The 211845-nt window shown below is 58.5% G+C and carries 179 protein-coding genes, 1 pseudogene and 3 riboswitches (1 of these 183 cut by a window edge); of the genes and pseudogenes, 108 read left to right on the top strand and 72 right to left on the bottom strand.

The window, feature by feature from the left end; all coding sequences use genetic code 11:
• The first annotated feature begins 382 nt into the window (after nucleotides 1-382).
• The 3 genes from hrpB (at nucleotide 383) to ACQZ45_RS17710 (ending at nucleotide 4858) form a co-directional block, all read left to right on the top strand.
• Complete coding sequence (hrpB, locus tag ACQZ45_RS17720) at nucleotides 383-2869, top strand: ATP-dependent helicase HrpB (protein ID WP_113291799.1); 2487 nt, start codon at nucleotides 383-385, stop codon at nucleotides 2867-2869.
• A gap of 29 nt (nucleotides 2870-2898) precedes the next feature.
• The gene (locus ACQZ45_RS17715; protein WP_080581007.1) at nucleotides 2899-4206 is read left to right on the top strand and encodes an ActS/PrrB/RegB family redox-sensitive histidine kinase; all 1308 of its coding nucleotides are present in this window, start codon (nucleotides 2899-2901) and stop codon (nucleotides 4204-4206) included.
• Nucleotides 4207-4273: 67 nt separating this feature from the next.
• On the top strand, nucleotides 4274-4858 hold the full coding sequence (locus ACQZ45_RS17710; protein ID WP_003516258.1) for an ActR/PrrA/RegA family redox response regulator transcription factor: 585 nt from the start codon (nucleotides 4274-4276) through the stop codon (nucleotides 4856-4858).
• A gap of 59 nt (nucleotides 4859-4917) precedes the next feature.
• Here the strand turns inward: ACQZ45_RS17710 and ACQZ45_RS17705 are convergent, their stop codons facing one another.
• Complete coding sequence (locus tag ACQZ45_RS17705; protein WP_013635204.1) at nucleotides 4918-5403, bottom strand: MmcB family DNA repair protein; 486 nt, start codon at nucleotides 5401-5403, stop codon at nucleotides 4918-4920.
• A 183-nt stretch (nucleotides 5404-5586) separates the two neighbouring features.
• Between ACQZ45_RS17705 and ACQZ45_RS17700 the strand changes: the two genes are divergently transcribed.
• Nucleotides 5587-6288, top strand: coding sequence for a L,D-transpeptidase (locus ACQZ45_RS17700; protein ID WP_003516268.1), 702 nt, complete (start codon nucleotides 5587-5589; stop codon nucleotides 6286-6288).
• A gap of 152 nt (nucleotides 6289-6440) precedes the next feature.
• On the opposite strand, the gene ACQZ45_RS17695 is transcribed toward ACQZ45_RS17700, so the two are convergent.
• From ACQZ45_RS17695 to hslV, 4 genes are all read right to left on the bottom strand, one after another.
• Nucleotides 6441-8609 carry a malate synthase G gene (locus ACQZ45_RS17695; RefSeq protein ID WP_448742388.1) on the bottom strand — a complete coding sequence of 723 codons (2169 nt, stop codon included), beginning with the start codon at nucleotides 8607-8609 and terminating at the stop codon, nucleotides 6441-6443.
• Between the two features lie 121 nt (nucleotides 8610-8730).
• A complete protein-coding gene (locus tag ACQZ45_RS17690; RefSeq protein ID WP_003516272.1) occupies nucleotides 8731-9696 on the bottom strand; it encodes a DUF1402 family protein in 966 nt (321 codons plus the stop codon).
• 188 nt (nucleotides 9697-9884) lie between these two features.
• On the bottom strand, nucleotides 9885-11192 hold the full coding sequence (gene hslU, locus ACQZ45_RS17685; RefSeq protein WP_003516274.1) for an ATP-dependent protease ATPase subunit HslU: 1308 nt from the start codon (nucleotides 11190-11192) through the stop codon (nucleotides 9885-9887).
• An 87-nt stretch (nucleotides 11193-11279) separates the two neighbouring features.
• The gene (gene hslV, locus ACQZ45_RS17680) at nucleotides 11280-11804 is read right to left on the bottom strand and encodes an ATP-dependent protease subunit HslV (protein WP_003516283.1); all 525 of its coding nucleotides are present in this window, start codon (nucleotides 11802-11804) and stop codon (nucleotides 11280-11282) included.
• A 203-nt stretch (nucleotides 11805-12007) separates the two neighbouring features.
• Here hslV and hisB point away from each other — a divergent pair, with 203 nt between their 5' ends.
• Genes hisB through coaA form a run of 7 tightly spaced genes read left to right on the top strand, consistent with a single transcriptional unit; the run spans nucleotide 12008 to nucleotide 16630 of the window.
• Nucleotides 12008-12604, top strand: a complete 597-nt coding sequence (gene hisB, locus ACQZ45_RS17675; RefSeq protein WP_003516285.1) for an imidazoleglycerol-phosphate dehydratase HisB — start codon at nucleotides 12008-12010, stop codon at nucleotides 12602-12604.
• Between the two features lie 23 nt (nucleotides 12605-12627).
• Nucleotides 12628-13122 (top strand): DUF2628 domain-containing protein, encoded by a 495-nt coding sequence (locus ACQZ45_RS17670; RefSeq protein ID WP_003516287.1) that lies wholly within the window; start codon nucleotides 12628-12630, stop codon nucleotides 13120-13122.
• A gap of 1 nt (nucleotide 13123) precedes the next feature.
• Complete coding sequence (gene hisH, locus ACQZ45_RS17665; RefSeq protein WP_003516289.1) at nucleotides 13124-13774, top strand: imidazole glycerol phosphate synthase subunit HisH; 651 nt, start codon at nucleotides 13124-13126, stop codon at nucleotides 13772-13774.
• 1 nt (nucleotide 13775) lies between these two features.
• Entirely contained in the window at nucleotides 13776-14519 is a 744-nt protein-coding gene (hisA, locus tag ACQZ45_RS17660) for a 1-(5-phosphoribosyl)-5-[(5-phosphoribosylamino)methylideneamino]imidazole-4-carboxamide isomerase (protein WP_113291801.1), read from the top strand.
• Nucleotides 14516-15292 (top strand): imidazole glycerol phosphate synthase subunit HisF, encoded by a 777-nt coding sequence (hisF, locus tag ACQZ45_RS17655; RefSeq protein ID WP_003516294.1) that lies wholly within the window; start codon nucleotides 14516-14518, stop codon nucleotides 15290-15292. Before hisA ends, hisF begins: the two co-directional genes overlap by 4 nt.
• Nucleotides 15293-15308: 16 nt before the next feature.
• A complete protein-coding gene (locus ACQZ45_RS17650; RefSeq protein WP_003516295.1) occupies nucleotides 15309-15632 on the top strand; it encodes a phosphoribosyl-ATP diphosphatase in 324 nt (107 codons plus the stop codon).
• Nucleotides 15629-16630: a type I pantothenate kinase gene (coaA, locus tag ACQZ45_RS17645; protein ID WP_448742387.1), complete on the top strand. Its 1002-nt coding sequence runs from the start codon at nucleotides 15629-15631 to the stop codon at nucleotides 16628-16630. The genes ACQZ45_RS17650 and coaA overlap by 4 nt, the downstream gene beginning before the upstream one ends.
• A gap of 48 nt (nucleotides 16631-16678) precedes the next feature.
• Here the strand turns inward: coaA and lysM are convergent, their stop codons facing one another.
• The 3 genes from lysM to ACQZ45_RS17630 form a co-directional block, all read right to left on the bottom strand.
• Nucleotides 16679-17128, bottom strand: coding sequence for a peptidoglycan-binding protein LysM (lysM, locus tag ACQZ45_RS17640; protein WP_003516300.1), 450 nt, complete (start codon nucleotides 17126-17128; stop codon nucleotides 16679-16681).
• Between the two features lie 86 nt (nucleotides 17129-17214).
• Complete coding sequence (gene arfB / locus ACQZ45_RS17635) at nucleotides 17215-17649, bottom strand: alternative ribosome rescue aminoacyl-tRNA hydrolase ArfB (protein WP_003516303.1); 435 nt, start codon at nucleotides 17647-17649, stop codon at nucleotides 17215-17217.
• Nucleotides 17650-17761: 112 nt separating this feature from the next.
• On the bottom strand, nucleotides 17762-19372 hold the full coding sequence (locus tag ACQZ45_RS17630) for a phosphoenolpyruvate carboxykinase (RefSeq protein WP_003516305.1): 1611 nt from the start codon (nucleotides 19370-19372) through the stop codon (nucleotides 17762-17764).
• A gap of 339 nt (nucleotides 19373-19711) precedes the next feature.
• Between ACQZ45_RS17630 and chvI the strand changes: the two genes are divergently transcribed.
• The 12 genes from chvI (at nucleotide 19712) to trxA (ending at nucleotide 37263) form a co-directional block, all read left to right on the top strand.
• A complete protein-coding gene (chvI, locus tag ACQZ45_RS17625) occupies nucleotides 19712-20440 on the top strand; it encodes a two-component system response regulator ChvI (protein WP_113291878.1) in 729 nt (242 codons plus the stop codon).
• 52 nt (nucleotides 20441-20492) lie between these two features.
• Nucleotides 20493-22283, top strand: coding sequence for a two-component system sensor histidine kinase ChvG (gene chvG / locus ACQZ45_RS17620; protein ID WP_013635194.1), 1791 nt, complete (start codon nucleotides 20493-20495; stop codon nucleotides 22281-22283).
• Nucleotides 22273-22737, top strand: a complete 465-nt coding sequence (locus ACQZ45_RS17615; RefSeq protein ID WP_013635193.1) for an HPr kinase/phosphorylase — start codon at nucleotides 22273-22275, stop codon at nucleotides 22735-22737. Before chvG ends, ACQZ45_RS17615 begins: the two co-directional genes overlap by 11 nt.
• Nucleotides 22738-22862: 125 nt before the next feature.
• The gene (locus ACQZ45_RS17610) at nucleotides 22863-23264 is read left to right on the top strand and encodes a PTS sugar transporter subunit IIA (protein ID WP_003516318.1); all 402 of its coding nucleotides are present in this window, start codon (nucleotides 22863-22865) and stop codon (nucleotides 23262-23264) included.
• Between the two features lie 12 nt (nucleotides 23265-23276).
• Complete coding sequence (locus tag ACQZ45_RS17605; protein ID WP_003516321.1) at nucleotides 23277-23552, top strand: HPr family phosphocarrier protein; 276 nt, start codon at nucleotides 23277-23279, stop codon at nucleotides 23550-23552.
• Nucleotides 23553-23681: 129 nt separating this feature from the next.
• Nucleotides 23682-25082, top strand: coding sequence for an adenosylhomocysteinase (gene ahcY / locus ACQZ45_RS17600; protein ID WP_003516323.1), 1401 nt, complete (start codon nucleotides 23682-23684; stop codon nucleotides 25080-25082).
• A gap of 208 nt (nucleotides 25083-25290) precedes the next feature.
• A complete protein-coding gene (locus ACQZ45_RS17595; protein ID WP_003516327.1) occupies nucleotides 25291-27873 on the top strand; it encodes a sensor histidine kinase in 2583 nt (860 codons plus the stop codon).
• Nucleotides 27870-29375, top strand: a complete 1506-nt coding sequence (gene tsaE / locus ACQZ45_RS17590; RefSeq protein WP_113291802.1) for a tRNA (adenosine(37)-N6)-threonylcarbamoyltransferase complex ATPase subunit type 1 TsaE — start codon at nucleotides 27870-27872, stop codon at nucleotides 29373-29375. The genes ACQZ45_RS17595 and tsaE overlap by 4 nt, the downstream gene beginning before the upstream one ends.
• A gap of 23 nt (nucleotides 29376-29398) precedes the next feature.
• The gene (locus tag ACQZ45_RS17585) at nucleotides 29399-30136 is read left to right on the top strand and encodes a nucleotidyltransferase family protein (RefSeq protein WP_013635190.1); all 738 of its coding nucleotides are present in this window, start codon (nucleotides 29399-29401) and stop codon (nucleotides 30134-30136) included.
• Nucleotides 30133-33318 carry a double-strand break repair protein AddB gene (addB, locus tag ACQZ45_RS17580; RefSeq protein ID WP_013635189.1) on the top strand — a complete coding sequence of 1062 codons (3186 nt, stop codon included), beginning with the start codon at nucleotides 30133-30135 and terminating at the stop codon, nucleotides 33316-33318. The genes ACQZ45_RS17585 and addB overlap by 4 nt, the downstream gene beginning before the upstream one ends.
• Nucleotides 33308-36865, top strand: a complete 3558-nt coding sequence (addA, locus tag ACQZ45_RS17575; RefSeq protein WP_448742386.1) for a double-strand break repair helicase AddA — start codon at nucleotides 33308-33310, stop codon at nucleotides 36863-36865. Before addB ends, addA begins: the two co-directional genes overlap by 11 nt.
• Before the next feature lie 77 nt (nucleotides 36866-36942).
• Complete coding sequence (gene trxA, locus ACQZ45_RS17570; RefSeq protein WP_003516334.1) at nucleotides 36943-37263, top strand: thioredoxin; 321 nt, start codon at nucleotides 36943-36945, stop codon at nucleotides 37261-37263.
• Between the two features lie 49 nt (nucleotides 37264-37312).
• Here the strand turns inward: trxA and ACQZ45_RS17565 are convergent, their stop codons facing one another.
• The 8 genes from ACQZ45_RS17565 to ACQZ45_RS17530 all read right to left on the bottom strand — a co-directional run bounded on the left by ACQZ45_RS17565 (nucleotide 37313) and on the right by ACQZ45_RS17530 (nucleotide 45566).
• The gene (locus ACQZ45_RS17565) at nucleotides 37313-38692 is read right to left on the bottom strand and encodes a bifunctional folylpolyglutamate synthase/dihydrofolate synthase (RefSeq protein ID WP_173739217.1); all 1380 of its coding nucleotides are present in this window, start codon (nucleotides 38690-38692) and stop codon (nucleotides 37313-37315) included.
• Nucleotides 38693-38777: 85 nt separating this feature from the next.
• A complete protein-coding gene (gene accD / locus ACQZ45_RS17560) occupies nucleotides 38778-39671 on the bottom strand; it encodes an acetyl-CoA carboxylase, carboxyltransferase subunit beta (RefSeq protein ID WP_003516336.1) in 894 nt (297 codons plus the stop codon).
• 27 nt (nucleotides 39672-39698) lie between these two features.
• The gene (gene trpA, locus ACQZ45_RS17555; RefSeq protein WP_003516338.1) at nucleotides 39699-40538 is read right to left on the bottom strand and encodes a tryptophan synthase subunit alpha; all 840 of its coding nucleotides are present in this window, start codon (nucleotides 40536-40538) and stop codon (nucleotides 39699-39701) included.
• A 4-nt stretch (nucleotides 40539-40542) separates the two neighbouring features.
• Entirely contained in the window at nucleotides 40543-41763 is a 1221-nt protein-coding gene (gene trpB, locus ACQZ45_RS17550; RefSeq protein WP_019565940.1) for a tryptophan synthase subunit beta, read from the bottom strand.
• A gap of 1 nt (nucleotide 41764) precedes the next feature.
• Nucleotides 41765-42427: a phosphoribosylanthranilate isomerase gene (locus ACQZ45_RS17545; protein ID WP_003516340.1), complete on the bottom strand. Its 663-nt coding sequence runs from the start codon at nucleotides 42425-42427 to the stop codon at nucleotides 41765-41767.
• Nucleotides 42428-42529: 102 nt separating this feature from the next.
• A complete protein-coding gene (locus ACQZ45_RS17540; RefSeq protein WP_113291804.1) occupies nucleotides 42530-43297 on the bottom strand; it encodes a M48 family metallopeptidase in 768 nt (255 codons plus the stop codon).
• Between the two features lie 68 nt (nucleotides 43298-43365).
• Complete coding sequence (locus ACQZ45_RS17535; protein ID WP_019565942.1) at nucleotides 43366-44598, bottom strand: polyhydroxyalkanoate depolymerase; 1233 nt, start codon at nucleotides 44596-44598, stop codon at nucleotides 43366-43368.
• Between the two features lie 125 nt (nucleotides 44599-44723).
• Nucleotides 44724-45566, bottom strand: a complete 843-nt coding sequence (locus ACQZ45_RS17530) for a fumarylacetoacetate hydrolase family protein (protein WP_019565943.1) — start codon at nucleotides 45564-45566, stop codon at nucleotides 44724-44726.
• 127 nt (nucleotides 45567-45693) lie between these two features.
• Here ACQZ45_RS17530 and ACQZ45_RS17525 point away from each other — a divergent pair, with 127 nt between their 5' ends.
• The gene (locus ACQZ45_RS17525) at nucleotides 45694-46296 is read left to right on the top strand and encodes a nitroreductase family protein (RefSeq protein ID WP_113291879.1); all 603 of its coding nucleotides are present in this window, start codon (nucleotides 45694-45696) and stop codon (nucleotides 46294-46296) included.
• 103 nt (nucleotides 46297-46399) lie between these two features.
• Here the strand turns inward: ACQZ45_RS17525 and gyrB are convergent, their stop codons facing one another.
• The 5 genes from gyrB to ACQZ45_RS17500 form a co-directional block, all read right to left on the bottom strand.
• A complete protein-coding gene (gene gyrB, locus ACQZ45_RS17520) occupies nucleotides 46400-48835 on the bottom strand; it encodes a DNA topoisomerase (ATP-hydrolyzing) subunit B (RefSeq protein ID WP_003516345.1) in 2436 nt (811 codons plus the stop codon).
• A gap of 155 nt (nucleotides 48836-48990) precedes the next feature.
• A complete protein-coding gene (locus ACQZ45_RS17515) occupies nucleotides 48991-49356 on the bottom strand; it encodes a helix-turn-helix domain-containing protein (RefSeq protein ID WP_003516346.1) in 366 nt (121 codons plus the stop codon).
• Nucleotides 49353-49922, bottom strand: coding sequence for a Smr/MutS family protein (locus tag ACQZ45_RS17510; protein WP_013635178.1), 570 nt, complete (start codon nucleotides 49920-49922; stop codon nucleotides 49353-49355). Before ACQZ45_RS17510 ends, ACQZ45_RS17515 begins: the two co-directional genes overlap by 4 nt.
• Nucleotides 49919-51031 carry a murein transglycosylase A gene (mltA, locus tag ACQZ45_RS17505; protein ID WP_038489214.1) on the bottom strand — a complete coding sequence of 371 codons (1113 nt, stop codon included), beginning with the start codon at nucleotides 51029-51031 and terminating at the stop codon, nucleotides 49919-49921. Before mltA ends, ACQZ45_RS17510 begins: the two co-directional genes overlap by 4 nt.
• Nucleotides 51028-51726 (bottom strand): Tim44/TimA family putative adaptor protein, encoded by a 699-nt coding sequence (locus ACQZ45_RS17500; RefSeq protein ID WP_003516349.1) that lies wholly within the window; start codon nucleotides 51724-51726, stop codon nucleotides 51028-51030. Before ACQZ45_RS17500 ends, mltA begins: the two co-directional genes overlap by 4 nt.
• A gap of 141 nt (nucleotides 51727-51867) precedes the next feature.
• On the opposite strand from ACQZ45_RS17500, the gene ACQZ45_RS17495 reads away from it, so the two are divergent.
• Nucleotides 51868-52425, top strand: a complete 558-nt coding sequence (locus ACQZ45_RS17495; protein ID WP_065688733.1) for an FxsA family protein — start codon at nucleotides 51868-51870, stop codon at nucleotides 52423-52425.
• A 99-nt stretch (nucleotides 52426-52524) separates the two neighbouring features.
• Entirely contained in the window at nucleotides 52525-53007 is a 483-nt protein-coding gene (secB, locus tag ACQZ45_RS17490; RefSeq protein WP_003516359.1) for a protein-export chaperone SecB, read from the top strand.
• A 120-nt stretch (nucleotides 53008-53127) separates the two neighbouring features.
• On the opposite strand, the gene dnaQ is transcribed toward secB, so the two are convergent.
• The 5 genes from dnaQ to ACQZ45_RS17465 are packed head-to-tail and all read right to left on the bottom strand — an operon-like array spanning nucleotide 53128 to nucleotide 56735.
• A complete protein-coding gene (gene dnaQ, locus ACQZ45_RS17485) occupies nucleotides 53128-53829 on the bottom strand; it encodes a DNA polymerase III subunit epsilon (protein WP_003516361.1) in 702 nt (233 codons plus the stop codon).
• On the bottom strand, nucleotides 53822-54430 hold the full coding sequence (gene coaE / locus ACQZ45_RS17480) for a dephospho-CoA kinase (protein ID WP_113291805.1): 609 nt from the start codon (nucleotides 54428-54430) through the stop codon (nucleotides 53822-53824). The genes dnaQ and coaE overlap by 8 nt, the downstream gene beginning before the upstream one ends.
• Nucleotides 54430-55290 (bottom strand): shikimate dehydrogenase, encoded by an 861-nt coding sequence (locus tag ACQZ45_RS17475; RefSeq protein WP_113291806.1) that lies wholly within the window; start codon nucleotides 55288-55290, stop codon nucleotides 54430-54432. Before ACQZ45_RS17475 ends, coaE begins: the two co-directional genes overlap by 1 nt.
• The gene (locus tag ACQZ45_RS17470; protein ID WP_065705061.1) at nucleotides 55283-55882 is read right to left on the bottom strand and encodes a Maf-like protein; all 600 of its coding nucleotides are present in this window, start codon (nucleotides 55880-55882) and stop codon (nucleotides 55283-55285) included. Before ACQZ45_RS17470 ends, ACQZ45_RS17475 begins: the two co-directional genes overlap by 8 nt.
• A 31-nt stretch (nucleotides 55883-55913) precedes the next feature.
• On the bottom strand, nucleotides 55914-56735 hold the full coding sequence (locus ACQZ45_RS17465; RefSeq protein ID WP_003516369.1) for a pyruvate, water dikinase regulatory protein: 822 nt from the start codon (nucleotides 56733-56735) through the stop codon (nucleotides 55914-55916).
• Nucleotides 56736-57142: 407 nt separating this feature from the next.
• Between ACQZ45_RS17465 and hemE the strand changes: the two genes are divergently transcribed.
• The 8 genes from hemE (at nucleotide 57143) to ACQZ45_RS17425 (ending at nucleotide 65889) form a co-directional block, all read left to right on the top strand.
• Nucleotides 57143-58177: a uroporphyrinogen decarboxylase gene (gene hemE, locus ACQZ45_RS17460; RefSeq protein WP_113291807.1), complete on the top strand. Its 1035-nt coding sequence runs from the start codon at nucleotides 57143-57145 to the stop codon at nucleotides 58175-58177.
• Nucleotides 58174-58719 carry a protoporphyrinogen oxidase HemJ gene (gene hemJ / locus ACQZ45_RS17455; protein WP_113291808.1) on the top strand — a complete coding sequence of 182 codons (546 nt, stop codon included), beginning with the start codon at nucleotides 58174-58176 and terminating at the stop codon, nucleotides 58717-58719. The genes hemE and hemJ overlap by 4 nt, the downstream gene beginning before the upstream one ends.
• 185 nt (nucleotides 58720-58904) lie before the next feature.
• Nucleotides 58905-60170 (top strand): transcription termination factor Rho, encoded by a 1266-nt coding sequence (rho, locus tag ACQZ45_RS17450; RefSeq protein WP_013637014.1) that lies wholly within the window; start codon nucleotides 58905-58907, stop codon nucleotides 60168-60170.
• 85 nt (nucleotides 60171-60255) lie between these two features.
• The gene (gene mnmE, locus ACQZ45_RS17445; protein WP_162736199.1) at nucleotides 60256-61587 is read left to right on the top strand and encodes a tRNA uridine-5-carboxymethylaminomethyl(34) synthesis GTPase MnmE; all 1332 of its coding nucleotides are present in this window, start codon (nucleotides 60256-60258) and stop codon (nucleotides 61585-61587) included.
• 62 nt (nucleotides 61588-61649) lie between these two features.
• Nucleotides 61650-63533: a tRNA uridine-5-carboxymethylaminomethyl(34) synthesis enzyme MnmG gene (gene mnmG / locus ACQZ45_RS17440; RefSeq protein WP_113291810.1), complete on the top strand. Its 1884-nt coding sequence runs from the start codon at nucleotides 61650-61652 to the stop codon at nucleotides 63531-63533.
• 11 nt (nucleotides 63534-63544) lie between these two features.
• A complete protein-coding gene (rsmG, locus tag ACQZ45_RS17435) occupies nucleotides 63545-64162 on the top strand; it encodes a 16S rRNA (guanine(527)-N(7))-methyltransferase RsmG (RefSeq protein ID WP_113291811.1) in 618 nt (205 codons plus the stop codon).
• A 19-nt stretch (nucleotides 64163-64181) separates the two neighbouring features.
• Nucleotides 64182-64976: a ParA family protein gene (locus tag ACQZ45_RS17430; RefSeq protein WP_003516382.1), complete on the top strand. Its 795-nt coding sequence runs from the start codon at nucleotides 64182-64184 to the stop codon at nucleotides 64974-64976.
• A gap of 31 nt (nucleotides 64977-65007) precedes the next feature.
• A complete protein-coding gene (locus ACQZ45_RS17425) occupies nucleotides 65008-65889 on the top strand; it encodes a ParB/RepB/Spo0J family partition protein (RefSeq protein ID WP_003516383.1) in 882 nt (293 codons plus the stop codon).
• Nucleotides 65890-65951: 62 nt separating this feature from the next.
• On the opposite strand, the gene ACQZ45_RS17420 is transcribed toward ACQZ45_RS17425, so the two are convergent.
• Nucleotides 65952-66152: a DUF1674 domain-containing protein gene (locus ACQZ45_RS17420; RefSeq protein WP_003516384.1), complete on the bottom strand. Its 201-nt coding sequence runs from the start codon at nucleotides 66150-66152 to the stop codon at nucleotides 65952-65954.
• Nucleotides 66153-66271: 119 nt separating this feature from the next.
• On the opposite strand from ACQZ45_RS17420, the gene htpX reads away from it, so the two are divergent.
• The 4 genes from htpX to purH all read left to right on the top strand — a co-directional run bounded on the left by htpX (nucleotide 66272) and on the right by purH (nucleotide 72181).
• Nucleotides 66272-67237, top strand: a complete 966-nt coding sequence (gene htpX / locus ACQZ45_RS17415) for a zinc metalloprotease HtpX (RefSeq protein ID WP_065662925.1) — start codon at nucleotides 66272-66274, stop codon at nucleotides 67235-67237.
• Nucleotides 67234-68619: an RsmB/NOP family class I SAM-dependent RNA methyltransferase gene (locus tag ACQZ45_RS17410; RefSeq protein ID WP_113291812.1), complete on the top strand. Its 1386-nt coding sequence runs from the start codon at nucleotides 67234-67236 to the stop codon at nucleotides 68617-68619. The genes htpX and ACQZ45_RS17410 overlap by 4 nt, the downstream gene beginning before the upstream one ends.
• Before the next feature lie 151 nt (nucleotides 68620-68770).
• Nucleotides 68771-70411 carry a heparinase II/III family protein gene (locus ACQZ45_RS17405; protein ID WP_080581008.1) on the top strand — a complete coding sequence of 547 codons (1641 nt, stop codon included), beginning with the start codon at nucleotides 68771-68773 and terminating at the stop codon, nucleotides 70409-70411.
• Nucleotides 70412-70564: 153 nt separating this feature from the next.
• Nucleotides 70565-72181 (top strand): bifunctional phosphoribosylaminoimidazolecarboxamide formyltransferase/IMP cyclohydrolase, encoded by a 1617-nt coding sequence (purH, locus tag ACQZ45_RS17400; protein ID WP_013637005.1) that lies wholly within the window; start codon nucleotides 70565-70567, stop codon nucleotides 72179-72181.
• Between the two features lie 94 nt (nucleotides 72182-72275).
• On the opposite strand, the gene ACQZ45_RS17395 is transcribed toward purH, so the two are convergent.
• Both ACQZ45_RS17395 and ACQZ45_RS17390 read right to left on the bottom strand, forming a co-directional pair.
• Nucleotides 72276-73808 carry a UxaA family hydrolase gene (locus ACQZ45_RS17395; RefSeq protein WP_003516393.1) on the bottom strand — a complete coding sequence of 511 codons (1533 nt, stop codon included), beginning with the start codon at nucleotides 73806-73808 and terminating at the stop codon, nucleotides 72276-72278.
• 43 nt (nucleotides 73809-73851) lie between these two features.
• On the bottom strand, nucleotides 73852-74544 hold the full coding sequence (locus ACQZ45_RS17390) for a FadR/GntR family transcriptional regulator (RefSeq protein ID WP_013637003.1): 693 nt from the start codon (nucleotides 74542-74544) through the stop codon (nucleotides 73852-73854).
• A 254-nt stretch (nucleotides 74545-74798) separates the two neighbouring features.
• Between ACQZ45_RS17390 and ACQZ45_RS17385 the strand changes: the two genes are divergently transcribed.
• The 9 genes from ACQZ45_RS17385 (at nucleotide 74799) to ACQZ45_RS17345 (ending at nucleotide 84170) form a co-directional block, all read left to right on the top strand.
• Nucleotides 74799-76364: a sugar ABC transporter ATP-binding protein gene (locus ACQZ45_RS17385; RefSeq protein WP_013637002.1), complete on the top strand. Its 1566-nt coding sequence runs from the start codon at nucleotides 74799-74801 to the stop codon at nucleotides 76362-76364.
• Nucleotides 76365-76372: 8 nt separating this feature from the next.
• Nucleotides 76373-77395, top strand: a complete 1023-nt coding sequence (locus tag ACQZ45_RS17380) for an ABC transporter permease (protein WP_003516396.1) — start codon at nucleotides 76373-76375, stop codon at nucleotides 77393-77395.
• 74 nt (nucleotides 77396-77469) lie between these two features.
• Complete coding sequence (locus ACQZ45_RS17375) at nucleotides 77470-78411, top strand: ABC transporter substrate-binding protein (RefSeq protein WP_003516397.1); 942 nt, start codon at nucleotides 77470-77472, stop codon at nucleotides 78409-78411.
• Between the two features lie 120 nt (nucleotides 78412-78531).
• On the top strand, nucleotides 78532-79545 hold the full coding sequence (locus ACQZ45_RS17370) for an aldo/keto reductase (protein ID WP_113291814.1): 1014 nt from the start codon (nucleotides 78532-78534) through the stop codon (nucleotides 79543-79545).
• A 4-nt stretch (nucleotides 79546-79549) separates the two neighbouring features.
• Nucleotides 79550-80371, top strand: coding sequence for an amidohydrolase family protein (locus tag ACQZ45_RS17365; protein ID WP_113291815.1), 822 nt, complete (start codon nucleotides 79550-79552; stop codon nucleotides 80369-80371).
• A 3-nt stretch (nucleotides 80372-80374) separates the two neighbouring features.
• Nucleotides 80375-81385 carry a zinc-binding alcohol dehydrogenase family protein gene (locus tag ACQZ45_RS17360; RefSeq protein WP_113291816.1) on the top strand — a complete coding sequence of 337 codons (1011 nt, stop codon included), beginning with the start codon at nucleotides 80375-80377 and terminating at the stop codon, nucleotides 81383-81385.
• Nucleotides 81382-82515, top strand: a complete 1134-nt coding sequence (locus ACQZ45_RS17355; RefSeq protein ID WP_113291817.1) for a mannitol dehydrogenase family protein — start codon at nucleotides 81382-81384, stop codon at nucleotides 82513-82515. Before ACQZ45_RS17360 ends, ACQZ45_RS17355 begins: the two co-directional genes overlap by 4 nt.
• An 11-nt stretch (nucleotides 82516-82526) precedes the next feature.
• Nucleotides 82527-82856 carry an L-rhamnose mutarotase gene (locus ACQZ45_RS17350; RefSeq protein WP_003516404.1) on the top strand — a complete coding sequence of 110 codons (330 nt, stop codon included), beginning with the start codon at nucleotides 82527-82529 and terminating at the stop codon, nucleotides 82854-82856.
• 36 nt (nucleotides 82857-82892) lie between these two features.
• Nucleotides 82893-84170 carry an L-fuconate dehydratase gene (locus ACQZ45_RS17345; RefSeq protein ID WP_113291818.1) on the top strand — a complete coding sequence of 426 codons (1278 nt, stop codon included), beginning with the start codon at nucleotides 82893-82895 and terminating at the stop codon, nucleotides 84168-84170.
• On the opposite strand, the gene cobD is transcribed toward ACQZ45_RS17345, so the two are convergent.
• Nucleotides 84152-85198 (bottom strand): threonine-phosphate decarboxylase CobD, encoded by a 1047-nt coding sequence (gene cobD / locus ACQZ45_RS17340; RefSeq protein WP_113291819.1) that lies wholly within the window; start codon nucleotides 85196-85198, stop codon nucleotides 84152-84154. The two genes, ACQZ45_RS17345 and cobD, sit on opposite strands and share 19 nt — an antisense overlap.
• Here cobD and cbiB point away from each other — a divergent pair.
• A complete protein-coding gene (gene cbiB, locus ACQZ45_RS17335; protein ID WP_113291820.1) occupies nucleotides 85197-86162 on the top strand; it encodes an adenosylcobinamide-phosphate synthase CbiB in 966 nt (321 codons plus the stop codon). The two genes, cobD and cbiB, sit on opposite strands and share 2 nt — an antisense overlap.
• Here cbiB and ACQZ45_RS17330 read toward each other — a convergent pair.
• Both ACQZ45_RS17330 and cobO read right to left on the bottom strand, forming a co-directional pair.
• The gene (locus ACQZ45_RS17330) at nucleotides 86149-87606 is read right to left on the bottom strand and encodes a cobyric acid synthase (RefSeq protein ID WP_113291821.1); all 1458 of its coding nucleotides are present in this window, start codon (nucleotides 87604-87606) and stop codon (nucleotides 86149-86151) included. The genes cbiB and ACQZ45_RS17330 overlap by 14 nt on opposite strands.
• A 1-nt stretch (nucleotide 87607) precedes the next feature.
• Nucleotides 87608-88225 (bottom strand): cob(I)yrinic acid a,c-diamide adenosyltransferase, encoded by a 618-nt coding sequence (gene cobO / locus ACQZ45_RS17325; protein ID WP_035252400.1) that lies wholly within the window; start codon nucleotides 88223-88225, stop codon nucleotides 87608-87610.
• A gap of 127 nt (nucleotides 88226-88352) precedes the next feature.
• A riboswitch (cobalamin riboswitch) is annotated at nucleotides 88353-88567 on the top strand.
• A 155-nt stretch (nucleotides 88568-88722) separates the two neighbouring features.
• On the opposite strand from cobO, the gene ACQZ45_RS17320 reads away from it, so the two are divergent.
• From ACQZ45_RS17320 to ACQZ45_RS17290, 7 genes are read left to right on the top strand one after another with little or no spacing between them, the layout of a single operon-like run.
• Nucleotides 88723-89109, top strand: a complete 387-nt coding sequence (locus ACQZ45_RS17320) for a DUF1636 family protein (protein ID WP_162736201.1) — start codon at nucleotides 88723-88725, stop codon at nucleotides 89107-89109.
• On the top strand, nucleotides 89106-90143 hold the full coding sequence (gene cobW, locus ACQZ45_RS17315; RefSeq protein ID WP_013636993.1) for a cobalamin biosynthesis protein CobW: 1038 nt from the start codon (nucleotides 89106-89108) through the stop codon (nucleotides 90141-90143). The genes ACQZ45_RS17320 and cobW overlap by 4 nt, the downstream gene beginning before the upstream one ends.
• A 5-nt stretch (nucleotides 90144-90148) precedes the next feature.
• Nucleotides 90149-93499 carry a cobaltochelatase subunit CobN gene (gene cobN, locus ACQZ45_RS17310; protein ID WP_448742385.1) on the top strand — a complete coding sequence of 1117 codons (3351 nt, stop codon included), beginning with the start codon at nucleotides 90149-90151 and terminating at the stop codon, nucleotides 93497-93499.
• Nucleotides 93496-94854, top strand: coding sequence for a precorrin-3B synthase (gene cobG / locus ACQZ45_RS17305; protein WP_113291824.1), 1359 nt, complete (start codon nucleotides 93496-93498; stop codon nucleotides 94852-94854). Before cobN ends, cobG begins: the two co-directional genes overlap by 4 nt.
• Complete coding sequence (locus ACQZ45_RS17300) at nucleotides 94851-95483, top strand: precorrin-8X methylmutase (RefSeq protein WP_003516424.1); 633 nt, start codon at nucleotides 94851-94853, stop codon at nucleotides 95481-95483. The genes cobG and ACQZ45_RS17300 overlap by 4 nt, the downstream gene beginning before the upstream one ends.
• A complete protein-coding gene (locus tag ACQZ45_RS17295) occupies nucleotides 95480-96247 on the top strand; it encodes a precorrin-2 C(20)-methyltransferase (protein WP_113291825.1) in 768 nt (255 codons plus the stop codon). Before ACQZ45_RS17300 ends, ACQZ45_RS17295 begins: the two co-directional genes overlap by 4 nt.
• Nucleotides 96244-97005: a precorrin-3B C(17)-methyltransferase gene (locus tag ACQZ45_RS17290; RefSeq protein ID WP_113291826.1), complete on the top strand. Its 762-nt coding sequence runs from the start codon at nucleotides 96244-96246 to the stop codon at nucleotides 97003-97005. Before ACQZ45_RS17295 ends, ACQZ45_RS17290 begins: the two co-directional genes overlap by 4 nt.
• On the opposite strand, the gene ACQZ45_RS17285 is transcribed toward ACQZ45_RS17290, so the two are convergent.
• A complete protein-coding gene (locus ACQZ45_RS17285; RefSeq protein WP_113291827.1) occupies nucleotides 96972-97754 on the bottom strand; it encodes a cobalt-precorrin-6A reductase in 783 nt (260 codons plus the stop codon). The genes ACQZ45_RS17290 and ACQZ45_RS17285 overlap by 34 nt on opposite strands.
• Between ACQZ45_RS17285 and cbiE the strand changes: the two genes are divergently transcribed.
• The 3 genes from cbiE to cobM are packed head-to-tail and all read left to right on the top strand — an operon-like array spanning nucleotide 97753 to nucleotide 100207.
• Complete coding sequence (cbiE, locus tag ACQZ45_RS17280; protein WP_113291828.1) at nucleotides 97753-99030, top strand: precorrin-6y C5,15-methyltransferase (decarboxylating) subunit CbiE; 1278 nt, start codon at nucleotides 97753-97755, stop codon at nucleotides 99028-99030. The two genes, ACQZ45_RS17285 and cbiE, sit on opposite strands and share 2 nt — an antisense overlap.
• Entirely contained in the window at nucleotides 99024-99437 is a 414-nt protein-coding gene (locus ACQZ45_RS17275) for a cobalamin biosynthesis protein (protein ID WP_162736202.1), read from the top strand. The genes cbiE and ACQZ45_RS17275 overlap by 7 nt, the downstream gene beginning before the upstream one ends.
• Nucleotides 99434-100207, top strand: coding sequence for a precorrin-4 C(11)-methyltransferase (cobM, locus tag ACQZ45_RS17270; RefSeq protein WP_003516434.1), 774 nt, complete (start codon nucleotides 99434-99436; stop codon nucleotides 100205-100207). Before ACQZ45_RS17275 ends, cobM begins: the two co-directional genes overlap by 4 nt.
• Here the strand turns inward: cobM and ACQZ45_RS17265 are convergent.
• On the bottom strand, nucleotides 100162-101292 hold the full coding sequence (locus ACQZ45_RS17265; RefSeq protein ID WP_003516436.1) for a cobalt-precorrin-5B (C(1))-methyltransferase: 1131 nt from the start codon (nucleotides 101290-101292) through the stop codon (nucleotides 100162-100164). The two genes, cobM and ACQZ45_RS17265, sit on opposite strands and share 46 nt — an antisense overlap.
• Before the next feature lie 59 nt (nucleotides 101293-101351).
• Between ACQZ45_RS17265 and cobA the strand changes: the two genes are divergently transcribed.
• The 3 genes from cobA to ACQZ45_RS17250 all read left to right on the top strand — a co-directional run bounded on the left by cobA (nucleotide 101352) and on the right by ACQZ45_RS17250 (nucleotide 104827).
• A complete protein-coding gene (gene cobA / locus ACQZ45_RS17260; RefSeq protein WP_003516437.1) occupies nucleotides 101352-102140 on the top strand; it encodes a uroporphyrinogen-III C-methyltransferase in 789 nt (262 codons plus the stop codon).
• Nucleotides 102137-103453 carry a cobyrinate a,c-diamide synthase gene (locus ACQZ45_RS17255; protein ID WP_003516439.1) on the top strand — a complete coding sequence of 439 codons (1317 nt, stop codon included), beginning with the start codon at nucleotides 102137-102139 and terminating at the stop codon, nucleotides 103451-103453. Before cobA ends, ACQZ45_RS17255 begins: the two co-directional genes overlap by 4 nt.
• Nucleotides 103454-103576: 123 nt before the next feature.
• Nucleotides 103577-104827 (top strand): cytochrome-c peroxidase, encoded by a 1251-nt coding sequence (locus ACQZ45_RS17250; RefSeq protein ID WP_003516441.1) that lies wholly within the window; start codon nucleotides 103577-103579, stop codon nucleotides 104825-104827.
• On the opposite strand, the gene leuB is transcribed toward ACQZ45_RS17250, so the two are convergent.
• From leuB to ACQZ45_RS17235, 3 genes are all read right to left on the bottom strand, one after another.
• The gene (gene leuB, locus ACQZ45_RS17245; RefSeq protein ID WP_003516442.1) at nucleotides 104808-105920 is read right to left on the bottom strand and encodes a 3-isopropylmalate dehydrogenase; all 1113 of its coding nucleotides are present in this window, start codon (nucleotides 105918-105920) and stop codon (nucleotides 104808-104810) included. The two genes, ACQZ45_RS17250 and leuB, sit on opposite strands and share 20 nt — an antisense overlap.
• Before the next feature lie 225 nt (nucleotides 105921-106145).
• Nucleotides 106146-106751, bottom strand: a complete 606-nt coding sequence (gene leuD, locus ACQZ45_RS17240) for a 3-isopropylmalate dehydratase small subunit (protein WP_065688710.1) — start codon at nucleotides 106749-106751, stop codon at nucleotides 106146-106148.
• 165 nt (nucleotides 106752-106916) lie between these two features.
• Nucleotides 106917-107147: a hypothetical protein gene (locus ACQZ45_RS17235; protein ID WP_003516445.1), complete on the bottom strand. Its 231-nt coding sequence runs from the start codon at nucleotides 107145-107147 to the stop codon at nucleotides 106917-106919.
• A 109-nt stretch (nucleotides 107148-107256) separates the two neighbouring features.
• Here ACQZ45_RS17235 and ACQZ45_RS17230 point away from each other — a divergent pair, with 109 nt between their 5' ends.
• The gene (locus ACQZ45_RS17230) at nucleotides 107257-108168 is read left to right on the top strand and encodes an HpcH/HpaI aldolase/citrate lyase family protein (RefSeq protein WP_065659986.1); all 912 of its coding nucleotides are present in this window, start codon (nucleotides 107257-107259) and stop codon (nucleotides 108166-108168) included.
• Entirely contained in the window at nucleotides 108165-108371 is a 207-nt protein-coding gene (locus tag ACQZ45_RS17225) for a DUF1737 domain-containing protein (protein WP_019565981.1), read from the top strand. Before ACQZ45_RS17230 ends, ACQZ45_RS17225 begins: the two co-directional genes overlap by 4 nt.
• Nucleotides 108372-109044: 673 nt before the next feature.
• Here the strand turns inward: ACQZ45_RS17225 and ACQZ45_RS17220 are convergent.
• The gene (locus tag ACQZ45_RS17220) at nucleotides 109045-109485 is read right to left on the bottom strand and encodes a metallopeptidase family protein (protein WP_003516449.1); all 441 of its coding nucleotides are present in this window, start codon (nucleotides 109483-109485) and stop codon (nucleotides 109045-109047) included.
• A gap of 328 nt (nucleotides 109486-109813) precedes the next feature.
• On the opposite strand from ACQZ45_RS17220, the gene rplU reads away from it, so the two are divergent.
• The 14 genes and pseudogenes from rplU to ACQZ45_RS17150 all read left to right on the top strand — a co-directional run bounded on the left by rplU (nucleotide 109814) and on the right by ACQZ45_RS17150 (nucleotide 121992).
• Entirely contained in the window at nucleotides 109814-110128 is a 315-nt protein-coding gene (gene rplU / locus ACQZ45_RS17215) for a 50S ribosomal protein L21 (RefSeq protein ID WP_003516451.1), read from the top strand.
• Between the two features lie 40 nt (nucleotides 110129-110168).
• Nucleotides 110169-110438: a 50S ribosomal protein L27 gene (gene rpmA, locus ACQZ45_RS17210; RefSeq protein ID WP_003492686.1), complete on the top strand. Its 270-nt coding sequence runs from the start codon at nucleotides 110169-110171 to the stop codon at nucleotides 110436-110438.
• A 131-nt stretch (nucleotides 110439-110569) separates the two neighbouring features.
• Nucleotides 110570-111202, top strand: coding sequence for a GNAT family N-acetyltransferase (locus ACQZ45_RS17205; RefSeq protein ID WP_003516453.1), 633 nt, complete (start codon nucleotides 110570-110572; stop codon nucleotides 111200-111202).
• Nucleotides 111199-111789 carry a GNAT family N-acetyltransferase gene (locus tag ACQZ45_RS17200; protein ID WP_013636976.1) on the top strand — a complete coding sequence of 197 codons (591 nt, stop codon included), beginning with the start codon at nucleotides 111199-111201 and terminating at the stop codon, nucleotides 111787-111789. Before ACQZ45_RS17205 ends, ACQZ45_RS17200 begins: the two co-directional genes overlap by 4 nt.
• Before the next feature lie 168 nt (nucleotides 111790-111957).
• The gene (gene obgE / locus ACQZ45_RS17195) at nucleotides 111958-113025 is read left to right on the top strand and encodes a GTPase ObgE (protein ID WP_003516456.1); all 1068 of its coding nucleotides are present in this window, start codon (nucleotides 111958-111960) and stop codon (nucleotides 113023-113025) included.
• Complete coding sequence (gene proB, locus ACQZ45_RS17190) at nucleotides 113022-114191, top strand: glutamate 5-kinase (RefSeq protein ID WP_003516458.1); 1170 nt, start codon at nucleotides 113022-113024, stop codon at nucleotides 114189-114191. The genes obgE and proB overlap by 4 nt, the downstream gene beginning before the upstream one ends.
• Nucleotides 114184-115470 (top strand): glutamate-5-semialdehyde dehydrogenase, encoded by a 1287-nt coding sequence (locus tag ACQZ45_RS17185; protein WP_013636974.1) that lies wholly within the window; start codon nucleotides 114184-114186, stop codon nucleotides 115468-115470. Before proB ends, ACQZ45_RS17185 begins: the two co-directional genes overlap by 8 nt.
• Nucleotides 115471-115512: 42 nt before the next feature.
• A complete protein-coding gene (locus tag ACQZ45_RS17180; protein ID WP_075807713.1) occupies nucleotides 115513-116097 on the top strand; it encodes a nicotinate-nucleotide adenylyltransferase in 585 nt (194 codons plus the stop codon).
• A gap of 94 nt (nucleotides 116098-116191) precedes the next feature.
• Nucleotides 116192-116636 (top strand): annotated as a pseudogene (gene rsfS, locus ACQZ45_RS17175) (ribosome silencing factor).
• 158 nt (nucleotides 116637-116794) lie between these two features.
• Complete coding sequence (gene rlmH, locus ACQZ45_RS17170) at nucleotides 116795-117277, top strand: 23S rRNA (pseudouridine(1915)-N(3))-methyltransferase RlmH (protein ID WP_003516464.1); 483 nt, start codon at nucleotides 116795-116797, stop codon at nucleotides 117275-117277.
• 159 nt (nucleotides 117278-117436) lie between these two features.
• A complete protein-coding gene (locus ACQZ45_RS17165) occupies nucleotides 117437-118843 on the top strand; it encodes a murein hydrolase activator EnvC family protein (RefSeq protein ID WP_003516466.1) in 1407 nt (468 codons plus the stop codon).
• Nucleotides 118833-120158, top strand: coding sequence for a S41 family peptidase (locus ACQZ45_RS17160; protein ID WP_003516467.1), 1326 nt, complete (start codon nucleotides 118833-118835; stop codon nucleotides 120156-120158). Before ACQZ45_RS17165 ends, ACQZ45_RS17160 begins: the two co-directional genes overlap by 11 nt.
• 63 nt (nucleotides 120159-120221) lie before the next feature.
• Entirely contained in the window at nucleotides 120222-121421 is a 1200-nt protein-coding gene (locus ACQZ45_RS17155) for a divergent polysaccharide deacetylase family protein (RefSeq protein ID WP_003516469.1), read from the top strand.
• A gap of 58 nt (nucleotides 121422-121479) precedes the next feature.
• Nucleotides 121480-121992, top strand: coding sequence for an RNA pyrophosphohydrolase (locus tag ACQZ45_RS17150; RefSeq protein WP_029658814.1), 513 nt, complete (start codon nucleotides 121480-121482; stop codon nucleotides 121990-121992).
• A 48-nt stretch (nucleotides 121993-122040) separates the two neighbouring features.
• Here ACQZ45_RS17150 and bfr read toward each other — a convergent pair whose 3' ends face one another.
• From bfr to ACQZ45_RS17130, 4 genes are all read right to left on the bottom strand, one after another.
• A complete protein-coding gene (bfr, locus tag ACQZ45_RS17145) occupies nucleotides 122041-122526 on the bottom strand; it encodes a bacterioferritin (RefSeq protein ID WP_003516472.1) in 486 nt (161 codons plus the stop codon).
• Nucleotides 122492-122803: a (2Fe-2S)-binding protein gene (locus ACQZ45_RS17140; protein WP_013636971.1), complete on the bottom strand. Its 312-nt coding sequence runs from the start codon at nucleotides 122801-122803 to the stop codon at nucleotides 122492-122494. The genes bfr and ACQZ45_RS17140 overlap by 35 nt, the downstream gene beginning before the upstream one ends.
• Before the next feature lie 262 nt (nucleotides 122804-123065).
• The gene (phbB, locus tag ACQZ45_RS17135; RefSeq protein ID WP_003516474.1) at nucleotides 123066-123791 is read right to left on the bottom strand and encodes an acetoacetyl-CoA reductase; all 726 of its coding nucleotides are present in this window, start codon (nucleotides 123789-123791) and stop codon (nucleotides 123066-123068) included.
• A 127-nt stretch (nucleotides 123792-123918) separates the two neighbouring features.
• Nucleotides 123919-125097, bottom strand: coding sequence for an acetyl-CoA C-acetyltransferase (locus ACQZ45_RS17130; protein ID WP_003516475.1), 1179 nt, complete (start codon nucleotides 125095-125097; stop codon nucleotides 123919-123921).
• Nucleotides 125098-125338: 241 nt separating this feature from the next.
• Between ACQZ45_RS17130 and phaR the strand changes: the two genes are divergently transcribed.
• The gene (gene phaR, locus ACQZ45_RS17125) at nucleotides 125339-125914 is read left to right on the top strand and encodes a polyhydroxyalkanoate synthesis repressor PhaR (RefSeq protein WP_003516476.1); all 576 of its coding nucleotides are present in this window, start codon (nucleotides 125339-125341) and stop codon (nucleotides 125912-125914) included.
• 51 nt (nucleotides 125915-125965) lie between these two features.
• On the opposite strand, the gene ACQZ45_RS17120 is transcribed toward phaR, so the two are convergent.
• Together ACQZ45_RS17120 and ACQZ45_RS17115 are read right to left on the bottom strand one after the other, a co-directional pair.
• On the bottom strand, nucleotides 125966-127342 hold the full coding sequence (locus ACQZ45_RS17120) for an MFS transporter (protein WP_113291831.1): 1377 nt from the start codon (nucleotides 127340-127342) through the stop codon (nucleotides 125966-125968).
• Nucleotides 127343-127448: 106 nt separating this feature from the next.
• Nucleotides 127449-132209, bottom strand: coding sequence for an NAD-glutamate dehydrogenase (locus ACQZ45_RS17115; RefSeq protein ID WP_113291832.1), 4761 nt, complete (start codon nucleotides 132207-132209; stop codon nucleotides 127449-127451).
• Between the two features lie 541 nt (nucleotides 132210-132750).
• Here ACQZ45_RS17115 and ACQZ45_RS17110 point away from each other — a divergent pair.
• Complete coding sequence (locus ACQZ45_RS17110; RefSeq protein WP_003492641.1) at nucleotides 132751-133320, top strand: CarD family transcriptional regulator; 570 nt, start codon at nucleotides 132751-132753, stop codon at nucleotides 133318-133320.
• A gap of 63 nt (nucleotides 133321-133383) precedes the next feature.
• Here ACQZ45_RS17110 and ACQZ45_RS17105 read toward each other — a convergent pair whose 3' ends face one another.
• Nucleotides 133384-133887 carry a L,D-transpeptidase family protein gene (locus tag ACQZ45_RS17105; protein WP_038492519.1) on the bottom strand — a complete coding sequence of 168 codons (504 nt, stop codon included), beginning with the start codon at nucleotides 133885-133887 and terminating at the stop codon, nucleotides 133384-133386.
• Nucleotides 133888-134173: 286 nt separating this feature from the next.
• On the opposite strand from ACQZ45_RS17105, the gene ACQZ45_RS17100 reads away from it, so the two are divergent.
• Together ACQZ45_RS17100 and ACQZ45_RS17095 are read left to right on the top strand one after the other, a co-directional pair.
• Nucleotides 134174-134857: a response regulator transcription factor gene (locus ACQZ45_RS17100; protein WP_113291833.1), complete on the top strand. Its 684-nt coding sequence runs from the start codon at nucleotides 134174-134176 to the stop codon at nucleotides 134855-134857.
• A gap of 117 nt (nucleotides 134858-134974) precedes the next feature.
• Nucleotides 134975-135430 carry a cyclic nucleotide-binding domain-containing protein gene (locus tag ACQZ45_RS17095; protein ID WP_003516486.1) on the top strand — a complete coding sequence of 152 codons (456 nt, stop codon included), beginning with the start codon at nucleotides 134975-134977 and terminating at the stop codon, nucleotides 135428-135430.
• Between the two features lie 18 nt (nucleotides 135431-135448).
• Here ACQZ45_RS17095 and ACQZ45_RS17090 read toward each other — a convergent pair whose 3' ends face one another.
• From ACQZ45_RS17090 to tesB, 6 genes are all read right to left on the bottom strand, one after another.
• On the bottom strand, nucleotides 135449-136252 hold the full coding sequence (locus ACQZ45_RS17090) for an exodeoxyribonuclease III (RefSeq protein WP_013636964.1): 804 nt from the start codon (nucleotides 136250-136252) through the stop codon (nucleotides 135449-135451).
• A 164-nt stretch (nucleotides 136253-136416) separates the two neighbouring features.
• Entirely contained in the window at nucleotides 136417-137091 is a 675-nt protein-coding gene (locus ACQZ45_RS17085; RefSeq protein ID WP_013636963.1) for an outer membrane lipoprotein carrier protein LolA, read from the bottom strand.
• 155 nt (nucleotides 137092-137246) lie between these two features.
• The gene (locus ACQZ45_RS17080; RefSeq protein ID WP_019565992.1) at nucleotides 137247-139922 is read right to left on the bottom strand and encodes a DNA translocase FtsK; all 2676 of its coding nucleotides are present in this window, start codon (nucleotides 139920-139922) and stop codon (nucleotides 137247-137249) included.
• Nucleotides 139923-140139: 217 nt separating this feature from the next.
• Nucleotides 140140-141489, bottom strand: coding sequence for an ammonium transporter (locus ACQZ45_RS17075; RefSeq protein WP_003516494.1), 1350 nt, complete (start codon nucleotides 141487-141489; stop codon nucleotides 140140-140142).
• Nucleotides 141490-141517: 28 nt separating this feature from the next.
• Nucleotides 141518-141868, bottom strand: coding sequence for a P-II family nitrogen regulator (locus tag ACQZ45_RS17070; RefSeq protein ID WP_019565993.1), 351 nt, complete (start codon nucleotides 141866-141868; stop codon nucleotides 141518-141520).
• Between the two features lie 211 nt (nucleotides 141869-142079).
• Complete coding sequence (tesB, locus tag ACQZ45_RS17065; protein ID WP_003516499.1) at nucleotides 142080-142964, bottom strand: acyl-CoA thioesterase II; 885 nt, start codon at nucleotides 142962-142964, stop codon at nucleotides 142080-142082.
• On the opposite strand from tesB, the gene ACQZ45_RS17060 reads away from it, so the two are divergent.
• The 4 genes from ACQZ45_RS17060 (at nucleotide 142913) to fdxA (ending at nucleotide 148730) form a co-directional block, all read left to right on the top strand.
• Nucleotides 142913-144265 carry a ubiquinone biosynthesis hydroxylase gene (locus ACQZ45_RS17060; RefSeq protein WP_410118127.1) on the top strand — a complete coding sequence of 451 codons (1353 nt, stop codon included), beginning with the start codon at nucleotides 142913-142915 and terminating at the stop codon, nucleotides 144263-144265. The genes tesB and ACQZ45_RS17060 overlap by 52 nt on opposite strands.
• Nucleotides 144266-144726: 461 nt before the next feature.
• The gene (locus tag ACQZ45_RS17055) at nucleotides 144727-147813 is read left to right on the top strand and encodes a helicase-related protein (protein ID WP_025594635.1); all 3087 of its coding nucleotides are present in this window, start codon (nucleotides 144727-144729) and stop codon (nucleotides 147811-147813) included.
• Between the two features lie 3 nt (nucleotides 147814-147816).
• Complete coding sequence (locus tag ACQZ45_RS17050) at nucleotides 147817-148233, top strand: RNA-binding S4 domain-containing protein (RefSeq protein ID WP_025594634.1); 417 nt, start codon at nucleotides 147817-147819, stop codon at nucleotides 148231-148233.
• A 158-nt stretch (nucleotides 148234-148391) separates the two neighbouring features.
• Nucleotides 148392-148730 (top strand): ferredoxin FdxA, encoded by a 339-nt coding sequence (fdxA, locus tag ACQZ45_RS17045; protein ID WP_003516508.1) that lies wholly within the window; start codon nucleotides 148392-148394, stop codon nucleotides 148728-148730.
• Between the two features lie 86 nt (nucleotides 148731-148816).
• Here the strand turns inward: fdxA and holA are convergent, their stop codons facing one another.
• The 3 genes from holA to leuS are packed head-to-tail and all read right to left on the bottom strand — an operon-like array spanning nucleotide 148817 to nucleotide 153034.
• Complete coding sequence (gene holA / locus ACQZ45_RS17040) at nucleotides 148817-149854, bottom strand: DNA polymerase III subunit delta (protein ID WP_003516510.1); 1038 nt, start codon at nucleotides 149852-149854, stop codon at nucleotides 148817-148819.
• An 11-nt stretch (nucleotides 149855-149865) separates the two neighbouring features.
• Nucleotides 149866-150357: an LPS assembly lipoprotein LptE gene (gene lptE, locus ACQZ45_RS17035; protein ID WP_003516512.1), complete on the bottom strand. Its 492-nt coding sequence runs from the start codon at nucleotides 150355-150357 to the stop codon at nucleotides 149866-149868.
• 46 nt (nucleotides 150358-150403) lie between these two features.
• Nucleotides 150404-153034 (bottom strand): leucine--tRNA ligase, encoded by a 2631-nt coding sequence (gene leuS, locus ACQZ45_RS17030; protein WP_113291835.1) that lies wholly within the window; start codon nucleotides 153032-153034, stop codon nucleotides 150404-150406.
• Nucleotides 153035-153227: 193 nt separating this feature from the next.
• Between leuS and ACQZ45_RS17025 the strand changes: the two genes are divergently transcribed.
• Nucleotides 153228-153887, top strand: coding sequence for a YggS family pyridoxal phosphate-dependent enzyme (locus ACQZ45_RS17025; RefSeq protein ID WP_003516516.1), 660 nt, complete (start codon nucleotides 153228-153230; stop codon nucleotides 153885-153887).
• 109 nt (nucleotides 153888-153996) lie between these two features.
• Here ACQZ45_RS17025 and ACQZ45_RS17020 read toward each other — a convergent pair whose 3' ends face one another.
• A complete protein-coding gene (locus ACQZ45_RS17020; protein WP_003516519.1) occupies nucleotides 153997-154701 on the bottom strand; it encodes a DUF1013 domain-containing protein in 705 nt (234 codons plus the stop codon).
• Nucleotides 154702-154933: 232 nt separating this feature from the next.
• On the opposite strand from ACQZ45_RS17020, the gene acs reads away from it, so the two are divergent.
• A complete protein-coding gene (gene acs / locus ACQZ45_RS17015) occupies nucleotides 154934-156889 on the top strand; it encodes an acetate--CoA ligase (RefSeq protein WP_003516521.1) in 1956 nt (651 codons plus the stop codon).
• Nucleotides 156890-156994: 105 nt separating this feature from the next.
• Here acs and ACQZ45_RS17010 read toward each other — a convergent pair whose 3' ends face one another.
• From ACQZ45_RS17010 to ACQZ45_RS16985, 6 genes are all read right to left on the bottom strand, one after another.
• Complete coding sequence (locus ACQZ45_RS17010) at nucleotides 156995-158002, bottom strand: TRAP transporter substrate-binding protein (RefSeq protein WP_003516523.1); 1008 nt, start codon at nucleotides 158000-158002, stop codon at nucleotides 156995-156997.
• A gap of 36 nt (nucleotides 158003-158038) precedes the next feature.
• Nucleotides 158039-159316 (bottom strand): TRAP transporter large permease, encoded by a 1278-nt coding sequence (locus ACQZ45_RS17005; protein WP_003516526.1) that lies wholly within the window; start codon nucleotides 159314-159316, stop codon nucleotides 158039-158041.
• A gap of 4 nt (nucleotides 159317-159320) precedes the next feature.
• Nucleotides 159321-159851 (bottom strand): TRAP transporter small permease, encoded by a 531-nt coding sequence (locus ACQZ45_RS17000; RefSeq protein ID WP_003516529.1) that lies wholly within the window; start codon nucleotides 159849-159851, stop codon nucleotides 159321-159323.
• A 116-nt stretch (nucleotides 159852-159967) separates the two neighbouring features.
• Complete coding sequence (locus ACQZ45_RS16995) at nucleotides 159968-161128, bottom strand: fumarylacetoacetate hydrolase family protein (protein WP_448742384.1); 1161 nt, start codon at nucleotides 161126-161128, stop codon at nucleotides 159968-159970.
• A 206-nt stretch (nucleotides 161129-161334) separates the two neighbouring features.
• Complete coding sequence (locus ACQZ45_RS16990; RefSeq protein ID WP_003516533.1) at nucleotides 161335-162051, bottom strand: FadR/GntR family transcriptional regulator; 717 nt, start codon at nucleotides 162049-162051, stop codon at nucleotides 161335-161337.
• A gap of 119 nt (nucleotides 162052-162170) precedes the next feature.
• The gene (locus tag ACQZ45_RS16985; protein ID WP_003516535.1) at nucleotides 162171-163616 is read right to left on the bottom strand and encodes an FAD-binding oxidoreductase; all 1446 of its coding nucleotides are present in this window, start codon (nucleotides 163614-163616) and stop codon (nucleotides 162171-162173) included.
• A gap of 200 nt (nucleotides 163617-163816) precedes the next feature.
• Between ACQZ45_RS16985 and denD the strand changes: the two genes are divergently transcribed.
• From denD to ACQZ45_RS16965, 4 genes are all read left to right on the top strand, one after another.
• Entirely contained in the window at nucleotides 163817-164803 is a 987-nt protein-coding gene (denD, locus tag ACQZ45_RS16980; RefSeq protein ID WP_113291838.1) for a D-erythronate dehydrogenase, read from the top strand.
• On the top strand, nucleotides 164800-165702 hold the full coding sequence (locus ACQZ45_RS16975) for an NAD(P)-dependent oxidoreductase (protein ID WP_025594627.1): 903 nt from the start codon (nucleotides 164800-164802) through the stop codon (nucleotides 165700-165702). Before denD ends, ACQZ45_RS16975 begins: the two co-directional genes overlap by 4 nt.
• Nucleotides 165703-165711: 9 nt before the next feature.
• Nucleotides 165712-167496, top strand: a complete 1785-nt coding sequence (locus tag ACQZ45_RS16970) for an IlvD/Edd family dehydratase (RefSeq protein WP_025594626.1) — start codon at nucleotides 165712-165714, stop codon at nucleotides 167494-167496.
• A gap of 128 nt (nucleotides 167497-167624) precedes the next feature.
• Nucleotides 167625-168599 carry a threonine ammonia-lyase gene (locus tag ACQZ45_RS16965; RefSeq protein WP_025594624.1) on the top strand — a complete coding sequence of 325 codons (975 nt, stop codon included), beginning with the start codon at nucleotides 167625-167627 and terminating at the stop codon, nucleotides 168597-168599.
• Nucleotides 168600-168612: 13 nt separating this feature from the next.
• On the opposite strand, the gene ACQZ45_RS16960 is transcribed toward ACQZ45_RS16965, so the two are convergent.
• Together ACQZ45_RS16960 and ACQZ45_RS16955 are read right to left on the bottom strand one after the other, a co-directional pair.
• Nucleotides 168613-169716, bottom strand: a complete 1104-nt coding sequence (locus tag ACQZ45_RS16960) for an NAD(P)/FAD-dependent oxidoreductase (RefSeq protein ID WP_025594623.1) — start codon at nucleotides 169714-169716, stop codon at nucleotides 168613-168615.
• Between the two features lie 452 nt (nucleotides 169717-170168).
• Nucleotides 170169-171347, bottom strand: coding sequence for a M20 aminoacylase family protein (locus ACQZ45_RS16955; protein WP_003516543.1), 1179 nt, complete (start codon nucleotides 171345-171347; stop codon nucleotides 170169-170171).
• Between the two features lie 567 nt (nucleotides 171348-171914).
• Between ACQZ45_RS16955 and ACQZ45_RS16950 the strand changes: the two genes are divergently transcribed.
• Nucleotides 171915-180410: a GH36-type glycosyl hydrolase domain-containing protein gene (locus tag ACQZ45_RS16950; protein WP_003516544.1), complete on the top strand. Its 8496-nt coding sequence runs from the start codon at nucleotides 171915-171917 to the stop codon at nucleotides 180408-180410.
• 448 nt (nucleotides 180411-180858) lie between these two features.
• Here ACQZ45_RS16950 and ACQZ45_RS16945 read toward each other — a convergent pair whose 3' ends face one another.
• Complete coding sequence (locus ACQZ45_RS16945; RefSeq protein ID WP_013636948.1) at nucleotides 180859-182622, bottom strand: glucan ABC transporter ATP-binding protein/ permease; 1764 nt, start codon at nucleotides 182620-182622, stop codon at nucleotides 180859-180861.
• 337 nt (nucleotides 182623-182959) lie between these two features.
• Between ACQZ45_RS16945 and ACQZ45_RS16940 the strand changes: the two genes are divergently transcribed.
• From ACQZ45_RS16940 to ACQZ45_RS16915, 6 genes are all read left to right on the top strand, one after another.
• Entirely contained in the window at nucleotides 182960-183697 is a 738-nt protein-coding gene (locus ACQZ45_RS16940; protein ID WP_003516548.1) for a LuxR family transcriptional regulator, read from the top strand.
• Nucleotides 183698-183803: 106 nt separating this feature from the next.
• A complete protein-coding gene (pyc, locus tag ACQZ45_RS16935) occupies nucleotides 183804-187265 on the top strand; it encodes a pyruvate carboxylase (RefSeq protein WP_003516550.1) in 3462 nt (1153 codons plus the stop codon).
• Nucleotides 187266-187409: 144 nt separating this feature from the next.
• A complete protein-coding gene (locus ACQZ45_RS16930) occupies nucleotides 187410-188210 on the top strand; it encodes a DeoR/GlpR family DNA-binding transcription regulator (protein ID WP_113291839.1) in 801 nt (266 codons plus the stop codon).
• A 12-nt stretch (nucleotides 188211-188222) separates the two neighbouring features.
• Nucleotides 188223-189413, top strand: a complete 1191-nt coding sequence (locus tag ACQZ45_RS16925) for an MFS transporter (protein ID WP_003516553.1) — start codon at nucleotides 188223-188225, stop codon at nucleotides 189411-189413.
• A gap of 120 nt (nucleotides 189414-189533) precedes the next feature.
• Nucleotides 189534-190784, top strand: a complete 1251-nt coding sequence (gene ispG / locus ACQZ45_RS16920) for a flavodoxin-dependent (E)-4-hydroxy-3-methylbut-2-enyl-diphosphate synthase (protein ID WP_003516555.1) — start codon at nucleotides 189534-189536, stop codon at nucleotides 190782-190784.
• Nucleotides 190785-190850: 66 nt separating this feature from the next.
• A complete protein-coding gene (locus ACQZ45_RS16915) occupies nucleotides 190851-191513 on the top strand; it encodes an OmpA family protein (RefSeq protein WP_003516557.1) in 663 nt (220 codons plus the stop codon).
• A 32-nt stretch (nucleotides 191514-191545) separates the two neighbouring features.
• Here ACQZ45_RS16915 and ACQZ45_RS16910 read toward each other — a convergent pair whose 3' ends face one another.
• Nucleotides 191546-192460 carry a polyprenyl synthetase family protein gene (locus ACQZ45_RS16910; protein WP_065688696.1) on the bottom strand — a complete coding sequence of 305 codons (915 nt, stop codon included), beginning with the start codon at nucleotides 192458-192460 and terminating at the stop codon, nucleotides 191546-191548.
• Between the two features lie 135 nt (nucleotides 192461-192595).
• Between ACQZ45_RS16910 and mtgA the strand changes: the two genes are divergently transcribed.
• On the top strand, nucleotides 192596-193342 hold the full coding sequence (gene mtgA, locus ACQZ45_RS16905) for a monofunctional biosynthetic peptidoglycan transglycosylase (protein WP_003516563.1): 747 nt from the start codon (nucleotides 192596-192598) through the stop codon (nucleotides 193340-193342).
• Between the two features lie 15 nt (nucleotides 193343-193357).
• On the opposite strand, the gene ACQZ45_RS16900 is transcribed toward mtgA, so the two are convergent.
• Nucleotides 193358-194377, bottom strand: a complete 1020-nt coding sequence (locus ACQZ45_RS16900; protein ID WP_113291840.1) for an aldose epimerase family protein — start codon at nucleotides 194375-194377, stop codon at nucleotides 193358-193360.
• A gap of 74 nt (nucleotides 194378-194451) precedes the next feature.
• Complete coding sequence (gene metA, locus ACQZ45_RS16895) at nucleotides 194452-195378, bottom strand: homoserine O-acetyltransferase MetA (RefSeq protein ID WP_003516567.1); 927 nt, start codon at nucleotides 195376-195378, stop codon at nucleotides 194452-194454.
• Between the two features lie 82 nt (nucleotides 195379-195460).
• Nucleotides 195461-195537: riboswitch (SAM riboswitch) on the bottom strand.
• A 90-nt stretch (nucleotides 195538-195627) separates the two neighbouring features.
• Between metA and ACQZ45_RS16890 the strand changes: the two genes are divergently transcribed.
• From ACQZ45_RS16890 to ACQZ45_RS16860, 7 genes are all read left to right on the top strand, one after another.
• Nucleotides 195628-196281 (top strand): thiamine diphosphokinase, encoded by a 654-nt coding sequence (locus ACQZ45_RS16890; protein ID WP_113291841.1) that lies wholly within the window; start codon nucleotides 195628-195630, stop codon nucleotides 196279-196281.
• A 4-nt stretch (nucleotides 196282-196285) separates the two neighbouring features.
• Entirely contained in the window at nucleotides 196286-198112 is a 1827-nt protein-coding gene (locus tag ACQZ45_RS16885) for an ABC-F family ATP-binding cassette domain-containing protein (RefSeq protein WP_003516572.1), read from the top strand.
• A gap of 91 nt (nucleotides 198113-198203) precedes the next feature.
• Nucleotides 198204-198596 carry a VOC family protein gene (locus ACQZ45_RS16880; protein ID WP_003516574.1) on the top strand — a complete coding sequence of 131 codons (393 nt, stop codon included), beginning with the start codon at nucleotides 198204-198206 and terminating at the stop codon, nucleotides 198594-198596.
• 45 nt (nucleotides 198597-198641) lie between these two features.
• Nucleotides 198642-198752: riboswitch (TPP riboswitch) on the top strand.
• Nucleotides 198753-198790: 38 nt separating this feature from the next.
• Entirely contained in the window at nucleotides 198791-199804 is a 1014-nt protein-coding gene (gene thiB / locus ACQZ45_RS16875; RefSeq protein WP_003516576.1) for a thiamine ABC transporter substrate binding subunit, read from the top strand.
• Between the two features lie 19 nt (nucleotides 199805-199823).
• Complete coding sequence (gene thiP / locus ACQZ45_RS16870; RefSeq protein ID WP_003516578.1) at nucleotides 199824-201449, top strand: thiamine/thiamine pyrophosphate ABC transporter permease ThiP; 1626 nt, start codon at nucleotides 199824-199826, stop codon at nucleotides 201447-201449.
• Nucleotides 201446-202162 (top strand): thiamine ABC transporter ATP-binding protein, encoded by a 717-nt coding sequence (locus ACQZ45_RS16865; RefSeq protein ID WP_333703949.1) that lies wholly within the window; start codon nucleotides 201446-201448, stop codon nucleotides 202160-202162. The genes thiP and ACQZ45_RS16865 overlap by 4 nt, the downstream gene beginning before the upstream one ends.
• Before the next feature lie 307 nt (nucleotides 202163-202469).
• Complete coding sequence (locus ACQZ45_RS16860) at nucleotides 202470-203930, top strand: M48 family metalloprotease (protein WP_025594597.1); 1461 nt, start codon at nucleotides 202470-202472, stop codon at nucleotides 203928-203930.
• A 12-nt stretch (nucleotides 203931-203942) separates the two neighbouring features.
• Here the strand turns inward: ACQZ45_RS16860 and ACQZ45_RS16855 are convergent, their stop codons facing one another.
• Entirely contained in the window at nucleotides 203943-204539 is a 597-nt protein-coding gene (locus ACQZ45_RS16855) for a TetR/AcrR family transcriptional regulator (protein WP_113291880.1), read from the bottom strand.
• Between the two features lie 97 nt (nucleotides 204540-204636).
• Here ACQZ45_RS16855 and ACQZ45_RS16850 point away from each other — a divergent pair, with 97 nt between their 5' ends.
• The gene (locus ACQZ45_RS16850) at nucleotides 204637-205143 is read left to right on the top strand and encodes a DinB family protein (RefSeq protein WP_111802469.1); all 507 of its coding nucleotides are present in this window, start codon (nucleotides 204637-204639) and stop codon (nucleotides 205141-205143) included.
• 62 nt (nucleotides 205144-205205) lie between these two features.
• Here ACQZ45_RS16850 and leuC read toward each other — a convergent pair whose 3' ends face one another.
• Nucleotides 205206-206615: a 3-isopropylmalate dehydratase large subunit gene (gene leuC / locus ACQZ45_RS16845; RefSeq protein WP_003516597.1), complete on the bottom strand. Its 1410-nt coding sequence runs from the start codon at nucleotides 206613-206615 to the stop codon at nucleotides 205206-205208.
• A gap of 428 nt (nucleotides 206616-207043) precedes the next feature.
• Between leuC and ACQZ45_RS16840 the strand changes: the two genes are divergently transcribed.
• On the top strand, nucleotides 207044-208321 hold the full coding sequence (locus ACQZ45_RS16840; protein WP_003516599.1) for an MFS transporter: 1278 nt from the start codon (nucleotides 207044-207046) through the stop codon (nucleotides 208319-208321).
• A gap of 123 nt (nucleotides 208322-208444) precedes the next feature.
• Here the strand turns inward: ACQZ45_RS16840 and ACQZ45_RS16835 are convergent, their stop codons facing one another.
• The 3 genes from ACQZ45_RS16835 to ACQZ45_RS16825 all read right to left on the bottom strand — a co-directional run.
• A complete protein-coding gene (locus ACQZ45_RS16835; RefSeq protein ID WP_003516601.1) occupies nucleotides 208445-209407 on the bottom strand; it encodes a hypothetical protein in 963 nt (320 codons plus the stop codon).
• A gap of 180 nt (nucleotides 209408-209587) precedes the next feature.
• Nucleotides 209588-210901, bottom strand: coding sequence for an HlyD family type I secretion periplasmic adaptor subunit (locus ACQZ45_RS16830; RefSeq protein WP_019566021.1), 1314 nt, complete (start codon nucleotides 210899-210901; stop codon nucleotides 209588-209590).
• Nucleotides 210894-211845, bottom strand: partial view of a type I secretion system permease/ATPase gene (locus ACQZ45_RS16825; RefSeq protein ID WP_113291843.1) — the 3' portion only. The gene runs 785 nt beyond the window's last position; the window shows 952 of its 1737 coding nt (coding positions 786-1737); its start codon lies beyond the right edge, outside the window; the stop codon is at nucleotides 210894-210896. The genes ACQZ45_RS16830 and ACQZ45_RS16825 overlap by 8 nt, the downstream gene beginning before the upstream one ends.

Below are 211845 nucleotides of genomic sequence, written 5' to 3'. Positions count from 1 at the left end.
TGATTTCTTTAGAACGAAAGACTTCGTCGCCAGCAGCGCCGCCGCCCTCGTTCAGTGAGCGGACTTATAAGAGATCACCCTCAAACAAGTCAACACACCTATCGTCAAAAAACTGACATTTTTGCTAAACATATGAAAATAAAAGATAGTTTCAAGGTGGAGCGCCAAGGAGGCATAGAAAGGACTGAATCCTCGTCCCTTTTGGCGGCACATGCGGGAACCCCTTCCCACCCTTCACGACAGATAGCTTGCGAAGAACCGCAATTTTGCCGGAAGAGCTCTTGCGAAACCCTCTCCGCCGGCTGTCAAAGCACCGGGCCGTGCTTTAGAAACGGCAGAAGAGACGCTTAGACATCAACCCGATTGCCCCAGGCCTGTTTGCATGACCAGAACGCCAGCCCATATAAAGATCGATCTGCCCGTACTTCCCGTCAGCGACGTTCTGGCCGAGATTGCCCAAGCGTTGGACGGGTCAAAGCGTGCCGTTCTCTCGGCTCCGCCGGGTGCGGGCAAAACAACGCTGGTGCCGCTTCATCTCCTGCGTGAGGAATGGCGGGGCGACGGCAAGATCATTCTTCTCGAACCACGTCGGCTTGCCGCCCGGGCCGCGGCTGGACGCATGGCTGATCTTCTTCAGGAGAATGTTGGAGAAACCGTCGGCTATCGTATGCGGCTCGACAATCGCATCTCCTCAAGAACCCGGATTGAAGTGGTGACTGAGGGTGTCTTTGCCCGGATGGTTCTGGACGACCCGGAACTTGCCGGCGTTTCGACGGTGATTTTCGACGAGTTTCACGAACGTTCACTCGATGGCGATTTCGGACTGGCACTTGCGCTCGACGTTCAGGAGGGACTGAGAGACGATCTGCGCATCCTCGTGATGTCCGCCACCCTTGATGTGGAACGCATCAGTGCGCTGATGGGCGATGCCCCTGTCATTGAGAGCCTCGGCCGCACATATCCAATCGACATACGCTACGAGGACCGCTGGCAGGGTGTGCCTGTCGAAGCGAAAGTCACAAAGGCGATTACCGAAGCTCATGCATCGGAAACAGGCTCCATTCTTGCCTTCCTTCCGGGGCAGGCAGAAATTACTCGCACGGCCAACCGGCTGGAGGGGCGTTTTTCCGACGATACAGATATCATCCCGCTTTACGGCAATCTTTCGCAAAAGGAGCAGGATGCGGCGATCAAGCCGGCACCGGCCGGACGGCGCAAGATCGTGCTTGCCACATCGATCGCAGAAACATCGATCACCATAGACGGCGTGCGTGTGGTGATTGATAGCGGGTTGCAGCGACTACCGGTTTTCGAACCGGCAACGGGAATCACGAGACTGGAGACAGTGCGGGTTTCGCGCGCCTCCGCCGACCAGCGGGCGGGCCGAGCCGGACGAACGGAACCCGGCGTTGCGATCCGCCTGTGGCATCCGGGACAGACGGCAGCGCTCAACGCCTTCACGCCACCGCAAATTCTGGCGAGTGATCTTTCCGGCTTTGCACTCGACCTCGCTCATTGGGGCGTTCATGATCCTTCCGCGCTTTCATTTCTGGATGCCCCTCCCGAAGCGGCATTGAAGGAATCGATCGCGCTTCTCAAAAATCTGGGCGCACTCGATGAAAGCGGCGCGCTCACACGACGCGGCCACCTGATGCGCAGCCTCTCACTACCGCCACGGCTTGCGGCAATGGTAATTGCAGCGGGGAGCGAAGGCGCGGGAAAAAAGGCGGCGATGCTCGCTGTCATGCTGACGGAACAGGGACTGGGCGGAACCAACATTGATCTCGATGAAAGATTGCGGCGCTTTCTTTCCGAGAGAAGCGAAAGGGCGCAAGCGGCGCGCAAGCTGGCGTCTAGACTTCTAGATGCGATCGGCGATGCGCAGACTATGAATGAACAGCCAAGCGAGGCTGGCCCCTTGCTGCTGCACGCCTATCCGGACCGGATTGCGCTTCAGCGAGGAGCGCGCGGTCGTTATGTGATGGCGAACGGCCGGGGTGCAGAACTTGCCGAAACCGAGCGGCTGGCGGCGAGCAGGATGCTGGTGGTTGCCGATATTACGGGGCGTGCGGCACAGCCGCGCATCCTTTCCGCAGCAAGCATCGAGCGTACCGATATAGAAGAGCGGATGCCGCATCTTATTGTGCAGCAGGACCAGCTGCTGTTTGACAAGGCAAGCGGTCAGGCGCGTGCACGCCGCGTCACGCGCCTAGGCGCCATCATCCTCGACGAAACGCCCCTGCCCCGCCCGGAGGGTGAACAGGCGGCGCAGGCACTTGCCAACGGCGTTCGGGAATTTGGTGTCGGAATTCTTCCGTTCACAAAAGAAACCCAGCAGTTGCGCGACAGGATAGGCTTTCTGAATGCCAGCATCGGCGACCCCTGGCCGGATGTCAGCGATGCTGCATTGCTTTTACGGCTGGATGAATGGTTCGTGCCCTTCCAGCACGGCGCCCGCAGCCTTCAGGATATCCGGCCCGGCAGCCTTTCCGAGGGACTTTTAGCCCTGGTGCCTTATGAGGTCGCACGCGATCTCGGCAGGCTTGCGCCAACGCATTTCGAAGCGCCGACGGGCCAGCGGCATCCTATTCGTTACGATGCCAGCGAACCGACGCTTTCCATTCGTGTGCAGGAGCTTTTCGGGCTGACGGCTCATCCCGCCATCGCGCAGGGGCGGTTGCCGCTGCTGTTGGAATTGACCTCGCCGGCGCACAGGCCGATACAGACGACACGCGATCTTCCGGGTTTCTGGGCAGGATCGTGGAAAGATGTGCGGGCGGACATGCGCGGGAGGTATCCGCGCCATCCATGGCCTGAGGACCCGGCATCGGCATTGCCGACCAGCCGCGCAAAACCGCGCGGAACGTGATGACGATGAAAAGCACAAAGGAGATGAAGGTGGCTGGCCATCCGATCGAAACAACAAGGCTTGGCCGCGCCAGCCGCAGGATAAGGCTGCAAACCATCGTATGGTTGCGCTGGCTGGCGGTGGCCGGGCAAAGTGCGACGATCCTGCTTGTTGCTTTCGGCTTGAACTTCCCACTGCCACTTCTGGCTTGCAGCCTTTTGATCGGTGCACTCGCGCTTGCCAACCTGTTTCTCACTGCGCGTTTTCCCTCCACCTATCGTCTGGAGCCCTGGGAAGCGACATTGCTGCTGGCATTCGACCTGCTGCAATTGACGGCGCTCATCTACATCACCGGTGGTCTTTCCAATCCTTTCGCACCGCTGATCTGCGTGCAGGTCATCATCGCCTTCGCCTCGCAGCCGCTTCGGCACTCGCTTATTCTGCTCGCCTTTGCCGTCATCTGCTCGACGGCAATCGCTTTTTCGCCGTTTCCGGTTCCGTGGTATCCCGGTGAGGTGCTGCCGATCCAGCTTCTGCTGCATGTGGGCACCTGGGTCGCGATCATTGCCACGACCTCTTTCGCGGCCTTTTATGCCTATCGAGTTTCGCACGAGGCCAATCAGCTGGCCGATGCGCTGGCTGCGACCGAACTGGTGCTGGAGCGGGAAAAACATCTCTCGCAGCTAGACGGTCTGGCCGCCGCTGCGGCACACGAGTTGGGCACGCCGCTGGCGACAATCAGCGTCGTCGCCAAGGAAATGGAACGGGAACTCGGAAATGATGAAAGGTTTGGCGAAGACATAGCGCTGCTGCGCAGCCAGAGCGAAAGATGCCGGGATATTCTGCGCCGCCTTACATCACTTTCCACCGATGATGAGGAGCATATGCGCCGCCTGCCGCTCTCCTCGCTGATTGAGGAGGTGATGGCGCCGCACCGGGAATTCGGCATCCGTCTCGATCTCGTCGAAAAGAACAACCGGATCGACGAGCCGGTTGGCATCCGGAATGCCGGCGTTATTTACGGGCTGGGCAATCTCATCGAAAACGGCGTGGACTATGCGCGGGAAAAAGTGACCGTGACCGTGGAGTACGATTCGCAGAATGTCGCCGTCACCATTGAGGATGATGGACCGGGTTATGCCCATGACGTGCTTGCCCGCATTGGTGAACCCTATGTGACCGAACGTCACAACGATACCCGGGCGGGAGGGCTGGGACTCGGGCTTTTCATTGCAAAGACATTGCTGGAACGCTCCGGCGCAACCGTTACCTTCGAAAATCGCGGTTTGAGCGGAACAGGAGCGCGGGTCACAATCGTCTGGCCTCGAGCGCTTATGGACGATAAAAGAGACCGTTGACTTTACCATCCACGTGGAAGCGGCGATAAGAAGAAAAAGCCGACTAAGTTGCCGAAAGGCCTGAGACATGACGACAGAAGACCAGACCCCCATCAGCGCGACAACGGATGACGACGACCCGATCGGAGCTGACAGATCGCTGCTGATCGTCGATGACGACGGTCCCTTCCTGCGCCGGCTTGCCCGGGCCATGGAAACACGCGGATTTATCGTCGATACCGCCGAGACGGTCAGCGAAGGCATTGCCCGTTCCAAGGCTGCGCCGCCCAAATATGCGGTCGTTGATTTGCGGCTTACGGATGGCAATGGTCTCGAGGTCATCGAAGCCATCCGGCAGTACCGGGACGATACGCAGATTGTCGTCCTGACGGGCTACGGCAATATCGCAACCGCCGTTACCGCCGTGAAGCTTGGGGCGCTGGATTATCTTGCCAAACCGGCCGATGCGGACGATGTCTTCAATGCGCTGACGCAGCGCAAGGGTGAAAAGACTGAAGTGCCCGAAAACCCGATGTCGGCCGACCGGGTTCGTTGGGAGCATATTCAGCGCGTTTATGAAATGTGCGAGCGCAACGTCTCGGAAACCGCCCGCCGGCTTAACATGCACCGGAGAACGCTGCAGCGCATTCTGGCGAAACGCGCGCCGAAGTAGAGCATTTACAGTACAAGTGAGAAGCGGTTTTACGTCTGGATATGGTCTGAAACCGGGCATCACTCTCCGAAGCTGCGCCCGGTCGTCCACTCCGCCAGCATCAGCCGGGTTGCAGCGGTTCTCGAGAAATCCAGCATCACCGATTTGCGGGTTGCGGGCGGTAATTTATGCTCCGGCGCATCGCGAAGCATATGGGCGCCATAGCCATCCGACAGGATAAGCCCACATTCTTCCGGAAAGATTTCGACCGGCACTTCCGGATGGGTGGCAAAAAAAAGCCGGTCGCAATGCAGGCGGTATTCCGGCCATTTGCGATCGACGCGGAAGTCCTCGATCGAGGATTTGATTTCGATAATCCAGATTTCACCCTTTGCCGAAAGGCTGATGAGATCGGCCCGTCGTCCGCTTGCAAGCGGCAGTTCCGGCAAAACCGAATGTCGCATCTCGTGCAAAAGCACCTGAACGCCGCGGCGCACCAGCATCGCCTTGTCCGACTGGCGACCGTCGATTAACGGATTATTGTTGGTAAGCGAAAGAATAGTCATGGATAAAGGCTACTGAGGCGTTTGGCCTATTGTTGCAAAAAGGCAATCAACCGGCAATTTTAAAGTCACATTCGTCCTGCAGCAGCGTATCGGCTTGCCAAGAACGGCTTAATGGAAAATAACCGATTTATCCAATTAAGCCTACTCCTTCGCACAATTTGGCGAATTTTCCGCGAGAACGATATGCGCATCCGTACCTCATTGACTGCACTCGGTCTGACGGCAGCACTGGCTCTGGCCGGCTGCGCCGAAACCACATCCCAATCATCCGGCCAGGTAGCGGCGTCAGTGCCGGTCGCTAACCCGGTTCCGGCAAAGGTCGAAACCGTCCAGATCTTCAACGATGTTTACGGCCCTGTGACCGACGCGGGCTATGCGCTGCCCGCCATCCCGATCAATCGTGTGAACGAGAAGTTCCGTCGTCAGATCGTCGAATTCCAGAATAACGAACGGCCGGGCACGATCATCGTCAATACGCGTGAGCGTTTCCTTTATTATATCCTGCCCGGCAACCGCGCAGTTCGTTACGGCATCGGCGTTGGCAAGGCTGGTTTTGCCTGGGCCGGCGAAGCCTATGTCGCCTGGAAGCAGGAATGGCCGATGTGGCATCCGCCGAAGGAAATGGCTGACCGCAAGCCGGAAGTCGCAAAGTATGTCGAGGCAGGCATGGGTCCGGGTCTTTCCAACCCGCTCGGCGCGCGCGCCATGTATCTCTTCAACGAAAAGGGACAGGACACGCTGTTCCGTATCCACGGTTCGCCTGAATGGGCATCGATCGGCACCGCCGCCTCTTCCGGCTGCATCCGCATGATCAACCAGGACGTCATCGACCTCTACAGCCGCGTCCGTCCCGGTCGCAGCACCAAGGTTGTCGTGATCCAGTAAGATCAGATAACAGACAAAGAAAAAGCCGCCGTGGAATTCCCGGCGGCTTTTTTGTTTCTGGAGCATTCCCAGTAAAAGTGCATAGCGGTTTTAAGGTAGAGCACGTCGAACATTCCGTTCAGACAAGACGTGCTCTGGAGTGCCTGTCGGCCTCAAGCTGCCTGCTTCGCCTTCAGTTCGAGGCGACGGCGGTGCAGAACCGGTTCCGTATAACCGTTAGGCTGCTCCCGGCCTTTCAGCACAAGTTCGACGGCGGCCTGAAAAGCGACCGATCCTTCAAAGTTGGACGCCATCGGCAGATAGGCCGGATCTCCGGCATTTTGGTTATCGACCACGGCGGCCATACGTTTCATGGTCTCAACGATCTGCTCTTGCGTAACCACGCCATGGCGCAGCCAGTTGGCCATATGCTGCGCGGAGATGCGCAGCGTGGCGCGGTCCTCCATCAGTCCGACATTGTTGATGTCAGGCACCTTGGAGCAGCCGACGCCCTGATCGACCCAGCGCACGACATATCCCAGAATACCCTGCGCGTTGTTGTCGAGTTCGCGCTGGATTTCCTCGGGCGTCCAATTGGGACGCGGCACGACCGGCACCGATAGAATATCGGAGAGTTTTGCCCGGCCCCGGCTTTTCAGGTCGTCCTGAACGGCTGCGACATCGACCTTGTGATAATGCGTGGCATGCAGCGTCGCAGCCGTGGGTGAAGGTACCCAGGCGGTGTTGGCGCCTGCCTTTGGATGCGCGATCTTCTGCTCCAGCATGGCGGCCATCAGGTCAGGCATGGCCCACATGCCCTTACCGATCTGCGCATGGCCGGAAAGGCCGCATTCCAGACCGATATCGACGTTCCAGTTCTCGTAAGCCGCAATCCAGGCCGCCTGTTTCATATCGCCCTTGCGGATCATCGGACCCGCTTCCATCGAGGTATGAATTTCGTCGCCCGTGCGGTCGAGGAAGCCGGTATTGATGAAGACGACCCGGTCTTTTGCCGCGCGAATGCTTTCCTTGAGGTTGACCGTGGTGTGGCGTTCCTCGTCCATGATGCCCATTTTCATGGTGTTCGGCGCCATGCCGACAAGCTTTTCGGCCCGCGTGAAAATCTCGTTGGCGAAGGCGACTTCCTCCGGCCCGTGCATCTTCGGCTTGACGACATACATGGAACCGGCACGGGAATTCTGGCGACGGCCGGAGGGGCCGACATCGTAAAGCGCAATCAGCGCTGTGACGACGGCGTCCATGATACCTTCCGGCACCTCGCGGCCATCCTTGTCGAGGATCGCCGGATTGGTCATGAGGTGACCGACATTACGCACCAGCATCAGGGAACGCCCCGGCAGAGTAAGTGCTCCACCATCGGGGGCGGTGTAATAACGATCCGGGTTGAGACTACGCGTGAAGGTGTTACCACCCTTGGAAACCTTCTCCGTCAGGTCGCCGCGCATCAGGCCAAGCCAGTTGCCATAAACCAGCACCTTGTCCTCGGCATCAACAGCGGCAACGGAATCCTCGCAGTCCATGATGGTTGTCAGTGCCGATTCGAGAATGACATCCGAGATGCCCGCCTTGTCACCCTTGCCGATTTCCGTCGAGGGATCGATGACGATCTCGGTGTGAAGACCATTCTTGCCAAGCAGGATCGTTGCCGGCTTTTCCGCATCGCCGGTAAAGCCCTTGAATTGCTCGGCATCTTTCAGGCCCGTTTTGCTGTCACCGATTGCAAGCTGCAAGAGGCCGTCAACGATCTTGAAGCCGGTCACATCCGACCAGCCTGCCGTTTCGAGCGGAGCTGATTCGTTGAGGAAGTTCCGCGCCCAGGCAATGACCTTTTCGCCGCGTTTCGGATTATAGCCCCTGCCCTTTTCCGCACCATCGGCGTCAGAAATGGCATCCGTGCCGTAAAGCGCATCGTAAAGCGAACCCCAGCGGGCATTGGCGGCGTTCAGCGCATAACGGGCATTCATGACCGGCACGACAAGCTGCGGGCCTGCGACAGCGGCAATTTCCGAATCGACGTTGCTGGTTTCGACCTTGAAGCCGGGTCCTTCCGGCAGCAGATAGCCGATTTCCTTCAGGAAGCCCTCATAGACATCAAAATCCGTCGGGGCGCCATTCTGCCGGTACCAGCCATCCAGTTTTTCCTGCAAGGCGTCGCGCTTTGCGAGCAATTCACGATTCTTGGGGGAAAGCTCGTGGACGATGGCCGAAAAGCCTTCGAGGAAGGTTTCTGCATCAAGACCCGTGCCCGGCAGAACGTCATCCGTCAAAAAAGCATAAAGCCTGTCATCAATGGAAAGACCGAATTTATTGGTGCGGCTCACATGCGCCTCCTCTTTATCTCAAGGGCGCAGATTGGACGCTGAGGCAGGCGCTCGTCAATTGCGAGAGGCAACCAAATATTATTTCCGTTTTGGAAAGAATGCCGACGATAATCGTCTTTTTCTACAAAAGCGCCTGCAAATCCTTGATGCGATCGTTCACCAGCCAGCCGTAATAGTTTTCTTCCGGCAAAAGCGGCTGTTCCCCCCCTGCGGCGCGCTGACGATTTTTCTGGGCGAGAGCGGCAGCGCGCTGCGCGGATCCGCCGACATTATAAAGCGTGGACGTTACACCAGGATTTTTGGAAACATCCATGTCGGCAATCGACCTGTAGTCGTCGATCGATTTGCGGATGGAAGCTGCCATAAAGGCGAGCGAGCGATCCGGGTCCATGATGGCGGTATAAACGGCGGTCGCATCGTTTTCGTCGAGCTTCTCATAACCTGAGGTTTTCGACACCATGTCGGACAACATCAATGCCGTGAGCGGATTGATCTGGCCGAGACCGAAGGTCTGTCCGGCATAAAAGGGCTGGAAAAATACAGCGCTGAAACGATTGTTCGGATAGGCAACGCCATCTACCGTCTTGCCGCGGAAGCTGTCGTCCCAGACGTCTTCCCGACAGTTCCAAAGGCTATAGGAATCCTTTTTCGACTGGCACCTGGCGAATTGCGAATGCGTCAGAAACTGCGCGATGGTTTCGTCCTTGTAGCCGAAACGGAAGCTGCTGCCGGCATAGGAGGCGGCCTTGACGTAGTAGGATTGCAGGCGGTCATAGGCGTCGACGTTATAGGTATGCTCGCCGACAATCGCCCCGATCATGTGGATCGGATCGATACCGTAGCGCCCGGCGGTAGACTTGATCTTGCCGATCAGTGCCTTGTCGGAAGACAGGAGGTCGATCACCTTCTGGTATTTACGCTCGAAAGACGTATTGGAACCCTTGGTTCGACGTGCGGAAGCCCCCGGAATGCCCGGCTGTTCGGCATTGCGATTGCCAGGCGGGACGACCGTCGCGGCCTCGGCATAAGAAGACGAGACGACGGTGAACGTCAAAGCGGCGGCAAATGCCAGAAGAGTTTTGCGCACGAGCGAATGCCTTTTCTCAAGCCGACCTCTCCCGAACCAAGAGAAAACCGGACCATTCCATAAAGCGGTTCCAACCGGAATGCAGCCTTTCCCATAAACAAAAAGGGGGCTGAATGCGAGACAAGGCCGTAAAATAAAAGAGTGCGGCAAATGTGGCCGCACTCTCGTGTCTTTGCTCTCCAAGATATTCAGAGAATATAGCGGGACAAATCCGTATCGGCAGCAAGATCGCCGACGTGCTTTTTGACATATTCCTGATCGATCTTGACGGCAGAGCCACCACGATCCGGTGCGTTGAAGGAAATCTCGTCGAGAACACGCTCCATCACCGTCTGCAGGCGGCGCGCACCGATATTCTCGACCGACGAGTTGAGATGAACGGCCACGTCGGCCAGAGCGTCGATCGCATCGTCCGTGAAGTCGAGATCGAGTTCTTCCGTCGCCATCAGCGCCTTGTACTGGCGGATGAGGCTTGCTTCCGTCTCGGTCAGGATACGGCGGAAATCCTCTTTCGTCAGCGGCTTCAGCTCGACACGGATCGGCAGGCGGCCCTGAAGCTCCGGCAGAAGGTCGGACGGCTTTGCCACATGGAACGCGCCGGAAGCGATGAACAGAACGTGGTCGGTTTTCACCGGCCCGTATTTGGTCGAGACAGTCGTGCCTTCAACGAGCGGCAGAAGATCGCGCTGCACGCCTTCACGCGAGACGCCGGCACCCATGCCGCCATCGCGCGCAGCAATCTTGTCGATCTCATCGAGGAAGACGATGCCGTCATTTTCCACCGACTTCACCGCTTCGCGCTGGATCATGTCATTATCGAGCAGCTTGTCGGATTCGTCGCGAACGAGATCGGTATAGGATTTCGAGACGGTGGTGCGCACCTTCTTGGTACGTCCGCCCATCGCCTTGCCGAACATTTCCGACAGGTTGAGAACGCCGATATTGGCGCCCGGCATGCCGGGTATTTCAAAGCCGGGCATGCCCGAACCGCTGTCGGCCACTTCGATGTCGATTTCCTTGTCGTCCAGCTCGCCATCGCGCAGCTTCTTGCGGAAGCTCTCACGTGTCGCGGGTGACGCGGTCGATCCGACCAGTGCGTCGAGCACCCGCTCTTCGGCGCTCTGATGCGCCTTGGCCTGTACTTCCGCGCGCTTCTTTTCACGCACGAGGCCAATGCCGATCTCGACCAGATCGCGGATGATCTGCTCGACATCGCGACCGACATAACCGACTTCGGTAAATTTGGTCGCTTCGACCTTGATGAAGGGCGCGCCGGCAAGCTTGGCGAGACGGCGCGAAATCTCCGTCTTGCCGACACCGGTCGGTCCGATCATCAGGATGTTTTTCGGCATCACCTCGTCGCGCAGGCTCTCATCGAGCTGCTGGCGACGCCAACGGTTGCGCAGCGCAATCGCGACCGCACGTTTCGCATCATGCTGGCCGATGATGTGGCGATCCAGTTCCGAGACAATTTCCCGGGGAGAAAAAGTGGTCATTCTGTCCTCTCGGCTTTCCTGTTCCGGCCGGCCATTCTGGCCCGGCCCACAGGACCCTTGGGTGAGAAATGGGGGTGAGAAATATGCTTACTCGGCGTCGAGGGTCTCGATGACGAGGTTATGGTTGGTGTAAACGCAGATATCGGCGGCGATATCGAGCGACTTGCGCGCCACCTCCTCTGCCGACTTGTCCGTATCCATCATGGCGCGGGCAGCGGCAAAGGCGTAGTTGCCGCCGGAGCCGATGGCGATCGCGCCATGTTCAGGTTCCAGCACGTCACCATTACCGGTGATGGCGAGTGTCGTGGATTTGTCGGCCACCAGCATCATGGCTTCGAGGTTGCGCAGATATTTATCCGTGCGCCAGTCCTTTGCAAGCTCTACGGCCGCGCGCATGAGCTGACCGGGATATTGCTCGAGTTTCTTTTCGAGACGGTCGAGCAGCGTGAAGGCATCCGCCGTTGCGCCGGCAAAACCGGCAATCACTTCACCCTTGCCAATGCGACGAACCTTGCGGGCATTGCCCTTCATGACGGTCTGGCCAAGACTTACCTGACCATCGCCAGCCATGACGACCTTGCCGCCCTTCCTGACTGTAATAATCGTTGTCATCAAACACCTGTCTGCCCTACCGGGCCTGCGGTTAACGGGCCGGCATCCGGCCCTTCTGGGCATCTATGTAAGTTTGCTTTTCACGATTGCAAATCCTGCCCGCACTGCACTGTTTTGCGCAGATCATGCAAGACGATGGAACAACTGGATATTTGTGTCTCGTGCTGATAAGGAACGGCGACATTTTCACGGAGCGGCCACAGATGGCAGAACGTAAAGGCGAGATCATCCGCAAGACCAACGAAACCTCGGTTTCGGTGCGCGTGGATATCGACGGCACCGGCAAGTCGACAATTTCCACCGGGGTGGGATTTTTCGATCATATGCTGGACCAGCTGAGCCGCCATTCGCTGATCGACATGGATATCGAGGTTCAAGGTGACCTGCATATCGATGATCACCATACGGTCGAAGATACCGGCATCGCCATCGGCCAGGCCATCGCGAAGGCGTTGGGTGACAGGCGCGGCATTACCCGCTACGCCTCGCTCGATCTTGCCATGGATGAGACGATGACCAAGGCTGCCGTGGATATTTCCGGCCGTCCCTTCCTTGTGTGGAATGTCAACTTCTCCGCGCCGAAGATCGGCACATTCGACACCGAGCTTGTGCGCGAATTCTTTCAGGCGCTGGCCCAGAATGCCGGCATCACGCTGCATATCCTGAACCATTACGGCGCCAACAACCATCATATCGCCGAAACATGCTTCAAGGCCGTTGCCCGCGTTCTTCGCGCGGCAACCGAGATCGACCCCCGGCAGGCAGGCCGCGTTCCCTCGACAAAGGGCATGCTGGCCTGACCGCCAAAGCTGTCAGGAAGCCCATGACAAGCTATCTCGTTCTGGAAGCCCCCAACGGGCCGGACAGGGACCACAAGACGACCCGCTTCATAGCAGACCGTTTCGTCTGGCTGGCACTTATTGCGCCCTGGCTGTGGCTGGCCGTAAACCGGCTGTGGCTGGCCGCGATCGTCGTATTTGCAGTTCTCGTTCTGGCCGGTTGGGCATCAATGTTACCCGGATTCGAACCAGTGGGCATTTTGTGCAGCGTCACCATTGCCCTCATCACTGCACTGGAGGGGCGCGATTTTCTCGTCCGGCACCTGATAGGCAAGGGCTGGAGGATGACTTCGGTCATTTCCGCCCCTGATCTTTCGAGTGCCGAAGAGATATATTTCTCCGATCTTTCCGAAAATACCGAGCCGTCGGGACAGCTGTCGCAGCCGGTATGGACCCCCTCGCCGCAGAAGAGCGGTGATAAAAACTTCGTCAACGATCCCTCCGGATCGTTTCTTTTCGACTTGAATGGAAGGCGCTGACATGCGCGTCGCGATCATCGACTACGGTTCTGGCAACCTGCGTTCGGCCACCAAGGCTTTCGAGCGCGCCGCCCGCGAAGCCGGCATCAATGCAACCATTGACCTGACCGATAAGCCGGATCACGTCGCATCTGCGGACCGCATCGTCCTGCCAGGCGTCGGCGCCTATGCCGATTGCCGCGCCGGTCTCGAAGCTGTGCCCGGCATGCATGAGGCGCTTATCGAAGCCGTCGAGAAAAAAGCTCATCCCTTCCTCGGCATCTGCGTCGGAATGCAGCTGATGTCTTCGCGTGGTCTAGAAAAGACTGTCAGCACGGGGCTTGGCTGGATCGAAGGCGATGTCATTGAAATGACGCCCTCCGATCCGACGCTTAAAATCCCGCAGATTGGCTGGAATACGCTGGAAATCCGGCATCAGCATCCCCTGTTCGACGGTATCAGGACCGGCGCTGACGGCTTGCATGCCTATTTCGTGCATTCCTATCATCTGGCGGCGAAACATCCGGCGGATGTCATCGCCACCACCAATTACGGTGGCGCAATGACGGCTTTCGTTGGTCGCGACAATATGGCTGGCGCGCAGTTCCACCCGGAAAAAAGCCAGACGCTCGGCCTCGCCCTGATTTCCAATTTCCTGCGCTGGAAGCCCTGACATGATTCTTTTTCCCGCAATCGATCTTAAAGACGGCCAGTGCGTTCGCCTGAAACTCGGCGATATGGAGCAGGCAACCGTTTACAATACGGACCCCGGCGCACAGGCGAAGTCCTTCGAGGACCAAGGCTTCGAGTGGCTGCATGTCGTCGATCTTAACGGCGCCTTCGCTGGCCAGACGGTGAATGGCGAAGCGGTCGATGCCATTCTCAAGGCCACGACAAACCCGGTGCAGCTTGGCGGCGGCATCCGCACTCTCGATCATATTGAGGCGTGGCTCAGCCGTGGGCTTGCCCGCGTCATTCTCGGCACCGTGGCGGTACGCGATCCCGTTCTGGTTATCGAAGCCTGCAAGCGTTTCCCCGGTCAGGTCGCTGTCGGCATCGACGCTAAAGGCGGCAAGGTTGCTGTTGAGGGCTGGGCGGAAGCCTCAGAACTCGGCGTCTTCGAACTTGCCAAACGTTTCGAAGGTGCCGGCGTTGCCGCCATCATCTACACCGATATCGATCGCGACGGCATTCTGGCTGGCATCAACTGGGCCTCGACACTCGAACTGGCAGATGCCGTGTCGATCCCCGTCATCGCCTCCGGCGGCCTTGCTTCCATCGAAGACATCAAGCGCATGTTGCAGCCGGATGCCGCAAAGCTAGAGGGCGCAATTTCAGGCCGCGCGCTTTATGACGGGCGCATCGATCCTGCCGAGGCGCTCGCCCTCATCAAGGCTGCCAAGGAGGTAAGCGCATGACCCTCAAAGCCCGCGTTATTCCCTGCCTCGATGTAAAAGACGGCCGAGTCGTCAAGGGTGTGAACTTCGTCGATCTTATCGACGCCGGCGACCCAGTCGAGGCGGCGAAGGCCTATGATGCGGCGGGAGCGGACGAACTCTGCTTTCTCGACATCACCGCCTCGTCCGACAATCGCGACACGATTTTCGACGTGGTATCGCGCACGGCCGACCATTGCTTCATGCCGCTGACCGTGGGCGGCGGCGTCCGCGCCGTGGCTGACATCCGCAAGCTGCTTCTCTGCGGTGCAGACAAGGTCTCCATCAATTCCGCAGCGGTGAAAGATCCTGATTTCGTCGCGCAGGCTGCCGACAAATTCGGCAACCAGTGTATCGTCGTCTCCATCGACGCCAAGCGGGTTTCGAAGGATGGGGAAGACGGCCGCTGGGAGATCTTCACGCATGGCGGACGTCAGCCAACCGGAATCGACGCCGTGGAATTTGCCATCAAGATGGTCGAACGCGGTGCCGGCGAATTGCTCGTCACCTCGATGGACCGCGATGGCACCAAAAGCGGATACGATATCGGCCTGACACGCAGCATTGCCGATCAGGTTCGCGTGCCCGTCATCGCCTCGGGTGGCGTCGGAACGCTGGATGATCTGGTAGCCGGCGTTCGCGATGGCCATGCGACCGCGGTGCTTGCCGCTTCCATCTTCCACTTCGGCACCTATTCGATCGGGCAAGCCAAGAGCTACATGGCCGAGCATGGCATCGCCATGCGTCTCGACTGATTGCAGGAACCTTTCCATGAGCGCATTTTCCCTTTCCGATCTGGAACGCATCGTCGCGACACGCGCCGCCGCCTCTCCCGATGAATCCTGGACGGCCAAACTTGTTGCGGCGGGCCAGGAACGTGCGGCGAAAAAACTGGGCGAAGAGGCTGTTGAGGCCGTGATCGCCGCCATCGCGAAAGACCGCGACGGGCTGAAAAACGAAGCCGCCGATCTGCTTTATCACCTGCTGGTGGTGTTGAAGATCGCCGACATTCCCCTTGCCGACGTGTTTGCCGAGCTGGAGCGCCGGACCGGACAGACCGGACTTGCGGAAAAGGCAGCGAGGCCGACATCATGAATGTCAAGGCAGGCAGCGGGGAGAGAGGCATGCCGAGCACACTCGATCATTTCCGCCCGGATGAATATTCGCCCTATCACTTCTTCAGCTCGGAAGAATGGGCAAAGTTTCGCGCCGACACACCACTCACCCTTTCCGCCGACGAGGTCAAAAGACTGCGTTCGCTGGACGACCCGATCGATCTGGACGAAGTGCGGCGTATCTATCTGTCGCTGTCGCGCCTGCTGTCATCGCATGTGGAAGCATCGCAGCTGCTGTTCGAACAGCGCAACCGCTTCCTGAACATGGCGGATGTCAACAAGACGCCCTTCGTCATCGGCATTGCCGGGTCGGTGGCGGTTGGAAAATCGACAACGGCGCGTATTTTGAAGGAGCTTCTGGCCCGCTGGCCTTCCAGTCCGAAGGTCGATCTCATCACCACCGACGGGTTTCTTTACCCGAACGAGGTGCTGCGGCGCGAAAGCCTGATGGAGCGCAAGGGCTTTCCGGAAAGCTACGACATCGGTGCGCTGCTGCGTTTCCTCTCGGCGATCAAGGCAGGCCAGCCGAATGTGAAGGCGCCACGCTACTCGCATCTGACCTATGACGTGCTGCCGAACGAATTCACTGTCATCGACCAGCCGGATATCCTCATCTTCGAAGGCATCAACGTGCTGCAATCACGCGACCTGCCGGCGGGCGGGCGGATCGTGCCGATCGTTTCCGACTTCTTCGATTTCTCGATCTACATCGATGCGGATGAGGACTTCATTCACAACTGGTATGTGAACCGGTTCATGAATCTGCGGCAAACCGCCTTCCGAGACCCGAATTCATTCTTCAATCGCTATGCGTCGATCAGCGAAGAGGCGGCGCTCAGCATTGCCGAGGGCCTCTGGCAGAACATCAACCTGAAGAACCTGCGCCAGAACATCGTGCCCACGCGTCCACGCGCCGATCTTATCCTGCGCAAGGGCAAAAACCACCTGATCGACACGGTTGCGCTTCGCAAATTGTGAAAGATGCCGCAAAAGCGGCATCTCCATCGCAGCGGTTAAAATCCGTTATTAGGCAAGGTCAGGGATGCGCAGAACCTGACCGGGATAGATTTTATCGGGATGGGTCAGCATCGGTTTGTTGGCTTCGAAGATGATGTTGTTCTTGCCACCATTTGCCTTGCCGTACTGGGCTTCAGCGATCTTCCAGAGATTATCGCCCTTCTTGACCGTGTAGAAAACGGGTTCCTTCGCCGGCGCTTCTGCCACCGTCAGTTCGCCGGCCTCGACCTTGGAAATGCCGAGCGTATTGCCAACGGCGATGACCGCTTTTTCGAAAATCGACTGGTCGGCCACTTCGCCCTTCAGAACGACCTTATCGTTCACCACCTCGACCTGAACCTTGTCGGTGCCGAGATCGTGGGAAGCGAGTTCTTTTTTGACGGCTTCGACATCGGGCGCATCATCTCCACCGATACCAAGCTTCTTTCCCGCTTCCTTGATGAAATTGAACAGACCCATAGCACCCTCCTTGGTTGTAGGAGATTTACCAGACGATATCTGAAGGTCTATGACAAGTGCGAAACATTTTGCCATCCAGCTGCGACCTAGTCGCCTGATGGCTTGCCACGCATTTTCTTGACATCCGACCGGCCGGATTTCGCCTTGAGGCGGCGCTCGACGGAACCCTTGGTCGGCTTGGTAGCCTTGCGCACCGGCGGCGGCGGCGCTGCCGCTTCAAGAATCAGTTCCTTCAGCCGTTCACGCGCGTCTTCGCGATTGCGCTCCTGGCTTCGAAACCGGCTCGCCTCGATCATGAGCACGCCTTCTTTCGAAACACGCCGCCCGCCCAGACGCAGCGCATTCGCCTTCACCCGGTCCGGCAGGGAGGGAGAATTGGCGATGTCGAAAAACAGCTGAACCGCCGTCGAGACCTTGTTGACATTCTGGCCACCCGGCCCGCCGGCCAGCACGAATTGCTCCGTCAGCTCCCAGCCGGCGATGGTAATTCGGTTGCTGATGTAAAGCGGGGCGCTGGCCATGTTTTTTCTCCGCGCCGGTGATGCCACAGATCGGGAAAAATGAAAACAAGGGACGAAACGAAAGAACCCGGCACAAGGCCGGGTTCCCCTCCTCCTCATAAACGAGGCTTATTCATTCTGCCGCGAGCAGCAGTCCCGGTGCTGCATCGCGCACCTTGCTGTCGACGTGATCTTCGAACTTGGTGAAGTTCGTAACGAACATCGACACAAGCTTCTTCGCCTGCGCGTCGTAAGCTGCGCCGTCGGCCCAGGTCGAACGCGGGTCGAGGATCGCGGCATCGACGCCTTCCAGCGACAGGGGCACAGCGAAACCGAAATTCGCATCGGTGCGGAATTCGGCACCCTTCAGCTCGCCGGTGAGGGCTGCCGTCAGAAGCGCGCGGGTCGCCTTGATGGGCATACGCTTGCCGATGCCGTAAGCACCGCCGGTCCAGCCGGTGTTGACCAGCCAGCAGTCCACGCCATGCTTGCCGATCAGCTCACGCAGCAGGTTGCCGTATTCCGCCGGGTGGCGCGGCATGAAGGGTGCGCCGAAGCAGGTGGAGAATGTAGCTTCTGGCTCAGTCACGCCCTTTTCCGTGCCGGCAACCTTTGCCGTGTAGCCGGAAAGGAAGTGGTACATGGCCTGTTCCGGCGTCAGCCGGGCAATGGGCGGCAGCACGCCGAAGGCATCCGCAGTCAGCATGATGATCGTCTTCGGATGACCGGCAATGCCCGTTTCCGATGCATTCGGAATGAAGTGTAGCGGATAGGCACTGCGGGTGTTTTCCGTCAGCGAGTTGTCGTTGAAATCCGGAACACGGTTTTCGTCCAGCACGACGTTTTCGAGAACGGTGCCGAAACGGCGGGTCGCGGCATAGATTTCCGGCTCGGCTTCGGCCGACAGCTTGATTGCCTTGGCGTAGCAGCCGCCTTCGAAATTGAAGATGCCGTGTTCGCCCCAGCCGTGCTCATCGTCGCCGATCAGCGTACGCGACGGATCAGCCGACAGCGTGGTCTTGCCGGTGCCGGACAGGCCGAAGAACACGGCGGAATCACCCTCGGGACCGACATTGGCCGAGCAATGCATCGGCATGACGCCCTTGGCCGGCAGCAGGTAGTTCAGCACCGTGAAGACCGACTTCTTGTTTTCACCGGCATAGGAGGTACCGCCGATGAGGACGAGACCATTGGTGAGATCGCAGGCGATGACGGTTTCCGAACGGACGCCGTGACGCGCCGGATCAGCCTTGAAGCTCGGCAGATTGATGATGGTCAGCTTCTGTTTGAAGCCTGCCAGTTTCTCCCGCTTCGGGCGGATGAGCAGGTTGCGGATGAACAGCGAATGCCAGGCAAGCTCAGTGACGACACGGGTCGACAGGGCGTTCTCTTCATCGGCACCGCCGATCAGATCCTGAACATAGAGCGTCTTGCCGGCGGCGTGCGCAAGCATGTCCTGACGCAGCAGCTCGAAGTTTTCCGGCGACAGCGGCTTGTTGTTGTCCCACCAGATAGTGTCTTCGGTGGAAGCGTCGCGGACGACGAATTTGTCCTTCGGAGAACGGCCCGTATGCTGACCGGTAACGGCACGAAGTGCGCCATCCGCCGTCAGCTCGGCTTCGCCGTTGCGGATCGCCTCTTCGTACAATTCGCTTTCGTTGAGGTTATAAAAGACGCGGGAGGCCTCGCCCAGTCCGAGTTCCGCAACTCCATTGGCAGGATTATGAACCCCAAGCTCGTTCATGACGCGTTCCTTGTAAATGACGATAAGGCCGTTGAAATTTTCACGGAAAATACGTGGCGGCTTTTAGAAACGCAAGAGTGAAACTTTAAATAACTTAGTGATTTCAATATATTAATCGATTTAAAAGATTTTATTTCTTTTTAAATCGGTTGAAGACGCATTAGAATCCAGCTGCGGCGTTTTCCCGGAATTGACCTAGTCACACCAGGCGATTTGGTTGTGAGTTTTCCTTTGCCACAATTTGTTCCACCTTTATACTCATGAGAGTGGCTCGCGGCGCGCAACCTTGGCTGGGTGGATGTCGGGAGTTACGAGAAAATGACGATGGAGACCAACTACATGCAGACGATCGCGCTTGTCGACGACGACCGGAATATTCTCACTTCGGTATCGATCGCGCTCGAAGCCGAAGGCTACCGGGTCGAAACGTATACGGACGGCGCCTCCGCGCTTGACGGACTGATTGCCCGTCCGCCGCAGCTCGCCATTTTCGACATCAAGATGCCGCGCATGGACGGCATGGAGCTTTTGCGGCGTCTTCGCCAGAAATCAGATATTCCGGTTATCTTCCTGACCTCCAAGGATGAAGAGATCGACGAATTGTTCGGCCTGAAGATGGGTGCTGACGATTTCATCACAAAACCCTTCTCGCAGCGCCTTCTGGTGGAACGCGTCAAGGCCATCCTGCGCCGCGCCAGCAGCCGCGAGGCTTCCGTTGCGACCGGCGGCAGCACGCTGAAGCCGACGGCTGATCAACAGGCGCGCACGCTCGAACGCGGCCAGCTGGCCATGGATCAGGAACGCCACACCTGCACCTGGAAGGGCGAGCCGGTGACGCTGACCGTTACCGAATTCCTTATCCTGCATTCGCTTGCACAGCGGCCAGGCGTGGTGAAAAGCCGCGACGCGCTGATGGATGCGGCCTACGACGAACAGGTCTATGTTGACGACCGCACGATCGACAGCCACATCAAGCGCCTTCGCAAGAAGTTCAAACTGGTCGATGGTGACTTCGATATGATTGAAACGCTTTATGGCGTAGGATATCGCTTCCGCGAAGCGGCTTGAACGAGCCGCAATCGGGAGAGACCACCGGAATTGTGGTGGCGAGGACATAGACTTGTTGAAGAAAACGCCGGAAACCGTCTCGGACAGTGACGATGCCGAAGATCGCGGCAGCGAACGCCGCCATCGTATCCATCCGCTGACGATCGTCCGACGCATTTTTGGCAATGCGGTGTTTTCCAGCCTCACGCGCCGCATCCTCTTCTTCAACGTGGCCGCGACGGTCGTTCTGGTCGGCGGCATTCTCTACCTCAACCAGTTCCGCGAGGGGCTGATCGATGCGCGGGTGGAAAGCCTTTTGACGCAGGGCGAGATCATCGCCGGCGCCATCTCGGCCTCCGCCTCGGTGGATACCAACTCCATCACCATCAATCCGGAAAAGCTGCTGGAATTGCAGGCGGGGCAAAGCATCACGCCCGCCCCCAATGACGAGGACTTGAGTTTCCCGATCAATCCGGAACGGGTGGCGCCGGTGCTGCGCCGGCTGATTTCGCCGACACGGACCCGCGCTCGGCTTTTCGATGCCGATGCCAACCTGCTTCTCGATTCCCGCCATCTCTATTCCCGCGGCCAGGTCCTGCGCTTCGATCTGCCGCCGGTGACGCCGGAAACCCAGACCTGGGGTGAATGGTTCACCAGCATGTTCAACCGCATGCTGCAACCGAGCAGCCTGCCGCAATACAAGGAAGCGCCAGGTGGCGACGGCTCGATCTATCCGGAGGTGATGAATGCGCTGACCGGCGTGCGCGGCGCAGTCGTTCGCGTTACCGAAAAGGGTGAGCTGATCGTTTCGGTCGCCGTGCCGGTGCAGCGCTTCCGGGCCGTGCTCGGGGTTCTGCTCCTGTCCACGCAGGCCGGCGATATCGACAAGATCGTGCATGCGGAGCGCCTTGCCATCATGCGCGTGTTCGGCATCGCCACGCTCGTCAACATCGTACTTTCCCTGTTGTTGTCCTCCACCATCGCCACGCCGCTCCGGCGGCTTTCGGCGGCTGCGATCCGCGTGCGTCGCGGAGCGAGAACCCGCGAGGAGATACCGGACTTTTCGGCGCGTCAGGATGAAATCGGCAACCTTTCCATAGCGCTTCGTGAAATGACGACGGCGCTCTACGACCGTATCGACGCAATCGAAAGTTTCGCCGCCGATGTCAGCCACGAGCTCAAGAACCCGCTGACTTCGCTGCGCAGCGCCGTGGAAACACTGCCGCGTGCCAAGACGGAGGAGTCCAAACAGCGGCTGACCGAGATCATCTTCCACGATGTCCGCCGCCTCGACCGCCTCATCAGCGATATTTCGGATGCCTCGCGGCTCGATGCCGAACTGGCGCGTGTCGATGCATCGCCGCTGGATCTCGACGTTCTTATGAAGGGTCTGGTGGATATCTCCCGCCAGATCAGCACAAAGAAAAAGAGCGTGGCGATCGACTATGTCGCCGACCGGAAGGCGGGAGCCAAAACCTCCTTCGTCGTGAACGGTCACGACCTTCGCATCGGGCAGATCGTCACCAACCTGATCGAGAATGCGCGCTCTTTCGTTTCCGAAGAAAGCGGCCGCATCACCGTGCGCCTTTCCCGTCACAAGGACCGCTGCATCGTGCAGGTGGAAGACAATGGTCCGGGCATTCAGGCCGAGGATATCGACCGGATTTTCGAGCGCTTCTACACCGACCGACCGGCAAGCGAAGGTTTCGGCCAGAATTCCGGCCTTGGCCTTTCCATCAGCCGCCAGATCGCCGAAGCCCATGGCGGCAGCCTCAGGGCAGAAAATGTCGTCGACAAATACGGCGTGATATCAGGCGCGCGCTTCACCCTGTCGCTGCCGGCGGCCGAAACCCATGAACGCTGAACGCTTCAACCTGCACGCAACCGCCATTGTCGTCGACAACACCGGCATTCTCTTCACCGGACCGTCCGGCAGCGGCAAAAGCGAGCTTGCTTTCAGCTTTCTGACGGAGGCGCAACGGTGCGGATTGCCGGCGGCACTGATCGCGGATGATCAGATTTTCGTGTATCGCGACGGCGAAAACATTATCGCCGAGCGGCCGGAAGCGATTGCCGGACTACTGGAATTGCGCGGCAGCGGTATCGTTAACGTCAACAGCGTCCCGAGCGCCGGACTAAATTTCGCCGTTACGACAGTTCTTTCACCGGAAAATCCAAGACTTCCGGAAGATGACGAGGTGTTGTTGCTGCCCTGCGGCGGGCATCTTCCGCTTCTGCGTATTCCGCTTTCCAGTCTTACGCCGTATGGAAAATTTGCTGCACTTGCTCAAAATCTTTTTAAAACGAACGTGAAGTGACCACGATTCAGGCGATTTTAGGCTTGCGATTCGCATTTTCCTCATCAAGATGAAATCCCACCGATGGACAGGATTGCCGCGTTGCGATAGTCGGCAATGAGAGTGCGTGTGCAAGGGAGCATTTCATGATCGGACTAGTGCTTGTCACCCATGGCAAGCTGGCTGAGGAGTTTCGCCATGCGTTGGAGCATGTCGTCGGTCCCCAGAAATTGATCGAGACGGTTTGTATCGGTCCCGAAGACGACATGGATCAGCGCCGGCAGGATATCATCGACGCCGTTACGCGCGTCAATGATGGAAATGGCGTCATTATTCTGACGGATATGTTCGGTGGTACACCGTCCAATCTCGCCATCTCCGTCATGAACAACGGCAATGTCGAAGTCATCGCCGGGGTCAATCTTCCCATGCTGATAAAACTCGCAGGCGTTCGCAGCGAAGACAACATGGACAAGGCGCTCCAGGACGCATCCGACGCCGGTCGCAAATACATCAACGTCGCCAGCCGCGTTTTAAGCGGCAAATAAGAAGTCAGCCCCATGTCGCCTCACTCCCGGGAATTGCCGATCATCAACAAGCGCGGTCTCCACGCCCGGGCATCTGCAAAATTCGTGCAGATGGTCGAGGGTTTCGACGCGACGATTACGGTGTCGAAGGACGGAATGACCGTTGGTGGCACCTCCATCATGGGCCTCATGATGCTGGCGGCCAGCCCGGGATGCAGTGTCTATGTCGAGGCGAGCGGCAACCAGGCGGAAGAGGCGCTCGCCGCACTCGAGGCACTTGTTGCCGACCGCTTCGGCGAAGAAGCCTGACCCCGCCTCCATATAAAGACATAAAGACTTCTTTATATCGTTATTGCCAGATCGTTTTTGGCCTGCTAAACCGCTGCTACGTTTAAAAGCCGGGCCAATAGGCATGGCATTTCTGATCTGGAGAACTTCATGAGCCTTGAGAAGGACTACATCATCGCCGATATCAACCTTGCCGCATTCGGCCGCAAGGAACTGGACATCGCCGAAACCGAAATGCCTGGCCTTATGTCCTGCCGCAAGGAATTCGGCGAGAGCAAGCCCCTGAAGGGCGCACGTATTACCGGTTCTCTTCACATGACGATCCAGACCGGCGTTCTGATCGAGACGCTGAAGGAACTGGGCGCGGACATCCGCTGGGCGTCCTGCAACATCTTCTCGACGCAGGACCATGCCGCAGCAGCCATTGCAGCGGCCGGCATTCCTGTTTTCGCGGTCAAGGGTGAGAGCCTGACGGAATATTGGGAATATACCGACAAGATCTTCCAGTGGACCGATGGCGGCCTCTCCAACATGATCCTCGATGATGGCGGCGATGCCACAATGTACATTCTGCTCGGCGCGCGCGCCGAAGCCGGTGAGGACGTTCTTTCCAACCCCGGTTCGGAAGAAGAGGAAATTCTTTTCGCGCAGATCAACAAGCGCCTCAAGGCTTCCCCCGGCTGGTTCACCAAGCAGCGTGACGCGCTGAAGGGCGTGACGGAAGAAACGACGACAGGCGTTCATCGTCTCTACGATCTTGCCAAGAAGGGCCTCCTGCCCTTCCCGGCCATCAACGTCAACGACAGCGTCACCAAGTCCAAGTTCGACAACAAATACGGCTGCAAGGAATCGCTGGTAGACGGCATTCGCCGCGCAACCGACGTGATGATGGCTGGCAAGGTTGCCGTGGTCTGCGGTTACGGCGATGTCGGCAAGGGTTCCGCCGCCTCGCTGCAGGGCGCTGGCGCCCGCGTGAAGGTCACGGAAATCGACCCGATCTGCGCGCTTCAGGCCGCCATGGACGGTTTCGAGGTCGTTCGCCTGGAAGACGTTGTGTCTTCCGCTGACATCTTCATCACCACCACCGGCAACAAGGACGTCATCCGCATCGAGCACATGCGCGAGATGAAGGACATGGCCATCGTCGGCAATATCGGCCATTTCGACAATGAAATTCAGGTCGCTTCGCTGCGTAACCTCAAGTGGACAAACATCAAGCCGCAGGTCGACATGATCGAGTTCCCGAAGGGCAACCGCATCATCCTGCTGTCCGAAGGCCGCCTGCTGAACCTTGGTAATGCCACAGGTCACCCTTCCTTCGTCATGTCGGCGTCGTTCACCAACCAGGTGCTGGGCCAGATCGAGCTTTTCACCAAGCCGGGTGAATACAAGAACGAAGTCTACGTGCTGCCGAAGCACCTCGACGAAAAGGTTGCACGCCTTCATCTCGAGAAGCTTGGCGTGCGCCTGACCGAACTTTCCGACCTTCAGGCTGATTATATCGGCATCTCGAAGCAGGGTCCGTTCAAGGCAGAACACTACAGATATTAATTTCATAGTTAATATCCACTGAAATTACACAATATGTAGATGCCGTGCGCTTGACAAAGCGCGCGGCATCTTTTTTGCGCGCTCCCTTTCCGCAGATTTATGAAGACGGTATTGTCATCGAACTTGATTCGGACACGCCAAAGGGCGGCGGGGACGAAATGGGATGTCTTGTCGAAGATGCGGCACATAGGACGGAGACAGACCGGGGATGACGGTTCACAATTCGGATCTGCGCGAGCAGACAGTTCAACGCGTTGAAAACACGCATGCTGGCGTGGCATTGGGCGCGGCCATGGCGCGTTGCCGGCTGGCGATCAGTGCTGTGCGGACAGGCTTTTCGCGGCTTCCCGTCCTGATGTCCGGCACGGTTCTCGCCGGCTCTGCAAATGTGGCGCTGGCGCAGGACGGTCTTGTCGCAAAGACCGGCGCGCGGCTGTTTTCATCCGGAGAAACCATCACCTATTCGCTTTTTGTCGGCATGCTTTCGGCAACGCTGTTTTCCGTCGTCTGGCTGGTGCGCCAGCGCGGTAATATCGAGGCGGAGAGCGGTGAATACCGCAAGGCGCTGGCAGAATCCCACCACAAGATCGCGAAATACGAGGCGCTTATCTCCGACAAGAGCCGGCGCATCGTCATCTGGGACGGCGTGGACAAGCGCCCCGAATTTCTGGGGCAGCTGCCCGTAGAGACGGGCGCACCGCAGGCGGATCACGATTTTCTGGCCTTCGGGCGCTGGCTGAAGCCATCATCCGCGAGCCAGCTTGAAAAATCCCTCGAAAAACTTCGCAGCCACGCACAGAGTTTCGATCTGACCATCGAAACGCAGCGCGGCGAAGTCATTGAAGTTCAAGGCCGGGTTTCCGGCGGCAATGCCTTCGCGCGTTTCGTCGCCCTCAACAACCTGCGCGCCGAACTGGCCGAATTGCAGGTGGAGCGCGAGCGCCTGATCGCCTCGGTCTCCACGTTTCAGGAACTTCTCGATTCAATCGAACAGCCCGTCTGGCGGCGCAATGGCGAAGGCGAACTCATATGGGTGAACCACGCCTATGCGCACGCTGTGGATGCGCGCGATGCCGAACAGACCATTCAGGAGAAACGCGAGCTTCTTAACACCGTTACCCGGCAGAAGATACGTGCGGCTGCCACGCCGAGTTCCCCCTACCACGATCGCATTTCGACGGTGGTTTCCGGAAACCGTACCTTCTTCGACGTTGTCGATATCAAGACGGCGGGCGGTTCTGCAGGCATCGCCATCGATGCCACCGAAGCGGAAACCACCCGCGAGGAAATGAAGCGGGTTCTGAAAAGCCACGCCGAAACGCTGGATCATCTCGCAACGCCCGTCGCCATTTTCGACGGCCGGCAGCGGCTGCAATTCTACAATCAGGCCTTTGCCACCCTGTGGGGCTTCGATCTGGTTTTTCTGGAATCCGGCCCCGATAATTCCGAGCTTCTCGACAGGCTGCGCACCGCCGGCAAATTGCCCGAGCAGCTGAACTGGAAAAACTGGAAAGAGACGGCACTCTCCGTTTACCGCTCTCTCGATACCAAGACCGATCTGTGGCACCTGCCCAACGGCCAGACGTTGCGGGTTATCGCGACCGCCCACCCGCAGGGTGGCGCGACATGGGTCTTCGAGAACCTGACCGAACAGGTCGATCTGCAGATGCGTTACAACACCTTGGTGAAGGTGCAGGGCGAAACCATCGACCATCTGGCCGAAGGTGTCGCCGTGTTTGGTGCGGACGGACGTATTCGCCTTTCCAACCCGGCATTCAGGGCCCTCTGGGGCGTTACCGCCGAGCAGGCGGAAACTGGAACCCACATCCGCGCCGTGGAGGCCGCCTGCACGCAATCCTACGACAAGCCGGATGGCTGGCGCTCTTTCAGCCAGTTCATCACCAGCTTTGACGATGAACGCCCGTCGAGACAGGGAACGCTGGAGCTACTCTCCGGCCTGGTCCTCGACTACGCCATTATTCCGCTGCCGGATGCGCAGACCATGCTGACATTCGTCAACATGACTGACAGCGTGCGGGCCGAGCGGGCGCTCAAGGAAAAGAACGACGCACTGCTCAAGGCCGACGAGCTGAAGAACGATTTCGTCCAGCACGTCTCTTATGAGTTGCGCTCGCCGCTGACCAATATCATTGGCTTCACCGATCTCCTGAAGACCCCGGGTATTGGAGAATTGACGGACCGGCAGGCGGAATATCTCGACCATATTTCCACCTCGTCCTCGGTTCTTCTGACCATCGTCAACGACATCCTCGATCTCGCGACCGTCGACGCGGGCATCATGCAGCTGAACTATTCGGAAAACGATCTCAACGAATTGCTCGACGACGTTTCGGTGCAGATTGCCGACCGGCTACAGGAAAGCGGTATTTCGCTCGAGATCGTCGCACCCGCGCATCTCGGTAGTCTGGTGGCGGATCACCAGCGCCTGAAGCAGATCCTCATCAAGCTCCTCACCAATGCAATCAATTTTGCGCCGGAAGGGTCTTCCGTTCAGCTTTCATGCCAGCGCAGCGAGGGTGACTTCCTGTTCTCGGTGGCAGACAAGGGACCGGGTATCCCAGAAGACATGCTCAAGGCCGTGTTTGACCGCTTCGAGACGCGCGGCAACGGCGGACGGCGGACCGGCGCTGGCCTTGGCCTTTCGATAGTGGAAAGCTTCGTCAGCCTGCATCACGGCACTGTCAGCATCGACAGCCGGCCCGGCAACGGCACCATCGTCACCTGCCGCATTCCTTCGGGCGTGCACCCGCATTCCATCGCCGCAGAATGAGTGACGATATCCTGCCGATCACCCTTTCCCTCAATGGGGAGAAGGACACCCTCCGGTTAGGCGAAGATCTGGCGCTGGCTTTGGGAGCTGGCGATTGCCTCGCGCTGATCGGAGATCTCGGTGCGGGCAAATCCACCCTCGCCCGCGCCTTCATCCGGGCGATGGCGGATGCACCTGATCTTGAAGTTCCAAGCCCCACATTCACGATCATCCAGACCTATCCAACACGTATTCCCGTTGCCCATCTTGATCTGTACCGACTGTCTGACGTCTCGGAACTGGACGAACTCGGCATCGACGAGATGCTGGAAGACGGTATCTGCCTGATCGAGTGGCCTGATATCGCCGCCGCAATCCTACCGCCAAACCAGACCATCCGCCTGCGGCTGGAGCACTCCGGTGACGGGCGTCTGGCTGTGATCGATGCTCCCGCGAAACAGAAAGCACGGCTTGAGCGCGTTTTTGCCATTCGCGATTTTCTTGCGAAAAATGGCAAGGGCGATGCGACCCGCCATTTTCTAAGCGGCGATGCTTCCACACGCGCCTATGAGACCATTTCCACCGATGGTCCGGACCTTATCCTGATGGACTGGCGACGCCCTTTGAGAGGTGCGATCGTTGCTGATGGCAAGACCTATGCGGAAATCGCCCATCTTGCCCAGAATGCCCGTTCCTTCGTGGCGATCGGCAATTATCTGCGAAATAGCGGCTTTTGCGCGCCTGAAATACTGGCGGCGGATACCGATCAGGGCATTCTCCTCCTGGGGGACCTCGGGCGGGATGGGGTGCTTGCGCCTGATGGAACGCCGATAGAGGAACGTTATCTGCAAAGCGTCGCGTGCCTCGCCGCCCTTCACAAGGCTCCGGAACCGCGCAAGCTGCCAGTCGGTGACGGCAGCACCTACGAAGTACCTCCTTTCGATCGACCGGCGATGAAGATCGAGGTGTCGTTGCTGGTGGAATGGTATCTGCCCCACAAACGCGGCAAATCACTGTCCGATACCGAGAAGCGTGACTATTATGCTCTTTGGGACAGCCTGATAGACGCGCTCAGTGGCTGCGAAAGCGGGCTACTTCTGCGCGATTTCCATTCGCCGAACATTCTCTGGCAAGAGCATAATGCAGGCATCCGGCAAGTCGGACTGATCGATTTTCAAGACGCGATGATCGGCCCGACGGCCTACGATCTCGCCTCCATCGTGCAGGATGCGCGGGTTACCATTTCGCCCGAACTGCAGGAACGCCTGCTTTCGCACTATCTCGACATTAGACGAGACGAGCCGTCCTTCGATGAGGCGTCCTTTCTCAAGGCTTTCGCCATCATGTCGGCGCAGCGCAACTGCAAGCTGGCCGGTATTTGGGTAAGGCTGTTGGAACGCGATGGAAAACCCGGTTATATGAAACATATGCCAAGGACGTTTCGCTATCTTTCCGCAGCGCTTTCGCATCCCGAACTGGCACCGCTCAAAGACTGGTGCGTCCACATGGGCATGGAATTTTAAAGACTGAAAGACGGTTGACCACAATGACGATCAAGAACGCGATGGTGCTGGCCGCCGGGCTCGGCACCCGGATGCGCCCGATCACGGATACGATCCCGAAACCGCTCGTCAAGATCGCCGGCAAACCGATGATCGACTACGCGCTCGACGCCCTTGTCGAGGCCGGCGCCGAGAAGATCGTCGTCAACGTCCATCACCATGCCGATCAGATGATCGCCCATCTTGAAACCCGTACCGACGCCGAAATCCTGATTTCCGACGAGCGGTCGCAGCTGATGAATTCCGGTGGCGGGCTTGCCAAGGGCCTGAAACTTCTGGAGCCAGGTCCCGTCTTCGTCATGAATGCCGATCTTTTCTGGATTGGCGAACAGCTGAATGCCGTCAGCAACCTGCGCAAGCTTGCGCAATTCTTCGATGCCACGCGCATGGATATGGCGATGCTCTGCGTCGATATGGACCGTACCACCGGTCATAACGGCAAGAGGGATTTCAACCTCTCTTCGGATGGTAGACTGGCGCGGTATCGCGACGGGGACACGAACCCGGTGGTTTATGCCGGGGCCATTGCCATGGATTCGCACCTGCTGGATGATGCGCCGGGGGATGCTTTCAACTTGAATATCTATTTCGACCGCGCCATCGAGAAAGAACGACTTTTCGGACTTTCACTGGATGGCCACTGGATCACCGTCGGCACTCCCGATGCTATAGACGATGCCGAAAGTATCATCCGGCAATTCAGGGAAAAGCGCTCTGCATGACTTTCACCCATCACGCAAAGCGCGTCCTGACGATCGCTGCGGGAACACCGTTCCTCAAAACGCTCGCGGAAACGCTGTGTGACGGGACACTGACAGCCGGCTATAAATATGACCCTGCGGATCCGCTTTCGCTTGCCAAGGTGACGATCTATGTTCCGACCCGGCGCTCCGCCCGCGTGCTGCGCTCAGAGTTTGTCGATCTTCTGGGCGGTCGTTCCGCCATTTTGCCACTGATCCGGCCGCTCGGCGAAACCGATGACGACAGCGGCTTCTTCGAGATCGAAAATCCTGAGATCATGGATCTGGCGCCCCCGATTTCCGGCACCGGCCGGCAAATCGAGCTGGCGCGCCTCATTCTGGCATGGCGCAACAGCCTGCCGGACGCCATCAGGGCCATCCATTCGGACTCACCACTTGTCGCACCAGCCAGCCCTGCCGACGCCATATGGCTGGCGCGCGCGCTTGGCGAAGTGATCGATGCGATGGATACGGAAGAAAAGGAATGGGAGGCGCTCGCGCATCTCGATACCGGCGATCACGCCCAATGGTGGCAGCTGACGGCGGATTTCCTGAAAATCGCCAGCGTCTTCTGGCCTGCCCGTCTTGCCGAACTCAATCGAACTTCCGCAGGCCGACATCGCAACGGCATCCTGAGGGCGGAGGCGAACCGGCTTGCCAACCTGCCGGACACCGGACCGATCGTCGTTGCGGGCTCCACGGGCTCAATTCCGGCAGCAGCAGACCTTATCGCCTCTGTCGCCTCGCTGCCCCAGGGCGTCGTCGTGCTTCCGGGCCTCGATCTTACGATGCCGGAGGAGCAATGGGAGGCTATTGCCGAGGACCCTACTGATCCTTCAAGCCGCACCCATTCGCAATACGGGCTCTACATGCTGTTGCAGAAGCTCGACATCATGCGAGACGATGTCGTTCAGATCGGCGTCATCGATAGCGATCTTGAAAAACGCGCGGCGGTTTTTTCGGCAGCACTTGCTCCTGCCAAATCCACCAGTGACTGGAACCGCTGGCGTGAGGACAAGCAACCCGGATTTTTCGACGATGCTTTTGCGGCAGCGACCCTGATAGAAGCTGCCAACGAGCGCGAAGAGGCAACCGCAATTGCGGTGGCGCTGCGGCTGGCGCTTGAAGCGCCGGGCGCTGGCCGCCCGTCTCAGGCCGCGCTGATCACGCCCGATCGCGGACTGGCCAGGCGCGTGGCGACGGAATTGCAGCGCTTCGGTATCGAAGCCGACGATTCCGCCGGTACGCCGCTTTCCGCCACGCCGCAGGCCGGACTGACGCAACTCGCACTGGAAGCTATCCTCAGGCCCGGAGATCCGGTGCCGGTCATTTCCCTTCTGAAACATCCGCTCAGCCGTTTCGGGCTTTCGCTGGAGGCTTTTACAAAAGCATCAAAGGCGCTGGAATTGATCGCACTTAGAGGCGGCCGCGTCGAAACCGAAATCGGCAATCTGGAGGCGGTTCTCGATGCGCAACTGGCGGCACAGCGCGATGACCGGCATCCGCCTGCCTGGAGGCTGGCACTGCCCGAGGGAAGCGTAGACGCCGCGCGCGATCTGGCACGCCGGATCGCCGTTTCGACAGAGCCGCTTGGCAGCGCATTCGTTCGTCGCGACCGCTCAGGCCGGTCTTTCACGGACAAATTGCCGCTTTCCGATTGGGCCGAGCGGACGGGCCGGGTGATCGAAGCCATCTGCGCGGATGACAACAACGATCTTGCCACTCTCTGGTCCGGCGAGGCAGGCGACAAGCTTTCCGGCCTGTTTGGCGAATTGATGGAAAGCGGCGAAATCCTTGATGCGGATGGTCCGCAATGGGCCGATATCTTCGCGGCACTGGTGGCTGGCGAATCGATCAAGCCGCGATCCATGCGCCATCCTCGCATTTTCATTTTCGGTGCCCTTGAGGCACGACTGCAAAGCGTCGACACTGTCGTGATCGGCGGTCTCAATGAAGGGCTTTGGCCGGGCCAGACGGCAAACAACCCGTTTCTGTCCCGCAACATGAAGACAGCCATCGGTCTGGAACCGCCGGAGCGGCGCATCGGCCAGCTGGCGCACGATTTCGAGATGGCGAACGGGACACGGCAGATTTTCTACAGCCGCGCGCTCAGACAGGGCTCGACACCCGCAGTCGCATCGCGCTGGCTGCAGCGATTGCTGGCACTCGGCGGCGAGGATTTTGCCGACCAGCTGAAGAAGCGCGGCGAGACCTATCGCCACTGGGCGGCACTGATGGATGCGAGCATCGACCAGGAAGCAGCAAAGCGCCCTGCCCCCAAACCGCCGGCCGACTTGCAGCCGAAGAGCTATTCCTTCAGCGAAGTGGGCAGGCTGCGCCGTGACCCCTATTCGATCTACGCGCGGCGTATCCTGAAGCTCAACCCGCTTGATGGCTTCAACCGCGATCCCAATGCCGCCGACCGTGGCACGCTCTATCATGCAATCATCGAGCGCTATTCCCGCGAGGGGCATATTCCCGGCACGCCGGCATCGCTCGAGGCCATGCAGCGTATTCTGGATGAAAGTTTCGACGCGGAAGATCTTCCTGCACATGTCGATGTCATCTGGCGCCCGCGATTCGAGGCGGTGGCACGCGCCTTCATCGACTGGGAGAAAGAACGACATCCATCCATCCGCCGCAGCTTTTTCGAGGCGCGTGCCGGACAGGAAATCCCCGAGGCAGGAATAAGGCTGACCGGCATCGCCGACCGCATAGATATCAAGACCGGCGGTCAGGCGGATATTATCGACTACAAAACGGGGCTTGCGCCTTCAGTCAATCAGGCGCGCGCGCTGCTCGACCCCCAGCTCGCGCTGGAAGCGGCAGCACTGATGCGGGGTGCCTTCCGCGAGGCGGGTTCGCAGACACCTGAAAACCTTATCTATGTGCGCCTGCGGCCGGGTACCCGTTTTTTTGCCGACCAGGTTAACAACGAACACTCCAACCGGGGTGGCAAAAAAGCACCCAAATCGGCAATTGAGCTGGCAACCGAATCAATCGATCAGCTGGCCAAGTTCGTGCGTTCGCTGCGTGATGGCGAGAACGGTTTTGCCTCGCGGCTGGTGCCGGAGGAGCAGCAGTCCTACGGTGGGGAATACGACCACCTCGCCCGCGTTTCGGAATGGTCGACGGCAGAACCGGGAGACGGCGATGATGATTGACCCTATCGATCACGGGCCTGCCACGGACACCCCGCAAAGCTGGATAGACTGGACGAGCGACCGGCAGCGGCTCGCCTCCGATCCGGCAAGTTCCGCCTGGGTTTCGGCCAATGCCGGTTCCGGCAAGACCCATGTGCTGACCCAGCGCGTCATCCGCCTGCTTCTGGCCGGGTGCCGACCCTCCGCAATTCTGTGCCTCACCTATACCAAGGCAGCGGCGTCCGAAATGTCGAGCCGCGTTTTCGACCGTCTGGCGGAATGGGCTACGTTGCCGGATAACGATCTTGGGGATCGCGTCGCTGCCATCGAAGGAAAGATGCCGGATCGCATCAAGCTGGCCGAAGCGCGGCGGCTGTTCGCCAAGGCGCTGGAAACGCCCGGTGGGCTGAAGATCCAGACGATCCACGCCTTCTGCGAAGCCTTGTTGCATCAGTTCCCGCTGGAGGCCAATGTCGCCGGCCACTTCTCCGTCCTTGATGACCGCGCCGCAACAACCCTGCTGGCCGAGGCACGTCGGTCGCTTTTAACGGCGGTTTCGACGGAGGGAGACACCGATCTCACGCAGTCTCTCGCTTATGTGCTTGATTTGGCGGACGAAAGCGGGCTCGAATCGCTACTCACCGCCATCATCGCCAATCGCAGCGCCCTTCGTGCCTTTTTGATCGATGCAAAACAGGCTGATGGCATCGATGTCCAATTGCGGCAGGCAATGCAGATAGACGCGGGTGAAACCGAAGAAACGGCAGCGGCGGCATTCTGGCCCTTGCCAGGTCTCTCGGGGCTTTCCCTCGATACCTATCTGACGCTTGCCGATGAAGTGGGCGGATCGCGCGTCATAGATGTCGCTTATGCCCTGCGGGAAGCGAAACGGCAGACGGATTCCGTGCGGCGCATGGAATTCATCGAAGCTGCGCTGTTGACAGCCAAGGGCGAGAAAAAATCCGATGCCTATGTCATCAACAAGGGCATGCAGAAATCCGCACCCGATCTCGTCGACGCGCTGACGCTTGCGCGGGACCATGTCGTGGCCTGTCGCAACCGCTATCGTCTGGTGCGAATGCTGGAGGCGACGAAATGCGCGCTTGTTCTGGCTGAGAGACTGATCGGCGATTTCGAGGATCTGAAAAAGCAGCGAAGCCAGCTCGATTTTGAGGATCTGATCGAGCGCGCCGCCAATCTCCTCAACCGCGATACGGCGGGCGCCTGGGTACATTACAAGCTAGATCAGGGTATCGACCATATCCTCGTCGATGAGGCGCAGGATACCAGCCCTGTGCAATGGTCGATCATCCAGTCGCTGGCGGCGGACTTCTTCAGCGGCGAGAGCGCCCGCATGGGGCGGCGCACGCTTTTTGCCGTCGGTGATGAAAAGCAATCGATCTATTCGTTCCAGGGCGCGCGACCGGAGCGGTTTTCGCAGGAGCGCGACGAGACCAAAAGGCGTGTCGATTCGGTGGAGCAGGCATTTCACCGCATCCGCCTGCCGCTGTCCTTCCGTTCCACGGAAGATGTGCTGGCCGCCGTCGATCAGGTCTTTTCGGACCCTAAAAATGCCAGCGGCCTCAGCGCCGATAACGAGCCAGTCGAACACCGCTCCAACCGCGCCGGCCACCCCGGCACCGTGGAAGTCTGGGATATGGTGGCGCCGGAAACCGCAGAGGACGAAGAAGACTGGACGGCGCCTTTCGATGCACTTCGGGAAAGCGCGCCGGCCACCATCGTTGCCCGCCGGATCGCCGCGCGCATTGCCGGCATGATCGGCAACCAGACAATCATCGAAAAGGGCGTGGAACGCGCTATTGAGCCCGGCGATATTCTTGTGTTGGTCAGAAAACGCCATGCTTTCGTCAATGCGCTGACCCGTGAGCTGAAACGGCGCAAGAACATTCCCGTCGCCGGTGCCGACCGTCTTCGCCTGACCGATCACATCGCCGTGCAGGACCTTCTGGCGCTTGGCCGTTTTGTCGTGCTGCCTGAGGATGACCTTTCTCTGGCCGCGCTGTTGAAAAGCCCGCTTTTCAATCTCTCCGAAGACGATGTTTTTGATGTCGCTGCCACGCGATCCGATACGGAGAGCGTGTGGCAAAGATTGCAGACGCTTTCGCAAGACGAGAACGGCCGCTTCTTCGCAGTCGCCAACAAGCTCAAGAACTTCATCGCGCTTTCGAAAACGGCAACGGTGCATGATTTCTTCGCTGCGGTTCTGACCCTGCATGACGGGCGCAAAAAGTTCCTGGGTCGTCTCGGCAACGAGGCGAGCGATGTTCTGGACGAGTTCCTGTCCTTTGCGCTTGACCATGAAAGGACCGGCTTGCCCGGCCTGCAAGCCTTCCTATCCGTTCTGGAAACGGATTCGCCGGAGGTGAAACGCGAACAGGACAAGGATCGCGGTGAAGTGCGGATCATGACCGTGCACGCCTCCAAGGGTCTAGAAGCGCCGGTTGTTTTTGTGGTCGATGGCGGTTCGAAAGCCTTCAACCACAGTCATGTCCCGAAACTGCGCTTCGTTGAAGCAGACGGGGATGCCTTCCCCGTCTGGCTGCCTGGCAGCGGTTTTTCCAATCATCTCATTCGCGCCGATGAGGAACGCCTGAAGACGGCCGCGGAAGACGAATATCGCCGGCTGCTTTATGTCGCGATGACACGCGCTGCCGATCATCTGGTCGTTTGCGGTTATCGCGGCCAGAAGGAAAATCCCGAATGCTGGCATGCCATCGTCAAGGCAGCACTCGCCGACAATGAAAAGCACTGCCAACCGCAACAGTTTATGGCCGATGGTGAAGAGTGGCAGGGGCTTGTCTGGCGCAAGTCCGATATTCGTTCGACCACCGCTCCGCAAAGGCTGCCTGAACCACAGACGCAAGAAGAATATGCTCTTCCGGCGGGGCTTCTTACCCCCTTGCCCGCCCTGCCATCATTGCCGAGGCCACTCAGCCCTTCCGGCGCGGGCACCATCATTGATGACGGTGCGGACGATCTTGCCGTGCGTTCGCCGCTTTTCGGCGAAAAAGCCGATGTCTCCTCGCTGGCATTGCAACGCGGTCGGCTGGTGCATCGCATGCTGCAGGCCCTGCCGGATTTTGCCGAGAGTGAGCGGGAAGAGGCAGCCCGCCGCTATGCCGAACGTGCCGCACGGTTCTGGCCGTCTGCCGAGCGCGAACATCTGATACGGGCGGTTTTGCGGGTCATGTCCGAACCATCTGTACAGCCGGCATTTTCGCCCAATAGCCGCGCAGAAGTTTCCATTATGGGGACCATGACGATCGGCAGGCAGCATTATGCGGTTTCCGGCCGTATCGACCGGCTGGCAGTGGATGGCGACCGCGTCATTCTGGTCGATTACAAGACGAACCGCGTGCCGCCGCGCGACGCGCACGAGATACCCTTCTCCCACACGGCACAGCTTGCCATCTATCGCGAAATTCTGTCACCGCTTTATCCCGGCAAGGAATTTGTCTGCGCGCTGATTTATACGGAAAATGCCGCTTTTATGACGGTTGGTGACGATGCCATGATGCAAGCCCTTGCCGCAATAAAGACAAAGTGAGATACCGGGGCATTGAAATTTCGACGCGCCCGCATCACATCGATAGTGGAAAAGATTCACTGAAAGGAGAGCCAGATATGGCTACCGTAAAAGTCGACGCCGCCAACTTCCAGTCCGAAGTCCTCGAATCCTCCGAACCAGTCGTAGTGGATTTCTGGGCCGAATGGTGCGGCCCGTGCAAAATGATCGCGCCGAGCCTTGAAGAAATTTCGTCCGAGCTTGCCGGCAAGGTCAAGGTCGCGAAGCTCAACATCGACGAAAACCCGGAACTGGCTGCCCAGTTCGGCGTTCGCTCCATCCCGACTCTTGCCATCTTCAAGAGCGGCGAAGTGGCTGACATCAAGGTCGGCGCTGCGCCCAAGACAGCGCTTTCGGCCTGGATTTCCGGCGCCGCGTAAGCGACTTTCCATGGAATAAAGAAAAGCCCGGCAGCGATGCCGGGCTTTTTTATTCGGGAACCGTACCATTCAATGCAAGCGCGTTTCCGGCAAGATAAAGCGAGCCGCCGATCAGGATGCGCGGCGGCGGCCCTTCGGGATCGAAGCGACGCGATAGCTCGTCCAGCGCCTCGGTCAGCGAAGATGTAGGCGCCGCAACCAGACCGGCATCAAAGGCCGCATGGGCAAGCACGACGGGATCGATTGCGGCATCAGTGCCGCCGATTGGAACCGTGAAGACATACTCCGCGATATCGGCGAAAGCCTTGAAATAGCCCACCGGATCCTTGGTGTTGATCATGCCGGCAATGATGAACAGCGGGCGCGGTGTCTTTTCTTCAAACCCCGCCATTGCCTCGGCAATGACTTCGCCCGCGCCTGGGTTGTGACCACCATCGATCCAGATTTCCGCATCCTTCGGAGCGATTTCAGCGATTTTTCCGGTTAGGACACGCTGAAGACGGCCGGGCCATTCCACTGTTGTCATGGCCTTTTCGATCATCCGCTCCGTCACCTCAAAACCGGCAGCCTTGACGGCCCGGATCGCAGCAGCGGCATTGGCAAGCTGGTGTCGACCGGGAAGACGTGGCAGCGGCGCGTCGGTCAGGCCGAATTCATCCTGGTAGACCATACGGCCGAATTCTTCATGGGCGGAAAAATCCTGCCCATAGACTGATGCCGGGCAACCAAGACGCTCAGCCGTGGAAACGAGGGTATCCAGCGCCGCATCATACTGCTGATGACCAATGACGACAGGGGAACCCGACTTCATGATGCCGGCCTTTTCAGCGGCAATCAGTTCCACCCGGTCGCCGAGATAGGCCTGATGATCGAGCGATATCGGCATGATAACGGAAACGGCCGGGTTGTTGATCACATTGGTCGCATCGAAGCGCCCACCGAGCCCAACCTCGACCACGGCAGCATCTGCCGGATGCTCCGCGAAGAGCAGAAACATCGCGGCGGTCAGAATTTCGAAAACCGTTATCATCTGGCCGCCGTTGGCAGCTTCGATGCGGCGCAGCGCATCCGCAAAGACGGCATCATCGACATAACGGCCTTTTTCGCCGGAAACGCCGATGCGATAACGTTCATGCCAGTTCACGAGATGCGGAGAGGTGTGGACGTGCACGGAAAGTCCTGCCGCCTCCAGTAATGCGCGGCAAAAGGCCGTAACCGAACCCTTGCCGTTGGTGCCTGCGACATGAATAACCGGCGGCAACCTTTTCTGAGGGCTGCCTAGTTTTTCCAGAAGACGGGAAATTCTGTCCAGTGAAAGATCAAAACCCTTGGGGTGAAGCTGCATCAGCTTTTCTATGATCTGTTCGGCCTCGCCGATTGCGGGCTTCGTCATATCTTCTGTTCGCCTTTCAGGCGTTGTATTGGCCATTTGTCCGCCGCACCCGAGATGAAATCATGCAACGTATAACGTCATCCCGAAGGCGCTTCCCGCCTCCGGGCGACATATTTTTCCGTCAGGCCGAAGCCGCGAGCGGAATGACCGCGTTTGCTTCTGCCGGAGCCTTCGTCATGATCTTGAGAAGGCTTGCCAGCGTATCGGGAATTTCGCGGCGATCGATCACCATATCCACCATGCCGTGCTCCAGCAGGTATTCCGATGTCTGGAAGCCTTCCGGGAGCTTTTCGCGGATGGTCTGTTCGATCACGCGCTTGCCCGCAAAGCAGATTTCGGCGCCCGGCTCGGCGATATGCACGTCACCCAGCATGGCGTAGGAAGCAGTGACACCACCCGTCGTCGGGTTCGTCAAAACCACGATGTAGGGCATGCCTGCTTCTTTCAGCATATTGACAGCAACCGTGGTGCGCGGCAGCTGCATCAGCGACAGAATGCCTTCCTGCATGCGGGCGCCACCGGAGGCCGGGAACATGACCAGCGGGCAACGCTCTGAAATGGCGCGCTCGAACGCCTTGACGATGGCTTCGCCGGCCGCGATGCCGAGAGAACCGCCCATGAACTGGAATTCATGCACAACGGCAACGATCTTCAGGCCTTTCAGGAGACCAACGCCGGCAAGGATGGTATCTTCCTGCTCGGTCTTCGTGCGGCTGTCGCGCAGACGATCGGTGTATTTCTTGGAATCGCGGAACTTCAGCGGATCCTGCGCTACCTTCGGCTGCGGCAAGGCCTCATAGACGCCACCATCGAAAAGATCGCCGAGACGCGCCTTTGCCGGCATCTTCATGTGGTAACCGGAAGCCGGAATGACCCACTTGTTATCTTCCAGATCCTTATGGAAGACCATCTCGCCCGTTTCCGGGCACTTGATCCACAGGTTCTCAGGAACCTCCGGGCGGCGGCCAAGCATGGAATTGATCCGGGGCCGTACGTAATTGGTGATCCAGTTCAACTGACTACTCCTGACTGGGCCGCGCGCTTATTCCGCAGCGGCAAGGCGCGACGCACGCACGCCCGTTGAAAGTCCTTTTACCAGCGTCGTGACGGATGGCACGGTATCGGCGGTTGCCTGCCCGTCCTTCGTCAGACTGCCGGCGATCTGGTTGACGATGGCCGAACCGACCACCACGCCATCCGCCACGGCACCGATCGCTTTGGCATGATCGGCCGTCTTGACACCAAAACCGACGCAAACCGGCAGTTCCGTATGCGCCTTGATACGACCGACCGCGCCAGAGATCAACGACGGATCGGGCAGTGCGGAACCGGTAATACCGTTCATCGATACGTAATAAACGAAACCTGAGGTATTTTTAAGAACGGTCGGCAAGCGCTTGCCATCCGTCGTCGGCGTGGCGAGACGGATGAAATTCACGCCGCGCGCCAAGGCGGGCACGCAGAGCTCATCATCCATTTCAGGCGGCAGATCGACAACGATCAGACCGTCGACGCCAGCCGCCAACGCATCGTCCAGAAATTTGTCGACGCCGTAGATGTAGATCGGATTGTAATATCCCATCATCACGATCGGGGTCGCGTCGTCTTCCTTGCGGAACTCGCGGGCGAGATCGAGCGTGGTTTTCAGCGTCTGGCCGCCTTTCAGCGCGCGCTGTCCTGCCAGCTGGATCGCCGGGCCATCCGCCATCGGGTCGGAAAACGGCATGCCGAGCTCGATAACGTCGGCGCCTGCTTCCGGCAGGGCCTTCATGATGCCGAGCGAGGTTTCGAAATCCGGGTCGCCGCCCATGAAATAGGTAATCAGAGCCGGGCGGTTTTCAGCGCGCAGATCGGCAAAGCGCTTGTCCATACGTGCAGTCATGGCCTTACATTTCCATTCCGAGGAACTTGCTGACGGTGTGGACATCCTTGTCCCCACGACCCGAAAGATTCATCAGGATGATCTCATCCTTGCCCATCTTCGGTGCGCGCTTGATGACTTCCGCCAGCGCGTGGCTTGGCTCCAGAGCGGGAATGATGCCTTCGAGGCGCGTCAGCATCTGGAAGGCGTCCAGCGCCTCGTGGTCCATGATCGGTACATATTCCACGCGGCCGATATCGTTCAGCCAGGAATGCTCAGGGCCGATGCCGGGATAATCGAGACCTGCGGAGATGGAATGGCCTTCCTTGATCTGGCCATCCGCATCCTGAAGAAGGTAGGTGCGGTTTCCGTGCAGAACCCCCGGCGAACCGGCCGTGATTGAAGCGCAATGCTCCTCGCCCGAAAGACCCCTGCCGCCAGCCTCGACGCCGACGATACGGACACTCTTGTCATCAAGGAAAGGATGGAAGATGCCGATGGCATTCGAGCCACCGCCAACAGCCGCAATGACCATATCCGGAAGACGGCCCTCCGCCTCCAGCATCTGTGCCTTTGCTTCCTCACCGATGACGGCCTGGAAATCGCGAACCATTTCCGGATAAGGATGCGGGCCGGCAGCTGTGCCGATCAGGTAATAGGTGTCATCGACATTGGTGACCCAGTCGCGCAGCGCCTCGTTCATGGCATCTTTCAGAGTGCCGTGGCCAGCCGTTACCGGCTTTACCTCAGCGCCCAGAAGCTTCATGCGGAAAACATTCGGCGCCTGACGGGCAACATCCGTCGCGCCCATATAAACGACGCAGGGCAGGCCGAAGCGTGCGGCGACGGTCGCCGAGGCAACGCCGTGCTGGCCGGCACCGGTTTCGGCAATGATACGGGTCTTGCCCATGCGCTTGGCAAGCAGGATCTGGCCAAGGCAATTGTTGATCTTGTGCGAGCCGGTGTGATTCAGCTCTTCGCGCTTGAAATAGATCTTGGCGCCGCCCAGTTCGGCCGTCAGGCGTTCCGCGAAATAAAGCGGGCTCGGGCGGCCAGTGTAATGAGCGCCGAGATATTTGAGTTCTGCCTGAAATTCGGGATCGGTCTTTGCCTTCTCCCACTCCGCCTGCAAATCCAGAATAAGCGGCATCAGCGTTTCGGCAACGAAGCGGCCTCCGTAAATGCCAAAACGGCCGTCCTCATCGGGACCGGCGCGGAAAGAATTGGGTGTTGGCGCGTCGTTCACTTCAAGCTCCCTTTGGGCCTTTCGACCAATCATTCACCACATCGAAGAATGCATCAATCATCGCAAGATCCTTGACGCCCGGCGCGCTCTCCACACCGGACGACAAATCCAGTCCGCCAGCTCCGGTTTCGGCCAGAGCCTCCGCGACATTGTCCTTGTTCAATCCCCCGGAAAGCATGTAATCGATACTTCCGTCAAGAGAGCGCAGGATGGTCCAGTCGAAGGTTACTCCGTTGCCGCCCGGCAAATCGGAACCCGCAGGCGCCTTGGCATCCAGCAGGAAACGGTCGGCTATACCTATATAGGGATCAATCTTGGCAAGATCAGCGGCGTCGCGAACGGAAAGCGCCTTCATTACCGGAAGTCCGTAGAGTGCTTTGATGTTCAGCACCCTCTCCGGGCTTTCACTGCCGTGCAATTGCAGAATATCCGGTCTCAGCAGATCGACGATCTCGTCTAAATCATCATTGTCGGCATTGACGGTAACGGCGACAACCTTTGCGGCGCCACGGGCGGCTTCTGCCAGCCTGCCGGCGATATCGGGCTCGATGTTGCGGGGGCTCTTTTCAAAGAAAATAAAGCCGACATGGGAGGCGCCGCGCCTGACGGCACGCTCCAGCGCTTCCGGTGTCTTCAATCCGCAAATCTTGATATCCGGTTTCATACCCGCGACCTGACACGAAATGCGACAAGAGTCGAGCCAAATCGCACCCGTTTTCCATGGAATGTTTCACGTGAATCCAGATGGCGATGCACGTCTCCACTTTCAATCAAAATCGATGGCGTGGAGTTTAGAGCCGTGACGTTTCAGCCATTCCTTGGCTTCCTGCGTATGCGGGCAGAGTTTTTCGCACAGGGCCCAGAATTTCGGGCCGTGGTTCATTTCCCGCAGATGCGCAACCTCGTGGGCTGCGAGATAATCGATGACCTTTTCCGGAGCCATGACGATACGCCACGAGAAACTCAGATTTCCATCATGGGAACACGAACCCCAGCGGCTGCGGGTGTCCTTCATGCTGATGGATCGCACGGGCTTTCCGGCCGCGCTCGCGTGAACCGCAACAAGCCTCTCCAGATCAGCCTTCGCTTCCTTTTTCAAAAACATGGCCACCCGTCTGCGCAGGTGTTCGGGCGCTCCGCTGACTTTCAAGACCGCCGTGCCGTCCTCGTCTTTGGAGATATGAGTCAGGCCACGCAGGCTGCCAGTGTGATGGATGCGATGGGATACGCCGCGAATATCAACCGACGCACCATGACGCAAACCGTCATCTGGGCTGATTTTCGAAAGCTTGCCTTCAATCCAGCCCTGATGCCTTTCGAGAAAATCATCCACCTGGCCATGGTGAAGCCCCATCGGGATCGTCAGCTTCAGGGCCCGGCCGCCGGGTTCGATGCGCAAGGTGATGCGCGTGGCGCGCGGGTTTTCCTTCACCGTAATGGGCACATGACGGCCAGCCACCTCGACGGTGCGCTGGCTGGGCGCTACCTTTTTCGGCGACGGCGACTTCACGGATTTTCTGAGGAACGAAAACATGGACTGTTCATAGCCGATTCGACACCGGCTTGGCCACGCAAATGCGCGGCATCGCCTGGCTTCCAGCGCTAGACAGTCTGGTTCTTGCGGATGAATTCCACCATGCGCGGCACAATCTCCTTGCGGAAACGCGACCCGTTGAAAACGCCGTAGTGACCGACGTCGGGCTGCATGTAGTGCGCACGCTTTTCATCGGGGATGTTCCGGCAAAGATCGTGCGCGGCTTTGGTCTGGCCCACACCGGAAATATCGTCGTTTTCGCCTTCCACGGTGAACAGCGCGACGTTACGAATGGCAGCGGGATCGACCGCCCTGCCCCTATGCTGCATGTTTCCCTTGGGAAGCGCGTGTTCGATGAAGACGGTTTCCACTGTCTGCAGGTAGAACTCCGCCGTCAAATCCATCACGGCCAGATATTCATCGTAAAAATCGCGATGCTTCTCAGCGGAATCGCCGTCGTTCTTGACGAGGTTCAGGTAGAAATCCTTGTGTGCCGTCATGTGCTTGTCGAGGTTCATGGACATGAAGCCGGATAATTGCAGGAAGCCGGGATAGACATTCCGGCCAAAAGCCGGCTGCGGCCACGGTACCTGCATGACGACGTTGTCGCGGAACCATTCGATTGGCTTGGCCGTGGCCAGACCGTTGACAGCCGTGGGATTGATGCGCGTATCGATCGGACCGCCCATCAGCGTCATGGATGCAGGCGCGAAACCGTCACCATCGGCTTCCATCAGGGACACTGCGGCCAGAACCGGAACCGAGGGCTGACAAACAGCGACCACATGGGCGCCGGGCCCGATCTCGCGCAGCATATCGATGACGTAGCTGATGTAATCGTCGAGATCGAATGTCCCTTCGGTGACTGGCACCATGCGGGCATCGATCCAATCGGTGATATAGATATCCGCCGATGGCAGCAGCGCCTCGACCGTTCCCCGCAGCAATGTGGCGTAGTGGCCTGACATAGGCGCCACCAGCAGCACCTTCGGATCTGGTTTGCGGGCCGCATCGAGTTCTTTTTTGAAATGAACGAGATTGCAGAAGGGACGCGACCAGATGATCTCTTCAGTGACGGCAACGGTCCGGTCATCGACGGTGGTAGTCGCCAAACCGAACTCCGGCTTGATGTAACGGCGCGTCAGGCGCTCGAATACCTCAAAGCCTGCATCGAGGCTTCGCCCGAAGGCGGTGCTGGAAAGCGGGTTCAAAGGATTGCTGCATGCCTGGCGCATCATATCGGCACCGGCGCGCAGTGGCGCCATCGCCGCATGGTTCATTTCATAGAGGTGGTAGAACACTGATTACGCCTCCTCGCGGATCAAGCTCTTTTTTTGACCATAGCAGCTTTTCGCAACTGCACAAAATCGAAGGCGCCGGTGGTTTCCCTCCGGCGCCTCAATTTCAGTTGAACGTTTGTTGATAATCAGATGTCGGCAACGAAGGTCTGTTTCTGGGAACCGAGGCCTTCAATGCCGAGTTCAACGACATCGCCGGTCTTGAGGTAACGCGGGGGCTTCTGGCCCATGCCGACGCCCGGAGGCGTGCCGGTGGAAATGACGTCGCCGGGATGCAGAGACATGAACTGGCTGAGATAGGAAACGACATGCGCGACGCCGTAAACCATGGTCTTGCTGGAGCCGTCCTGCATTGTCTGGCCGTTGACCTTCAGCCACATTCCGAGGTTCTGCGGATCGGTGATTTCGTCCTTCGTGACCAGCCAGGGGCCGATCGGACCGAAGGTGTCGCAGGATTTACCCTTGGTCCACTGTCCGGCACGCTCAGTCTGGAACGCGCGCTCAGAAACATCGTGCGAAACGCAATAACCGGCGACGTAGTCGAGAGCATCGGCCTCAGATACATATTTCGCGGTCTTGCCGATAACGACGCCGAGTTCGACTTCCCAGTCGGTCTTCTCAGAACCGCGCGGAATGACAACGTTATCGTTCGGACCGACGATTGCCGAGGTCGCCTTCATGAAAATGACCGGTTCCGGCGGTACGGTCGCACCGGTTTCAGCGGCGTGGTCAGAGAAATTAAGGCCGATGCAGATGAATTTTCCGGTTCCGGCAACGCAAGCGCCAATGCGCTCTTCGGAGATTACGGGAAGAGTGCCGAGGTCGATGGCGGCAATCTTCTTCAGGCCTTCCGGAGAAATGGCTTCACCGCCGATGTCTTTGACATGAGCAGACAGATCGCGGACTTTTCCTTCCGCGTCGAGGATCGCAGGTTTTTCCTGGCCAGGCTGGCCAACGCGCATCAATTTCATGGAACTCTCTCCCGGTTGTCAGACAAGGTGATGCATATATGAACGATACATTCATACTTGTCACCCCTTGACTGCTTCGACTTTCGAAAAATACCTTTTCCCTCCCGACAATCAAAAGGACACGCCCGTGACGAACAGCAATTCCCGGCAATCCGAATATCCAGTCGATCCACTCTTCCTCGATCGGTGGTCTCCTCGCGCATTCGATGGAGATGCGATGCCAAACGAGCATCTGCTGACCATTCTCGATGCCGCGCATTGGGCGCCATCGGCATCCAACCAGCAACCGTGGCGGTTTGTCTACGCGCACAAGGATAGCGAGGATTGGCCGCTCTTCGTGGAACTGCTGATGGAAGGAAACCAGCGCTGGGCAAAAAATGCCTCAGTGCTACTCTTCGTCCTTTCCCGCGACCACAATATTTCACGAGAGGGTGAGAAAAAGCCTTCAGCGACCCATTCTTTCGATGCCGGTGCGGCATGGTTTTCACTTGCCATGCAGGCGCATCTGCTCGGTTACCACGCCCATGGCATGGCAGGCATATTTAAAGACCAGATCGTGGAAAAGCTTGATGTTCCGGATGGATATAAGGTGGAGGCCGCAGTTGCCATCGGCACATTGACCGACAAGGCTGTTCTTCCTGACGATCTGGCAGAACGGGAAGTGCCCAGCAAGCGCCTCCCCCTTTCGGAGGTGGCTTTCAAGGGGCGGTTCACCGGCAAGGCCGATTGATATCCGACAACACAGATGACAAAAGGCCCGGCGGAAATTGACCGCCGGGCCTTTCGTTAAAGTTTCGTTTCACGTGAATCGTCACGCGAGACGTCCCACAGGATTAAATGTCGAGATTGGCAACGCTGAGCGCATTTTCCTGAATGAAGTCGCGGCGCGGTTCCACCTCATCGCCCATCAGGCGCGAAAACAGACCATCGGCATCCGTCGCATCGTTGACCTTGACCTGCAGCAGCGAACGTACATTGGCGTCGAGTGTGGTTTCCCACAGCTGCTCGGCGTTCATTTCACCGAGACCCTTGTAACGCTGCATGGAAAGACCCTTGCGGCCGGCGGCGAAAATAGCATCCAGAAGCGCACGCGGTCCGGCCAGTTCCATAGTGCCGTCCTTGCGTTGCAGAACCGGCGGAGTGACGTAAATATCGCGCGTGCGGGCCGCGAGCTGATCGATATGACGGGCATCGACCGAACCGATCAGGCCCATATCGAGCGTCGAGATTTCCTTGACACCGCGTACCATGCGCTCGAAGCGCAAGCCGCCATCTTCCAGCACCATGCCGGACCAGCCGCGTTCGGTTTCTTCCGCGATCATGTCCAGACGCCGGGCCACTTCGGCAACGGTTTCCTGGGCACGGGCAGCATCGGCCGAAAGCTCGGGGTTCAGGGCGCCGGCAATGGCGGCCTGTTCCACGATGGAGCGGCTGTAGCGGGAATGCAGACCGTCGATCAGCGTGCGCATGCGCACCGCATCGAGAATGACCTCACGAAGGTCAGCGCCGATGCGTACTTCGCCGGAGCCGAGCGTCAGCGACGTATCCTCGATGCCCATCGAGATCAGATATTCTTCCAGCGCCTTCTCATCCTTGAGATACTGCACGGATTTGCCGCGCGTCACCTTATAAAGCGGCGGCTGGGCGATATAGAGATGGCCACGCTCGATCAGTTCCGGCATCTGGCGGAAGAAGAAGGTCAACAGCAGGGTACGAATGTGGGCGCCGTCGACGTCAGCATCCGTCATGATGATGATCTTGTGGTAGCGCAGCTTGTCTGCGTTGAATTCGTCCTTGCCGATCGACGTGCCGAGCGCGGTGATCAGCGTGCCGATTTCCTGGCTGGACAGCATCTTGTCGAAACGGGCGCGCTCAACGTTCAGGATCTTACCGCGTAGCGGCAGGATGGCCTGCGTTTCGCGCGAGCGGCCCTGCTTGGCCGAACCGCCTGCGGAGTCACCCTCGACGAGGAAGAGTTCGGATTTCGCCGGATCGCGTTCGGAGCAATCGGCAAGCTTGCCGGGCAGAGAGGCGATATCGAGCGCACCTTTGCGGCGCGTCAGTTCGCGCGCCTTGCGGGCGGCTTCACGGGCAATGGCCGCTTCCACCACCTTGCCGACAAGGATCTTGGCGTCGGACGGATGTTCCTCGAGCCAGGTGGACAGGGCCTCATTGACGAGACTTTCCACGACAGGGCGCACTTCGGACGAAACGAGCTTGTCCTTCGTCTGTGAAGAAAACTTTGGGTCGGGAACCTTGACGGAAAGAATTGCCGTCAGTCCTTCGCGGCAGTCCTCACCCTGCAAGCTGACCTTTTCCCTTTTCATGATGCCGGAAGTCTCGGCATAGGATGTCATCTGACGCGTGAGCGCCGCGCGGAAGCCGGCCATATGGGTGCCGCCGTCGCGCTGCGGAATGTTGTTGGTGAAGCAGAGCACATTTTCGTGGTAGCTGTCGTTCCACCAGAGCGCGACCTCAACCGTGATGCCGTCCTTTTCGCCATGAATGGCCACCGGCTTGTCTACCAGCGGTTTCTTAGCCCGGTCGAGATAACGCACGAAGGCTTCAAGACCGCCATCGTAGAGCAACTCTTCCTGCTTGATATCAGAATGACGCTTGTCGGTGAGCACGATACGAACACCGGAATTCAAAAACGCCAGTTCGCGCAGGCGATGCTCCAGCGTACCAAAATCATAATCCGTCATGGTGAAGGTGTCGGGGCTCGCCAGGAAGGTGACTTCCGTGCCGGAGCGGCCTTCATATTCGCCAATGACCGAGAGCGGAGCATCGGCAACCCCATGGGTGAAGCCGATTTCGTGCAGCTTGCCATTGCGGCGGATTCTGAGCTTCAGCCAAACCGAGAGCGCATTTACGACCGAAACGCCCACGCCATGCAGACCGCCGGAAACCTTGTAGGAGTTCTGGTCGAATTTTCCGCCCGCATGAAGCTGCGTCATGATGACTTCCGCGGCGGAAACGCCTTCGGAAGAATGGATATCAGTCGGAATGCCGCGTCCGTTGTCCGTTACCGTCACCGAACCGTCGGCGTTCAGCGTCACCGTCACCAGATCGGCATGACCCGCGAGCGCCTCGTCGATGGCGTTGTCGACCACCTCGTAGACCATGTGATGCAGACCGGAGCCGTCATCGGTATCGCCGATATACATGCCGGGCCGTTTGCGCACAGCATCAAGACCCTTGAGGACCTTGATCGAATCGGCTCCGTATTCAGTGTTGGCGCCGACTTCGCTTGACGATGTTTCGGTCATAAGTACTCTTTCCAAAATTTCCTGGCCAAGTTTTCAGTGAGAAGGCCTGAAGCCCGCGAATCACTCAAATCCGACATACGACTATAGAAATTCTACACTCAATCCCAAAGGCCACATGCCTCAGAACGCTGCATAAAGCAGGGGATAGAGGGGTTTCAATCGCAAGAACGGCTTTTTTGTAGCACCGCTGACAGTTCCTCTATCACACTCAGCGGCAGCTTGCGAATATCCCGCGCCAGCCGATTGGCAAAAGCCGTATATTGCGGCGGCAGACCGACCGTGTCGATCGCCACTTTGGGGTCGGAGGAGCCGGCGAGAAAGAACAATTCCTCCGCCTCATCCCAGATGATGTTGAAATATCCGGCGATGCGCTGGAGGAGATCGAAGCTCGGTTTGCCGCGTTTGCCGTGCTCCAGTGCCGAGAGATAAGCGGGGGAAACGCCGATTGCCGCTGCCATCTCCTTCTGTGTCACGCCCTTGCGCTCACGAAGCAGCCGCACAGCTTCTGCAAAGGGCGTCATGATTTTTCACCCTTGCGGCGCGCCAACCGGACATAGAGAGCGCCATCGCCGCCGTGATTGGCGGATGCGTCCTCATAGGATGAAATCAAATAACGATATTCCGGTTTGGCGAACCACATGGGCACGGCCCTTTTCAGCGCACCATCGCTGCCGATGGAGCGACCCTTGCCGGTGATGACGAGCACGTGCCGGAGGCCCCGTTCGTGCGCCCGCAATAGAAAATCGAGCAGAACCGCATGGGCTTCGCTCTGAAACATGCCATGCAGATCGATACGGCCTTCCAGCGGCAACCGCCCGCGCGTCAACTTGCGCTTAACCGGCTTTTCCATCGGTTGATGAATTTTTGGCTTCTTGTCCGGCGTAAAGGGCGAAACGTCCACCGGCTCCGCGAGCATCCTAGGGAAGACGGCGTTTGCCGTTTGCGGGACGACAGGTTCCGCCGCGGCTTCCTCGATATCGTCGAAAGCCAGCAAATCCTCCAGCCTGCCGGAGATGGGTCGGGCTGTTCTTGCGACCTTACCCCACAGAATGCGTTCTTCCTTGCCAAGCTTTCGACTGCCCTTCATCGCCGATACCTTTTCGCAGCAACATGCGGCAGCAGCATATAGAAATCGGCGTCGTTGCGCACTGTGCCTGCAAGTTCCCCGGCTTCAAAACCCGAGCCGGTGAAAATGTCGCCGCGTGCCGGGCCAACGATGGCCGAGCCGGTATCGAGCGCCAGCATCAACCGCGCGAAGGGCTTGCCATTATCCAGGTGGGTCAATGACGGCGCATGGATAAAGAAGGGAAAACCGAAGGTGTGGATGAGCCTGTCCACCGCAAGCGCCCGCCCGGCGACCAGCGGCACCTTGGCGGCGGCGATCGGTCCCATATCCAGGCCGGCAACATCAGCCTCCCGGAAAAAAATATAGGAGCGATTATGCCATAGCACCCCATCCACCTCATCCGGATGGTCGGCGAGCCATTTGCGAATTGTCTGCATCGAGATCGTTTTCGGATCCAGTTCCCCACGATCCAGAAGCAACCGACCGATCGGCGAGAACGGATGCCCGGCCTTGGCGGCATAGGTGATGCGTTTCACCTCTCCATCAGGAAACAGAAGACGGGCAGCACCCTGAACGTGGACGAAAAACAGATCGACCTTCGATCTCGCCCAGGCAATCTCAAGCCCCCTGCCCTGCAGATATCCTTCGTCGATCGCGCGGCGATCGGGAAAATAGGAAATGCCGTCCTCGCCCTCTCTGCCAAAAGCATAGGACGGATCAAAACCGCTCGGGCGATTTTCGTCGTCGATATCCACCAGCTCCGGTGGGCGGCGGTAGACCGGATACTTCCAGACATCGTCGCGGACTGACGATACCTCAAGCTCCGGTTCATAAAAGGCAGTTACAAAACCGCGTTTTCCGCCGGGTGGTGAAATTTTGAAAGGTACACAATTCGTCTCGAAAAACCGGCGGGCCTGCTGGGGACTATCCGCTTGTTCCTCATCGGCCAGTTCCAGAAGCGAGGCCAGTTCGCCGGCGGTGAGACCCAGCGCGCCGGTCCTGTAGGGTTTTGAATTCCGAAGATGTGACAGGATCGTCCGCATCGCCGGAAACAGCTTACGCGGATCATCCTCCTGCCATCCCGGCAGATCACCGAAAGAAACTTCTTCGAACGAAAAGGGCGTGTTCATTGCTCGGATTCAGTGGCGATCAGCTTCCAGTTGGGATCGCGCGAGCGGACATCACGCGAGAAGGTCCAGATGTCGTCCACTTCCGCAACCGCATCGGGATCGCCGTCCACCAGCTTGCCATCCTTGTCATAGGTGGCCGAAATCAGCTGGCTGACTATTCTGAGCGTGATCTGCTCTTCGGAATCGCGGATACCGGCCTGGGTGATATCGGCCTTCTCTATTCCCACGAAAGTGGACTTGACCACCTCGCCGCGACTTTCCCGCTCGGAAATGGCCGCCTCGAACCCGTCGAAAACTTCCTTCGACAGAAGGTTCTTCAACGTCTTGCGGTCACCATCGGCAAAACCCATGACGATCATCTCATAGGCCATGCGGGCGCCGTTCAGGAATTCCTTGGGGCGGAAGGTCGGGTCCTTGGTCATCAGCTCGCGCAGGGATGTATTCAAGGCAGTATCGACGGGTGCCAGAGCATCCGCCTCGGCAAAGCGGTTTTCGTCCTCCGCCTCAGAGCGTTTGGGCAGGGTCACGACCTTGTTATCGTCAGTGACGGGGCCTTTCGCGACATCGCGCGGCGTGTAAGGGTCGAATGGCGGCTTCTCATTGCCGGTTCGGCGACCAAGAACGCTGCGCAGCTGAAGAAAGATCAGCACCGCTGCAACGAGAAAAAACAATGTGATAAAGTCGCTAAAGCCCATCTTTTACCAAAACCGCCATTTAAATTCAAAAACCTGAACATCATATAGTCTGCATCTTATCATCATTCAAATGTGCAGATTCAATCATCGGTGTTCTCGGGAACCGGCAATCTGCCAGAGATGCACACGCAAGGCTAGAAGATGCGTTTTTCCTTTCTCCCAATTGTCATCCTGATGATGCCAATCCTGGAAATTGCCGGTTTCATCATCGTCGGCAAGACAATCGGTCTGTGGCTGACATTGGCGCTCGTCCTGTTCACGTCGTTTCTGGGGTTGCTGATCCTGCGGCTCGGCGGCATCGGCATGGTGAGAAATCTCCAGGCCGCAGGGCGCACCGGCGCCCAGCCTGCCGATGAGCTGGTCAATGGCGCCATGCGCGTCGTGGCGGGCATCCTGCTGTTCATCCCGGGTTTCATCACCGATATCCTCGGTCTCCTGCTTCTGTCGAAAACGGTGAGACGTTTTTTCTGGAAGATCCTCGGACCCCGCGTCGTCGTGGCCGGTTCTTTTCGCCAGTCGGGTCAACCCGGCGGCCAGACCGGCCCGCAACCCGGTGACTTTTCCGGGTTCAGCAATGGTCAGGCAAATAAGGGTAGCTCCAAGGTCGTGGACCTCGACGAAGAGGAGTTTCACCGCGAAGGGCCCAAGGATTCTCCCTGGTCCCAAAAGCCGGATGATCGCAACCTGCCCAAACCCTGAAGCACGGCAAAGGGTTAGAGAGGCGAGAGCACGAGGGTTGTAAGGCTCAAGTCGAAATGATAGACCGCCTTCCACGAAATCACGCCGCGAGGAAACGTAATGACCGCTGAAAATGGCGCACAGGGCGCAGTTAGTCCTTCCCTCAACATTCTTACCCAGTACATCAAGGATCTTTCTTTCGAAAATCCGGGTGCTCCTCGTTCGCTTCAGGCTCGTGACAATGCGCCGTCGATCAACATCAATGTCAATGTCAACGCAAACCCGATTTCTGGTTCGGATTTCGACGTTGTGCTAACGCTGAATGCCGAAGCCAAGGATGGCGACAAGGTTCTGTTTGCTGCCGAGCTGGTTTATGGCGGCGTGTTCCGCATTGCCGGTTTCCCGCAGGAACATATGCTGCCGGTGCTGTTTATCGAGTGCCCGCGCCTGCTGTTCCCCTTCGCACGCCAGATCATCGCCGATGTCACCCGCAATGGTGGCTTCCCGCCGCTGATGATCGATCCGATCGATTTCGCGCAGATGTTTTCGCAGCGCGTTGCCGAGGAACAGGCCAGAGCCAAGGTTCAGGCCGTACCGAACTGAATTGTACGTGACGCCGCTCTTTTTAGAGTTCACACAAAACAAAACCCGGGTTCATCGCCCGGGTTTTTTATTTGACGCTTCTCGTCATTTTTCAACGGCGCATCTAAGCGCCAGGCGCACTTAATTCTGGTAACGGTTCCAGATCGCCTTGTCGCCCATGCCGAGAACGAGCTTGCCGTGCGCCGCGATGGTCTCCGCATCCAGTCTTGATGGTAGAGGATGGGGCCTTTGCAACGGCTCATTCGGGACATCATCATCCTCGATAGTGACCGCTTGCTGTTTGGAGCCGGAACCGAAACCGAGCGCTGTCTGGCGCCCACCAATCATTTCTATGTAGACTTCGGCGAGCAGTTCGGAGTCGAGAAGCGCGCCGTGCTTGGTGCGGTGGGAGTTGTCGATCCCGTAACGTCGGCAAAGTGCATCGAGGGAATTCGGACCCATCGGGTGCTTGCGGCGTGCAAGCGAAAGCGTATCCGTCACCAATTCAGACGAGACCGGCGCAATGCCGAGGCGGGCAAATTCCGCATTGATGAAACCCATGTCGAATGTCGCATTATGCGCCACCCAGCGGGCACCTTCAAAAAATTCGCGGATTTCGTCGACGACTTCGGCGAATTTCGGCTTGTCTTTCAGGAAGTCGTCGGTGATGCCATGCACCGCAAGCGCGTCCGGGTGAACCTTGCGATCTTCCGGGTTGATATAAATATGCAATGTGCGGCCGGTCGGAAAATGGTTGTTGAGCTCGATGCCGCCGATTTCGATCACGCGGTCTAGTTTCGATTCAAGGCCTGTGGTTTCCGTATCGAAAATGATCTCACGCATTTTTCTCTCCGTTGCCCGAACCGGCACTTAGTCTCTGCAGAATTTCTCTTACCTGATCCCGTGCCGCTTCGACACCATTTCCGCTATCGATGATAAAATCGGCGCGCCGGCGCTTTTCGGCATCGGGCATCTGCCGGGCCAATATCATTTCGAATTTCTCTTCCGTCATGCCGGGACGGGACAAAACCCGCTGGCGCTGTATTTCCGGCGCGCAACTAACAACGACTACTTTATCGACCCTCGTTTCCCCGCCGGTTTCAAACAGTAGCGGGATATCGAGAACGGCGAAATTTTGATTTTCCTCTCTTGCCTTACGGAGAAAAGCTTCCTGCCTTTCACGAACAAGCGGATGGACGATTGCTTCCAGCTTTCTAAAATTAGCCGGATTCTCCCTGAGGATGTTACCGAGTTCAAGACGGTCGACCGTGCCGGAAATGGTCGTGCCCGGAAAGGCGGCTTCGATCATCGGCACGGCATCTGCAGAATAGAGGTCGTGCACAACCGCATCAGAATCGAGAACCGGTATCCCTTCCGCGGCAAACAGTTTCGCCGTGGTCGTTTTTCCCATTCCGATCGAGCCGGTGAGACCGATGACGATCATCAATGTTTCTCCATATCCTCAATGATGAGGGAACGAAGAGTGTCATCAACTTCCGGCGTTTTGCCGAACCATTTTTTAAAGCCGGGTTTTGCCTGATGAAGAAGCATGCCAAGCCCATCGACCGTCGCAATACCCTGCGTCTGCGCCATCTGGAGGATGGGGGTTCTCAACGGCACATAGACGATATCGGTTACAACAGCACTTGCAGCGAGCGGCGAAAAATCAATCTCGGGCGCTTCCGTTCCGTCCATACCCAGCGATGTCGTGTTCACAAACAACCCGGCGTCCTGCATGACTTCATGAAGCGCGCCCTGAGGATGAGAAAAAACCCGTGCACCGAAACGGTCGGCCATTTCACGGGCACGTTCGACCGTGCGGTTCAGGACATGGATTTCGGCAATGCCGCGGTCCCGCAGCGACTGAACGACGGCCCTGCTTGCACCGCCGGCTCCGAACACCACCGCCCGGTCGGTTTTCTCCCATCCGGGATGGCGCTCATCGAGATTGGAAACAAAGCCATAGCCATCCGTGTTGGTGGCATGCAGCCTACCCTCTTCCATCCAGACGGTATTGGCTGCACCCAGTTCCTCCGCCAGCTCGTCGGGACTATCCGCCAGCTTAAAGGCCGCTTCCTTGTGCGGAATGGTAACATTGCCACCCACCGCTGCACCAGGTCCCTGGTCCTTTAGTGCCGTGATGAAATCGGGGAAGTCATCGGGGGCAACCTCAATGGCCTTATAGGAGCCGGGTATCCCGAATTTCTTCAGCCAGTAAGAATGGATGATCGGCGACCGGGAGTGCTTGATCGGATAACCGACAACGAAGGCGTTTATAGTTAATGTTTCACGTGAATCAGCCATCGATGACATCCATGTCGCGCAGTTTCATTAAGAGAGGCAGAAGCGGCAGGCCAAGAATGGTGAAATAATCCCCCTCTATCGAAGTAAATAGCTGGATTCCTTCGCCCTCGAGCTGATAGGCACCGACACTGCTCAAGGCCTTCTCACCCACGCGTTGCAGGTGGCGGGAGACGAATTCGGCGCTCAAATTTCGCACCGAAAGCTCGGCACTGGAGATCGTCTGCCATACGACATCACCCCCGCGGGCAAGAACGGCTGCACTGTTCAGGCGATGAACCTTGCCGGATAATGAGAGCAGATGTGCTTCGGCTTCGGCCATGGTTTTTGGCTTGTGGTACACCCGGGCACCGAGCGCCATCGTCTGGTCGCATCCAAGAACGAGTGCTTGCGGATGCAGGGCACTTACCGAGAGCGCCTTGGCCTTGGCCAGTTCCAGCGCAACCTCTTCCGGCTTTGCGCCATTTTTTTCCAGCTGCTCGTCGAGCGCGCGCTCGTCAATATCCGCCGGGATCGCCGAAAATGTCAGCCCCGCATTACGCATCAACATCTGACGGGATGCGCTGGACGAGGCGAGGATCAACTCTTGTTTCATCGACTATCTGCTCCGAATGGTGCGATCCGGATTATCGTGTCCTCGGGCGAAGGGCAAGGATTGCCGCGGCCGTTTCCTCTATGGAGCGGCGTGTAACATCGATCAGCGGCCAATTGTTACGGGCACAGAGCGCACGCGCATATTTCAGCTCTTCCATGATGGTGGCGCGATCCGTGTAGCGCCCGCTGTCAAATCCACCGGTCGTGCCGAGTTCCCGGTTTTCACGTACCTGCGATATGCGGTCCGATGTCGCGACGAGACCAACGATCAAAGGACGGGTGGCGGCATAAAGGCTTTCCGGCAACGGCACGTTTGGAACGACCGGTATATTGGCGGTCTTTATGCCTCTGTTGGCGAGATAGATGCTTGTCGGTGTTTTCGACGTTCGACTGATCCCAATGATGACGATATCGGCTTCGTCATAGCTTTCCGGCATTTGCCCGTCATCATGGTCCATCGCAAAATTGAGCGCTTCGATCCGCGCGAAATAATCCGCGTTCAGCGCGTGCTGCGCCCCGACCCGCCGTCTCGAAGGTGCGCCGAGATAGGTCTGGAAAATGCCGATGATCGGTTCGAGCACGTTGACGCAGGGCACCCCGATCGCGTGACAGCGCAAATCCAGGAACTCGGCCAGCTGCTGATCCACGATCGTATAAAGAACGATGCCCGGTTCCTTGTCGATCAGATCCACCACCTGGGCGAGCTGCTTCTGGTTCCTGATCATCGGATAAACATGTTCCACCGGCATCGAAGCGTGGAACTGCGCCGAGACGGCACGACCGGCCGACATGAGAGTCTCTCCGGTTGAGTCCGAAATCAGGTGCAAATGGAAGAAACTTTTTTTGTTCTCCACGCTGTTTTTCTCTCGCTGTTGATGAACCGGGACAAACTTCCGAATTGTTCCGCGGGCCGAGCCGCCTCGTGGATAAAGTGGGTTTTTTCCACAATCCGCAAGTGGCGTCCTTGCTATCAGGCATGCCTGTGAATTGTCTGGAAACTCTGAACTTGTTCAAAACTGTCCACAGATGATCCACAGGCAACGGCTTCAGAGGATAGAACTTAAATAGCTGAAACTATTATATAAATATCTATTATCCCATTTATTGCGATGAAGCGATGAAATGCCGTGTTCAGTTCTTGGCGCTTACACCCGACTGCGGCATATCGACTGGAAAGATTTTAATCCTTGCTACTCACCGACTCTAAGAAATAGAAAATCTTTTAAATCTCTTAGATTTTATTTTTTGGAAGTTGGGTGGCATGAGCGAGCGTAAGGTTTTAAAGGTGTTGAACGGGCAGACGGTCACACCTCCGCCCATATGGCTGATGCGGCAGGCAGGGCGTTACCTTCCGGAGTACAGGGAAACGCGAAAGAACGCCGGCAGTTTCCTCGATCTCTGTTATAATCCCGAACTGGCAACCGAAGTGACCCTTCAGCCCATTCGCCGGTTCGGTCTTGATGCAGCTATCCTCTTTTCCGATATTCTGGTGATACCGGATGGGCTTGATCGCAATGTTTCCTTCAGCGAGGGAAAGGGTCCGGCCATGGATCCGATCGACGCGGATGGCGTCGACAGGCTGGATGCGAGCAATGTCATTGCGCATCTTTCGCCCGTTTTCGAAACCGTCTCACGCTTGCGCCAGACCTTACCGGATGAGACGACGCTTCTCGGTTTTTGCGGTGCGCCCTGGACGGTTGCAACCTACATGATTGCCGGCCACGGAACGCCTGATCAGGCGCCGGCGCGGTTGTTCGGTTATCGGGAGCCGGCAGCCATGGAAAAGCTTCTTGCCTTGCTGGCTGAGGTTTCCGCCGACTACCTTGTGGCGCAGATTGATGCCGGGGCCGATGCGGTGCAGATTTTCGATTCCTGGGCCGGGGTGCTCGGCGAGAAGGAATTCGAGGAATATGCGGTAAAACCCGTCGCCCGTATCATCGCTTCGGTGCGCGCTCGCCGCCCCTCCGCGAAGATCATCGCCTTTGCCAAAGGGGCCGGTTATCTTTTGAAGGATTATCGCCGCAAAACGGGCGCAGACGCCATCGGCCTCGACTGGTCGGTGCCACTCGGTTTCGCAAGGGACTTGCAGAAGGAAGGCCCGGTACAGGGCAATCTGGACCCCATGCTGATGGTGGCGGGTGGCAAGGCTCTGGAGGACGGTATCGACGCTGTGCTGCAGGCTCTGGGCCAGGGCCCGCTGATCTTCAATCTCGGCCATGGCATCACGCCGCAGGCCGATCCGGAAAACGTTGCAAGGCTGGTGCAGCGGGTGCGTGCCGGCGGAGCCGGGGCATGAGCGGCGAGAAGCAGACCTCCGCCCGCTCAGGAAACAGGGCTGCCCTTCGCGCAGGTATGGCGCTCGGTGTCTTTGGCGCTTTTGTCGCTTTGTTGTTTTACGCCGATCCGGCCGATCTCTATCTCTGGATCAAGGCGCTTCATATCATCGCGGTGATTTCCTGGATGGCGGCGATTTTTTACCTGCCGCGCCTGTTCATTTACCACACCGATGCACCCACCGGTTCGCAGCAATCCGAAACCTTCAAGGTGATGGAACAGCGGTTGATCAAGGTCATCATGAACCCGGCGATGATGATCAGCTGGATATTGGGGCTTTATCTCGCATGGTCGGTTTATGGTTTTTCCGGCGGCTGGCTACATGCGAAAATCGCACTGGTGGTGCTTCTAACCATCGCCCATGTCTATTTCACCCGCAGTGCCAAACGGTTCGCCCGGGATGAAAATATCAGGCCTGCCCGTCACTGGCGGTTGATGAACGAGGTTCCGACGGTACTGATGATCCTTATAGTCATACTTGTGGTTGTGAAACCCTTCGGTTAAGAGGTCGCACCGATAAATTTCGCGGAATTCGTGCTTTCCTCTTGCAGTAGCCCTATTCAATCGCTATTTTCGGACCACTCATCTCGTGGCATGTGAATTATTCAGTCATCTGCGGCTTCTCCCTCAGCATCTGATTCGCGAACACGCCCTCCCCCGACATTACATTATCAAACGGTCTTTCCTTCATGGCTGAAATGAAGCTTCAGGAACTTAAGAGCAAATCGCCTACCGACTTGCTAACTTTTGCTGAATCCCTGGAAGTTGAAAATGCGAGCACCATGCGCAAGCAGGAGCTTATGTTCGCAATCCTCAAGGTTCTCGCGAGCCAGGACATCGAAATTATCGGCGAAGGCGTCGTTGAAGTCCTGCAGGACGGTTTCGGTTTTCTACGGTCCGCAAATGCAAATTATCTGCCGGGTCCGGACGATATCTACATTTCGCCCTCGCAAATTCGCCGTTTCTCTCTGAAGACCGGCGATACTGTTGAGGGGCCGATCCGTGGACCCAAGGAAGGCGAACGTTATTTCGCGCTTCTCAAAGTCAACACGATCAACTTTGACGATCCTGAAAAGATCCGTCACAAGGTTCACTTCGATAACCTGACGCCGCTTTATCCGAATGAGCGGTTCAAGATGGAGCTGGAGCTTCCGACATCGAAGGATCTGTCGTCGCGTGTGATCGATCTGGTCGCGCCACTTGGCAAGGGCCAGCGTGGATTGATCGTCGCGCCGCCGCGTACCGGTAAAACTGTTCTCTTGCAGAACATCGCGCATTCCATCACGGCTAACCATCCTGAATGTTACCTGATCGTGCTTCTGATCGACGAACGTCCGGAAGAAGTCACCGACATGCAGCGCTCGGTCAAGGGTGAGGTGGTGTCGTCAACCTTCGACGAACCAGCTGTACGCCACGTCCAGGTGGCCGAAATGGTCATCGAAAAGGCGAAGCGCCTTGTCGAACATGGCCGCGACGTCGTTATCCTGCTCGATTCCATCACCCGCCTCGGCCGAGCTTATAACACGGTCGTTCCGTCTTCCGGCAAGGTCCTGACCGGTGGTGTGGATGCCAACGCGTTGCAGCGGCCGAAGCGTTTCTTCGGTGCCGCACGTAACATCGAAGAAGGTGGTTCGCTGACGATTATCGCGACCGCGCTGATCGACACCGGCAGCCGCATGGACGAAGTCATCTTTGAAGAATTCAAGGGTACGGGTAACTCGGAAATCGTGCTTGACCGTAAGGTCGCTGACAAGCGTATCTTCCCGGCACTCGATATTCTCAAGTCCGGTACACGTAAGGAAGACCTGCTCGTGCCGCGTCAGGATCTCCAGAAGATTTTCGTGCTTCGCCGCATTCTCGCGCCGATGGGAACGATGGATGCCATCGAGTTCCTGATCGACAAGTTGAAGCAGACCAAGACCAATTCGGATTTCTTCGAATCGATGAATACCTGATCCGGAGTTTTACCGGTCCCATCGACAAAGCTTTAAAGCCGCATCCGTTCATTCGGATGCGGCTTGACTGTTTTAACCGAGGTGAATGATGCCAGCTTCCGCCGATACCATTTATGCGCTCTCCAGTGGAGCATTGCCGGCCGGCGTCGCAATTATCAGGATTAGTGGGCCCGGCGCGTTCCAAGCCTTTGTCGCGTTGACCGGTCGTGACCTTCCCGCACCGCGGCAGGCGGTTCTATGTTCGATTCGAAACCGAAACAATGAGATCATCGACCAGGCGCTGATGATCGTTTTCCCTGCACCAAATTCCTTTACGGGTGAGAACTGCATCGAAATCCACAGCCACGGAAGCCGTGCGGTTGTCGCATCAATTTTTGCCGAGCTCGAACTGCTCGAAGGATTTCGGCCTGCGGATGCCGGCGAGTTCTCCCGCCGTGCGTTTGAAAACGGCAAGATGGATCTTCTCGAAATCGAAGGTCTGGCTGATCTGCTGCAGGCTGAAACGGAGATGCAGCGGCGGCTAGCGGTTGAGCAGAGCACTGGTAAGCTGTCAGCGCTCTACGATGGCTGGGCAGGCCGGTTGACGCGTGCTCGCGCCCTGATCGAGGCAGAGCTGGATTTCGCCGACGAGGAAGATGTGCCGGATTCAGTTGCCGCGCAGGTGTGGGACGCGATGATGCAACTTCATAGCGAAATCACCAGCCATCTCCAGAACGGCGGAAGCAGTGAGATTATTCGTGACGGGTTCAAGGTGGCGCTGGTAGGGGAGCCTAACGCTGGCAAGTCCACGCTTCTTAATGCTCTGAGCGGCCGTGACGTTGCTATTGTCACTGACATTGCTGGTACGACCAGAGACGTGCTGAGCGTCGATATTAATCTCGACGGTTACCTGGTCCGCATATTCGATACGGCCGGAATTCGGGAGACGCAGGATGTGGTCGAAAAGGAAGGCGTAAGGCGGGCCGTTCTGACAGCGGAAACCGCGGATTTTATTTTGGTATTGCAAGATAACGATTCGACTCCGAAACAATCGATCATTTCGCTGGAAAATGCTCGCCATTTGCATCTACGGACAAAAACCGCGATTTCCTCTTCTACAGTTGACGCTGTTTTTGATCTCGCCATCTCCGCCAGGGAAGGCGTCGGTCTCGACGAATTGCGTCTATTGATCAAGCGAGAGATTGAAAGCAGGGTTGGTGTTGCACAGACATTGGTCCCTGCCCGCGCCCGGCACAAAAAACGACTTGAAGAGACGCTGAACTATGTTAGTGATGCGCTCAATTCCGAGACCACGGACCTTGCGATAAGGTCGGAATATTTGAGACTCGCAGCAACATCGCTTGGACGCATTACTGGCCGCGTCGATGTGGAAGATTTGCTAGGCGTGATCTTCTCGGAATTCTGCATAGGAAAATGATTCACGTGAAACATTGGTGGCCAATACGGCAAAGCCGATGATTTGGGATAAGGCGCGGAGATATGCACCAGTCATTTGATGTCATTGTTATCGGTGGTGGACATGCCGGCAGCGAAGCTGCGGCGGCCGCTGCGCGACATGGCGCTAAAACCGCTCTCGTTACCCATAAGCGAGAGACTATTGGGGTGATGTCCTGTAACCCGGCAATCGGTGGTCTCGGTAAGGGACACCTGGTCCGCGAAATAGATGCGCTGGACGGTTTGATGGGCCGGGTTGCTGATGCAGCGGGAATTCAATTCCGTATGCTCAATCGCAAAAAAGGCCCCGCCGTCCGCGGGCCGCGCACGCAGGCTGATCGGCGGCTTTATCGCGAGGCAATGCAGCGGGAAATCAATACGATTGAAAACCTGACTATTATTGAGGGTGATGCTTTCGATATTGAAATGGCGGATGATAAGGTCTCCGCCGTAATCATGGCAAACGGTAGCCGGATTCCTTGTGGTGCTGTTGTGTTGACGAGCGGCACTTTTCTACGCGGCCTTATTCATATCGGCTCCGAAAAGATTCCCGCAGGCCGGGTTGGTGAAAAGCCGTCTGTCGGTCTTTCCGAAACACTTGCCCGCCTCGGCCTTGCCATGGGGCGATTGAAGACTGGCACCCCTGCCCGTCTTGATGGTCGCACGATCGATTGGGAAGGCGTGGATCGGCAAGCGGCCGATGAAGATCCCGTTCCGTTCTCCTTTATGACGGATCGCATTGTCAATCCACAGATCGAATGCGGCGTAACCCGAACGACGCCGGCCGGACACAAGATCATTCAGGATAATATTCATCTGTCAGCGATGTATTCGGGACAGATCGAGGGTGTTGGTCCGCGCTATTGTCCGTCGATTGAAGACAAGATTACACGCTTCGGTGAACGGGACGGTCATCAGATATTTCTGGAACCAGAAGGCCTTGATGACCACACAATTTATCCAAATGGAATTTCGACGTCGCTTCCTGCCTCAGTTCAGGAGCAGTTTATCCGCACGATCCCCGGCCTTGAGCAAGTCAACATCATTCAGCCCGGCTACGCGATTGAATATGACTATGTCGATCCGCGTGAGCTGAAGCCTTCTCTGGAATGCCGGAAAATTCCGGGATTGTTCCTGGCAGGGCAGATCAATGGCACGACGGGTTATGAAGAGGCAGGTGCCCAGGGTCTGGTTGCCGGATTGAATGCGTCGCTATATGCAGGCGACGCAGACCCTATCCATTTCAGTCGTACCGAATCCTATATCGGTGTGATGATCGACGATCTCACCTCCAAGGGTGTCAGCGAACCCTATCGCATGTTTACGTCAAGAGCCGAATATCGGCTTTCACTTCGCGTTGACAACGCTGATCTGCGACTTACACCTATTGGTCAGATGGCCGGCATTATCGGGCATGACCGCCAAAAACGCTTCGCAGATTTTATCTCCGATCTGGATCGGGGTCGCGAGCTGATGAAGAGCATTTCCATCAGTCCCTCCCAGGCTGCTAAACAGGGATTGAAACTCAACCAGGACGGTCAGCGTCGTTCGGTTTATGAAATGCTCGCCTACCCCGATATCACAATGGAAACTCTTACCGCTCATTGGCCGGAACTACGGGCGCTTAATACCAAGGTCGCTGAGGTTTTGGAAATAGAAGCGAGTTACGCTGTCTATATGCAGCGCCAAAGCGCGGATATTGTCGATATCAAGCGCGATGAAGACAGAAAAATTCCCAATGATTTCGATTTTCAGTCTTTGTCCGGTCTCTCCAACGAACTGAAACAAAAGCTGGAAAAGGCACGTCCAGAGAACATTGCCCAGGCTGCGCGTGTTGACGGTATGACACCTGCTGCGATATCGCTGCTTCTCGCACTTCTGCGGAAAGGCTCCGCATCAGGAAGTGAAAAATTGCGCGTGCACCAATAGCGAGTCGGACCATGAAGATAAACGGCCAGAGTGTTTCACGTGAAACACAGGAGAGGCTCGAACATTTCGTCGAGCTTTTCAAGAAGTGGAACAAAACCACAAATCTGGTTGCGCCTTCGACTCTCACTGAGCTCTGGAGCCGGCATGTGGCGGACAGTGCACAGATATTTCAGCTCGCCCCTCAACCGCAAAAATGGATTGATCTGGGAAGCGGCGGCGGTTTTCCGGGCGTCATTACAGCGATTTTTCTCGCGGAACTGGGTGATGGTTGGGTCGATCTGGTAGAGAGCAACAATAAAAAGGCTGCGTTTTTGCGAATTGCGCTGAAGGAAACCGGCGCAAGAGGCGCGGTTCATCCAGTCAGAATTGAAAAAGCGCCTGAAACCGTTGAAAATTGCGATGCGATTTCGGCGAGAGCCCTCGCCGAGATGAATTTACTTTTCGAATATATTTACCCGTGGGCGCAGAATAATCCAAATCTCAGGGCATATTTCAATAAAGGCAGGGATTATGAATCCGAACTGCAGAAAGCGCATGGCCGCTGGCAGTTTGATCTGATAAAACACCAGAGTGCCATTGAGGCAGATTCTGTTGTTCTTGAAATCAGTAACCTCACTAAGAGGCACTGACGAGCTGGTCAGGTGCGGTATGACTTCTGAAAAAAACCGGATTATCGCAGTCGCAAACCAGAAGGGTGGCGTTGGCAAAACAACGACGGCCATCAATCTGGCTACTGCATTGGCGGCTATTGGTGAGCGGGTGCTGATCATTGATCTTGATCCGCAGGGTAATGCCAGCACAGGTTTGGGAATCGACCGCAAAGAGCGCAAGCTTTCTTCCTATGATCTTCTGGTGGGTGATCATAACGTTGCCGAAGTTGCGGTTCCGACAGCAGTTCCGAACCTCGATATCGTCCCGTCAACGATGGATCTTCTGGGCTTTGAGATGCAGGTTGCGAATGTTGCCAACCGCGTCTTTCTGTTGCGTACCGCCATGGAGACGCAGGAAGCCAGAGACTATTCCTATATTTTGGTAGATTGCCCGCCCTCTTTTAATCTTTTGACGATGAATGCCATGACCGCCGCCCATTCGGTGCTGGTACCGTTGCAGTGCGAGTTCTTTGCGCTGGAAGGCCTCAGTCAGCTGCTGGATACGGTTAGCCAGATACGCGGCTCCGTCAATCCGCAGCTTGATATTCAGGGTATCGTTCTCACGATGTTCGATGCGCGCAACAATCTTGCGCAGCAGGTGGTTTCCGATGTGCGGATGCATCTGGGAGAAAAGGTTTACCACACTCTCATTCCGCGCAATGTTCGGGTTTCCGAAGCGCCGTCTTATGGTAAACCGGCAATTCTTTATGATCTGAAATGCGCTGGCAGCCAGGCTTATTTGCAATTGGCTTCCGAAGTGATCCAGAGAGAGCGTCTGCGCAAGGCGGCCTGACGTTTTGCCGGAGTATATGGAGTAATATCTTATGAGTGATGATCTTTCCAAGCGTCGACTCGGACGCGGTCTCGCGGCGTTGATCGGCGAAATGGATCAGCCTGTGCCGGTGGGTGAACCGCAGCGCGCCGTTAGTGCGGATCGCGCCATCCCGATCGAGTTCATCGCTCGCAGCCAGAGAAACCCACGTCGACACTTTGACGAAAATGAGTTGCAGGATCTTGCCTCGTCCATTCGTCAGCACGGGATTGTTCAGCCTGTGGTCGTGCGAACGATTGGCGTCAACCGCTACGAGATAATCGCTGGTGAACGGCGCTGGCGCGCGGCACAGCTGGCCGGTTTTACGGACGTTCCTGTCATCGTTCGGGATGTAGATGACCGAACGGCTCTGGAGCTGGCTATCGTCGAAAACGTCCAGCGTTCCGATCTCAATCCGCTTGAAGAAGCGATGGGCTATGAGCAGTTGATCGCCGAACATGGCTACACTCAGAACGACCTCGGTGAAATCATCGGCAAGAGCCGAAGCCATGTTGCAAACAGCCTTCGTCTTTTGAAACTTCCCGATCCGGTTCGGGACATGTTGGCGGATGGTTCGCTTTCCGCTGGCCATGCGCGCGCACTTGTTTCCACTTCCGATCCGTCAGGTCTGGCTCGGACTATCGTTTCCAAGGGTCTTTCGGTGCGTGATGCCGAGCGCCTGGCGCAAAACGACATCAAGTCGCAGGGTGACGTTTTGGAGAAGCGGCCTTCGCCTGAGAAGGATTCCGATACGGTCGCGCTTGAACGCAGCCTCTCGGATGCTCTCGGTCTGGACGTGAAGATCAGCCACAAAGGCGGATCGGGACAAATCCGCATCGGATACCGCACGCTAGAGCAGCTGGAAGCCGTGTGCCGCCTTCTAGAGCAAAAATAAGCAAGTATCGGTTTTAATTGATAAAATACCCGCGTTTAGCGGGTATTTTTATGCTGTGGTGCTCAAAAGTCGATAGCGCGGCCGTTTATTTCGTAGTCACCGAAACGAACAGGTTCCGCGCCGCCGCGACCGCCGGTTTCCTGCGGCAATTGAAGATCCGCCTGTTGTTTGCGCCGTTCTTCCGCTTCCTTCAACGCACGTTCCGCCGCCGGCGAAAGCCGCTTGAGCATTTCTGCGCCGTTGTCATTATCCGCATCCTGCATGAGTAATCCTCCCTATGACGGGATATTGAAATATGTTTGCCGTTCACCAGATTATATAAACAGATGGGCTTTATAAACCCCGGAATATTTCCTGAGTGGTAACAAGGAGAATTTGACATATGAACATGATGCGCACGGCAATGCTTCTGGCCTTCATGACGGCATTGTTCATGGGTGTCGGTTTTCTGATCGGCGGTAAGGGCGGCATGATGATTGCCTTGCTTATTGCCGCTGGTATGAATCTTTTCTCCTACTGGAATTCGGACAAGATGGTCCTGTCGGCCTATCGTGCACGCGAGATCGATGAGGCGAATGCGCCTGAATTTTTCCACATGATCCGCGATCTCTCGCATAATGCCGATCTTCCGATGCCCAAGGTTTATATTTATGACAGCCCGCAGCCGAACGCCTTCGCGACGGGAAGAAACCCGCAGAATGCCGCTGTCGCCGCCTCGACGGGCCTGCTGGAGCGCCTCACCCCTGAAGAAGTGGCTGGTGTCATGGCGCATGAGCTGGCCCATGTGCAGAACCGAGATACGCTAACGATGACTGTGACCGCGACGCTGGCAGGCGCCATCTCGATGCTCGGCAACTTCGCGTTTTTCTTTGGTGGCAATCGTGAAAACAACAATAATCCGCTGGGCTTTATCGGCGTACTGGTTGCGATGATCGTGGCGCCGCTCGCCGCGATGCTGGTGCAGATGGCCATTAGCCGTACGCGAGAATATTCTGCCGACCGGCGGGGAGCGGAAATTTGCGGCAATCCGCTCTGGCTCGCTTCGGCACTGCAGAAAATTTCGGGCATGGCGCAGAGCATTCATAATGAGGATGCGGAGCGTAACCCGGCGACGGCGCATATGTTCATCATCAATCCCCTGTCCGGTGAGCGCATGGACAACCTGTTTTCTACGCATCCGAATACGGAAAACCGGGTGGCGGCACTTCACGCCATGGCGCAGGAGTTTTCCCCGCGAGGATCGACGCGAACGCCATCGGGTGATAGACCTCAGCGCAAATCAGGCTCCGTTCCCAATACGGGCTGGGGACGAGGCAAAGAAAACGAGCGCAAGGGACCGTGGTCTTGACATCCGATACTCAAAATAAGCCGTCGCGGTCTAAAAAACCGGGACAGGACCATGCAAGGGGCCGCGAAGACGGCCCTTCGTCTTTCCAGGATAAACCCGGCCTTGCTGCACGCGTTGCCGCAACCCGCATTCTGGCGGCCGTTCTGGAAAAGAAAACCTCGCTGGACGGTATGCTGGACAGCGAAAACGGCAATCCCGTCTATCGCGTGCTATCCCTTGCGGACCGGGCGCTGGTGAGAGCGATCGTCAACAGCGCGCTTCGCCACCTTCCGCGTATCGAAGCCGCCTTGTCGATGCTGCTTGACGGACCGTTGCCGCAGGGCGCCCGGTCGCTTCATCACGTCCTTGTCGTTGGTGCAGCGCAAGTGCTTCACCTCGATGTCCCCGATCATTCTGCGGTCGATCTTGCCGTGGAACAGGCACACCGCGATCCGCGCAACAGACGTTTTGCCAAGCTGGTGAATGCCGTCCTCAGGCGATTGGGCCGGGAAAAAGCAGAAATCGAAAAGGCGATCGCGGATGTGCCCGTGCTGCCGGACTGGTTCTACGCTCGGCTTGTTTCGGCTTATGGAGATGAGGTTGCCAAACGGATTTCCGAAGCGCAGCTGACGCCCTCTTCCATCGATCTCACGGTGAAGAAGGATCCGGCTGTCTGGGCGGAAAAGCTGGGCGGTACGGTTTTGCCAAATGGCAGTGTCCGTCTCGGTGAATTTGAAGGCCAGATTCCCTCGCTTGAAGGCTTTGCCGAGGGTGCCTGGTGGGTTCAGGATCTCGCGGCCAGCATGCCTGTGAAGCTGATGGGCGATATTTCCGGAAAACGTGTTGCCGATCTCTGTGCAGCTCCGGGCGGCAAGACTGCCCAGCTCGCGCTTGCCGGCGCGAAGGTGACTGCCCTGGACCAGTCCGGCAATCGTCTTCGCCGCCTCAGGGAAAATCTCGACCGGCTTGGTCTTCACGCCGAAACCGTTGAAGCCAATATGCTGAAGTACCAGCCGGAACAGCTTTTCGACGCCGTTCTTCTGGATGCCCCCTGCTCGTCTACCGGCACGTTGCGTAAACATCCCGATGTCTGCTGGACGAAGGACGAGAATGATATTGCCAAGCTTGCCGCTCTTCAGGGACAGATGTTGCGACACGCGCTCACGCTGGTGGGAGCTGGCGGCATTGTGGTGTTTTCCAATTGCTCGCTCGATCCCTCTGAAGGGGAAGCGATGATTGCAAAGGTCCTGGCGGAAAACCCGGACTTCGAGCGTGTTGCCGTTCGCAAGGACGATTGGCCAGGAATGGAAGCCGCCGTCACTGCCGAAGGCGATCTTCGTACAACGCCGGATATGTTCGGCGGCATCGACGGGTTTTTTAGCAGTGTCTTGCGTAAGAAGTAGAAAAAAGCCAAGCTTCCGCGAATCATTGGATAATTGCCGATACGTTCCGATCATCACGGTTCACTCATAAAAACAAAACATGTGAAACGGGAAACACAGCTTGTCAGGGTCCTTTGCAGGCAGCATCAATGCCGCCGGTCTTCTCTCGCGGATGGCGTATCGTCATCTGTGTGTGGGCCTTGCTCCTTTGCGCCTGCGCATATCCCGGTTTGCCAATCGCGTTCCCGATGGTCTGGTGGCGGCGCCGACTGATCTGAGGGCAATCGATCCGTATTTTGCCGAGGAATTGCTGCGGGGCCGGATTGCGCTCGCCGGCCGCGTCGTCGAAACCGGCGGTCTATCGCCATTTCAGGTGGACTATCCTTCGCTGGTTTTTGAAGAGCGGCTGCATGCATTTGGCTGGCTGCGGCATATCCGTTCCGATAGATCGAGTGAGGCAAGCAAGCGGGCGCGCCGTATCGTCGCCGAATGGATGACTATTCACGGCAAGCGGGTTGCGGGGATTGCCTGGTCTCCGGAGATCGCGGCACAGAGGCTGATTGCCTGGCTGTCCCATTCTCCCGTCGTTTTACATGAGGCCGATGCGGGTTTTTATCGTCGTTTCCTGAAAAGTCTTGCGTTTCACGTGCGTTATCTCGACAGGATCGTCAAACATGCGCCGGATGGCGAAGCGAGGCTGCGGATCAGGATTGCGCTGGCCGTCGCGTCCATCGCCATGCCGACCCGCCTTTCCCATATTACTCGGCACGGAATGAAGCTGGCGCAGGAAATGGAACGCCAGATTCTTCCAGATGGCGGGCATGTTTCCCGCAATCCGAGGGTCATGCTGGATTTGCTGCTCGATCTTTTGCCGCTTAGGCAAAGCTACATCAATCTCGGTCACGATCTGCCCTCGGGGCTGGTGCCGGCGATTGACAGGATGTTTCCGGCCATCCGGTTTTTCCGCCACCAGGGCGGTGATCTGGCGCTGTTCAATGGCGCCACCGCCACGCTTGCCAATGAACTTGTGTCGGTACTTCGTTATGATGAGACAGCCGGCCGGCCGTCCAAAATGCTGCCGGATGTCAATTATCATCGTCTTGCAACCGATGAGACGGTCATCATCGTCGATACTGGTCATCCAGGCTCGGCGGAGCTTTCGCGTAACGCCCATTCGGGCTGCCTGTCCTTTGAGATGTCCTGTGGCAAGAGCCGGTTCATCGTCAATTCGGGCTTCCCGAAAAACGCAGCACCCGAATATCAGCGGGCGAGCCGCTCGACGGCGGCCCATTCAACGGTCACGCTCGCCGACACGTCGTCTTGCAGACTTTCCCGCTCGAGACTGCTCGGGCCGATCATGATTTCCGGTGTCAGTCAGGTGGAGAGCCGCCGCGGAACGGATGCAAATGGCAATGATGTCCTGTGGGCGTCGCATGACGGTTATTTGCAGAATTTCGGTTGCTATCACGATCGGGAAATTGAGCTGAATGTTGCCGGTACGAAGATAAAGGGCCGTGATCTGCTTCGTGCCGACGAGAATGTGGTGAAGGCGCAATTGCAATCCATATCGGCTGTATCGCGGTTCCATATCCACCCCCACATCCAGCTATATCAACAGGACGAGGAGTCGGTTTATCTGGAGGCAGCGGATGGAACGACCTGGCTGTTTTCGGCGCCGGGACTGGAGCTTTTCGTGACCGAGGATGTTTTTATGGCGGATGCATCCGGCATGCGGCCTTCGCAGCAGATCGAGCTGCCATTCAATCTGGCGAATACTCGGGAAATCCGCTGGATCATCGAACGCAAGGCGTAGAGGATTCCTGGCGAGTTTCAGGCAAAAACCGCCATAGTTTTCGCCGTTCCGCGTCCCCGCTGTTTATTAATATGGCAAGCTGTGTTAACGCGGCGGCAATTGCTGGATCAATCCCAGTCCAGCCTGTCCTCCCCGTTAAACGGAGTATGCCCGATGGCTGTCGTTTCCAAAAAAATCCCCGCTCCCGATAAAGTCAAAATCCGTACAGCCCTTCTTTCCGTTTCTGACAAGACGGACATTATCGAGCTGGCGACTGTCCTGTCCAAGCTTGGCGTCAAGCTGCTGTCGACGGGTGGCACGGCAAAGGCCATCGCTGACGCGGGACTGCCGGTAACGGATGTTTCCGATGTGACCAATTTCCCGGAAATTATGGATGGTCGCGTCAAGACCCTGCATCCCAACGTGCATGGTGGACTTCTGGCTATCCGGGATGATGCTGATCACGTCGAGGCAATGAAGGCTCACGGTATCGAGGCGATCGATCTCTCCGTCATCAATCTCTATCCCTTCGAGGAGGTTCGCGCCAAGGGTGGCGACTACCCCACGACGGTCGAGAATATCGATATTGGCGGCCCGGCAATGATCCGCGCTTCGGCCAAGAACCACGCCTATGTCACTGTTGTCACCGATCCGTCCGACTACCCTGCGCTGGTGGAAGCCCTGCAGGCCGATGACGGTCAAACCTCCTACGCGCTGCGCCAGACCTTCGCCGCCAAGGCATATGCCCGCACCGCCGCTTATGATGCGGTGATTTCCAACTGGTTTGCTGAGGCGCTGGCTATCGAAACGCCGGATTATCGTGCCATCGGCGGTGCGCTGAAGGAAAAAATGCGTTACGGCGAGAACCCGCACCAGAGCGCCGGTTTTTACCTGACCGGCGAAAAGCGCCCCGGTGTTTCCACGGCGACGCTTCTTCAGGGCAAGCAGCTTTCCTATAACAACATCAATGATACGGATGCAGCCTACGAGCTGGTAGCGGAATTCCTGCCGGAAAATGCGCCGGCTGTAGCGATCATCAAACACGCCAACCCCTGTGGTGTTGCGACGGGTCCCACACTTGCAGAAGCCTACCGGCGCGCGCTGGCATGCGATTCCGTTTCGGCCTTTGGCGGCGTCATCGCCTTGAACCGCACGCTCGATGCGGAAACGGCAGAAGAGATCGTCAAGCTCTTCACCGAAGTCATCATTGCACCCGATGTGACGGAAGAGGCAAAGTCCATTATCGCCCGCAAGCCCAATCTGCGACTGCTGGCAGCTGGTGGCCTGCCAGATCCGCGCGCTGCCGGCATTACGGCCAAGACGGTTTCCGGCGGTCTTCTGGTTCAGAGCCGTGACAACGGCATGGTCGAGGATCTGGAACTGAAGGTGGTCACCAAGCGTGTGCCGACACCTCAGGAACTTGAAGACATGAAGTTCGCCTTCAAGATTGCCAAGCACGTAAAGTCCAATGCGGTGATCTATGCCAAGGACGGCCAGACGGCAGGTATCGGCGCCGGACAGATGAGCCGGGTGGATTCCGCCCGTATCGCCGCCCAGAAGGCGGAAGATGCGGCCAAGGCACTCGGCCTTGCTGAGCCGCTGACGCGCGGCTCTGCTGTGGCTTCTGAAGCGTTTTATCCCTTCGCCGATGGTTTGCTTGCAGCTATTGCAGCAGGTGCCACCGCAGTCATTCAGCCTGGTGGTTCCATGCGCGACCAGGACGTGATCGATGCGGCCAATGAGCACAATGTGGCGATGGTCTTTACCGGCATGCGTCACTTCCGCCATTAAGCAGAAACGGCGCACAGAATTTAAAAGGCCCGGAAAGTGATTTCCGGGCCTTTTGTTTCACGTGGGACAGTCCGATGCACATATTGGAAGCGGGTCAGGTAACCGCGCCCACCTGCCACGGCACAAATTCATTGTCGCCGTAGTCGTAAATCTCACTGACGGTCTTGTCTCCCGAAGCGACTGCAAGAATGTGCTCGAAAATTCGTTTGCCGGATTCCTCGATGGTTTCCGCGCCGGTAACGATCTCGCCGCAGTTGAGGTCCATGTCTTCCTTCATGTGTTCATACATTTCGGAATTGGTGGCAATCTTGATGCAGGGTGCCGGCTTGAATCCCGATACGGAGCCGCGGCCGGTGGTGAAACAGATGACGTTACAGCCGCCGGCGACCTGGCCGGTGACGGCAACAGGATCGTAACCGGGCGTATCCATGAAGACGAAGCCCTGCTCAGTAACGGTTTCCGCGAATTCGTAGACCGCTTTCAGTGGCATGGAGCCACCTTTGGCCACTGCGCCCAGCGATTTTTCCAGAATGGTGGTCAGTCCACCAAGCTTGTTGCCGTGCGATGGGTTGTTGTTCAGCTCATCGCCGTTGCGAGCGGTATAATCCCGCCACCAGTCGATGCGCTGCAAAAGCTTTTCGGCAACAGCAGGCGTGACGGCACGCTTCGTCAGCAGGTGTTCAGCACCGTAAATCTCCGGCGTTTCGGCAAGAACCGTTGTACCGCCGTTGCGGACGATGAGGTCTGATGCATATCCCAGGGCCGGGTTTGCCGATATTCCGGAGTAACCATCCGAACCGCCGCATTCTAGCGCGACCTTCAGTTTTGAAAGCGGCTGTTCAGAGCGCTGGGCAGCATTGACCATTGGCAGCATCGCCTTGATCTCGGCAATGGCGGCATCGATCGTTTTGCGTGTGCCGCCGTGCTGCTGGATCGTCATGGTGCGCAGCCGTTCGCCCTCCTCCATCTTGTAATGTTCGAGGATGGGGGCGATCTGGTTGGTCTCACAGCCGAGGCCGATCAGCAGAATACCGCCGAAATTCGGGTGGCGGGCATAACCCTGAATGGTGCGGATCAGAAGACGATAACCTTCCGATTTCGTATTGAGCGCGCAGCCGCCGCCATGGGTCAGTGCCACAACGCCGTCGACATTGTCGAACCCTACAAGGCCGCCCTGCTTGTTGAAATAATCGGCGATGTAACGCGACACGGTGGCGGAACAGTTCACGGATGCGATGACGCCGATGTAGTTGCGTGTGCCAACGCCACCGAGACCCCGGTCAAAACCCTTGAAGGTCCGGCGCTCGCCCTCGGGCAGCATGCCTTTTTCCTCGATATCGACACTGAACTGATGCGTGTGTTCGGAAGGCACCATGGCGAGATTGTGCAGATGCACATGCCGGCCAGGCTCGATATCCTGTGTCGCGATGCCGATCACCTGTCCGTATTTCAGGACCTCGTCTCCGGATCTGATAAACGTCAGGGCCACCTTGTGGCCGCGTCCGATCAGCTCCCGGGCTGTCAGATCGCCTCTGCCCGTCGCACCACCGGCCGGTATCGACCGGCGTGCCACCGCGACATTGTCGTTGGCGTTCAGCAAAATGGTTGCCTCGGAATTCTCACTCACGGGTTTTTCTCCTCCCCGGTACATTGCCTGCTATGTTTTAAATTTAGCCGTCTACCCAGCGTCTCTTGGAACCTTCCAGATGGGTATGCATGGCCGCCTGCGCCAGCAGCGGATCTTTCAACTCCAGGGCCGCCAGAATCGCTTCGTGCTCCTGAAGGGCGTGGGTCCAGGTATCGCGATCCTCAAATTTCACACGCAATTGTGCCGAAATCGGGCTGTGGCGCTCATCGAAGAGGTTTGCCACCAGTCGGGCCAGAACGCTGTTACCGGATTGTTCGGCAATGGTGACGTGGAAAAGCCGGTCCTGATCGAGAGGTTTGCGCGCGGCCTCGATTTCCTGCTGCATCGTGTTGAGAATCTGGCGAAGGTTTGCAATCGTTTCATCGGTCATGCGGCTCGCCGCCAGTACGATTGTCGCGCCTTCCAGCGCTGCGCGCGCCTGCATCAGTTCGGAGGGGCTGTCGCCCAAGGATTTGGTGTTGTGGGTTGTCTGAAGGGCCTCGGTGGAGACATAGACACCGGAACCCATGCGGATTTCGACGGTGTTGTCGATTTCAAGCGCAATCAGTGCCTCGCGCAGTGATGGTCTCGAAACCCCGAGCTTCTGTGCCAGTTCCCGTTCGGCGGGAAGTCGTGTTCCGGGCAGAAACTCTCCCAGATCGATCAGCTCGCGTATCTGGTCCGCAATCTGCTGATAAAGCCTGCGTGGTTCCGCTATTTTGGCCTGACCATTCATGTGTTTTCTGACGAACCTTGTCTGTTATCTGAATTTGGCCTTACCGTAGCGCCAAGCGCATCAATACGCAAGAAATTACTTAAATACATGAATTTACAGTGTTATTTCAAGAAGTCTTTTGAGATGATTTTGCGTGTACCAGACGCTGGATTCAAATTTTGGGCTAATTGGCTTGACCATTTTAAAAAAGCGGCCTAACCATTTGGCTCATTATTGCCCCCGGTGGAGCGGGGAGCGCGGGTGGAGGTTTCTTGATGTCGCAGGGCGCATCGACAATTCGAGGCGATTTTTCGCCTGAGGAGACGGCGCGCGGCCTTGGTTCAGGCCTCCTGCGTCTCGAAAACATCAGCAAGGAATTTCCGGGCGTCAAAGCGTTGTCGAATGTGCATTTCGACTTGCGCAGCGGCGAGGTTCACGCTGTCTGCGGCGAAAACGGTGCCGGAAAATCCACCCTGATGAAAATCATCAGCGGCGTTTACCAGCCAAGCGACGGAACCATCCTGCACAAGGGCGTCAAAGTGCAATATGCATCGCCGCTGGAATCCGAAGCCGCCGGCATCGCCATCATCCATCAGGAACTCAACCTCGTTCCGCATCTTTCCGTTGCCGAGAACATCTATCTCGCCCGCGAGCCGCGCCGTGGTTTCCTCGTCGACCGCAAGAAACTGCGGCTTGATGCAAAGCGCTGTCTCGATCGGCTGGGCGTCGATATCGACCCTGACCAGATTGTCCGCGGCCTCTCGGTCGCTCAATGTCAGATGGTGGAAATTGCCAAGGCGCTTTCCCTGGATGCTGAAGTCCTCATCATGGATGAGCCGACCTCCTCGCTGACCGAGCAGGAAACGCGGCTGTTGTTCAAGGTGATCCGCGATCTCAAGGCTTCTGGCGTCGGCATCGTCTATATTTCCCACCGGCTCGATGAAATGGCCGAAATCGTCGACCGCGTGACGGTTTTGCGGGACGGGCGTTATATTTCCACCGACGATTTTGCATCGATCACCGTTGACGATATCGTCACGCGCATGGTCGGGCGTTCGCTGGAGGAGAAGTTCCCGGAACGCACGTCGCGCCCTACGGATGATGTTATTTTCTCGGTGGAAGGGCTGACGCGCAAGGGTGTGTTCCACGATGTCGGTTTCTCGCTGCGGCGCGGTGAGATTCTCGGCTTTGCCGGACTGATGGGTGCGGGTCGCACGGAAGTTGCACGGGCGATCTTCGGTGCCGATCCTCTGGATGCTGGCAAGGTCGTTTTCAACGGGCGGGAGCTTTCCATCAGTTCCCCGCGAGATGCCATCGAAGAGGGTATCGCCTATCTGTCCGAAGACCGCAAAAGCGATGGTCTTGCGATCAAGATGTCGGTTGCGGCCAATACGACGCTTGCCAATATCGGCGAGGTCTCCAACCGCTTCGGGCTGATTGACTTTAAGAAGCACGACGATGTCGCCAGACGTTACGTCGATCTCCTGAACATCCGTACCCCTTCGATCGAACAGACGGTGCGGCTGCTTTCAGGTGGCAATCAGCAGAAAATCATCATTGGCAAATGGCTGTTCCGGCAGTCGCGCGTGCTGTTTTTCGACGAGCCGACGCGCGGCATCGATGTCGGCGCAAAATTCGCGATCTACAAGATCATGGACGAGCTGGCTGCACAGGGCATCGGCGTCATTCTCATCAGTTCGGAACTGCCGGAAATTCTGGGACTGACGGATCGTATCGCCGTTTTCCACCAGGGCCGGATCACGGGCGTGCTTGAGACCGCCAAGACCAATCAGGAAGAAATCATGCGGTACGCGTCCGGTTACGGCCGGGCCGCGCAGTGAGGATTGACATGGCTAATATTGCAGAACCCAAGAAGAGCTTCGCTTTCAGCGACCGCCAGAAGGACATCATCCAGAAGTTTGCGGCTCTTGGCAGTCTCGTTGTGCTGGTTATGGTGTTTTCCGCCACCAGCAGCGCCTTTTTCTCCGTCAACAATGCCATGACTATTGCGCTTCAAGTGACCTCCATCGCCCTTCTCGGCATTGGTGCGACCTGCGTCATCATCACCGGCGGCATCGATCTTTCCGTTGGTTCGGTGCTTGCTCTGGCCGGTGTCGTTGCCGCGCTTGCGGTGAAGGAGTTGGGTATGCCGGTGCCGGTCGGCATGCTGCTTGGCATTCTGACGGGGTCGCTTTGCGGTCTTATCAATGGCCTCATGGTCACGCGTTTCAAGCTGCCGCCCTTCATCGCCACGCTCGGCATGATGTTGATCGCCCGTGGTGTGGCACTACAGATCACCGGCGCGCGAGCGGTTTCCGGCCTCGGCGAATCCTTCGGTGAACTCGGCAACGGCGCCCTCTTCCGCATCGTCAATATTGGTGATGACGGTTTTCCGAACGTGGTGTTTCCGGGCATCCCCTACCCCGTCATCCTTATGGTGGTGATTGCGCTGGCTGTTTCCTTCATGCTCAACCGCTCCATCCTTGGCCGTCACATCTATGCCGTCGGTTCGAATGCGGATGCTGCGCGTCTGTCCGGCGTAAACGTCGCACGCGTCACCAATTTCACCTACATCCTGTCCGGTACGCTCGCCGGGTTGACCGGTTGCGTGCTGATGTCGCGCCTCGTCACAGCCCAGCCGAATGAGGGCGTGATGTATGAGCTGGATGCCATTGCCAGCGCCGTTATCGGCGGCACATCGCTCATCGGCGGCGTGGGCACGATTTCAGGCACGGCAATCGGTGCCTTCGTCATCGGCATCCTGCGCAACGGTCTCAATATGAATGGCGTGTCCGCCTTCACGCAACAGATCATCATCGGTCTTGTCATTCTGGTCACCGTCTGGATCGACCAGCTGCGCAACCGCCGCTGATACAGGGCTGCGGACCCTATCCGCAAACAAGATCGGCACGGGAGGCCCGGTATGCCGACATCACGGAGGAAGAAATGAACAAGCTTACGACCGCCCTTCTGACATCCGCAATCGCGCTGTGGAGCGTCTCCACCGTGCAGGCCGGCGAAATCGCCGTCATCGTCAAGACCGTCAATTCCACCTTCTGGCAGAACGTTCAGAAGGGCGCCGATGCGGCGATGAAGGACTCTGCCGGCAACACCATGACCTTCCAGGGTCCGGCTTCTGAATCGGCCATCGCCGATCAGGTCAACATGGTTGAAAACGCTGTAAACCGTAAGGTTTCGGGTATCGTTCTTGCTCCTTCCGATCCTGATGCGCTTGTTCCGGCTGTCAAGAAAGCCTGGGAAGCCCGCATTCCCGTGGTTCTGATCGACTCGCAGCTCGCCAAGGGTTCCGAGCAATATTATCAGTCCTTCCTGGCGACCGATAACAAGAAAGCCGGCGAACTGGCTGCTCAGGCGCTGATCGACAAGGTTGGCAAGGAAGGCAAGATCGCCGTGATGTCCTACGTCGCCGGTGCCGGTTCGGAAATCGGACGCGTTGGCGGTTTCACCGACTATATCCAGATGCATTCCAACCTTAAGATCGTAGGTCCGTTCTATTCGCAGTCGCAGATGGCGACGGCGCTGAACCAGACAACCGACGTTCTGGCCGCCAATTCCGATCTCAAGGGCATCTTCGGCGCCAACGAACCCACCGCAATCGGTGTAGGCCGCGCGCTCGCCCAGGCCGGTAAGGCAGGCAAGGTTGTCGGCATCGGCTTTGACGGTAACCAGGACCTTCAGGGCTTCGTCAAGGACGGCACGCTGGCCGGCATCGTCGTTCAGGGTTCGTATCAGATGGGCGAAAAGGGCATCCAGACCGTTTCCAAGCTCATCAGCAAGGAAAAGGTCGAAAAGTTCGTCGACACCGGCGTTGTTGTTGTCACCAAGGACAATATCGAGAAGCCGGAAGCCAAGAACGTTCTTTATTAACGTATGCCGGCGCGCCGCTCATTGAGTGGCGCGCCTCACAAATTTCAGAAGCGGGATTTCAGTCAATACCGCATACGGTTTTCAACATCCGCTCTACCGAAAAATCAGGAAGCCCTTGCGATGAAAGTCTCCGATACACGTAAATTGCCGCGCCGTGCCGTTGAAGTCACGGTCATGGGCCTTGGTTGCGCCCAGATGGGTAATCTCTACCGCGTTACGCCCTACGAGGAATCCAAAGGTGCGTTCGACAAGGCATGGGAAAGCGGCATTCGCTATTTCGATACCGCACCTTTTTATGGTTACACGCGTTCGGAGCGTCGTCTTGGAACCATGGTGACGGAGCATGACCGACGCGAATACACCCTCTCCACCAAGGTCGGTCGCGTCATGGTTCCCGATGAAACTGTGGGCCCGGAAGAGGACGCCTACATTGCGCCGCTGCCTTTCCGCCCGGTCTATGATTATTCCTATGACGGTATTCTGCGCTCCTTCGAAGCGAGCCAGCAGCGGCTCGGCGTTCTGAAGCCGGATATTCTCTATGTGCACGATATCGGCTCTTTCACGCATGGCGAAAAGCACCAGCACTACTGGGAGCAGCTGACCACTGGCGGCGGCTTCCGGGCACTCGGCAAGCTGCGCGAGGAAGGGTCGACGGGTGCTATCGGCCTCGGCGTCAACGAGTGGGAAATCGTCGGCGACGCCATGGATGTTTTCGACATCGACGTTGCCATGCTTGCCGGCCGTTATACGCTTCTGGAGCAGCAGAGCCTTGCCTTCATGAACCGCTGCGCGGAAACCGGCGTTGCGATCGTGGTCGCCGGTGCTTTCAATTCAGGCATTCTGGCAGGCAACCGCAAATTCAACTATGCCGATGCGCCTGCCGACATCATCACGCGGGTGGATGCGCTTCAGGGCGTTTGTGACGACGTTGGTGTTTCGTTGCAGGCGGCTGCGCTGCAGTTTCCGCTCGGGCATCCGGCTTCGGTCACGGTCGTATCCGGCGCGCGCAATGCGCAGCAACTTGCCGCAAACATCGAATGGTTCGAACAGGTTGTTCCGGACGAATTCTGGTCGGAGCTGCAAAAGCGTGGCCTGATTTCCGAAGGCGCACCTGTGCCCGGCACAAAGGCCTGAAGCGATGATCATCGATGCCCACCAGCATTTCTGGCTGATGAAGGATCGTGCCGGGCAATGGCCGCCGCCGTCTCTGGCTGCCATCTACCGGGATTTTCTTCCGCAGGATCTGTCTCCTCTGCTGGCAAAGGCCGGAGTTTCCGGAACCGTGCTGGTGCAGACGATGGAAAGTGCGGCCGATACGGATTTCATGCTCGATCTGGCTGGAAGCACCGATTTCATCAAGGGCGTGGTCGGCTGGGTGGACATGAAGTCCGCGGACGCTGCGGCGGAAATCGCCCGGCGGGCAAAACATCCGGCCTTCAAGGGCGTACGGCCGATGCTGCAAGGCATGGAAGATGTGACCTGGATCGACGATCCCGCGCTCGATGCCGCTGTGGATGCGCTGGTGAAACATGCACTGGTGTTCGATGCGCTGGTCCTGCCGCCGCATCTGTCGCATCTTCTCGCTTTCGCGCGCCGCCATCCGCAATTGCCTGTTGTCATCGATCACGGGGCGAAGCCGCTTATCGCCACGGGCCAATATGGGGACTGGCGCAGGGACATGGCAGCTTTGGCGACCCTTCCCAACCTCCATTGCAAGCTGTCCGGCCTGTTGACCGAGCGTGGCGAGCAGAGACCTGAAGCCGTCAGGCCCTATGCCGAAACCATTCTGGAACTGTTCGGCGGCGAACGCGTGATCTTCGGCAGTGACTGGCCGGTATTGCGGCTGGCTGGCGACTATCAGGAATGGCTGGACTTCTGCCGCGAAATCGTGCCTGAGCACGACCATGCGGCCGTCTTTGGCGGCAACGCCGTTCGTTTTTATTCCCTTCCCAACAGGTGATGCATGCTGGCGATTTTCTGCGAGACCCCCGGTCAACTTGTCCCCAAGGAACAACCAAAGCCCGCCCGTGGCGAAGGTGAAGTGCTGGTGCGTATTCGTCGCATTGGTGTCTGCGGCACCGACCTGCATATTTTCACCGGTAATCAGCCCTATCTTTCCTATCCGCGCATCATGGGCCACGAGCTTTCCGGCACGGTGGAAGAGGCGCCGGAAGGCAGCCATCTTTCGGCGGGCGATGTCGTTACCGTCATACCCTATATTTCCTGTGGTGAGTGCAGCGCCTGCCGCAAAGGAAAGAGCAATTGCTGCCGCAACATCGGCGTGCTTGGCGTTCATCGCGATGGCGGCATGGTCGAATATCTGAGCGTTCCGCAGCAATTCGTGCTGAAGGCGGAGGGCTTGAGCCTCGATCAGGCGGCAATGACCGAATTTCTGGCGATTGGCGCGCATGCCGTGCGTCGTGGGTCGGTGGAAAAGGGTCAGAAGGTCCTGATCGTCGGTGCCGGTCCGATCGGCATGGCGGTTGCGGTTTTCGCCGTTCTCGATGGCGGTGAGGTGACGATGATTGACGGGCGCACCGACCGGCTGGATTTCTGCAAGGACCATCTCGGCGTTGCCCATACGGTGACGCTTGGCGAGGGCGACAAGGATCGTCTGTCGGATATCACTGGCGGCGATTTCTTCGATGCCGTTTTTGATGCGACCGGTAATCCTAAAGCCATGGAGCGTGGCTTTTCCTTCGTCGGCCACGGTGGTTCCTATGTGCTGGTTTCCATCGTTGCCAGCGATATCTCCTTCAACGATCCGGAGTTTCACAAGCGCGAAACCACGCTGCTCGGCAGCCGCAACGCCACGCCGGAGGATTTCGAGCGGGTGCTGCAGGCGCTGCGGGAAGGCAAGGTACCGGAGGCACTCATCACTCACCGCATGACACTTGCCGATGTGCCTTCCAAATTCGCCGGGCTGACCGATCCGAAAGCCGGAGTCATCAAGGGCATGGTGGAGGTCTCATGACGACCGACACACCCATCCTGCAATTCGGTACCAGCCGCTTTCTTCTGGCCCATGCGGATTTGTTCATTTCGCAGGCGCTGGAAAAAGGCGAGGCCCTCGGGCGCATCACAATCGTCCAGACGACCGGCAATGCGGAGAGCCTGAAGCGTGTGGCAGCATTGAACGATGGCACGCCCTATCCGGTGCGCATTCGCGGCATTCGCGACGGGCAAGAGGTGGATGAGGAAATTCCAGGTAAGGCTGTCGCGCGCGCGCTGACGGCGGCGGCCGACTGGGCCGAGGTGAGGCGGATCGCCTGCGGGGCAAGGGTCATTCTGTCCAATACGGGTGACCGCGGTTATGAGCTGGATTCGTTCGACGGGCCGGGTCTTGCCGACGACTTCACGCTTGTACCAAAGAGTTTTCCGGCAAAGCTCTGCCTGTTGCTGCTGGAACGTTTTCAGACAAATCCGGAAGCCCCTGTATCGATCTTTCCTTGCGAGCTCGTTCCGCGCAACGGCGACCGGTTGAAAGAGGTTGTTCGCCAGCTTGCCGACGAATGGCAGCTGCCGGCGGGTTTCGGCTTCTACCTGAATGAGAAATGCCGTTTTGCCAACAGCCTTGTAGACCGCATCGTTTCCGAGCCGATCGATCCGGTTGGCGCAGTTGCCGAGCCCTATGCGCTTTGGGCAATCGAGAAGCAGGAGGGCCTTGTTCTGCCCTGCACCCACCCTGCGGTGGTGCTGACTGATGATCTCGACCGCTATGAAAAGCTGAAGCTGTTCCTGCTCAATCTTGGCCATTCCTATCTGGCGGAGCGATGGTTGCGGGATGCCCGTGCGAAAGACGAGACGGTGCGGCAGGCAATGGCCGACGATGCGCTTTCGGGAGATCTGGAAACGCTCTGGCGGGACGAGGTTCTGCCGGTCTTTGCCGCAGAAGGCATGGGAGAAGAAGCGCAAGCCTATATCCGTGCTGTGCGGGAGCGTTTCCTGAACCCCTTTCTCGCCCACCGGCTCGCGGACATTTCAGGCAATCACGATGAAAAGAAACGCCGTCGTTTTGTGCCGGTCATCGCTGCGGCGGAACGTCTGGGGTTAAACGTGCCGCAGCCGAAACTGCGTGCGGCGCTCGCCACCATCAAGCAATAACGGAGTTTTGTATGCAGCGCATGGGAATGGTCATCGGCGTCAAACCGGACATGATTGCGGAATATAGAAGACTGCACGCCGCCGTCTGGCCCGAAATTCTGGCGCTCATCAGCGATTGCAACATCCGCAACTACACGATCTTCCTGCGCGAACCGGAAAATCTGCTGTTCGGATATTGGGAATATCACGGCACCGATTTCAGCGCCGATATGGCGAAGATGGCGGCAAGCCCAAAGAACCAGGAATGGTGGTCTTTCACCATTCCCTGCCAGCAACCACTCGAAAGCCGCAAGGAAGGCGAGTGGTGGGCAATGATGGAAGAAACCTTCCACCACGACTGAACGATTTCCTTTGACACTGACCGCGAGTGAACGGCCATGACCAAAATTACTGATCTGCGAGTTTTCGACCTGCGTTTTCCGACCTCCCAGAGCCTTGATGGTTCGGATGCGATGAACCCCGACCCGGATTATTCGGCGGCTTACGTCATTCTCGACACCGATGAACCGGAACTGAAAGGCCACGGACTGACCTTCACCATTGGCCGCGGCAATGAGATTTGCTGCATGGCCATCAAGGCGATGCGCCATCTGGTGGTCGGAACCGATCTCGCCACGGTGACCGAGAACCCCGGCAAATACTGGCGCCACCTGACTGGTGATAGCCAGCTTCGCTGGATCGGCCCGGATAAGGGCGCGATGCATCTCGCCACCGGCGCTGTCGTCAATGCTGTCTGGGATTTGCTAGCCAAAAAGGCGGGAAAGCCGGTCTGGCAGCTTGTTGCCGATATGAGCCCGGAAGAAATCGCCGATATCGTCGATTACCGTTATCTGACTGACGTGCTGACGAAGGACGATGCGATTGCGATCCTCAAAAAAGCCGAAAGCGGCAAAAAGGAACGTATCGAGACGCTGAAGAACGAAGGCTACGCCTGCTACACCACATCAGCCGGCTGGCTCGGTTATGACGACGCCAAGCTGCGCCGTCTTTGCCAGGAAGCGATCGATGCCGGTTTCAACCATGTAAAGATGAAGGTTGGCCGTGATCTCGAAGACGATATCCGCCGCCTCACCATAGCCCGCGAGGTGATCGGCCCCGACCGTTATCTGATGATCGACGCCAACCAGGTGTGGGAAGTGGATCAGGCGATTGAATGGGTCAAGCAACTTGCCTTCGCCAAGCCCTTCTTCATTGAAGAGCCGACCAGCCCGGACGATGTCGCCGGCCATCGCAAGATCCGTGCAGCCATCGGCTCCGTGAAGGTGGCAACCGGCGAAATGTGCCAGAACCGTATCATGTTCAAGCAGTTCATCGCCGAAGGTGCAATCGACGTCGTGCAGATCGACAGCTGCCGCATGGGTGGTCTCAACGAGGTGCTGGCGGTTTTGTTGATTGCTGCCAAATACAATTTGCCGGTCTGGCCGCATGCCGGTGGCGTCGGCCTTTGCGAATATGTGCAGCATCTGTCGATGATCGACTATCTCGTGGTTTCCGGCACCAAGGAAGGCCGCGTGATCGAATATGTCGACCATCTGCACGAGCATTTCATCGAACCCTGCGATATTCGCAATGCCGCGTACATGCCGCCGAAGCTGCCCGGTTTCTCCATTGAAATGAAGCCGGATTCTATTGCGACCTACACGTTCAAGGGATGATTGAAGGATAACAGCGCTTCCGTGAGGCGCTGCCACTCCGCTTCGCTGCCGGGAAGGCCGAAACGCATGTCGTTCGGCCTTTCATCAAAAATGCGCACCAGAATGCCGTGCAGGCCAAGGTGATCGAACAGTTCTTTGGCCCGGTGGTCCCGCACCAGGGTAAACAGGGACGTACCGCCGGCAATCTTCAGGCCCGCTTTTTCCAGCAATTCACTCATACGCTGTGCTTCTGCCGCAAGCCGGAGGCGCATGGATGATTGCCATTCCCTGTCCGCCAAAGCCTGCGTCGCGATGTTGAGCGCCGGCCCGGATACTGCCCAGGGGCCAAGCCTTGCCTCCAGTTCCGCAGCGATGTCGGGATGCGCAAGCGCAAAACCGAGCCGGACCCCTGCCATGCCATAGAACTTGCCGAAGGATCGCAGTACCACCAGCGCGTCGTGCCCTGCGACATTTGCAAGACTTTCCGTATGTCCCGTCTCGATAAAGGCCTCGTCTACGACAAGCAGGCCGCCTTTGCGGCGCATCGCCTCGGCCAGCGACAACAAAGCTTCTCGATCCGTGATGCGACCATCGGGGTTGTTGGGATTGACCACCACCGCATAGTCGTAAGCTGACAGATCACTAATATGGTCTACCTCGGTCACGGTCAGTCCGGCCATGCGCGCGGTTCGGGCATGTTCGGCATAAGCGGGTGAGAGCACGGCTCCGCTTTTCGCTCCGCGTTCGAGTGCCAGGTGAGCCAGCAATGGCATCAGCATCTGGGTGCCGGGGGACAGTGCCACATGCCCCGTGGATGGTGCGCCGAAAGACGCGACGGCCAGCCTTTTCAATTCTTCGGCCGCGTCAGGCTCCGGCAGGCGGGCAAATGCGCTGGCGGGAACGGGAGAATGCGGGTAGGAGTGCGGATTGATCCCGGTCGACAGGTCGATCCACGGTTCCGGCGCTTCAGGAAACATCAGGCGCGCCTTGCCGAGATTGCCGCCGTGACGGATCGCAGCCTGCGCCTTTTCCGGTACCTTATCGCCCATGTTCTTCGCTCTCGCTTTTCTGTCGCTCTTGATCGAACGCCTGACTGGATATCCGGACTGGCTGTTCAAACGCATCGGTCATCCCGTCACCTGGATCGGTTCGCTTATCGCGCTGCTGGACAAAAAATGGAACCGGGAGAGTGCTTCATTTTCGCAGCGCAAGGCGGCAGGCGTCGTGGCGCTTTCCGTTTTTCTGGCGCTGACGGTGCTTGTTGCATGGTTAGTGCAATCGGTTCTGCTTTTATTGCCCCTTGGTCTGTTGCTTGTTGCGGTGCTTGGGGCGTCACTTCCGGCCCAAAAAAGTCTGGAACAGCATGTGGAGGCCGTCGCCATTGCGCTGGAACGCGAGGGGATTGACGGCGGGCGCAAAGCTGTCTCCATGATCGTCGGGCGCGATCCGCAGGCGCTGGATGAGCCGGCAATCTGCCGGGCGGCGATTGAAAGTCTGGCTGAAAATTTCTCTGACGGCATTGTCGCCCCTTCCCTCTGGCTTGGTCTTCTGGGGCTGCCTGGCGGTGCGGGTTATAAGGCAATCAACACGGCCGACAGCATGATCGGTCATCGCTCGCCACGCCATGAGGCCTTTGGTTGGGCGTCGGCCCGGCTGGACGATCTGGTCAATTTGCCGGCATCGAGACTGAGCGGCGGTCTTTTCGTGGTCGCCGCGTTTTTCGTGAAGGGTGCATCACCGAAAGGGGCAATTGCCGCGATACGCCGCGATGCGCGGCATCACCGCTCTCCCAATGCCGGCTGGCCGGAGGCGGCATTGGCCGGGGCACTGGGCTTTGCGCTGGCCGGGCCGCGCTCCTATGGCGGGCAGATGATCGAGGCTCGTTTCATGGGCGAAGGAGGAAGAGCGACACTGGTTGCTGGCGATATTCGCACGGCGCTCAGGCTGGCGAGGATCGCAGACTTCCTGCTGATCGCGCTGTTCGGATTGCTGGCAATCCTTATCGCGCTATAGAAAGCAGTCTGTCGAGATCGAGGTGGTTCTCCATATGGGCCGCCAGGCGATCAAGAACGGCATCTACCTGCGCATCATAGTTCAGTTGCGTGCTCTGCCCACCAAGGCGCTCAAGCCACGCCCCGCGTTGGCGGTCATCCGCAAACAGGCCGTGGATATAGGTGCCTAGGATGCGGCCATCGGGCGAAATTGCGCCATCGGCATGTCCGTCAATGGTCGAAAATGGCAGGTTGCCCGCAGCACCCGTTGTTTCGCCAACATGCATTTCATAGCCGGATAAGGGAATTCCGTCGAAACTCTGTCCCTGCACGGAAACGAGCCTCTTGTCACCGGTCAAAACCGTCGTCACATCCAACAGGCCCAACCCATCGACCGTCATTGGTGGTCCTTCGATGCCGTCAGGGTCGGCAACGGTTTTTCCAAGCATCTGGTATCCGCCGCAGAGACCGAGAACATAACCGCCGCGGCGCACATGTGCCTTGATGTCGATGTCGAGGCCTGCATTTTTCAGCACGGCGAGATCAGCTATGGTGGATTTCGAACCGCAGAGCAGAACCAGCCGGCAATCGGCGGGAATGGTCTCGCCCTGCCGCACTCGGATCAGCTCCACATCCGGCTCCATGTCGAGCGGATCCAGATCGTCGAAATTGGAAATATGCGGCAGGATTGGCACGGCAATGCGGATTTTCGCGCCGGGCTTTTGTTGCGCCGGGCCGGTAAGCCCAAGGGCGTCCTCCGCTGGCAATTTCGCAGCATCGGAAAAATGCGGCAATAGCCCGATGGACGCCCAGCCGGTCTTTTCCGCGATCATCCGCATGCCGTCTGAAAACAGCGTAGGGTCACCGCGAAAGCGGTTCACGATGAAGCCCTCTATCATCGCGGCATCATCGCGTTCGAGAACGGTTTTTGTGCCCACGAGGCTGGCGATGACCCCGCCCCGGTCGATATCGCCGATTAGGATCACGGGAGCATCTGCGGCGCGGGCAAAACCCATATTGGCGATGTCGTTGGCGCGGAGGTTGATTTCGGAAGCACTTCCCGCCCCTTCCACCAGCACCAGATCGGCCTGTTGTTTCAGGTGCTCGAAGCTCTCCAGCACACGCGGCATCAGCCCGGCTTTCATGTGCTGATAATCGGCAGCCTTGGCATTGCCGACAATTTTACCCTGTACGACGACCTGTGCGCCGGTTTCGCTCTGCGGCTTTAAAAGCACCGGGTTCATGTGAACCGACAGCGGAACGCCTGCTGCCCGCGCCTGCAGCGCCTGCGCGCGACCGATCTCGCCGCCATCGGCAGTGACCGCCGCATTGTTCGACATGTTCTGCGGCTTGAACGGCATGACGGACAGGCCACGCCTGATGAAGGCGCGGGCAAGGCCAGCCACCATCAGCGATTTGCCGACATCCGAGCCGGTTCCCTGAAACATCAGCACACGTGCAGTCATGTCAGTATTCTATCCCGGCCTGCGCCTTTACGCCCGCCTTGAAGTGATGTTTGACGAGGGTCATTTCCGTCACCATGTCGGCAGCGTCGATCAACGGTTGTTTGGCGTTGCGGCCGGTAACGATGACATGCAGATCGGATCTACGGTTGGAAAGCGTTTCGACGACCTCTTCCAGCGGCAGGTAATCATAGCGGAGCGCAATGTTCAGTTCGTCGAGAACCAGCAATCCGATCGTCTCGTCGGCCATCAGTGCTTTCGCTTCCTCCCAGGCCTTTGTAGCTGCCGCGACATCGCGCTTCAGGTCCTGCGTGTCCCAGGTAAACCCCTCGCCCATAGTGCGCCATTCCACCCTGTCGCCGAACAAAGTCAGGGCCTGCTGTTCACCCGTCGACCATGCGCCCTTGATGAATTGCACGACGCCGACCCGCCGCCCGGTGCCGAGCATGCGCAAAGCAAGGCCGAAAGCGGCCGTGGATTTGCCTTTGCCAGGGCCGGTATTGATCATCAGCAGACCTTTTTCGATGGTCTTTTCCGCGACTTCGGCATCCTGAACCGTCTTGCGGTTGACCATTTTCTGCCGGTGGCGTTCGGCTTCGCTGTCGCTGATATCGCGTGTCATCGCGTTTTCCTTCTCGTCCAGAGGCGCGGGACCGTATGCCCCCGCCATTCGGAGCGGCGACTATACTCAATTTGCCGCACCCGGCAATCGACAAGCCGGCAGCATTGACCGTCACGCCCGTTCAGCCTAAGGGTAAGGCACTGACGGTCTTTTCCCGGCAACGGGAAAAGCTAAGAGGGAACACGGTTCCACCCCATACCGGGTCATTCCGTGGCTGCCCCCGCAACTGTAAGCGGTAAGCCCGCACTGTGAAGCCACTGGACCATAAAATTGGTCCGGGAAGGTGGTGCAGGGTGTTTTAAAGCCGCAAGCCAGGAGACCTGCCGTTTCAGGAAAAAACGTCTCCCGGGCGGGGTGCTCCGGTCAGCCGGTCGAATTGAATTGCAGCCGCGCTTTTCAGTGCGCTGTTTTCGACATCCGCACCCCGACGAGTTTAAAGGCGCGGAAAGCGGAACGGTTTGGATATTACCACAACATCTTCTTGTGCGGACGGGACAATGGAAGCCAACACAGCTTCTGGCGTGGTCGTTTTTGTCTGCCGAAGCTGTCGCGACGACACCGATCCCAATGCGGAGCCGCGCCCCGGCACCATCCTTGCGGAAGCTGCCATCGCAAAAGCGCGTGACTCCGGCATCGATGTTCGCTCCGTCAATTGCCTTGCCAATTGCAAACGCGGCCTCAGTGCCGTGCTGCGCGGTGCCGATGGCTGGTCCTATGTATTCGGCGGGCTGACGCCCAACGATGCGGAAGACCTGCTCACGGGCGCGCAAATGCTGGCCGTCTCCGCAGATGGCCTGATGCCCTGGCGCGGCCGCCCCGACACATTGAAGCGCGGCATGGTGGCGCGCATTCCCCCATTCGATTTTACCGAGGAGAGATCATGAGCACCCTTCTGGACCGCGTTCCCTGCACCATCGTCACCGGCTTTCTGGGGGCTGGAAAAACCACGCTGCTGCGCGGTCTCCTCGAAAAGCTTGATGGCAAGCGGCTTGCCATCATCGTCAACGAATTCGGTGATATCGGCATCGATGGCGATATCCTCAAGGGATGCGGCATTGAGAGCTGCCCGGAGGAAAACATCGTTGAGCTGGCCAATGGCTGCATCTGCTGCACGGTGGCGGATGATTTCCAGCCGGCCATCGAGCAGATTCTGAGCCGCCAGCCGAAGGTGGAGCATATCCTCATCGAGACCTCCGGCCTTGCCCTACCCAAGCCGCTGGTGCAGGCATTTCAATGGCCGGCCATCAAGAGCCGCGTGACGGTTGACGCTGTGGTGGCTGTTGTGGATGGCGCTGCCCTTGCCGAGGGTCAGGTGGCGCATGACATGGAAGCCCTTGCCGCCCAGCGCGCAAATGACGAAGCCCTCGATCACGACGATCCGGTCGAAGAGGTTTTCGAGGATCAGATCGCCTGTGCCGATCTTATCGTGCTGACCAAGGCGGATCTGCTCGATAGCGCCGGTCTGGAAAAGGCGAAGGCTCATATTCTCGAGCATTTGCCGCGGGCCGCAAAGATCGTCGTCGCCTCGAATGGCGTCATCGATCCGGCCGTGCTGATCGGCCTCGGTCTTGCGGTTGAAGAGGATATCGAAAACCGCCGCACCCATCACGATGGTGAACTCGACCACGAACATGACGATTTCGACAGCTTCGTCATCGACCTGCCGGCCGTGACCGATCCGGAAGCGCTGGCGGCTCGTATCGCCGAGACGGCGGCTGCGGAAAATGTTCTGCGCATCAAAGGTTTCGTCGAAGTATCCACCAAGCCGATGCGCCTGCAGGTGCAGGCAGTCGGTAGCCGCGTCAACCATTATTATGACCGTCCCTGGGCGGCCGGTGAAGAGCGCCGCAGCCGCCTCGTCGTCATAGGCGAAAAGGGCCTCAACCGCGAAAAGATCGAACAGATGCTGGCCGCCTGATAGAAATGCACATTCTCGCCACCACATCTTCGTCTCTGGACGACCTGATCGAGCCGGTTGATCTCAACCAGCCGCGATCGGATGTGGTGATGCTGTCTTTTTCGGCAAGCGATCTTGCCGGGCTGGAACAGGCATGGCGGCAGGCAGAGGGCGCGCTTTCGTCCCTGTCCGCTGCCAACCTCTCCGAGCTTCGGCATCCGATGTCGGTCGATCTGTGGATCGAAAAGACGGCCGAACATGCCCGTGTCATCCTTATCCGGATTCTCGGCGGCGCGGAACGCTGGCGCTATGGCGTCGATCAGCTCAGCACGATGGCGCGGCGACGTGGCATAAAACTTATGCTCCTGCCGGGTGAATGCAGTGAGAGAGACGAAAAGCTCGAAGCGGCCTCGACTGTTGATCGCCAGACGTTGGCGTCCGTCCTCGCCTTCTTCCGCGAGGGTGGGCGGGAAAATATGGACCGGCTTGCCATTGGTCTTGCTGCCCTTGTAAGTGGTGGCGCATGGCCAGATATCGAGGCTCAACCGCTGCCGAAAGCCGGCTTTTACCGGCCGGGTAAAGGCGTCGTGGATCAGGCGGAAGCCTGCGCCGGTTTTCCCGCCGGTGCAGCTGTCCTTCCCATTCTCTTTTACCGCTCCATGCTTCTTGCGGCCGATGCGGCGCCCGTGGATGCGCTTTTTAACGCGCTCTCTCAGCGCGGTTTTGCGCCATTGCCGATTTTCGTCAGCGGCCTCAAGGATGGGGAGGCGATCCGCTTTCTCGAAACCGTACTGCCCGAACTCCAGCCCGCCGCCATCGTTGCCGCCACGGCTTTTGCCAGTCAGATGGACGACAGCGGTAAAACCCTGTTTGACCGCCTCGGAGTGCCGGTGTTTCAGGTGGTTATGGCGACGACGCGACGGGAAGGCTGGGCGGAAAATGCGCGCGGTCTCAACCCTTCCGATCTTGCCATGCATCTGGTTCTGCCGGAACTCGATGGCCGGATTCTTGCTGGCGCAATCTCATTCAAGCAGGTGCGGACTGATGGCGGTATCAGCCTCATCAATGTACCGGAGGCTGATCGCGTCGAACAGGTGGCAAACCGAATCGCTGCCTTTCTGCAATTAAAACAGTCCACGCCACAGGAACGGCGGATCGTCATTCTGATGCCGGATTATCCCGGTGCTGCGCCGGGGCGCACGGGTTATGCCGTTGGTCTCGATGTGCCGCAAAGCGTGCTTGAAATGCTGCGCGATCTGGCCGCGGCAGGATATGTGGTTTCGGATATTCCCGAAACGGCGCGGGCTTTGCTGCGTTGTGTCGAGCAGCAGGAAGCGGCCGTCGAACTTTCAGACTATCGTGATTTTCTTTTGGGTTTGCCTGAAGGGGTTGCCGCCTCCGTGGATAGCACGTGGGGTTCGGCCGAACAGGACGACGTACTAGCCGACGGCGCATTCCGTTTTCGCGTCGCCCGTTTCGGCCAGACATTCGTGGCCCTGGCACCGGATCGTGGGCGAAATGAGGATCGGCGGGTGGATTACCATGACCCTGCCCTGCCGCCACGTCATGCGTTGGTCGCTTTCGGCGCCTGGATGCAGCGTGTCGCAGGGGCGCATGCCATTGTGCATGTCGGTGCGCATGGCACACTGGAATGGCTGCCCGGCAAGACAGTTGCGCTTTCCCGCGATTGTTTTCCTGAAATCGTCACCGGGTCTTTGCCGGTGGTCTATCCGTTCATCGTTTCCAATCCGGGCGAAGCGGCGGTTGCCAAACGGCGGATCGCTGCCGTCACGATCGGCCATGTTCCGCCTGTGCTGGTAGATGCCGGGCTTTCGCCGGAACAATCGGCTCTTGAACAGCTCGTCGACGAATATGCGCAGGCGGATGGGCTCGACCGCCGCCGCCGCGACCGGCTGGCGAAACTGATCGTAGAGAAGGCGCTGGAAACCGGTCTTGCGGCGGATGCCGGTGTCGGTGCAAAGGACGATGCCGATGCGGCGCTGTCGCGCATCGACGCCTTCCTCTGCGACCTGAAGGACTTCGCCATCAAGGATGGCCAGCATGTTTTTGGCCGCAGCCCCGAAGGCGAGACCGATCTTCTGAGGCTTGAAAGTGCTGCGGCGGAAAAAACGGCGCTGCTTGCCGCGCTCGATGGCCGCCATATTGTCCCCGGTCCTTCCGGCGCACCCGCGCGCGGACGTCTCGATGTCCTGCCGACGGGCCGCAATCTTTATGCTGCCGATCCGCGCACCATGCCGACGCCGACGGCTTTCGAGCTGGGCCGCATGGCGGGCGAAGAAGTGCTTCGGCACCATCTGCAATCCCATGGCGACTGGCCGAAACATCTGGTTTTTGACCTCTGGGGCAGCGCCAGCCTGCGCAATGGCGGCGAGGATGTGGCGCAGGCGCTGCATCTGATGGGGGCGAGACCGATCCATGACCTGGCGACGGGCCGCGTCACAGGCATCGAGGTTCTGCCGCCGGCCAGTATCGGGCGGCCGCGTGTTGATGTTACATTCCGGATTTCCGGCCTGTTCCGCGACATGTTTCCGGCGTTGATCGCTCTTCTAGACGCCGCCGCCAAGGCTGTCGCGCGGCGGGAGGAAGCGTCGGGTGACAATCCGCTGGCGGAAGAAGCGGCGGCACTCGGGCATATACCGGCACGCATCTTCGGCTCCGCACCCGGCACCTATGGTGCAGGCACTGAGGAGAAACTCGCCAGCGGAAAATGGGAAGAACGTGAGGAACTAGGGCAAGCCTATCTGGATGCGGCAAGCCATGCCTTTGGTGGTGCGGATGGGCTTGAGATTTTCGAGGATGCCGGTTTTGTCGAGCTGGTGCGCCGTGCCGATCTTCTCGTTCACACCGGTGACGATCCGGGCCGGGATCTTCTCGACGGCTCGTCAGATGTCGCCTTCATCGGTGGTTTTTCCGCCGCAAAAGCACTCCTTGGCGGCGTTACCGATATCGTGGCGCTGGATACGACCGATCCCGCGCGTCCGCGCGCGCGGTCCATTTCACAGGCGCTGACGCGCGTTGTTCGGGCCCGCGCCGTCAATCCGCGCTTTATCGCCGGCCAGATGCGGCACGGCCCGCGCGGGGCGGCGGAATTTGCCGAGACGGTTGACCGGCTGATCGGTTTTGCGGAAACCACCCATGCGGTATCTTCCTCGCTGATCGAGGCGCTTTACGACGCCTATTTCGGCGATGAGGACGTGCGTAATTTCATCCTGCGGGAAAATCCGAAAGCGGCGGAGGTCATGGCGACGCGCTTTTTATCCGCCCGTCGTCGCGGGTTGTGGCACAGCCGCCGCAATGCGGTGGATGCGGAACTTGAAATGCTGATCCTGCCGCGTTCTGAAAGGGTCGGCGCATGAGGACGGCCCCTTCCGATCCGGTCCAGCCGTTTGGCCGCCGTGGGACGTGTCCGGCCTTATCGACCCCGATGCTGACCGGTGACGGCTACCTGTCGCGCATCGCATTCGAGGCGGATATTGCGCCCCATGATATGATGGCGCTTTGCGAACTTGCCGAGCAGCACGGCAACGGGCTGATAGACATCACGGCACGCGGCAGCCTGCAATTTCGCGGCCTGACGCGGGAAAGCGCCTGCGACCTGGAGAATGATGTTCTGGCGCTCGCTTTGCCGCTTCGCGACGGACTGGCAGTCGAGACCTCACCTCTTTCCGGCAGGGACGATCGGGAAATCGCCGATGGCGGTTCTGTTGCGGGCGGGATTCGCAGAGAGGCTGCTGCGCTGGCGCTGCATGAAAAGCTCGCCGCCAAAATGTCCGTCATCGTCGATGGGGGCGGCCGTCTCCGAATGGGAGATTTGCTTGCCGATATCCGTCTGAAGGCGATGCGGCTTGATCATCGAGTTTTCTGGCAATTGCTTGTCGGAGGTCCGGAGAGCAAGGCGTTGCGCGCGGGATTTGTTGAGGCCGGCAAGACAGCCGATGTGGTCCTGTTGCTGCTCGTCCATCTGGCCGGCAAAGGACCGCTTGCCCGTGGCCGCGATCTGGATTTGCGGACGATAAAGGCGATTTGCGGAGACCGCCTAGTAGATAGCGAGAGCCAAGGCGAGACGTCTGCGCCTTCTTCGCCCCTGGGGCTGATGGCGGCCGGTAACGGTACTTTTGCTGCCGGTATCACTCCTGCTTTCGCGCAAGTTCGTGCTTCCGATCTGTCGCGGCTCTGTGGACTGGCGCGCGGATTTGATATCGAAACATTGCGGCCGTCGCTCAATCATAGCCTGCTATTTTTCGGGTCGCGGGATGCTTGCGATGCGCTGATGCAAACTGCGGACAGTGCCGGTTTCATCACAAGGGCAGGTGATGCGCGATCTTCCATCGCTGTCTGTCCCGGCACGCCGGGGTGCGCTTCGGCTTTCTTTCCCACACATGATCTGGCGGCCTTTGCATCGCGGGAATTAGCTTCCATGCTCGATGGCTCCTTCACACTGCATCTCTCCGGCTGCGGAAAGGGTTGCGCGCATCCCGCCCCGTCGCTTCTGGCCTTTTCCGGCACCGCCGATGGTCTGGCCTTTTCGTTTTCGGGCCGCGCCTGCGACCCGCAGGACGGTATTTTACCTTTCGAGCAACAGAGGACGGCGCTTTCGCGGCTTGCCCGTCTTTGCGAAAAAGAACATAAGCCCGGGGAAAACGCTGCCGACCTGCTTGCCCGTCTGGGTAAGGAGGCAATCGTTGCCGCGCTTCGACAGGATGACCGATGACCGACCATGACTATATTCGCGACGGCAATGCGATTTACGAGCGCTCCTTCGCCATCATTCGCGAGGAAGCGGATTTGTCCGCTTTTACCGAAGATCAGGCGGATATCGCCATTCGCATGATCCATGCCTGCGGGCTGGTGGAAGCGGCCAGCCATTTCCGTTTTTCTCCGGATTTCGTTGTCGCTGCGCGTGGTGCTTTGCTAGCGGGCAAGCCCGTTCTGTGCGATGCGGAAATGGTCGCCCACGGCGTGACCCGCGCCCGCCTTCCGGCCAATAATGACGTGATCTGCACCCTTCGCGATCCGCGCACCCCTGAGCTTGCGAAAACGATTGGCAATACCCGTTCCGCCGCCGCACTCGATCTCTGGGCGGAAAAGCTGGACGGTGCTCTCGTTGCTATCGGCAACGCGCCGACAGCGCTGTTCTATCTTCTGGAGATGCTTGAAAAAGGCGCTCCACGCCCAGCTGCCATCATTGGCATGCCGGTCGGTTTTGTCGGTGCGGCGGAATCGAAGGATGCGCTGGAGGCTAGTTTGCTCGGCATTCCCTATGCCATCGTCAAGGGACGTATGGGTGGATCGGCCATGACGGCCGCTGCCGTCAACGCCGTTGCGAGGGCAGGTCTGTGAGCGCGGCTCTTTTCGAAAATTCCAGGGGTAAACTCGTGGGCGTCGGCACCGGCCCCGGCGATCCAGAGCTTCTGACGCTGAAAGCCGTGCGCGCCATCGAAAATGCCGATGTCCTCGCCTTCTTCTGCAAGAAAGGCAGCAGCGGCAATGGTCGCGGTATCGTTGAGGCCTTCATTCGTCCGGGCACACTGGAAATGCCGCTGGTCTATCCGGTAACCGTCGAGAGCGACAAAAACGGCGAGGATTATCGCGGTGCGATCGCCGCATTTTTTGATCAGTCGGCCATGGATATTGCCGCTCATCTTGATGCCGGGCGGAATGTCGCCGTGCTGTCGGAAGGCGATCCGCTGTTTTACGGTTCCTATATGCATCTTCATCTGCGGCTTGCGCCTTCCTATGAGGCGGAGGTCGTTGCCGGCATTACCGCCATGTCCGGCTGCTGGTCGATGGCCGGTCTACCGCTGGTGCAGGGTGACGATATCTTGAGCGTGCTTCCCGGCACTCTTGCCGAAGATGTTCTGACAGAGCGTCTGTCCGGCACGGATGGCGCCGTGATCATGAAGGTCGGGCGCAACCTGCCGAAGATCCGCCGGGCGCTGGAAAAGGCCGGCAAGCTTAATGAAGCGCTGTATGTCGAGCGCGGCACCATGGTGAACAGCCATACGGTGCCGCTGATCGAGCGGGACGCATCGCCCGCCCCCTATTTTTCGCTGGTTCTGGTACCTGGCTGGAAAACCAGACCCGCTGGCGGTGAAGCGTCATGAACGGCAGGCTGGTCGTTGTCGGCCTCGGCCCTGGCAGTTCTGCGCAGGTGACACCGGAGGCGCTCGCCGCCGTTGAGGCGTCGGAGGATTTCTTCGGTTACATTCCCTATCTCGATCGGCTGTCGCTCAGACCCGACCAACGTCGCCATGCCTCTGACAATCGCGAGGAAATCTCCCGTGCCGAACAGGCTCTGCGGCTTGCAGCCGGGGGCGGCAAGGTCTGCGTGGTTTCGGGCGGCGATCCCGGCGTTTTTGCCATGGCGGCGGCTGTTTGCGAGGCGATTGAACATGGCCCGCGCGAGTGGCGCGAAATAGACTTTTCGGTCGTGCCGGGCGTGACGGCCATGCTTGCGGTTGCCGCACGAGCCGGCGCGCCGCTCGGGCATGACTTCTGCGCTATCTCGCTGTCGGACAATTTGAAGCCCTGGGGCATTATTGAAAAGCGACTGATCGCGGCTGCGGAAGCCGGATTCGTTATGGCTTTCTATAATCCCGTCAGCAAGGCGCGCCCGCACCAGCTTGGCACCGCCTTCGATCTTTTGCGGGCACATTTGCCCGGCTCGGTGCCGGTGATCTTTGGCCGTGCGGCAGGCCGTGCGGATGAGCGCATCCAGGTCGTGCCTTTGTCGGAAGCATCGAGCGACATGGCGGATATGGCAACCTGCATCATCGTCGGTTCGGTGGAAACGCGTTTGATTGAACGTTCTGACAAAGACCCGCTGGTCTATTCGCCACGTTTTTCGAAAAGAGAAAGCTGATGGCGGATGGCGGTGAGCGCAGTCGCTATATCCGGCACGTTCGCGCCATTGAGGATTGCGGCGTTCAGCTGTGGCGGCCGCTCGATCATGATAACCGGCAGACCGAGCCGCCTCGCCGCTTCGATCTTGCCGTAACTGGCGTTGCCGCCGGAGTTCTTGGAAACCACAGTGCCGATACGGTTTTCCTCCAGCATGCGGATCTCTTCATCCAGCGCAAAGGGGCCGCGCGCTGTAATGTAGCGAGCATCCGGCACCTTCAGCGGCGGCTCTACCGGATCAACGCTGCGAATGAGATAGCTGTGTTGGGGTGCGGCCTCGAAAGGAAGAAGTTCCTGCCGGCCGAGCGCCAGAAACACCCGCTTGCCTTCAGCGCCGAGCGCAATAACAGCCTGTTCGATGGTATCGACCCTCTGCCATTTGTCATTCGGTTGGCGCTCCCAGGCGGGGCGCGAAAGCATGATCAGCGGAACTTTGGCAAGTCGTGCCGCCTCGATGGCATTGGCGGAAATCCTCGCCGCATAGGGATGGGTGGCGTCGACCAGAATATCGAAATTCCCGGTGCGGATGAAATCCGCCAAACCCGCAGCACCGCCAAACCCGCCACTGCGCATCGGCACAGGCTGTTCCACTGGCGAAAGCGTACGCCCGGCCATGGAAAGCAGGATTCGGTAGCCGGAGTCCATCGCCAGCTTGCCGGCCAAAATGCGGGCATCCGCCGTGCCGCCAAGGATGAGTATGGAGCATGTCATGACGTCTGAATATTCCGGAACGGGCAACGCTTCCACTCAAAAGAAGGCTTCCACTGAAAAGAAAGGCAAGCCATGGCTTTTCATCGTCGGCATAGGCGAAGATGGGCTGGATGGGCTCGGTCGGAATGCCGTGACGGCAATAGAGGCGGCCGAGATTGTTTTCGGTGGCAAACGCCATCTGGAACTGGCGGCTGCAGCCATTCGTGGTGAGGCGCGCCCTTGGCCGGTGCCGTTCGATGCGGAGATGAGCGATGTCGTGGCGTTGCGCGGTAGACGGGTCTGCGTGCTCGCCTCCGGCGATCCGTTCTTTTATGGCGCCGGCGTCACACTTCTGCGGCGAATACCGTCGGAGGAGACAGTCTGCTATCCCTCACCTTCCGCCTTCTCCCACGCCGCGGCGCGGCTTGGCTGGGCTTTGCAGTCGACCGAATGCGTGTCGTTGCACGGGCGTTCCATCGATCTTTTGCGACCGCATCTGCATCCCGGAGCGAGGATCATCGCGCTTACTTCGGATGAGCGCGCGCCCGCTCTCATTGCGGAATTGCTGTCTCAATCCGGTTTCGGCCAGTCGGAATTTGTCCTGCTCGAAGCTTTGGGCGGAAAGCGGGAGAGGCGGCGGCAAATCAGGGCGGTCGATTTTACCTTTGACGACATCGATCCTTTGAACGTCGTGGCTATTGATGTCGTTGCTGCTGAGGGCGCACGCGTCCTGCCTTTTGTGCAGGGGCTGGACGACAACCTGTTCGAACATGACGGGCAGATCACCAAGCGTGAAGTCCGTGCCGTGACTCTTTCATCGCTGGCTCCGCGCCGGGGCGAGCTGCTGTGGGATATCGGTGCCGGTTCGGGTTCGATTGGTATTGAATGGATGCTGTCGCACCCCTCGCTCCGTGCCATCGCCATAGAGCAGCATCCGGAAAGAGCTGAACGTATCGCCCGCAATGCCGAGGCATTTGGCGTTCCGGGGCTTGAAGTCATGATCGGTGCAGCACCTGCGGCTTTTGAAGGCCTGCCTCAACCGGATGCGATCTTCATTGGTGGTGGCGGCAGCGAAACGGGCGTGTTTGAGGCTGCTCTGGAGGCCTTGAAGCCAGGCGGGCGGCTGGTTGCCAATGCGGTGACGCTTGAAATGGAAGCGGTGCTGCTTGCGGCCCATGCCAGGTTCGGCGGTTCGATGATCCGTCTCGATGTGTCGCGCGTTGTTGCTGTCGGCTCCATGTCGGGCTGGCGTCCGGCCATGCCGGTGACGCAATGGAGATGGGTCAAGCCATGGTGACTGTCGCTGGCATAGGCTGCCGCAAGGGCACGGGTTCAGATGCAATTATTGCAGCCGTGCACGCTGCCGAGCTTGCTTTTGGCATGACCGTTGAATGCTTGGCGACTGCGCCGCTCAAGGCAAAAGAAGCTGGTCTTGCGGAAGCGGCGAAACGTCTGGCGCTGCCGCTTGAAATCGTATCGAAGGAACAGCTCGAGGCGGCTGCTTCGAAAACAATGACATTTTCACAGGCAAGCCTTGATCATGCCGGGACGCCCAGCGTCAGTGAAGCGGCGGCACTTGCTGCCGTCGGAGAAAATGCGCGGCTGGTCGCGGCGCGTCTCGTGGTTGGCGATGTGACGATAGCCATCGCCACGACGAGCGACGCGCGAAATGACCGCGCCATCGAACATGGAGAACAAAAATGACGGTTCATTTTATCGGTGCCGGTCCGGGCGCGGCCGATCTCATCACGGTGCGCGGGCGCGATCTTATCGCTGCCTGCCCGGTCTGCCTTTATGCCGGCTCGCTGGTGCCGAAGGCGCTGATCGAGTATTGCCCGACGGATGCACGCATTGTCGATACGGCAGCACTGTCGCTTGATGAGATCGAGGCGGAATTCGTTGCGGCGGCAAAGGCCGGCAAGGATGTGGCACGGCTGCATTCCGGTGATCTATCCGTCTGGAGCGCTATGGGTGAACAGATCCGTCGGCTGGAACGGCTGGGTCTCGATTATACCGTGACTCCAGGTGTGCCCTCTTTCGCTGCTGCCGCTGCCACCCTGCAGCGGGAATTGACGGTGCCGGAAGTGGCGCAAAGCCTTGTTCTGACCCGTATTTCGGGCCGCGCTTCGAAAATGCCCGAGGGCGAGACGCTGAAAGCCTTTGGTGCGACGGGGGCGACACTTGCCATCCATCTCGCCATCCATGCCATCGGCCAGGTGGTGGAAGAACTGACGCCGCTTTATGGTTCCGATTGCCCAGTCGCCATCGTTGTCCGCGCCTCCTGGCCGGATGAGCGGGTCATTCGCGGCATGTTGTTCGACATCGAGGGAAAACTGGCAGCCGAACCGGTGGAGCGGACGGCGCTGATCTTCGTCGGGCATGGGCTTGCCTCGACGGATTTTCGCGAGAGCGCACTTTATAGTACCGATTATGTCCGGCGGTTCCGCTCCCCGAAAGAAGATGCGAAGGGCTGATGCGACGGCGTGGAGGCGGTGCGTCCCTTGAGCGTGCCCTGACGGTCGAACACCAGAATATCAAGCTCGATGCCGGGCACCTTCAAAGCGGCAGCCGCTGTTACCCAGGCTTTTTCCGCAACGATCGCGCCGAGGTCTATCCCCGCGCGTTCGGCCAGCTCAAAGGCGTGCGCAACCATGTTGGCCTGACGAATGGCGAGGGCAAGATTTTCATCTCCGCCAGCCTCGGTTGCGAGTACCGCCAGCGCATCAAGATCGGCCAGGCCTTTCTTGGAATGCACGTCCAGCATGCCCTGGGCGAGCTTCGTCATCTTGGCGACGCCGCCGGCAATTGTTACCCGTTCGACGGGGTGGCTGCGCAGATATTTCAGCATGCCACCGATAAAATCGCCCATATCGATCAGTGCGGTCTCTGGCAGGCCGTAAACTGCCTGCCCCGCCTTTTCGGAGGTGTTGCCGGTCGCGCCGAGCAGATGGGTGCAGCCGGTGGCGCGCGCCACATCGATGCCGCGCCAGATGGAATGGATCCATGCCGAGCAGGAAAACGGGATGACGATGCCGGTGGTGCCAAGGATGGAAATGCCGCCGACAATACCGAGCCTGCCATTCAGGGTCTTTTCCGCGATTTTCTCGCCGTCCCGAACGGAAATCTCGACTTCGAAATCGGCATCGTTACCGGCTACTTCGCGAATGGCGGTTTCGATCATCTTGCGCGGTACGGGATTGATCGCGGGTTCGCCCGGCGGCAGGGGCAATCCAGGCCGGGTGATGGTGCCGACGCCTTTTCCGGCCTTGAAGGTTATGCCGCTGCCGGGCTTTCCCCGTCGCACGGTGCTTTCGATCAGCGCACCATGGGTCACGTCGGGATCGTCGCCAGCATCCTTGACGACGCCGGCTCTTGCGAAGTTTTCACCTTTTTCCTCAGTGGCGAGAGAAAATGCCGGCCTCACGCCGCTTGGAAGTTCGACTTCGACAGGGTAAGGAAACTCGCCGGTCAGAAGGGCAGCGCAGGCCGCCTTCGTGGCGGCTGCCGCGCAAGTGCCCGTGGTCCAGCCGCGGCGAAGGGTCTTTCCATCCGTTTCCATATGAATTCCTATAGCCGGGACGGCTATTTCCGTCATCGTTAAAAAAGCAGCCGAGAAGAATGTCGATAGCGCAGGTTTTGAACAGCATCGCCGCAAAAGGTCCGGTCTTTGAGGCCGGGCATGTCTGGCTCGCAGGCGCGGGTCCGGGCGATGTGCGTTATCTGACGCTCGAAGTGGCGCTCGCGCTTTCGCAGGCCGATGTGATCGTGCGCGACGCGCTGGTGAGCGACGATGTCGTTTCCCTCGGGCCTCAGGCTGAAATCGTGTTTGCCGGCAAGCGCGGCGGCAAGCCGTCGGCAACGCAGGACGACATCACTTCCTCGCTGATTGATCTCGCCCGACAGGGTAAGAAGGTGTTGCGGCTTAAGGGTGGCGATCCGTTTATTTTCGGGCGTGGCGGCGAAGAGGCGGAGGCGCTTGTCCGCGCCGGCATCCCATTTCGTATCTTGCCGGGCATGACCTCGTCGCTTGCAGCCCTTGCTTCAGCGCGCATTCCCGCCACCATGCGCGGTATCAGCCGCGCTGTCACGCTTGCCACCGGCCATGCCGCCGGGACCGAAGAGGATCTGGATTGGCTGGCACTGGCGAAAACGCTGGAGCCCATCGTCGTGTATATGGGGCTTAAGAACATAGGCTCGATCGCCGGTCTTCTGATGCAGGGCGGTCGTTCGGGCAAGACGCCGGTCGCAGTCATCATGTCGGCAACGACCGCGCAAGAACGTATTTTCATCGGCACCCTGGAAAGCATAGCTGACGATGCAAAACGGGAAAAATTCGAGGCGCCGGCGCTGATCGTTATTGGCGAGATCGTTTCGATGCGCGACCGACTTGGGGTGCCGACCTTATGACCACACGGGCGATCATCATCGGCGCACCGCGCTCTGGTTCCGGCAAGACCAGCGTAACAATCGGCTTGCTCAGGGCCTTTGCCCGGCGCGGCATCAAGGTGCGCGGCATCAAGACGGGGCCGGATTATATCGACCCCGGCTTCCATGCCTTCGCCACTGGCACATCCGGCCTCAATCTCGACAGCTGGGCCATGCAGCCGGAATTGCTTCGACACCTGTTGTTGCAACAGGCTGATGGTGCTGACCTCGTTTTGATCGAAAGCGCCATGGGCCTGTTCGACGGTATCCCCGTAGCGGAAAACCGCACCGGTTCTGCGGCGGATCTGGCCCGGCTGTTCGGCATTCCCGTGCTGCTGGTGCTGGATGTGTCGGGTCAATCGCAGACAGCCGCTGCTGTTGCCTATGGTTTTGCCCACTATGATCCTGTTGTCACCATGGCGGCGGTGGTGCTGAACCGCGCCGGCAGCGAAAGACACCGGACGCTGTGCACGGAGGCCATCGAAAAAATCGGTCTGCCTGTCGCAGGATGCGTCCTGCGTGATCCGTCACTCATCCTGCCGGAACGGCATCTGGGCCTGGTGCAGGCCAGCGAACATCCGGAAATCGACGCGCATATAGAACGGCTGGCGGATGCGATGGAAAGGTCCATTGATCTCGATGCCTTGCTTTCGCTCGCTGCGCCTGTGGATTTGCCCTCCGGCTCGGTGGAGGCAGCGATTGCGCCGCCCGGCCAGCGCATCGCGCTTGCAGACGACGCGGCTTTCACCTTTCTTTATCCGCATCTCAAGAACCACTGGCATGCAGCGGGGGCAGAGGTCGTGCCCTTCTCACCGCTGGCCGACGAGGCACCCGATGAGACCTGCGACATTTGCTGGCTGCCAGGTGGTTATCCCGAACTTTACGCTGGAAGGCTTACCGATGCTGCCGGGTTTAAAGCGGGGATTGTCCGTTTTGCCGAGACGAAGCCGGTGCATGGCGAGTGCGGCGGCTATATGGTTTTGGGAGCGGCGCTGGAAGATGCCGATGGTGTCACCCATGCCATGACCGGGCTTCTGTCACATGCCACCAGTTTCGCCACGCGCAAGATGAACCTCGGTTACCGGCAGGCTGCAATCGTGGCAGATGGGCCGCTGGGCAAAGCGGGTGAAGTTCTGCGCGGCCACGAGTTTCACTATGCGCGTGTTATCGATCCGGGTCACGATGAGCCTTTCGCTCAGATTGCTGACGGGCAGGGTCGTCCGCTCGGCCCCTCCGGTGGCAGGCGGGATCTTGTTTCAGGCACTTTCTTCCACGCGATAGCCAAAGCCGGGTAAGCAATTTGGCGTCCGGATGCGGGGTTGCGTCAAAGTGGAGCGGGCTGAGAAAGTTTGTAGTCTGGTGCGATAGGTAAGTGCTATATAGCCACTGTCGTCCCGAGTTTCCGAAACGCTATTTCAATGAAAAGACTGCGCCTATTCATTTCTGCCGCCCTTGCCGTGGCCATGATACCAGTTCCGCTCGAGATCGGTGCTGGTCAAATGCAGGCTCACGGCGGCGAAGATTATGCAACGCTTGAAAAACTCGGCGCGGCGCTGTTCGATGATGCCAATCTCTCCATGAACCGCACGATGGCGTGTTCCACCTGCCATATGCAGGCGGCCGGTTTTTCAGATGCGCGCGAAAGCGACAAGGTCGGCCGGGACGTCTCTCTCGGCGATGACGGGATTTCGCTGGGCGACCGCAATGCGCCGACTGCAGCCTACGCCCGGTTTACGCCGCCTTTCGGCAGGAACGCTGCGGGAGAGTATGTCGGCGGGCAATTCTGGGATGGTCGTGCCTCCCTGCTGGAAGACCAGGCGGGTGGACCACCGCTCAACCCAATCGAAATGGGCATGCCGGATAAAGCCTCTGTGGTCAAACGGCTCAAGGAAAACCCTGATTATGTTGCGGCGTTCGGCACACAGTTTGGCAAAGATGTTTTCCAGAGTGACGAAGGCGCCTTTGCTGCGATGACCAAGGCGCTAGCGAGCTTCGAGCGTTCCGATGAATTCTCCACCTTCGATTCCAGGTATGACCGTTTCCTGCGCGGCGAAGAAAAGCTGACCGATCAGGAGGAGCTGGGCCGGGTTCTTATCTCCTCGACGCAGTTCACCAATTGCAATACCTGCCATGAAATCCGTGGCGCCAAGGGTTTGGAAGATGGCCTCTTCACCAACCACAAATATTTCAACATCGGTGTTCCGGCCAACACGTCGGTCAGGGCAGCCAACGGCTCCAAGCCGGATGCGGTCGATCTCGGATTGGCGCAAAATCCCGCCGTGGCCGGCGATCCGGCTCAGCGCGGCAAGTTCAAGGTGCCTACCCTTCGCAACGTCGCTGTCACTGGTCCCTACATGCACAATGGCGTGTTTAAGGATCTGCGCACGGTGGTGCTGTTTTACGTGAAATACAAAAGCAAGAAACCCAGCCGGCAGATCAACCCTGAAACGGGTAAAACCTGGGATGCGCCGGAAGTGCCTGATAATATCGCCATGACAGAGCTGACTTCCGCACCGGCGCTGGACGACAAGCGTGTGGACGCCATCGTCGCCTTTTTGAAGACGCTGACTGACAAAAGATATGAACATCTTTTGCCAAAGGAAGATGGGCAAGCGACCGTGCCGCCTGCCCAACCGGTTTCGGTGAGTGTTACGCCGAAAGCGCCTTGAATTCTGCGAGAACCGCGTCACCCATTTCGGAGGTGCTGACCTGACGGGAACCGTCGGACATGATGTCGGCGGTGCGGATGCCCTTGTCGAGCACGTTCGCAATTGCAGTTTCGAGCTTCGTTGCCTCATCTACCATGTTGAACGAATAGCGCAGGCACATGGCGAAGGACGCGATCATGGCAATGGGGTTGGCGATGCCCTTGCCGGCAATGTCAGGTGCCGAACCGTGCACCGGCTCGTACATGGCCTTGCGCTTGCCGGTCTTGGCATCCGGTGCACCAAGCGATGCCGACGGCAGCATGCCGAGCGAGCCCGTCAGCATGGCAGCGACGTCGGAAAGCATGTCGCCGAAGAGGTTGTCGGTCACGATCACGTCGAACTGCTTGGGCTTGCGCACCAGCTGCATGCCGCCGGCATCGGCCAGCATATGCTCCAGCTGAACGTCCTTGTATTTCGCAGCGTGGGTTTCGGTGACGACCTGGTTCCACAAAACGCCAGATTTCATGACGTTGCGCTTCTCCATGGAGCAGACGCGGTTATCGCGCGTGCGTGCCAGTTCGAAAGCGACGCTGGCGATGCGCTCGATCTCGAAGGTGTCGTAGATCTGCGTGTCGATACCGCGCTTCTGGCCGTTGCCGAGGTCGATGATCTGCTTGGGCTCGCCGAAATAGACACCGCCCGTCAATTCGCGGACGATGAGGATATCGAGACCCTCTACCAGCTCCGGCTTCAGTGAGGAGGCTTCGGCAAGTGCCGGGTAGCAGATGGCGGGGCGCAGGTTGGCGAAAAGTTCGAGATCCTTGCGCAGGCGAAGCAGGCCGGCTTCCGGGCGGTGTTCGTAGGGAACGCCATCCCACTTCGGGCCGCCCACGGCGCCAAACAGGATCGCATCGGCGGCAAGGGCCTTTTCCATATCTGCGTCGGAAATCGCGACGCCATGGGCATCATAAGCGGAGCCGCCGACCAGACCTTCCTGCGTGGTGAAGCCGGCATTTTTCGCGCTGTTCATATAGTCGATCAGCTTGCGGACTTCGGCCATGGCCTCGGGGCCGATACCGTCACCGGGCAGAAGGAAAAGCGTGCGGACTGTCATGAGAACCCTCCTTGGGCGGCGCGCCGGAAACCATCATGAAGGGTTTTCGATTGCGGCGAGCGCGGCGTCAAACTCGTTTCCGTCCTGCCGCCTCACAAGTTACATCGCCAGCCGAACGGGATCGGGGGCTTCTTATCCCCGCCTCAACGGCTTTTCAAGCAAAGCAAAAGCCGATCCGGTACGGTTTTGTACGGGATCGGCTTTTAAAAGAGGATAGAAGTGCGGTCAGGCCCAGGGGCGGACCGAGGCATTTGCCTTTTCGAACGTGTCGATAGCGCCGGAATGCTCCAGTGTCAGGCCGATGTCGTCGAGGCCGTTCAGCATGCAATGGCGCTTGAATTCATCGATCTCGAAGGTGATCGTGCCGCCATCAGGGCCGCTGATTTCCTGACGTTCCAGATCGATGGACAGAACGGCGTTCGAGCCACGCGAGGCGTCGTCCAGCAGCTTTTCGAGATTCTCGGGGCTGACGACGACAGGCAGGATGCCGTTCTTGAAACAGTTGTTATAAAAGATATCGGCGAAGCTGGTGGAGATCACGCAGCGGATGCCGAAATCGAGAAGCGCCCATGGTGCATGTTCGCGCGAGGAGCCGCAGCCAAAATTGTCACCCGCGACGAGGATCTGGGCGTTCTGGTAAGCGGGCTTGTTCAGCACAAAATCGGGATTGGGCGAGCCATCTTCAAGATAACGCGACTCGGCGAAAAGGCCGGTGCCAAGACCCGTGCGCTTGATGGTCTTCAGATAGTCTTTGGGAATGATCATATCGGTGTCGATATTGACGACCGGCATGGGCGCAGCAACGCCCGTCAGCTTGGTGAATTTATTCATCTGTCGCTTCCCGTGTTTCCCTGGTCACAAAATCCGGCGTGGACTGACGCCCGCCGGATATTTTCTTTCGGGAAATACTGCAAAACGGATCGCTTTAGAAGCGCAAACCCGCATTCTTCGGTACGCCGCGTGCAGCGTTCTCGCATTTTGACAGGATTAACGATCTCAGAGATCGATGATCGTGCCTTTGCCGTCGTTCCAGACGCGCATGTCGCGCTGGTTGCGGGGCTTGACCGGAATGGGTGCCGGCTTCATACGCGCCGAAAGCAGACGGGCAGCGCTGAGAACGGCGAGCACGCCGATAAAAGCGACCGTAAGCGAGGCGGTAAAAAGAGCCACCAAAGCCAGAAGTGCGATGCCGGATGCGGCAATGAAAAATGAACGGATGCCTTGCATGATTCAACCTTTCTTTCCAGACGAATGTGGGCCTTCTTCTTCCGGCTTGCAAGAGGATTCAGTGGATTGTCGTGTTGCAGATGTCACAAAAGCTTGACACAAGTGCGGCATGACTAATTTTTTCGAAAATATTCCTGTGAGACCGCGCCGTTCGCTGCTGTCGGTTCCGGCCATCAATGTCCGGGCGCTCGAAAAAATCCGCGATCTCGATTGCGATGGCGTGATCCTCGATCTGGAGGATTCCGTCGCGCCCGACATGAAGGACAAGGCTCGGGAAAATCTGGACAGGCTATTTTCTGACGCGCCTTTTGCCGGATGCGAGACCATTATTCGCATTAATCCGCTCTCTACGCCGGATGGGCAGGCGGATCTGAAGCTTGTGCTTTCCTGTCGGCCAGATGCGGTTTTGTTGCCCAAGGTGGAGCAGCCGGCCGATATTCATGAGGTTGCCGACCTTCTGGCGGAGGCGGATGCGCCGCAGGGTTTGAAAATCTGGGCGATGATCGAGACTCCGCTTGGTGTCTTGAATGCCGCGTCTATCGCCGACGCTGCCCATACGCCGGATGCGCGGCTTGCCGCCTTTGTCATCGGGCTCAATGATCTGCGCAAGGAAACACGGGTTCCGGCCCTGCCCGGCCGAACCTATCTTGTGCCGTGGATGATGCAGGTGGTGCTCGCCGCCCGCGCCTACGGGCTTGATGTCATCGACAGCGTTTCGAATGATTTTCGTGATCTCGCGGCTTTTGCCGGTGAATGCGAGCAGGGCCGCGCCATGGGCTTCGATGGCAAGATGCTGATCCACCCGGCCCAGATCGAGCCGGCCAATCGACACTTCGCTCCTGATGAGGCGATGGTCGCGGAAGCCAAGGAGATTATTGCCGCTTTCGTAAAACCCGAATCTGTGGAATTGAACGTCATCAACATGAACGGGCGAATGATCGAACGGCTGCATGTGGGGCAGGCCGAAAGGCTGGTCGCCATGGCCGGTATCATCGCACAACGAAAGGCAAAAAAAACGTGAAGGTCTATCGTTTCATAACCGGTCCCGATGACGCAAAGTTCTGTCACCGGGTCACCGAAGCGCTGAACAAGGGATGGGAACTTGCCGGTTCACCCAGCTATGCCTTCAACGCCGCCAGCGGTATCATGCATTGCGGCCAGGCCGTGACCAAGGTGGTCGAGGGCAAGGAATACCATCCGGATATGAAGCTCGGCGAGCAATGATCCAAGTACAAATCGAGTGATTCGGATCTGCTTACCTGATTCGCTCGATTTTTTTGGCCTTTACTCGGTAAAATCGAATAGTAGGAGTTTTATTCACAGTCCCTACTCGGAATGTGCGTGAAAATAATAACTGCCTGTTTTTGAAAGACAAAATTCGCGACTTTTCAGTATCTACCAGATAAATTTATCACGGAACATAAAGTGAACGAATTGAGGATTTTATCCTGAGCTTGACTCAAAATATCGAGTCCGAACATATATTTACAAGCTAGAGACGATCTCTGAGCTGGCACGACAAAGCCGAGGTTGCACCCCCGGCTCCGTGTCGAAACCACAATACCTTGGACGGCTTGCGGATCAGCATACGCATTGAGCAAAATACGCTCTCAGACTCTTCTGTCAAGTTTGTCCAAGGCTGAAGCCTAAGAGGACAACCACATGCATCAACAGTCTTACAGATTGACCGAAAAAGACGCGATAGAGATTTGGCTGCGTTATTGGGGCGGCGAGTTTCAGCACCACATTGCAGCTTCTTACGGCGTAAACCCGGGGCGGGTAAATGAAGTAATTAAGCGCAAACGCCTGGTGGGTAGTGAGACGATCGCACTCTCAATGAGACGCGATCACTAGTAGCTTGAGGACCCGGTATCACAGTTTCTCGGTGCCGGGTTTCTCAGCGCTCCGCGGCGGCCTCGTCGGCGCTTTCTTCGATCCGCTCCATGTCGTCGTCCGACAGGCCGAAATGGTGGCCGATCTCGTGGATGAGGACATGGGTGATGATATCGCCCAGCGTTTCTTCGTTCTCGGCCCAGTAGTCGAGAATGGGGCGGCGATAAAGCGTGATGCGGTTCACCATCTCGCCGGTTTCCATGGTGAAACGTTCGGAGATACCGCGCCCCTCGAACAATCCTAACAGGTCGAACGGTGTTTCGAGCGCCATGTCCTCGAACACTTCGTCTGTCGGGAAATCCGAGATCTCGATGACGAGATCCTTGGTCAACGCACGGAATTCTTCTGGCAGGTGGCCATATGCCTCGATCGCAAGCGACTCGAAGGCGGAAAGTGTCGGCGCATGGCGGTCCCGCCAATCGTCGGTCTGGTCTATGCGGGCCATTTCTGCTCCTTGTTGAAGGCCCATATAAACACTTGCTGCGCAAATTTCGAGACCTGACTGCTTCGCTTGCCAAAAAAGCATGAAATTCTTGGCGTTAGAGTTACTTTTCAAACATCCGTCATCTTGACATAAACTGATGTCTCGCGTAATTCGCACCCAAATTGATGGCGTATTGCGCCTTCTGTTTATTCCGCCCCTCAAAGGCGGCTTCACCGGCAGACTTTCAAAAGGGCATTCAGTCCTGACGGATTTCCGCTACTCCGACTGATAAAAAGACGGCCAGCTTGCTTTGGCGGGCAGAGCCGGAACGAACATGAAAGGATAACAAATGTTCGCAGTCATCAAGACCGGCGGTAAGCAGTACCGCGTAGCGGCCGATGCCGTGCTGACCATCGAAAAGCTGGAAGCAGAGGCAGGCGCAACCGTAGAATTCACCGAAGTTCTCGTGATCGGCGAAGGCGCCGACGCTCAGTTCGGTGCTCCCTTTGTCAAGGGTGCCATCGTCAAGGCTGAAGTTGTCGAGCACAATCGCGGCAAGAAGGTCATCGCCTTCAAGAAGCGTCGTCGTCAGAACTCCAAGCGTTCGCGCGGCCATCGTCAGCATCACACTGTCGTCCGCATCACGGACATCGTTGCTGCCTGATAGGCGCGACACGGGAAACAAGGTTTAAAGGAGAACTCCAATGGCACACAAAAAAGCTGGCGGTTCATCGCGTAACGGTCGCGATTCCGAATCCAAGCGCCTTGGCGTAAAGAAGTTCGGCGGCGAAGCTGTCATTCCAGGCAACATTATTCTGCGTCAGCGCGGAACCCAGTGGCATCCGGGCGCCAACGTTGGCATCGGCAAGGACCACACGATTTTCGCACTGACCGCAGGTAACGTGAACTTCCGTACGAAGGCCAACGGCCGCGTATTCGTATCCGTGGCCCCGAAAGCGGAAGCCGCAGAATAAGCCGGTAAGCGTCATATGCAGCCGGTGTCCCATCGACCCGGCTGAGACGTATCAGGTTCAGTCAAGAAAACAGGGGAGATGGGGTACCACCCAACTCCCCTTTTTCTTTAACCCCCAGGAGGGACTGAACCATGCAAGCTGAATTGTTGAGGGTTGACCAATCACGGTCACCCGAAGAGCGGCCGAGGCCCGATCGGTCGAGGAGCGATTGCCCCGTTTTACTGTCGCAGAGGCTGGTTTTACGCAAGCCTCACGAAGAAGACATCGACGCCCTTGCCCATCTTGCCAACAATGCCAATATCGCGACCATGGTGTCGCGTATGCCGCACCCGTACACGGCCAAAGACGCCGCGGACTTCGTGCGACGCACCAATGCTGGCGAGATCGGCAAGTGCGTCTATGCGATTACCCGCATGGACAATGGCGAGTTTCTGGGTTGCTGCGCGCTTGAACCGCAGGAAGACGAAAAGACGCTGGAAATCGGTTACTGGCTGGGGGAACCCTACTGGAACCGGGGCTACATGACCGAAGCCACGCATGCGCTGATCGACATGGCCTTCCGCACGCGTGAAATCGACCAGATCGATGCCCGCTGCCGGGTCACCAACATCCCCTCGCGCCGGGTCATCCAGAAGTGCGGTTTCCAGTTCCAGGGCTCCGGCATGGTCGGTTCGCTGGCATTGGGCGGCATGGTACCGGTAGAATGGTACAGGCTGGACCGCAAGACCTGGGTTTCGCTGAAGAGCTGGGGAGACATGGGATGAGCACGATCGAGCTTACCCGTCACCGGCCAACTGCGACGGTCGCGCCGCCCGGCCCCTGCCCGGTCATCGAGACGTCGCGTCTGGTGCTGCGTCCGCAGCGGCTTTCCGATGCCGGCAGCATTGCGGAATCGCTTGGCGATTTTGCCGTGACCAGGATGCTGGCCCGTGTTCCCGCGCCCTATCATCGACAGGATGCGCTGGAATGGCTGGTCCTGCGCACTTCAGGCACGCTGCCCGATTGGGATTTCGCCATCACAAGCGGTGACGATACCCTGATAGGCGTCGTCTCGGTCGAATTGCGGCATGGCGAGTGGCATCTCGGCTACTGGCTGAACCGGTTCTACTGGGGCAAGGGTTACATGACCGAGGCGGTGGCCGCCGTGGTCGAGCGGTTCTTCCGCCGCATGCCCGGTGTGGTTCTCCATTCCGGTGTGTTTGCGGATAATCCGGCTTCGCTGCGCGTGCAGGAAAAACTGGGCTTCCGGGTGACCGGCTGCCACCAGATTTACGCCACGGCGCGTGCTGCGATGGTGGCGCATATCGATACGGCGATCACGGCTGAGGATTTCGTTCCGCAGCACCGCTGACAATCAAAACAAGGCCGGTTGCCGCAAACCGGCCTTGTCTCACGCAGGCGCTTCCCGCACGATAGTCTTTGACCTTGTGGAGAAGCGCTTGTATTCGAAACGACGATATTTTTGTTTGGCGCAACGCCTTGAGCTGATGTGCCCGCAAACCGACAGAACGGCAGTCCGATGAAATTTCTCGATGAAGCAAAAATCTATATCAAGTCCGGTGATGGCGGCGCGGGCGCCGTTTCCTTCCGGCGCGAAAAATTCATCGAGTTCGGTGGCCCTGATGGCGGCGATGGTGGACGCGGCGGCGACGTCTGGATCGAGGTGGTCAACGGTCTCAACACGCTGATCGACTTCCGCTTCCAGCAGCATTTCAAGGCCTCGATCGGACAGCACGGCATGGGCAAGACCCGCACCGGCGCCAAGGGTTCCGACGTGGTTCTGAAAGTGCCTGTCGGCACGCAGATTTTCGAGGAAGACAACGAGACGCTGATCGTCGACCTGACAAAGGAAGGCCAGCGTTTTCGTCTTGCCGCTGGCGGTAACGGCGGTTTCGGCAACGCCTATTTCAAGTCTTCGACCAATCAGGCGCCGACCCATGCCAATCCGGGCCTTGCGGGCGAAGAAAAGACGCTCTGGCTTCGCCTGAAGCTGATCGCTGACGCCGGTCTCGTTGGTCTGCCAAATGCAGGTAAGTCGACATTCCTCGCGACCGTGACGCGCGCGCGGCCGAAGATCGCCAATTATCCTTTCACGACCCTGCATCCGAACCTCGGCGTTGCGACCATCGACGGCCGTGAATTCGTGCTGGCCGATATTCCCGGCCTGATCGAAGGCGCGCATGAGGGTGTGGGCATCGGCGACCGTTTCCTTGGCCACGTGGAGCGCACCCGTGTGCTTCTGCATCTCGTCTCCGCGCAGGAAGAAAAGGTCGGGCAGGCCTATAAGACTGTCAAGGCCGAACTGGATGCCTATGGCGGCGGCTTGACCGACAAGCCGGAAATCGTGGCGCTTTCGCAAATCGACGTGCTGGACGAAAAAGAACTGAAAAAGAAGGCAAAGGAACTGGAAAAGGCCTGCGGCCGTCCTCCGCTCCTTCTGTCTGCCGCTGCCCACATTGGTATGACGGAGGCGCTGCGCGCCCTTCGCGATATCATCGTCTCGGCAAGCAATGGCGGTGAGACAGCCCTTCCCGACCGCTCTATGCCTGTGGATAGCGAGGCCGAGGAAGAGGACGATCGCCTATGAGCCTCACCCGCAAACCGCTGGGTAGCCACCACCGGATCGTCATCAAGATCGGTTCGGCACTTCTGGTGGACCGGAAAAGCGGGCTCAAAAAAGATTGGCTTGACGCCATTTGCGAGGACATCGCTGCGCTAAAGAAAAACGGCGCAGATGTTCAGGTGGTGTCTTCTGGCGCCATCGCGCTCGGCCGCACGGTGCTCGGTCTGCCCTCCGGCGCATTAAAGCTGGAGGAAAGCCAGGCAGCGGCGGCCGTTGGCCAGATCGCTCTGGCGCGGGCATGGTCTGAAAGCCTGTCGCGGCATGAGATCGTCGCTGGCCAGATTCTGCTGACGCTGTCCGACACCGAGGAGCGCCGCCGTTACCTCAATGCGCGCGCTACCATCAACCAGCTGCTGAAGATCGGTGCCATTCCGATCATCAATGAAAACGACACGGTGGCAACCACCGAAATCCGCTACGGCGACAATGACCGTCTGGCCGCCCGCGTGGCCACCATGACCGGTGCCGATCTTCTGGTATTGTTGTCTGATATTGACGGGCTTTACACGGCTCCGCCGCATCTTGATCCGGATGCGAAGTTCCTTGAGACGATTGCAGATATTACGCCCGAGATTGAGGCCATGGCAGGCGGTGCGGCTTCCGAGCTTTCACGCGGCGGCATGCGCACCAAGATCGATGCCGGCAAGATCGCGACCGCTGCCGGCTGCGGCATGATCATCGCTTCCGGCAAGACGCTCAATCCGTTGAAGGCCATCGAAAACGGCGCCCGCTCCTCGTGGTTTGCGCCATCAGGCACACCGGTGACGGCGCGAAAGACATGGATTGCCGGTCAGTTGCAGCCGGCAGGTGAGATTCATGTGGATGCGGGTGCGGAAAAAGCGCTCTATGCCGGTAAAAGCCTGCTTCCCGCGGGCGTGCGGGTGGTGAAGGGCAATTTTGGACGCGGCGACGCGATTGCCATTATCGGCGTTGAAGGCCGAGAGGTCGCGCGCGGCCTTGCAGGCTACGATGCGGAAGAGGCGCGTCTTATCATCGGTCACAAGTCCAACGAGATCGAGGCGATACTTGGCTATGTCGGGCGTGCGGCGATGATCCATCGCGACGATCTGGTGATGACGGGTGCCGCCGTGAAAGTTAAAAATACTGAAAAGGATGAGGTCCATGCCTGAACAGGCCGTGAAGCAGAGCCATGATATTGATGCACTGATGATGACCATCGGTGCACAGGCAAAAGCTGCTTCGCGACCGTTGTCCATCGCAGGTACGGATCAGAAAAACCGTGCGCTTCTCGCCATGGCGTCCGCCATCGAGGCGTCGAGGGAAACGATCCTTGCCGCCAACAGGAAAGATCTGGCGGCGGCGGATAATAGCGGACTTGCCGCTTCCTTCATCGACAGGCTTACGCTTGACGATGCGCGGATTGCCGGTATCGCCGAAGGCATCCGCTCGGTTGCCGCGCTGCCTGATCCGGTTGGCGAAGTCATTGCCGCCTGGGATCGCCCGAACGGTCTGAAGATCGAGCGCGTGCGCACGCCGCTTGGCGTCATCGGTGTGATTTACGAAAGCCGCCCGAATGTGACGGCAGATGCCGGCGCGCTCTGCCTCAAGGCGGGCAATGCGGTCATCCTGCGCGGCGGCTCGGATTCGCAACATTCATCGCGTGCTATCCATGCCTGTCTTGTGGAGGGCCTGAAGATCGCCGGTCTTCCCGAGCATGCCATTCAACTGGTGCCGGTCACCGACCGCGCTGCCGTGGGCGCGCTTCTTGGTGGATTGAATGGCACGGTTGATGTGATTGTGCCGCGCGGCGGCAAAAGCCTGGTTGCGCGGGTGCAGTCTGAGGCGCGGGTTCCGGTCTTTGCGCATCTGGAAGGTATTTGCCATATCTATGTCGACGGATCGGCCGATCTCGAGATGGCGAAACGCATCGTCGTGAATGCCAAGATGCGCCGCACCGGCATTTGCGGCGCGGCGGAAACGCTGCTGGTGGATGCCGCTGTTGTTGCCACGCATCTTGAACCGCTCGTCAAGGGCCTGATCGAGGCCGGTTGTGAAGTGCGCGGTTCGCAGGCCGTGCGTAATGTTGTCGAGGGCTTGAAAGCCGCAACGGAAGATGACTGGCGCACCGAATATCTCGATGCGATCATTTCGGTTGCTGTCGTGGACGGTATTTCCGGCGCGATCGACCACATCAGCACCTATTCGTCCAACCACACGGAGGCGGTGATCGCCGAGGACCCAGCGGTGGTCGAGCGTTTCTTCAACGAACTCGATTCGGCCATTCTGCTGCATAACGCTTCCACGCAATTTGCCGATGGCGGTGAATTCGGAATGGGTGCGGAAATCGGCATCGCTACGGGCAAGATGCATGCACGCGGCCCTGTTGGTGTCGAGCAGCTCACGTCGTTCAAATACCGCGTGCATGGCACCGGTCAGACGCGGACCTGATAGTTGCTGGTCGAAACACGCCTCGACAGACGTTATCTCACCATGCCGCATGCGGAGCGCGGCATGGTCGTCGGGCTGTTCGGCGGCTCCTTCAATCCGCCGCATGCCGGCCATGCCCTTGTTGCCGAAATAGCGCTTCGCAGGCTGGGTCTAGACCAGCTCTGGTGGATGGTGACGCCAGGCAATCCGCTGAAAAGCCGCTCGGAGCTGGCATCTCTGGAGGATCGTATCGCTGCCTGCGAAAGGCTGGTCAGCGATCCCCGCATCAAGGTGACGGCTTTTGAAAAATCGCTGGGGATCAGCTACACGGCCAATACACTTGCCAAGGTGAAAGCAAAAAATCCGCATGTCCGCTTCATCTGGATCATGGGAGCCGACAATCTGAAAAGCTTCCATCGCTGGCAACAATGGCGAAGGATCGCCGAGACCTTTCCGATTGCGGTGATCGACCGGCCGGGTTCCACCCTCTCCTACCTCTCCTCAACCATGGCGCAGGCCTATAGCCAGGCGCGGATCGATGAGGATGATGCGGGTGTTTTGTGGAAAAAAAAGGCGCCTGCCTGGGTCTTTATCCATGGTCCGCGTTCGACGCTCAGTTCGACGGCGCTCCGCAATAATCACAAATGATGTATGCGACAGCCGTTGAAGGCTCCATATCTTGAAAAGTTAATGCTTTGGTGCCACCTTAATCTGGTGACGCACAGATTCGCGTCGCCAGTGCCTGTTTTGTCATTCTTGGAAAGGGAAAACCTCTGACAACAGTACACGCCAAGGGAAGAGCATTTGTTGCTATCCCGAAGGGTCAGGACAGTGGCGCCGATGCCGCCGACCACGCCCTCGAAACCGTCCTCGCGAGCCTCGAGGACTCCAAGGCTGAAGATATCGTATCTCTCGACATTGCCGGAAAATCGGCGCTTGCGGACTACATGGTGGTAGTCTCCGGGCGATCGAACAGGCATGTCTCGGCGATCTGCGAGCATCTTCTCAAGGATATGAAGGATGAAGGGTTTGGAAGCGCCCGCGTCGAAGGTCTCGAGACCGGAGATTGGGTGCTGATCGATACCGGCGATATCATCGTTCATGTGTTCCGTCCGGAAATCCGTGTCTTCTACAACATTGAAAAAATGTGGGCGACGCCGGAAATGCCGGAAGACACGCTGCATTGATGCGGTGAGCCTTTGACGTCGCACATCGGGCCTCCCGAATATCCTGTGTGATTTCGGGTCGATGTGTCTGGTCGGAAAGCAAGCCGGCCGCATAGGAATCCGTAGGCTATGCTGTTAAGAGCGTGACCCTGTTGGGTCACGATGGATGCAGGTTTGCGATGCGGATTTCGATTTTTGCGGTGGGACGGCTGAAATCCGGCCCGGAAAAGGATCTTGCGACCCGTTATATCGAACGCCTTGCCAAAACCGGCCCGGCGATCGGGTTGGAGTTTTCGCGCGTGATCGAGGTCGCGGAAAGCCGGGCATCGAACGCGGAGACGCGCAAGCGCGAAGAAGCGGCGATGCTGGAAAAACATCTGGCTGATGGTACCGTTCTCGTGCTGCTGGACGAGCGCGGCAAGGCGCTGGATAGCCCGGCCTTTGCCTCATTTTTTGGCGATCTGCGTGATAGCGGCAAGCGCGACCTCGTGATCGCGATTGGTGGCGCCGACGGCCTAGATCCTGCACTTTACGACAGAGCGGCGGCCGTTCTTAATCTCGGCAAGCTCACATGGCCGCACCAGATCGTTCGTATTCTGATCGCCGAACAGCTTTACCGCGCCGTCACCATCCTCTCCGGTCATCCCTATCATCGCGTTTGAGCGTGATCTTCATGTGGAAAATTGTCTCAATTTCAACATGAAGCTTCGCGAGACGGAAAGGCGTGAAGGCTTTGAAGCCAGCCTGTTTCTGGCCTCTTGGAAGATTGGGGCAAAATCCCTAGTATCGGCGCTCCTGCTTCGGCATCAAAGAAAGTTCAAATGGACAAGAGGTCTCAACGAAAACGCCACGCTGCCCTTGCGGGCGCGGTTTTCGCTGTCCTTGTCCTGGGGATTTCCCCCGTTGAACGCGCCTTTTCGCGCGATGATGCGGGTGCTGCGCCTGCTGGTGAGGGTGATTCGTCGCCGGAAGCGCTTCAGACGCTGGAAAAGCGCCGTGATCAGAACCGCCAGGATTTGGAAGAGCTGGTCGACAGCATCGGACTTTCGGAAGACAAGACCCGAAATCTCGAGGAAAGCATTGCTTCCCTTAATCAGGATAGCGCCCGTATCCGCGACGAGCTGATAGCGTCGGCTGCGCGCCGCAAGGCACTGGAAACCAAGATCAGCGATGGCGAGGATCGTCTGGCCAAGCTTTCGGTCCGCGAAGATGGCGTCAAGGCATCACTGCGCGAGAGGCGTGGCGTGCTGGCGGAGGTTCTGGCGGCGCTGCAGCGTATGGGCAGAAACCCTCCCCCCGCCCTTCTCGTTTCGCCTGATGATGCGCTGGCTTCGGTGCGCAGCGCCATTCTTCTCGGCGCAGTCGTGCCCGGCATTCGCGGTGAGACCGACAAGCTGGTTTCTGCTCTCAAAGAATTGACCGACGTCAGGCAGGCAATCGCTCGCGAAAAGGACGATCTTACGGGTATGATGACGGCAAGTCTGGAAGAGGAAAAACGCCTCGACCTGCTGCTTGCTGAAAACGACCGCAGAAATTCGCAGACCGCCGCGGCGCTGGAGGTGGAACGCAAGCGATCCGAGGAGCTTGCAAGCAAGGCGACCAGCCTCGAGGGTCTGGTCGGTTCGCTTGAAAGTGAGATCAGTTCGGTGCGGGAAGCTATGGAAAGGGCGCGTGCGGAAGAGCAGCGCGTGGCCCGTCTTTCCGAAGCGGAACGTGAGAAGGAGCGTGCCGCAGCCGAGGCGGGAATGCCCGATAAAAACCGTATTGCGCCCGCATATCCCTTCGCGAGTTTGAAGGCAAAGCTGGACCTGCCGGTGGCTGGAGATGTGTTGCGCCGGTTCGGCGATGCGGATGGTACGGGCCACTTTTCCAAGGGAATTGTCGTCGCGACCGGACCTGAGGCCATCGTGACGGCACCCGCAGACGGCTTTGTTGTATTTGCCGGAGATTTTCGCAGTTACGGCCGAATGATCATCCTCAATACGGGTGACGGATACCATGTGGTCATGACGGGAATGGACAATGTGAGGACACGGCAGGGAATGTTTGTGTTCTCCGGAGAGCCAATCGCCTCCATGGGTGCAAAAAGAGTAGCGAGTGCAGCAGCATTGGCGCTGGAAACCGACCGGCCAACGCTCTACATTGAGTTCAGGAAAGATGGTGTGCCGGTTGATTCCCAACCTTGGTGGACCGCAAAAAATACCGGAAGGGCGCACAATGATTCGTAAGGTTTCGCTTCTCCTTATCGGTGGGCTTATGGGCGCCACGGCGATGAGTGTGATTTATTCGGCGAGCATGCCGGCACAGGCGGCCGGGCCTTCGACCTATAAGGAACTGTCAATCTTTGGCGACGTGTTCGAACGTGTGCGTGCGCAATATGTGACGCCGCCGGATGACGAGAAGCTGGTCGAAAATGCCATCAACGGCATGCTCAGCTCGCTTGATCCGCATTCGAGCTTCATGAATGCCAAGGACGCCAACGACATGCGCACCCAGACCAAGGGTGAGTTCGGCGGTCTCGGCATCGAAGTGACCATGGAAAATGAACTGGTCAAAGTCATCTCGCCGATGGACGACACGCCGGCTTCGCGCGCAGGCATTCTTGCCGGCGACTATATTTCGGAAATCGACGGTACGCCGGTTCGCGGTCTGAAGCTGGAGCAGGCGGTCGAGAAGATGCGCGGCGCGGTCAAGACGCCGATCAAGCTGACGATCATCCGCCAGGGCGCCGATAAACCGCTCGAATTCACCGTCATGCGTGATGTCATTGCCGTACGCGCGGTCAAGTCCCGTGTCGAGGGCGATGTCGGTTATCTCCGCGTCATCTCATTTACCGAGAAGACCTATGACGATCTCGAAAAGGCGATCAAGAAGATCAAGACGGATGTGCCGGCTGACAAGCTGAAGGGCTACGTGCTCGATCTGCGTCTCAACCCCGGTGGTCTGCTCGATCAGGCGATCAATGTTTCCGACGCCTTCCTCCAGCGTGGCGAAGTCGTTTCGACCCGTGGCCGTAACCCGGACGAGACCCGTCGCTTCAATGCAACGGCTGGCGATCTGACCGATGGCAAGCCGGTTATCGTGCTCATCAACGGTGGCTCTGCTTCGGCGTCTGAAATCGTCGCCGGTGCGCTGCAGGACCTGCGTCGCGCGACTGTGGTCGGCACGCGCTCCTTCGGCAAGGGTTCGGTCCAGACGATCATCCCGCTCGGCGAGGCCGGCGCGCTGCGTCTGACCACGGCGCTTTATTACACGCCGTCTGGCAAATCGATCCAGGGCACGGGCATTACGCCTGATATCAAGGTCGAACAGCCGCTGCCGCCGGAATTGCAGGGCCGTGTCACGACCGAAGGTGAATCCAGCCTGACCGGCCATATCAAGGGCCAGAGCGAAACGGACGAAGGTTCGGGTTCTTCCGCTTACGTTCCGCCGGAAGCCAAGGACGATATCCAGCTGAATTATGCGCTGGATCTGTTGCGCGGTGCCAAGACCGATCCGTCGTTCCCGCCGAACCCGGACAAGGCTGTGGTCAACAAGCAGTAAGATGGATGCGCCGGCCAGCCGGCGCATTTTCTCGATTGCCTAACCGTTTGGACGGATCGTTCATTGCCTTCTGACCTGCGAAAACCGCTTCTGGGTCGACAGAAAAAAAGCGCCGGTATCAACCGGCGCTTTTCCGTCATTATGGTTCTGTCCGCGCTTGCAGTTCTGACGATCGGCGGGCTTTCCGTCTATACGGCCCTGTCGCCCGGCAATCTGCAGAAGACGGCTTCCGGGCCGGACACCCAGCCCCAGCTCCGCGAAGATGCTCCGAAAACGGCAGCAGCCGATGTGGCGGATCCCAACGATACGGCTGGTCTGAAGCCGGAAAGCGGCCGCTCCGGCGCCAATATAAATCGGGCGACGATGCCGGATGGCAATGTGGTATCGGTCTATTCTCCTCGCCCCCGTGACAGCGACGGACCGGTGCTGATGAGCGGCCAGACCTACGGTCAGGATCCGCGCATGGCCACGCGGCCCAATGATGCATTGCTGGAAGAAACCGCATTCGGCAGATTGCCGGTCGTCGGTGCCGATGGTTTGCGGCCGATGGAGCAATATGCCCGGCCATGGTCCGGCGCACGCGGCACCCGGGTGGCGATCGTGGTCGGTGGTCTCGGCCTCAGCCAGACGGGTTCGCAAAAGGCGATCCGGGAACTGCCGCCGGAGGTGACGCTCGGTTTTGCTGCAAGCGGTAACAGCCTGCAGCGCTGGATGCAGGAAGCACGCCGTGAGGGGCATGAAATCCTTCTCCAGATACCGCTGGAGCCCTTCGGGTATCCCGGCACCAATCCCGGCCCGGACACGCTACTGGCGGGCGATCCCGCGAAGGTCAATATCGACCGGCTGCATCGCTCCATGGCGAAAATTACCAATTATACTGGCATCATGAATTATCTCGGCGGGCGTTTCCTTTCCGAGCAGGCGGCGCTGGAGCCGGTCATGCGCGATATCGGCAAGCGCGGGCTGCTTTTTCTGGACGATGCCTCTTCGGCGCAGTCGCTGAGCGGCGGGATTGCCAAAGCCATTTCCGCGCCGCAGGGCTTTGCCGATGTTCTGCTTGACGGTGAGGTCACCGAAGCCACTATCCTGCGCAAGCTGGACGAATTGGAGCGGATCGCGCGACGTAACGGTCAGGCGATCGGCGTTGCCTCGGCTTTTGACGAAAGCATCGCTGCAATCTCGAAGTGGTCGCGGGAGGCGGGCGGTCGCGGTATTGAGATCGTTGGTGTTTCTGCGCTTGTTTCGCAGCAGGCGGGGCAGTAAACCTTCTGCGCGGCCATTCCTTAGCGCCTTTTCGGCGCGCAGACAGTGCGGGTTTCCAATGACAATCAAAGCAGAAGATTTGCCTTACCGTCCCTGTGCGGGGATTATGGTTCTGAACGCCGAAGGCCTTGTCTGGGCCGGCCGGCGCATCAGTGAAGGCAATTCGGAATATGACGGTTCACCGCAATTGTGGCAGATGCCGCAGGGCGGCATCGATGACGGTGAACGGCCTTTGACGGCCGCCATTCGCGAACTTTACGAAGAGACGGGGATGAAAACGGTGACGTTGCTGGCGGAAGCGAGCGACTGGATCCATTATGATCTGCCGCCCGAACTTATCGGCATCGGCCTGAGAGGCAAGTATCGCGGGCAGGCGCAACGCTGGTTTGCCTTCCGTTTTGATGGCGACGAAAGCGAAATCCAGATCGACCCACCTCCAACAGGGCATACGGCTGAATTCGACGCCTGGGACTGGAAGCCGATGGAAAGCCTGCCGGAGCTCATCGTGCCCTTCAAGCGCGCGGTCTACGAGAAAGTGGTTGCGGAATTCCGGCACCTTGCCGGCAAGTAATAAAAAAGGCGGCCACTGGCCGCCTTTTCTTTGGTCGATTGCGAGAGCTTATTCTGCTTCGTTGGCGGAATCGGCGTTGAGTTGGCCGTATTTTTCCGCACCGATCTTGCCGAGCAGTTCGAGCTGGGTCTCAAGGAAGTCGATGTGACCTTCCTCGTCGATCAGCAGTGCTTCGAACAGCTTCATCGAGACATAGTCTCCGGCCTCGGAACAGATGTCGCGCGATTTCTTGTAGGACGTCCGTGCGTCATATTCGCCCGCCAGATCGGCTTCGAGCACTTCCTTGACGTTCTGACCGATGCGCAGGGGAGCCAGGGTCTGGAGGTTGGGATGACCTTCCAGGAAAATGATACGATCGATGATCTTGTCGGCGTGCTGCATCTCTTCGATGGATTCCGCACGCTCCTTCTTTGCAAGCTTGGTGTAGCCCCAGTCATTCAGAAGTCGGTAGTGAAGCCAATACTGGTTTACCGCACCGAGTTCTAGAAAAAGGGCTTCGTTAAGCCGCTCGATGACTCTTGTGTCGCCTTTCAATGTCCGCTCTCCTGTTCTCTTCATGGAATCGCTTCAAGCGGGACATAAAATCAAAAACATCTGCTTCCGTCGAGTGGCGACGGGCGTGATATTCTTCGGTTGTCTGTATGATCAGGTCGACGACAGTCGGAAAACAGCCGCAGCAGCGGCCACGTTTTTCCATGGCATGATACACTTTTGCCGGAACGATAAGCTGCCAACAGTCCTCATCGAGGAGCTCGTTAATGACGTCCCGGATATCGTGGTCGGTGATGTAATTGCAGCTGCAAACCAGCATGATCGACTGCCTGTATGACGCAACACGTTGTTTTCGTTCTTAAACCAAAACAGGACACCCACTGTCAAGAAAAACCTCCGAGGATATCCGAAAGCGAACTCTGGATTCATTCTAAACTATACGAAAACTGTCGTATTTTCATTAGTTTAGCAGTTCCTATATTGCGGTATTTTTCGATCAAGTTTTTGTGCGTGGCGATATTATCACGGCAGATATCACGAAAAGTTTACCTGCTTCCTTCCCGTTAGAAGGGGTGCCGATCTCAGGCGAAATATTGCCCGCCATTTGCGGTCATCGTGGAGCCGGTTATGAAACCAGCCTCGTCCGACACGAGAAACAGGACGCAGCGCGCGATCTCTTCCGGTTCGCCCAGGCGCCCGACCGGGATTTGCGGCACGATCCGCTCGGCCAGCACTTTCTCCGGTATAGCCCTCACCATCTCCGTGCCGATGTAACCGGGGCAGATGGCGTTGACGGTAATGTTGCGGCTTGCGCCTTCCTGGGCGAGCGCCTTGGTGAAGCCGATATCGCCAGCCTTTGAGGCGGAATAGTTGACCTGGCCTGCCTGGCCCTTCTGGCCATTGATGGAGGAAATATTGACGATGCGACCGAAGCCGCGGTCGCGCATACCCGACCAGACGGGATGCGTCATGTTGAAGACGCCGGTGAGGTTGGTGTCGATCACCTCGCGCCATTGCTGCGGTGTCATCTTGTGAAACATCGCATCGCGGGTGATGCCGGCATTGTTGACGAGAACCTCGACGGGGCCGAAGGCCTCTTCAACCTGGGCTATGCCTTTTACGCAGGCATCATAGTCTCGCACGTCCCATTGAAACGCGGGGATGCCGGTTTCTTTCTGGAAGGCCTCTGCCCTATCGGTCGTGAAGGCGTAATTGACGGCCACCTGGTAGCCGGCTGCCTGCAAGGCACGGGCTATTGCTGCGCCTATGCCGCTTGTCCCGCCCGAAATCAACGCAACCCGGCTCATATGGCCTCCATTTCCTGAACTGTTTTAGCCGTGCTCAACGGCCACAGAAATGCGGCCAATGGGAGACCGCTTCTACCCTATTGGCCGCTGAACCGGAATTGCTTTTTGGAAGGCCGCACGGCGGTTTTCAGAGCGCCTCGATGCACATGGCAACACCCATGCCGCCGCCGATGCAGAGCGTTGCGAGCCCCTTCGATACGTTGCGGCGGCGCATCTCGAAAATCAGCGTGTTCAGCACACGGGCGCCGGATGCGCCAATCGGATGGCCGATGGCAATCGCACCGCCATTGACGTTGACGATATCAGGATCAAGACCAAGCTCACGCACGACAGCGCAGGACTGGGCGGCAAAGGCTTCGTTGGCCTCAACGAGGCCGATATCGCCGATCGACCAGCCTGCCTTGGCCAGCGCCTTGCGTGAGGCGGGGATGGGGCCGGTTCCCATGATCTGCGGATCGACACCCGCCGTCGCCCAGGAGGCGATGCGCGCCAGCGGTTTGATACCGCGCTTTGCCGCTTCCTGCTCCGACATCAGAAGTGTGGCAGCCGCGCCATCATTGAGGCCGGAGGCGTTGCCGGCCGTTACCGTGCCCTCCTTGTCGAAGGCGGGGCGCAGCTTTGCCATGGTTTCCAGCGAAACACCGGTACGGATATGTTCGTCAGTATCGATGATAATATCTGCCTTGCGGCCCTTGACCGTGAAAGCCACGATCTCATCCGCAAAACGGCCGGCGCTCTGCGCAGCTTCGGCCTTGTTTTGCGATGCGACAGCGAACTGGTCCTGTTCATCACGGGAAAGCTGCCATTGCCGGGCGATGTTCTCGGCGGTTATGCCCATGTGGTAGCCGTAGAAGGCATCCGTCAGGCCGTCTTTCAGCATGGTGTCGATCATCTTGAAATCGCCCATCTTCACGCCACCGCGCAAATGGGCGCAATGGGGCGCCATGGACATGGATTCCTGCCCGCCGGCAATGATGATGGCCGCGTCGCCGGTAACGATCTGCTGCATGCCGAGTGCGACGGCGCGCAGGCCGGAACCGCATAGCTGATTGATGCCGAAGGCGGTTGCCTCCTGCGGAATGCCGGCTTTCATTGCCGCCTGCCGCGCCGGGTTCTGCCCTTCGCCTGCCGTCAACACCTGACCGAGGATGACCTCATCGATCTCATGGGCTGCGACACCGGCGCGCTCCAGGACGGCGTTGATGACGGTTGCCCCAAGCTCGTGGGCGGGCGTATTGGCAAAGCCACCATTGAAAGAACCGACGGCAGTGCGCGCAGCGCTGGCAATCACGATTGAAGGCGTCATCTGTTTCTCCTCACTTGCGGGCGGAGACTGGCAAAGCTTTGAATACAAGTCAAATGCCGAAAGTTGCTTTAAAAGATGTTGCTAAATCAAGCCGGAATCTTGCGGAAAATTGCTGCGCAAAAAACAAACTGTTGCGATGCACAAAACATTTGTCACGGGGCTTGTTTTGCGCATACACTTCGCGCGGGAAGAGCAATAACACCAAAAAACAAGAAAATACCATCATCGCGAGGAGGCGGGCATGGCAAAACACGACGGCGAAACAATCATTAAAAAATATGCCAACCGGCGGCTCTACAACACCGGAACCAGCACCTATGTGACGCTGGATGATCTGGCGCAGATGGTTAAACGCGGCGAGGACTTCAAGGTTCAGGACGCCAAATCATCCGAAGACATCACCCATGCGGTTCTGACGCAGATCATTGTTGAACAGGAAGCCAAAACCGGCAATACGCTTTTGCCAACGGCGTTTCTGCGGCAATTGATCTCCTATTACGGTGACCAGATGCAGATGGTCGTTCCGACATTTCTCGAACATTCGATGAAAACCTTCTCCGATCAGCAGAGCCAGATGCAGGAGCATATGGCCAAGGCGTTCGGTGACGGGTCGCTTGCGCGGAATTTCCAGGCTCCACTGCAAATGATGGAAGAGCAGATCCGCCGCAATACGGAACTGTTCCGGCAGGCAATGCAGGGGTTCACGCCTTTTGCAATGCCGCAGGCGCCCAAGGAAACGCGCAAGCCGAATGCATCCGAAATCGATGAGCTGAAGTCGCAGCTGCGCGCATTGCAGCAAAAACTCGATCAGCTCTGACGGAGGCTGGAGCATTTCGGGTGAGACCCCTCAAATGCTCTCTCCGGTTCTTTAGCTTGCCGCCCGTTCCGGGACGCGCAGCAACAGAACAAACCCCAACCCCAGAAACACGGTGAGGGTGGCCATGCCAATATGTGCGGAGCCACTGAGGTAGGTTGCTATTGAAAAGGACAGCGTCGCCATGAAGCTGGTGGCGCGGCCCGATAGCGCATAGATGCCGAAATAGCGTCCCGCCTCGGCAATGGTGATGTTGCGCGCCAGATAGGAACGCGACGAGGCCTGAACGGGACCGAAGGCGAGGCCAATCAATATGCCATAGAGCAGATAGGCCTTTTCCGCGCCGGTTGCGAAGATGCCGCCATTGTCCGCTGTCGGCAATTGGATCCAGCCAAACAGTGTCGAGGCCTTTTCTGTCGAGACGATGCCGACCGTCGCGATGAGCAGAAGAACCAGGCTGATAAGGATGGTGATCCGCGAGCCAAGTTTCTGATCGACGCGCCCGGCCGCAAAGCAGCCCACAATGGCGACGACGTTGAGCAGGATGCCGAAGAGGCCGATTTCCATCGTCGCCCAGCCGAACATTCCCGCCGCAAATACCCCACCCAGAATGAGCACGCCGTTGACGCCGTCCTGATAAAGCATACGTGCAATCAGGAACCGCAACAGGACGGGTCTGTCTCGAAGTTCGCGCAGGGTTGTCTTGAGCTCCGCAAGACCAGAGCGGATCGCCGCTCCGAAGGGTAGGCCCCTGTCCGCATCCGGGGTCAGCAGAAACATCGGCAGAATGAAGAGCAAATACCAGATTGCGGCTATTGGGCCGGTTATTCTGGCGTCCTCGCCGGTTGCGGGATCGAGACCGAAAAGCGGCTTGATACCGGCGATAGTCAGCCCTGTCTTTGGATTTGCGGCCAGAAGCGTCACCACGGCAATCAGCACCACCATGCCGCCGAGATAACCGAGGCCCCAGGCGAGATTGGAAATGCGTCCGACATTCTGCGGATTGGTCAGTCGCGGCATCATGGAATCGTTGAAGACGATCGAAAACTCCGCCGCGATGGATGCGAATATCATGCAGACGATGGGCAGAATGATCGGCGAATCCGGTGCTGCAAACCAGAGGAATAAAAGACTGACGATCTTGATAGCGGCAAAAAAGGCGATCCACGGTTTGCGCGCGCCGGACTGGTCGGCAATGGAGCCGAGGATGGGCGAGAAGAGGGCGATGATGATCGAGGAGACCGTCGCCATATTGCTCCATGTCGCCTGCGCCGAAATAGGATCATCGGTGAGGCGGGCGACAAAGTAGGGTCCGAAAACGAAGGTCGTAACGACCGTGAAAAAGGGCTGTGCCGCCCAATCGAACATGACCCAGCCCCAGATGCCGCGTTTGGCAACCACTGTTTCCGCATTTGGGGAGGGGACAGTCATTCATCGTCCTATCGGATATGGGGGATAAAATGCGTGATGCCGGCGCAAACGCTTCATTTATGGCCATCCGGGCCAGTCACTCGGATGGCGTTTGTCGAATGGTCGATCAGCGCGTCTGAACGATATCACCAAGCAGCCCCGCCGCAACTGTCAGGCGGGCGAGGTTGGTATCGCCGCTTTCGCTCAGTGCACCGAGTTCCGAGACGATGCGATTGACGCGCACGCGGTCGGCCGCATACCACGCCTGAACCGGGTCCTTTTCCTTCGCATACTCGGTGAGGGCCGAGATGACGATCCGGCGTCTCGACAAGGCGATCTGGTCCTGGCTGCGCAGAAGAGCCAGGCTCTCGTAGTGATCGGCCGGCGTGATGCGCTGGCTGGCATCCAGCAGCCGCGCGACACGGAAGGTCGAGGAGACCGTGGCGTAGCTTTCGGCGGCGCGGGCAAGCGTCGTGCCCGCATTTTCGGCGATACGCATGATCTCTGGCACATAGACCAGCAGGGAAAGCGTATCCAGCTCTTCCAGAAGGCCAGAGGGAACACCGTCGATTTCTGTGACGCCAAGCTCGCGGCGATATTTCGCCGCTGCCGGCGATAGCGTCTTGATGGCAGTTTTCAGGCGCTCGATTTCGGTTGCCATGTCGCTCGTTCCAGCGCCCACGCTCCCGGTTTGCAAATAGAGCCTGCTTGCATCGGAGTAGATGCGGGTGATCGTGGCATAAAGTCCGTTCTGGACTTCTCCGCCGATCTTTCCGTCAAGCGCGTCGACCTCGCTCCAAAGACGTTTGAGGCCGAAACCGTCCTCCACGATCACCGCTGCCTTGACGACATCCGCCGACAGGAGGCCGCTCGCATCGGCGAGTTTCTGCACGAAGCCAGGGCCGCCGCGGTTTACCACGGCATTGGCGAGCGCTGTCGCAACGATTTCGCGGTGCAGGCGATGCGCCTTGATATCGTCTGCATAGTTCTTCTGCATCTTGGCCGGGAAATAGTCTGCGAGCAGATGCTGGAGATAGGGTTCGTCGGGCAGCGGGCTTGCCACCAGAGCGTCGAACAGTGTCAGCTTGGCATATGAAAGCAGCACGCCGATTTCCGGCCGGGTCAGCGGCTTGCCGGTGGCATATCTTTCGCTGAGCTCGGCATTGCTCGGCAAGGTTTCGACCTTGCGGTTCAGTTGGCCGGTTGCCTCCAGCGCGCTCATCAGGCGGCCGAGTTCTTCCCGGTTTGCAAGCCCAAGCCGCTCCGTCAGCGAGATTGCCAGCGATTGCAGGTAGTTGTTGCGCAGCACCAGCTGCGCCACTTCCGGCGTCATGGAGGCAAGAAGCTGGTTGCGCTTCGGCATCGTCAGGCGACCGCTATTGACCGCGGAGGCGAGGGCGATCTTGATGTTGACCTCGACGTCGGAGGAATTCACGCCGGCCGAGTTGTCGATGGCGTCGGAATTGCAACGCCCACCCGCCAGCGCATAGGCGATACGGCCCTTCTGGGTAATGCCGAGATTGGCGCCTTCGCCGATGACCTTGGCGCGCAGCTCGGTGGCGTTGACGCGGATGGGGTCGTTCGCCCTGTCACCCACCTCGGCGTTGGTTTCCACCGCCGCCTTGATATAGGTGCCGATGCCGCCGAACCACAGAAGATCGGTTGGCGCCTTCAGAATGGCGGTCATGATCTCGAAGGGTGTAGCGACGGATTTGTCGATGCCGATGGCAGCGACGGCTTCCGGCGTCAGCGTCACCGATTTTTCGGAACGCGAGATGATCATTGCGCCTTTTGAGAGCGTTGAACGGTCGTAATCCTGCCAGCTTGAGCGTGGCAATTCGAAAAGCCGCTTGCGCTCAGCGAAGGATTTGTCGGTATCGGGGTCCGGATCGATGAAGATGTCGCGATGATCGAAGGCTGCGATCAGCCTGATCTTTTCCGACAGCAACATGCCGTTGCCGAAAACGTCGCCGGACATGTCGCCGACACCTGCCACTGTGAAGGGCGTGGTCTGGATGTCGGTGTCCATTTCGCGGAAATGACGCTTTACCGTTTCCCAGGCACCGCGCGCGGTGATGCCCATCTTCTTGTGGTCGTAACCGGCGGAACCACCCGATGCGAAGGCATCGTCCAGCCAGAAGCCGGCGGCGTGGGCGAGGCCGTTTGCCGTATCGGAGAATGTCGCGGTCCCCTTATCGGCGGCGACGACGAAATAGGGATCGTCACCATCAAGCCGCAACGTATCGGCCGGCGGTACGACGGCGTCGTCAACGATATTGTCGGTGATGGACAGAAGAGTGCGGATATAGGTCTTGTAGGCTTCACGGCCTGCATTGAAGACCTCGTCGCGGGAGCCGCCAACAGGCAGGTTCTTCGGGAAAAAGCCGCCCTTGGCGCCAACGGGAACGATCACCGCATTCTTGACCTGCTGCGCCTTGACGAGACCGAGCACTTCCGTGCGGTAATCCTGGCCGCGATCCGACCAGCGCAGACCGCCGCGCGCCACTTTGCCAAAGCGCAGATGCACGCCTTCTACTTCGGTTCCGTAGACGAAGATTTCGCGGAAGGGACGCGGATCGGGCAGGCCGTCCAGATGTTTGGGATCGAACTTGAACGCCAGCAGGTCACGCGGCGTGCCATCGGTGTTTTTCTGGAAGTAGTTGGTACGAAGCGTGGCGTCGATGGCGTTGACATAACGCCGCAAGGTGCGGTCTTCGTCGAGATTGGGAACACCGCTCAATGCCGCTTCGATCGTCTTGTGCATCTCTGCCAGTTTCTTCAGCCGCTTCTTCTCGTCGATGGACGGATCGAAGCCAGCCTTGAACAGCGCGAAAATATTCCGTGAAATGGCCGGATATTTAAAGAGCGTTTCGGAAATATGCTCCTGGGAATAAACGATTCCGGTCTGGCGCAGATAACGCGCATAGGCGCGCAGGACGGACACTTCGCGCACGGTTAGGCCGCAGGCGAGGATCAGCCGGTTGAAGTTGTCATTATCGACCTTGCCCGAGAAGGCAGCAAGGAATGCTTCTTCGAGTTTCTGTCCGTATTGCGGCAGATCCAGCGTCACGCCCTTGGCGACGGCGAGTTCCATATCATGCAGCACGATGTCGCGCTTTTCGCCGTCCGAGATTACACCGATGTCGAAGGTGCGCTCACTGATGACGTTGAAACCGAGGTTTTCCAGCAGCGGCACACGGCGCGACAGTGGCAGATGGCCATCCCTATGGAAGATCTTCAGCGACAGCGTCTCAGCTGACTGGCCTTCCTGCTGGTAAAATTCGATGCGGACCGGCTCACCCTTCACGGTGGCCAGAATATCCGCCATGTCGCCAATCGCCTCTTCCGGCGTGAAGGCTTCCTGATAGGCCTGATCCACCTCCAGCACCGGCGCACCAGGTTCGGAAAGGGCAACGAAATGGTCTATCCAGCGTGCTGCGATATCGCTGACGGCATCCTCCAGCTTGTCCTGCGCGATACGCGGCGTCTTGCCCTCCGTGCGGCCGACGATGAAATGGACGCGGGCGACAGCGCCTTCGGGGAAGGCCGGGTAATAGGCGGAAATATGCCCGTCATAGACCTTGCTAAGATAGTCGCCGATCTTCTCGCGCACATAGGAATTGTATTCCTCGCGCGGCACGAAGATGATGGCCGAGACGAAGCGGTCGAAACGGTCGATACGTGCGAGGACGCGCACGCGTGGGCGGTCGCTCAGTTCCATGATTTGCTCGATGAAGCGGATCAGAAGATCCGTTTCGATCTGGAAGAGATCGTCGCGCGGATAGGCTTCCAGCGTGTTCTGCAGAATGCGGCCGGAGTGGCTGTTCGGATCAAAACCGAAATGCCGCTCGACATCCGCAATTTTGGCACGTAGCAGCGGGATGTGCTTTACCGAACGCGTATAGGCGGTGGCGGTGAAAAGGCCGACGATGCGCAATTCACCGATGACATTGCCATCCTCGTCGAAGCGCTTGATGCCGATATAATCCATATAAGCGCGGCGATGCACGATGGACTTCACATTTGCCTTGGTGACGATGAGGAAGTCCGGACCGTCGAGGAAGGCGAGGATTTCAGGCGTCGTTGTCACGGCGTCCTTGCCAAGGCGCAGCACGCGCACATCCGGATCGCTCAGACTGCCGAGGCCGACGCCGTCACCTCGTTCGATTTTCGCGTTCTTTCCCGTTCCGGAATAGGTGTAATCGCGCATGCCGAGGAAGGTGAAATTGTCGTTGCGAAGCCAGTTGAGAAACTCGACGGCTTCCGCGCGCTCGGTCTTGCGCCGCGAGGAGCCGCGTTTTGACAATTCGTCTAGGGCTTCGTCGAGTTTCGACAGCATGGGCCGCCAGTCTCTGTAGGCGGACTGAACCTGCGCCAGCACGAAACGCAATCTTTCTTCCAGCGCCGTTGCGGCCTGCTGGGTCAGTGGGGCGATGTGCAGCTGGATGAGGCTGATATTCCCGGTGGGATCGTCATCAGGCTCCGCAAGGCGATAACCCGCCTGCGCCGTTGCATCCGGCACCAGAATGGGGTGGACCGCGAGATAGAGGCCGCGATAGCTGCTTGTGACCTCACCCATGACGGAATCGTAGAGGAAGGGCATATTGCGGCCGATAATCGTCAGAACCGTTACCGGAATATCTCGCGGGGTGACGCCCTCCACCTGGGCGATGCTGATATGGGGCGCGTCTCCAGTCCAGCGCGAAAGAGCCTCGAAACTGTGCGCCGCGCTTGCGGCCAGCATTTCGGCGGAATAATATTCTATGTCGTCGGCGCTTGCTCTTCCATAGAGTATACCCGGATCAAGAAATGGCGCGTTTTCGGCAATTGCCTGCTGTCGTGCTTTTTCGATCTGTTTTTCGCGTTTTGGATTATTTCTGTAGCCCATTTGATGTGGATTCCTCCAAAAATCACACTTTAACGTAAAAAAGCACCGTCAATTTGCGGATTTTGCCTTTTCATTCGAATCGGATATTGGCGTGTAATTACGAAGAGTTTAAGAGGCTTTCGTGTTTCTTCAGTTGGGAAGTGAAATTTTTTTGCTTCTTATACGGTAGGGAACGGTTACGAAGCATTTGACAGTATTCCGGTAGCCCATTTATAGGTGGTTCTTTGGCCGCCATGTGATGTTGCGGCCACGGTCGAAGCAAATTATTGATTTGTGCCTATTTTTGTGGTACACCAACGATACTGATCCACAGCGTGGCATTTGTGTGCCCAAAAACACCACGAAAGCAACACCTCTTTTGCACGCGGTTTCCGTGACATATCGAGCGTTTACGTTATCGAAGCCCGCAATGCGGGAAGGTGTGTTTTTGCGTGCACGGCTGGACCAGTGCGGAGTCACCTGACGGTTCCCCCGTCTCATCAGGGCCTGACCGACCCAACCCCGGCGTTGCCGGGTATGTAACAGGGAGTTTTTAGAACGAATGACGACCCAGCAGAAGAAATCTCCAGCACATCACGGTTTCAAAACCGGTGAAGCGATTGTGTATCCCGCTCATGGTGTCGGTACCATTTCTGCCATCGAGGAACAAGAAGTTGCCGGCATGAAGCTTGAGCTTTTTGTCATCGATTTCGAAAAAGACAAGATGCGTCTTAAAGTTCCCGTCGCTAAAGCCGTGAGCATCGGCATGCGCAAGCTTTCCGAAGGCGATTTTGTCGAGCGGGCGCTGAAAGTGGTGCAGGGCAAGGCGCGTGTGAAGCGTACCATGTGGTCGCGCCGCGCCCAGGAATATGATGCGAAAATCAATTCCGGCGATCTTATCGCGATTGCTGAAGTTGTGCGCGATCTTTACCGTGCGGAAAACCAGCCGGAGCAGTCCTATTCCGAGCGTCAGCTTTATGAAGCTGCTCTTGATCGCATGGCGCGCGAAATTGCTGCTGTCAACAAGATGTCTGAAACCGAGGCTGTTCGCCTGGTGGAAGTCAACCTTGCCAAGGGTCCGAAGCGCGGCAAGGCCGTCGAAGAGGACGATTCTCAGGAAGAAGCCGCGTAATCACCGGCTTTCTCCTTTTTTAAAAAAAACCCGCCAAAGATGGCGGGTTTTTTTGTGCCTGATCTACACGATGCGAATTTTCGTACCCTTGCGCATATAAGGCAGAATGCGCCTCATGTCGCGGGGATGGAGAGCGACGCAGCCGGCGGTCGGCTCATATCCCGGGCGGATCATATGCATGAAGATTGCCGAACCGCGGTTCCGACTTCTCGACGTGATGTTCCAATCGAGCACGAGGCAAACGTCATAAAGGCCGTCCTTTCGCATCATCTCCTCGTGGCTCAGTGCGAAAGGGGACTTGACCAACCTGTTGTAACTGGCGCTGCGTGGCTCGTCGCACCAAAGCATGGATTGCTGCGTCCGTTGCATCGGCAATGTCGTGGCGATGGCGGGGTTACGGTCGCCGCGATAAAATCCGTGCAGCAGGCGCGTGACGGAAATCGGTGACTTTCCATCTCCCTCGCGTTTGAGCACGGTACGGCCGTTGCGCCCGATCGCTGCGGGAAAGGTGAGATGCCCGAGCTGAACGATGGCCCGGCTTATTTTCAAAGGCGCCGGCCGAACCATGAGCGTCGATGCGCGTTTATGTTGCTTTACGGGCTGTCTGCTCATGTTTTTCACGAGATTTTGCTTTGCAGGTTATCTAACGTGAAGTCATAGCACTTCGTAATATCATGGCAATGGGTTGACCTTTTATCGGCAAACCGCTGAATTGGCTGACAATTAGAGCGCCGTGCCTTATTTCGGAGGCACAATGGATGCTCTAACTCTTTTAAACTACGCATTGCGCTTTCCGAAAATCAACGGCGATTTTTGGGCCGATGCGCTAAAGTAAGAAAGGCTGAGAATCCGAATGACGGCTCGCACTATCCTTTTGGTGGACGACGACGACGATCTTCGGGAGACGCTGACTGAGCAACTATCTCCCTATGAGGAATTCTCGCTTCTGAGCGGCGCAAACGCTGCGCAGGCGATGCAGACCGCAAAGACTGCCCAGGTCGATCTTCTGATCATGGATGTCGGTCTTCCTGACATGGATGGCCGAGAGGCGGTGAAGCTGCTGCGCAAGGGTGGCTTCAAGGCACCGATCATCATGCTGACCGGCCACGATACCGATTCCGACACTATTCTCGGTCTCGAAGCGGGCGCCAATGATTATGTGACGAAGCCATTCCGCTTCGCCGTCCTTCTGGCCCGCATCCGGGCGCAGCTGCGTCAATACGAGCAGAGCGAAGATGCGGTTTTCACCGTTGGCCCCTATCAGTTCAAACCCAGCCAGAAGCTGCTGACAACTGAAGACGGCAAAAAAATCCGGCTGACGGAAAAGGAAGCGGCGATCATCCGTTATCTGTACCGCGCCGGGAACGCCGTCGTCACCCGCGACGTCTTGCTGGAAGAGGTCTGGGGTTACAATTCCGGAGTGACGACGCATACGCTCGAAACGCATGTGTATCGTCTGCGCCAGAAGATCGAGCGAGACCCCTCCAATGCCGAAATTCTGGTGACAGAGAACGGCGGATACAAGATCGTTCCCTGAACGAGCTCCCTTTCTGCGTCCGAGAGGACGCAGGATATTCTAACATCTTGTATTTTGAAGGCCGATATCCGAAAACCGCTATAGTGGTGCAGGCGGTTTTCTGGAGTAGCAATCGACATGGCCTTGACGGATGACATCATGCTTCTGGGGCAAGTGCCGTTGTTTGCGGGCTTCAGCGACGATCAGTTGCGGCTGATCGCCTTCGGCGCGGAACGCCGCCGCGTGGCGGCGGGTCAGACTTTGTTCCGGGAACATTCCCCGGCCGAGTGCGCCTTTGCGGTGACGTCAGGCCATTTCGAGCTATTTACGGCCGGGCGGGATGGCAAACCCGCGTTGCAGGCGACACCGGGCAAGGGGGCGCTTCTTTCGGAGCTGGCGCTTTTCACGCTCTGCGAGAGGAAATTCACCGCCATTGCCGCGGAGGATTCCGAGGTCATCCGGATAACGCGCATTCTTTTTCACCGGCTGGTGGAGGAGTTTCCCGAGGTTGCCGATATCGTGTCGGCACGCATTCGCGATAATATCGCCGCACTCGCTGCGGGCGCGGCCCGTTTGCAGAACCGCTTCTCCTGATTTTAAAGAGCCAGCGCTTCAGAAACGGAAATGGGCCGTAACTGGAACGTGGTCGGATGGCCGGTTCCAACCGCGTGCTTCGCGCAAGATATCGATCTTTTCAAGCGAGGGGCCGAGATCCTGCGACGACCAGATATGGTCGAGACGGCGGCCACGGTCTGCGGCTTCCCAATCCTTGGCGCGGTAGCTCCACCAGGTATAAATCTTTTCACTATCAGGCACGTTCAGCCGCATCAGGTCGAGCCAGTTGCCCTTCTTCATGATATCGAGCATGCCGTCGGTTTCCACCGGCGTATGGCTGACGATCTTCAGCAGTTGCTTGTGCGACCAGACGTCATTTTCAAGCGGCGCGATGTTGAGATCGCCCACGAGAATGGACGAGGTGCCGGGCACGCCGTCGGCGCGAAGCGCCTTCATCTCTTCGATGAAATCCAGCTTGTGGCCGAATTTCGGGTTTATCGACCGGTCGGGTTCGTCACCGCCAGCCGGAACATAAAAATTATGCAGCCGTATGCGGCGCGATCCAACCTGAAAAATCGCCGAAATGTGTCGTGCATCGCCTATACCGCAATAGTCCTGACGGTGATCTTCTGTCAGCGGAATTTTCGAAGCGATCGCCACACCGTGATAGCCCTTCTGGCCATGGATGATGACGTGCTCGTAACCGAGCGCCTTCAGCGGCTTCATCGGAAACTCGCCATTCGGGCATTTCGTTTCCTGCAGGCAGAGAATGTCGGGTTTGTAACGCACCAGAAACTGCTCCACGATCGGCATTCTGAGCCTGACCGAGTTGATGTTCCAGGTGGTTATCGAAAACGACATGCATGTGCTCCGCTTCTATAGCCTCGAAGCCGATTGTTTCGAGGCATGTTTCCGGGGCGCAGGCTTATAACATCGCGATGAAAACGGGAATGCATTTTAGCGGCAAAATAAAAAAGGCGACCGCAGGGCCGCCTTTTGAACTGTCGCCGTGGACCGCCCGGCCTTTAGCCGCGTTTGCGGACTTCTTCGTAGTTGATGTTGAAAACGCGTTCGTCGAGGTTAACGCCCGTCTGCACGTTGAAGATCATGACAGTCGTGTCCTTGTTCTGGGCATCGGTCGTCGTCCATTGCCTCAGATCGAAGGTTTTCGGGTCAAACATCAGGGTAATGGTGGAATCGCCGAACACGCTCTTGTCACCCAGTACGATGGTGGTCAGGTCCGACTCTTCCTTCACGTTCCGGACCTTCTGGTTGCTCAGATCGATCTTGTCGGACAAAAGCAGGCTGAGCGGGGTCTTTGACAGTGGATACAAATCCCATGTCTTCAGCTTCATGTTGCCGATGACGACATTCTTGCCGTCGGAGATGACCCGCATGGGCGAGGGGTCTTCATAATTGAATCGAAGCTTGCCGGGCCGTTCGATGTAAAATTTGCCGCCGGTCTGTTCACCGCGCGGGCCAAACTGGACAAACTCTCCCATCATGGTTTTGACCGACGAGAAGTGATTGGCAATTTTCTGCGCGGTCGCGCTGTTACCGGCAGCCTGAGCAAATGCGTTGAGCGGCGACAGGCCGGCCATGACCGCAGCCATGGAAAACGCCGTCAGCACGCCACGTCGCGTCACGCCGTTCTCTGGTGTGTTTGCGGTGGCAATCTCGCCGGTAGTGAGGTCGTTCATTCTGTTCTCCTTCATCGCAGCGATTTTCCGCATAAAGGCGGCGGCTTCATGACGTTGAAAGCGTGTATTAACGCTTCTTCGCCCCGCTTGGTTGCCGTCTTCGCCTCACGCATGTCGTTATCCCGAAACCACGACAGCCTTTTGGGCGACGTGCATTACCGCTCGATGATGTCTGCTTCCGTTGGTACGAGTATTTCGCGTTTTCCGGCATGATTGGCGGGGCCGATAATGCCTTCCTGCTCCATGCGTTCGATCAGCGAGGCGGCGCGGTTGTAGCCGATGCCGAGACGTCGCTGGACGTAGGAAGTGGAGGCCTTGCCGTCCCTCAGCACGACAGCCACGGCCTGATCATAGGGGTCTTCCGAATCGGAGAAATTGCCGGCGCCGGCCGGGCCGCCGCCATTGCCTTCCTCATCGTCTTCCTCGGTGATCGCTTCCAGATATTCCGGCGTGCCTTGCGTCTTGAGATAGGCGACGATCTCTTCCACTTCATTGTCGGAAACGAAGGGACCGTGCACGCGCTGGATGCGGCCGCCACCGGCCATATAGAGCATGTCACCCATGCCGAGCAGCTGTTCTGCGCCCTGTTCGCCCAGAATGGTGCGGCTGTCGATCTTAGACGTTACCTGGAAGGAGATGCGGGTCGGGAAGTTCGCCTTGATGGTGCCGGTGATGACGTCGACGGACGGACGCTGGGTTGCCATGATGACATGGATACCGGCGGCACGCGCCATCTGAGCGAGGCGCTGTACGGCACCTTCGATGTCTTTGCCTGCCACCATCATAAGATCCGCCATTTCGTCGATAATGACGACGATATAGGGCAGGGGCTTCAGGTCGAATTCTTCCGTCTCGTACATTGCCTCGCCGGTCTGGCGGTCGAAGCCGGTCTGCACCGTGCGGGTGAGGATTTCGCCCTTGTCGATCGCCTGCTGCACACGGCTGTTGAAGCCATCGATGTTGCGCACACCGATCTTCGACATCTTCTTGTAGCGCTCCTCCATCTCGCGCACCGTCCACTTCAGCGCCACGACGGCTTTTTTCGGATCGGTAACGACGGGGGAGAGCAGATGCGGAATACCGTCATAGATCGATAGTTCGAGCATTTTCGGGTCGATCATGATCAGGCGGCATTGCTCCGGCGACATGCGGTAAAGCAGCGACAGGATCATGGTGTTGATGGCGACCGACTTGCCCGAACCCGTGGTACCGGCAACGAGAAGATGCGGCATTTTGGCAAGATCGGCGATGACGGGTTCGCCGCCGATGGTCTTGCCGAGCGCCATGGCGAGCTTGGCCTTGCTGTTTTCAAAGTCGCGGCTGCCGACCAGTTCACGCAGGAACACGGTTTCACGCGTCTGGTTCGGAAGCTCGATGCCAATGGCGTTGCGGCCAGGCACGACTGCAACGCGCGCGGCGATCGCGCTCATGGAGCGGGCGATGTCATCGGCAAGGCCAATGACGCGCGAGGATTTGATGCCGGGTGCTGGTTCCAGTTCGTAGAGCGTGACGACCGGGCCGGGGCGGACGTGAATGATTTCACCCTTGACGCCGAAATCCTCGAGAACCCCTTCCAGAAGGCGGGCATTCTGCTCCAGCACTTCCTCGTTCAGCGTATGGTCGCGAACGACGTTCTTGGGTTCCGCCAGAAGATGCACGGTGGGCAGCTGGAAACCGTCTGCGGCAATAAAGGAGGCCTGCGCTTCCCTTGCCACGCGCTCGCTGGGCTTCGGGCGTGCGGAAGGGGCGGTTATTCTGGGTTGGCCGCGCCCAGGTGCCTGTCTAGCCACGAACTTCGGGTCGTTCTCGTCCAGGCTGTGGTCGTCCGAGAGAATGCCGTTGGGCAATCGCCGACCGTCTGCGTCCAACGACGGTTCGTCGTCCCCGTCCGCATCGTGATCGGGCGCGATGGAGGGAGGCGACATCTGGCGACGGGATGCGGCGCGTTCTTCGAAAGACGGTTCCGCGCGCTGGTCGAGGCGGTTGATCGCCGTCTTGAGGCGGGAGGGTTCGTTCAGCGTGCCGAATTCATATTCGTTGAAATCGTAAGGGTGTTCGAATTCACCGTGCAGGGACTTCGACTTCAGGCCGAACAGGCGGCGAAGGCGGGCCTGCGAGATGTACCAGTAATGTGCGATTGCGCCGAAGGCGAGAATATTGGCGAAGAAGCCTTCGCCCTCGTCATCGTCTTCTTCCTCGACCTGACGGGTGGCACGGGCCTTGTTTGCGACCGGCGCGCGTTCTTCCTGTTCCAGGTCATCTTCCGGGCGTCCCACGAGACCGGCGGCAAACAGCATCATCAAGGCGGCGGGAGCAGCGAATATAGCGCCCAGCACCGTCGCAATCGTGCCGGTGGGGTAAGCGCCGATGAAGAGAGCTGGGAAGCGCAGGATCATATCGCCGATGACGCCACCGATGCCGTTCGGCAGCGGCCATGTCACGGGCGCGGGAAAACAGCCGAGCGAGGCGGCGCAGACGATGGCGCCGGCGATCCAGGCGACGAGGCGGGCGGGTATCCGGTTGAACTTGCGACCGGCGATCAGGGCGATCGCCCAGGCAATCACCGGCAAAAGCGCGATGATTGCGGAAAGGCCGAGGAACTGCATCACGATATCGGCGAAGATTGCGCCGCCGTAACCGAGAAGATTGGTGGGTTGGTTGCCTGTTGCATAGGACAGGCTCGGGTCCGCCACGTTCCATGTGGCAAGAGCGGTAATCCCCAGCGCAATCGTGGCAAGCAAGGCAAAACCGGCAAGAGCCATGACCTGCCGCACGAAAAACGCCGTCAGCACGAAACGCGTGTGACGACCGTCGAATGTCGGAGAATTCATTCTGCCCATGTCCCTGAACCCGTAGTTTTTGTGGTTTCGGCAAGATCCGGCAGTTGACCAGATCCCGGATTGACAGGGAAAACTAACAGCTTCCTGGTTAATGTCGTGTTAACCATGCGGTTTTTTAAAAGCCGCTTCCGGATTTGCGGCAAAGAAAAGGCCCGCCGAAGCGGGCCTTCTTTTGGGAGAGGGGATGGAGAACCCCTTTTCCCGGATATCAGGAGTGGTAGGCGGCTTCGCCGTGGGTCGCAAGGTCGAGACCTTCGCGTTCCGCTTCGACCGGAACCCGCAGACCAACGATCACGTCGACGATCTTGTAGAGGATTGCCGAGACGACTGCGCACCATACGATGGTGATGGCGACGGCAACGAACTGCGTCCAGAGCTGCGAGGAGATAGAGAAGTCCGCCTTACCCGTGCCGCCAAGCAGCGGAGACGTGAAGATGCCGGTGCCGAGGGCGCCGATGATGCCGCCGATGCCGTGGACACCGAAGACATCAGCTGTGTCGTCGTAGCCGAACTTGTTCTTCACAACCGAGACGAAGAAGTAGCAGATCGGCGAGACGATGAGGCCGAGAACGATAGCGCCCATGGGTCCGACGGAACCGGCCGCAGGCGTTACGGCGACGAGGCCGGCGATCATGCCCGAAGCTGCGCCCAGCATGGAAGCCTTGCCGCGGGTGAAGCTTTCAACCAGCGACCAGGAAACGATGGCTGCTGCAGTGGCGAGGAAGGTGTTCATGGTTGCAAGAACCGCACCGCCAGATGCTTCGAGGTTGGAGCCGGCGTTGAAGCCGAACCAGCCGAACCACAGCATGGCTGCGCCAACCAGCGTCAGCGTCATGGAGTGCGGGGCCATCATGTCCTTGCCGAAGCCGGTACGCTTGCCAACCATGATCGCGCCGATCAAGCCAGCGATACCGGCATTGATGTGGACGACGGTGCCGCCGGCGAAGTCGAGAGCGCCCATGCCGAAGATCAGGCCGTTCGCGTCCCAGACCATGTGAGCGATCGGGAAGTAGACGAAGGTGGCCCACAGGATGGTGAACAGGATGACTGCCGAGAACTTCACGCGTTCCGCGAATGCACCGATGATCAGCGCGGGCGTGATGGCCGCAAAGGTCATCTGGAAGGCGATGAAGGTGTATTCGTAGATCACGACGCCCTGGGAGAAGGTTGCCGAGGTGCTGTCAAGCGAAACGCCGGACAGGAACAGCTTGCCGAAACCGCCGAAATACGGGCCGGTGCCGCCGCCGAAGGCGAAGGAGTAACCGTAGATTACCCATACGAGCATCATGACCGCGCCGATGACCGTGCACTGCATGAGAACGGAGAGCATGTTCTTGGTGCGCACGAGGCCGCCATAAAACAGGGCCAGACCCGGAATGATCATGAAAAGCACGAGGATCGTCGCGACATACATGAATGCGGTATCGGCTTTTTCCGGAACGGGGGCCGCCGCTGCTACTGCCGGCGCGGCATCCTGCGCAAAGGCGATTGCCGGGGCCATCAGGGCTGCCACACCGGCACCCAGTTTGCCGAGCGTTGAAAACTTGTTGAGTTGCATAGCTAGAAAACTCCCTGTCAGCCGTGCTTCAAAGCGCTTCTGTGTTGGTTTCGCCGGTACGGATGCGCACGGCCTGTTCGATAGAGTAGACGAAGATCTTGCCGTCACCGATCTGCCCGGTTTTTGCAGCCGACGCGATTGCCTCGACAGCCTTGTCGACGACGTCTGATGCAACCGCGATCTCGATCTTCAGTTTGGGAAGAAAGCTCACCGCATATTCCGTGCCGCGATAAATCTCGGTATGTCCCTTCTGGCGTCCGTAACCCTTTACCTCGGTCACGGTCAGGCCTTGGATGCCGACGCCGGTGAGCGCTTCGCGCACTTCATCCAGCTTGAACGGCTTGATAATGGCCATCACAATTTTCATCTGGTTTCCCATCCTTTGTTTGTCCTCGGCACGGAGCCGACTCTCCTCGCGCTGGCAGATCAGTAACAGCGACTACGGACATACATTCAAGGGGCGTGCCAGTTTTGATGCGGCCTCTAAGTTATTGAAATATAGAAATTATATGACAGGCGTCTGAAAAACGGGCATTGGGTGGCGCAATTTTCGTCTATTAAATGTGCGATTTTTTAAAAAAGCGCATTATTTAAGCATTTGCCCTTTTGCGGATCAAACCTTCCTGTGCGACGGAGGCGATCAGTTCACCCTGTCTGGTGAAAATATTGCCACGGGTCAAACCGCGTGCTCCCGAGGCGCTGGGGCTGTCCTGCGTGTAGAGCAGCCAGTCGTCCAGCCGGCAGGGACGGTGGAACCACATGGCGTGATCGAGGCTCGCCACCTGAATGGCCGGATCAAAGATCGTCGTTCCGTGGGCATAGAGCGACGTGTCGAGCAACGTCATATCCGAGAGATAAGCGAGAATGGCTGACTGGAAACGTGGATCGTCCGGCACATCGCCGACAGCGCGAACCCAGATATCCTGCTGCGGTTCCAGCTTTTCCTTCGAAATATAGTGGGTCAGCGAAACCGGCCGGATCTCTATCGGGCGCTTGTTGCTCCAGTATTTTCGGATCGAAGCGGGTGCGTTGGCGAGGAAGGCCGCCTGCATCTCATCTTCACTCATCAGCCTTTCGGGCGGCGTCACATCCGGCATTCTTATCTGATGATCGAAGCCGTCCTCGACGATCTGGAACGACGCCGACATGGAGAAGATCGCCTTGCCATGCTGGATGGCGACCACGCGCCGGGTGCAGAAGCTTGCACCGTCGCGAATGCGTTCCACCTGGTAGAGGATGGGCACCAGCGGGTCGCCGGGGCGCATGAAATAGGAATGCAGTGAATGAACGAAACGGTCGTCATCCACGGTTCGTTGAGCTGCGATCAATGCCTGCGCGATGACCTGGCCGCCGAAAACGCGCTGCCAGCCGATTTGCGGGCTTTCACCCCGAAACAGGTTTTCTTCCAGCTTCTCGAGATCGAGTGTGGAGATCAGATTGGCCATCGGATCTGACGTTTGCGAGGGATGCGACATTTTTTCGGCCTGCTCCGGCTGTAGGAAGACGTCACATGGTCTATAGTGCGCCGATGATGCGTGCACAAGATTTGAGGAGAAGCGCGATGCTGGACGTGGTGGTGGCAGGCGGCGGTTATGTCGGCCTTTCCGTTGCTGTCGCAATTAAGCAGGCAGCCGGACATCTTAATGTGCAGGTGGTTGAAGCCGCTCCCGAGGATGTCTGGAAGAAGGACGTCCGCGCCTCCGCCATTATCGCGGCGGCCACGCGTATGCTCGACGTTTTCGGCATATGGAACGAGATCGAGCCGGAGGCCCAGCCGATCCACAAGATGATCGTCACCGATTCGAAGACCGCCGATCCGGTTCGCCCGGTGTTTTTGACATTTGACGGCGCGGTGGAGGAGGGCAGGCCCTTCGCTCATATGGTCCCGAATGTCGCGATGGTGGGTGCGCTGCGAGGCCTGTGTGAGCGCCTCGGCGTCGAAATCCGCCATGGTCTCAGTGTTTCCGGCTTTTCCGCCGGCCCGCAATCGACGGCTATTTCACTTTCCGACGGCTCGTCGCTTGAGGCGCGACTGCTCATAGCCTGCGATGGGGTCCGCTCGGCTTTGCGGGATATGGCAGGAATAAAAACCGTGCACTGGAATTACGATCAGTCCGGGATCGTCACCACCGTTGAACACGAGCGGCCGCATGAGGGCTGCGCGGAGGAACATTTTCTGCCGTCGGGGCCTTTCGCCGTGCTTCCCTTGAAAGGGAACCGCTCCTCGCTTGTCTGGACCGAACGTACGGCCGATGCCGACAGGCTGGTTGCTGCCGACGATCTGGTGTTCGAGGAGGAACTTGAACGCCGGTTCGGCCACAAGCTCGGTCCGGTCTGTCCCGTCGGTCCCCGTCGCGCCTTTCCACTGGGCTTGACGTTGGCGCGTTCCTTCGTCGCGCCACGTTTTGCACTTGCCGGCGATGCGGCGCATGGAATTCACCCGATTTCCGGTCAGGGCCTCAATCTCGGCTTCAAGGATGTTGCGGCACTGGCCGAAACCGTGGTCGAGGCCGACCGTCTCGGCATTGATATCGGCTCTCTCAACGTTCTCGACCGTTACCAGTCCTGGCGGCGTTTCGACACGTTGCGGATGGGCGTGACGACGGATGTGCTGAACCGGCTTTTCTCCAATGATGTCGGTCCCATTCGCGTCATGCGTGATTTCGGTCTGGGTGTGGTCGATCGTTTGCCGGGTCTGAAATCCTATTTCATCGGTCAGGCTGCCGGCACGACAGATGCGGGCGCGCCGCGCCTGCTTGCCGGCGAGGCGCTCTGATACTGCCGTTCCTGCCTGTGCCGGAGCGGCTTTCCAGCGATTGCCGCTTGACAGTCGATTCCGGTGTTTTCCGCCGGAAGCCGGTGCCGCAAAGCTGAATCCGGACAAGGACTTACCCGGATTCACAATCTGGTATAGGGCAGGCATCTGCCAACCAGATGTTGCGGAGAACAAAAGCTGAATCCATTGGAGTCAGCGATTCGTATTCGATTCGTTCGCAGACTGTTCCGTATCCGAATCAATTCCGGTTTCGCCGGATTCTTTTTAATATTTCAAGTATCTGAATCAAAAAGGAAAATTCCGGCGGGGAAGGACCTGTTACCACTTTGCGGACAAGGCCTATTGCCTTTGTCGGCGGGCGTTGCCATGTGTGTTGCGTGTGCGGCCCGTATCAGTGAATGGCGGGCGGTACAGCAAGCAGATGAAGTCGATTCACGGATAGTACGTTGAATTTTCGCCCCATGATCCTGAGCGGCCGCGGTGTCACGGCCGTTCTCGGCCCCACCAATACCGGCAAGACCCATTACGCCATCGAGCGCATGGTGGCACATGGCAACGGTGTCATCGGCCTTCCGCTGCGCCTTCTGGCGCGTGAGGTCTATACCCGTCTTGTCGAAAAGGTGGGCGCGCCGAATGTGGCGCTGATAACCGGCGAAGAAAAGATCGCCCCTCCTAAAGCCAAATATTCCGTCTGCACGGTGGAAGCCATGCCGCGCGAGACAACGGCCGCATTCGTCGCCATCGATGAAGTGCAGCTGGCCGGTGATCTGGAGCGCGGGCATATCTTTACCGACCGCGTGCTGCATCTGCGCGGGCGGGAGGAAACGCTGCTTCTGGGTGCGGGCACGATGCGCCCGATCCTCGAAAAGCTGCTGCCGGGAATTACCGTGGTCGAACGTCCGCGCCTGTCGCAGCTTTTTTATGCGGGCCAGAAGAAGATAACCCGCCTGCCGCAACGCACGGCAATCGTCGCCTTTTCGGCGGAAGAGGTCTATGCCATTGCCGAGCTGGTGCGTCGCCAGCGTGGTGGCGCAGCCGTTGTGATGGGCGCGCTTTCGCCGCGTACGCGCAACGCCCAGGTGGGGCTCTACCAGTCCGGCGACGTCGAATATCTCGTGGCGACTGATGCCATCGGCATGGGTCTCAACCTCGATGTCGATCATGTCGCCTTTGCGCAGGACCGCAAGTTCGACGGCTATCAGTTCCGCAATCTCAATCCGGGCGAGATCGGCCAGATCGCCGGCCGCGCCGGCCGCCATCTTCGCGATGGCACCTTTGGCGTGACGGGGCGCGTCGATCCATTTGACGACGAGTTGGTGGAGCGTATCGAAACCCATCAGTTCGACTCGGTGAAGGTGCTGCAATGGCGGACGAAAAATTTCGATTTTTCCTCCATCACCAATCTGCGTCTGAGCCTCGAAGCCGCCCCGGCGATCCAGGGACTGTCACGGGCCTTGCCGGCGATCGACCAGCAGGCGCTCGAATATCTGTCGCGCTACCCTGAAATCATCGACGTGGCGACGACGGAGGCGCGGGTGGAAAAACTCTGGGAGGCCTGCGCGCTTCCGGATTATCGCCGTATTGCGCCCGCTCAACATGCTGATCTGATCTCAACGCTCTATTTCGATCTGGTAAAACGTGGCACGGTGAATGAAGATTTCATGGGCGAACAGGTGCGCCGCGCCGATCGTACCGATGGAGAGATCGATACCTTGTCTGCAAGGATTGCGCAGATCAGAACATGGACTTATGTATCGAACCGCCCAGGATGGCTTGCCGATCCGACACACTGGCAAGAAAAGACGCGGGAAATCGAAGATCGATTGTCCGATGCTCTACATGAAAGGTTGACGAAACGCTTTGTTGATCGCAGGACATCTGTGCTCATGAGGCGCCTGAGAGAGAATGCGATGCTTGAAGCTGAAATCAGTGTAAATGGTGATGTCTTCGTAGAAGGACATCACGTCGGCCAGTTGGCCGGGTTCCGGTTCACGCCGGTGCCGGGAATGGAAGGGCCGGATCAGAAGGCCGTGCAGGCTGCTGCGCAGAAGGCGCTCGCGCTCGAATACGAGGCGCGTGCCGCGCGTCTGCACGCCAGCGGAAACGGTGATCTCGCTTTGAGCTCCGATGGTCTGGTTCGCTGGTTGGGCGAACCGGTGGCCCGCCTTTCGGCAGGCGACAATATCATGAAGCCGCGCGTGATCCTCTTTGCCGACGAGCAGTTGAGCGGCAATGCCCGCGATCATGCGCTGGCGCGCGTCGAACGTTTCGTCAATCATCAGATTGCGACCGTGCTGAAGCCGCTGGACGATATTTCGCGCGCCGAAGACCTTCAGGGTCTGGCGAAGGGGCTGGCGTTCCAGCTGGTCGAAAATCTCGGTGTCCTGTTCCGCCGTGACGTCACCGAAGACGTGAAGTCGCTGGATCAGGATGCGCGTGCCTCCATGCGCCGCTACGGCGTGCGTTTCGGCGCCTATCACGTCTTCCTGCCCGCGCTTCTCAAGCCCGCTCCGGCGGAGCTTGTCACGCTGCTCTGGGCGCTGAAGAACGATGGTCTCGGCAAGCCGGGTTACGGCGATCTCATTCCGGTGCTGGCCGCCGGTCGCACCTCTGTCGTGACGGACCCGACCTTCGAGCGGATGTTCTACAAGCTCGCCGGTTTCCGTTTCCTCGGAAAGCGCGCCGTGCGTATCGACATTCTCGAGCGTCTGGCCGATCTCATCCGTCCGCTGTTGCAGTGGAAGCCCGGTCAGCAGCCGCGTCCGGAAGGCGCTTATGACGGCCGCCGTTTCACGACGACGACCGCAATGCTTTCCATTCTCGGCGCAACGCTCGACGACATGGAAGAAATCCTCAAGGGTCTCGGTTATCGTGCCGATCAGGTAACGGCGGAAGAGGCGCAGGCCTTCCTCGCCAACCAGACCGGTGCTGCCGCTCCGGCCGCTTCTGAAGCGGTGACGGAAGACGAGAGCGCAGAGACCGAACACGAGGAACCGGCTTCGGAAGAGCAGGTTCCCGAGACGACGACTGTCGAAGCTGCTGAAGAAGCGCCGGTTGCGGAAGCTGTGGGCCAAGAGGCTGCTGTTAGCGAGGCTGCGCCGACGGAAAGCGCCGAGGCTGCCGAGCCGAAGCCTGTTCTTCTTTGGCGTCCGGGTGGTCGCAACGAAAACCAGCGTGGTGAAAACCGTCGTCCCGGCAATCGCGGTCAAGGCCGTGGCGAGGGTCGCGATCAGGCGCCACGCGAACAGGGTGAACGTCGTGGCGAAGGCCGTCGCGATAATCGTGACGGAGCAAATCGCGAGGCTGCCAATCGTGGCGGTGACGGCGAGCGCAAGCGTGATGGCGGACGTCCCGACCGTGGCAACAACCGCAATAATGATCGTCAGGATCGCGGGGAGCGCAAGGACAGGCCGGACCGCAATGACCGTGGCGGGAAACCGCAGGGTCAGCAGCGTTTCGAAGCCAAGCCGCCGCGTAAGGAAAAGCCGATCGATCCGGATTCGCCCTTCGCCAAGCTTGCTGCTCTCAAGGAGCAGCTGAAGAAGTAAGCTATGGGGAGCAACGAACAGCCACTCGAAAGCACGCGCCAGCGTCTGGACAAGTGGCTGTTCTTTGCCCGCATGGCCAAATCCCGTTCACTTGCCCAGAGCTACATTCAGTCGGGCAAGGTCAAGGTCAACGGTGTCTCCATTCGCCAGCCCAGCTATCTGGTAAAGGCTGGTGACAGGCTCGATATCGGTTTCGAGCGCATGGACAAGGTGCTTGTCGTCAAATCCGGGGGCGAGCGGCGCGGGCCCTATGAAGAGGCCAAACTTCTCTACGACGATCTGACGCCGCCGCGCGAGCCTTCCGACAGGCTGAGCCCGCTGGAGCAGGCGATACGTCAGCCGGGAAGCGGTCGCCCCACCAAAAAAGAGCGCAGGGCGCTCGACAGGTTCCTGTCGGACAGCGACGGAAACAAAGAATAGAATAAACCTTCAAGTCTTAGCGGTTTTTCAGAATTGTTTATCCTTGCTATCTGAAGGCAAAGGCATTACCTCACTTGCAAAATTGCGCTGTCTGAATTCCGGGCGACGGCTTGTGTTCCGAAGCCCACAGACCCGGCCTGCATATTCTGGAGTTCATCATGACATATGTCGTGACCGACAATTGCATCCGCTGCAAATACACCGATTGCGTTGAAGTCTGCCCTGTCGACTGCTTTTACGAGGGTGAAAATTTCCTCGCTATCAATCCTGACGAATGCATCGATTGTGGTGTGTGCGAACCGGAATGTCCTGCCGAAGCGATCAAGCCTGACACTGAGCCGGGTCTCGACAAGTGGCTGAAGCTGAATACGGAATATGCGGCGATCTGGCCGAATATCACCATCAAGCGCGACCCCTTGCCGGAAGCCAAGGAAATGGATGGCGTGACAGGCAAGCTCGAGCTTTATTTCTCTGCCGAGCCGGGTAAGGGCGACTGAGTTCTCAACGACTGGTGTCCTTGGTATCATGATTTTAAAAGCCCTCGCAGCGTCAGCGTGAGGGCTTTTTGCCGATCTTCAGCGAGTTATCCGCCGCGGCCTGATTGCAATGTGGTCGATAGCAGGGTCAAAAGCGCCACGCTGTCTTCCAGGCTTTGGCGCTGGCGGCTTTGCAATATGGCCGCTTGCAGGCGGTTCATCTCACGGGCGATCGCCGCTGGCTGCCAGGTTCGCAACGCCCTTTCGATAACCGGTTTCCTGCGAAAATGGATGTGGCGTCCAAGCGTTTGCATGACCTGCCCGGCCTGCTGCTTTTTCTCATCCATTTCGGCGCGCATCTGATCCAGCAACTGAAATTGCTTGAGGCATCCCTGAAGCACGAGAAAGATCGGCGTCTTCGACGAGACGATCTTCTGGGTCGCGTGGAAAAAGGCGTTTCTGTCGCCCTTCAGGATGGCATCGACGGCGTCGTCAGCCGAAACCGTGCTGGCATCGCCGATGATTGCCAGCACATCATCTTCCTCGATCACCTCTGCGCCACGGCAATAGAGCGCAAGCTTGCGGATCTCGTTGCGCGAGGCAATCCGGTCGCCGCCCAACTGCTCGATCAGCCTCTGCCGTGCGGCAGGGGCAATGCGCAGATTGTCGGCAGACAGTTCCTGATCGATCAACGCATTCAACGAACGGGCGTCATCCGCATAACACGGGATTGCTGCGATAGAGCGAGCGGGTTCTGCGATCTTGCGCAGGCCCGTGCCTTTTTTAATGTCGCCGGCCTCGATGATGAGGAAGCTGGCTTCGGGCGGCGTCTCAGCCAGAATCTGGAGAGCATCCACCAGCGCCTTTTCAGCCGAGGCACTTTTGATCCAGACGAGTTTTTCGCCGCCGAAAAGGCCGATGGCGTTCACTTCGTCGAGAAGGCGGCCGGGATCGCCCTGCAGGTCGGATGCGCTCAGCTTCAACGATGCAAAGGCGTCATCCGGGTCAATGCCGGTCTTTTTGGCGATGAGGTTGGCCCGCTCCGACACGAGGCCGCGATCCGGGCCGTAGAGCACGAAAACGCGAAAGCGCTCCGCCGGATTTTCGGCGAAGCGCTCAAATTCATGCGATTTTATCTCTGCCACGGCCGCCGCTCTCAGCGGCCAAGGGTGGCAGCGATATCGGTACGGATGATTTCAGCCAGTTCCCGGGCCGCACGGTTTTCTGCGTCGCGGATCGCCCTGATCTTGGCGAATTCCTGCTGTGGCAGATCCACCTGCGCCGTTACGCTACGCCGCGCGGAGCGCAGGATCTGGCCGTCGGAAATACGCGTCAGGACGTAATTACCGTTCATCACAACACGGCCTGGGTAAGGGCCGTTATAATTGCTGTTGGTACGGGTCGTCAGATCGTAGTTCTCGACTTCCGTGGACGTGGCGCTCGAGCTTACGGATAACTTGACGTTGTACTGAGCCGTAGCCGGTTCACCCGCACCGCCGGACACCAGGAAGATCAGCTGATTGCGCACTTCCTGCGTTATGCGGTCGCCGGCATTCGAGATGCTGACAGCCGCCAGTCTCTCCTTGGTTCCGGAAGCCTCGCCGTAAAGCGGGCGGACCTGGCAGCCTGCCAGAAGACCGGCCATCATCACGACGGAAACTGCTGCCGCAACGCGGCTCCATCTCGAAAAAACGTCAGACAACAATGTTCACAATCCTCTGCGGAACCACGATGACTTTTTTGGGCTCGCCACCGGCAAGAATGGATTTGACGGCATCCAGCGCAAGGGCAGCCGCTCGGACCGCATCTTGATCCGCATCGCGCGCGATTGTCAATTCGCCGCGCTTCTTGCCGTTGACCTGAACAGGCATGACCACATCGTTTTCCTCGACCAGCGAGGGTACAAAAGTTGGCCACGGCGTCTGGGCGACGAGACCTTCGTTGCCCAGCGCCGACCAGCATTCTTCGGCCAGATGCGGCGTCATGGGGGCAATGATGCGAATGAGGATTTCGACGGCATCACGCGCCGCCGCCTTGACGTCATCAGGCTTGCCACCAGCCGCGACATCCGCCAGCGGAGCTGCGAGCGCGTTGACCAGTTCGTAGATGCGGGCGATCGCCTTGTTGAAGGCAAGCTTGTCCAGATCCTCCTGAACGGCCTTCAGCGTCTTGTGGGCCGCCTTGGATACTGCCAGGCCCTCGCCCTCGCTCGCGGGCTTCGGCGTGACGCTCTTCAGTTCGGTCGCGACTTCGCCGATGATACGCCAGACGCGCTGTACGAAGCGGTTTGAGCCTTCCACACCGGCTTCGGACCAGATGACGTCGCGGTCGGGCGGGGAATCCGACAGGACGAAGAAGCGAGCGGTATCCGCACCATAGGATGCGATGATATCATCCGGGTCGACCACGTTCTTCTTCGACTTCGACATCTTCTCGATCGAGCCGATCTTAACTTCCGCACCGGAGGACAAGAGGAATGCCCGGCGGGCACCGTCAGTCTCTTCGATGCGCAGGTCGGCGGGCGCTACCCATTCACGGGTCAGGCCTTCACCGTGGCTGTAGGTCTCGTGCACAACCATGCCCTGCGTGAACAGGCCCTTGAAGGGCTCCTTGACGCCGACATGGCCGGTCTCGCGCATGGCGCGGGTGAAGAAGCGCGAATAGAGCAAGTGCAGAATAGCATGCTCGATGCCGCCGATATACTGGTCCACCGGCAGCCAGTGGTTTGCGACCTTCGGATCCGTCGGCTCATCTTCCCAAGGCGCGGTGAAGCGCGTGTAGTACCAGCTGGAATCGACGAATGTGTCCATCGTGTCGGTTTCACGGCGTGCGTCATGGCCGCATTGCGGGCAGGCAACGTGACGCCATGTGGGGTGGCGATCCAGTGGGTTGCCGGGCACGTCGAAGGTCACGTCGTCGGGCAGCTTGACCGGCAGGTCCTTCTTCGGAACCGGAACTACGCCGCAGACTTCGCAATGGATGACGGGTATCGGGCAACCCCAGTAACGCTGGCGGGAAATGCCCCAGTCGCGCAGGCGGAAATTGACCTTGCGCTCGGCCTGCGGCGTGTTGCCCAGCGTCTGGGCAGAGAGCTTCTGCACGACCGCCTCAAAGGCGTCAGTCGTGTTCATGCCGTTCAGGAAGCCGGAGTTGATCATCACGCCATCATCGGTGAAGGCGACGTCTTCAATGGTGAAGCTGGCGGCGTCGGGGCCTTCCGGCGCAACGACGGCCACCACCGGCAAATCGTATTTACGGGCGAAATCCAGATCGCGCTGGTCACCCGAAGGGCAGCCGAATATCGCGCCGGTGCCGTAGTCCATCAGCACGAAGTTGGCGACATAGACCGGCAGTTCCCACGTCGGGTCCAGCGGATGCACGACCTTGACGCCGGTATCGATACCCTTCTTTTCCGCTGTTTCCAGCGCTGCGAGAGACGTGCCATGGCGGCGGCACTCGTCGCAGAACTCGGCAATATCAGGGTTCTTCTCCGACAGCTCTCTTGCCAGCGGATGGTCGGCGGCGATTGCCAGGAAGGATGCGCCGAACAGGGTGTCGGGACGCGTGGTATAAACGGTTATGTCGCCAAAGCCTTCCGGCACTGTGCCAGCAACGGTCTGCCAGCGCAGCGACAGGCCTTCGGAGCGGCCGATCCAGTTCTTCTGCATCAGGCGCACTTTTTCCGGCCACTGATCCAGCGTGTCCAGCTCGTCCAGCAGATCCTGGCTGAAATCGGTGATTCGGAAGAACCACTGCGTCAATTCGCGCTGTTCGACCAGCGCGCCGGAGCGCCAGCCGCGGCCGTCTATGACCTGCTCATTGGCCAGAACGGTATGGTCGACCGGATCCCAGTTCACCTTGGACTGCTTGCGGTAGACCAGACCCTTTTCCATGAAATCGACGAACAGCGCCTGCTGGCGGTGGTAATATTCCACATCGCAAGTCGCAAATTCGCGGGTCCAGTCCAGCGACAGGCCCATGGATTTCAGCTGGCCACGCATGGTGGCGATGTTCTGATAGGTCCAGTCCTTCGGGTGAACCTTGTTCTGCATAGCCGCGTTTTCGGCAGGCATGCCGAAGGCGTCCCAGCCCATGGGGTGCAGAACGTTGAAGCCGCGCGCGCGCTTGTAGCGCGCAACGACATCGCCCATCGCGTAGTTGCGGACGTGGCCCATGTGAATGCGTCCCGACGGGTAGGGAAACATCTCTAGAACGTAATACTTCTCGCGCGGATCGCTGTTGTCGGTCACGAAAACCTTGTCTTCGTTCCATTTCTGCTGCCAGCGCGGCTCGGCGTCGCGAGGATTGTAACGTTCGATGGCCATTGTTTAGAATTCCGGGTATCGAGGGGAAAAATTTGCGCTGACCTTCACCATGAAACGACCGGGGCGTCAAGTTTGGCGGGGCCTCCGGGCGTTCAATCTTGGCCAGCGTGCCTCAAATGGTGCTAAACCCGCTTGGCATCAAGGCAATCGGCGTCTAGTTAGCGTTCAGAATGTTTCAAATAGAGGTCCTGTGATGGAAATCGAAGCACGTCTTGAGGATGTCAGGCAACGCATAGCGGAGACAGCGGAAAAGTCCGGCCGCAAGGCGACGGATGTTTCTCTCGTCGCCGTCTCGAAGACGTTCGATGCGCAAGAGATCCAGCCGGTCATCGACAGCGGCCAGCGCGTGTTCGGCGAGAACCGCGTACAGGAAGCGCAGGGCAAGTGGCCTGCGCTTAAAGAAAAGACATCGGGTATAGAGCTGCACCTGATCGGGCCGCTGCAATCCAACAAGGCGGCGGATGCCGTTGCGCTGTTCGACGTCGTACAGAGCGTTGATCGGGAAAAGATCGCCCGTGCGCTTTCCGAGGAATGCGTCAAACAGGGCCGCAGCCTTCGTTTTTATGTGCAGGTCAATACCGGGCTGGAGCCGCAGAAGGCCGGCATCGATCCACGCGAGACGGTCGCCTTCGTGGCTTTTTGCCGGGACGAGCTAAAATTGTCGGTCGAGGGCCTGATGTGCATTCCGCCTGCGGATGAAAATCCTGGTCCGCATTTTGCGCTTCTGGCGAAGCTTGCCAGACAATGCGGCCTCGAGAAGCTCTCTATGGGCATGTCGGGGGACTTCGAGACGGCGATAGAATTCGGCGCCACCAGCGTGCGTGTCGGCTCGGCAATCTTCGGTGCCCGCTAGAGCATTTCCGGTAAAAGCGCATAGCCGGTTTACTGGAAATGCCCTGAAGCTCTGAAAACAAAAAAACCCGGCACGACGGCCGGGTTTTCATAAACGGAAAGACTTTCGATCAGTAGTGATCGTCCTCGTCTTCGTCCTTCGGAGCCGATTTCAACGAGCTGAGCTTCTTGAAGACGGCGTCCGCGTCGATCTGCTTTTCTTCTTCGTCGCGCTGGAAGTTGTAATCCAGACCTTCAGTCGCCGTTGCCGGCTGCAGCGTGTTGCCAAGCTCTTCTGCTGTCGGCAGCGGGCGGCCGCGCGATGCGCGTTCAACTTCAAGATCGAGATCGATCTGGCTGCAGAGACCAAGCGTTACCGGGTCCATCGGGGTGAGGTTTGCCGAGTTCCAGTGGGTACGGTCGCGGATCTGCTCGATGGTGGATTTGGTGGTGCCAACAAGACGCGAAATCTGCGCGTCCTTCAGCTCAGGATGATTGCGGACCAGCCAGAGAATGGCGTTCGGACGATCCTGACGCTTGGAAACCGGCGTGTAGCGCGGGCCACGGCGCTTGGATTCCGGCACACGAACCTTTGGCTCGGAAAGCTTGAGCTTGTGGTTCGGGTTGCCTTCAGCGCGGGCGATCTCGTCGCGGGAAAGCTGTCCGGTCGCGATCGGGTCGAGACCCTTGATGCCCTGCGCGGCTTCACCGTCGGCGATTGCCTTGACTTCGAGCGGATGCAGTTTGCAGAACGTGGCGATCTGATCGAACGACAGCGCGGTGTTGTCTACCAGCCATACAGCCGTAGCTTTTGGCATGAGCAATTGTTGAGCCATAGATACAGTCCTTCTGTCCGTCCGCGCCGGGGTCGCGGGCGTGGTATCAACCACTGATTTCCGGGATATTGGCGCTCTATAACCGGATTGCATCATAATTGCAATTCTTTGCGAAACAAATGCCTTTGTCTAATTGCCGTGTGCATTTGAACTGCTATGAATTCAACACATGCCTGAGGTGGGAGTCTCAAGGTCGCGCATATCAAGCCATATCTGGTTCCAGGAGGAGTTCATGTCTGCCAAAATCTACCCCGTGCTCAAATCGGCGAAAGCCCGCACGCTCATCGACAATGAGCGTTACCAGAAATGGTATCAGGAGAGCGTCGAGGATCCCGAGAAGTTCTGGGACAAGCACGGCCGGCGGATCGACTGGTTCAAGCCCTATACCAAGGTCAAGAACACGTCCTTCAAGGGAAGAGTGCCGATCAAGTGGTTCGAGGACGGCCTGACGAACGTCTCCTACAACTGCATCGACCGGCACCTGAAGACGCATGGCGAACGCACGGCGATCATCTGGGAAGGTGACAATCCCTATATCGACAAGAAGATCACCTACAATCAGCTCTATGACTATGTCTGCCGCCTGGCGAACGTGCTGAAGAAGCATGGTGTCAAGAAGGGCGACCGGGTCACCATCTATATGCCGATGATACCCGAGGCGGCCTATGCCATGCTCGCCTGCGCCCGCATCGGCGCCATTCATTCGGTCGTGTTCGGCGGCTTCTCGCCGGAAGCGCTGGCCGGCCGCATCGTCGATTGCCAGTCCACCTTCGTCATCACCTGCGATGAAGGCGTGCGTGGCGGCAAGCCGATCCCGCTCAAGGAAAATACCGACAAGGCGATCGATATTGCCGCCAAGCAATATGTCATCGTCAACAAGGTTCTGGTCGTGCGCCGCACCGGCGGCAAGACCGGCTGGGCGCCCGGCCGCGACATCTGGTACCATCAGGAAATCGCCACGGTGAAACCGGATTGCCCGCCGGTGAAGATGAGGGCGGAAGATCCGCTGTTCATCCTCTACACGTCAGGCTCCACCGGCAAGCCGAAGGGCGTGCTGCACACCACGGGCGGCTATCTCGTCTATACGTCGATGACGCATGAATACGTCTTCGACTACAAGGACGGGGAGGTCTTCTGGTGTACCGCCGATGTCGGCTGGGTCACCGGCCATTCCTACATCGTCTACGGGCCGCTGGCGAACTGTGCGACGACGCTGATGTTCGAAGGCGTTCCCAACTTCCCGGATCAGGGACGGTTCTGGGAAGTCATCGACAAGCACAAGGTCAACATCTTCTACACCGCACCGACGGCGCTCCGATCCCTGATGGGGGCGGGCGACCAGTTCGTCACGCGTTCGTCGCGCGAAAGCCTGCGGCTTCTCGGCACGGTGGGCGAGCCGATCAATCCCGAAGCGTGGGAGTGGTATTACCATGTGGTCGGCGAGGACAAGAGCCCCATCGTCGATACCTGGTGGCAGACGGAAACGGGCGGCATTCTCATCTCGCCGCTGCCGGGTGCGACGGACCTGAAGCCGGGTTCGGCGACGAGGCCGTTCTTCGGCGTGCAGCCGCAGCTGGTCGATGCCGAAGGCAACGTGCTGGAGGGGCCGGCCGACGGCAATCTCTGCATCATTGATAGCTGGCCGGGCCAGTCGCGATCTGTTTACGGGGATCACCAGCGCTTCGTCGACACCTACTTCTCGACCTATAAGGGCAAGTACTTCACCGGTGACGGCTGCCGGCGCGATGAGGACGGTTATTACTGGATCACTGGCCGCGTCGATGACGTGCTTAACGTCTCCGGCCACCGCCTCGGCACCGCCGAAGTCGAGTCGGCACTTGTTTCGCATCATCAGGTTTCGGAAGCGGCGGTCGTGGGTTACCCGCATGCCATCAAGGGGCAGGGCATTTATTGTTATGTCACGTTGATGGCAGGCCAGAGCGGCGACTATGCGCTGCGCGAGGAGCTGGTAAAGCACGTCCGCAACGAGATCGGGCCGGTTGCGACGCCAGACAAGATCCAGTTCGCGCCAGGCCTGCCGAAGACCCGTTCGGGTAAGATCATGCGGCGTATTCTGCGCAAGATCGCGGAGGATGATTTCGGCGCGCTTGGGGATACATCGACGCTTGCAGATCCCGCGGTGGTCGAAGATCTCATCGCCAACCGGCAAAACCGCACGGCGTCCTGATTTTCTGGAAGAGGCTGCTTTGGCAGCCTTTTTCTTTTCTGTATTCACATAAACAAAAACACCCGGAGGCTGACCTCCGGGTGTTTTAATTTTATCCAGACAGGATTACTGGCCGCGGATCTTCTTCAGGTCCGCCAGAACGGCGTCAACGACGTCGGCACCGATTTCAGCCTTGTGCTTTTCGTAGACGACCATCGACTTTTCGCGGATACGTGCCTGCTCTTCCGCAGACAGCGAGTTCACTTCAAGTCCTGCAGCCTTGATCTTTTCCAGCGACTTCTGGTTCAGTTCGCGGATGACCTTGCGCTCTTCGTCACGGCCGACGACTGCGCATTCGCGCAGGGCCGTCTGTTCTTCGGGCGTGTAGCTGTCGAAGATCGGCTTGGAGAAGAGGAAGAGGAACGGCGTGTAGGCGTGGTTCGTCTCGGTGATGTACTTCTGCACCTCGTAGAACTTGGAGGTGTCGATCGTCACATAGGGGTTTTCCTGTGCGTCGATCGCGTTGGTTTCAAGTGCCGAGAACACTTCACCGAAAGCCATCGGCGTTGCATTGGCGCCGAGGTTCTGGAAGGTGTCGAGGAAGATGTTGTTCTGCATCACGCGAACCTTCAGGCCGGAAAAGTCTTCCCACTTGTTCACGGCGTGCTTGGAGTTCGAGAGGTTGCGGAAACCGTTTTCCCAGTAGGCCAGGTTTACGAGGCCCTGTTCTTCCAGCTTCTTGTTCATCATGTCGCCGAAGGCGCCATCCATCACGGCATCGGCTTCCTTGGCGTTGGAAAACAGGAACGGCAGGTCGAAGACGCCGAGCGACGGGATCAGGCCGACGAGCGGTGACGAGGACGTAACAACCGCTTCCTGAACGCCGGAGCGTAGGGCCTGCGTCGCCTGAAGGTCGCCGCCGAGAGCGCCGCCCCAGAATGCCGTCAGCTTCAGCTTGCCGCCCGACTTGTCGTCGAGGCAGGCCTGCATGGCCTTGATGCCGTTGCCGACCGGGTGGTCCTGGTTGATGCCGTTCGAAACGCGGATGTTGCGGCTGTTGAATTCAGCCATTGCCGGGGCTGCGGCGCCCACCGCGAAAGCGATGGCCGTGGTGGTCAGAAGAAGCTTTCTCATAATATCCTCCCTTGGATTTTGGTTGAGAAGTGGCGATTAACGAAGGTACTGCAGCGGAACCATCACGATGTCCGGGAAAATCACGAGCAACGCCAGAACGATGGTTTCTGCAACGAGGAAAGGCCATACACCGATCGTGACCTTGCCGAGCGGGATGCGTCCGACGCCTGAGACGACGTTCAGCACGACACCGACCGGCGGGGTAATCAGACCGATGGCATTGTTGATGATGAAGAGGACGCCGAAATAGACCGGGTCGATGCCTGCCTGCTTGACGATGGGCATCAGAACGGGCGTCAGGATCAGGATGGTCGGTGTCAGGTCGAGCGCGGTTCCTACGATGAAGACCAGCACCATCATGGCAACCATCAGAAGCATCGGACGATCGATCAGCGGTTCGATATAACCGGCGACTTCGTTTGGAATGTTCGCAGCCGTGATGAGCCATGCGGAGACGAGGGCTGCGCAGACAAGGAACATGATGATCGAAGTGCTCTTGGCAGCGCGCAGAAGAACGTGGAACAGATCCGCCGGCTTCAGTTCGCGGTAGATCACCATGCCGACGAAAAGAGCGTAGCCGGCAGCGACAACGGCGGCTTCCGTCGGCGTCATGATGCCTGCCTTGATGCCGCCCAGAATGATGACCGGCATGCCAAGCGCCCAGCCGGCGCGGACCGTGGCAACCAGACGTTCCTTGCCCGAGGTCTTGGGCAGGGGCTTGATGTTATCCTTTCGGACCACGATCAGCCAGGCGATGATCAGCGAAATGCCCATCAGAATGCCGGGTACGATACCAGCAAGGAAAAGCTGGGTGATCGAAACGTTGGCGGCGACGCCGAAGACGATGAAGGCCATGGAGGGCGGAATGACCGGGGCAATGATGCCGCCTGCAGCGATGAGGCCGCCGGAGCGCGGAATGTTGTAACCGGCTTTCGCCATCATCGGGATGAGGATTGCGGCAAGGGCTGCGGTGTCGGCAGCGGCCGAACCGGAGATGCTGGCCATGATGATGGCCGCGACAATCGCCACGATGCCGAGACCGCCCCTGATATGGCCCACAAGCGCAATCGCAAAGTCGATGATGCGGCGGGAAAGACCACCGGAGTTCATCAGTTCGCCAGCCAGAATGAAGAAGGGGATGGCGAGCAGCGTGAAGGTGTCCGCGCCCGAAATCATGTTCTGGGCGATGATCGCGGTGTTGAACATGCCCATGTACCACATGAGCACGACGCCACAGAACATCAGCGAGAAAGCGACGGGAACGCCAATCGCCATGGCTCCGAGAAGAGAGCCGACAAAAACGAAAAGTGTCATGGTATCAGCGCTCCGAAAGCTGTTCGATCGTGAGGTTCTCGCCGGCGAACTGGGCGATTTCATCCTCTGTCACGCGGCCCGTCACATAACGGTAGAGGCGTTCCAGAGCGATGATGAACATCAGACCGCCGGTGAACATGCCGATGCCGTAGACCCAGATCATCGACAGCTTGGTGACAGGCGCATGCATGCTGGCGTTGATGGCAGACTGCTTCCATGTTCCCCAGAAGAAGATGGCGGAACAGCCCAGAATGATAATGTTCGACAAGACCATGCACACGACACGGGCGCGGCGCGACAGGAACATCACGAGAGTTTCGATGCCCATATGGCTGTTTTCACGGAAGGTCAGTACGGCGCCGATGAAGGTCAGCCATACGAAGAAGTATCGCGACAATTCTTCCGAGATATTGATGCCGGAATTCATGGTGTAACGCATGACAACGTTGACGAAGACCATGATCGACATGCCGGCGAGCAGCAGGACGAGAATGATTTCGAGAATCCGGTAAAAGAGATTGATGGTCTTTTGCATTTTCCCCTCCCGAAGAAATATCTGGAGCATTTTCGACGAAGCATCGCCCTCAATGCTCCACCTATGGGTTTTCGCAATTCTGGGCGCAAAACCGCGATGCAGTTTTGCTGGATTGCCTAGAGCAGCCCGCGTTTCGCCAGGTTGCGCATGAGGGCCGCGGTGCCGAATGTCCATTCCGGGCATTCGTCTGTCGTCGTGACCCAGTTGATCAGCTTGCCGAGCTTGGGCGTGGAGATTTCGACACGGTCGCCCTTGGAGTGGGTGAAGCCGAGACCCGGGCCATGGCGGTCCTTTACCGGCGCGAACATCGTACCAAGGAAAAAGACGGCGCCGTCAGGATACTGATGGTTGCGGTTCAAGAGCTGGGAAGCGAGGTTTTCCGGCGTGCGGCTGATCGCCTGCATTGCGCTTGCACCGGTCATGGTGAAGCCGTCCTCGCCTTCGACCAGAAGCGATATCTGCGCCTTCTTCACGTCTTCGATGGTAAAGCGTCCATCAAACAGGCGGATGAAGGGGCCGATTGCGCAGGATGCGTTGTTGTCTTTTGCCTTGCTGAGCAGGAGGGCGGAGCGGCCCTCGAAGTCACGCAGGTTGACGTCGTTGCCAAGCGTCGCGCCAACGATACGGCCGTCGGAGGCAATGGCCAGCACCACTTCCGGCTCCGGGTTGTTCCACTGCGATTTCGGGTGAACGCCGATCAGCGCGCCGCAGCCGACGGAGGCCATGGCCTGCGCCTTGGAGAATATCTCCGCATCCGGACCGATGCCAACTTCCAGATATTGCGACCACAGGCCCATTTCCTGCAGCAGTTTCTTCACTTCGGCTGCTTTTTCCGAACCGGCCTCAAGTCCCTTGAGATTGTCGCCGAGAACCGGCGCCAGCCGTCCGCGTATTTCCTGCGCGCGAAGTGGATCGCCCTTGGCCTGCTCCTCGATCACGCGTTCCAGCATGCTGTCGGCGAAGGTCACGCCTGCAGCCTTGACGGCCTGAATATCGTTGGGGGCGAGAAGTTCACCAGCGGAGCCATCCAGAAAGACCTCGAGCGCGCCAAGCGCTACGAATGTGCCGGTGTCTGCAAGCAGCTCCACCAGATCCGTCTTTTCCAGAAGTTCCGACATGGTCGGCGAAAGAGAGGTGAGGTCGTAAAGCACGCCGCCTTTGAGCAGAACGGGGCAGGGGCCGCCTTCGCTTTTCGACCATACGCGGCCGACGAGCAGGGCGTTTTCAAAGTCTTCAGGCAAAATAGCGGTAGCGTCGATGGACCTTGAGCCGGTCATATATATCCTCCCCTTCAGCCCTCCGACAGCCGCCTCCTGCGGTCATATTGTCTGGATGTCTGACAACCTAATCTCATTCTTCTTAGTATGACTTTTACAGCGAGTCTAGCGGCACCGCAGACAAAATTATCGTCTTTCGCCTCTGGATTGCCGGAAAGCAGCGAAACCTGTCCTATAGCTTTGCCGTTTAAGCTTCTGTTTGTGGCTCAGAAGATATCCAGTTCCAGATTGACCCGGCTTGCTGCCCCGAGCAGATGTTTGCGCATCGCATCCTTGGCCGCAGTCGCATCGGCGCGTTCGACGGCTTCGAAGATTGCCACATGTTCGGCGATCGTCACCTCGAGGATTTCCCCGAAAATAGCACGGGAGAAGGCGATGTTGATAGCCGAGCTGATGCGTTCTGCGATAAAGCCGAGAAACATCAGGAAATATTCGTTCTGCGTCGCTTCCGCCAGAATACGGTGAAAGTCGAGATCGGCCGCAACGCCCTCCGTCGACCAGTCGTCGGTCGTTCGCATCTTTTCCAGTGCCGCCGCCAGCCGCGCCAGCTGCTGCGGGTTGCGGTGGAGTGCCGCCAGACCCGCCGCCTCGATTTCCATCGGCATGCGAAGCTGGAAGAGATCGCGGAAATTTTCCGGATCGTTCAGACGGGACCGCTCGATGCGAATGGACAGTCTCTGCCGGGGATCGGTGACGAAAGCGCCCACGCCTTGCCGTGTTTCGACAAAACCTTCGTTGCGCAATTGCGCGATCGCTTCACGGATGACCGAGCGGCTGACGCCGAAGGTTTTCGCCAGAACATGTTCCGTCGGCAGCCTGTCGCCCGGCCCGAGTTTCGAATCATTGATTTCGCGGGCGATCTCCGCGGCGATCCGGCCGGGCAGATGATCGTTGCGATGTATCTGACTGAACTCCAGCGTCATGATTGCTCCCGTTCCACAGAAACGATTGGTCCGTTTTTTCCCGCAGCAGGCGACTTCCTCCTTCGCCGTCAGCGGGGTTTTCAGAGGCGGCGTATTCCGCCGCCTTTGCTGTTTCTCGATTAGCTATCCGGTTGCAGGGTTATCTGGCAACCGGGATTCATACGCAAATCGGGGTCAAAGGCATTTTTCAAACCCGTGATCATCCGGCGCTGCACATCAGATAGCCGGCTTTCGAAATCGGAGCGTTTCAGGCGGCCGATGCCGTGCTCGGCGCTGATGCTGCCGACGTAACGGTCAAGGACTTCGTTGACGAGGGTTTTCGATTTGTAGATGAAGGCTTCGCGCTCCTGCGGCGTTGCTCCGTTTGGCGGCAGCACGTTGAGATGGACGTTGCCGTCTCCGACATGGCCATAGGAAACCGCCAGGCATTCCGGCAGTTTTTCCGCCAGTTCAGCCTCTGCTTCGGCCACGAACGCCGCAAGTTTTGACAGCGGCACGGAAATATCGGTGCGCATATGGCTGCCGCGTAGCGCCTGACCCTCGTTCATGCCCTCGCGGAAAAGCCACAGCGATTGCGCCTGTGCTCGCGAGGAGGCGATGACGCCGTCCAGCACCAGACCGTCTTCCATGACGCCCTCGAGGAACCGTCCCATCAGGTCGGCAGTGTCTACTAGCCCCGAGCCGGAAATTTCCATCAGCACATAGGCCGGATAATCTCCGGCGATCGGCATTTTAAGGTCAGGGATTGCTTCGATTGCGAGCGTGAAGGCGACGGGCGGCATGAATTCGAAGGCGGACATCAGGTCGCAGCATTCGCGGCGGGCGCGACGATAAAGCTTGATGGCGTCATCCAGCGAATTGAGGCCGAGCAGTGCCGTCTCGACATGTTCTGGATTGGGGTAGAGCTTTACGGACACGGCCGTGATGATGCCGAGTGTTCCTTCCGCGCCGATGAAAAGCTGCTTCAGGTCAATGCCACGATTGTCCTTACGCAGCGTCGACAGGCCATTCCAGATGGTGCCATCAGGCAATACCACTTCGAGACCCAGCACCAGTTCGCGGGTCATGCCGTAACGCAGAACGTTGATGCCGCCAGCATTGGTGGAGACGTTGCCGCCGATGCGGCAGCTGCCCTGCGCGCCGAGCGACAGCGGAAAGAACATTCCCTTGTCCTGAACCGCATCCTTGAATTCCGACAGAATGCAGCCGGCTTCAACGACAGCCGAAAAATCGTCGCTGTCTATGGTGCGGATGGCGTTCATGCGCTCGAGGCTCAGCACGACCTGACGCTTTGGCTCATCGGGAATGCCGCCGAGCACCAGCCCGGTATTGCCGCCCTGAGGGATGATGGCGAGACCGAGTTCGGCGCAGGCGCGAACCGTATCGGAGACTTCCTTGGTCGAACGGGGGCGGATGACGGCTACCGCCGAACTGGTGACGTCGCCATGCCAGTCGCGGCAATAGCGCAGCATGTCTTCCTGCGATGTCAGCAGCAATGCCTCGCCCAGCCTGTTCTTCAGCGAGAACCGCAATTCCTCGATATCGTGTTCGCTCACGATCGTCATTCCACCCTCTCCGTCCAATCCGCCCTAAAATATCCGGGCAAAGGTCTTTCGCCCTTGCTTTTGCCGGTTTGTGAAAAAATACTATTTTCAATCAAACCATATAAGGTTATCAGACAACCTTACAAGCTAATTTATCGGTTCACGAGCCGATGATGTTTTTTCGGTCTCGGGAGAATGACCGGGCCAAAGAGGAGGAAGATATGCATATCGCAATCATCGGTGCTGCAGGCATGGTTGGCCGTAAGCTGACGCAGCGTCTCGTCAAGGATGGATCGCTTGGCGGCAAGTCGATTGACAGATTCACGCTTATCGACGTGTTTCAGCCTGAAGCGCCCGCCGGCTTCTCCGGTGCGGTTGATGCGCGCGCAGCCGATCTGTCCGCGCCGGGCGAAGCCGAAAAGCTGGTCGAAGCCCGCCCCGATGTGATCTTTCATCTTGCTGCCATCGTATCCGGTGAAGCCGAACTTGATTTCGACAAGGGCTACCGTATCAATCTCGATGGCACGCGTTATCTCTTCGACGCCATCCGCATTGCCCACGGCAAGGACGGTTACAAGCCGCGCGTGGTCTTCACCTCGTCGATCGCCGTATTCGGTGCGCCGCTCCCCTATCCGATCCCGGACGAATTCCACACCACGCCGCTGACCAGCTACGGCACGCAGAAAGCGATCTGCGAGCTGCTGCTCTCTGACTATAGCCGTCGCGGTTTCTTCGACGGTATCGGCATTCGCCTGCCGACGATCTGCATTCGCCCCGGCAAGCCGAATGCGGCTGCTTCCGGCTTCTTCTCCAACATCCTGCGCGAGCCGCTGGTCGGCCAGGAAGCGGTTCTGCCGGTGCCGGAAAGCATTCGCCATTGGCACGCTTCGCCGCGTTCCGCTGTTGGTTTCCTTCTTCATGGCGCAACGATCGACGTGGAAAAGGTCGGTGCCCGCCGCAACCTGTCGATGCCCGGCCTCAGCGCCACCGTTGGCGAACAGATTGAAGCGCTGCGCAAGGTTGCGGGCGAAAAGGCCGTTGCCCTCATTCGCCGCGAGCCGAATGAGATGATCATGCGCATGTGCGAAGGCTGGGCGCCCGGTTTCGAAGCAAAGCGCGCCCGTGAACTTGGCTTTACGGCTGAAAGCTCCTTCGAAGAGATCATTCAGGTTCATATCGAGGACGAACTGGGAGGTTCACTGAAATGAGTGTCGGCGGGGAGGAGAAGAAGCGGTCGGTTGCCTTTATCGGCACAGGCCTGATGGGCGGGCCGATGGCCCGGCGTCTGCTGGGCGCTGGCTTTTCGGTTGCGGTGTGGAACCGCAGCGTCGAAAAGGCTGAGGCGCTGGTTGCCGATGGCGCGGTTCTCGCGGCATCGCCGGCCGAAGCCGCCAGGGGTGCCGATATCGTCATCACCATGCTGAGCGACGGTAAAGCCGTGGGCGAGGTGCTGTTCGAGGCGGGTGTGGCGGACGCGCTGGAAAAAGGCGCTGTTGTCATCGACAGCAGCTCCATTGCGCCGCCTATTGCGCGCGAACACTCCTCCCGGCTACGGGCAATGGGCATTCATCATGTCGATGCGCCGGTCTCCGGCGGTGTGCCGGGCGCAACGGCGGGTACGCTCGCGATCATGGCCGGTGGCGATGAGGCGCTGATCTCTGGTCTTACGGATTTCTTCGCGCCGATGGGCAGGCTCACCTATGTCGGCCCCTCCGGTGCGGGCCAGCTTTGCAAACTCGCAAACCAGCAGATCGTCGCCATCACCATCGGCGCGGTTGCCGAGGCGATGATGCTTGTGGAAGCGGGCGGGGCATCCCGCGAAGGGTTCCGTAACGCCATACGTGGCGGTTTTGCCGAAAGCCGGATATTGGAATTGCACGGCGAACGCATGGTGAAGCGCAATTTCGCGCCAGGCGGACCCTCCAAGTTCCAGCTCAAGGATCTGAACGGGGTGCTGGCGACGGCGAAGGATTTGTCCCTGACGTTGCCTTTGACCCAGCAGGTAACGCGGGAGTTCGATGATTTCGTCAGCGATGGTGGAGCCGATATCGACCATAGCGGTATCCTGCTTTACCTCGAAAAACTCAACAACCGGGAACAGGGCTGAGGCGGTCTCATGAGCGACGACAAGACACCCGTGCGGCGGCTGCGATCCCAGGACTGGTTCGACAACCCTGACCATCTCGACATGACGGCGCTCTATCTGGAGCGCTTCATGAATTATGGCGTGACGCCGGAAGAGCTGCGTTCCGGCAAGCCGGTCATCGGCATCGCGCAGAGCGGCAGCGACCTGACGCCCTGCAACCGCGTCCATGTCGAGCTGGTCAAGCGGGTGCGCGATGGTATCCGTGATGCGGGCGGCATCCCCATCGAGTTTCCGACCCATCCGATGTTCGAAAACTGCAAGCGACCGACAGCGGCGCTTGACCGCAATCTTGCCTATCTCAGCCTGGTGGAAGTGCTTTACGGTTATCCACTCGATGGCGTCGTGTTGACCACGGGCTGCGACAAGACCACGCCTTCGGCGCTGATGGCGGCAAGCACGGTTGATATTCCGGCTATCGTCTTATCCGGCGGGCCGATGCTCGACGGATATCATGACGGCGATCTGGTTGGTTCCGGCACGGTCATCTGGCGCATGCGCCGCAAATACGGCGCCGGCGAAATCACCCGCGAGGAATTCCTGCAGGCGGCGCTGGAATCCGCTCCTTCGGTCGGTCACTGCAACACCATGGGCACGGCCTCTACCATGAATGCCATTGCCGAAGCGCTCGGCATGTCGCTGACCGGCTGCGGCGCAATCCCGGCCGCTTACCGCGAACGCGGCCAGATGGCCTATCGCACTGGCCGCCGCGCCGTCGAACTGGTTGTCGAGAATATCAAGCCTTCGGATATCATGACGCGCGAGGCGTTTTTGAACGCGATCCGCGTCAATTCGGCAATCGGCGGTTCGACAAATGCCCAGCCGCATCTGGCGGCGATGGCGAAACATGCGGGCGTCGAACTTCGCGAGGACGACTGGCAGATTCACGGTTATGACATTCCGCTCATCGCCAATGTCCAGCCCGCCGGAAAATGGCTGGGCGAGAAATATCACCGTGCCGGCGGTACGCCAGCCATTATGTGGGAGCTTCTGAAGGCAGGCAAGCTTGATGGGAGCTGTCCGACCGTGACCGGCAAGACCTTGGCGGAAAATCTGGACGGGCGGGAATCGACCGACCGCGACGTGATCCTTCCTTACGATAAGCCGCTCAAGGAACGGGCCGGTTTCCTCGTCCTCAAGGGCAATCTGTTCGATTTCGCCATCATGAAGACGAGCGTGATTTCGGCGGAATTTCGGCAGCGTTATCTGAGCGAGCCGGGTCGTGAGGGGATTTTCGAGGGCAAATGTGTGGTTTTCGATGGTTCGGAAGACTATCACGCCCGTATCAACGATCCTTCTCTCGATATTGATGAGCGCACCATTCTCGTCATTCGCGGGGCCGGACCGCTCGGCTGGCCGGGTTCGGCTGAGGTCGTCAACATGCAGCCGCCGGACGCGCTGTTGAAAAAAGGCATCACCAGCCTGCCGACAATCGGCGACGGCCGGCAATCGGGAACCGCGGATAGCCCGTCGATCCTCAATGCCTCGCCAGAAAGTGCCGCCGGTGGAGGACTGGCATGGCTTCGCACGGGTGATGTGATCCGCATCGATTTCAATCAGGGCAAGTGCGACGCGTTGGTACCGGATGCAGAGCTTGCTGCCCGCAAGGCCGATGGCATTCCTGCGGTGCCTGCGGATGCCACGCCCTGGCAGCGCATCTATCGTCAATCGGTGACCCAGCTTTCGGACGGTGCGGTTCTGGAAGGGGCCGCGGATTTCCGCCGGATTGCCGAGAAGATGCCCCGGCACAACCATTGACCATTCATTTGCAAAGCGCATGACGAAAGATCCCCGGCCAAGACCGGGGATTTTTCTTGTCCAGCCGGTTTCACTATTAATTGCGACCTCCTAATGTACACCCAACATCCGCATTACAGGGGCAGGGCATGACAGATATTTCGATGATTGAGGCAGCGCGCCAGCGCATCGGCGAACATGCGGTGCGGACACCGCTTCTGTCGTCGCATTTTCTGGATGAGATTGCCGGGCGAAAGCTGTTCGTGAAGGCCGAGTGCCTGCAAAGAACGGGTTCGTTCAAATTTCGCGGCGGCTGGTCGGCGGTATCCGGTCTGCCGGCCGATGTGCGCGCCCGTGGCGTGATCGCCTTTTCCTCGGGCAACCATGCGCAGGGCGTCGCGCTTGCTGCTCGTCTGCACGGCGTGCCTGCCGTGATCATCATGCCGTCCGATGCACCAAAAATCAAAATCGACAATACCCGCGACTATGGTGCGGAAGTGGTGCTCTATGATCGGGCGAATGACGATCGCGACGCCATTGGCGACCGCCTGTCGAGCGAGCGCGGATTGACCCTGATCAGGCCCTACGACGAACCGCTGGTGATTGCAGGGCAGGGGACTGTCGGGCTGGAAATCGCCGAACAGGGCTTGGAACTCGGTATCGATGCGGCCGAGGTTCTCGTGCCCTGCGGCGGCGGCGGCCTCACATCCGGCATCTCCCTTGCCCTTGCGGCGAAAGCGCCGAACTACAAGGTCAGGACGTCAGAACCCGAGCGGTTCGACGATGTGGCGCGCTCACTCGCAGCGGGCAAGATCGAGCGGAATGCAACGACTTCCGGTTCGATCTGCGATGCAATCGTCACGCCTCAGCCCGGTAACATCACCTTCCCGATTATGGTTGGGCTTTGCGGAAAAGGCATTGCCGTGACCGAAGATGAAGCACTGCGGGCCATGGTTCTCGCCTTCAACAGGCTGAAGGTCGTTGTCGAGCCGGGCGGCGCGGTGGCCTTGGCGGCGGCGCTGTTTCACGGCAACGAGCTGGAGAGCGAAACGGTGATTGCGGTTGCCTCCGGCGGCAATGTCGATCCGGAGATCATGGCGAGCGCACTGTCCCGTTTCGGCTGAGATCCGGGTGGGATCAGGCCTCGAGCCGTGCCGCAACCTCGTTGGCTATCGCCAGCGAGGCGGTGAGGCCGGGGCTTTCGATGCCGAAAAGATTGACGAGACCGGCAAGTCCGTGGGTTTCCGGCCCGTCGATGCGAAAATCCATGGCCGGTTCGTCGGGTCCTGAAATCTTCGGCCGGATGCCCGAATAGGCCGGGATCAGCGCGTGTTCCGGTAGGCCCGGCCAATAGCGGCGGATCGCGTCGCCAAAACCCTCCATGCGGCGGGGATCGACGGCATAATCAATGGTGTCGACCCACTCCACATCCGGCCCGAAACGGGCCTGGCCGGCAAGATCCAGCGTCAGGTGCACGCCAAGGCCGTGGGTGTGCGGAGCGGGGTAGATGAGCCGTGAAAAAGGCGACTTGCCGGTCAGCGAAAAATAGCTGCCTTTGGCGAAACGCGCCTCCGGGATCGTGTGCTTCGGCAATCCCTCGATCTGTTTTGCTGCCAGCGGTGCCAGAAGGCCGGCGGAGTTGACGAGCAGCCGGCATGTCAGGCTGAGAGGTTCCTTGCCGCCAACGTGAACGCGGAAACCGTTGCCGGTCGCTTCCGCGCTTTCGAATGGTGCATTCAGGGCGAGGGCTGCGCCATGGTCTTGCGCGTCGCCGAGCAGCGCCAGCATATAACCATGGCTATCAATGATGCCGGTCGAAGGTGAAAGCAGGGCCGCTACGCAGGTGAGCGCAGGCTCGAGCGACAGCGCCTGCGTGGCATCGATCAGTGCGAGGTCGTCGCAGCCATTGGCGTTACCCTTTTCCTTGAGGGCCGCCAACAGAGCCGTCTCGTCCGCGTTCGCTGCCACGATGAGTTTGCCGCAGCGGCGGTGCGAAACGCCATGGCTCTGGCAGAACGTATAAAGCCGCTCCCTGCCTTCAACGCAAAGGCGTGCCTTGAGGCTGCCTTCAGGATAATAAAGCCCGGCGTGAATAACCTCGCTGTTGCGCGAAGAGGTGGCGGAACCGAATTCCTTTTCGCCTTCGAGGATGATGACGGAAAGACCACGCATCGCCAGCTCGCGGGCCGTCGCCAGTCCGATCACCCCGGCTCCTATGATGATGGCGTCTATATCCGTCATGGTCCTTATCCGAGCCTGCCAATGATTTTGAACGGAAATGCCGTCTGCGACGTTGATCCTGCGCAATGGGTAGATTGATGCTTGTCCGGCGGCAAGTCGCGATCCGTATTTTTCCCAATGCGCCGAACTTATGGAATTTTATCTCTACTGAAACAGTGGGGAATAAAGCTATTCTTCACGGGAAATAAGCAGTGCCCGCTTTGACGGGCCGAGCAGGGAAGGGAGTTGTACAATGTCTTATTCCAAGGCCGGAAAAGCAAGAGACTTTGTCTCGCAGCCCCAGTCGCAGCGAAACTGGAGAGATTCGGTTCACGCGGCTCTTGTCGGCGTGTGCGTGGCTTTTGTCGCGGCGGTCATACTCGGTCTCGTTCCCTGATCCTCCCAGATTTTCTCATCAGGAAACTTGAGAAAAAAAGGCCGGTCGCTCCTCCGACCGGCCTTTTTATATTCATTCACGCCTTCAGATAATCCTCCGCCAGATCGACCCAGAAGGCGGTTCCGATTGGTAGGATATCGTCGTTGAAGTCGAATTTCGGATGGTGCAGCGGCGGGTCGTTTTCGGTGCGCGCGGTGCCGAGGAAGAAGTAGCAGCCGGGCCGTTTTTCAAGCATGTAGGCGAAGTCTTCCGCGCCCATGGACGGGCGCTGCATTTCAACCACCTTTTCCGCCCCGGCAAAACGACGGGCCAGACCGGCGACATAGTCCGTTTCCGCCTTGTGGTTGACGGTCGCATTGTAGCCGCGCTCGTAATCGAGCGTGACACTCATGCCATAGCTGGCCGCCTGGCCTTCGGCTATCGCCCGGATACGCTTTTCCAGTTCGTCGCGCACACCCGCGTCGAAGGAACGGATGGTGAGCAGCATTTCCGCCTTCTCGGGAATGACGTTGCTCGCAACACCAGCATGGAATGCGCCAACAGTGACGACCGCCGACAGTTGCGGATGGATGTTACGGGACACCACCGTCTGCAAGGCCATGATGATACTGGCGCCCGCAACGATAGGGTCGGCCGCATCCTGCGGTTCGGCGCCGTGGCCGCCATATCCGTTGACGGTGATCCTGCATTCATCGACGGCGGCAAGGATCGGGCCGTCACGCAGGACGAATTGTCCGAAGGGCACGCCGGGATCGTTATGGAGGGCAAAAACCGCATCGCATGGGAAGCGGTCGAACAGTCCGTCCTCGATCATGATGCGGGCGCCGCCGAAATTCTCCTCCGCCGGCTGGAAGATCAGATGCAGGGTCCCATCGAAATTCCTGCGTTCGGCGATGATCTTCGCGGCTCCCAGGAGCATGGCCGTGTGTCCGTCATGGCCGCAGGCATGCATGACGCCATCATTGGCGCTTGCATATTCCGCTCCGGTTTCCTCACGGATCGGCAGGGCATCGATATCGGCGCGAATGCCGAGCGTGCGGGCACTGTCGCCATTGCGGAGCGTGGCGACGATACCGGTTCCGGCAAGTCCGCGCGTTACTTCGTAACCCATTTCCACCAGCTGTCCGGCAATGAAATCCGAGGTCTGGAATTCGGAAAGACCGATTTCGGGATGCCGGTGCAGGTGGCGGCGGATTGCTACCACATCCGGCATATGGTTGGCGAAGGAGGCAATGTTTGCGGTCTGTCTGGTCATTTTCAAAGTCCCTGGTTACGCCGCTTTTTTCCAGCGCTTTTTGCAAATTTCATAGCAGCATATACGCGGGCATGTAAGGGGCGTTCCCGGAGCCGGAATGCCTTGAAATTCATCGCTTGCATCGTATCGCGACAGGTGGCATGGAACTATAGACGTCCTGGGGCATTAGCGTTTCGGATGTGGCGCAGGCCTTCTCGGCCTCGCGTTGCCCTTCAGGTGTCAAAGGGGGACTATCTGACGTTGCGCGAACAATTTTCGCCGTGGGGGAAGGTGCGAAATCCGGTTGGAACGGCATTGCCGGGCCATAGGGCGAAATTTTCCTGTCGTCGAAAATCCATTCTCCGCAGAGATCCCCGGCTTTGCATGGTCGGAGGGATCGCGCAGCAAAACGCCGTGCTTGCGGATATTCGCCGTTTGACGATGCGTTGCACACAACGTCTGATCCGGTTCACCGAAGGTTCAGGATAAGTCATAAATATAGCGTGGCCCGATTTCGTGCGTATTCCCGCCACGGACGAAACGCCGGTCAAGTCGAACAATTCTCCATAAAGTTCAGAATACGAGCCGATGTCATTTCATATTACCCCGACCGCCGCCGCCCGTGATTCCGAGACGAAGCAGATCGATCACAATGATTCGATCCGCGCGTCCTATATGACGGTCGAGGAACTGCATGATGCCGGTGCCGCGCTTTCGCGCGACGGTGCCGATACCCTTCCCGGCTTCATGGAGTTCGACTTCTTCGAGCGCCACCGTGAGAACGAGAAGGAAATCCTGCGGGTCTACCGCACAACGGCCGTCGACGCGGAAAATGGCGCGACGATAACGCCGGCGGCGGAATGGCTGCTCGACAACCACTACGTCATCGAAGAGGCGATCCAGGAAGTCCGCCGCGATTTTCCGCGCAAGTTCTATCGCCAGCTGCCGACAATGACGGTGGGCGGCGTGACGATCCCGCGGGTCATGGCGCTCGGCTGGCTTTATGTCGCCCATACCCACAGCACGGTCTCGCGCGAGAACATGACGGCGCTGGTGGATGGCTATCAGACGTCGAAGACGCTGCAGATCGGCGAATTGTGGGCGCTGCCCTCCATCATCCGTTTTGTCCTCATCGAAAATCTTCGCCGCATTTCCATTCGCGTGGAACGCTCGCGCCGCATGCGCCAGAAGGCGAATGAAGTCGTCGACGAAATCATTCGCCTGAACGATGCGGAAGCGTCCGCGGCACTTCTCAAGCAGGTCGATTCGCTGGTCGATGACCCAACCTTTGCGACGCAGTTCCTCTATCGCCTCAGAAACGGCTCGCAGACTTCGGGTTTTGCGGTTGCCTGGCTTGAAGAACGCCTGCATGCTGCGGGCACCGACGCTGAAAACGTCATGATGTCGGAACACAACCGGCTGGCCTCCGGCAATGTGACGATGGGCAATATCGTCAAGAGCCTGAGGGAAATCGACGATACCGAATGGTCGGTGTGGTTCGAGGAAGTCAGCCATATCGACAAGGTCCTGCGCGAGGAAACCGATTACGAGATTCTCGATTTCGGTTCGCGCAACACCTATCGCAACACGATCGAGCTTCTGGCGCGTCGCTCCCCCAAGACAGAGGTAGAGGTCGCGCGTGCCGCCGTGGAAATGGCGAGATCCGGCGAGCCTGCCGAGGTGTCTGAAAACCATCGCGTCAATGTCGGCTCCGTACTCGTCGGCGAGCGCCGGTTCGAGCTTGAAAAGGTGCTCGCTTACAGGCCGCTGGTCTCGCAGCATATCGTCCGGTCTATGCGCAAGTTCAACTGGCTCGCAATTGCGGCGCCAGTGTTTCTCATCACCGCGCTCGTCATGCTTGCCGTCGGCTGGTTCCTGGCCGAAGCGGGGATGCCCTGGTATGTGGTGACCGCATTCCTCTTGATGTTTGCATTACCTGCTTCGGAAGGCGCGACCGGTCTGTTCAACACGCTCGTCACTTTCTTCGTGAAGCCGTTCCGGTTGGTCGGATACGAGTTCAAGAACGGTATTCCACAGGACGCCCGCACGCTTGTTGCCGTGCCTTGCATGTTGACCAGCCGCGACAGCGTCGATGAGATGATGCGCAATATCGAGGTGCATTATCTCGCCAATCCGCATGGCGAGATTTATTTCGCGCTGGTCAGCGACTGGCGCGATGCCCAATATGAGCAGTCCGGCGACGATCTCGAGATTCTCGAATATGCCAAGCGCGAACTGTCGGCGCTGAACAGCCGTTATGCCTTCGATGGCAAGACGCGTTTTTACCTGCTGCACCGCCGCCGCATCTACAACCCGTCCGAAGGCTGCTGGATGGGCTGGGAGCGCAAGCGTGGCAAGCTTCATGAACTGAACATGCTGCTGCGCGGCGACAAGGACACGACATTCCTCGGTGGCGCCAATATCGTGCCGGCCGATGTCAAATACGTCATGACGCTTGATGCCGATACGCGCCTGATGCGCGATGCGGTGACCAAGCTCGTCGGCAAGATGCATCACCCGATCAACCGCCCCGTCATCGATCCGGTCTCGGGACGTGTGGTTGAAGGTTATGGCCTGTTGCAGCCGCGCGTTACGCCTTCGCTGACGACGGGCAAGGATGCCTCCGTCTTCCAGCGTGTCTTCTCGATCAATCGCGGTATCGACCCCTACGTCTTTACCGTTTCCGACGTTTATCAGGACCTGACCTCCGAAGGCACCTTCACCGGCAAGGGTCTTTACGACGTGGATGCCTTCGAGGCGGCGCTTAAGGGCCGGATCGAGGAAAACTCCATCCTCAGCCACGATTTGCTCGAAGGATCCTTTGCGCGCTGCGCGCTGGTGACCGATGTGGAACTGGTCGAGGATTTCCCGACCCGCTACGAGGTGGAAGTCTCGCGCCAGCATCGCTGGGCGCGTGGCGACTGGCAGCTGCTTCCCTATATTCTCGACCGCGCCCGTGGTGTTACCGCGATCGGCCGGTGGAAGATGGTCGATAACCTGCGCCGTTCGCTGACGCCGATTGCCTGGTTCTTTGCCTCGATCCTCGGCTGGTATTTCATGGACCCGCTCGGTGCGCTGATCTGGCAGATCCTGCTGATCTTCTCGCTGTTCGTCGCTCCGACGCTCTCGCTGCTTTCCGGGCTCGTGCCGCGCTCCACTGATATCGTGCCTCAGGCGCATTTCCACACCATCTGGTCGGAAATCCGCGCCACCAATGCGCAGGTTGCGTTGCGTATCGTCTTCATTGCCGATTCTGCCTGCATGATGACGGATGCAATTGTCCGTTCGCTCTACCGTCTGCTCGTCAGCCACAAGCTGATGCTGGAATGGCGCACCGCCGCCAGCATGCAGTCTAGCGCCCAGGGCGGCATCACCTATTACTTCCGCCAGATGTGGCATGCGCCTGTTGTGGCCATGCTCGGCCTGTTGTTTGCGGCGCTGCCCGGTGACAATGCCTTCCTGATCGGCATTCCCTTCACACTGCTCTGGGTTCTGTCTCCCGCCGTTGCCTGGTATGTCAGCCAGTCGGCGGAAACCGAAGACCGGCTGTTCGTTTCGGAACACGTCTCTTTCGAGCTTCGCAAGATCGCGCGTCGCACGTGGCGTTATTACGAAGCCTTCGTGACGCCGCAGGAAAACCACCTGCCGCCGGACAACTTCCAGGAAACGCCGGAGCCGATTGTTGCCTCGCGTACATCGCCTACCAATATTGGCGTTTACCTGCTTTCCATCATTTCGGCGCGCCAGTTTGGCTGGATCAGCTTTGCCGATACGCTGGAGCGGATCGAGAACACGATCCAGACCGTCGAGAAGATGGAGAAACATCGCGGCCATCTCTACAACTGGTACCATACGGACACGCTGCAGACGCTTGGTCCCCGTTACGTTTCGGCGGTGGACAGCGGCAATCTCGCCGGTCACCTGATTGCGGTTTCGTCTGCCTGCCGCCAGTGGGCAGAAGCGCCTTCCGCGCATCTTCAGGGTAATCTCGACGGTATCGGCGATCTCGCCGGTATTCTGCGCGAAACGCTGAAAGCGCTGCCTGACGACCGCAAGAACCTGCGTCCGCTGCATCGCCGCCTCGAAGAACGCATCATCGGTTTTTCGAACGCTCTTGCCTCGGTCAAGCGCGAGCATGAATTCGCATCGATCCGCGTCATCAATCTTGCGGTACTCGCGCGCGACATCCAGAAGCTCGCTACCAATGTCGATCACGAAGTGAAGTCTGCGCAGAGCGCGGAAGTGACCCGCTGGGCGCAATTGCTCGTGGATTGCTGCGAGGCGCATATTTCAGACAGCGCCATCGACCTCACCAATATGGAGCCGCTACGCCAGCGTCTTGCATCGCTGCGCGACCGCAGCCGCAACCTCGCTTTCTCGATGGATTTCACGTTCCTTTATCGCAAGGATCGCCGTCTTCTGTCGATCGGCTACCGCGTCGAAAGCAAGGAACTGGACGAGGCCTGCTACGACCTTCTGGCGTCCGAATGCCGCCTGACCAGCCTGTTTGCCATCGCCAAGGGCGATCTGCCGACCGAGCACTGGTACCGTCTCGGCCGCCAGGTCGTGCCGATCGGTGCGCAGGGCGCGTTGGTCTCCTGGTCGGGTTCGATGTTCGAATATCTGATGCCTCCGCTTGTCATGCAGGAGCGTCAGGGTGGCATTCTCAACCAGACCAACAATCTGATCGTCAAGGAACAGATGAACCACGGCCGCCGTCTCGGCACGCCATGGGGCATTTCCGAAGCGGCGTTCAACGCCCGCGATCACAACATGAACTACCAGTACACCAACTTCGGTGTGCCGACGCTTGGCCTCAAGCGCGGTCTCGGCCAGAATGCTGTCATCGCACCCTATGCGTCGATCCTCGCAAGCCAGTACGATCCTGACGGTGCGCTGGAAAACCTCGACAAGCTGCGCAAGCTTGGCGCGCTTGGACAGTACGGCTTCCATGATGCCGTGGATTTCACGCCGACACGTGTGCCTGACGGCAAGGTCTGCGCGGTGGTCTACAACTATTATGCCCACCACCACGGCATGTCGATCGCGGCTGTCGCCAACGTCGCCTTTGACGGTGTGTTGCGCGAACTCTTCCATTCCGACCCGGTAATCGAGGCGGCCGAACTCCTGTTGCAGGAAAAGGCACCGCGCGAAGTGCCTGTCATGAGCGCCAAATACGAGCCGGAAACCCCCGGCAAGGAACAGGCAGACCTGCTGCGTGCGGAAGTGCGCTCCATCGCCGACCCGGCCGTGCGCGACCGCGAAGTGGTGTTCCTGTCGAACGGCCATTATTCGACGATGCTCACCTCAACGGGTGCTGGATATTCGAAATGGAACGGTCAGGCGATTTCCCGCTGGAAGGCCGACCCGACCGAAGATCGTTGGGGAACCTTCATCTTCCTGCGCGATACCACCAATGGACAATGGTGGAGTGCGACGGCTGAGCCGCGTGTCATCGAAGGCGAAAAGACCAAGACGATCTTCACCGACGACAAGGCCGAATTCCACAAGAATGTCGGCGATCTGCAGAGCGTCGTTGAATGCATCGTCGCCACCGAGCACGATGCCGATGGCCGCCGCGTCACGCTGCTCAATGTCGGTTCCGAGGATCGTTACATTGAAGTGACCTCCTATATGGAGCCGGTCATTGCGTCGGAAGACGACGACAACGCCCATCCGCTGTTCTCGCGCATGTTCGTGCAGACGGAGATCGGCCGGCGCGGCGATGTCATCCGCGCCTGGCGTAACCGCCGCAGCCCGAATGAGCCCGGAACGATCATCGCGCATCTTGCTGCCGATAACGCCGGCCCGTCGCGCCCGACGGAGTTCGAGACGGACCGCGCCAAGTTCATCGGCCGCGGCAGATCGCTCGGTGAAGCGGCTGCATTCGATACGGGTGCTACGCTTTCCAACACCGACGGCTTCACGCTCGATCCAATCCTGTCGTTGCGCCGCACTGTGCGCGTACCGGCCGGCAAGAAGGTGAGCGTGATTTTCTGGACGATTGCCGCGCCGAGCCGCGAGGAAGTCGACAAGGCGATCGACCGTTATCGCCATCCTGACGCATTTGCCCATGAACTCGTGCATGCATGGACGCGCACGCAGGTGCAGATGCGCCATGTGGGTGTCACTTCGCAGCAGGCCGCCGCTTTCCAGCATCTCGGCCGTTATCTGACCTATCCGGACATGCATCTGCGCGCGGATTCGGAAACGCTGAAAACGGGCCTCGCTTCGCAGCGGGCGCTTTGGCCGCTTGCCATTTCGGGCGATTTCCCGATCTTCAGCCTGCGTATCAACGACGATATGGACATGGATATTGCCCGTGAGGCGCTCAGCGCCCACGAATATCTGCGTTCGCGCGGCGTGATCTTCGATCTCGTCATCGTCAACGAACGGGCCGCGTCGTATGCACAGGATATGCAGCATGCGCTGGATCATATTTCCGAGGCACAGCGTCGCATCAATCCCGCCGATGGTGGTAGGCCGCATGTGTTCTCCGTTCGCCGCGACTTGATGGACGAAGAGACCTGGAGCGCGCTTCTGGCGGCCTCCCGTGTCGTGCTGCATGTGCGGAATGGCAAGATTGTCGACCAGATCAACCGCGCCGTGTCGCTTTTTGCGGCGCATCGCGGTCCTGACGGCGCGACTGAGGCCGCGCAGGCTCGCCTGCCAGTGCCTGCATTCCCCGTCGCTGAGGCTGTCGAGGATGCGGGCGATCTCGATTTCTGGAACGGTTTTGGTGGTTTCGCCAAAAGCGGAGAGGAATATGTCGTGCGCCTGCATGGTGGGCAATCCACACCGCATCCTTGGATCAACGTCATCTCGAACGAAAGTTTCGGCTTCCATGTGTCGGCGGAAGGCGCTGGTTTCACCTGGAGCCGCAATTCCCGTGACTATCAGCTGACACCCTGGAGCAACGATCCGGTCATCAACCGGCCGGGCGAGGCCTTCTATGTTGCCGATGTGGAAACAGGAAAGCTCTATACGCCCTGTGCTGCCCTTTCGCGTGATCCGGAAGCCCTGTTCGAAACCCGTCATGGTCTCGGTTACTCCGTAATGACCGGCAAGACGGATAAGCTTGAAGTCGAGGTGACGCAGACGGTAGACCGTGAAAAGCCGGTCAAGTTCTCGCAGCTCATCGTACGCAACAAGGGTTCGAAAAGCCGCCGCCTGAAAGTCTATGCTTATGTGGAATGGGTGCTGGGCAATAATGGCCAGAAATCTGCGCCGTTCATCCTGAGCAGGCACGATGCCGGCAGCAATGCGATTTTTGCCTCCAACCCTTACAGCATCGACTATAGCACCCGCACTGCCTTCCTGACGCTCGACAGCGAGGCAAGCGGCTTTACCACCAGCCGCCGTGAATTCATCGGCCGCTTCGGTTCTGCACAGGCTCCACAGGGCATTGTGTCCGGTGCGGCACTCAGTGGCAGCACCGAGGTGGACGGCGATCCCTGCGCCGCCTTGATGCAGGAAATCCACCTGAAGCCGGGCGAAGAACGGCATATGACCTTCATTCTCGGCGATGCCGACAATGCGGAGGAGGCGGCAACGCTGGTCGAACAAGTCCGTGCGGCGGATTTCCAGTCGGTGCTGGAGGGCAGCAAGGCGTTCTGGACTGGCTTTACCGGCCAGTTGCAGGTTACCACGCCCGATGCCGGCTTCAACCACATGGTCAATAGCTGGTTGCCCTATCAGGCGCTGGCGTGCCGCATCCTGGCGCGCACGGCCTTCTATCAGTCGAGCGGCGCCTTCGGCTTCCGTGACCAGCTTCAGGACACGCTGGCATTCCTGCTCTACCAGCCGGATCTCGCTCGCAAGCAGATCCTGCGTGCGGCAGGCCGCCAGTTTGCGGAAGGCGACGTCCAGCATTGGTGGCTGCCTTTGACCGGTGCAGGTGTCCGCACGACGATCTCTGATGACGTGGTCTGGCTCGCTTATGCGATCAACCAGTATGTCTCGGCTACGGGCGATGCGGCCATCCTTGATGAAAGCATCCCCTTCATCAAGGGACCGGCATTGATGCCGGGGCAGCACGATGCCTTCTTCCAGCCGGAGACGAGCGACAAATCCGCTAGCCTCTACGAACACGCGGCTCTGGCGCTTGATCTCGCGATCCATCGCACCGGCGAAAACGGTCTGCCGCTGATCCTCGGCGGTGACTGGAACGACGGCATGAACCGTGTCGGCATCGGCGGCAAGGGCACCAGTGTCTGGCTTGGCTGGTTCCTGGCCGGAGCGCTTCGCGATTTCATAGCGATCGCCGAAAAGCGCGGTGATACAGACCGTGTCGGCAGGTGGTCGGCGCATCGCGAAAAGCTTCGCAATGCTCTCGAAACTGCGGGTTGGGACGGCAGCTATTACCGTCGCGGTTATTTCGATGACGGCACGCCGCTCGGTTCCGCCACCAGCGAGGAATGCCAGATCGATTCACTTGGCCAGAGCTGGAGCGTTCTTTCCGGCGAGGGTGAAGAAGGGCGGTCACGGCAGGCGATGGACGCTGTCATTGAGCATCTGGTCGATGAAAAGGCCGGTATCATCCGTCTGTTCACCCCGCCATTCTCGCGGGCACCGCATGATCCGGGTTATATCAAGGGATATCCGCCGGGTGTGCGCGAAAACGGCGGACAATATACCCACGCGGCGACCTGGGTAGTGCTTGCCCTTGCCAAGCAGGGGCGTGCGCAGGAGGCGTGGAACTGCTTCAAGCTGCTCAACCCCGTCAACCATGCGCTCGACGCGGCATCCTCCGAAACCTATCGGGTCGAACCCTATGTGGTGACCGCCGATGTCTATGGTGAGGGCGCTTATGCGGGTCGCGGCGGCTGGAGCTGGTACACGGGTTCCGCCGGCTGGCTCTATCGCGCCGCGATCGAGGGCATTCTCGGTATCACCCGAACCGAAGGCAAGCTTCACATCGCGCCGTCGCTGCCCGAAGACTGGAGCGGCTTCTCGGTGAAGATCACGCTGGACGGTAAAGCAAAGGACATCGTCGTCAGCCGTAAGGCCGGCACGGCAGAGGTCTCTGTATCCGTCGACGGCAAGCCCCTGTCGGCTGACGATCGGGTGATCCCGTTCGACTGACGACCGGCTCTACGTTTGCTTTTAAAATCAGGCTCCTGCGGTGACGCAGGGGCCTTAATTTTTATTGTGGCTGCCCTGGTATTGTTTGTCTGTACGGAGGCGCGGTAACAGCTTTGTCCTGGCGGGTATCTCCAGCATCATCTCAATTAGAGAAATGACACAGCCTCGCGACGGTCTTGCAAGGGCCAACGAGAATGTGAGCCGTGCTCCTCTCGACGTGGCACGCAGGCAGAGCAGTTTTACAGAGCCATGTTTCTGCGCTGTTTTATCGCTGAATGCTGATGGCCAAGGCCAAGGCCAAGGCCAAGGCCAAGGCTAAGGCTAAGGCTTGGCCCTTTCCTGCATTATCAAGGCACATGTCTGCAGCTTCGCAGACCTTGGAAAACGGACAAAGAAAAAGGGCGGACACCACGGTGCCCGCCCTTATTATATTCCGTAAGCCAGAGTGTCAGGAGGCGATGGCTTTCGGCCGGGGCTGGCCCTCGTCCTCTGTCAGCAGGCCGCTGGTGCGCAGCAGCGAGGTGAAGCGTCCGCCACGCTGGCTGAGCTCGTCGAACGTGCCCTTTTCAATGATACGGCCTTGATCGAGGAACAGCACCTGATCGGCATCGCGTACCGTGGAAAGGCGGTGGGCGATGATGAAGGTCGTGCGGTTCATTCTCAGCGCGTCCACGGCGGCCTTAACTCGTGCTTCCGTTTCCACGTCCAGCGCGCTGGTTGCCTCGTCAAGGACCAGGATGGGAGCGTTCTTCAGGATAGCACGCGCAATGGCGATACGCTGGCGCTCGCCACCGGACAGGCGGTTGCCGCGTTCACCCACCTGGGTCAGGTAGCCGGTGATACGGCTGTCGATGAAATCCGTCGCAGCAGCAGCGGCTGCTGCTTCCACGACCTCCGCGTCGGTAGCGGATTCGCGACCAAGGCGGATGTTTTCGCGGATGGAGCGGTTCAGAAGGCCGGCATCCTGGAACACCGTGGCGATGGAGTTTCTGAGCGAGTTCTTCGTCACCGTCGAGATGTCGGTTCCATCGATCAGAATCTGGCCTGAATCAGGATCATAAACACGCTGCAGAAGATTGATGAGCGTGGTCTTGCCCGCGCCCGTCGGTCCGACGATGGCAATCGTCTGGCCGGCCTTGGCCGTAAACGAGATGTCGTGGACACCCTGCTTGGTGTTGGCAAAACCGAAATTGACGTTGCGGAACTCCACGGTGCCGGAGACATTGGACAATTCGCGGGCGTCGCCCGGTTCTTCCCGTTCCTTGACGGAATCCTCCAGCACGAAGAAATCCTCGAGCTTTGCGCGCGCCTCGAAAATCTGGGTCACGAACTGACGCATCTGATCGAGACGGCCGATGAGAAGATTGGCGAAACCGATGAAGGCAATCACGTCACCGACGCGCAATTCGCCGTTCTTCACCAGCACGGTGCCGATGACGAGGATGATCATCATCGAAACGGTGGAGGCAGTGCGGTTCAAGGCACTTGCGAAAGCCCACCAGTCGAGCACCGGATATTGGGCGCTCAGCAGTTTTTCGGTGAAGGATTTCAGCGCCTTCGTTTCAGCCTCGATGCGGTTGTAGCTGTGCAGGACGGACACGTTGCTGATGGAATCGCTGACATGGGCAAAAACGCTGTGATAATGCTCCTCGACCGAAGCCTGGCCATCCTTGGTGCGGCCCATCACCCACTTGCCAATGAACCAGTAGACGATGCCAAGACCGATCAGGACGAAGCTGAGGCGCAGGTCCATGGCAATGGCTGTCGGAATAAGCAGTACGAGCGCGACGAAAGTCGCCAGATGCGTGCGCATGAATTCGAGCCACAGGCCGAACAGCGTCTCGCTGGCGCGTAGAAGCGTATGCAGCGCGTTCGAGGTGCCGCGCAGATGGTGCCAGGAGAGCGGCATGGAGATGATCCGGCCGAAGGCTTCCGTCAGCAGGGTCGCGCGGCGACCGTGGGCTAGCCGGTCGGCCTCGCGGGCGACAGCGACATAAGCCACGGTGTTGAAGACGCCGAAACCCGCCCACAGGATGAGGATGGACGTGACATCGGAGCCGGAAGAGATGGCGTCGATGATCCGTCCAAACAGCACGGGTTCGGCAATGGTGATCGCTGCAAGAATGATGTTGGCGATGACAACGATCAACACCCGCCATTTATGTACGGTCAGATAGCGCAGGGCGCGTGTGTAAACCTGAAACAAAGTCAAATTTTCAATCCAGTCCAGCGTCTGTTTCGAGCGGTTGATTGTTCGGTCTCAATACAATGCTGTTTTAGCAAGGTTGCATGAGACGGCGAAATTTGTGTAATTATCGCTCTTTCAGTCTGAATGGCGGCTTAACAAACCGAGCACGCGTGCGAACCGAAAAAAAACTGAACCCGATGTTTCTAGGGGACGCCGTCACAAGATTTTGCATGTTCGTTTCAGGGATTGCTAACGACGATATGTTCAGTCTGAACCGACCGGCGCCCGAGTAACATGACGTCCTCGCGGGACCATGTCCTTCATGTCATCCCTTCCAGCCAAGCTCCGGGCATGTGTCTTTATGCATGATATTCTTCACTTCATCTCTGCGTGCTACCAGGCGGGAAACGCTGATCGTGTTCGCTCCGAATTTGTAACACTTATTCGCGAATATGGTTTCGAATATTTCCTCGTCAGCCGGCGGATGACCGGGGAGCTTGCTTCCACCGGCCAGATTCTCGCACAACATCTCCCGGAAGGGTGGATCGAGGTCTACCGCGCCAAGAAATATAATCTCGTCGATCCCGTCCGTAAGGTGATCGGCATGGTGCACAAGCCGTTTCAGTGGAAAGAGGCGCTTGAGGGCCTGCCCCGCGCGATGCATCGAAAAAGGGCGAATGTGTTTTTTCACGATGCCGGCCGTTACGGTCTGCAGGGTGGGTATGCCTTTCCGGTGCACGGGCGCGCGGGATTCATCGGCGCGGTGTTCCTTGGCGGCGAGGACCGGCAATTGCCTTCGTTGCACGTTGAGCTGCTGGATGCGGCCACGCGCGCGGTGTTCTGGCGTCTGCTCGATCTTTCAGGCCAGGTCCATAACCTCAACAACGCGCCGAATGTTTCCGCTCTTGAACTTACAAGGCGGGAAATGGAAGTTCTGACGCTGATGGCTGATGGCATGACCTCAACCGAAATTGGACGCCAGCTATCGATCTCCAATCACACGGTCGACTGGTATATCAATGGAATCCAGCGTCGGTTCAGCGCCAAGAACAGGCAGCATACTGTAGCACTCGCCTTTCGCAACGGCTTGCTGAGCTAGTTACGACAGTACGCTTCTCTCCCGAATTGCCCTTTTCAAGACCGGGTTTTGCTGCTTAATTCCGCAGTGCAGCAGAAATTCTGTTTTGGCGTGTGGGGAGACCGTCTTGAAAATATCGAAAATACTTGTTGCCAACCGATCCGAAATTGCGATCCGAGTTTTCCGGGCAGCGAACGAGCTGGGGATAAAAACCGTCGCCATTTGGGCGGAAGAGGACAAGCTGTCTTTGCACCGCTTCAAGGCGGATGAAAGTTATCAGGTCGGCAGGGGTCCGCATCTCGCCAAGGATATGGGACCAATCGAGAGCTATCTTTCGATTGAGGAGGTCATCCGCGTGGCCAGACTTTCCGGCGCGGACGCGATCCATCCCGGTTACGGCCTTTTGTCCGAAAGCCCCGAATTCGTTGAGGCCTGTAACAAGGCTGGCATCACCTTCATCGGACCGACGGCGGATACGATGCGCCAGCTCGGCAACAAGGTTGCCGCCCGCAATCTGGCGATCTCGGTCAATGTTCCCGTTGTTCCTGCAACCAAGCCGCTGCCGGACGATATGGCCGAGGTGGAGCGGCTGGCCGAAGAGATCGGTTATCCCGTGATGTTGAAGGCCTCCTGGGGCGGCGGCGGTCGCGGCATGCGCGCCATCCGCAAAAAGGAGGATCTGGCACGCGAGGTCACCGAGGCCAAGCGCGAGGCGAAGGCCGCTTTCGGCAAGGACGAGGTCTATCTCGAAAAGCTGCTCGAGCGCGCCCGCCACGTCGAGAGCCAGGTTCTCGGTGATACCCACGGCAATGTCGTACATCTGTTCGAGCGCGATTGTTCGATCCAGCGCCGCAATCAAAAAGTGGTTGAGCGCGCGCCGGCACCCTATCTCAGCGAAGCGCAGCGTCAGGAACTGGCCGCCTATTCCTTGAAGATCGCGGCTGCGACCAATTATATCGGCGCCGGCACGGTCGAATATCTGATGGATGTCGATACCGGCAAATTCTACTTCATCGAGGTCAATCCGCGCATTCAGGTGGAGCATACCGTCACCGAAGTCGTGACCGGCATCGATATCGTCAAGGCGCAAATCCATATTCTGGAAGGGGCCGCCATCGGCACGCCGGAATCGGGCGTGCCGAAACAGGAAGATATCCGCCTCAACGGCCATGCACTGCAGTGCCGTATCACCACGGAAGACCCGGAGCACAATTTCATTCCCGACTACGGCCGTATAACGGCGTACCGCTCGGCGTCCGGCTTCGGCATTCGTCTGGATGGCGGGACGTCCTATTCGGGGGCGATCATTACCCGTTATTACGATCCGCTTTTGGTGAAGGTAACGGCCTGGGCGCCGCAGCCGGATGAAGCGATCAGCCGCATGGACCGCGCGCTGCGCGAATTCCGAATTCGCGGTGTTGCGACCAACCTGACCTTCCTCGAGGCCATCATTGGCCATGCGAGTTTCCGCAACAACACCTATACGACCCGCTTCATCGATTCGACGCCGGAGCTGTTTGCACAGGTCAAGCGTCAGGACCGCGCTACGAAGCTGCTCACCTATCTTGCCGATGTGACGGTGAACGGGCATCCGGAAACCAAGGGCCGCGTCAGGCCACCGGCAAATGCGGCACAGCCGGTGGTTCCCTACATCGATGCGCCGACGCCTGATGGCACCAAGCAATTGCTCGACCGGCTGGGGCCGAAGGGCTTTGCCGACTGGATGCGCAACGAAAAGCGGGTGCTGGTAACGGACACGACGATGCGCGACGGCCATCAGTCGCTGCTGGCCACACGCATGCGTACCCATGACATTGCCGGCGTCGCAAGCGTCTATGCCAAGGCCTTGCCGCAGCTTCTGTCTCTGGAGTGCTGGGGCGGCGCCACTTTCGACGTTTCCATGCGCTTCCTGACGGAAGACCCGTGGGAGCGCCTGGCGCTGATCCGCGAGGGTGCGCCGAACCTGCTGCTGCAAATGCTGCTGCGCGGTGCGAACGGCGTCGGGTACAAGAACTATCCAGACAATGTCGTGAAATATTTCGTCCGTCAGGCTGCGAAGGGCGGTATCGACCTGTTCCGCGTGTTCGACTGCCTGAACTGGGTGGAGAATATGCGCGTATCGATGGATGCGATCGCCGAGGAGAACAAGCTCTGCGAAGCGGCCATCTGCTACACGGGCGATATCCTCAATTCTGCGCGTCCAAAATACGACCTGAAATATTATACCAACCTCGCCGCCGAGCTGGAGCGTGCAGGCGCGCACATCATCGCCGTTAAGGATATGGCGGGACTTCTGAAGCCTGCCGCTGCCAAGGTGCTGTTCAAGGCGCTGAGGGAGGCGACCAGCCTGCCTATCCATTTCCACACGCATGACACATCCGGCATTGCGGCTGCGACCGTGCTTGCCGCCGTCGATGCGGGCGTGGATGCGGTGGATGCCGCCATGGATGCGCTTTCGGGCAACACGTCCCAGCCCTGCCTCGGTTCCATCGTGGAAGCGCTGGCCGGATCGGAACGCGATACGGGTCTCGATACGGAATGGATCCGCCGCATCTCGTTCTACTGGGAGTCGGCGCGCAACCAGTATGCGGCTTTCGAAAGCGATCTGAAGGGCCCTGCCTCGGAAGTCTATCTGCATGAAATGCCCGGTGGGCAATTCACCAATCTCAAGGAGCAGGCGCGCTCGCTCGGTCTTGAGAGCCGCTGGCACGAGGTCGCGCAGGCCTATGCCGACGCCAACCGGATGTTCGGCGATATCGTCAAGGTCACGCCGTCCTCCAAGGTTGTCGGCGATATGGCGCTGATGATGGTGAGCCAGGATCTGACGGTCGCCGACGTGGAAAATCCTGATCGCGAAGTGTCCTTCCCGGACTCGGTGGTTTCGATGCTGAAGGGCGATCTTGGACAGTCGCCAGGCGGCTGGCCGGAAGCCCTGCAGAAAAAGGCGCTGAAGGGTGACGCGCCCTATACGGTTCGTCCCGGCTCATTGCTGCCGGATGCCGATCTCGATGCGGAGAGAAAGGCGATCGAGACCAAACTCGAGCGTTCCGTCAACGACTTCGAATTCGCATCCTATCTGATGTATCCGAAGGTGTTCACCGATTTCGCGCTGACCTCCGAGACCTACGGTCCGGTTTCCGTGCTTCCCACCCATGCGTATTTCTACGGCATGGAGGACGGTGAAGAGCTGTTTGCCGATATCGAGCGCGGCAAAACGCTGGTCATCGTCAATCAAGCCTCTTCAGGCACTGACGATAAGGGCATGGTGACGGTGTTCTTCGAGATCAACGGCCAGCCGCGCCGCATCAAGGTGCCGGATCGCGCTCATGGCGCATCCGGCTCTGCGGTGCGCCGCAAAGCGGAACTCGGCAATGGCACACATATTGGTGCGCCGATGCCGGGTGTCATCAGCCGCGTCTTCATCAACCAGGGTCAGGAGGTCAAGGCCGGCGACGTGCTGCTCTCCATCGAAGCCATGAAGATGGAAACTGCGCTTCACGCCGAACGCGATGGCAAGGTCGCCGAGGTTCTCGTGCGCCCGGGTGACCAGATCGACGCAAAGGATCTGCTGATCGCTTACGCGGAATGATGCCCACACGGCATCGCTAGCCGCGATATTTTGTCTTTCATTATAAACGCCCGCCCTCCCGGCGGGCGTTTTGCTGTTGCACCTTCGCTAAAACTCAAATATGCATGTTCGTGCACGTTTTTTCCTGTTTATGCATGAGTCCCGATGAGCGATCATTTTGTCAGCGAGCGGCAGGCGCTCATCCTTGCACAGTTGCGGCAAAGCGGCCGAGTGCTTGCGCAGGATCTCGCCCAGAATTTCGGCGTTTCGGAAGATACGGTCCGCCGGGATCTGCGGGATATGGCGGCGCGCGGGGAGTGTCTGCGCGTCTATGGCGGGGCGTTGCTTTCCGATAACAAGACGGTGCCGCTGAAGACACGGATCGCCGAGGATGCCGATCGCAAGGCTTCGTTGGCGCGCGCAGCAATTCCGCTTTTTGAGCCGGGCATGGTCGTCTTTATCGATGCCGGCTCCACCAATCTGGCCATTGCAAGGGCTATCCCCGCCGGTCTCAAATTGACGGTGGTAACGAATACGCCTGCTATTGCCGCTGAACTCACGGGGCGCGCCGATATAGCTTTGATCATGATCGGCGGCAAGGTCGATCCGGCCGTCGGTGCGGCCATCGACGCCATGGCGTTGCGGCAACTCGAGCTGATGCGGCCCGAGCTGTGTATTCTTGGAGTTTGCGGTGTTGCGGCTGAGACCGGCCTGTCGGCGGATATTTTCGAGGATGCCGTGTTCAAGCGGCTTGCCTGCAGCGCCAGCCAGCGGATTGTTGCCGCCATCACCACGGAAAAGCTGGGCCACAAGGCGGCGTTTCACGTGCACGACTTTTCTCCGCCTCTTTCCCTGGTGCTGGAACATGACGCCGACCGCACATTGGTCGAGGCGCTGTCGGCTAAAGGCGTACAAGTTCATTTCGGCGACGATGACGCCGTCCAACTCTCTCACGGTCAAGTCTGAAGGATATTACCGATGAACGGCCCCACGACATTTTCGCCGACGGTCAAGCGCTCGTCCTATCTGACGCGGCACAGGCTCGGTGTATCCCTGCTGTTTTTGATGAACGGTTTCATGATGGGATCGTGGGCGCCCAAAATACCGGAATTTGCGGCGCGCTTATCCCTCAGTGAAAGTGCGCTTGGCCTGATCATTCTGGTTTTCGGCGTCGGCTCGCTGGTTTTCATGCCGATCGCCGGTTCCCAGATCGCCCGTTTCGGATCGCGAACGGTCAGCCTTGCGAGTGCGGCTATTTTCTTGCCGACACTGCTTTTCATCTCCTGGGCAGACACGATCTGGGCGGGTGTGATTGCGGTTTTCCTGTTCGGCGGGCTGACAGGGGCGATGGATGTCGCCATGAACGCCAATGCGGTGGCGGTCGAGCGTGACATGCGCCGCGCCATCATGTCGTCGTGCCATGCTTTCTGGAGCCTGGGCGGCCTGATCGGCGCCGGTCTTGGCGGTTATCTCATCACGGCCATTGGCGTGCAGGGGCATGCGATCGCGTTGACGGTCATCGCCCTTGTTTTGCTCGTCGTCGCGTGGCCGCGCGTTCTTGCGGATCGCCCGCATGCCGAGGAGGAGCGTCCGAAAGGTCGCTTGCCGCTGACGCCCTTGCCGTGGATTATCGGTCTGATGGCGCTGTTTTCGATGATTCCGGAAGGCGCGATCCTCGATTGGGGTGCCCTTTATCTGCGCAATGAACTCGGCGCTTCCGTGTCCCAGTCCGGTTTTGCTTTCGCGGCCTTTTCCATGACCATGGCGGCCATGCGTTTTGCCGGCGATCTGGTGCGCGACCGGTTCGGCGCGGTCAATACCCTGCGGTTCTGCTCGGTCATGTCGATTGCGGGCCTTCTGATTGCGGGTCTTGCGGGAAATTCCACGTTTGTGATCATCGGCTTCGCGATTGCCGGCATCGGTATTTCCAACATGGTGCCGATCGCCTTTTCGGCGGCGGGGAACATGCCGGGACTGGCACCCGGCATCGGCCTGTCGGTCGTCACCACCATGGGTTATTCCGGGATTCTGGTAGCACCCTCGGCCATCGGCTTCATTGCCGAACATACCGGCCTGGCCAGCGTATTTCTCGCTCTGCCGTTGTTGCATGTGGTGGTTTTGCTGCTTTCGCGGCTCGCCCGGCATGCGGATGGTGCGGGCAAGGAATAGGCGTCTCGAATTTTGCCATGATTGCGGTAAAGTAGAAGCTCTTATCCGTTGGGTGTTGACAAGCAGGCCCCCTTGTTTCACCTCAATTGCCAGACCTTGCCGCAAGCTCCAGAGACCGCCATGACGTCACACGCCGATTACGATCCAAAGCCCCGCCGTGCATCCGTTGCCGTCGACGTAGGGGGCGTCATCGTGGGTGGCGGTGCGCCTGTCGTCGTACAATCCATGACCAATACCGACACGGCGGATATCGACGCCACCGTGCAGCAGGTGGCGGCACTTTTCCAGGCCGGTTCTGAAATGGTGCGCATCACCGTCGATCGCGATGAGAGCGCTGCCGCTGTGCCGAAAATCCGCGAACGGCTGCTGCGCCTTGGCATGGACGTGCCGCTGATTGGCGATTTCCACTATATCGGCCATAAGCTTCTAGCGGATCATCCGGCTTGTGCCGAAGCACTGGCGAAATACCGCATCAATCCCGGCAATGTCGGCTTCAAGGACAAGAAGGACAAGCAGTTCGGCGAAATCGTCGAAATGGCGATCCGTTATGACAAGCCGGTTCGCATCGGCGTGAACTGGGGGTCGCTCGATCAGGAATTGCTGACGACGCTGATGGACAAGAACAAGGAGGAGGGTTTTCCGCTCTCTGCCCGTCAGGTCACCCGCGAAGCCATCGTCCAGTCGGCACTGATTTCCGCAGAGCTTGCCGAAGAAATCGGCCTGCCGCGCAACCGCATCATCCTGTCTGCCAAGGTCAGCCAGGTACAGGACCTGATTGCCGTTTATTCGATGCTGTCGGAACGCTCCAACCATGCACTGCATCTCGGTCTTACCGAAGCCGGCATGGGTTCCAAGGGCATCGTCGCCTCGTCTGCCGCCATGGGTTATGTGCTGCAGCACGGTATTGGCGACACGATTCGCGTCTCGCTGACGCCGGAGCCGAACGGCGACCGCACCCGCGAGGTGCAGGTGGCGCAGGAATTGCTGCAGGTCATGGGTTTCCGCCAGTTCATTCCGGTGGTTGCGGCATGTCCCGGCTGCGGGCGCACCACCTCTACCGTCTTTCAGGAACTTGCCCAGAATATCCAGAATGACATTCGCAAGAACATGCCGATCTGGCGTGAAAAATATCCCGGTGTGGAAGCGCTCAATGTTGCTGTCATGGGCTGCATCGTTAATGGCCCCGGCGAAAGCAAACATGCCGATATCGGCATTTCACTGCCTGGAACCGGCGAAAGCCCCGCTGCACCGATCTTCATCGATGGCGAGAAGGCGCTCACCCTGCGCGGTCCCAACATCGCCGCGGATTTTGAAGCGCTTGTGATCGATTACATCGAAAAGCGTTTTGGCCGGAAAGATGCGGCGGAGTAAAAACTACCGTGAAAATGCCGAAATTCCACTGTCATACCGCCTGAACCCTTCGGAGCATCAAAACACATGATCAAAAAAATCGCGATCGTTGCCCTTTGCGGGACCTATCTTTCCGCGTGCACCACCACCGATCCCTATACGGGTGAGCAGAAGATGTCGAACACGGCGGGCGGCGCTGGTATCGGCGCTGTCGTCGGTGCTCTCGGTGGTCTGGCTGTCGGCGGTTCGCCGGTCGGTCGCCGCAACGCAGCCCTTATCGGCGCCGGCATCGGTGCACTCGCCGGTGGCGCAATCGGCAATTACATGGATGGTCAGGAATCCGAGCTTCGCGCCCAGCTTCAGGGCACTGGCGTTTCGGTTACCCGCCGTGGCGACAGCATCGTTCTCAACATGCCGTCGAACATCACCTTCGCGACGGATCAGGATCAGGTCATCCCGCCCTTCTATCAGACACTCGATTCCGTCGCCATCGTGCTGAACAAGTTCAACCGCACGCTCATCGACATCAACGGCCATACCGACTCCACCGGCAGCCAGCAGCACAACCAGGCGCTTTCCGAGCGTCGTGCGGCGTCTGTTGCAAATTATCTCGGCGCACGCGGCGTCGACCAGCGCCGTATTTCGACGCTCGGCTTCGGCCCCTCGCAGCCGATCGCTTCGAACGCAACGCCGGATGGCCGCGCCCAGAACCGTCGTGTCGAAGTGCTGATTTCGCCGCTCAAGGGCTGATTGGCTGAAAAACGGTGAGCCGGGAAACCGGCTCAGCTTTTCCGTTCGGCGATGAATCTGGCGGCCGCGATGAGTATCGCGGCCTTTTCGCCGTAGGGGGCCAGAAGTTCGGAGGCTTCCGCCACCTGTTCCTGAAGCTTGAGGCGCGCCCAGTCTTCACCGCGTAGTGCCACCAGCGTTCCCTTGCCGCGTGCGGCATCCTTGCCGGTTGCCTTGCCCATGGTGGCGGCATCGGCGGTCAGATCCAGGAGATCGTCGGCAAGCTGGAAGGCAAGGCCGATCTTTTCACCGAAGAGGCGCAGTCTTTGCCTTTCGGAAACATCGCTGCCGGCGATGATCGCGCCTGCCTCGCAGGCGAAGCGAAGCAGTGCACCGGTTTTCATAGCCTGCAATGTAATAATGCCGGTCTCATCAGGTGCGTTCTTTTCCGCAGCCAGATCGAGCGCCTGACCGCCCGCCATGCCGCCGATGCCTGCGGCGCGAGCGAGCGAGAGCACGAGAGCCGCCTTGCGGTCTGCCTGGAGAGGATTTTCGTCCGACGCGATAATGTCGAAGGCGAGTGTCAGCAGGCTGTCGCCTGCGAGAATGGCGGTCGCCTCGTCGAATTTGCGGTGCACTGTCGGCTGGCCGCGGCGCAGGTCGTCGTCATCCATCGCTGGCAGATCGTCGTGCACCAGCGAGTAACAATGCAGGCATTCCAGCGCGGCACCGACATGATGGGCTGCTTCGGCATTTCCGCCGAGCAAGGCCGTGCTTTCTATGACGAGGAAGGGCCGCAGGCGTTTGCCGCCGTTCAGCACACCATGACGCATGGCGTCGAGCAGGTTTTGCGGGCGCGTAATCTCATCCGCACGCGCCTCTGCGGAAAGCAGGCGACCAAGCAGGGATTCGGTCTGTGCCGCGTTATCGCGCAGCTTCGTTTCGAAATTCGTCATCTGAGCGTCCATGCCGCGCTCTTTGGCATGGCGCGCGGGGCCAGGCAACCTTTTCGTGATTCCTGAGGTCAACTGTTTGACCGGACTCGCCTTGAAGGCGGCAATGGAATATGAAAGGCTTCGATTGGTGCGGGGCTTTGACGAATATTGAGCAGTACGCCTGAAAGCGACGCAGATTACGCCGTGCTGGCGGAAGACCGGAGCAGTCCGAAGGTGGATTTTCGCACGTTGGCAAAGCGTATCATCATGACCTTGCTGGCGTTGCTGATCCTGCCCTATCTGCTGATCCCGGTTTATGCCCTGCCTTTCATGCGGCCGGTCTCGACGCTGATGCTTGCCGATCTGGTGACACTTCAGGGTTATGACCGGCGCTGGGTGCCGCTCGAGGATATTTCGCCGCGCCTTGTGCAATCCGTAATGATGTCCGAGGACGGACAATTCTGTTTCCACGGCGGCGTTGACTGGAACCAGATGCAATCCGTCGTCAACAATGCGCTCGAAGGCGCGTCCACCCGTGGCGCCAGCACCATTCCCATGCAGACGGCCAAGAACCTGTTCCTCTGGAACGGTCGCTCGTTCTTGCGCAAGGGGCTGGAGTTGCCGCTGGCGATTGCTGCCGATTTCGTCTGGTCCAAAAAACGGATGATGGAGATTTATCTCAACGTTGCGGAATGGGGACCCGGCATTTACGGCATCGAGGCCGCAGCACAGCACCATTTCAAGGTACCGGCGGCAAAGCTCAGCTCCCGCCAAGCGGCACTGCTTGCCGTTTCCCTGCCCAATCCCATCGATCGCGTTGCCAGCAAGCCGGGGCGTGGTTTGCAACGGCTTGCCGGCCTTATCGAACGGCGTGCCCGAGCATCGGGCGGTTATGTGGGATGCGTGCTGGACTGAGCCCAGCCCGCCGCCTCAACCCTTCTTGAAAATATAGTCGGTTTCCTGACGCAGGGTCTCGCCGGGACGCAGGATCGCGTAGGGGAAATCGGGATGATTGACGGCATCCGGCCATATCTGCGTTTCCAGGCAAAAACCGGCAAAGGGGCCATAATGGCGGCCATCGAGGCCTGGAACGGGAACATTCAGCTTGAAGGCTGAATAAAATTGCACGCCGGGTTCGGTGGTGTGAACCTCAAGGGCAATGTCGGAGGCGGGCGAATAGGCGCGGGCAACCTTGCGCTTGGCGCGACGCTCGGGCGAAAGGCAGAAATTATGGTCGTAGAGCACCTGCTCGCCATCCTCCGTTCGCCGCATCGGCGTCGGGTGGCGCAGGTCGAAGACGGTGCCTTCGACAGAGCGGATTTCGCCTGTCGGGATCTGTTTGTCGTTGGTTGGCAGATAAAAGTCAGCGGCGATGCTGATCTCATGTCCAAGTGCGGTATCAGCACCGTCGAGGTTGAAATAGGAATGCTGGCAGATATTGGCGATGGTCGGTTGGTCGGTCACCGTTTCATAGACCACCGAAAGCACGCCGCCGTCGCGGATCGTATAGGTCGCGGTCACCGTGCAATTGCCGGGATAACCGGCGCGGCCGTCGGGATCGATGATCTGCAGAACCGCATGGCTTTCGCCGTGTTCCATCAGCATCCAGTTACGTTTGCCCATCCCGTCGCTGCCGCCATGCAGGTGGCTGACGCCTTTTTCGTTCAGTTCCAGCTGGTATTCGTGCCCGTCGATCAAGAATTTTCCGTCACCGATACGGTTGGCGTTGCGGCCGGGTGTGGCGCCGAAATAGGATGAATATTTGTAGTCCTCGAATGTATCGAAGCCGAGAACGAGCGGCGGCTGGTGCCCATCGAGGCGCAGGTCCTGAATGACGGCGCCCCAGGTGATAACCTTGGCCGTCAGCCCGCCCTTCGAGATGGTGACGCGCTCAACCTTTTCGCCGGTTGCCGTGAAGCCAAAATTCTCCCGTGCCGCCGCGTCGCTCATTGCGTCATTCTCCCGATATCTTTGAATTGCCGGCGGACGTTGCGTCATTTTCCGGCAATTCGCAATCCCGCAATTTACGCCGCTAGTTTACCGATCGCTTCGAGATCGTAAGGCGTCGTCTGATATATCTCGTTGATCCAGTTGCCGAAAAACAGATGGGCATGGCTGCGCCAGCGGTTGAGCGGGGCAAGCTCCGGATCATTGTGCGGAAAATAATCATGCGGCAGCTTGATTGGAACGCCCGAGTTCACATCGCGGAAATATTCATCCGAAAGCGAGGTTGAATCATATTCGACGTGGTTGAACATATAGAGGCGGTTGCCCTCTTTTTCATGCACCAGACATACGCCCATTTCCTCTGACTCCATCAGGATTTCGAGTTCCGGGTGTTTTTCGATGTCGGCGCGGCGCACTTCCGTCCAGCGTGAGACCGGAACCTGAAAGTCGTCGGAAAAACCGTTGAGATATATCGACGAGGGGCAGAGATTGCGGTGACGATAGACACCGAAAGCCTTTTCCTTCAGTTCGTATTTCGGCACACCATGGAAATGGTAGATGGCGGCCATCGCGCCCCAGCAGACGTTCAGTGTCGAATGGACGTTGGTTTGCGTCCAGTCGAAAATCTTTTGCATCTCATTCCAGTAGGTCACGTCTTCATAATCAAGCATCTCGATGGGCGCGCCTGTGATGATGAAACCGTCGAACTTGCGGTGGCGCACTTCCTCCCATGTCTCATAGAAGGACAGAAGGTGCTCTTCCGGCGTATTCTTGGCACGATGGCCGCCAATGCGGATCAGCGAAAACTCCACCTGCAGCGGCGATGCGCCGACGAGGCGCGCCATCTGCACTTCCGTCTTGATCTTGTTCGGCATGAGATTGAGAAGCCCGATCTGGAGCGGGCGGATATCCTGCCGGATGGCCGCCGTTTCTGTCATGACCCGCACGCCCTCATGAACGAGGGTGTCGAAGGCGGGAAGCGTATCGGGAATCTTGATCGGCATGTCGAACTCTCTTTTCGGATGACGTAAAGAACGTTGCGAAAACAAAAAAACCGGCAGCGAAATCGCAGCCGGTCCCAGGAAATTACCCTTTTCCTCGACCCTTTAGCGACTTCTTTAAAGTGGCTGCAAGCCGGTCGGCAAATCACCACTGAGGCGTTTCATAATCCCGAAGCCGACGAAAATCAATATCGGCTGATTTCATCGGGTTTCTGCCTTTCCATTTTTGCCTGAGGTGCGATAAGGCAGGGCATGGATAGAGAACGCTTCACCATTCTGCTTGGCGGCGATGTCACCGTTACCGACCGCCTCAAAGCGGCGGTTGAGGGTAGCCGTGTGATTGCGGCCGATGGCGGCATGCGCCATGCCGCACCGCTCGGGCTCACACCCGAGCTCTGGGTGGGGGATTTCGATTCCACCGACAAGGACCTGCTGGACGCCTGGCCCGATGTGGTGCGACAGCCCTATCCCGCTGCAAAGGCTGTGACCGATGGCGAAATTGCGGTGTCGGAGGCCCTTGCCCGCGGCGCGCGTTCTCTGGTGCTCGCCGGTGCGCTTGGTGGAGCGAGAAGCGACCACGCACTTCAGCACCTTCTTTACGCGGTGGCGCTTAGTGAGCGTGGTCTCAACGTTACGCTGACCTCCGGCGAAGAGGAGGCCCGCCCGCTGCTGGCGGGGTCGTTCGACCTTGATCTGCCACCCGGTGCGCTGTTTTCCGTTGTCGGGTTTACCGACCTTGTGGGGCTCGATATCGGCAATGTGCGTTATCCTCTCAAGGATTTCCCGCTTGCTTTCGGCTCTTCCCGCACTATTTCCAATGTCGCGAATGGCGGCCCTGTGCATTTCTCGCTGAAAAGCGGAAAAGCCATCGTGCTCGCCCGCCCTTATGATCTGACCGGAGCCTGACGCCTTGGCACCCCCAATTTTGAAACTCGATGACATCAAGCTGACCTTCGGCGTGACCCCGCTGCTCGACGGCGCCAATCTTCAGGTGGAGCCGGGCGACCGCATCTGCCTTGTCGGACGCAACGGTTCGGGCAAGTCGACCCTGATGAAGATCGCCGCCGGTCTGGTCGAGGCGCAGTCGGGCGAGGTTTTCCGTCACCCCTCCGCCACCATCCGTTATCTGGAGCAGGCGCCGGATTTTGCCGGTTACGACACCGTGCAGGCCTATGCCGAGGCGGGGCTGGGACCTGGCGACGATCCCTATCGCGTTACCTATATTCTCGAGCATCTGGGCCTGACGGGACAGGAACATCCGGATAGCCTGTCCGGCGGCGAAGCGCGGCGTGCGGCCCTTGCCCGCGTCATGGCGCCTGAACCCGATATTCTGATGCTGGACGAGCCGACCAACCATCTGGACCTGCCCACCATCGAATGGCTTGAAGGCGAGTTGCAGCAGACGCGTAGCGCGCTGGTGCTGATCTCGCACGACAGGCGTTTTCTGGAAAAGGTTTCGACCTCGACCGTGTGGCTGGATCGCGGCCAGTCCCGTCGTCTCAATCGCGGTTTTGCGTATTTCGAGGAATGGCGCGACAAGGTGCTGGAAGAGGAAGAGCTGGAGCAGCACAAGCTCGGCAAGGCCATCGAGCGTGAAGAACACTGGATGCGTTACGGCGTGACCGCGAGACGCAAGCGCAACATGCGCCGCGTGGGCGAGCTTCAGGCAATGCGTGCGGACTATCGCGGCCACAAGGGACCGCAGGGGAGCGTGCAGGCGACGGCTGCGGAGGTGCGGGAATCCGGCAAACTGGTCATCGAGGCAGACGCAATCACCAAGTCTTACGGCGAGCGCGTGATCATCGCGCCGTTTTCGCTACGGGTGCATCGCGGTGATTGCATCGGTCTCGTCGGGCCGAACGGTGCCGGCAAGACAACGCTTTTGAAGATGCTGACCGGCCAGCTTCAGCCCGATAGCGGCACGGTAAAGCTCGGCACCAATCTGGAAATCGCGACGCTTGACCAGAAGCGTGAAGATCTCAATCCAAACGATACGCTCGCTCATTACCTCACCGACGGTCGCGGCGACAATTTGCTGGTCAATGGCGAGTTGAAACATGTGACGGGTTACATGAAGGACTTCCTGTTCCAGCCGGAACAGGCCCGCACGCCCATCCGCAACCTCTCCGGTGGTGAGCGCGCCCGTCTTATTCTTGCGCGCATTCTGGCGCGGCCTACCAACCTGCTGATCCTTGACGAGCCGACCAACGATCTCGATATCGAAACGCTCGATCTGTTGCAGGAAATCGTTGCGGGCTTTTCCGGCACGGTCATTCTCGTCAGCCACGACCGCGATTTCCTCGACCGTACCGTCACCTCCACAATCGCGCCCGCCAATCCGGACCAGCCGGATGGACGCTGGATCGAATATGCCGGCGGCTACTCGGACATGATGGCGCAACGCAAGGGTGCCGCAGAAGAAAAGCGCAAGGCGGAGAAGCAGGAAAAGGCAAAGACCGCCCCTTCCGCCTCCGCGTCGCAGGACCCCTCAAAGGCCAAGGGCAAGCTTTCCTTCAAGCAAAAATTTGCGCTCGAAAACCTTCCAAAGGAAATGGAGAAGGCGCAGGGCGAAATCGCCAAGCGTGAGCAGCGTATGGCCGATCCCAATCTGTTCACCAAGGACCCGGCTACCTTCAATACGCTGGCGCAGGAAATGACGAAGCTGCGCGAAAAGCTCGAAGCCATGGAAGAGGAATGGCTGGAGTTGGAGATGCTGCGCGAGGAAATTGAAGGGTGACTTGGTCGCGATTTCTTGACTGAGGTCTCATCCACCTTTGACAGGGAGGCGGAATTGCCGTTTCCTGTGCGGGTTCGGAGGAGTTCAGAAAATGCGCATGATCTTCGTCAATCTGCCGGTCAAGAATATCGAGACATCGAGAAGCTTCTTCACGGCTCTCGGTTTCACCTTCAATCCGGAATATTCGGATGACCGCACGCTCTGCATGATCGTTGAGGAGAACATCTTCGTGATGCTTCTTCAGGAGGAGCGTTTTCGCGATTTCATCAATGGCGATATCGCCGACGCCACACGCAGCACCGAGGTCCTGACCTGTCTCACAGCGGGAAGCCGTGAGGAAATCGACCGGATGATCGAAACGGCGCTCGCCTCGGGTGGCAGCAGCTGGAAACCGGTTCAGGATCACGGTTTCATGTATGCCGGTAGTTTTCAGGATCCCGACGGCCATGTCTGGGAACTGGTGCACATGGTGCAGCAGGCCTGACGGCAGCCATCTTGCCAATCAGAGACAGCGGGACTACATCATCATCTTGATCTAACGGGGTGTCTTTTGTGCTTGCGTGCAAAAGGCTGAGAGGCTTGCCAACCCGAAGAACCTGATCCGGTTCATACCGGCGGAGGGATTAGACGGCTTAAGGCAAGCGGCTATTTCCCTTTTCGTTTTTTGAGGAGATACCCGTGCGCCGTCGTCTTTTCCTGAATTCCCTCGTTGCCGTTTCGTTGTTTCTGCCCGGTCTTGCCACTGCTCAGGACAGACAGGAACTGACCGTCTACACCTATGAAAGCTTCGTTTCCGAATGGGGTCCCGGCCCCAAGGTGAAAGAGGCCTTCGAGAAAGTGTGCGATTGCACGGTCAATTTCGTCGGTGTGGCGGATGGCGTGGCGCTGCTCAACCGCCTGAAGCTTGAAGGGGCGGCGTCGAAGGCGGATGTCGTTGTTGGTCTCGACACCAATCTGGTCGCGGAAGCGAAACAGACCGGCCTCTTCGATATCAGCGGTATCGATGCATCGGCGGCCAAGGTGCCGGGCGGTTACAAGGACGACATTTTCGTCCCTTACGACTACGGTCATTTCGCCGTTGTCTATGACACGCAGACGATAAAAAATCCGCCGACGAGCCTGAAGGATCTGGTGGACGGCGATCCTTCACAGAAAATCGCCATTCAGGACCCGCGCACCTCCACGCCGGGGCTTGGCCTGCTGCTCTGGGTGAAGTCCGTTTACGGCGACAAGGCACCGGAAGCCTGGGCGAAGCTCCGGAAGCGCATTCTCACCGTTACGCCGGGCTGGTCGGAATCCTATGGCCTTTTCACCAAGGGTGAGGTGCCGATGGTGCTCTCCTACACCACGTCGCCTGCCTATCACATGGTCTCGGAAAAGACGGATCGCTATCAGGCCGCGGGTTTTTCCGAGGGGCATTACATCCAGATCGAGGTTTCCGGCCTTCTCAAAAACGCGCCGCACAAGGAACTGGCGAAGCAGTTCCTCGCTTTCACGCTCACATCAGGATTTCAGGATGCCATTCCGGAAAACAACTGGATGATGCCGGTCGCGGCAACGTCCACGCCCCTGCCCGAGGCATTTTCCAAACTCGTCGTACCGCAGAAGACCTTCCTGATGGACCCGGAAGAGGTGGCGAAGAACCGCAAGGCCTGGATCGACGAATGGCTTGCGGCCATGAGCATGAACTGAGCAAGAGGCACGCCCGCGCATGATGCTGCGTCGCGACTACAGATGGTCGATCATTGGCGGAACGGCGGCGTTTGCCGCCGTTTTCCTGTTCATGGCGCTTGCTGTATCAGCACTCCTGTCTTTCGATGCCGGCACATCCGCCACCGGAATCGTGGATGCCTACACGCTGCGCATCCTGCGCTTCACGCTCTATCAGGCAACGTTGTCCACTGTTCTTTCCATTGTTCTCGGCCTGCCGGTGGCGCTTGCGCTCTCCCGCAGACAGGATTTTCCGGGGCGGATTTGGATTATCAGGTTGATGGCTGTGCCGATGGGGCTGCCGGTCATCGTCGGCGCCTTCGGCATCATCACGATCTGGGGCAGGCAGGGTGTTTTGAATACTGCCCTTGTTTTTGCCGGTGCGGAGCAGCCCTTCAGTATTTACGGCCTTTCCGGCATTCTCATCGCCCATGTGTTTTTCAATCTGCCGCTTGCGGTGCGGCTGATGCTGGCCGGGCTGGAGCGGATTCCGGGCGAATATTGGCGGATGGCGGCAAGTCTTGGCATGGGGCCGGTTTCGGTTTTCCGCTTCATCGAGTGGCCGGCCGTCTCGCGGCTTGTTCCCGGTATTGCCGGGCTTGTCTTCATGCTGTGCGCCACCAGCTTCACGCTAGTGCTTCTGCTGGGCGGTGGACCGGCGGCGACGACACTTGAGGTCGCAATCTATCAGGCGCTGCGGTTTGATTTCGATCCGCAAAGGGCAATCGCGCTTTCGGTTTTGCAGATTGCAGTCACAGCAGTTCTGCTCGGCCTTCTTGCCTTTTTGCCATCGCCCGAGGCGGAAATTGCCTCGCTTGGCCGCCCTGTTCGCCGTTTCGACGGCAAGCGCGTTGGCGCGCGCCTGTGGGACGGAGCGGCAATCATTTTTGCGGTTCTGCTGGTCGGCCTGCCGCTTGTTGCCATAACCGTCTCGGGTTTGGGGGCCGATCTGCCGCGTCTTTTGTCAGCGCCGATCTTCCTGCGTGCGGCGGCGACCAGCCTTGCAATCGCTGCGCTCTCCGCAACTCTCGTCGTGCTCTGCTGCTTTGCGATTATCGGTGCGCGACAGGCCGTGGGCTCCAGACGGCACGCGGCTCAGCCCTTGCGCCTTTTGTCCGCCACGCTCGGGGCGGGGTCATCGCTGGTGCTGCTGGTGCCGCCCGTCGTGCTGGGAAGCGGGTGGTTCCTGTTGCTGCGGCCCTTTGGAGATGTCAGTTTTTATGCTCCCGTTCTCGTGGCGCTCATCAACATGCTGATGGCGTTGCCGCTTGCCATGCGGGTGCTGGAGCCAGCCTTCACCAGCCATTTTTTACGCACGTCCCGGCTCTCCGCCAGCCTTGGGCTTCAGGGACTGACGCGGCTGCGGTTCGCCGATCTGCCGGTACTGCGGCGGCCGCTGCTGATGGCGTTTTCCTTTGCCATGGCTCTGTCGCTCGGTGATCTCGGGGCGGTCGCCCTGTTCGGATCGGAAAATTTCGTCACGTTGCCATGGCTGGTCTATAGCAATATGGGCAGCTACCGCACCAATGATGCCGCCGGATACGCGTTCATCCTTGGCGTCGTCTGCCTGCTGCTTGCCGCGGGCGGCGTTTCACGGCAATCCCAATCAGCAAGGGCGAGCATATGACGGGTGACGAATTTGCCGTGGGGTTGGACAAGGTCAGACTGCGGCTCGGAACGCAGGATTTCGATCTCGATTGTATATTCCCGCAAGGCCAGATGACTGCCGTCGTCGGTGCATCCGGTTCTGGCAAGTCGACGCTCCTCAATCTCATCGCTGGTTTTGAATTGCCCGATTCCGGGCGCGTCCTGATCGGCGGGCGGGACATGAAGGCGCTCGATCCTTCCGAACGACCGGTCTCCTCGATCTTCCAGGATAATAATCTTTTCGCCCATCTCGATATCTTCACCAATGTCGCGCTCGGCATCAGCCCCGGGCTGAAGCTGCGGGCGGAAGACAGGCAGAGGATCGACGTGGCGCTCGCACGCGTTGGTCTTGCGGGTTTTGACAAACGTTTGCCGGGCACGCTTTCCGGCGGGGAAAGGCAAAGGGCGGCGCTGGCGCGTGCGCTGGTCCGGAAAAAACCGGTCATGCTGCTGGACGAGCCTTTCGCGGCGCTAGATCCGGGGCTGCGGGCGGGCATGACCTCCCTGCTTCTCGACTTGCATGCCGAAACAAAAAATACGGCGATTATTGTTACGCACCATCCAGACGACATAAAAAAGCTGGCGCAGCGGGTGGTTTTTCTTGATCGTGGCCGCGTTGTCTATGCTGGCTCGACCACAGATTTCTTCGCCACACAAAATGTGAAGGCGGTCGACAGTTTTCTGAACGGCTGATCGCCTTATTTTCGACGCGTGCCGCTGGCAATCGCTTTAGATAACTTCAATGGCGTTAATTTGCACTTGCCAGTTTCAAGTCGTTGCCCGAGAAAAGACGAGAATTATTGCGTTCTTCAGGAATATTCCGGACTTGATGGATCGTTTTTACCGTTTCGACATTCATGGCTCGTTGGGGCGAATCTGTTATTCTGGTCTGCAATTAACGGATGATCAGGAACGTTAGGGGCAGGCATAGAGAATGAGAAATAGCATGACTGCGCAGTGGAGGCTTTTCTCCCGTTCAGGCCTTCGCCGTTCGGGCAGGATGGCTGCCGTGTGTTCCGTGCTGACGGCGTCTGCCGTATTCCTGTCATCTTGTCAGTCTCTCTTCAGCCCGGCCTACCAGTCCACCTTGCGACCTTCGGACAATCCGCAGACCGTGGAAGAGGTGCAGAAGAACGATCCCCGTGCGCAGATGGGCGCGCGCGAACATCCGCGTATTGTGGCGAGTTATGGTGGCGAATATCGTGATGCCAAGACGGAGCGGCTTGTCGCCCGTATCGCCGGCGCGCTGACGGCTGTTTCGGAAAATCCGCAGCAATCCTATCGCATCACCATCCTCAACTCGCCTGCTATCAACGCTTTTGCGCTGCCGGGTGGGTATCTTTACGTGACGCGCGGGCTTCTGGCTCTCGCCAACGATGCCTCGGAAGTGGCCGCCGTGCTTTCGCATGAGATGGGCCACGTTACCGCAAACCACGGCATCGAGCGCCAGCGCCGGGAAGAGGCGGAGGTGATTGCAAGCCGCGTGGTCGCCGAGGTTCTGTCGAGCGATCTCGCCGGCAAGCAGGCGCTTGCGCGCGGCAAGCTGCGGCTTGCGGCTTTTTCGCGCCAGCAGGAATTGCAGGCGGACGTGATTGGCGTGCGCATGTTGGGTGAGGCCGGCTACGACCCCTTCGCATCGCCGCGGTTTCTGGATTCCATGGCAGCCTATGCGCGTTTCTCCTCGGCTGATCCCGAAAATGACCAGAGCCTCGACTTTCTTTCCAGCCACCCAAACACGCCGCAGCGCATCGAGCTTGCACGCCGGCATGCCCGCGCCTTCGGTCAGGACGGTCAGGTCGGGGATCGTGGTCGCGACTGGTTTCTGGATGGCATAGACGGCCTGCTTTACGGCGACAGCCCGCAGGAGGGTTATGTCCGGGGCCAGACCTTCCTGCACGGAACGCTCGGTATCCGTTTCGATGTGCCGGAAGGTTTCGTCATCGACAACAAGGTGGAGGCCGTTCTTGCGACGGGGCCGGGCGATGTGGCGATCCGTTTCGACGGCGTGGCCGATCCGAAACAGACCACTCTTGCCAATTACCTTACCAGCGGCTGGGTTGCCGGCCTGATGCCGGAAACCGTGAAGGAAACGCAGATCAACGGTCTGGAGGCCGCGACAGCCCGTGCGACGGCGGACAAATGGGACTTTGACGTTACCGTCATCCGTGTCGGTCAGCAGATATTCCGCTTCCTGACGGCCGTGCCGAAGGGTAACACGCAGCTCGATTCCATCGCCAACGTGTTGCGCACGAGTTTCCGCAAGATGACGCCGCAGGAGATCGCATCGTTGAAACCTCTGCGCGTGCGCGTGGTGACGGTCAAGCCCGGTGAAACCGTGGCAACGATTGCCGCAAGGATGATGGGGACCGACCGCAAGCTCGACATGTTCCGCATGATGAATGCGATGAGCGCCACCGCCACGCTTCAGCCCGGCCAGCGGGTGAAGATCATTGCGGAGTAATTTGGCGGTCTCTCAGTTGCTGGTTTCCCGGCACAGATAAGCCTCAACGAGTGCGATCATTTCCCGTTTGATTTTGGGTGACTGCAATTGCCCACGTCGGGCGGCGTTGTGAATGATGCCGTCGATGGCGTCGGACACGATCAGTGCCATAGTCCCGCTTTCCGCCCTTGAGCCGGCCGTCATATGGGCATCAAGCGCTTCCGAATAAAGACCGAGATATTGTTTTTCGAAAGCGCTGTTGGGATCGTTCATTCCCTCATGGCTGGGTGCGTCATCCAGAAGGACCTTGTGAAGGCCGGGATGGATGCTGTGGACCACAATCATGCCGGTTACAAGTTCCTCCACGAATTGCGGGAGGGCGTTCCGCTGCTCGGCCACTCTTTTCATGACGACCAGACAGTCCTCGAGGTGGCGATGGCGCACTGCCTCCACAATCGAAATCTTGTCGGGGAAGTACTGGTACAACGAGCCGATGCTGACGCCGGCGGTTTCGGCGACCCTGTTGGTGGTGAAACCCGCCCATCCATGATCGCTCAAAATGCGAGCAGCTGCGTGGACGACGGCATCTACCGTGGCCTTCGAACGCTCCTGACGCGGCTCTTTGCGCATCGTGGTCTTGCGTTTGGCAATGCGAGTAGACAAGGCAGCCTCCATGACGAAAATATAAACATAGTGCTCACATTTTCCGGATGTAAAGGATATTGCCGTGAAAGATTTACTCAGGAGTTTGCTCGGCTATCACGCATGGGCGAACAGGGATTTGTTCGAGAAGCTGCAACAACTCGATCCCGGCCAAAACGCATCCGAACGGCATACCGCAATTCGGCTCATCAATCACTACTACGTGGTCGCAAGGATTTTTTCGGGCCATCTCACCGGAACGGCGCACGGCTTTCTCTCCGACAATACCGAGGCAACGCCGCAGCTGGATGATCTTGCGAAGGAGGTCGCGGCTCTGGATGGCTGGTATCTCGACTACATCGAGAAAACATCGCCGGAATCGCTTGGCGAATTTGTCGCTTTCACCTTTACGGACGGTGACAAAGGCTACATGTCCCGGGCCGAAATGGTTTCACATATGATCCTGCATGCAGGTATTCATCGAGGTGAGGTTGCGCGTATTTTGAGCCAGCTCTCCATCACGCCGCCCTGGGATACTTTTGCCGTTTTCCTGCACGGAACGCAGCCGCAACGGCGTTTGCAAGGCCTGTAATGCAAAAGCCACCCGCCCCGGTGCGGGGCAGGTGGCTTCCATAAAAGCGTGGCTTCAGGATTTTATTGCCACTCGCGCACATCGACGAAATGACCGGCGATGGCCGCCGCCGCTGCCATGGCGGGGGAGACGAGGTGGGTGCGGCTCTTGTAGCCCTGGCGGCCCTCGAAGTTGCGGTTCGAGGTGGAGGCGCAACGTTCGCCAGGCTTCAGGCGGTCGTCATTCATGGCAAGGCACATGGAGCAGCCCGGTTCGCGCCATTCGAAACCGGCTTCGAGGAAAATCTTGTCCAGACCTTCCTTTTCCGCCTGTTCCTTCACGAGACCGGAGCCGGGCACGATCATGGCCGAGACGGTGGGCGCGACCTTGCGGCCGTCGACGATCTTTGCCGCTGCGCGCAAATCCTCGATGCGGCCATTGGTGCAGGAGCCGATGAAAACGCGGTCGATGGCGATATCGGTGATGCGTGTACCGGGTTTCAAGCCCATATAGTCCAGCGCACGCCACTTTGAAGTACGCTTGTTTTCTTCCTCGATATCATCCGGATTGGGAACGATGCCCTCGACGGACGTCACGTCCTCAGGCGATGAGCCCCAGGAGACGATCGGCGGCAGATTGGCGGCGTCCAGCACCACGATCTTGTCGTAATGGGCGCCCTCATCGGATTTCAGCGTTTTCCAGTAGGCGATGGCCTGTTCCAACGTCTCGCCCTTTGGCGCGCGCGGCTTGTCCTTGATGTAGTCAAAGGTGGTCTCATCAGGCGCGATCAGACCTGCACGGGCGCCGCCCTCGATGGTCATGTTGCAAACCGTCATGCGGCCTTCCATGGAGAGCGAGCGGATTGCCTCACCGGCAAATTCAATCACATGGCCGGTGCCGCCCGCTGTGCCGATCTCGCCGATAATGGCGAGGATGATGTCCTTGGCGGTGACGCCTTCTGGAACCTTGCCATCGACACGCACCAGCATGTTCTTGGCCTTTTTCTGGATCAGCGTCTGGGTCGCCAGCACATGCTCCACTTCCGACGTGCCGATGCCGTGCGCCAGCGCGCCGAAAGCACCATGGGTGGAGGTGTGGCTGTCGCCGCAAACAATCGTCATGCCCGGCAGGGTGAAGCCCTGTTCCGGGCCAACGATGTGGACGATGCCCTGACGCTTGTCGCGCTCGGAATAATATTCGACACCGAAATCCTTGGCATTCTGCGCAAGCGCTTCCACCTGGATACGGCTTTCCTCGTTCTTGATGCCTTCCAGCCGGTCGGCTGTGGTTGGCACGTTATGATCGACGACGGCAAGCGTGCGGGTGGGCGAATGGACCGGACGGCCGGCGATGCGCAGGCCTTCAAAGGCCTGCGGGCTCGTCACCTCATGGACCAGGTGACGGTCGATATAGAGAAGACAGGTTCCGTCCGGGTCACGATTGACGACGTGGTCGTCCCAGATCTTGTCGTATAAGGTGCGGGGTGCGCTCATGGCTCTATGCCTTGTCATGGAAAGGTAAAATCAGGGTTCAGTAAGGCGGTGGACAGCGGGTGCTGTCAGGCGAGCCTAAGTCGGCTGTTGAGCGCCCCGGAAATGCGCGCAAAAAACCGTGCCGGCAGACGCTTGTGGTCCTGCAGCACATAAACATTCTGCGCGAGACATCCGAATTTAGATCCCATAGCGGTCTTCATAGCAGATTGCCGGTTTCGCGGCAATATGAATGCACGCAGACCGTAAAACGGTGACCCGGCGGCTTTGATGTGCGCCGCATCATGCACTCAGGGCTTTAAAATGCCGCTTTCGCAGCCTTTTCGGCATTGCTTATGATGCAATGCAACTTGCGTATCTTGCGGCGCACATATAGATGGGTCCCCTTATCATTTGCATTTCGACGAGCAATCGAAGGGAGGGAAAAGCACATGGTATCGGAAAAATCCCTAATCTCGAAGATCACCTGGCGGCTGATGCCGTTTCTTGGCCTTCTCTATCTCATCGCCTATATCGACCGGCAGAATGTCAGCTATGCCAAGCTGCAGATGGTCGATGCGCTGAGCCTCAGCGAATATGCCTACGGACTTGGCGCTTCGCTGTTCTTCATCGGCTATTTCCTCTTTGAGGTTCCGAGCAACCTTTTCCTCAACCGTTTCGGCGCCAGCAAATGGTTCGCCCGCATTCTGGTTTCCTGGGGTGCCGTCACCATCGCGCTTGCCTACACGCAGAATGCGACGATGTTCTACATCCTGCGCTTCCTGCTCGGGCTTTGCGAGGCCGGTTTCTTCCCGGGCGTGCTGTTCCTTATGACGCTGTGGTTCCCGCGCGATTATCGCGGCCGCATGATCGGCTTGTTCATGATCTTCAGTGCGCTTGCCAATGCCATCGGCGCACCGCTTGGCGGCATGCTGCTCGATCTCGATGGTTTCCTCGGTTATGCCGGCTGGGAATGGGTGTTCCTGGCGACGGGTATTCCCGCCGTGATCGCCGGTATCGTTACCTTCTTCTATCTGGACGATACGCCGGAAAAGGCGAAGTTCCTGACGCAGGCCGAGAAGGACTGGTTGAAGAACCGCCTGGCCGAAGAAAACAAGGGCATGGAAGAGCATGCGGAGGACGGCTTCAAGGCGCTGATCAATCCGCGCGTGCTGTTCATGGCGCTTTGCTATGTCGGCTTTCCGCTGGCGGCCTATGGTCTCAGCTACTGGCTGCCGACGATCGTAAAGAGCTTCGGCGTTTCCAACACCGCCAACGGCTTCATCAACATCATCCCCTGGGTGATCGTGGCCGTCGCTCTCTTCGTCGTGCCCCTGGCGGCTGACAAGGCAAAAAACAAAACGCCTTATATCGTCGGACCTGCCTTCGTCGGCGCGTTTTGCCTGCTGATGTCGGCGCTGCTCAGCGATCCGGTATTGCAGTTCGCCTTCCTTTGCATCGCCGCTGCGGGCATTTTTGCCGGCCAGCCGGTGTTCTGGAGCCTGCCCGGCCGCTTCCTCAAGGGAGCCGGTGCCGCTGCCGGCATCGCCGCCATCAATTCCGTCGGCAATCTCGGTGGTTTCGTGGCGCAGAACGTGGTGCCCTGGATCAAGGACCAGACCGGCAGCACCATTGCGCCGATGTTCTTCCTTGCCTTCTGCCTTGCGCTGGCAGGTGTGCTCGTCATCATCGCGGCGAGAAAAATGGGCAATCAGGCCGAGGCCGCCTGATCTGCAAGATTGCGAAGCGCAGGTATAATTTCCGAACCGCCGCATATGTAAAAAATCATGGCCCGGATATGTCCGGGCCATGATCCATTTAACGGTAACCGATGAAATTCTCTTCGAGAGAAATTACGCCGTGAACCAATCGCTGCCGGTCAGGTGAACGCCGGAGAGAATGATCTTCTCACCCTTGTGCTCGCCAGTAACGTTGTAGCTGAGGACGGTATCGTTATCAAAGGTCGAAACCGCCCAGTTATCGATCACTGTACCGACCAGCTTGAGCTTGTCCATGGAGGCGTTGAAGCCTTCGATGGTATCTGTGGCAAAGCTCTTCGCCATGTCACCCAGATTGAAGACGAAGGTATCGGCGCCACCGCTTGCGATGATGTGGTCGATGCCCTTGCCACCGGTGACCAGCGACGAAGCGAGCTTTACACCGCTCAGGTCGATAGAGTCGTTACCCGCACCGGCATCGATTTTGACGGAGGTGTAGCTGCCGTCGGTGACACCAGCACCACCATTCACAGCGCCGGTATTGGCGGCAAGACCGCCCGTGCCCGCAGCCGACGTGTCATTGAAGGCAGCGCCGGCCTTGACGGTGATCGTGTCGTTGCCTGCGCCGGTGTCGATGTTGAAATTGTTGACCCAGGTCTTTTCGTTCGAAACGACAGATACGGTAACCGTGTCGTTGCCTGCGCCGGTCGTGATGTTACCGCGCTTGGCATTGAGAACTTCAACGGTGGACGAACCGGTGCCGCCGAGGTGAACGTCTACCTGTACAAAATCCTTGAACTTAAGGTTTTCAGAGGTGTCAGACTGGGCGAGAGCGTTCTTCACCGAATTCCATGCCGAGGATACGTCAAATGTGAAGCCGTTTGCGTTGGGGTCGTAGCCGACATCGACAGTGCCACCAGCACCGGTACCGGCAACCGCCACAGCGCCAACGCTGACAGCGCCTGAATCGAGCGTAGAGCCGTTTTTGACCTGTGCTGTGGATTCCGTGAGGAGCTTATATGCTTCCTGATCGATCAGGCTGGTGAGTGACGAAACCGATGCCGCGCCGCCATTACCAAAAGTTACTTTTAACGCCATTTTACTCTCCTATAAATTTTTGAGAATTCGATGTATCGAAATTAAATTTAATAAATATTGCGGGTGATAATTAGTACATTATAAATGGCAAGACAATATGAGAAATTGTTTTTTTTGGAAAAATTCTCGCTCTTGGTGTATTTGCGAATCGTTTCTAAGAAAACATGTAATGAAAGTCTTTTATTCCTGCAGGAACGTCTTTCTAAGCCTGTCCTGGAACGGTTTGACAAAATAGGAAAGAACGCTTCTTTCGCTTGTCTGTATGAAGACTTCGGCCGGCATGCCCGGATACAACCGTCCACCTGGTATATGGTCCATTCCAGTTTTGCTCGGCTTGATGCGCAGTGCGTAAAATGACGCACCGCTTCGGGAATCTGTCTGCAAGTCCGGGGCGACGACTGCGACTTCAGCGCTTACATCCGGCGTCGTGCTCTGATTGAAAGCCGTGAAGCGAATGGTCACTGGCTGCCCGACATAGATCTGGTCTATGTCGTTTGGAAGAACATTGGCGTCGATTGCAAGATCTTCCTTTGCCGGCACCACCAGCATAAGCACTTCGCCCGGCTGGATGACGCCGTTTATGTTGTGCACCGACAGCTGGTAGATACGCCCCGCAATCGGCGAGCGAATATCGAGGCGGTCGAGCTGGTCGCGTGTTGCCGCAAGCCGTTCCTCGTATTCCGCAACGGTGGCTTCGATTGACGTCAGATCTTTTGTGACCTCGGACTTGCGGTCCTCGTCAAGCTGAAGCGACTGCAAGTCCATTTCGCTCAGCTTGCCTACCGTCTGCGCACGCGCGGCCATATACTGGCCCTGTTGACCTTCGAGATTGGAAAGCTGCCGCTTGAGAAGGTTGAGGCGCTGAAGCGTTACCAGCCCCTTTGCATATAGCTCCCGTGTCTTTGAGACGTCTTCCCTTACGATAGCAAGTTCATTGTTGGTCGCCTCAATCTGCACGTCCATGCCCCGCGCTTCATCGGCTAGCTGATCCTTGCGCGTTACCAATTGCTTCTTCATGCCAATCAGTGCACTGCGACGGCTGTTGAAAAGGTTCTGCTCACTGTCGATGAATGTTTTGGCAGCTTTCGAATTGGTCAAGACGGCCAGATCTTCCGGCGTTGTGAAAGAGGTGGCGTCGGAGATTTCGGCACGCAGACGCGCGCGGCGTGCATAAAGCTGCGCGAGCGTATTTTCGACAATGGACAGGTTTGCCTGAACGATCGTGCCACTCAGCCGCAGCAAAACCTGACCGGCCTCCACCGTGTCACCTTCCGCAACATTGATCTGGCTGACGATACCGCCGGAAAGGTGTTGAATTTTCTTGGAGTTGCCTTCGACAACGACCCGGCCCGTGGCGACGACCGCCCCCGAAAGCTTCGCGAGAGCCGCCCAGCCACCCAGGCCGAAAAGAAGGCCGGCAGCAAGAACGACTACGGCGGTTGAGTGTTTGACGATAGATGTTTTCGTCACGCCGGTTTTTTCTCCCTCAACCATTTTCACCCACCCGGCTTTCCAGCTTACGTACTTCTTCTTCTGTTTCCGGCACCTGGCGAATATTTTGACGCAGGATTTGCGCAAGCACCTCTTCCTTGGTGCCGAAGCGAAGCATGCGGCCGTTGCTCATCACCATCACAAGATTGACGCTTTCGATAGCGCTCGGACGATGGGCAATGACGACCACGATGCCGCCCCGCGCCCTTATGTCGCCAATGGCGTTGCGCAAGGCTGCCTCGCCTTCGCTGTCCAGATTGGAGTTCGGCTCATCGAGGATGACAAAGAATGGCTCACCGAAAAGTGCCCGCGCTAGGCCGATGCGCTGTTTTTGTCCGCCTGACAATGCCTCTCCACGGTCGCCGATATAGGTGTCGTAACCGTTGGGCAGGTTCAGGATGAGATCATGAACCTGAGCGGCCTTGGCTGCCGCAACGATGGCTTCCGCCGTTGCGTCACGGTCGAAGCGCGCGATATTTTGCGCGACCGTGCCTGGCATCAGCTCCACCTGCTGGGGCATGTAACCGATGGATTTACCGAGAACCTCGAAGTCCCACTGGTTCAGTGCGGCCCCATCGAAGCGCACGGAGCCGCGCTCATAGGGCCAGATACCGGTTATCAAACGCGCCAGCGTGGATTTACCGGAAGCGCTTGGCCCTATGATGCCAAGGCCATCGCCCGCGTTCAACGTGAAGGAAATATCGGCCACGGTATCTCGCGCGCCATTGGGCGGACCGCCGGTCACGCGATCGATGGCAACGGTATATTTCGGTGGCGGCAGGGAAAGCGGCTGTGCGGGTTCCGGTACGAGTTCGAGAAACTCGTTGATGCGTTTCCAGCCCTGTCGCGCAGTCATGAAGCTGCGCCAGTTTGCAATTGCGTGTTCGACAGGGCCCAGCGCTTTGGCCGAGAGTATGGAGCCTGCGATGATGCTACCCGCTGACGCA

The organism is Agrobacterium sp. 16-2014-1-2a (assembly GCF_053522705.1).
The sequence above is the reverse complement of the archived record's forward strand: the minus strand, read 5'-3'. Positions and strand labels throughout refer to the sequence as shown.

Excerpts from the sequence above, each read along its gene's own strand:
- secB (WP_003516359.1), top strand. The coding sequence starts at position 52,525 with ATGACCGCTGAAAATGGCGCACAGGGCGCAGTTAGTCCTTCCCTCAAC.
- rplU (WP_003516451.1), top strand. The coding sequence starts at position 109,814 with ATGTTCGCAGTCATCAAGACCGGCGGTAAGCAGTACCGCGTAGCGGCC.
- ACQZ45_RS16955 (WP_003516543.1), bottom strand. The coding sequence starts at position 171,347 with ATGACCAGACAGACCGCAAACATTGCCTCCTTCGCCAACCATATGCCG.
- coaE (WP_113291805.1), bottom strand. The coding sequence starts at position 54,430 with ATGATCGTCATCGGTCTCACCGGCTCGATCGGAATGGGAAAAACGACC.
- ACQZ45_RS17300 (WP_003516424.1), top strand. The coding sequence starts at position 94,851 with ATGACCGACCATGACTATATTCGCGACGGCAATGCGATTTACGAGCGC.
- rsmG (WP_113291811.1), top strand. The coding sequence starts at position 63,545 with ATGAAGATAAACGGCCAGAGTGTTTCACGTGAAACACAGGAGAGGCTC.
- ACQZ45_RS17230 (WP_065659986.1), top strand. The coding sequence starts at position 107,257 with ATGACTAATTTTTTCGAAAATATTCCTGTGAGACCGCGCCGTTCGCTG.
- hslU (WP_003516274.1), bottom strand. The coding sequence starts at position 11,192 with ATGACCACTTTTTCTCCCCGGGAAATTGTCTCGGAACTGGATCGCCAC.
- ACQZ45_RS16925 (WP_003516553.1), top strand. The coding sequence starts at position 188,223 with ATGAACGGCCCCACGACATTTTCGCCGACGGTCAAGCGCTCGTCCTAT.
- ACQZ45_RS16890 (WP_113291841.1), top strand. The coding sequence starts at position 195,628 with ATGGATAGAGAACGCTTCACCATTCTGCTTGGCGGCGATGTCACCGTT.
- ACQZ45_RS16865 (WP_333703949.1), top strand. The coding sequence starts at position 201,446 with ATGACGGGTGACGAATTTGCCGTGGGGTTGGACAAGGTCAGACTGCGG.
- ACQZ45_RS16830 (WP_019566021.1), bottom strand. The coding sequence starts at position 210,901 with ATGGTTGAGGGAGAAAAAACCGGCGTGACGAAAACATCTATCGTCAAA.
- ACQZ45_RS17120 (WP_113291831.1), bottom strand. The coding sequence starts at position 127,342 with ATGACTGTCCCCTCCCCAAATGCGGAAACAGTGGTTGCCAAACGCGGC.
- ACQZ45_RS17500 (WP_003516349.1), bottom strand. The coding sequence starts at position 51,726 with ATGGGCTTTAGCGACTTTATCACATTGTTTTTTCTCGTTGCAGCGGTG.
- hemJ (WP_113291808.1), top strand. The coding sequence starts at position 58,174 with ATGAGCGGCGAGAAGCAGACCTCCGCCCGCTCAGGAAACAGGGCTGCC.
- ispG (WP_003516555.1), top strand. The coding sequence starts at position 189,534 with ATGACGTCACACGCCGATTACGATCCAAAGCCCCGCCGTGCATCCGTT.
- ACQZ45_RS17380 (WP_003516396.1), top strand. The coding sequence starts at position 76,373 with ATGGCTAATATTGCAGAACCCAAGAAGAGCTTCGCTTTCAGCGACCGC.
- ACQZ45_RS17615 (WP_013635193.1), top strand. The coding sequence starts at position 22,273 with ATGAACGCTGAACGCTTCAACCTGCACGCAACCGCCATTGTCGTCGAC.
- ACQZ45_RS17540 (WP_113291804.1), bottom strand. The coding sequence starts at position 43,297 with ATGTTTTCGTTCCTCAGAAAATCCGTGAAGTCGCCGTCGCCGAAAAAG.
- ACQZ45_RS17370 (WP_113291814.1), top strand. The coding sequence starts at position 78,532 with ATGAAAGTCTCCGATACACGTAAATTGCCGCGCCGTGCCGTTGAAGTC.
- dnaQ (WP_003516361.1), bottom strand. The coding sequence starts at position 53,829 with ATGCGTGAGATCATTTTCGATACGGAAACCACAGGCCTTGAATCGAAA.
- ACQZ45_RS17250 (WP_003516441.1), top strand. The coding sequence starts at position 103,577 with ATGAAAAGACTGCGCCTATTCATTTCTGCCGCCCTTGCCGTGGCCATG.
- lysM (WP_003516300.1), bottom strand. The coding sequence starts at position 17,128 with ATGGGTCTGTTCAATTTCATCAAGGAAGCGGGAAAGAAGCTTGGTATC.
- ACQZ45_RS16860 (WP_025594597.1), top strand. The coding sequence starts at position 202,470 with ATGGCTGCCGTGTGTTCCGTGCTGACGGCGTCTGCCGTATTCCTGTCA.
- ACQZ45_RS17220 (WP_003516449.1), bottom strand. The coding sequence starts at position 109,485 with ATGGCCCGCATAGACCAGACCGACGATTGGCGGGACCGCCATGCGCCG.
- ahcY (WP_003516323.1), top strand. The coding sequence starts at position 23,682 with ATGAGCCTTGAGAAGGACTACATCATCGCCGATATCAACCTTGCCGCA.
- addB (WP_013635189.1), top strand. The coding sequence starts at position 30,133 with ATGACTTTCACCCATCACGCAAAGCGCGTCCTGACGATCGCTGCGGGA.
- ACQZ45_RS17405 (WP_080581008.1), top strand. The coding sequence starts at position 68,771 with ATGGCGTATCGTCATCTGTGTGTGGGCCTTGCTCCTTTGCGCCTGCGC.
- rho (WP_013637014.1), top strand. The coding sequence starts at position 58,905 with ATGGCTGAAATGAAGCTTCAGGAACTTAAGAGCAAATCGCCTACCGAC.
- ACQZ45_RS17610 (WP_003516318.1), top strand. The coding sequence starts at position 22,863 with ATGATCGGACTAGTGCTTGTCACCCATGGCAAGCTGGCTGAGGAGTTT.
- ACQZ45_RS16835 (WP_003516601.1), bottom strand. The coding sequence starts at position 209,407 with ATGGCGTTAAAAGTAACTTTTGGTAATGGCGGCGCGGCATCGGTTTCG.
- ACQZ45_RS16990 (WP_003516533.1), bottom strand. The coding sequence starts at position 162,051 with ATGACGCTGGAGTTCAGTCAGATACATCGCAACGATCATCTGCCCGGC.
- ACQZ45_RS17055 (WP_025594635.1), top strand. The coding sequence starts at position 144,727 with ATGATCCTGAGCGGCCGCGGTGTCACGGCCGTTCTCGGCCCCACCAAT.
- metA (WP_003516567.1), bottom strand. The coding sequence starts at position 195,378 with ATGCCGATCAAGATTCCCGATACGCTTCCCGCCTTCGACACCCTCGTT.
- ACQZ45_RS17180 (WP_075807713.1), top strand. The coding sequence starts at position 115,513 with ATGCCGCATGCGGAGCGCGGCATGGTCGTCGGGCTGTTCGGCGGCTCC.
- ACQZ45_RS17350 (WP_003516404.1), top strand. The coding sequence starts at position 82,527 with ATGCAGCGCATGGGAATGGTCATCGGCGTCAAACCGGACATGATTGCG.
- ACQZ45_RS17375 (WP_003516397.1), top strand. The coding sequence starts at position 77,470 with ATGAACAAGCTTACGACCGCCCTTCTGACATCCGCAATCGCGCTGTGG.
- ACQZ45_RS17265 (WP_003516436.1), bottom strand. The coding sequence starts at position 101,292 with ATGGAAACGGATGGAAAGACCCTTCGCCGCGGCTGGACCACGGGCACT.
- ACQZ45_RS17700 (WP_003516268.1), top strand. The coding sequence starts at position 5,587 with ATGCGCATCCGTACCTCATTGACTGCACTCGGTCTGACGGCAGCACTG.
- ACQZ45_RS17140 (WP_013636971.1), bottom strand. The coding sequence starts at position 122,803 with ATGCTGGTTTGCAGCTGCAATTACATCACCGACCACGATATCCGGGAC.
- ACQZ45_RS17165 (WP_003516466.1), top strand. The coding sequence starts at position 117,437 with ATGGACAAGAGGTCTCAACGAAAACGCCACGCTGCCCTTGCGGGCGCG.
- ACQZ45_RS17290 (WP_113291826.1), top strand. The coding sequence starts at position 96,244 with ATGAACGGCAGGCTGGTCGTTGTCGGCCTCGGCCCTGGCAGTTCTGCG.
- ACQZ45_RS17565 (WP_173739217.1), bottom strand. The coding sequence starts at position 38,692 with ATGGCCAATACAACGCCTGAAAGGCGAACAGAAGATATGACGAAGCCC.
- gyrB (WP_003516345.1), bottom strand. The coding sequence starts at position 48,835 with ATGACCGAAACATCGTCAAGCGAAGTCGGCGCCAACACTGAATACGGA.
- ACQZ45_RS17105 (WP_038492519.1), bottom strand. The coding sequence starts at position 133,887 with ATGGTTCGGCCGGCGCCTTTGAAAATAAGCCGGGCCATCGTTCAGCTC.
- cobO (WP_035252400.1), bottom strand. The coding sequence starts at position 88,225 with ATGACACGCGATATCAGCGACAGCGAAGCCGAACGCCACCGGCAGAAA.
- ACQZ45_RS17510 (WP_013635178.1), bottom strand. The coding sequence starts at position 49,922 with ATGAAGGGCAGTCGAAAGCTTGGCAAGGAAGAACGCATTCTGTGGGGT.
- ACQZ45_RS16985 (WP_003516535.1), bottom strand. The coding sequence starts at position 163,616 with ATGACGATCGTGAGCGAACACGATATCGAGGAATTGCGGTTCTCGCTG.
- cobM (WP_003516434.1), top strand. The coding sequence starts at position 99,434 with ATGACGGTTCATTTTATCGGTGCCGGTCCGGGCGCGGCCGATCTCATC.
- ACQZ45_RS17115 (WP_113291832.1), bottom strand. The coding sequence starts at position 132,209 with ATGGGCTACAGAAATAATCCAAAACGCGAAAAACAGATCGAAAAAGCA.
- ACQZ45_RS17020 (WP_003516519.1), bottom strand. The coding sequence starts at position 154,701 with ATGGCTCAACAATTGCTCATGCCAAAAGCTACGGCTGTATGGCTGGTA.
- ACQZ45_RS17530 (WP_019565943.1), bottom strand. The coding sequence starts at position 45,566 with ATGAAATTGATGCGCGTTGGCCAGCCTGGCCAGGAAAAACCTGCGATC.
- leuB (WP_003516442.1), bottom strand. The coding sequence starts at position 105,920 with ATGACAGTCCGCACGCTTTTCCTTCTGCCCGGTGACGGTATCGGCCCC.
- ACQZ45_RS17100 (WP_113291833.1), top strand. The coding sequence starts at position 134,174 with ATGACGGCTCGCACTATCCTTTTGGTGGACGACGACGACGATCTTCGG.
- lptE (WP_003516512.1), bottom strand. The coding sequence starts at position 150,357 with ATGATGGCCGGTCTTCTGGCAGGCTGCCAGGTCCGCCCGCTTTACGGC.
- ACQZ45_RS17200 (WP_013636976.1), top strand. The coding sequence starts at position 111,199 with ATGAGCACGATCGAGCTTACCCGTCACCGGCCAACTGCGACGGTCGCG.
- phbB (WP_003516474.1), bottom strand. The coding sequence starts at position 123,791 with ATGAGCCGGGTTGCGTTGATTTCGGGCGGGACAAGCGGCATAGGCGCA.
- ACQZ45_RS17545 (WP_003516340.1), bottom strand. The coding sequence starts at position 42,427 with ATGAAACCGGATATCAAGATTTGCGGATTGAAGACACCGGAAGCGCTG.
- ACQZ45_RS17585 (WP_013635190.1), top strand. The coding sequence starts at position 29,399 with ATGACGATCAAGAACGCGATGGTGCTGGCCGCCGGGCTCGGCACCCGG.
- ACQZ45_RS17130 (WP_003516475.1), bottom strand. The coding sequence starts at position 125,097 with ATGACGCCTTCAATCGTGATTGCCAGCGCTGCGCGCACTGCCGTCGGT.
- mltA (WP_038489214.1), bottom strand. The coding sequence starts at position 51,031 with ATGAACACGCCCTTTTCGTTCGAAGAAGTTTCTTTCGGTGATCTGCCG.
- ACQZ45_RS17495 (WP_065688733.1), top strand. The coding sequence starts at position 51,868 with ATGCGTTTTTCCTTTCTCCCAATTGTCATCCTGATGATGCCAATCCTG.
- ACQZ45_RS17085 (WP_013636963.1), bottom strand. The coding sequence starts at position 137,091 with ATGAACGACCTCACTACCGGCGAGATTGCCACCGCAAACACACCAGAG.
- ACQZ45_RS16910 (WP_065688696.1), bottom strand. The coding sequence starts at position 192,460 with ATGGACGCTCAGATGACGAATTTCGAAACGAAGCTGCGCGATAACGCG.
- ACQZ45_RS17355 (WP_113291817.1), top strand. The coding sequence starts at position 81,382 with ATGACGACCGACACACCCATCCTGCAATTCGGTACCAGCCGCTTTCTT.
- ACQZ45_RS17345 (WP_113291818.1), top strand. The coding sequence starts at position 82,893 with ATGACCAAAATTACTGATCTGCGAGTTTTCGACCTGCGTTTTCCGACC.
- ACQZ45_RS17360 (WP_113291816.1), top strand. The coding sequence starts at position 80,375 with ATGCTGGCGATTTTCTGCGAGACCCCCGGTCAACTTGTCCCCAAGGAA.
- ACQZ45_RS17235 (WP_003516445.1), bottom strand. The coding sequence starts at position 107,147 with ATGCAAGGCATCCGTTCATTTTTCATTGCCGCATCCGGCATCGCACTT.
- ACQZ45_RS16950 (WP_003516544.1), top strand. The coding sequence starts at position 171,915 with ATGTCATTTCATATTACCCCGACCGCCGCCGCCCGTGATTCCGAGACG.
- leuS (WP_113291835.1), bottom strand. The coding sequence starts at position 153,034 with ATGGCCATCGAACGTTACAATCCTCGCGACGCCGAGCCGCGCTGGCAG.
- ACQZ45_RS16970 (WP_025594626.1), top strand. The coding sequence starts at position 165,712 with ATGAGCGACGACAAGACACCCGTGCGGCGGCTGCGATCCCAGGACTGG.
- ACQZ45_RS17000 (WP_003516529.1), bottom strand. The coding sequence starts at position 159,851 with ATGCAAAAGACCATCAATCTCTTTTACCGGATTCTCGAAATCATTCTC.
- ACQZ45_RS16995 (WP_448742384.1), bottom strand. The coding sequence starts at position 161,128 with ATGACCGGCTCAAGGTCCATCGACGCTACCGCTATTTTGCCTGAAGAC.
- ACQZ45_RS17285 (WP_113291827.1), bottom strand. The coding sequence starts at position 97,754 with ATGACATGCTCCATACTCATCCTTGGCGGCACGGCGGATGCCCGCATT.
- ACQZ45_RS17595 (WP_003516327.1), top strand. The coding sequence starts at position 25,291 with ATGACGGTTCACAATTCGGATCTGCGCGAGCAGACAGTTCAACGCGTT.
- htpX (WP_065662925.1), top strand. The coding sequence starts at position 66,272 with ATGAACATGATGCGCACGGCAATGCTTCTGGCCTTCATGACGGCATTG.
- ACQZ45_RS17705 (WP_013635204.1), bottom strand. The coding sequence starts at position 5,403 with ATGACTATTCTTTCGCTTACCAACAATAATCCGTTAATCGACGGTCGC.
- ACQZ45_RS17430 (WP_003516382.1), top strand. The coding sequence starts at position 64,182 with ATGACTTCTGAAAAAAACCGGATTATCGCAGTCGCAAACCAGAAGGGT.
- cobG (WP_113291824.1), top strand. The coding sequence starts at position 93,496 with ATGAGGACGGCCCCTTCCGATCCGGTCCAGCCGTTTGGCCGCCGTGGG.
- arfB (WP_003516303.1), bottom strand. The coding sequence starts at position 17,649 with ATGGCCAGCGCCCCGCTTTACATCAGCAACCGAATTACCATCGCCGGC.
- ACQZ45_RS17475 (WP_113291806.1), bottom strand. The coding sequence starts at position 55,290 with ATGGCTGATTCACGTGAAACATTAACTATAAACGCCTTCGTTGTCGGT.
- ACQZ45_RS17470 (WP_065705061.1), bottom strand. The coding sequence starts at position 55,882 with ATGAAACAAGAGTTGATCCTCGCCTCGTCCAGCGCATCCCGTCAGATG.
- ACQZ45_RS17710 (WP_003516258.1), top strand. The coding sequence starts at position 4,274 with ATGACGACAGAAGACCAGACCCCCATCAGCGCGACAACGGATGACGAC.
- thiP (WP_003516578.1), top strand. The coding sequence starts at position 199,824 with ATGATGCTGCGTCGCGACTACAGATGGTCGATCATTGGCGGAACGGCG.
- ACQZ45_RS17075 (WP_003516494.1), bottom strand. The coding sequence starts at position 141,489 with ATGCAACTCAACAAGTTTTCAACGCTCGGCAAACTGGGTGCCGGTGTG.
- cbiE (WP_113291828.1), top strand. The coding sequence starts at position 97,753 with ATGACGTCTGAATATTCCGGAACGGGCAACGCTTCCACTCAAAAGAAG.
- hisH (WP_003516289.1), top strand. The coding sequence starts at position 13,124 with ATGCGCGTCGCGATCATCGACTACGGTTCTGGCAACCTGCGTTCGGCC.
- addA (WP_448742386.1), top strand. The coding sequence starts at position 33,308 with ATGATGATTGACCCTATCGATCACGGGCCTGCCACGGACACCCCGCAA.
- cbiB (WP_113291820.1), top strand. The coding sequence starts at position 85,197 with ATGTTCTTCGCTCTCGCTTTTCTGTCGCTCTTGATCGAACGCCTGACT.
- acs (WP_003516521.1), top strand. The coding sequence starts at position 154,934 with ATGTCTGCCAAAATCTACCCCGTGCTCAAATCGGCGAAAGCCCGCACG.
- ACQZ45_RS17320 (WP_162736201.1), top strand. The coding sequence starts at position 88,723 with ATGGAAGCCAACACAGCTTCTGGCGTGGTCGTTTTTGTCTGCCGAAGC.
- ACQZ45_RS17050 (WP_025594634.1), top strand. The coding sequence starts at position 147,817 with ATGGGGAGCAACGAACAGCCACTCGAAAGCACGCGCCAGCGTCTGGAC.
- cobW (WP_013636993.1), top strand. The coding sequence starts at position 89,106 with ATGAGCACCCTTCTGGACCGCGTTCCCTGCACCATCGTCACCGGCTTT.
- ACQZ45_RS17425 (WP_003516383.1), top strand. The coding sequence starts at position 65,008 with ATGAGTGATGATCTTTCCAAGCGTCGACTCGGACGCGGTCTCGCGGCG.
- ACQZ45_RS17630 (WP_003516305.1), bottom strand. The coding sequence starts at position 19,372 with ATGAACGAGCTTGGGGTTCATAATCCTGCCAATGGAGTTGCGGAACTC.
- ACQZ45_RS17605 (WP_003516321.1), top strand. The coding sequence starts at position 23,277 with ATGTCGCCTCACTCCCGGGAATTGCCGATCATCAACAAGCGCGGTCTC.
- ACQZ45_RS17515 (WP_003516346.1), bottom strand. The coding sequence starts at position 49,356 with ATGACGCCCTTTGCAGAAGCTGTGCGGCTGCTTCGTGAGCGCAAGGGC.
- mnmG (WP_113291810.1), top strand. The coding sequence starts at position 61,650 with ATGCACCAGTCATTTGATGTCATTGTTATCGGTGGTGGACATGCCGGC.
- cobA (WP_003516437.1), top strand. The coding sequence starts at position 101,352 with ATGTCGATAGCGCAGGTTTTGAACAGCATCGCCGCAAAAGGTCCGGTC.
- denD (WP_113291838.1), top strand. The coding sequence starts at position 163,817 with ATGCATATCGCAATCATCGGTGCTGCAGGCATGGTTGGCCGTAAGCTG.
- ACQZ45_RS17095 (WP_003516486.1), top strand. The coding sequence starts at position 134,975 with ATGGCCTTGACGGATGACATCATGCTTCTGGGGCAAGTGCCGTTGTTT.
- ACQZ45_RS16880 (WP_003516574.1), top strand. The coding sequence starts at position 198,204 with ATGCGCATGATCTTCGTCAATCTGCCGGTCAAGAATATCGAGACATCG.
- leuD (WP_065688710.1), bottom strand. The coding sequence starts at position 106,751 with ATGAATAAATTCACCAAGCTGACGGGCGTTGCTGCGCCCATGCCGGTC.
- ACQZ45_RS17255 (WP_003516439.1), top strand. The coding sequence starts at position 102,137 with ATGACCACACGGGCGATCATCATCGGCGCACCGCGCTCTGGTTCCGGC.
- rpmA (WP_003492686.1), top strand. The coding sequence starts at position 110,169 with ATGGCACACAAAAAAGCTGGCGGTTCATCGCGTAACGGTCGCGATTCC.
- hisF (WP_003516294.1), top strand. The coding sequence starts at position 14,516 with ATGACCCTCAAAGCCCGCGTTATTCCCTGCCTCGATGTAAAAGACGGC.
- ACQZ45_RS16975 (WP_025594627.1), top strand. The coding sequence starts at position 164,800 with ATGAGTGTCGGCGGGGAGGAGAAGAAGCGGTCGGTTGCCTTTATCGGC.
- ACQZ45_RS16940 (WP_003516548.1), top strand. The coding sequence starts at position 182,960 with ATGCATGATATTCTTCACTTCATCTCTGCGTGCTACCAGGCGGGAAAC.
- ACQZ45_RS17385 (WP_013637002.1), top strand. The coding sequence starts at position 74,799 with ATGTCGCAGGGCGCATCGACAATTCGAGGCGATTTTTCGCCTGAGGAG.
- ACQZ45_RS17025 (WP_003516516.1), top strand. The coding sequence starts at position 153,228 with ATGGAAATCGAAGCACGTCTTGAGGATGTCAGGCAACGCATAGCGGAG.
- ACQZ45_RS17670 (WP_003516287.1), top strand. The coding sequence starts at position 12,628 with ATGACAAGCTATCTCGTTCTGGAAGCCCCCAACGGGCCGGACAGGGAC.
- ACQZ45_RS17365 (WP_113291815.1), top strand. The coding sequence starts at position 79,550 with ATGATCATCGATGCCCACCAGCATTTCTGGCTGATGAAGGATCGTGCC.
- fdxA (WP_003516508.1), top strand. The coding sequence starts at position 148,392 with ATGACATATGTCGTGACCGACAATTGCATCCGCTGCAAATACACCGAT.
- hrpB (WP_113291799.1), top strand. The coding sequence starts at position 383 with ATGACCAGAACGCCAGCCCATATAAAGATCGATCTGCCCGTACTTCCC.
- ACQZ45_RS17150 (WP_029658814.1), top strand. The coding sequence starts at position 121,480 with ATGACAATCAAAGCAGAAGATTTGCCTTACCGTCCCTGTGCGGGGATT.
- ACQZ45_RS17420 (WP_003516384.1), bottom strand. The coding sequence starts at position 66,152 with ATGCAGGATGCGGATAATGACAACGGCGCAGAAATGCTCAAGCGGCTT.
- rlmH (WP_003516464.1), top strand. The coding sequence starts at position 116,795 with ATGCGGATTTCGATTTTTGCGGTGGGACGGCTGAAATCCGGCCCGGAA.
- ACQZ45_RS17080 (WP_019565992.1), bottom strand. The coding sequence starts at position 139,922 with ATGAATTCTCCGACATTCGACGGTCGTCACACGCGTTTCGTGCTGACG.
- ACQZ45_RS17185 (WP_013636974.1), top strand. The coding sequence starts at position 114,184 with ATGCCTGAACAGGCCGTGAAGCAGAGCCATGATATTGATGCACTGATG.
- obgE (WP_003516456.1), top strand. The coding sequence starts at position 111,958 with ATGAAATTTCTCGATGAAGCAAAAATCTATATCAAGTCCGGTGATGGC.
- ACQZ45_RS17390 (WP_013637003.1), bottom strand. The coding sequence starts at position 74,544 with ATGAATGGTCAGGCCAAAATAGCGGAACCACGCAGGCTTTATCAGCAG.
- ACQZ45_RS17010 (WP_003516523.1), bottom strand. The coding sequence starts at position 158,002 with ATGAGAAAGCTTCTTCTGACCACCACGGCCATCGCTTTCGCGGTGGGC.
- ACQZ45_RS16930 (WP_113291839.1), top strand. The coding sequence starts at position 187,410 with ATGAGCGATCATTTTGTCAGCGAGCGGCAGGCGCTCATCCTTGCACAG.
- ACQZ45_RS17205 (WP_003516453.1), top strand. The coding sequence starts at position 110,570 with ATGCAAGCTGAATTGTTGAGGGTTGACCAATCACGGTCACCCGAAGAG.
- leuC (WP_003516597.1), bottom strand. The coding sequence starts at position 206,615 with ATGAGCGCACCCCGCACCTTATACGACAAGATCTGGGACGACCACGTC.
- phaR (WP_003516476.1), top strand. The coding sequence starts at position 125,339 with ATGGCAAAACACGACGGCGAAACAATCATTAAAAAATATGCCAACCGG.
- ACQZ45_RS17330 (WP_113291821.1), bottom strand. The coding sequence starts at position 87,606 with ATGACTGCACGTGTGCTGATGTTTCAGGGAACCGGCTCGGATGTCGGC.
- proB (WP_003516458.1), top strand. The coding sequence starts at position 113,022 with ATGAGCCTCACCCGCAAACCGCTGGGTAGCCACCACCGGATCGTCATC.
- chvI (WP_113291878.1), top strand. The coding sequence starts at position 19,712 with ATGCAGACGATCGCGCTTGTCGACGACGACCGGAATATTCTCACTTCG.
- cobN (WP_448742385.1), top strand. The coding sequence starts at position 90,149 with ATGCACATTCTCGCCACCACATCTTCGTCTCTGGACGACCTGATCGAG.
- ACQZ45_RS17160 (WP_003516467.1), top strand. The coding sequence starts at position 118,833 with ATGATTCGTAAGGTTTCGCTTCTCCTTATCGGTGGGCTTATGGGCGCC.
- ACQZ45_RS17005 (WP_003516526.1), bottom strand. The coding sequence starts at position 159,316 with ATGACACTTTTCGTTTTTGTCGGCTCTCTTCTCGGAGCCATGGCGATT.
- cobD (WP_113291819.1), bottom strand. The coding sequence starts at position 85,198 with ATGGGCGATAAGGTACCGGAAAAGGCGCAGGCTGCGATCCGTCACGGC.
- coaA (WP_448742387.1), top strand. The coding sequence starts at position 15,629 with ATGAATGTCAAGGCAGGCAGCGGGGAGAGAGGCATGCCGAGCACACTC.
- mnmE (WP_162736199.1), top strand. The coding sequence starts at position 60,256 with ATGATGCCAGCTTCCGCCGATACCATTTATGCGCTCTCCAGTGGAGCA.
- purH (WP_013637005.1), top strand. The coding sequence starts at position 70,565 with ATGGCTGTCGTTTCCAAAAAAATCCCCGCTCCCGATAAAGTCAAAATC.
- tsaE (WP_113291802.1), top strand. The coding sequence starts at position 27,870 with ATGAGTGACGATATCCTGCCGATCACCCTTTCCCTCAATGGGGAGAAG.
- hisB (WP_003516285.1), top strand. The coding sequence starts at position 12,008 with ATGGCAGAACGTAAAGGCGAGATCATCCGCAAGACCAACGAAACCTCG.
- hslV (WP_003516283.1), bottom strand. The coding sequence starts at position 11,804 with ATGACAACGATTATTACAGTCAGGAAGGGCGGCAAGGTCGTCATGGCT.
- hisA (WP_113291801.1), top strand. The coding sequence starts at position 13,776 with ATGATTCTTTTTCCCGCAATCGATCTTAAAGACGGCCAGTGCGTTCGC.
- tesB (WP_003516499.1), bottom strand. The coding sequence starts at position 142,964 with ATGTCGCATCCCTCGCAAACGTCAGATCCGATGGCCAATCTGATCTCC.
- ACQZ45_RS17070 (WP_019565993.1), bottom strand. The coding sequence starts at position 141,868 with ATGGGAAACCAGATGAAAATTGTGATGGCCATTATCAAGCCGTTCAAG.
- ACQZ45_RS17650 (WP_003516295.1), top strand. The coding sequence starts at position 15,309 with ATGAGCGCATTTTCCCTTTCCGATCTGGAACGCATCGTCGCGACACGC.
- ACQZ45_RS17090 (WP_013636964.1), bottom strand. The coding sequence starts at position 136,252 with ATGTCGTTTTCGATAACCACCTGGAACATCAACTCGGTCAGGCTCAGA.
- trxA (WP_003516334.1), top strand. The coding sequence starts at position 36,943 with ATGGCTACCGTAAAAGTCGACGCCGCCAACTTCCAGTCCGAAGTCCTC.
- ACQZ45_RS16840 (WP_003516599.1), top strand. The coding sequence starts at position 207,044 with ATGGTATCGGAAAAATCCCTAATCTCGAAGATCACCTGGCGGCTGATG.
- hemE (WP_113291807.1), top strand. The coding sequence starts at position 57,143 with ATGAGCGAGCGTAAGGTTTTAAAGGTGTTGAACGGGCAGACGGTCACA.
- ACQZ45_RS17275 (WP_162736202.1), top strand. The coding sequence starts at position 99,024 with ATGGTGACTGTCGCTGGCATAGGCTGCCGCAAGGGCACGGGTTCAGAT.
- ACQZ45_RS16915 (WP_003516557.1), top strand. The coding sequence starts at position 190,851 with ATGATCAAAAAAATCGCGATCGTTGCCCTTTGCGGGACCTATCTTTCC.
- trpA (WP_003516338.1), bottom strand. The coding sequence starts at position 40,538 with ATGACTGCACGTATGGACAAGCGCTTTGCCGATCTGCGCGCTGAAAAC.
- ACQZ45_RS16855 (WP_113291880.1), bottom strand. The coding sequence starts at position 204,539 with ATGCGCAAAGAGCCGCGTCAGGAGCGTTCGAAGGCCACGGTAGATGCC.
- ACQZ45_RS16965 (WP_025594624.1), top strand. The coding sequence starts at position 167,625 with ATGACAGATATTTCGATGATTGAGGCAGCGCGCCAGCGCATCGGCGAA.
- ACQZ45_RS17110 (WP_003492641.1), top strand. The coding sequence starts at position 132,751 with ATGACGACCCAGCAGAAGAAATCTCCAGCACATCACGGTTTCAAAACC.
- ACQZ45_RS16960 (WP_025594623.1), bottom strand. The coding sequence starts at position 169,716 with ATGACGGATATAGACGCCATCATCATAGGAGCCGGGGTGATCGGACTG.
- ACQZ45_RS16900 (WP_113291840.1), bottom strand. The coding sequence starts at position 194,377 with ATGAGCGACGCGGCGGCACGGGAGAATTTTGGCTTCACGGCAACCGGC.